The 218444-nt window shown below is 59.7% G+C and carries 207 protein-coding genes, 2 tRNA genes, 1 other RNA gene and 4 pseudogenes (1 of these 214 running past the window's edge); 100 read left to right on the top strand and 114 right to left on the bottom strand.

Features of this window, described 5'->3' with window-relative positions; translation table 11 throughout:
* Window positions 1–391, bottom strand: the 5' end (the start) of a protein-coding gene (locus tag B8746_RS15130) for an outer membrane protein assembly factor BamD (protein WP_084394542.1). It extends 431 nt beyond the left edge of the window; 391 of the gene's 822 nt are visible here — the first part of the coding sequence; it begins with the start codon at window positions 389–391; its stop codon lies off the left edge, out of view.
* 179 nt (window positions 392–570) lie between these two features.
* On the opposite strand from B8746_RS15130, the gene B8746_RS15135 reads away from it, so the two are divergent.
* Complete coding sequence (locus tag B8746_RS15135) at window positions 571–1023, top strand: helix-turn-helix domain-containing protein (RefSeq protein ID WP_084394543.1); 453 nt, start codon at window positions 571–573, stop codon at window positions 1021–1023.
* Between the two features lie 35 nt (window positions 1024–1058).
* Here B8746_RS15135 and lpxC read toward each other — a convergent pair whose 3' ends face one another.
* The 5 genes from lpxC to B8746_RS15160 form a co-directional block, all read right to left on the bottom strand.
* Window positions 1059–1973: a UDP-3-O-acyl-N-acetylglucosamine deacetylase gene (gene lpxC, locus B8746_RS15140; RefSeq protein ID WP_084394744.1), complete on the bottom strand. Its 915-nt coding sequence runs from the start codon at window positions 1971–1973 to the stop codon at window positions 1059–1061.
* Window positions 1974–2121: 148 nt separating this feature from the next.
* Window positions 2122–3534, bottom strand: coding sequence for a cell division protein FtsZ (gene ftsZ / locus B8746_RS15145; RefSeq protein WP_084394544.1), 1413 nt, complete (start codon window positions 3532–3534; stop codon window positions 2122–2124).
* A 95-nt stretch (window positions 3535–3629) separates the two neighbouring features.
* Window positions 3630–4925, bottom strand: a complete 1296-nt coding sequence (gene ftsA, locus B8746_RS15150; protein WP_084394545.1) for a cell division protein FtsA — start codon at window positions 4923–4925, stop codon at window positions 3630–3632.
* Between the two features lie 2 nt (window positions 4926–4927).
* Window positions 4928–5803 (bottom strand): cell division protein FtsQ/DivIB, encoded by an 876-nt coding sequence (locus tag B8746_RS15155; RefSeq protein ID WP_084394546.1) that lies wholly within the window; start codon window positions 5801–5803, stop codon window positions 4928–4930.
* Window positions 5791–6699 carry a D-alanine--D-alanine ligase gene (locus tag B8746_RS15160; RefSeq protein WP_084394547.1) on the bottom strand — a complete coding sequence of 303 codons (909 nt, stop codon included), beginning with the start codon at window positions 6697–6699 and terminating at the stop codon, window positions 5791–5793. Before B8746_RS15160 ends, B8746_RS15155 begins: the two co-directional genes overlap by 13 nt.
* Window positions 6700–6926: 227 nt before the next feature.
* Between B8746_RS15160 and B8746_RS15165 the strand changes: the two genes are divergently transcribed.
* The gene (locus B8746_RS15165) at window positions 6927–8984 is read left to right on the top strand and encodes a TonB-dependent receptor plug domain-containing protein (RefSeq protein WP_084394548.1); all 2058 of its coding nucleotides are present in this window, start codon (window positions 6927–6929) and stop codon (window positions 8982–8984) included.
* Here the strand turns inward: B8746_RS15165 and murB are convergent.
* The 12 genes from murB to B8746_RS15225 are packed head-to-tail and all read right to left on the bottom strand — an operon-like array spanning window position 8981 to window position 22611.
* Window positions 8981–9937, bottom strand: a complete 957-nt coding sequence (gene murB / locus B8746_RS15170) for a UDP-N-acetylmuramate dehydrogenase (protein ID WP_084394549.1) — start codon at window positions 9935–9937, stop codon at window positions 8981–8983. The two genes, B8746_RS15165 and murB, sit on opposite strands and share 4 nt — an antisense overlap.
* A 1-nt stretch (window position 9938) precedes the next feature.
* Window positions 9939–11348, bottom strand: coding sequence for a UDP-N-acetylmuramate--L-alanine ligase (murC, locus tag B8746_RS15175; protein WP_084394550.1), 1410 nt, complete (start codon window positions 11346–11348; stop codon window positions 9939–9941).
* Complete coding sequence (locus B8746_RS15180) at window positions 11345–12454, bottom strand: UDP-N-acetylglucosamine--N-acetylmuramyl-(pentapeptide) pyrophosphoryl-undecaprenol N-acetylglucosamine transferase (protein WP_084394551.1); 1110 nt, start codon at window positions 12452–12454, stop codon at window positions 11345–11347. The genes murC and B8746_RS15180 overlap by 4 nt, the downstream gene beginning before the upstream one ends.
* Window positions 12441–13601, bottom strand: coding sequence for a putative lipid II flippase FtsW (gene ftsW, locus B8746_RS15185; protein ID WP_084394552.1), 1161 nt, complete (start codon window positions 13599–13601; stop codon window positions 12441–12443). The genes B8746_RS15180 and ftsW overlap by 14 nt, the downstream gene beginning before the upstream one ends.
* Window positions 13598–15025, bottom strand: a complete 1428-nt coding sequence (gene murD, locus B8746_RS15190) for a UDP-N-acetylmuramoyl-L-alanine--D-glutamate ligase (RefSeq protein ID WP_084394553.1) — start codon at window positions 15023–15025, stop codon at window positions 13598–13600. Before murD ends, ftsW begins: the two co-directional genes overlap by 4 nt.
* 10 nt (window positions 15026–15035) lie before the next feature.
* Window positions 15036–16229 carry a phospho-N-acetylmuramoyl-pentapeptide-transferase gene (mraY, locus tag B8746_RS15195; RefSeq protein ID WP_084394554.1) on the bottom strand — a complete coding sequence of 398 codons (1194 nt, stop codon included), beginning with the start codon at window positions 16227–16229 and terminating at the stop codon, window positions 15036–15038.
* Window positions 16219–17709: a UDP-N-acetylmuramoyl-tripeptide--D-alanyl-D-alanine ligase gene (locus B8746_RS15200; RefSeq protein WP_084394555.1), complete on the bottom strand. Its 1491-nt coding sequence runs from the start codon at window positions 17707–17709 to the stop codon at window positions 16219–16221. Before B8746_RS15200 ends, mraY begins: the two co-directional genes overlap by 11 nt.
* Window positions 17706–19142, bottom strand: coding sequence for a UDP-N-acetylmuramoyl-L-alanyl-D-glutamate--2,6-diaminopimelate ligase (locus tag B8746_RS15205; RefSeq protein WP_084394556.1), 1437 nt, complete (start codon window positions 19140–19142; stop codon window positions 17706–17708). The genes B8746_RS15200 and B8746_RS15205 overlap by 4 nt, the downstream gene beginning before the upstream one ends.
* The gene (locus B8746_RS15210; RefSeq protein WP_084394557.1) at window positions 19139–20791 is read right to left on the bottom strand and encodes a peptidoglycan D,D-transpeptidase FtsI family protein; all 1653 of its coding nucleotides are present in this window, start codon (window positions 20789–20791) and stop codon (window positions 19139–19141) included. The genes B8746_RS15205 and B8746_RS15210 overlap by 4 nt, the downstream gene beginning before the upstream one ends.
* Complete coding sequence (locus tag B8746_RS15215; RefSeq protein WP_084394558.1) at window positions 20784–21128, bottom strand: septum formation initiator family protein; 345 nt, start codon at window positions 21126–21128, stop codon at window positions 20784–20786. Before B8746_RS15215 ends, B8746_RS15210 begins: the two co-directional genes overlap by 8 nt.
* Window positions 21125–22117: a 16S rRNA (cytosine(1402)-N(4))-methyltransferase RsmH gene (gene rsmH / locus B8746_RS15220; RefSeq protein ID WP_084394559.1), complete on the bottom strand. Its 993-nt coding sequence runs from the start codon at window positions 22115–22117 to the stop codon at window positions 21125–21127. The genes B8746_RS15215 and rsmH overlap by 4 nt, the downstream gene beginning before the upstream one ends.
* Complete coding sequence (locus B8746_RS15225) at window positions 22117–22611, bottom strand: division/cell wall cluster transcriptional repressor MraZ (RefSeq protein WP_158084660.1); 495 nt, start codon at window positions 22609–22611, stop codon at window positions 22117–22119. The genes rsmH and B8746_RS15225 overlap by 1 nt, the downstream gene beginning before the upstream one ends.
* Window positions 22612–22972: 361 nt before the next feature.
* On the opposite strand from B8746_RS15225, the gene B8746_RS15230 reads away from it, so the two are divergent.
* The 8 genes from B8746_RS15230 to B8746_RS15265 all read left to right on the top strand — a co-directional run bounded on the left by B8746_RS15230 (window position 22973) and on the right by B8746_RS15265 (window position 30973).
* Window positions 22973–24427, top strand: a complete 1455-nt coding sequence (locus tag B8746_RS15230) for a TrkH family potassium uptake protein (RefSeq protein WP_233124368.1) — start codon at window positions 22973–22975, stop codon at window positions 24425–24427.
* A 71-nt stretch (window positions 24428–24498) separates the two neighbouring features.
* Window positions 24499–25785: a glutamate-5-semialdehyde dehydrogenase gene (locus B8746_RS15235; protein WP_084394561.1), complete on the top strand. Its 1287-nt coding sequence runs from the start codon at window positions 24499–24501 to the stop codon at window positions 25783–25785.
* Window positions 25782–26420 carry a nicotinate (nicotinamide) nucleotide adenylyltransferase gene (nadD, locus tag B8746_RS15240; protein WP_233124370.1) on the top strand — a complete coding sequence of 213 codons (639 nt, stop codon included), beginning with the start codon at window positions 25782–25784 and terminating at the stop codon, window positions 26418–26420. Before B8746_RS15235 ends, nadD begins: the two co-directional genes overlap by 4 nt.
* Window positions 26421–26539: 119 nt before the next feature.
* The gene (gene rsfS / locus B8746_RS15245) at window positions 26540–26866 is read left to right on the top strand and encodes a ribosome silencing factor (RefSeq protein WP_370371162.1); all 327 of its coding nucleotides are present in this window, start codon (window positions 26540–26542) and stop codon (window positions 26864–26866) included.
* A 22-nt stretch (window positions 26867–26888) separates the two neighbouring features.
* Entirely contained in the window at window positions 26889–27353 is a 465-nt protein-coding gene (gene rlmH, locus B8746_RS15250; RefSeq protein ID WP_084394563.1) for a 23S rRNA (pseudouridine(1915)-N(3))-methyltransferase RlmH, read from the top strand.
* Window positions 27354–27434: 81 nt separating this feature from the next.
* Window positions 27435–28247, top strand: coding sequence for an SDR family NAD(P)-dependent oxidoreductase (locus tag B8746_RS15255; protein WP_084394564.1), 813 nt, complete (start codon window positions 27435–27437; stop codon window positions 28245–28247).
* 157 nt (window positions 28248–28404) lie between these two features.
* A complete protein-coding gene (locus B8746_RS15260) occupies window positions 28405–29082 on the top strand; it encodes a TorF family putative porin (RefSeq protein WP_084394565.1) in 678 nt (225 codons plus the stop codon).
* Between the two features lie 139 nt (window positions 29083–29221).
* Window positions 29222–30973: a cation:proton antiporter domain-containing protein gene (locus B8746_RS15265; RefSeq protein WP_084394566.1), complete on the top strand. Its 1752-nt coding sequence runs from the start codon at window positions 29222–29224 to the stop codon at window positions 30971–30973.
* Between the two features lie 83 nt (window positions 30974–31056).
* Here B8746_RS15265 and B8746_RS15270 read toward each other — a convergent pair whose 3' ends face one another.
* Entirely contained in the window at window positions 31057–31578 is a 522-nt protein-coding gene (locus B8746_RS15270; protein WP_084394567.1) for a GcrA family cell cycle regulator, read from the bottom strand.
* Between the two features lie 227 nt (window positions 31579–31805).
* Between B8746_RS15270 and B8746_RS15275 the strand changes: the two genes are divergently transcribed.
* From B8746_RS15275 to B8746_RS15285, 3 genes are all read left to right on the top strand, one after another.
* A complete protein-coding gene (locus B8746_RS15275) occupies window positions 31806–32645 on the top strand; it encodes an ABC transporter permease (RefSeq protein ID WP_084394568.1) in 840 nt (279 codons plus the stop codon).
* A gap of 46 nt (window positions 32646–32691) precedes the next feature.
* Complete coding sequence (locus B8746_RS15280) at window positions 32692–34512, top strand: ABC-F family ATP-binding cassette domain-containing protein (protein ID WP_084394569.1); 1821 nt, start codon at window positions 32692–32694, stop codon at window positions 34510–34512.
* 64 nt (window positions 34513–34576) lie between these two features.
* Complete coding sequence (locus tag B8746_RS15285) at window positions 34577–35647, top strand: hypothetical protein (protein WP_084394570.1); 1071 nt, start codon at window positions 34577–34579, stop codon at window positions 35645–35647.
* Here the strand turns inward: B8746_RS15285 and B8746_RS15290 are convergent.
* A complete protein-coding gene (locus B8746_RS15290; RefSeq protein ID WP_084394571.1) occupies window positions 35644–35877 on the bottom strand; it encodes a BolA/IbaG family iron-sulfur metabolism protein in 234 nt (77 codons plus the stop codon). The two genes, B8746_RS15285 and B8746_RS15290, sit on opposite strands and share 4 nt — an antisense overlap.
* Before the next feature lie 78 nt (window positions 35878–35955).
* On the opposite strand from B8746_RS15290, the gene B8746_RS15295 reads away from it, so the two are divergent.
* Together B8746_RS15295 and B8746_RS15300 are read left to right on the top strand one after the other, a co-directional pair.
* Window positions 35956–36936: a M20/M25/M40 family metallo-hydrolase gene (locus B8746_RS15295; RefSeq protein WP_084394572.1), complete on the top strand. Its 981-nt coding sequence runs from the start codon at window positions 35956–35958 to the stop codon at window positions 36934–36936.
* Window positions 36937–37027: 91 nt separating this feature from the next.
* Window positions 37028–37528, top strand: a complete 501-nt coding sequence (locus B8746_RS15300) for a thermonuclease family protein (protein ID WP_084394573.1) — start codon at window positions 37028–37030, stop codon at window positions 37526–37528.
* A 53-nt stretch (window positions 37529–37581) separates the two neighbouring features.
* On the opposite strand, the gene B8746_RS15305 is transcribed toward B8746_RS15300, so the two are convergent.
* Together B8746_RS15305 and purL are read right to left on the bottom strand one after the other, a co-directional pair.
* Entirely contained in the window at window positions 37582–39450 is a 1869-nt protein-coding gene (locus tag B8746_RS15305) for a M2 family metallopeptidase (protein WP_084394574.1), read from the bottom strand.
* 301 nt (window positions 39451–39751) lie between these two features.
* Window positions 39752–41959, bottom strand: coding sequence for a phosphoribosylformylglycinamidine synthase subunit PurL (purL, locus tag B8746_RS15310; protein ID WP_084394575.1), 2208 nt, complete (start codon window positions 41957–41959; stop codon window positions 39752–39754).
* Window positions 41960–42109: 150 nt separating this feature from the next.
* Here purL and B8746_RS15315 point away from each other — a divergent pair, with 150 nt between their 5' ends.
* The gene (locus B8746_RS15315) at window positions 42110–42703 is read left to right on the top strand and encodes a hypothetical protein (protein WP_084394576.1); all 594 of its coding nucleotides are present in this window, start codon (window positions 42110–42112) and stop codon (window positions 42701–42703) included.
* 78 nt (window positions 42704–42781) lie between these two features.
* Here B8746_RS15315 and B8746_RS15320 read toward each other — a convergent pair whose 3' ends face one another.
* Window positions 42782–44020 (bottom strand): DUF3089 domain-containing protein, encoded by a 1239-nt coding sequence (locus tag B8746_RS15320; RefSeq protein ID WP_158084661.1) that lies wholly within the window; start codon window positions 44018–44020, stop codon window positions 42782–42784.
* Window positions 44021–44173: 153 nt separating this feature from the next.
* Between B8746_RS15320 and B8746_RS15325 the strand changes: the two genes are divergently transcribed.
* On the top strand, window positions 44174–45355 hold the full coding sequence (locus B8746_RS15325; protein ID WP_084394578.1) for a GNAT family N-acetyltransferase: 1182 nt from the start codon (window positions 44174–44176) through the stop codon (window positions 45353–45355).
* 2 nt (window positions 45356–45357) lie between these two features.
* Here B8746_RS15325 and purQ read toward each other — a convergent pair whose 3' ends face one another.
* Window positions 45358–46020, bottom strand: coding sequence for a phosphoribosylformylglycinamidine synthase subunit PurQ (purQ, locus tag B8746_RS15330; RefSeq protein WP_084394579.1), 663 nt, complete (start codon window positions 46018–46020; stop codon window positions 45358–45360).
* A gap of 119 nt (window positions 46021–46139) precedes the next feature.
* On the opposite strand from purQ, the gene trhO reads away from it, so the two are divergent.
* Both trhO and B8746_RS15340 read left to right on the top strand, forming a co-directional pair.
* The gene (gene trhO, locus B8746_RS15335; protein WP_084394747.1) at window positions 46140–47081 is read left to right on the top strand and encodes an oxygen-dependent tRNA uridine(34) hydroxylase TrhO; all 942 of its coding nucleotides are present in this window, start codon (window positions 46140–46142) and stop codon (window positions 47079–47081) included.
* Entirely contained in the window at window positions 47078–47725 is a 648-nt protein-coding gene (locus B8746_RS15340) for a glutathione S-transferase (RefSeq protein ID WP_084394580.1), read from the top strand. Before trhO ends, B8746_RS15340 begins: the two co-directional genes overlap by 4 nt.
* Here B8746_RS15340 and alaS read toward each other — a convergent pair.
* Window positions 47722–50379: an alanine--tRNA ligase gene (gene alaS / locus B8746_RS15345; RefSeq protein ID WP_084394748.1), complete on the bottom strand. Its 2658-nt coding sequence runs from the start codon at window positions 50377–50379 to the stop codon at window positions 47722–47724. The genes B8746_RS15340 and alaS overlap by 4 nt on opposite strands.
* Before the next feature lie 154 nt (window positions 50380–50533).
* Window positions 50534–51631: a recombinase RecA gene (gene recA, locus B8746_RS15350; RefSeq protein ID WP_084394581.1), complete on the bottom strand. Its 1098-nt coding sequence runs from the start codon at window positions 51629–51631 to the stop codon at window positions 50534–50536.
* A gap of 184 nt (window positions 51632–51815) precedes the next feature.
* On the opposite strand from recA, the gene B8746_RS15355 reads away from it, so the two are divergent.
* From B8746_RS15355 to B8746_RS15370, 4 genes are all read left to right on the top strand, one after another.
* Complete coding sequence (locus tag B8746_RS15355) at window positions 51816–52592, top strand: hypothetical protein (protein WP_143434622.1); 777 nt, start codon at window positions 51816–51818, stop codon at window positions 52590–52592.
* 63 nt (window positions 52593–52655) lie between these two features.
* Entirely contained in the window at window positions 52656–52868 is a 213-nt protein-coding gene (locus B8746_RS15360; RefSeq protein ID WP_084394583.1) for a DUF2093 domain-containing protein, read from the top strand.
* Window position 52869: 1 nt separating this feature from the next.
* A complete protein-coding gene (locus tag B8746_RS15365; RefSeq protein ID WP_233124384.1) occupies window positions 52870–53772 on the top strand; it encodes a M23 family metallopeptidase in 903 nt (300 codons plus the stop codon).
* Window positions 53773–53843: 71 nt separating this feature from the next.
* On the top strand, window positions 53844–54338 hold the full coding sequence (locus B8746_RS15370; RefSeq protein ID WP_084394585.1) for an MgtC/SapB family protein: 495 nt from the start codon (window positions 53844–53846) through the stop codon (window positions 54336–54338).
* Here B8746_RS15370 and B8746_RS15375 read toward each other — a convergent pair.
* Window positions 54335–55306: a quinone oxidoreductase family protein gene (locus B8746_RS15375; protein WP_084394586.1), complete on the bottom strand. Its 972-nt coding sequence runs from the start codon at window positions 55304–55306 to the stop codon at window positions 54335–54337. The genes B8746_RS15370 and B8746_RS15375 overlap by 4 nt on opposite strands.
* A 38-nt stretch (window positions 55307–55344) precedes the next feature.
* On the opposite strand from B8746_RS15375, the gene rnhB reads away from it, so the two are divergent.
* The 8 genes from rnhB (at window position 55345) to B8746_RS15415 (ending at window position 64747) form a co-directional block, all read left to right on the top strand.
* Window positions 55345–55929 carry a ribonuclease HII gene (gene rnhB, locus B8746_RS15380; RefSeq protein ID WP_188657391.1) on the top strand — a complete coding sequence of 195 codons (585 nt, stop codon included), beginning with the start codon at window positions 55345–55347 and terminating at the stop codon, window positions 55927–55929.
* 105 nt (window positions 55930–56034) lie between these two features.
* Window positions 56035–56469, top strand: coding sequence for a GIY-YIG nuclease family protein (locus tag B8746_RS15385; protein WP_084394587.1), 435 nt, complete (start codon window positions 56035–56037; stop codon window positions 56467–56469).
* An 88-nt stretch (window positions 56470–56557) separates the two neighbouring features.
* Window positions 56558–58198: an acyl-CoA synthetase gene (locus tag B8746_RS15390; protein ID WP_084394588.1), complete on the top strand. Its 1641-nt coding sequence runs from the start codon at window positions 56558–56560 to the stop codon at window positions 58196–58198.
* Between the two features lie 374 nt (window positions 58199–58572).
* A complete protein-coding gene (locus B8746_RS15395) occupies window positions 58573–60906 on the top strand; it encodes a TonB-dependent receptor (protein ID WP_084394589.1) in 2334 nt (777 codons plus the stop codon).
* A gap of 147 nt (window positions 60907–61053) precedes the next feature.
* Entirely contained in the window at window positions 61054–62799 is a 1746-nt protein-coding gene (locus B8746_RS15400; protein WP_084394590.1) for an alpha/beta hydrolase, read from the top strand.
* A gap of 48 nt (window positions 62800–62847) precedes the next feature.
* Window positions 62848–63723: a tRNA 2-thiocytidine(32) synthetase TtcA gene (ttcA, locus tag B8746_RS15405; protein WP_084394591.1), complete on the top strand. Its 876-nt coding sequence runs from the start codon at window positions 62848–62850 to the stop codon at window positions 63721–63723.
* Window positions 63724–63782: 59 nt separating this feature from the next.
* Entirely contained in the window at window positions 63783–64412 is a 630-nt protein-coding gene (locus B8746_RS15410) for an SRPBCC family protein (protein ID WP_084394592.1), read from the top strand.
* On the top strand, window positions 64412–64747 hold the full coding sequence (locus tag B8746_RS15415; protein ID WP_084394593.1) for an ArsR/SmtB family transcription factor: 336 nt from the start codon (window positions 64412–64414) through the stop codon (window positions 64745–64747). Before B8746_RS15410 ends, B8746_RS15415 begins: the two co-directional genes overlap by 1 nt.
* Here the strand turns inward: B8746_RS15415 and B8746_RS15420 are convergent.
* The 4 genes from B8746_RS15420 to B8746_RS15435 all read right to left on the bottom strand — a co-directional run bounded on the left by B8746_RS15420 (window position 64744) and on the right by B8746_RS15435 (window position 67038).
* Window positions 64744–65280, bottom strand: coding sequence for a tetratricopeptide repeat protein (locus B8746_RS15420; protein WP_158084662.1), 537 nt, complete (start codon window positions 65278–65280; stop codon window positions 64744–64746). The genes B8746_RS15415 and B8746_RS15420 overlap by 4 nt on opposite strands.
* A gap of 94 nt (window positions 65281–65374) precedes the next feature.
* Window positions 65375–65590, bottom strand: a complete 216-nt coding sequence (locus tag B8746_RS15425) for a helix-turn-helix transcriptional regulator (protein ID WP_084394595.1) — start codon at window positions 65588–65590, stop codon at window positions 65375–65377.
* A 5-nt stretch (window positions 65591–65595) separates the two neighbouring features.
* A complete protein-coding gene (locus B8746_RS15430; protein WP_084394596.1) occupies window positions 65596–66018 on the bottom strand; it encodes a hypothetical protein in 423 nt (140 codons plus the stop codon).
* 87 nt (window positions 66019–66105) lie between these two features.
* On the bottom strand, window positions 66106–67038 hold the full coding sequence (locus B8746_RS15435; protein ID WP_084394597.1) for a S1 family serine peptidase: 933 nt from the start codon (window positions 67036–67038) through the stop codon (window positions 66106–66108).
* A gap of 193 nt (window positions 67039–67231) precedes the next feature.
* On the opposite strand from B8746_RS15435, the gene B8746_RS15440 reads away from it, so the two are divergent.
* Window positions 67232–69298, top strand: a complete 2067-nt coding sequence (locus B8746_RS15440) for an amidohydrolase family protein (RefSeq protein WP_084394598.1) — start codon at window positions 67232–67234, stop codon at window positions 69296–69298.
* Window positions 69295–69774, top strand: coding sequence for a YaiI/YqxD family protein (locus tag B8746_RS15445; protein WP_084394599.1), 480 nt, complete (start codon window positions 69295–69297; stop codon window positions 69772–69774). Before B8746_RS15440 ends, B8746_RS15445 begins: the two co-directional genes overlap by 4 nt.
* A 3-nt stretch (window positions 69775–69777) precedes the next feature.
* Here B8746_RS15445 and B8746_RS15450 read toward each other — a convergent pair whose 3' ends face one another.
* Together B8746_RS15450 and B8746_RS15455 are read right to left on the bottom strand one after the other, a co-directional pair.
* Window positions 69778–70416: a class I SAM-dependent methyltransferase gene (locus B8746_RS15450; RefSeq protein WP_084394600.1), complete on the bottom strand. Its 639-nt coding sequence runs from the start codon at window positions 70414–70416 to the stop codon at window positions 69778–69780.
* A gap of 69 nt (window positions 70417–70485) precedes the next feature.
* A complete protein-coding gene (locus B8746_RS15455; protein WP_084394601.1) occupies window positions 70486–71637 on the bottom strand; it encodes an alpha-hydroxy acid oxidase in 1152 nt (383 codons plus the stop codon).
* A gap of 106 nt (window positions 71638–71743) precedes the next feature.
* Between B8746_RS15455 and B8746_RS15460 the strand changes: the two genes are divergently transcribed.
* The 4 genes from B8746_RS15460 to B8746_RS15470 all read left to right on the top strand — a co-directional run bounded on the left by B8746_RS15460 (window position 71744) and on the right by B8746_RS15470 (window position 73187).
* Window positions 71744–72181: a VOC family protein gene (locus B8746_RS15460; RefSeq protein WP_084394602.1), complete on the top strand. Its 438-nt coding sequence runs from the start codon at window positions 71744–71746 to the stop codon at window positions 72179–72181.
* Window positions 72182–72263: 82 nt separating this feature from the next.
* The gene (locus B8746_RS17275; RefSeq protein ID WP_188657392.1) at window positions 72264–72431 is read left to right on the top strand and encodes a hypothetical protein; all 168 of its coding nucleotides are present in this window, start codon (window positions 72264–72266) and stop codon (window positions 72429–72431) included.
* A gap of 80 nt (window positions 72432–72511) precedes the next feature.
* Window positions 72512–72898 carry a hypothetical protein gene (locus tag B8746_RS15465; protein ID WP_084394603.1) on the top strand — a complete coding sequence of 129 codons (387 nt, stop codon included), beginning with the start codon at window positions 72512–72514 and terminating at the stop codon, window positions 72896–72898.
* A gap of 25 nt (window positions 72899–72923) precedes the next feature.
* Window positions 72924–73187, top strand: coding sequence for a hypothetical protein (locus B8746_RS15470; RefSeq protein WP_084394604.1), 264 nt, complete (start codon window positions 72924–72926; stop codon window positions 73185–73187).
* Here the strand turns inward: B8746_RS15470 and mutL are convergent.
* The 13 genes from mutL to B8746_RS15535 form a co-directional block, all read right to left on the bottom strand.
* Window positions 73184–75091, bottom strand: a complete 1908-nt coding sequence (mutL, locus tag B8746_RS15475) for a DNA mismatch repair endonuclease MutL (RefSeq protein ID WP_084394605.1) — start codon at window positions 75089–75091, stop codon at window positions 73184–73186. The genes B8746_RS15470 and mutL overlap by 4 nt on opposite strands.
* A gap of 267 nt (window positions 75092–75358) precedes the next feature.
* Window positions 75359–76876 carry a M16 family metallopeptidase gene (locus tag B8746_RS15480; RefSeq protein ID WP_084394606.1) on the bottom strand — a complete coding sequence of 506 codons (1518 nt, stop codon included), beginning with the start codon at window positions 76874–76876 and terminating at the stop codon, window positions 75359–75361.
* On the bottom strand, window positions 76866–78236 hold the full coding sequence (locus B8746_RS15485; RefSeq protein WP_084394607.1) for a M16 family metallopeptidase: 1371 nt from the start codon (window positions 78234–78236) through the stop codon (window positions 76866–76868). Before B8746_RS15485 ends, B8746_RS15480 begins: the two co-directional genes overlap by 11 nt.
* Before the next feature lie 51 nt (window positions 78237–78287).
* A complete protein-coding gene (locus B8746_RS15490) occupies window positions 78288–78767 on the bottom strand; it encodes a DUF3035 domain-containing protein (protein WP_084394608.1) in 480 nt (159 codons plus the stop codon).
* Between the two features lie 27 nt (window positions 78768–78794).
* Complete coding sequence (gene lspA, locus B8746_RS15495; RefSeq protein ID WP_084394609.1) at window positions 78795–79352, bottom strand: signal peptidase II; 558 nt, start codon at window positions 79350–79352, stop codon at window positions 78795–78797.
* A complete protein-coding gene (gene ileS / locus B8746_RS15500; protein ID WP_084394610.1) occupies window positions 79352–82399 on the bottom strand; it encodes an isoleucine--tRNA ligase in 3048 nt (1015 codons plus the stop codon). The genes lspA and ileS overlap by 1 nt, the downstream gene beginning before the upstream one ends.
* Window positions 82400–82602: 203 nt before the next feature.
* Window positions 82603–83067, bottom strand: coding sequence for a YbjN domain-containing protein (locus B8746_RS15505; protein WP_158084663.1), 465 nt, complete (start codon window positions 83065–83067; stop codon window positions 82603–82605).
* 69 nt (window positions 83068–83136) lie between these two features.
* Entirely contained in the window at window positions 83137–84057 is a 921-nt protein-coding gene (ribF, locus tag B8746_RS15510; RefSeq protein ID WP_084394612.1) for a riboflavin biosynthesis protein RibF, read from the bottom strand.
* Window positions 84057–84488 carry a MaoC family dehydratase gene (locus B8746_RS15515; protein ID WP_084394613.1) on the bottom strand — a complete coding sequence of 144 codons (432 nt, stop codon included), beginning with the start codon at window positions 84486–84488 and terminating at the stop codon, window positions 84057–84059. Before B8746_RS15515 ends, ribF begins: the two co-directional genes overlap by 1 nt.
* A 55-nt stretch (window positions 84489–84543) precedes the next feature.
* Window positions 84544–85398, bottom strand: a complete 855-nt coding sequence (locus B8746_RS15520) for a TIGR01459 family HAD-type hydrolase (protein WP_084394614.1) — start codon at window positions 85396–85398, stop codon at window positions 84544–84546.
* A gap of 53 nt (window positions 85399–85451) precedes the next feature.
* Window positions 85452–86678 (bottom strand): EAL domain-containing protein, encoded by a 1227-nt coding sequence (locus B8746_RS15525; protein ID WP_084394615.1) that lies wholly within the window; start codon window positions 86676–86678, stop codon window positions 85452–85454.
* Window positions 86679–86988: 310 nt separating this feature from the next.
* Window positions 86989–87723 (bottom strand): hypothetical protein, encoded by a 735-nt coding sequence (locus B8746_RS15530; RefSeq protein ID WP_158084664.1) that lies wholly within the window; start codon window positions 87721–87723, stop codon window positions 86989–86991.
* A 17-nt stretch (window positions 87724–87740) separates the two neighbouring features.
* Complete coding sequence (locus B8746_RS15535; protein WP_233124386.1) at window positions 87741–88499, bottom strand: fumarylacetoacetate hydrolase family protein; 759 nt, start codon at window positions 88497–88499, stop codon at window positions 87741–87743.
* 226 nt (window positions 88500–88725) lie between these two features.
* Between B8746_RS15535 and B8746_RS15540 the strand changes: the two genes are divergently transcribed.
* Window positions 88726–90384, top strand: a complete 1659-nt coding sequence (locus B8746_RS15540; RefSeq protein ID WP_084394618.1) for a DUF262 domain-containing protein — start codon at window positions 88726–88728, stop codon at window positions 90382–90384.
* 37 nt (window positions 90385–90421) lie between these two features.
* Here the strand turns inward: B8746_RS15540 and B8746_RS15545 are convergent, their stop codons facing one another.
* A complete protein-coding gene (locus B8746_RS15545; RefSeq protein WP_143434624.1) occupies window positions 90422–91039 on the bottom strand; it encodes a hypothetical protein in 618 nt (205 codons plus the stop codon).
* Between the two features lie 126 nt (window positions 91040–91165).
* Between B8746_RS15545 and pip the strand changes: the two genes are divergently transcribed.
* Window positions 91166–92122 carry a prolyl aminopeptidase gene (gene pip / locus B8746_RS15550; RefSeq protein ID WP_084394620.1) on the top strand — a complete coding sequence of 319 codons (957 nt, stop codon included), beginning with the start codon at window positions 91166–91168 and terminating at the stop codon, window positions 92120–92122.
* 69 nt (window positions 92123–92191) lie between these two features.
* Here the strand turns inward: pip and B8746_RS15555 are convergent, their stop codons facing one another.
* From B8746_RS15555 to B8746_RS15600, 10 genes are all read right to left on the bottom strand, one after another.
* Window positions 92192–93607 carry a sodium-dependent transporter gene (locus B8746_RS15555; RefSeq protein WP_084394621.1) on the bottom strand — a complete coding sequence of 472 codons (1416 nt, stop codon included), beginning with the start codon at window positions 93605–93607 and terminating at the stop codon, window positions 92192–92194.
* An 81-nt stretch (window positions 93608–93688) separates the two neighbouring features.
* Window positions 93689–94861: a rod shape-determining protein RodA gene (rodA, locus tag B8746_RS15560; protein WP_084394622.1), complete on the bottom strand. Its 1173-nt coding sequence runs from the start codon at window positions 94859–94861 to the stop codon at window positions 93689–93691.
* Window positions 94861–96780, bottom strand: a complete 1920-nt coding sequence (mrdA, locus tag B8746_RS15565) for a penicillin-binding protein 2 (RefSeq protein ID WP_084394623.1) — start codon at window positions 96778–96780, stop codon at window positions 94861–94863. Before mrdA ends, rodA begins: the two co-directional genes overlap by 1 nt.
* Entirely contained in the window at window positions 96777–97337 is a 561-nt protein-coding gene (locus tag B8746_RS15570; protein WP_143434625.1) for a hypothetical protein, read from the bottom strand. Before B8746_RS15570 ends, mrdA begins: the two co-directional genes overlap by 4 nt.
* 3 nt (window positions 97338–97340) lie before the next feature.
* Window positions 97341–98240 carry a rod shape-determining protein MreC gene (locus B8746_RS15575; RefSeq protein WP_084394625.1) on the bottom strand — a complete coding sequence of 300 codons (900 nt, stop codon included), beginning with the start codon at window positions 98238–98240 and terminating at the stop codon, window positions 97341–97343.
* Between the two features lie 85 nt (window positions 98241–98325).
* Window positions 98326–99366 carry a rod shape-determining protein gene (locus B8746_RS15580; RefSeq protein WP_084394626.1) on the bottom strand — a complete coding sequence of 347 codons (1041 nt, stop codon included), beginning with the start codon at window positions 99364–99366 and terminating at the stop codon, window positions 98326–98328.
* A gap of 292 nt (window positions 99367–99658) precedes the next feature.
* Window positions 99659–101194, bottom strand: coding sequence for a 2-isopropylmalate synthase (locus B8746_RS15585; protein ID WP_084394627.1), 1536 nt, complete (start codon window positions 101192–101194; stop codon window positions 99659–99661).
* Between the two features lie 167 nt (window positions 101195–101361).
* Window positions 101362–102105, bottom strand: a complete 744-nt coding sequence (locus tag B8746_RS15590) for a TVP38/TMEM64 family protein (protein WP_084394628.1) — start codon at window positions 102103–102105, stop codon at window positions 101362–101364.
* 68 nt (window positions 102106–102173) lie between these two features.
* On the bottom strand, window positions 102174–102992 hold the full coding sequence (locus B8746_RS15595) for a class I SAM-dependent methyltransferase (protein WP_158084665.1): 819 nt from the start codon (window positions 102990–102992) through the stop codon (window positions 102174–102176).
* A gap of 115 nt (window positions 102993–103107) precedes the next feature.
* The gene (locus B8746_RS15600) at window positions 103108–104079 is read right to left on the bottom strand and encodes an oxidoreductase (protein ID WP_084394630.1); all 972 of its coding nucleotides are present in this window, start codon (window positions 104077–104079) and stop codon (window positions 103108–103110) included.
* 140 nt (window positions 104080–104219) lie between these two features.
* Here B8746_RS15600 and B8746_RS15605 point away from each other — a divergent pair, with 140 nt between their 5' ends.
* The 4 genes from B8746_RS15605 (at window position 104220) to B8746_RS15620 (ending at window position 107761) form a co-directional block, all read left to right on the top strand.
* Window positions 104220–104819, top strand: a complete 600-nt coding sequence (locus B8746_RS15605) for a tetratricopeptide repeat protein (protein ID WP_084394631.1) — start codon at window positions 104220–104222, stop codon at window positions 104817–104819.
* 108 nt (window positions 104820–104927) lie between these two features.
* Window positions 104928–105704, top strand: coding sequence for a GGDEF domain-containing protein (locus B8746_RS15610; protein WP_084394632.1), 777 nt, complete (start codon window positions 104928–104930; stop codon window positions 105702–105704).
* A 63-nt stretch (window positions 105705–105767) separates the two neighbouring features.
* Window positions 105768–106778 carry an LLM class flavin-dependent oxidoreductase gene (locus B8746_RS15615; protein ID WP_084394633.1) on the top strand — a complete coding sequence of 337 codons (1011 nt, stop codon included), beginning with the start codon at window positions 105768–105770 and terminating at the stop codon, window positions 106776–106778.
* A gap of 62 nt (window positions 106779–106840) precedes the next feature.
* A complete protein-coding gene (locus B8746_RS15620; protein ID WP_084394634.1) occupies window positions 106841–107761 on the top strand; it encodes a DMT family transporter in 921 nt (306 codons plus the stop codon).
* Between the two features lies 1 nt (window position 107762).
* On the opposite strand, the gene eda is transcribed toward B8746_RS15620, so the two are convergent.
* The 5 genes from eda to B8746_RS15645 form a co-directional block, all read right to left on the bottom strand.
* Window positions 107763–108404, bottom strand: a complete 642-nt coding sequence (gene eda / locus B8746_RS15625; protein ID WP_084394635.1) for a bifunctional 4-hydroxy-2-oxoglutarate aldolase/2-dehydro-3-deoxy-phosphogluconate aldolase — start codon at window positions 108402–108404, stop codon at window positions 107763–107765.
* Entirely contained in the window at window positions 108401–109381 is a 981-nt protein-coding gene (locus B8746_RS15630; RefSeq protein ID WP_084394636.1) for a glucokinase, read from the bottom strand. The genes eda and B8746_RS15630 overlap by 4 nt, the downstream gene beginning before the upstream one ends.
* Complete coding sequence (gene edd, locus B8746_RS15635; protein WP_084394637.1) at window positions 109378–111216, bottom strand: phosphogluconate dehydratase; 1839 nt, start codon at window positions 111214–111216, stop codon at window positions 109378–109380. The genes B8746_RS15630 and edd overlap by 4 nt, the downstream gene beginning before the upstream one ends.
* The gene (gene zwf, locus B8746_RS15640; protein ID WP_084394638.1) at window positions 111213–112682 is read right to left on the bottom strand and encodes a glucose-6-phosphate dehydrogenase; all 1470 of its coding nucleotides are present in this window, start codon (window positions 112680–112682) and stop codon (window positions 111213–111215) included. The genes edd and zwf overlap by 4 nt, the downstream gene beginning before the upstream one ends.
* 179 nt (window positions 112683–112861) lie before the next feature.
* Window positions 112862–113275, bottom strand: a complete 414-nt coding sequence (locus tag B8746_RS15645) for a DUF3617 domain-containing protein (RefSeq protein ID WP_158084666.1) — start codon at window positions 113273–113275, stop codon at window positions 112862–112864.
* A gap of 205 nt (window positions 113276–113480) precedes the next feature.
* Here B8746_RS15645 and B8746_RS15650 point away from each other — a divergent pair, with 205 nt between their 5' ends.
* Window positions 113481–114863 (top strand): MBL fold metallo-hydrolase, encoded by a 1383-nt coding sequence (locus B8746_RS15650; RefSeq protein WP_084394640.1) that lies wholly within the window; start codon window positions 113481–113483, stop codon window positions 114861–114863.
* Here B8746_RS15650 and ilvC read toward each other — a convergent pair.
* The 5 genes from ilvC to miaA form a co-directional block, all read right to left on the bottom strand.
* A complete protein-coding gene (ilvC, locus tag B8746_RS15655; RefSeq protein WP_084394641.1) occupies window positions 114860–115876 on the bottom strand; it encodes a ketol-acid reductoisomerase in 1017 nt (338 codons plus the stop codon). The genes B8746_RS15650 and ilvC overlap by 4 nt on opposite strands.
* A 56-nt stretch (window positions 115877–115932) precedes the next feature.
* Window positions 115933–116484: an acetolactate synthase small subunit gene (gene ilvN, locus B8746_RS15660; RefSeq protein WP_084394642.1), complete on the bottom strand. Its 552-nt coding sequence runs from the start codon at window positions 116482–116484 to the stop codon at window positions 115933–115935.
* Window positions 116481–117182 (bottom strand): hypothetical protein, encoded by a 702-nt coding sequence (locus B8746_RS15665; RefSeq protein WP_084394643.1) that lies wholly within the window; start codon window positions 117180–117182, stop codon window positions 116481–116483. Before B8746_RS15665 ends, ilvN begins: the two co-directional genes overlap by 4 nt.
* Window positions 117183–117210: 28 nt before the next feature.
* Complete coding sequence (locus B8746_RS15670; protein ID WP_084394750.1) at window positions 117211–118989, bottom strand: acetolactate synthase 3 large subunit; 1779 nt, start codon at window positions 118987–118989, stop codon at window positions 117211–117213.
* Between the two features lie 195 nt (window positions 118990–119184).
* Window positions 119185–120114, bottom strand: coding sequence for a tRNA (adenosine(37)-N6)-dimethylallyltransferase MiaA (miaA, locus tag B8746_RS15675; protein WP_084394644.1), 930 nt, complete (start codon window positions 120112–120114; stop codon window positions 119185–119187).
* A gap of 53 nt (window positions 120115–120167) precedes the next feature.
* Here miaA and serB point away from each other — a divergent pair, with 53 nt between their 5' ends.
* Window positions 120168–121097, top strand: coding sequence for a phosphoserine phosphatase SerB (serB, locus tag B8746_RS15680; RefSeq protein ID WP_084394645.1), 930 nt, complete (start codon window positions 120168–120170; stop codon window positions 121095–121097).
* On the opposite strand, the gene B8746_RS15685 is transcribed toward serB, so the two are convergent.
* Entirely contained in the window at window positions 121094–121951 is an 858-nt protein-coding gene (locus B8746_RS15685) for a prephenate dehydratase (protein WP_084394646.1), read from the bottom strand. The two genes, serB and B8746_RS15685, sit on opposite strands and share 4 nt — an antisense overlap.
* Window positions 121952–122178: 227 nt before the next feature.
* Here B8746_RS15685 and B8746_RS15690 point away from each other — a divergent pair, with 227 nt between their 5' ends.
* Entirely contained in the window at window positions 122179–123009 is an 831-nt protein-coding gene (locus B8746_RS15690; protein WP_095380897.1) for a c-type cytochrome, read from the top strand.
* Window positions 123010–123012: 3 nt separating this feature from the next.
* Here the strand turns inward: B8746_RS15690 and B8746_RS15695 are convergent, their stop codons facing one another.
* From B8746_RS15695 to hflK, 6 genes are all read right to left on the bottom strand, one after another.
* Window positions 123013–123864: a C40 family peptidase gene (locus B8746_RS15695; RefSeq protein WP_233124389.1), complete on the bottom strand. Its 852-nt coding sequence runs from the start codon at window positions 123862–123864 to the stop codon at window positions 123013–123015.
* A gap of 17 nt (window positions 123865–123881) precedes the next feature.
* Window positions 123882–124262 carry a MarR family transcriptional regulator gene (locus B8746_RS15700; RefSeq protein ID WP_084394649.1) on the bottom strand — a complete coding sequence of 127 codons (381 nt, stop codon included), beginning with the start codon at window positions 124260–124262 and terminating at the stop codon, window positions 123882–123884.
* 96 nt (window positions 124263–124358) lie between these two features.
* Window positions 124359–125822, bottom strand: a complete 1464-nt coding sequence (locus B8746_RS15705) for a Do family serine endopeptidase (RefSeq protein ID WP_233124391.1) — start codon at window positions 125820–125822, stop codon at window positions 124359–124361.
* A 73-nt stretch (window positions 125823–125895) separates the two neighbouring features.
* Window positions 125896–126093, bottom strand: a complete 198-nt coding sequence (locus B8746_RS15710) for a DUF2065 domain-containing protein (protein ID WP_084394650.1) — start codon at window positions 126091–126093, stop codon at window positions 125896–125898.
* Window positions 126094–126120: 27 nt separating this feature from the next.
* Window positions 126121–127017 (bottom strand): protease modulator HflC, encoded by an 897-nt coding sequence (gene hflC, locus B8746_RS15715; RefSeq protein WP_084394651.1) that lies wholly within the window; start codon window positions 127015–127017, stop codon window positions 126121–126123.
* A gap of 2 nt (window positions 127018–127019) precedes the next feature.
* Window positions 127020–128153, bottom strand: coding sequence for an FtsH protease activity modulator HflK (hflK, locus tag B8746_RS15720; RefSeq protein ID WP_084394652.1), 1134 nt, complete (start codon window positions 128151–128153; stop codon window positions 127020–127022).
* A gap of 90 nt (window positions 128154–128243) precedes the next feature.
* On the opposite strand from hflK, the gene B8746_RS15725 reads away from it, so the two are divergent.
* On the top strand, window positions 128244–129413 hold the full coding sequence (locus tag B8746_RS15725) for an Mrp/NBP35 family ATP-binding protein (protein ID WP_084394653.1): 1170 nt from the start codon (window positions 128244–128246) through the stop codon (window positions 129411–129413).
* A gap of 5 nt (window positions 129414–129418) precedes the next feature.
* Window positions 129419–129763, top strand: coding sequence for a DUF3088 domain-containing protein (locus B8746_RS15730; protein ID WP_084394654.1), 345 nt, complete (start codon window positions 129419–129421; stop codon window positions 129761–129763).
* A gap of 3 nt (window positions 129764–129766) precedes the next feature.
* On the opposite strand, the gene B8746_RS15735 is transcribed toward B8746_RS15730, so the two are convergent.
* Both B8746_RS15735 and B8746_RS15740 read right to left on the bottom strand, forming a co-directional pair.
* A complete protein-coding gene (locus B8746_RS15735) occupies window positions 129767–130675 on the bottom strand; it encodes an SMP-30/gluconolactonase/LRE family protein (RefSeq protein WP_084394655.1) in 909 nt (302 codons plus the stop codon).
* A 77-nt stretch (window positions 130676–130752) separates the two neighbouring features.
* Complete coding sequence (locus tag B8746_RS15740) at window positions 130753–131277, bottom strand: dihydrofolate reductase (RefSeq protein WP_084394656.1); 525 nt, start codon at window positions 131275–131277, stop codon at window positions 130753–130755.
* Window positions 131278–131407: 130 nt separating this feature from the next.
* Between B8746_RS15740 and B8746_RS15745 the strand changes: the two genes are divergently transcribed.
* Together B8746_RS15745 and B8746_RS15750 are read left to right on the top strand one after the other, a co-directional pair.
* Window positions 131408–132112 (top strand): VUT family protein, encoded by a 705-nt coding sequence (locus tag B8746_RS15745; protein WP_084394657.1) that lies wholly within the window; start codon window positions 131408–131410, stop codon window positions 132110–132112.
* A 68-nt stretch (window positions 132113–132180) separates the two neighbouring features.
* Window positions 132181–132966 (top strand): SDR family oxidoreductase, encoded by a 786-nt coding sequence (locus tag B8746_RS15750; RefSeq protein ID WP_084394658.1) that lies wholly within the window; start codon window positions 132181–132183, stop codon window positions 132964–132966.
* Between the two features lie 157 nt (window positions 132967–133123).
* Here the strand turns inward: B8746_RS15750 and B8746_RS15755 are convergent, their stop codons facing one another.
* Window positions 133124–133918, bottom strand: a complete 795-nt coding sequence (locus B8746_RS15755) for a thymidylate synthase (protein ID WP_084394752.1) — start codon at window positions 133916–133918, stop codon at window positions 133124–133126.
* Window positions 133919–134124: 206 nt separating this feature from the next.
* Between B8746_RS15755 and B8746_RS15760 the strand changes: the two genes are divergently transcribed.
* From B8746_RS15760 to B8746_RS15795, 8 genes are all read left to right on the top strand, one after another.
* Window positions 134125–135402 carry a pilus assembly protein TadG-related protein gene (locus B8746_RS15760; RefSeq protein WP_084394659.1) on the top strand — a complete coding sequence of 426 codons (1278 nt, stop codon included), beginning with the start codon at window positions 134125–134127 and terminating at the stop codon, window positions 135400–135402.
* Between the two features lie 181 nt (window positions 135403–135583).
* Entirely contained in the window at window positions 135584–137032 is a 1449-nt protein-coding gene (locus tag B8746_RS15765; RefSeq protein WP_158084667.1) for a pilus assembly protein TadG-related protein, read from the top strand.
* A gap of 144 nt (window positions 137033–137176) precedes the next feature.
* Complete coding sequence (locus B8746_RS15770; RefSeq protein WP_158084668.1) at window positions 137177–138505, top strand: TadE/TadG family type IV pilus assembly protein; 1329 nt, start codon at window positions 137177–137179, stop codon at window positions 138503–138505.
* A 1-nt stretch (window position 138506) separates the two neighbouring features.
* Window positions 138507–138864: a transfer-messenger RNA gene (ssrA, locus tag B8746_RS15775) on the top strand.
* Between the two features lie 81 nt (window positions 138865–138945).
* Window positions 138946–139149 (top strand): hypothetical protein, encoded by a 204-nt coding sequence (locus B8746_RS15780; protein WP_084394662.1) that lies wholly within the window; start codon window positions 138946–138948, stop codon window positions 139147–139149.
* 186 nt (window positions 139150–139335) lie between these two features.
* Window positions 139336–139830 carry an SspB family protein gene (locus tag B8746_RS15785; RefSeq protein WP_084394663.1) on the top strand — a complete coding sequence of 165 codons (495 nt, stop codon included), beginning with the start codon at window positions 139336–139338 and terminating at the stop codon, window positions 139828–139830.
* A gap of 4 nt (window positions 139831–139834) precedes the next feature.
* On the top strand, window positions 139835–140293 hold the full coding sequence (locus B8746_RS15790; protein ID WP_233124393.1) for a PaaI family thioesterase: 459 nt from the start codon (window positions 139835–139837) through the stop codon (window positions 140291–140293).
* 159 nt (window positions 140294–140452) lie between these two features.
* Window positions 140453–140923 carry an SET domain-containing protein gene (locus B8746_RS15795; RefSeq protein ID WP_158084669.1) on the top strand — a complete coding sequence of 157 codons (471 nt, stop codon included), beginning with the start codon at window positions 140453–140455 and terminating at the stop codon, window positions 140921–140923.
* A 33-nt stretch (window positions 140924–140956) separates the two neighbouring features.
* Here B8746_RS15795 and B8746_RS15800 read toward each other — a convergent pair whose 3' ends face one another.
* The 3 genes from B8746_RS15800 to hemH all read right to left on the bottom strand — a co-directional run bounded on the left by B8746_RS15800 (window position 140957) and on the right by hemH (window position 142851).
* Window positions 140957–141355 carry an MAPEG family protein gene (locus tag B8746_RS15800; RefSeq protein WP_084394665.1) on the bottom strand — a complete coding sequence of 133 codons (399 nt, stop codon included), beginning with the start codon at window positions 141353–141355 and terminating at the stop codon, window positions 140957–140959.
* An 85-nt stretch (window positions 141356–141440) separates the two neighbouring features.
* The gene (locus tag B8746_RS15805; RefSeq protein ID WP_084394754.1) at window positions 141441–141797 is read right to left on the bottom strand and encodes a RusA family crossover junction endodeoxyribonuclease; all 357 of its coding nucleotides are present in this window, start codon (window positions 141795–141797) and stop codon (window positions 141441–141443) included.
* Between the two features lie 4 nt (window positions 141798–141801).
* On the bottom strand, window positions 141802–142851 hold the full coding sequence (hemH, locus tag B8746_RS15810) for a ferrochelatase (RefSeq protein WP_084394666.1): 1050 nt from the start codon (window positions 142849–142851) through the stop codon (window positions 141802–141804).
* A gap of 136 nt (window positions 142852–142987) precedes the next feature.
* Between hemH and B8746_RS15815 the strand changes: the two genes are divergently transcribed.
* The 5 genes from B8746_RS15815 to B8746_RS15835 all read left to right on the top strand — a co-directional run bounded on the left by B8746_RS15815 (window position 142988) and on the right by B8746_RS15835 (window position 146567).
* On the top strand, window positions 142988–143416 hold the full coding sequence (locus tag B8746_RS15815) for a hypothetical protein (RefSeq protein WP_084394667.1): 429 nt from the start codon (window positions 142988–142990) through the stop codon (window positions 143414–143416).
* Window positions 143417–143500: 84 nt separating this feature from the next.
* Entirely contained in the window at window positions 143501–144889 is a 1389-nt protein-coding gene (fumC, locus tag B8746_RS15820; protein WP_084394668.1) for a class II fumarate hydratase, read from the top strand.
* Window positions 144890–144931: 42 nt separating this feature from the next.
* Window positions 144932–145378: a type II toxin-antitoxin system CcdA family antitoxin gene (locus tag B8746_RS17280; protein ID WP_084394669.1), complete on the top strand. Its 447-nt coding sequence runs from the start codon at window positions 144932–144934 to the stop codon at window positions 145376–145378.
* Between the two features lie 3 nt (window positions 145379–145381).
* A complete protein-coding gene (locus B8746_RS15830; RefSeq protein ID WP_084394670.1) occupies window positions 145382–145678 on the top strand; it encodes a CcdB family protein in 297 nt (98 codons plus the stop codon).
* Between the two features lie 79 nt (window positions 145679–145757).
* Window positions 145758–146567 carry an SDR family oxidoreductase gene (locus tag B8746_RS15835; RefSeq protein WP_084394671.1) on the top strand — a complete coding sequence of 270 codons (810 nt, stop codon included), beginning with the start codon at window positions 145758–145760 and terminating at the stop codon, window positions 146565–146567.
* A 37-nt stretch (window positions 146568–146604) separates the two neighbouring features.
* Here B8746_RS15835 and B8746_RS15840 read toward each other — a convergent pair whose 3' ends face one another.
* Window positions 146605–147735 (bottom strand): acyltransferase family protein, encoded by a 1131-nt coding sequence (locus B8746_RS15840; protein ID WP_084394672.1) that lies wholly within the window; start codon window positions 147733–147735, stop codon window positions 146605–146607.
* Between the two features lie 251 nt (window positions 147736–147986).
* On the opposite strand from B8746_RS15840, the gene B8746_RS15845 reads away from it, so the two are divergent.
* Together B8746_RS15845 and B8746_RS15850 are read left to right on the top strand one after the other, a co-directional pair.
* Entirely contained in the window at window positions 147987–149588 is a 1602-nt protein-coding gene (locus B8746_RS15845; protein ID WP_084394755.1) for a SulP family inorganic anion transporter, read from the top strand.
* 82 nt (window positions 149589–149670) lie between these two features.
* Window positions 149671–149967, top strand: a complete 297-nt coding sequence (locus tag B8746_RS15850) for an aspartate decarboxylase (protein ID WP_084394673.1) — start codon at window positions 149671–149673, stop codon at window positions 149965–149967.
* Between the two features lie 17 nt (window positions 149968–149984).
* Here the strand turns inward: B8746_RS15850 and B8746_RS15855 are convergent, their stop codons facing one another.
* Together B8746_RS15855 and B8746_RS15860 are read right to left on the bottom strand one after the other, a co-directional pair.
* A complete protein-coding gene (locus B8746_RS15855; protein WP_084394674.1) occupies window positions 149985–150296 on the bottom strand; it encodes a winged helix-turn-helix domain-containing protein in 312 nt (103 codons plus the stop codon).
* A 3-nt stretch (window positions 150297–150299) separates the two neighbouring features.
* Complete coding sequence (locus B8746_RS15860) at window positions 150300–150920, bottom strand: hypothetical protein (RefSeq protein WP_143434627.1); 621 nt, start codon at window positions 150918–150920, stop codon at window positions 150300–150302.
* A gap of 122 nt (window positions 150921–151042) precedes the next feature.
* Between B8746_RS15860 and B8746_RS15865 the strand changes: the two genes are divergently transcribed.
* Window positions 151043–151219, top strand: a complete 177-nt coding sequence (locus tag B8746_RS15865) for a DUF4169 family protein (RefSeq protein ID WP_084394676.1) — start codon at window positions 151043–151045, stop codon at window positions 151217–151219.
* A gap of 177 nt (window positions 151220–151396) precedes the next feature.
* Here the strand turns inward: B8746_RS15865 and B8746_RS15870 are convergent, their stop codons facing one another.
* The gene (locus B8746_RS15870) at window positions 151397–152452 is read right to left on the bottom strand and encodes a hypothetical protein (RefSeq protein WP_084394677.1); all 1056 of its coding nucleotides are present in this window, start codon (window positions 152450–152452) and stop codon (window positions 151397–151399) included.
* 145 nt (window positions 152453–152597) lie between these two features.
* Here B8746_RS15870 and B8746_RS15875 point away from each other — a divergent pair, with 145 nt between their 5' ends.
* From B8746_RS15875 to B8746_RS15885, 3 genes are all read left to right on the top strand, one after another.
* Window positions 152598–153710: an NADH:flavin oxidoreductase gene (locus B8746_RS15875; RefSeq protein ID WP_084394756.1), complete on the top strand. Its 1113-nt coding sequence runs from the start codon at window positions 152598–152600 to the stop codon at window positions 153708–153710.
* 125 nt (window positions 153711–153835) lie between these two features.
* Complete coding sequence (locus B8746_RS15880) at window positions 153836–154375, top strand: nuclear transport factor 2 family protein (RefSeq protein ID WP_084394678.1); 540 nt, start codon at window positions 153836–153838, stop codon at window positions 154373–154375.
* A gap of 85 nt (window positions 154376–154460) precedes the next feature.
* On the top strand, window positions 154461–155258 hold the full coding sequence (locus tag B8746_RS15885) for an enoyl-CoA hydratase/isomerase family protein (RefSeq protein WP_084394679.1): 798 nt from the start codon (window positions 154461–154463) through the stop codon (window positions 155256–155258).
* Here the strand turns inward: B8746_RS15885 and B8746_RS15890 are convergent.
* Genes B8746_RS15890 through B8746_RS15900 form a run of 3 tightly spaced genes read right to left on the bottom strand, consistent with a single transcriptional unit; the run spans window position 155255 to window position 156718 of the window.
* Window positions 155255–155806, bottom strand: a complete 552-nt coding sequence (locus B8746_RS15890; protein WP_233124398.1) for a DUF4287 domain-containing protein — start codon at window positions 155804–155806, stop codon at window positions 155255–155257. The genes B8746_RS15885 and B8746_RS15890 overlap by 4 nt on opposite strands.
* Before the next feature lie 14 nt (window positions 155807–155820).
* Window positions 155821–156372 (bottom strand): SRPBCC domain-containing protein, encoded by a 552-nt coding sequence (locus tag B8746_RS15895; RefSeq protein ID WP_084394680.1) that lies wholly within the window; start codon window positions 156370–156372, stop codon window positions 155821–155823.
* Window position 156373: 1 nt separating this feature from the next.
* Complete coding sequence (locus B8746_RS15900; RefSeq protein WP_084394681.1) at window positions 156374–156718, bottom strand: ArsR/SmtB family transcription factor; 345 nt, start codon at window positions 156716–156718, stop codon at window positions 156374–156376.
* Window positions 156719–156812: 94 nt separating this feature from the next.
* Here B8746_RS15900 and B8746_RS15905 point away from each other — a divergent pair, with 94 nt between their 5' ends.
* Window positions 156813–159158 carry an ATP-dependent helicase gene (locus B8746_RS15905; protein WP_084394682.1) on the top strand — a complete coding sequence of 782 codons (2346 nt, stop codon included), beginning with the start codon at window positions 156813–156815 and terminating at the stop codon, window positions 159156–159158.
* 90 nt (window positions 159159–159248) lie between these two features.
* The gene (locus B8746_RS15910) at window positions 159249–159542 is read left to right on the top strand and encodes a DUF7668 domain-containing protein (RefSeq protein WP_084394683.1); all 294 of its coding nucleotides are present in this window, start codon (window positions 159249–159251) and stop codon (window positions 159540–159542) included.
* A gap of 12 nt (window positions 159543–159554) precedes the next feature.
* Here the strand turns inward: B8746_RS15910 and B8746_RS15915 are convergent, their stop codons facing one another.
* The gene (locus tag B8746_RS15915) at window positions 159555–160019 is read right to left on the bottom strand and encodes a GyrI-like domain-containing protein (RefSeq protein ID WP_084394684.1); all 465 of its coding nucleotides are present in this window, start codon (window positions 160017–160019) and stop codon (window positions 159555–159557) included.
* A gap of 348 nt (window positions 160020–160367) precedes the next feature.
* Between B8746_RS15915 and B8746_RS15920 the strand changes: the two genes are divergently transcribed.
* The gene (locus B8746_RS15920; RefSeq protein ID WP_084394685.1) at window positions 160368–161045 is read left to right on the top strand and encodes a hypothetical protein; all 678 of its coding nucleotides are present in this window, start codon (window positions 160368–160370) and stop codon (window positions 161043–161045) included.
* On the opposite strand, the gene B8746_RS15925 is transcribed toward B8746_RS15920, so the two are convergent.
* The 3 genes from B8746_RS15925 to B8746_RS15935 all read right to left on the bottom strand — a co-directional run bounded on the left by B8746_RS15925 (window position 161042) and on the right by B8746_RS15935 (window position 165150).
* Entirely contained in the window at window positions 161042–162265 is a 1224-nt protein-coding gene (locus B8746_RS15925; protein ID WP_084394686.1) for an MFS transporter, read from the bottom strand. The genes B8746_RS15920 and B8746_RS15925 overlap by 4 nt on opposite strands.
* A gap of 190 nt (window positions 162266–162455) precedes the next feature.
* Window positions 162456–164009 (bottom strand): caspase family protein, encoded by a 1554-nt coding sequence (locus tag B8746_RS15930; protein ID WP_158084670.1) that lies wholly within the window; start codon window positions 164007–164009, stop codon window positions 162456–162458.
* Window positions 164010–164100: 91 nt separating this feature from the next.
* Entirely contained in the window at window positions 164101–165150 is a 1050-nt protein-coding gene (locus tag B8746_RS15935; protein ID WP_084394688.1) for an acyltransferase family protein, read from the bottom strand.
* 252 nt (window positions 165151–165402) lie between these two features.
* Between B8746_RS15935 and B8746_RS15940 the strand changes: the two genes are divergently transcribed.
* A complete protein-coding gene (locus B8746_RS15940; protein WP_084394689.1) occupies window positions 165403–166098 on the top strand; it encodes a response regulator transcription factor in 696 nt (231 codons plus the stop codon).
* Between the two features lie 20 nt (window positions 166099–166118).
* Here B8746_RS15940 and B8746_RS15945 read toward each other — a convergent pair whose 3' ends face one another.
* On the bottom strand, window positions 166119–166643 hold the full coding sequence (locus B8746_RS15945) for a DUF1993 domain-containing protein (RefSeq protein ID WP_084394690.1): 525 nt from the start codon (window positions 166641–166643) through the stop codon (window positions 166119–166121).
* Window positions 166644–166778: 135 nt separating this feature from the next.
* Between B8746_RS15945 and B8746_RS15950 the strand changes: the two genes are divergently transcribed.
* The 4 genes from B8746_RS15950 (at window position 166779) to B8746_RS15965 (ending at window position 169666) form a co-directional block, all read left to right on the top strand.
* On the top strand, window positions 166779–167243 hold the full coding sequence (locus B8746_RS15950; RefSeq protein ID WP_084394691.1) for a peptidylprolyl isomerase: 465 nt from the start codon (window positions 166779–166781) through the stop codon (window positions 167241–167243).
* A gap of 35 nt (window positions 167244–167278) precedes the next feature.
* Window positions 167279–168889 carry a stimulus-sensing domain-containing protein gene (locus B8746_RS15955; protein ID WP_084394692.1) on the top strand — a complete coding sequence of 537 codons (1611 nt, stop codon included), beginning with the start codon at window positions 167279–167281 and terminating at the stop codon, window positions 168887–168889.
* A 79-nt stretch (window positions 168890–168968) separates the two neighbouring features.
* On the top strand, window positions 168969–169373 hold the full coding sequence (locus B8746_RS15960) for a PTS sugar transporter subunit IIA (RefSeq protein ID WP_084394693.1): 405 nt from the start codon (window positions 168969–168971) through the stop codon (window positions 169371–169373).
* Window positions 169373–169666, top strand: a complete 294-nt coding sequence (locus tag B8746_RS15965; RefSeq protein WP_084394694.1) for an HPr family phosphocarrier protein — start codon at window positions 169373–169375, stop codon at window positions 169664–169666. The genes B8746_RS15960 and B8746_RS15965 overlap by 1 nt, the downstream gene beginning before the upstream one ends.
* Before the next feature lie 4 nt (window positions 169667–169670).
* On the opposite strand, the gene B8746_RS15970 is transcribed toward B8746_RS15965, so the two are convergent.
* The 7 genes from B8746_RS15970 to rplU form a co-directional block, all read right to left on the bottom strand.
* Complete coding sequence (locus B8746_RS15970) at window positions 169671–171137, bottom strand: SLC13 family permease (protein ID WP_198943750.1); 1467 nt, start codon at window positions 171135–171137, stop codon at window positions 169671–169673.
* Window positions 171138–171395: 258 nt separating this feature from the next.
* A complete protein-coding gene (locus B8746_RS15975) occupies window positions 171396–172016 on the bottom strand; it encodes a hypothetical protein (RefSeq protein ID WP_084394696.1) in 621 nt (206 codons plus the stop codon).
* Window positions 172017–172313: 297 nt separating this feature from the next.
* Window positions 172314–173429: a glutamate 5-kinase gene (proB, locus tag B8746_RS15980; protein WP_084394697.1), complete on the bottom strand. Its 1116-nt coding sequence runs from the start codon at window positions 173427–173429 to the stop codon at window positions 172314–172316.
* A complete protein-coding gene (gene obgE, locus B8746_RS15985) occupies window positions 173429–174469 on the bottom strand; it encodes a GTPase ObgE (protein ID WP_084394698.1) in 1041 nt (346 codons plus the stop codon). The genes proB and obgE overlap by 1 nt, the downstream gene beginning before the upstream one ends.
* Window positions 174466–175035, bottom strand: coding sequence for a GNAT family N-acetyltransferase (locus tag B8746_RS15990; RefSeq protein ID WP_158084671.1), 570 nt, complete (start codon window positions 175033–175035; stop codon window positions 174466–174468). Before B8746_RS15990 ends, obgE begins: the two co-directional genes overlap by 4 nt.
* A 107-nt stretch (window positions 175036–175142) precedes the next feature.
* Window positions 175143–175412 (bottom strand): 50S ribosomal protein L27, encoded by a 270-nt coding sequence (rpmA, locus tag B8746_RS15995; RefSeq protein ID WP_084394700.1) that lies wholly within the window; start codon window positions 175410–175412, stop codon window positions 175143–175145.
* 42 nt (window positions 175413–175454) lie between these two features.
* Complete coding sequence (gene rplU, locus B8746_RS16000; protein WP_084394701.1) at window positions 175455–176201, bottom strand: 50S ribosomal protein L21; 747 nt, start codon at window positions 176199–176201, stop codon at window positions 175455–175457.
* Window positions 176202–176364: 163 nt separating this feature from the next.
* Here rplU and B8746_RS16005 point away from each other — a divergent pair.
* Both B8746_RS16005 and B8746_RS17640 read left to right on the top strand, forming a co-directional pair.
* Window positions 176365–176454: transfer RNA gene (locus B8746_RS16005), tRNA-Ser, on the top strand.
* A 220-nt stretch (window positions 176455–176674) separates the two neighbouring features.
* Window positions 176675–177276: pseudogene (locus B8746_RS17640) on the top strand (IS6 family transposase).
* Between the two features lie 200 nt (window positions 177277–177476).
* Here B8746_RS17640 and B8746_RS16015 read toward each other — a convergent pair.
* Window positions 177477–178511, bottom strand: coding sequence for an MBL fold metallo-hydrolase (locus B8746_RS16015; RefSeq protein WP_084394702.1), 1035 nt, complete (start codon window positions 178509–178511; stop codon window positions 177477–177479).
* Window positions 178512–178513: 2 nt separating this feature from the next.
* Window positions 178514–179173, bottom strand: a complete 660-nt coding sequence (locus B8746_RS16020; RefSeq protein WP_084394703.1) for a peroxiredoxin — start codon at window positions 179171–179173, stop codon at window positions 178514–178516.
* Between the two features lie 71 nt (window positions 179174–179244).
* On the opposite strand from B8746_RS16020, the pseudogene B8746_RS16025 reads away from it, so the two are divergent.
* Window positions 179245–179892: pseudogene (locus tag B8746_RS16025) on the top strand (IS6 family transposase).
* A 203-nt stretch (window positions 179893–180095) separates the two neighbouring features.
* Here the strand turns inward: B8746_RS16025 and B8746_RS16030 are convergent.
* The 3 genes from B8746_RS16030 to B8746_RS16040 form a co-directional block, all read right to left on the bottom strand.
* Window positions 180096–180584, bottom strand: coding sequence for an RrF2 family transcriptional regulator (locus tag B8746_RS16030; RefSeq protein WP_084394704.1), 489 nt, complete (start codon window positions 180582–180584; stop codon window positions 180096–180098).
* Window positions 180585–180781: 197 nt separating this feature from the next.
* Window positions 180782–182002 (bottom strand): serine hydrolase domain-containing protein, encoded by a 1221-nt coding sequence (locus tag B8746_RS16035; protein WP_084394705.1) that lies wholly within the window; start codon window positions 182000–182002, stop codon window positions 180782–180784.
* Between the two features lie 46 nt (window positions 182003–182048).
* On the bottom strand, window positions 182049–184286 hold the full coding sequence (locus B8746_RS16040) for a TonB-dependent receptor (RefSeq protein ID WP_143434629.1): 2238 nt from the start codon (window positions 184284–184286) through the stop codon (window positions 182049–182051).
* Window positions 184287–184629: 343 nt separating this feature from the next.
* On the opposite strand from B8746_RS16040, the gene B8746_RS16045 reads away from it, so the two are divergent.
* Window positions 184630–185751, top strand: a complete 1122-nt coding sequence (locus B8746_RS16045; protein WP_084394707.1) for an NADH:flavin oxidoreductase — start codon at window positions 184630–184632, stop codon at window positions 185749–185751.
* A 34-nt stretch (window positions 185752–185785) separates the two neighbouring features.
* Here the strand turns inward: B8746_RS16045 and B8746_RS16050 are convergent, their stop codons facing one another.
* The 4 genes from B8746_RS16050 to B8746_RS16065 form a co-directional block, all read right to left on the bottom strand.
* Window positions 185786–186739, bottom strand: coding sequence for an NAD(P)H-dependent flavin oxidoreductase (locus B8746_RS16050; RefSeq protein ID WP_084394708.1), 954 nt, complete (start codon window positions 186737–186739; stop codon window positions 185786–185788).
* A gap of 11 nt (window positions 186740–186750) precedes the next feature.
* Window positions 186751–187947: an acyl-CoA dehydrogenase family protein gene (locus B8746_RS16055; protein WP_084394709.1), complete on the bottom strand. Its 1197-nt coding sequence runs from the start codon at window positions 187945–187947 to the stop codon at window positions 186751–186753.
* A gap of 137 nt (window positions 187948–188084) precedes the next feature.
* Window positions 188085–189053 (bottom strand): AraC family transcriptional regulator, encoded by a 969-nt coding sequence (locus B8746_RS16060; protein ID WP_143434630.1) that lies wholly within the window; start codon window positions 189051–189053, stop codon window positions 188085–188087.
* An 82-nt stretch (window positions 189054–189135) separates the two neighbouring features.
* Window positions 189136–190245 carry an AraC family transcriptional regulator ligand-binding domain-containing protein gene (locus B8746_RS16065; protein ID WP_084394711.1) on the bottom strand — a complete coding sequence of 370 codons (1110 nt, stop codon included), beginning with the start codon at window positions 190243–190245 and terminating at the stop codon, window positions 189136–189138.
* Between the two features lie 166 nt (window positions 190246–190411).
* On the opposite strand from B8746_RS16065, the pseudogene B8746_RS17645 reads away from it, so the two are divergent.
* Window positions 190412–190829: pseudogene (locus B8746_RS17645) on the top strand (hypothetical protein).
* A gap of 218 nt (window positions 190830–191047) precedes the next feature.
* Here B8746_RS17645 and B8746_RS16075 read toward each other — a convergent pair.
* A complete protein-coding gene (locus tag B8746_RS16075; RefSeq protein WP_084394712.1) occupies window positions 191048–192583 on the bottom strand; it encodes an alkaline phosphatase D family protein in 1536 nt (511 codons plus the stop codon).
* Window positions 192584–192713: 130 nt separating this feature from the next.
* A complete protein-coding gene (locus B8746_RS16080; protein WP_084394758.1) occupies window positions 192714–195392 on the bottom strand; it encodes a TonB-dependent receptor in 2679 nt (892 codons plus the stop codon).
* A 218-nt stretch (window positions 195393–195610) separates the two neighbouring features.
* Between B8746_RS16080 and B8746_RS16085 the strand changes: the two genes are divergently transcribed.
* Window positions 195611–196390, top strand: coding sequence for an HAD-IIA family hydrolase (locus tag B8746_RS16085; RefSeq protein WP_084394713.1), 780 nt, complete (start codon window positions 195611–195613; stop codon window positions 196388–196390).
* Here the strand turns inward: B8746_RS16085 and B8746_RS16090 are convergent.
* A complete protein-coding gene (locus B8746_RS16090; RefSeq protein ID WP_084394759.1) occupies window positions 196377–197258 on the bottom strand; it encodes a MurR/RpiR family transcriptional regulator in 882 nt (293 codons plus the stop codon). The genes B8746_RS16085 and B8746_RS16090 overlap by 14 nt on opposite strands.
* A 169-nt stretch (window positions 197259–197427) precedes the next feature.
* Between B8746_RS16090 and B8746_RS16095 the strand changes: the two genes are divergently transcribed.
* Genes B8746_RS16095 through phnE form a run of 3 tightly spaced genes read left to right on the top strand, consistent with a single transcriptional unit; the run spans window position 197428 to window position 200240 of the window.
* Window positions 197428–198357 (top strand): phosphate/phosphite/phosphonate ABC transporter substrate-binding protein, encoded by a 930-nt coding sequence (locus B8746_RS16095; RefSeq protein ID WP_084394714.1) that lies wholly within the window; start codon window positions 197428–197430, stop codon window positions 198355–198357.
* Between the two features lie 34 nt (window positions 198358–198391).
* Window positions 198392–199210 (top strand): phosphonate ABC transporter ATP-binding protein, encoded by an 819-nt coding sequence (locus B8746_RS16100; protein WP_084394715.1) that lies wholly within the window; start codon window positions 198392–198394, stop codon window positions 199208–199210.
* 1 nt (window position 199211) lies between these two features.
* Window positions 199212–200240, top strand: coding sequence for a phosphonate ABC transporter, permease protein PhnE (phnE, locus tag B8746_RS16105; protein ID WP_084394716.1), 1029 nt, complete (start codon window positions 199212–199214; stop codon window positions 200238–200240).
* A gap of 182 nt (window positions 200241–200422) precedes the next feature.
* Here phnE and B8746_RS17465 read toward each other — a convergent pair.
* Window positions 200423–201054 (bottom strand): annotated as a pseudogene (locus tag B8746_RS17465) (transposase); the annotation flags it as partial.
* 36 nt (window positions 201055–201090) lie between these two features.
* Here B8746_RS17465 and B8746_RS16120 point away from each other — a divergent pair.
* The 3 genes from B8746_RS16120 (at window position 201091) to B8746_RS16130 (ending at window position 203629) form a co-directional block, all read left to right on the top strand.
* Window positions 201091–201810, top strand: coding sequence for a hypothetical protein (locus B8746_RS16120; protein ID WP_084394719.1), 720 nt, complete (start codon window positions 201091–201093; stop codon window positions 201808–201810).
* Window positions 201811–202168: 358 nt separating this feature from the next.
* Window positions 202169–202253: transfer RNA gene (locus B8746_RS16125), tRNA-Leu, on the top strand.
* Window positions 202254–202438: 185 nt separating this feature from the next.
* Window positions 202439–203629 (top strand): tyrosine-type recombinase/integrase, encoded by a 1191-nt coding sequence (locus B8746_RS16130; RefSeq protein WP_084394720.1) that lies wholly within the window; start codon window positions 202439–202441, stop codon window positions 203627–203629.
* 2 nt (window positions 203630–203631) lie between these two features.
* On the opposite strand, the gene B8746_RS16135 is transcribed toward B8746_RS16130, so the two are convergent.
* On the bottom strand, window positions 203632–204132 hold the full coding sequence (locus tag B8746_RS16135) for a DUF6998 domain-containing protein (RefSeq protein ID WP_084394721.1): 501 nt from the start codon (window positions 204130–204132) through the stop codon (window positions 203632–203634).
* A gap of 20 nt (window positions 204133–204152) precedes the next feature.
* On the opposite strand from B8746_RS16135, the gene B8746_RS16140 reads away from it, so the two are divergent.
* From B8746_RS16140 to B8746_RS16190, 11 genes are all read left to right on the top strand, one after another.
* On the top strand, window positions 204153–205139 hold the full coding sequence (locus B8746_RS16140) for a helix-turn-helix transcriptional regulator (protein WP_143434631.1): 987 nt from the start codon (window positions 204153–204155) through the stop codon (window positions 205137–205139).
* A gap of 109 nt (window positions 205140–205248) precedes the next feature.
* Window positions 205249–205455, top strand: coding sequence for a helix-turn-helix transcriptional regulator (locus B8746_RS16145; protein ID WP_084394723.1), 207 nt, complete (start codon window positions 205249–205251; stop codon window positions 205453–205455).
* A complete protein-coding gene (locus B8746_RS17650) occupies window positions 205455–205871 on the top strand; it encodes a DUF5679 domain-containing protein (protein ID WP_373289874.1) in 417 nt (138 codons plus the stop codon). The genes B8746_RS16145 and B8746_RS17650 overlap by 1 nt, the downstream gene beginning before the upstream one ends.
* A 59-nt stretch (window positions 205872–205930) precedes the next feature.
* The gene (locus B8746_RS16155) at window positions 205931–207031 is read left to right on the top strand and encodes a tyrosine-type recombinase/integrase (protein WP_084394725.1); all 1101 of its coding nucleotides are present in this window, start codon (window positions 205931–205933) and stop codon (window positions 207029–207031) included.
* Between the two features lie 105 nt (window positions 207032–207136).
* Window positions 207137–210028: an ATP-dependent helicase gene (locus tag B8746_RS16160; RefSeq protein WP_084394726.1), complete on the top strand. Its 2892-nt coding sequence runs from the start codon at window positions 207137–207139 to the stop codon at window positions 210026–210028.
* 38 nt (window positions 210029–210066) lie between these two features.
* Window positions 210067–211998, top strand: coding sequence for a site-specific DNA-methyltransferase (locus tag B8746_RS16165; RefSeq protein ID WP_084394727.1), 1932 nt, complete (start codon window positions 210067–210069; stop codon window positions 211996–211998).
* The gene (locus tag B8746_RS16170; RefSeq protein WP_084394728.1) at window positions 211991–214660 is read left to right on the top strand and encodes a DEAD/DEAH box helicase family protein; all 2670 of its coding nucleotides are present in this window, start codon (window positions 211991–211993) and stop codon (window positions 214658–214660) included. Before B8746_RS16165 ends, B8746_RS16170 begins: the two co-directional genes overlap by 8 nt.
* A gap of 105 nt (window positions 214661–214765) precedes the next feature.
* Entirely contained in the window at window positions 214766–215338 is a 573-nt protein-coding gene (locus B8746_RS16175) for a hypothetical protein (protein ID WP_084394729.1), read from the top strand.
* Between the two features lie 19 nt (window positions 215339–215357).
* Window positions 215358–215870 (top strand): hypothetical protein, encoded by a 513-nt coding sequence (locus B8746_RS16180; protein WP_084394730.1) that lies wholly within the window; start codon window positions 215358–215360, stop codon window positions 215868–215870.
* A 290-nt stretch (window positions 215871–216160) separates the two neighbouring features.
* Window positions 216161–216526: a hypothetical protein gene (locus tag B8746_RS16185; protein ID WP_084394731.1), complete on the top strand. Its 366-nt coding sequence runs from the start codon at window positions 216161–216163 to the stop codon at window positions 216524–216526.
* A gap of 234 nt (window positions 216527–216760) precedes the next feature.
* Window positions 216761–217231 carry a hypothetical protein gene (locus B8746_RS16190; RefSeq protein ID WP_084394732.1) on the top strand — a complete coding sequence of 157 codons (471 nt, stop codon included), beginning with the start codon at window positions 216761–216763 and terminating at the stop codon, window positions 217229–217231.
* Between the two features lie 217 nt (window positions 217232–217448).
* Here the strand turns inward: B8746_RS16190 and B8746_RS16195 are convergent.
* Window positions 217449–218444: SDR family NAD(P)-dependent oxidoreductase (locus B8746_RS16195; RefSeq protein WP_084393400.1), on the bottom strand; the 996-nt coding region annotated here is incomplete at its 5' end.

Consider the following 218444-nt stretch of genomic DNA (forward strand, 5'->3'; position numbering starts at 1 on the left):
CGCGGCCAACATCGACGATCTGCTGGAAATAGCTGAGCGCGATAATGTAGTAGGCGTATGGCGCGCCCTGCCCCGCCGGGTTAAGCGAGAGATAGCGCTGCGCGGTCGAGACGGCATCATCATACCGCCGCGAGCGATAGGACGCGTAAGCCGACATTAGCGTGGAACGGCGGGCCCACTCCGAATAAGGGTGCTGGCGTTCCACTTCGTTGAAGAGCTCGATCGCGCTCACATAATCCTTCTTGTCGAGCTCATCGGCACCAGCATTGTAAAGCGCTTCAACCGGGCGCTCGACATAAGCGAGGTCACGCGCCTGCCGGCTTGAGCTGCATGCGGTGAGCATCAGGGTCGCTGTTGTGGCAACAAGGAGGGGTGACGACTTCAACTTCATGATGGGTCCGATGTCCGCTAGTAAGGCCCGCACTTTGCCGCTGGAGCGTCTGATGTAAAGTGGGTGCGTGCAGGAACATTTGTTCACATTTCTTGTTATTCCCGATGAACACGGTAGTTTAACAGCACGACCACGCCTTTTCCGGGAATGACAGGCGCCCGGTGAGCAGGGCATTTACAATGACACAGAAGGATAATGGCGGGTTCACCGCATCGGAAGTCGACACGATTGTTGGCGAGCGCATTCGGCGTCGTCGGATACTCTCCGGACTGACCCAGGATCAGCTCGGCGAAGCGCTGGGCGTTTCCTATCAACAGATTCAGAAATACGAGACCGGTGCCAACCGTGTCAGCGCCGGTCGGCTCTACCTGATCGCGCAGGAACTCGACATCTCGCCCGGCTGGTTCTTTGAAGGCCTTCAGGACAATCAGGTGGACAGCGATCAGGCGTTCACCTCCTCATCCCGCTTTGCGATTGATTGCGTGCGAAGCCTGACAAGGCTCAAGGATGATCGGGTACGCTCTGCCATCCAGACAATGATCCGGACCCTCGCTGAGGCTGACGAAGAAGACCATGCCGACGCGGCCAGTAACTTGTCAGGCAAACAGTCAGATGGCATGCGCGCCGAATAGCGCTTCGGCGGTTCCGGCTCTATTGAAATGAAACCCTAGACGCGTGCGGCAGATACGGCGGGTGCAATCTCTGCCTCGTCGGTTTCCCAGCACCAGGCGGACGGGTTATCCAGAAGCGCGCAGACAAGCTTGTTATTCAGCGCATGCCCCGGCTGGCGGGCTTCATACACACCGGCAATTGGCGCACCAGCAAGCATCAGATCGCCGATTGCATCGAGGATCTTGTGACGAATGAACTCGTCACTCGTGCGAAGGCCTTCGGGGTTCATGATATCGTCGCCGTCCAGCACTACCGCATTGTCGAGCGATCCACCCCGCGCCAGCCCCATTGCCTGCAATTTCTCAACATCCTTTGCGAAGCCGAATGTGCGGGCAAAGGCAATGTCGCGCGCAAACATGCCGGGCGACAGGCGAAGCGACATCTGCTGCGTGCCGATGGCTCGGCTATCAAACTCGATCTTCGCGTGAATGGAGAGGAAATTGTCATCGGACGGGCTGAGGCGAGCGACCTTCACGCCATCGGTGACCTCAACATCCTCGAGGATGCGGATGCGGTTGCGCAGGGCCGTCTGCCGGCGCAGCCCGGCCGACAGCAGGAGTTCGCAATAGACCGCTGACGAGCCGTCCATGATCGGGACTTCGGGTCCGTCGATCTCGATGAGGAGATTGTCGACGCCGACGCCGGCGCAGGCGGCCAAAAGGTGCTCGACGGTTGCAACGCTCACGCCTGCCTCGTTGCGCAGCGTGGTTCCAAGCTGGACTTCGGACACATGATCGCCGCGGGCCATCACTTCATTGTCGCGGTCTTTAATGTCCGTGCGCCGGAAACGGATCCCCGTGCCAGACTTTGCGGGCTTCATGACAATGCGCGCGCGCTCACCACTGTGAACACCGACGCCTGCACATACGACAGGACAATTGATCGTTTGCTGGAATTGCACGCTACTCATGAACGGACGCCCCTTTGTCATGGTCCTTATGAAGGGACTCACCGGCGAGCTTCAAAACAAGGAGTATTGCGCTTTATTACAGAAAGGGCTCCAGCGTGACCCAGAGCCCTGATTCAAGTTGATATTTTCTGTTACAAAGCGGCTGCTTCTAGTGGTTGGCGGACCGTCTCAGGAAGGCTGGAATTTCGAGATCAGCGTCATCGAAAGGCGCGGCGGTCGGATGGTCGTCCGGTGAGGACACAATCTTTTCCGGGATCTCGACATCATCCTGGTCATTGTCACCCGGCGTGGTCCCCTTGCGCCAGCCAAACAGGTTCGCGAATCCAGCGCCAGCTTCGTCATCGTCGCGCTTGCTCGTGCCCTTCTGAGGGGCTCGCGAAAGGGCCTGGTCAGCCGAAACCTGGTCACTGCCCTCGGCACGCTCGACATGAGCGGCTGGCAGCGGACGGCTCGTAAAGTCCGGGCGTGGGTCGCTTTCGAACATATCGTCCTGCTTCGTGGCGCTGCCGCCGCTGACGACGACTTTCGGCTTCTCGTCCACGTCTTCCGCGCTCTCAACCGCGACAGCCTTTGGCGCTGGAACTGGATCGCTGTAGGCTGGCGTTGCAGTGATGGCGCCGGCAACGTCGATACCAGCAGCCACAACCGACACCCGAAGACGACCTTCAAGTTCAGGATCGAAAGTGGAGCCGAGAATGATGTTTGCATCCGGGTCGACTTCGCGGCGGATTTCATTGGCAGCTTCGTCCAGCTCGAACAGTGTCATGTCATAGCCGCCTGTGATGTTGATGAGGACGCCCTTGGCGCCTTTCATCGACACGTCGTCGAGCAGGGGATTATCGATCGCGGCGCGGGCAGCTTCCAGCGCACGGCCTTCGCCTTCGCTCTCGCCCATCCCCATCATGGCAGAACCCATACCCTTCATGATCGTGCGCACATCGGCGAAGTCGAGATTGATGAGGCCCGGCATGACCATCAGGTCGGTAATGCCGCGAACACCAGAGTAAAGAACGTCATCGGCCATGCGGAAGGCTTCCGCAAAAGTGGTACGCTCATTGGCGATCCGGAACAGGTTCTGGTTCGGCACGACAATCATCGTATCGACGGCTTCGCGCATGCGCTCCAGGCCGGTTTCAGCGATCTTCATGCGGCGCGCGCCTTCAAATCCGAAGGGCTTGGTCACCACGCCAACTGTCAGGATGCCCTTGTCATGTGCAGCCTTGGCGATGACGGGGGCGGCGCCCGTACCGGTTCCGCCACCGAGACCGGCAGCGATAAAGACCATGTGAGCGCCTTCGAGATACTCATTGATGTCGTCGATGGATTCTTCGGCAGAGGCGGCGCCGACTTCCGGACGAGCACCGGCACCAAGACCGGAGGTGGTTTCAAGACCGAGCTGGATGGAGTTTTCAGCTTTCGAACGCTCAAGGGCCTGGGCGTCCGTATTGGCCACGACGAACTCAACGCCTTGCAGCTTCGCCTCGATCATATTGTCGACAGCGTTTCCGCCAGCACCGCCGACACCAAATACTACGATCCGGGGCTTGAGTTCGTGAGTCATGAAAATTGTCCGCCTTTACAAATCTACCATGCAGGTTGTCAGGCTGTAGATTGACGGTCTCAGACTAAGAGACAGTTAAGTGAAGTCTTCCGGCGTCAAAAATTTTCACTTAGCCAGCGAAAGACTCTCTTCAGCAATCCACCCTTGCCTGGTGCACCTCCGCTTTCGGACGCGCTTCCAGCCCTGGCAACGTCCGTGAATCCCCTGAATTCATAGGATAGCAGACCTGCGGCTGTGGAAAAGACCGGATTGGCATGAGATTCACCCAAAATATCGGCTTCCACCGGTTTTCCGAGGCGAACTGGTTGCTGCAGAACGCGGGTTGCGACGTCACGCACGCCCGGAAGCAGACTTCCACCTCCAGTGAGTACGGTCCGTCTCGGCATTATCTTCTTCAATTCGCTCCTGGAAAGCAGGTTTCCGGCGTACTCGAAAATTTCTTCGATGCGCGGGGCTATGATCGCAGCGATCTGTCCCCTTTCCATGCGGTATCCATTGAGGCGGCCATCATCGCCCAGCCGCGCGACTTCCACGCGTTCAGCCATGCCCGGTCCGTCGGCAATGGCATTGCCATGGATCGTTTTCATGCGCTCGGCCGCTGCGAAGGTGGTACCTATGCCCTGGGCCAGATCACCTGTCACATTCGCGCCGCCGGCAGGAACCAGACCGAGCCAGGCGGGCGACCCGTTGATGAAGGCACATGCCGCCGTGACGCCAGAGCCCATGTCGATACAAAGCGCACCATTCTCGATCTCATCATCGATCAGCGTTCCTGCCCCGCTGGCGATCGCCGACGGGATGATGCGATCAACGTGGAGGTGCGCCCGGCCGACACATTCAACCAGGTTGCGGACAAGGGATTTCGGCGCAGAGATCACAGAGAGAAGAACGCTCAGCTTTTCGCCGATCATGCCTGCCGGGTCCTTGATGCCCTCCTGATCGTCCAGCTGATAGACGACGGGATGAGCGCTCAGGATTTCGCGCTGTTTCGGATTGACCTTGGAGAGCGCAGCGGCGTGGAGCTTCTTCAAATCTTTCGCCGTCACTTCCCGGCCGCCAATATCAATCAGCGAGGCGACGAACTCACAACCGACACGAGGCCCTGTAATCCCGAGCACAACGTGCTCAATGCGTTCACCTGCCTGGCGTTCGGCATCTTCGACAGCGAGGCGGACAGAGCGCTCCAGCGCGTCCATGTCCTTGATCGAGCCACCATTGAAGCCGCGGCTCTGCTGGCGGCCGCCGCCGAGAAAGGTGAAGCCCGCCTTTGAAGACGGGTCGTACCGGCCGATCAGGCAGGTGATCTTGGAGCTGCCGATATCGAGCGAGGCAATCGCCTGCCCCACACGGGCGGCCTTTGCGGGTTTCAGTCGTGCCTCGGCAGTGGCCATGATCAGCTTTCCGCTGGCGCGCTTCCTGCGCCAACTTTACGTGTGGGTTTAAGGAATATCTTTCCAGGAACCCGCAGGTCTATGCGGTCCAGGTTGCGGGATGTCAGCGATGTACCCGCATCAAGCTCCGCCAGTGTGGCAGCGGCACCGCCTATGGAATGGTCTGCTGGCAGGCGGATCGTTGCGCCCGTCTTCAGCTTGATGTCCCAACGGCGTTCTGAGACGCGCTGCGCATAGGAAATCCGGTCGCCCAAGGCCTGATTGAAACTGACCGCCCGCACCAGGGCCGGAACGCCATCGGGGGCGCGCGTGCCGGCCACCCGGATAAGGCCCGGATACTGCTCTGGCGGAACACCATTGATCAGTTGTCCGAGACTGTCGACCACCGTCCATTTCTCGCCATCGTGCCATAGGGCGACGGGTTCGGCCGGCGATGCGTGGATCAGGATCTGGTTGGGCCACAGGCGGTAGACACGCGCATCGGTGACCTGCCCCGTTGCGAGAATCCGGCGGCGGATCTTGTGAGGGTCGGACGTGAACATGTTGTCACCTGCCTCGACCTCCGACTGGCGCACCACCATGGATGCGAGCGCAGCATCATCGTCCAGGCCGACAACTTTGACATCGGCAACTGACAGACCGAACGCACTGGCGACGCCGTCAAAAGCACCGGTCGCGCGATCACCGATCTTGGAGAGCGAGCCGCCCATGAGGGCAGCCCCCGCCACGATCACGGCGAACACCATGACCAGCCCGAAGATCACCGAAGAGGCGTCAACGCTTTCATATTCCGGCTCGGGAGGCGGCGGCGCTGCCTTGCGGCGGCGGCCTCTTGCCGGCTCAACGGCCTGCTGTCTGCGTCCCTTTACCGGCGGCATGAAGCATCCTCGATCATCCACGAGACGAGTTCCTCGAACGTCATGCCGGTAAAGGCTGCCTGTTCGGGCACAAGGGAGGTCGGGGTCATGCCTGGCTGGGTATTGGTTTCCAGTATCACGAGCCGGTCCCTTTCCTCGTCAAAACGAAAATCAGACCGCGTCACGCCTCTGCAACCGAGAGCCTGGTGCGCCTTCAGGGAAGCTTCCAAAGCCTGTTTTGTGACATGCTCGGGAATATCTGCAGGCACAACGTGGCGCGATCCACCTGCTGCATATTTTGCGTCAAAGTCGTAAAACTCCCTTAACGTTGTAATCTCAGTGACAGCCAGCGGCCTGTCACCCAGCACAGCAACCGTAAGCTCCCGGCCGGGGATGTACTCCTCGGCCATGAGATTGTCGCCATACTTCCAGTCGTCACACAGCAGGAATTGCGACGGACCATTATTGTTCTCGCGCACAAAGACTACGCCGAAGCTGGAGCCTTCATTGACGGGCTTGATGACATAAGGCGGCTTGATTGGATGCGCGCGCGCCGCTTCTTCGCGCGTTACCGGGACATCTTTCGCGACATCAAGCCCGGCTTGCTCATAGATAGCTTTCGACTTTCGCTTGTCCATCGCGATGGCAGATGCGGTTACACCGGAGTGGCTGTACGGAATATCGAGAATTTCGAAGAGACCTTGTACACATCCATCTTCGCCCCAGGGGCCGTGAAGCCCGTTGAGTACAACGTCAGGCGAGACGTTCGCGATCTGCCGGGCAAGATCGCGCGTCGCATCGATCCCGACAGCGTCATACCCTGCCGCCTTGGCGGCGCGCAGCATCTGGGTGCCCGAACTGACAGACACCTCCCGCTCCGACGACCATCCCCCATAGACGACTGCGACTCGTTTCATGACTTTCTCCAGATCGGGCGACCGGACATCCGGCCTTCATGTCATAGAAACAAACACTTTGGCGGTCAGAAATTAAGGCAGTGCTACGATGCGTGGAGCCGGACTGCAGGGGGCAACCACATTACGAATTAGTAAGTTGCGACCGCAATCAGATTCGTATCGCTACAAATGTAGCGCAGTGTCAGGGCGTCAGACCTAAAGACTCTTCCGGGGAGGAAGTAGCGAACATGAATTTCAAAACCGCCATCCTGGCCGGTACCGTCCTGATTGTGCCTGTTACCGCGACCGCCATGGAGCTGTCCGACGCATCGGGTGAACCTGTCGGAACCGTTTTCACAATGGAGGACTTTTCCCAGTTCTCCCCTAGTACAGCACTGGATATGGTCTCGAGAATTCCCGGCTTCGCCATTCGCGAGGAAAACTCCGAAGAACGCGGCCTAGGCCAAGCCGAGGGCAATGTGCTGATCAATGGACGACGCGTCGCAGGCAAATCCCTTACCTTGCGTGATGCCCTCAACCGCATTCCTGCTACAAATGTAGAGAAAATCGAGCTTGTAGACGGCGCGACGCTGGATATTCCGGGCCTGTCAGGCCAGGTGGCAAACGTCATAGCGACCGTGAACGGCGTCTCCGGCACGTGGGAATGGCGCTCGCGATTCCGCGAAAACCTTCCGCCCTACCTTCATGGCGGCAATGTTTCGGTGACCGGCCGGCAGAACACGCTTGCCTGGACGCTCGGCCTCAAGAGCAATCCTATCCGCGGCGGCGCAACCGGGCCGGAATATGTCTATGACGCAAATCGCAACCTGATCGAAACACGGGATGAAGACGTCAACAATATCGGCGACGAAGCTGGAATATCGGGCGCGCTCGAATGGACACCGCTTAACGGCTCGGTCGCCAACCTCAATGCCGAATACAATATCTTCCAGATCGACACACGAGAGATCTCCGAGCGCTTCCCTGAGGATGGTTCGCCCGCCCGGTTCCGCCGGTTCAACAACGCCGAGGATGAATGGAACAGCGAGATTGGCGGCGACTTCGAATTCGCACTGGGGCCGGGCCGCCTGAAGACCATCGCGCTCTGGCGCTTTGAGCACAGCCCGGTGATTTCAGGCGTGCGCACGATCGATGAGAACGGAAATCTCACCGAGCGCTCAATCTTCGAACAGACGGTCGATGAGGGCGAATCCATCCTTCGAAGTGAGTATGGCTGGCAGCCCGCCCCCGGCCGCGACTGGCAGATTGCCCTCGAAGGGGCGTTCAATTTCCTGGAAGCCGAAGCCGGCCTGCAATCGCTGGACGGGTCCGGCGTTCTCGTGCCCGTCCCGCTCGACAAGGCGAATTCGCGCGTTGAAGAGAAGCGCGCCGAAATCAATGTGACGCATGGCCGGCGGCTTTCCGGCAAGCTGTCTGTGCAGGCTTCACTTGGCGCGGAGTATTCGGAATTGTCGCAATCAGGTGGTGCCTCCCAGACCCGCGAGTTCACGCGGCCGAAGGGCTTCCTGTCAGCAGCCTATGAGGTGAACGACAAACTGACGGTGAATGCAAAGCTGGCCCGCGAAGTCGGACAGCTCAATTTCTTCGATTTCATCTCTTCGGTGAACGTCAACTCCGGCAATGGAAACCAGGGCAATCCAGACATCGTCCCGCAGCAGAGCTGGGAATCCGAGGTTGAACTGGAGAAGGATTTCGGTCCGGCCGGTGCCCACACGATCAAGTTCTACTATGAGAACATAGAGGACATTGTGGACCGCGTCCCCTTTGGCCCGGACGCCGAAGGCCCGGGCAATCTGGATGAGGCAAAGCGCTACGGCATCGCGACGAACGGCACCTTCAAGTTCGCGCCCTTGGGGCTTGAAGGCCTACAGCTCGAATACGAGCTGGAAGCGCGAAAATCCGAGATTGAAGACCCACTGACCGGCGAAACGCGGCGCATCAATGACGACCTCATTCTGGGCGGCTTTTTCGACTTGCGCTACGACGTACCGAACACGGACTGGGCTGTGGGTTTTGGCGGAGAGCGGTTCGACAATGCGCCCTTCGTACGGCTTGATGAGCGCCATTATTTCGAACTGCGCCCCGTCTACACCTTCCTTTATCTCGAACATAAGGACATCTTCGGAATGACCGGGCAGATCGAATACTTCAATGTGTTCGATGCCGATGAGCAGTTTACGCGGCAGGTCTACACCCCGCGCCGGGATGGAGCCCTGCTCTTTCGCGAAGATCGAAGCTGGCGGGCTGGCCCGATCCTGTCCATTAGCCTGAAGGGGAGCTTCTAGCGCCGGGCCTGCAGCCGCCCGATCCGGCGGATTTCCCAACGCAAATCCACGCCCGTCACGTCCAGGACGCGAGCGCGAACGAGTTCACCAAGCGCTTCAATATCGGCGGCGGTCGCCTCGCCGGTATTGATCAGGAAGTTACAGTGCTTTTCGCTGACCTGCGCGCCGCCGACCCGCAACCCCCGGCATCCGGCCGCCTCGACCAGCTTCCAGCTGGAGCGCTGGCTCGGCGTGCCGGGCGGGTCGGGGTTCGCAAAGGTGGACCCGCCTGTCTTTTCCTTGATCGGCTGCGTCTCGGCGCGGCGCTTCTGATGTTCGGCGATTTCCCGGGATAGCGTATCAGGGTCTCCCTCTCCCGATCCTGTCAGCAGGATACCGGTGACGATAATGTCATCGGGAAAATTGGTGTGGCGGTAGGAGAATTCGATCTTGGGGTCGCCATACTGCGCGATCTCGGCCTCAAACCGGACGCGCTCGCCGGACCGGGTGATGCCCTCAATCTGGTTGACAACATCCTTCAGTTCGCGGCCATAGCAGCCGGCATTGGTGCGCACAGCGCCGCCGACACATCCCGGTATGCCCGAAAAGAAGGAGAGCCCCGCAATCCCTTCCTTGGCTGCAGCCTTCGCAACCGAGAGGTCGAGCGCGCCAGCCCGGGCGAAGAGAGAGTTCGAGCCGGCCGCTTCGACGGCACCCCAGTAGCCGCCCATCAGACGGATTGTGACGCCTTCGATACCGCCATCGCGGACAATCGTATTTGAGCCCATTCCGAGGAATGTGACCGGAACCTTCTCCGGCAGGGCTTTCAGGAAATCTGCAAGGTCATCCTCATCGGCGGGCAGGAAAAGCGCATCTGCCGGTCCGCCAACGCGAAACCATGTATAGGGCGCAAGCGGCTGATCGAGCAGCAGCTTGCCGCGCACGGCAGGAAGGTGGTCACGCCAGTCCGCCAAGTCAGGACCCAAGCTTGCTGGCGAGCGAATTGGCGTGGGCGGTGATGTCCCCTGCACCAAGGCAGACAATCATGTCGCCAGGCTGAGCGGTATCCCGGATCACCTCCGGCAGCTCACCCAGGTCACCGAGCGCGCGCACATCCTTGTGACCATGCGAGCGGATACTGAGTACCAGTTCGGCATGGCTTGCGCCTTCAATCGGGTCTTCGCCAGCGGCATAGACCGGGGCAATCAGCGCAATATCGGCTTCGCGGAAGCACTGGGAGAAATCTTCGAAGAGATCATGCAGGCGCGAATAACGGTGCGGCTGCGCCACAGCGATGACGCGGTTCGCTCCCTGCATGGCACGGGCGGCCTTGAGAACGGCCTGAATCTCTACCGGGTGGTGGCCATAATCATCAATGATCCGGATGCCATTCCATTCACCGGCGGGCGTAAACCGGCGCTTAACGCCCCCAAAGTTTGCAAAGCTCTGCTTGATCTGCTCGGGCGTCGCATTCAGCTCGAGTGCGACAGTGATCGACGCGAGCGCGTTGGAAACATTGTGATCGCCCGCCATAGGCAGGCGCACCCCCTCGATGATCAGGTCCTCTCGCCCGAGACGGCCACGCACCATGACGTCGAAGGTCACGCCGTTCGGGTCCGATTCGAGATTGACGGCGCGCACATCCGCCTGGCGGTTGAAGCCATAGGTGATGATCCGGCGGTCCGATACACGGCTGACCATGGCCGAGACTTCGGGGTGGTCGGTGCAAAGGACGCCGAAACCGTAAAACGGAATGTTGCCGACATAGGTGTCAAAGGCTTTGCGGAGCGCTTCCATCGAGCCGTAATGCTCCATGTGTTCAGGGTCCATATTGGTCACGATGGCGATGGTGGGCCTGAGCTTGGTGAAGGTGCCATCGCTCTCATCAGCCTCCAGGACGATCCAGTCCCCCCGGCCAGCCTTCGCGTTCGAGCCATAGGCGTTGATGATGCCGCCATTGATCACGGTCGGGTCCACACCGGCACCATCGAGAAGCGCAGCCACCATGGTCGTTGTTGTTGTCTTGCCGTGCGTGCCGGCGACAGCGACCGTCCATTTCATGCGGATGATCTCGGCCAGCATATCGGCGCGGCGCACAACCGGGATACCCTTGGCGCGGGCAGCCTGAACCTCGACATTGTCGCCCTTGATCGCAGACGAGATGATCACCGCCCCTGCACCATCCACATTTTCTGGCTTGTGGCCGATATGGACGGTCGCGCCCTTCTCACGAAGGCGCTCGACATTGGCGCTCTCCTTTACGTCAGAGCCCTGAACCTTGTAGCCGAGATTGATCATGATCTCGGCAATGCCGGACATGCCGATGCCGCCAATGCCGACAAGGTGGGCCGGGCCGAGTTCGAATGGGGATGGTTTGAGGGTCATGCTGGTTGCTTTGCCACTTGTTCGGCGAGGTCTGCAAGATCGCTTGCTGCGGTGATTGTCCCGGTCACCCGCGCGAGCGCCGCACGGTTTTTCAAATCGGTCGCATCCTCAATACGCACCTTGATGAGTTCGCCCAACAGGTTCGGGTAGAGATTGTCCTCAAGCAGGACATCCGCCGCCCCTGCATCGACCAGCGCTTCGGCATTGGCCGTCTGATGATCGTCCATCGCGATCTTGAGAGGGATGAGAATGGATGGACGGCCCACGGCGGCGATTTCGCTCACCGTGCCTGCGCCTGAGCGGGCTATGATGAGATGCGCCGCAGCGAGCCGTTCCGGCATGTCAGAGAAGAACGGCTTCAATTCGTGCTGTAGCTGCACCTTGTCGTACACCGCCCGGACCTGCTCAAGCTGTTCCTCGCGAACCTGCTGCACCACTTTCAACCGCGCACGCAGCGTCGCCGGAAGGTGGTTTGCAATGGCAAGCGGGATGATGTCGCCGAGAATTTTTGCGCCCTGACTGCCGCCAGTGATGAAGATAGTGAGGCCGCCATCCATCGGCGGAAAAGGCTTGTCCCGCATCGCGGCGATGGGCGCGCGAACCGGATTGCCGACGGCGTGATGCACGGCGCCGGTGGGCAGGCGGTCGAGCCGGTCAAAGCCTGATGCGACAATGGCGGCCTTGCCTGCAAAGCGCCGGTTCACCCGCCCGAGTACGGCATTCTGCTCATGGATGAGGATCGGCACCTTGCGCCGGGCCGCTGCACTCAGTGCCGGAAAGGCCGGATAGCCGCCAAAGCCTGCGACCAGCGACGGCTTCAGCCGCTTCATGGTGGATGCGGCGGAATTGATACCGCCCCAGATTTTCAGCGCAGCACCCGGCAAGGTCCAGGGCTTGCGTGTATTGGGGCTCGCGGCCTTCACTTCTTCCTTCCAGTCCGCTGGGAAGTGTTCGGCATAACGCAGCCCGCGCTCATCGCTCATCAGGCCGACCTGCCAGCCGCGCGATCGCATTTCTTCGGCAAAGGCAGCGGCCGGGAACATATGCCCGCCCGTGCCGCCTGCACCGATGATCACGAGGGGCTTTGCTGCGTCAGGCTCTGCCATCCGGCCTCCAGGTCGTCGAAGTCTGGCGCCGAATAAGCGCCAGAGCGAGACCCAGAGTCAACGCGATACCGAGCATTGATGAGCCTCCATAGGAAATGAAAGGCAGCGTCATGCCCTTCGGGGGAAGAAGGTTCACATTCACACCGATATTGATGGCAGCCTGAAGGCCGAAAAGCGCAAAGAGTCCGGCAGCCGCAGCGCGGGGGTACGGGTCGCGGACGCGAGACGCGCCGCGGAAGCCGCGCCAGCAGATAAAGACGAACAGACCGATCAGCGCGAGGGCGGCGACATAGCCGAATTCTTCACTGAGCACAGCATAGATGAAATCGGTGTGGGCGTCCGGAAGCTCGGTCTTCACCGCGCCTTCACCCGGCCCCGCGCCAAAGATGCCGCCACGACCGATCGCCTGTGACGCCTTGTCGATCTGGTAGGTGTCATATTCAGAAGGGTTGATGAAGCTGTTCACGCGAAAGCGGACATGCGGCAGGAGCGCATAAAGCGTGGCACTCAGACCTACGCCCCCACCGAAAAACATTGCAGCCCATCGCCATGGCAGGCCGGACACGAAGAAGGTCACGATAAAGGCCGCCGTCAGCAATGCAGACTGTCCGACATCAGGCTGGAGCAATAGAAGACCGAGCGTGACGACGTAGAAAACGAGCGCGACGACGGCCCACGGACCGCCCGGATAGAGCTGCCTCTGCGCGAGCAGCCAGCCCGAAAGGATGATGAGCGCCGGCTTCACGAATTCCGATGGCTGCAGCGTGAAGCCGCCCAGTTCGATCCAGCGTTGCGCGCCCTTGGCTTCATGGCCGACGATCAGGATTGCGGCCAGCAGAACGAAGGAGCCGCAGAAGACAAGCGCCGACAATCGTCGCACCCAGGTCCGGTCCAGCAGGCTGGCACCAAACAGTATGATTACGGCCGCCGCCGCAAAAAAAGCATGGCGTTTGACGAAATGAAACTCATCGGCCTGGCCCATACGCTCTGCCGCGGGTGGGCCAGCAGCAAGGGAGAGAACCAGCCCCAGGCCGAGCAGAACACAGCCTGCCAGCAGAATGGACCAGTCGACACTGCGCCGCCACTCAGTGATATGAGAGCGGTCCGACCGCGGCAGGATCAGGGCTTCACCGACCTGCACGCTCATGCCGATTCTTTCATGACCTTCACGAGCGCATTTCCGCCGAGGTCTTCGACGATGTGGCGGAAGGCATCACCGCGCGCTTCGAAGTCCTTGAACTGGTCGAAACTCGCGCAAGCAGGTGACAGCAGGACGATCGGGTTCTCCTCGCCTGATGCGCGCGCATCACGAAAGGCGGAGGAAACGGCTTTTTCGAGTGTACCTGACTTCTCGAAGGGCACGACGTTTTCGATGGTCCGCGCGAACGCATCAGCTGCATCGCCGATGAGGTAGGCCTTGGCGACGCGGTTAAAGAGGCTGTTGAGCGGTCCGATGCCTTCAGCTTTCGGGACGCCGCCAGCGATCCAGTAGACCCTTGGATAGGCGCGCAGCGCCTGCTCTGCCGCCTGCGCGTTTGTTGCCTTTGAATCGTTGACGAAGCGAACCCCGTCGATCTCGCCGACCTGCTCCATGCGGTGAGCGAGGCCGGGGAAAGTCTGGATTGCAGCGTTGATGCGCGCAGGCTCAATGCCGAGAGCGCGGCAGGCCGCATAAGCCGCCGCTGCATTCTGGTGATTATGACGGCCGGGAAGCGCAGGGGCTTCATTCAGATCCCCGACACGGATGGCATTGCCGGAGAGGCTGTCGAAGAGATTGCCATTCACAGCACTGACACCGCGGCCCAGTGCGAATTCGGAAGACACCTGTGTCACCCGCACGCCGCCGCGCGCCGCCAGGTCCATGGCGAGCGTCTGCGTGATCGTATCATCGACCGCGATCACCGCCGTATCGCCCGGTTGCTGGTTCAGGAATATCCGGCGCTTGGCGTCGACATAGCCTTTCATGCCGCCATGGCGATCGAGATGATCTGGCGAGACGTTCAGCATCACGGCGACATCGCAGTGCAGGCTTTTGACGAGGTCGAGCTGATAGGAGGACAGCTCCAGCACGTAATAGGCGTTGGCATGAAGCGGCGCCATGTCGAGCACGCCTGTGCCGATATTCCCGCCAATGCGCGCATCCATGCCGCACTCTTTCAGGATATGCCCGATGAGTGCCGTGGTGGTCGATTTCCCGTTCGTGCCGGTAATCCCGATGACTTTCGGGCGGCCGCGCTCCGGCAGCTGCTGCACGGCGCGGGCGAAGAGCTCCATATCGCCGACAACCGGAACATTGGTCATCTGCGCAAGGCGCACCAGACGGTGCGGTTGTGGGAAGCGGTACGGAATTCCCGGCGACAGGACGAGCGCCGCGAAGCTCTGCCAGTCGCGCTTGTTCAGGTCAGAGAGCGGAATGCCGGCAGCTTCTGCTTTTGCGCGGGTGTCCTCGCTGTCATCCCAGGCATGGACCCTTGCCTTACCGGCCTTCAAGGCGCGCGCAGCCGCAAGGCCTGTCCGGCCGAGGCCGTACACCGCAACGTCTTTTCCAGCATATTCGGTAATCGGGATCATGGGGTGCGGGCTACCTCAGCTTGAGCGTGGCAAGGCCCGCAAGGGCGAACAGGACGGACAGGATCCAGAAGCGGACGACGACGCGGGTCTCCGGCCAGTTCTTCTTCTGGAAATGGTGGTGCAGCGGCGCCATCAGGAAGATGCGCTTGCCTTCGCCGGTCAGCTTCCGGGTAATCTTGAACCAGGTCACCTGCATCATCACAGACAGGGCCTCGAGTACGAAGAGGCCGCCTATGACGGCGAGCGCGAACTCATGCTTCACGGCGACGGCAACAACGCCGATCAGGCCACCAAGGCCGAGCGACCCAGTGTCGCCCATGAAGACGCGGGCCGGATAGGCATTGAACCAGAGGAAACCCATGCCGGCACCGATCATGGCCCCGAGCAGAACGCCCATTTCGCCGGCACCCGGCGTGAACTGGATGCCGAGATATTCTGCAAAGATGAAGTTACCAGTCAGATAGGCGATGAGTGCGTAGGAAGCGCCAGCAAACATCATCGGCACAATGGCAAGACCATCGAGCCCGTCGGTGAAGTTCACCGCATTTGCGGCGCCGACGACAACCAGCATCGCGAACAGGATGAAGAACCCGCCAAGCGGCACGAAGTAATCATTCACGAAGGGCACGGCGACACCGCCGGAGAAGGACTGGTCGTTCGGCTCAACCGTCGTTTCGGGCGCCAGATTCGCAATCATCTGCGCGAGATCGTTCAGCGCCCCCCATTCGGCATGGCCGAGCGGCGTATGCGCGCCGTGGAGCCCCATGATGAAGGCGCCAGCAAGGGCGGCGACACCGAATTCAACCAGCAGGCGGACTTTTGCGGATACGCCGGCATCATCCTGCTTGGTGACTTTCGCATAGTCATCAAGGAAACCGAGCGTCGCATAGGAGATCGTCACAAAGAGGACGGTCCAGATATACGGGTTGGAAAGGTCAGCCCACAGCACGGTTGCGAGCAGCAGCCCGATCCAGATGAGGAAGCCGCCCATGGTCGGCGTTCCCCGCTTGGAAAGCTGCGCTTCGAGGGAGAGATCGCGAATCGGCTGGCCCTTGCCCTGGCGTCGTTGAAGCTGGCCAATAATCCAGTCGCCGGTCAGGACCGAGAAGAGAAACGCTGTGACGATCGCGCCGCCGGTGCGGAACGTCGTGTAGTTGAAGAGGCGGAACAGCCCGTCATCGGCTGCAAGCAGTTCATACAGCATCGTTACCCCCTGCCACTCGTTCTGAGTCGCGGTCCATCACTTGCTCGTCTGCGGTCATGCTCCACTGGCGCAACCTGTCTGCGAGCCTGCCCATCCCGGATGCATTCGAGCCTTTTATCAAGAGGAGATCACCGTTCGTGACCGAGAATTTAACAACCGAATCCAGCTCTTTCGCATTGACTTGCCAATGGGTCTCGATTCGCCCCTCAAGCGAATCCGCGAGCGGCTTCATCCCCTCACCGGCGAGAAATACGATCTCGGCCCCGGCTTCGAGAATCGGCCCTGCCAGCGCGCGATGCTCTGCTTCCGACGTCGCCCCCACTTCCAGCATTTCCCCCAGTGCCACGAGGTGGCGCCCGCCTCTGCGCGCAGCGAAGCTGGCGAGGGCGGCCCGCATCGAGGCGGGGTTGGCATTGTATGCATCGTCAACGAGAAGCACCTCGCCACCCGCAGGCAGTTTGAGGATCTCGGCCGTGCCCCGTCCTGGCGGTGGCGTATAGCCGGAGAGGTCCAGCGCTGCCTTGTACAGATCGATGGAGGAGTTCAGTCCTGCCGCCAGAAGCGCGCAGGCGACATTGTCGGCCCAGTGTTCGCCGACGGCATGGATTTCTACGTCGAGCAGGCAGGTCAGGGCATTTACGGCAATGTGACTCATACTGCCGGCGCAAGCGTAGCGCTCCACCCAGGCAAATCCGTCACGATTGCTGACCCAGTCAGTCGCTGTCTTGTCCGCGTCACGTCCAAACAGGCCGATGGGAGCCTCCGGCTTCAGTGCGCGAACGTGTTCGACCAGCGCTGGCAACATTGGATCAGCAGCCGGCAGCACGACCTGCCCGTCAGGCTCGACCAGCCCGGCAGCAATATCCGCCTTCTCCCGGGCTACGCCCTCGATGGAGCCAAGGCCTTCAAGGTGGGCTGGCGCAATGCGCGTGATCACGGCCACATGCGGCTGCACCATCCTCGAGCGCGGCGCGATCTCACCCGGAGTCGACATGCCGATCTCGAACACCGCGTATTCGGTATCTGCAGGCATGCGCGCGAGTGTCAGCGGCACGCCCCAGTGATTGTTGAAGCTTTTCACCGACCAGTGCGCCTTGCCCGCGCCTCGATGGATGCGCGCAATCATTTCCTTGACGCTTGTCTTGCCGACCGAACCGGTAATCGCAATCCGCACCGCATCTACAGCGCGTTCACGAGCGGCGATGCCGAGCTTCTCTAGGGCCTCCAGGACATCATCGACGATGATAAGCGGGCCCGATGCGCCCTCAACCTCTCGGCTGACGAGCGCAGCGCCTGCGCCAGCCTCAAAGGCGTTGGCAACGAAGTCATGCCCGTCGCGGACGTCTTTCAAGGCCACGAACAGATCGCCCGTCGCAAGGCTGCGCGTGTCGATGGAAACACCATCGACCTCGAATGGCGCGGTGACCCGTCCACCGGTAGCGGCAGCAATCTCGTCAGACGTCCAGAGTGGGCGCGTCATGCCTTCACCCCCTCAAGGGCAGCTTTCGCGGTGTCCTGATCGGAGAATGGAATGACGGTCGAGCCGATAATCTGCCCTGTCTCATGGCCTTTGCCAGCGATGAGCAGCGTATCACCTGCCTTGAGGTCGGCCACAGCTTTGCGAATCGCGTCACCGCGATCACCGATCTCGACGCCATTGGGCACCGCTTCAAGAATCGCCTTGCGAATGGAGGCCGGGTCTTCCGAGCGCGGATTGTCGTCCGTAACGATCACAATGTCTGCCTGCCTGGCAGCGATCTCGCCCATCAGCGGACGCTTCTTGCGATCCCGGTCGCCGCCGCAGCCGAAGATGACAACGAGCTTGCCGGCCGTATGTGGGCGGGCCGCGCGGATGAGAACGTCCAGGCCGTCCGGCGTGTGCGCATAGTCAACAAAGACCCCGGCGCCGTCGGCGGTCTCGCCCACGAATTCGAGACGGCCCTTTACTGGCTTCAGGCTCGACATGCCTGCACAGACGCCCTGCAGCGGCGCACCGAGCGCGAGCGCCAGGCCGGCAGCCGTGAGGGCGTTCAGCGCCTGGAATTCACCGATCAGCGGAAGCGCGACCTCAAAGGCCTCGCCGCGCCATTTCAGGAAGAGTTTCTGTCCCGTGGCGCGCGGCATGAGTTCCTCGATCTTGAGGTCTTCACCGCGCCAGCCAACCGAAACCGGCTTGAGACCAGCTGCTTTCGCGCCCGCCTCAAAGGCTGCGCGTTCCGGGCTGTCCGCATTGACCACAGCTGGAGCGCCTGGAGGCATCAGCTCGGTAAACAGGCGCATTTTCGCGGCCCGGTATTCATCCATGTCGGCGTGGTAGTCGAGATGATCCTGGGTCAGGTTGGTGAAGGCGCAGGCGGCAAGTCTTACCGCATCCAGACGGTACTGAACGAGGCCGTGAGACGAAGCCTCCATTGCGCAATGGGTCACGCCCTGGTCTGCGAGCGTCGCCAGCGTCTCATGAATGGCGACCGGGTCCGGTGTCGTGTGACCGAGGTCAATGTGTCCCTGAGGCCCAATGGCACCGAGCGTGCCCATGGAGGCTGCCGACAGGCCTGACGTCTCCCAGATCTGCCGGAGAAAATCGACAGTCGAGCTCTTGCCATTCGTTCCTGTGACAGCAACGACGGTTTGCGGCTGGCGGGCATAGAAGGCTGCCGAAGCGGTCGCCAGCGCGAGACGCGGCTCGTCGACCTCGATCGCAATCGCGGGCGACACGTCCGGCAACTCGTGTCCGATGATTGCCACCGCGCCCTTTTCGATCGCCTGCGGAATGAACTCGCGGCCGTCCGCGACGACGCCCTTGAGAGCGGCAAAGACGAAGCCCGGCGACACCTTGCGGCTATCGGCGGTCAGGCCAGTGACTTCGGTGGCGGCATCTCCGCCCAGTCCGGGAAACAGCGAATTCAACTTCATAGACTACTCCTTCTCTGAGAGACGGAGCGGACCATCGGGCTGTCGCCGCGACCCAGATCCTCGAATTTTGGTTCGACGCCCAGCATGGGCGCAACCCGTTCGATCACCCGGCCTGCCGTCGGCGCAGCATTAAATCCAGCTGTTCGTCCGCGGCCTGCTCCTGCTTTGGGCGCATCGAGCACGATCAATACGACATAATCAGGGCTGTCGGCCGGAAAGATTGCCGCAAAGGATGAGATATTTTCGTCGTGGGCATAGCCCCCGGCAATCGGCTTTTCGGCGGTGCCGGTCTTGCCCGCAACGCGGTAGCCTGCAACTTCGGCGAACCTCCCGGTTCCATCGACCACGGCCTCGCGCAGCATTCGCGTCACGACTGCCGCCGTGGGCGCCGAAATCACACGCCGCGTGCGCCGGCGCTTGCCGTCCATGATTATGGTTGGCTCAACCACTTCGCCGCCATTGGCGAAGACTGAAAAGGCGGTCGCAAAAGCCATTGGAGATACGGCAATACCGTGACCATAGCTCACTGTAGCGGCATGAATTTCGTCAAACTGTTCCGGCAGGAGCGGCGCGGCGCTGCCAGCGACTTCGACGGGAGACCGGTCGAACAAGCCCACCGCTGCGAGCATTTCCTGCTGGCGGCGCGCGCCGAGCATGATGGCGATCTTGACCGTGCCGATATTCGAACTGTCCGCAACAATGCGGGTCGGTGAGGCATGGCCTGAAATCGGATGATCGTCATGGATCGCGCGCCCGGAGATGACGAGCGGTTCGCGCACATCGAAGCGGTCACTCGGCCGGATTGCGCCAGTGTCGAGGGCAGCGGCAACAGTGAGCGGCTTGTAGACTGATCCCAGTTCAAACAGGGCACCGACGGCCCGGTTCAGGCGCGCAGGATCATCGCGGTCAAGTTCCAGCACGCGATTGGGATCAATTGGCGGCCAGCTGGCAAGGCCCATGACCTCGCCATTGCGCGCGTTCAGAATGACCCCGGCGCCGCCTTCCACCCCGTATTCGCCGGCTGCGGCGGCCAATTCAGCCTCAAGCGCGAACTGCACATTGGAATCAATGGTGAGCTTTAGCGGTTCCCGGCTGGAGAGCAGCTCTGAATCCATCGCATATTCGACGCCAGCAAGCCCCTGTCCGTCCGTACCGGCATAGCCGAGAATATGCCCTGCCAGCGTTCCGCGCGGATAGGCGCGGCGGCTCTCTTCGCGAAAATCGAGTCCTTCGAGTCCGAGGTCAAATACGGCCTGCCGCTGACGCGGGGTGAGGCCACGGCGCACCCAGACGAAGGCGCGCTCCTTGTCGGAGAGATCGGCCGTCAGCTTGTCGACATCGATGTCCGGAAAGACACGCCCGATTCCACTGGCGACTTCTGCCGGGTCCCAGATGGCGCGGGGGTCCGCAAACAAGGAGTACACCGCAACAGACGTTGCCAGCAATTCGCCATTGCGGTCGACAATGTCGGCGCGGCGGATCGGATCCTCAAAAGCCCGCGAGTCGCCTTGATCGGCGGGCTGGGATGTCATGGCCACCATACCGGCCTTGCCAGCGATCACGGCAAAGCCCAGGCAGGTGCAGAGCGAGACGAGCTTGGTGCGCATGGACGCACCCTCCGCAGGACCATCAAAACGGACATTATCCATTGGTGCCCCCTTCGCGGTCGCGGCGGAGTTCACCGATTTCATCAACACCGTCAGGCGGCCCTATCAGCTGGTCGAGATCTTCCGGCCGGGCAAACTGTTCTGCGCGCGCCGGCACCATGCCGAGTTCGGTACGTGCATATTCCTCGACCCATTCCTGCCGCGACAGGTGGCTGAGCTCACCAAGCAGCACGCGGCGTTCACGGATCGCCTCTTCAATTTCGGCTTCGACAGCGGCAATCTCTTCAGCGCTCTCGATCGCGCCGTACTTCGCCCGGTAGAGGCTGAAGATGAGAAGGCCAATAATGGCGATACCGACCATGAGCGCGCGGCGGTTCATGATGAGGCCTCCACTTGCGACAGGTCAGGAAGGTCGACACCAGTTGCCACGGGGAGGGCCATAGGAGGCGCTGCGGTACGCACAGCCACCCGCAAGCGAGAAGAGCGGGCGCGCGGATTGGCTTCAATTTCGGCATCCGTCGGCTCGATGGCCTTCTTCGACGGCATCTCGAAACTCGGCCGCGCCTCGTCTGCCTTCTCCGGCATATGGCGGGAACCGCCGCCCTGAAGGCCTGAGCGTTCCCGCATGAAAAGTTTCACCATCCTGTCCTCCAGTGAGTGGAAGGTCACGATGACGAGCCGCCCGCCCTCTTTCAGGACTTCTTCGGAAGCTTCCAGTGCGCGGGCCAGTTCTCCAAGCTCATCATTCACGAACATCCTGATCGCCTGGAACGAACGGGTTGCCGGGTGCGTGCGTGAGCCGCGCCGGCCACCGAGCGTCTCCTCGATCAGATTCGCAAGATCAAGGGTCGAAGTGAAAGGAGACTTAAGGCGGCGCTCTTTAATGGCGCGCGCGATCCGGCGGGACTGCTTTTCCTCGCCCAGCCGGAAGAAGATGGTCGCAAGATCACGCTCATCCATCTGGTTTACAACATCGGCCGCTGAAGGCCCGGCCTGCCCCATCCGCATGTCGAGCGGGCCGTCACGCATGAAGGAGAAGCCGCGCTCGGCCTCATCCAGCTGGAAGGAAGACACACCGAGATCGAGCGTGATGGCATCGACCGCCGGAACGCTCACGCTCGCGAGCAGCTGCTTGATGTCGCCGAACTGCCCCTGCAGCGGGATCAGCCGCGGCTGTGACCTTGCGACCTCCAGTGCGCGCTTGATAGCATCGCCGTCGCGATCAATGCCGATAAGCCTGCACTCAGCCGCTGCGAGTAGCGCTTTCGCATAGCCTCCCCCACCAAAAGTGCCATCAACGAGCACGTCACCGGCCCGCGGCGCCATCGCCTCAACGACCTCTTTCAGAAGAACGGGAACGTGCGCCATCAGTCGCCTCCCCCGCCACCGAAGCCTGGAAGACCGCCCGCCGCCATGGCCTGCTGGAATGGCTCGGCCATCGCATCCTGATTCTTGAGCGCGGTTTCCGCCATCTGGGCGTCGAAGGCTGCAAACCGCGATGGCTCCCAGATATGGAACCGGTCAAAGGCGCCCGCAAAGACCAACTTCTTCTCGATTCCGGCGGCCTCCAGCAGGGAAGCCGGGATGGAGATACGGCCCGTATCATCCATTTTCAGGTCAGCGGAACGGGTGAAGATGGTGTGCATGAAGGCGCGGCGATTGGGATCATTCGGCGCCATTCGCGCCAGGGTCTGGCGGTAGAGCGCCATCAGCTCGTCGCCGCCGCCCTCAAGGCAGCCGGAGCCGTCAATAGCCGGCCACAGGAATATGCGGTTTCCGCCAGCAAGGGCCGCGCGGAAGGGTGCGGGCACAGAGACCCGTCCTTTCGCATCGAGCGATGTTTCATAGGTGGAAACAAACACCAACCGCTTCCCTTGTGCCCCACCACCCCAGTTCTTGGGATAGCATCATCATGGTTTGGGATAGCATGGGGAAACTTGGGAACCAATGGGGCGACTGCCCGATTCGGTTACTCCACAAGAGATCATATGCGGAACAAATATAGAATGAACCGGAACTACCTCAGCAAACACAGGCCCTTTCGCGCGTTAACAGTTTGAAAAGACTTTATTTACAGGGCATTAACCTGCCCCAAAAATCGCACAGCTTTTTTATGAAATTTTCAGCGCGAGAGCGGCCACCGCTTTGAGTCTGCACAGGCCAGGTGCATTCCTTGAAGAAATTGACGGCTTCGCAGGGTTTTCAGTGGTAAGGGCAGACCCGATGCAATTACGCGCCGTCATATTTGCCATCGGCCTCATGGTTGCCCTTCTCGGGGCCGCCATGATTCCGTCAGCCCTGCTCGACATCGCAGATGGCACGGAACAATGGCACGTCTTCCTGATCTCCGCTGCAATCAGCATCCTGATCGGTGCCGGCCTCGCCGTGCTGGTTGGCGGCGCGCCACCATCCACAGGTGCGCGGGAGGCCTTCCTCCTTACGGTGATGATCTGGATCGTGCTTCCGGTGATCGCGACCATCCCCTTCCTGAATTACGGCATGTCCTTCACGGATGCGATGTTTGAATCCGTTTCCGGCCTGACCACCACGGGTGCCACTGTGATGACCGGCCTCGACTCGACCTCGCGCGGCATCCTGCTCTGGCGCGCCATCCTGCAGTGGATTGGCGGCATCGGCATCATCGTGACCGCCATCGCGATCCTGCCAATGCTGCGTGTTGGCGGCATGCAGCTCTTCCAGATTGAAAGCTCGGACATGTCGGGCAAGTTCCTGCCTCGTATCACCGAGATCACGGCGCAGACCGGCATCGTCTACCTCATCATCTCTGCCGTATGCGCTATCACCTATGCGGCCTGCGGCATGAGTGCATTCGATGCAATCGCCCACTCCATGACCACCATGTCGGCGGGCGGGTATTCGACGCACGACACCTCCTTTGCCTATTTCAACGACACCCCTGCCGCCTATGCCGCGACCTTCTTCATGTTCATTGCCGGGCTTCCCTTCAGCCTGCTGGCCCTGCTCATCCTGCATGGTCGCTGGCGCCCGATGATCACCGATCCGCAGCCGCGGCTCTATGCCTGCCTTGCCCTCGGCTTTGCGCTGGTGATCGTGGTCTGGCATGAAGCCGTCGTCGATCCGCCAATCTTCGATCACGTTTTTCACGGCTTCCGGCAGGCCCTGTTCAATATCATCTCGATCATGACGGGAACGGGCTATGCGTCGGCGCCCTATGATACCTGGGGCGAACCGGCCGTCATCATCTTCCTGATCGCGACCTTCCTCGGCGGCTGCGCCGGCTCTGCAGCCTGCGGCATCAAGATGTTCCGCCTCGAAATCAGCTTCAAGGCGGTCCTTGCCTATGCCTCGCAGATCGTGCGGCCGAACCGGGTGGTCCGTGTGCGGTATGCAGGACGCGTGGTCTCATCGGACACACTGCAATCGGTGATGGTGTTCGTGTTTCTCTACCTTGCGACTTTCGTCATCGCTACCATTCTGCTTTCCATGACCGGGCTGGACCTTCTGACGTCGATCTCGGCTGCAGCCACAAGCGTTTCGAATGTGGGGCCCGGCCTCGGCCCGGTCGTCGGTCCATCGGGCACATTCCAGGACATTCCGGTTGTCGCCAAGTGGATCTGCTTCATCACAATGCTCATGGGACGGCTCGAATTCGTCGCCGTTTTCACGCTGATGACGGCCCGCTTCTGGAAAGGCTGAGGCGCCGGGTGCAGCAATTCTGCAAATGGCTTTGAGTTGCGGGACTGCAGACTTTGCGGCAGATACACGCGATGAGCATGATTTCGAGCACACACCATCCGTCCCTCCACGATCAAATGCTGGAGATTGGTCGCCGCGCACGGGCAGCATCCAGTCGGCTAGCATCCTTGAGTGCTGCTGACCGCACGCGAGGGCTTAACGCCATGGCGGACGCGCTCGAGACATCCCAAACCTATATTCTTGACGCGAACAAGCGTGACATGTCCGGCGCCCGGTCGAAAGGCTTGACAGATGCCATGCTGGACCGCCTGATGCTTGACGCAAAGCGTCTGCGCGGGGTGGCCGATGCAGTGCGCGCGGTTGCCGCACTCGACGATCCTGTCGGCAGCGAAATTGCGCGCTGGACGGTGCCCTCCGGGCTCGACATTGCCCGCGTGAGAACACCGCTCGGCGTGATCGGCATCATTTATGAGTCGCGCCCGAACGTAACCGCCGATGCTGCAGCGCTCTGCCTGCGCTCGGGCAATGCTGCGATCCTTCGCGCAGGCAGCGAGAGCCTGCAATCTGCCCTCGCGATCGCGACGGCGCTCCGGTCCGGCCTTGAAGGTGCGGGCCTGCCCGCCGACGCCATCCAACTCGTGGATACGCCTGACCGCGAAGCCGTCGGGCACATGCTGTCGGGCCTTGATGGCAAGGTTGACGTCATCGTTCCGCGCGGCGGCAAGGGACTCGTCGCCCGCGTGCAACAGGATGCGCGCATCCCTGTGATCGGACACCTGGAAGGTCTGTGTCATGCCTATGTCGATGCAGACGCAGACCCCGAAAAGGCGGTCAATATCGTGCTGAATGCAAAGATGCGTCGCACGGGCATTTGCGGCGCGCTGGAAACCCTTCTCGTGAACGAGTCCGTCGCGTCCAATCTGCTGCCCGCGATTGCCGCGCCATTACGCGATGCGGGATGCGAGCTGCGCGGTGATGAGGCTGCCCGCGCAATCCTGCCTGACATGGTTCCGGCGACTGAAGAAGACTGGCGGACCGAATACCTTGCCCCCATCCTCTCGATTCGCATCGTCGACGACCTTGATGACGCGCTGCATCATATCGCAACCTTCGGAACCGGTCACACTGAGCTTGTCATCACCGAGAACAACAGCACGGCAGAACGATTTCTGATGGATGTCGATGCGGGCATCGTCCTGCACAACGCGTCCACGCAGTTTGCCGATGGTGGAGAGTTCGGCATGGGCGCAGAGATCGGAATCGCGACGGGCCGGATCCATGCGCGCGGGCCTGTTGGTGCCGAACAGCTGACCATCTTCAAATATGTCGTTCGCGGCACCGGCCAGACACGTCCGTGACCCGTAGCAAACGGCATTCGCCAGCTATACTTCCACCTGTCCGAACCCTGCCACCATCGCTGACACACCAGCGAATTGGCCTGTTTGGCGGCTCATTCAATCCGCCGCATTCGGGGCATCTGCATGTCGCCGAAACCGCGCTCAAACGCCTGCGGCTTGACTGGATCTACTGGCTGCCCGCGCGCGGCAACCCTTTGAAAAGCAAGCCGGCCGCCTTCTATGAACGCGTGCACCAGGTGCGCGAACTCATTGGCCATAATCCGCAGATGTTCGTCAGCGATTTTGAGCACTGGGCCAATGTCCGCTACACGATCGATGTTCTCAAACAGTTCACCCGCCACAGCCCGAACGCGAAATTCGTGTGGCTGATGGGTGCTGACAGCCTCCAGAACTTTCATGACTGGCGCGCCTGGGAAGAGATTGCACAGACGATACCGATCTGTGTCGTGTCTCGCCCCGAAGCCGGGCCGCGGGCCTTGCGTTCACCCTTCGCCCGCAAGTATGCGGGTCAGCGCGTGCGCGAGAGGCAGGCGGCGCGCTTGCCGGGCCTCGATGCGCCTGCCTGGGTCTACCTCAAGGCGCCATATGACCGCACGTCATCGACCCAACTGCGACGTGACGCTCAAAAACGCTAGAGCCAGTTCAGCGGTCGTGATATGCTCTTTCGAGTCGAGAAAAAGGAATTGAGACCCTGCCTTCCACGAGTACGCAGCCCCTAAAGGCCGCCAAAGCTAGCATTGATGACATTCGCGCGCTGGCCGACACCGTCATCAACAGTCTTGAAGACGACAAAGCTGAAGACATCACCGTGATCGATCTTCAGGGAAAATCCTCACTCGCAGACGTCATGATCATCGCGTCCGGCCGATCTGCCCGGCACGTCGCTTCCATTGCCGACCACCTCGCCCAGACCGTCAAGGATGCAACGGGCCGCCCGGTCAAGCTGGAAGGCCTGCCGAATGCTGACTGGGTGCTGCTCGACGTTGGTGACATCATCGTGCACCTGTTCCGTCCCGAAGTGCGCGCTTTCTATAATCTTGAGAAGATCTGGTCTGACGACAGCGCCCACGGCCACGCCTGAGCGGCAGGCCTGACCCGCCGCCATGCGCATCACGATCCTCTCGGTCGGAAAGCTGAAGTCCGGCCCCGAACTCGACCTGTGCGAAGATTATCTCGACCGCTTCCGCAAGGCTGGCCGAGCCCTTGGCTACCGTAGCGCCGACATCATCGAAGTTGACAGCGGAGGCGGCCTTGATGCCGAAGCTGAGCGGCTGCTCTCCAGACTCCCGGCGGGCGCGCACGCCATACGGCTAGACGAGTATGGCAAATCCTGGCGCTCCACCGATTTCTCCGCCTATCTCGCCCAATTGCGGGACCGGGGCCAGCCGGACCTCTGCTTCCTGATTGGCGGGGCCGAGGGCTATGGCGATGCCGTCAAGTCCGCAGTGACGCAAAAAATGGCGTTCGGCGCCCAGACCTGGCCACACCGTCTGGTCCGCGCCATGCTCGCTGAGCAACTATACCGCGCCGCCAGTATTGAAGCCGGCCTCCCCTACCATAAAGACTAGCTGTTCAGAACCTGGCACTTTGATCTTTGGCATCTTCGCGTCCAAAGAAGACGCGACATAAAAACTTGAAGGGAATGAAAAATGGCAACTGGTGAACTGGAAGGCCGCAAGGCATTGGTAACGGGCTCGGCAACCGGCCTCGGCCGCTCGATCGCAATCCGCCTCGCTGAACGCGGTGCCGACGTCATCATCAATTGCACGCGCAGTGTTGAGGATGCTGAAGAGACCGTTGCCGCCTGCAATGCCGCCGGCGCTCAGGCCCAGCTCGTCACCGGCGATGTTTCGAGCGAGGAAGGATGCAGGAAACTTGCAGATGCGGCCGCCCAGTGGGGCAAACTGGACATTCTGGTGAACAATGCCGGCATCACCCGGCACGCGCGCGACCATTCCGACCTCGACGCGCTATCGCGGCAGGACTTCATGGACACTTATGCCGTCAATGTGGCCGGTCCGTTCCTGATGATGCAGGCCTGCCGTGACCTGATGGTCACAGCCCACAAAGAAAGTGGCCGAGCGTCTGCTGTGCTCAATGTTTCATCAATCGCAGGCGTCACGGGTATCGGCTCTTCTGTCGCTTATGCCGCCACGAAAGGCGCTTTGAACACAATGACATTGTCTTTGGCCCGTGCACTGGCTCCGGCCATCAGGGTAAATGCTGTGTGCCCAGGATTCATCGGTACACGGTGGTTCAAGGACCGTATGGATGAAGAACAGTATGAGCGCATGGAACAGGGGGTCCGCAAATCCGTGCCGCTTCATGTGGCCAGCGGCCCCGACGACATTGCAGATTCAGCGATTTTCTTCCTGACCGATTCGTCGCGTCATGTGACCGGCGAAACCTTGCTCGTGGACGCTGGAATGCACCTCGGATACGCCCCTCTCAGCGCACGCTGAACGATGAATCAGCTCTTTTGACAGGCTGATTTTGCGTCCATTGCCCGATTTTCGTGCTGCTGCGCAAAAATTGACGCAATAACCCTTGTCGAAGTGGATCAGAACCTGCTGCCGCCTCCACTGTTTTCTGGTGATGAGGATGCAAAGGAGGTTCATTATGAGCAAATCATTCACACGTGCAGCCGTTCTGGCAGTTGCAGCTAGTGTCGTCGCAACTCCGGCCCTTGCTGAGGGCGAGTGGAGCGGAAACGTAACCCTGTCGAGCGACTACGTCTTCCGTGGCTTTACGCAAACTGACGGCGCGCCGATGATTTCAGGCGGCTTCGATTTCGCGTCAGATGACTTCTACATCGGCACCTGGGCGTCCGGCGTAGACTTCGGAGATGGCACATCGACCGAAATCGACGTCTATGCTGGCTGGACACCGACGGTCGGCGTCTTCGATCTCGATCTCGGCGCGATCTATTACTGGTATCCGGATGCTCCGGACGATCCATCCCAGAACTTTGTTGAGGTGTATGCCGGCGGCAGCACGACCCTTGGTGAGTTCGTGGAAGTCGGCGCTTCGGTTGCCTACTCCCCTGACTTTTACCTGGAAAGCGGAGACGCCTTCTACTGGGCGGCCAGCGCAGGCATCCCACTGGGCGAGAGCTTTGGCCTCGACGCCACCATTGGTTACTCCGACTTCCAGGACCTGTCGGGTGCTGACTACACCGACTGGTCCATTGGTCTGACGACAGCGCTCGAAGGCTTCGACTTCGACTTCCGCTATATCGGCACCGATGTTGACGGCAATGACGACTCTTTCGTGGTCGCTGTCAGCCGCGCACTCTAGACCAAGAGTCAGAGCAGACCTGGCAGGCGTTTTCCTCCTGTAAACGTCAGTCAGGACATCAGGCCGCCGCTCATTCCGATGAGCGGCGGTCTTTCTTTTGCCCTAGAACGCATCAATATGTGAGAAGAGGAGGCTGGACATGGCGGATCCCGCAAGCACACCCGTAGATGCGCTGATTCCGGCGATGACCCTGCTCGCTGCAGGCGGGGCGGCTGCGCTTGTGTGCAAGGCGCTGCGTCTCTCTCCCATTGTCGGCTATCTCGCTGTTGGAATTCTCATCGGCCCGGATGCTTTCCATCTCATCCAGGAAAGTTCGACCACGCACCTTCTCGCCGAACTTGGCGTGGTGTTTCTGCTGTTCGATATCGGGCTGCATGTTTCGCTCCGTGAGCTGAGGGAGAGCGGTCGTGACCTGATGGGGCTGGCGCCATCGCATCTCGTCCTGACCAGTTTTCCCTTCACGATTGCCCTGATGCTGTTCGGCCTGGATTGGCCCGTCGCGCTGGCTCTCGGCCTGTCCTTTGGACTGTCATCAACGGCCGTGGTCTCGCGCGTCATGTCTGAACGCGGGCTCGGTTCCTGCCCGCTGGGACGCTCATCGACCCATGTCCTGATCTTCCAGGACATTGTGGCGATCTTCCTGCTCATTTTTGCAACCTCGATCAGCTCTGGCGGCGACGCCAGCGCGCTGGCGCTGACGCTGGCACGCGCGGCCGGGCTCGCCGTACTCGCTTTCATTGTTGCCTTCGCCGCCGGTCATTTCCTGATGGGCCCGGTGTTCAGGAGCCTTGCCCAGACACGCAACCAGGAAGCCTTTACCGCTGTCACACTGCTGCTGGTGCTTGGCGCGGCGTCCGCCACCGCACAGCTCGGCCTGTCGCTGACGCTTGGCGCGTTCCTGGCCGGCCTTGCGGTGTCCGGCACTTCATTCCGCCACCAGATCCAGATGGAGACCGGGCCGTTCCGCGGCCTGCTCCTGTCCTTCTTCTTCATGTCGGTCGGCCTGTCGGTAGACCTTGATGTCCTCGCCAGCCAGTGGCCATTGGTGATCGCGATTGCGCTCTCCATCCTGCTGATCAAGACCGTCTTCGGCTTTGCTGCCGCACGTCTCAACAAGTGGAGCAATCCCGGCAGCGTCCAGCTGACCTTCCTGCTGGCGCAGGGGTCTGAATTCACGCTGGTCGTCCTGTCGATCCTGACCTCCGTGACCGGAATGGTTCCGCCTTTTGTTGCAACCATCTCCGTGGCCGCGGTGGCGCTGTCTCTCGCCGTCGCGCCTTTCTGGGCTGCCGGCGGAATGAAACTGTCGCGCAAGGTCGCCAGCCTTTTTGCCGGGCAGACGCGGCCGGACAATGAGATCACGCCGATTTCGCCGGACCGGCCTGTCATCATATTTGGCATGACGCCATCAGGCCGCCTTACCGCCGATGCCCTGTCAGACCATGATATTCCTCATGTCTGCCTCGATGCTGAACCTGACCGCTTCGTGTCAGCCATCGCGGACGGCTACACGGTTTCGTTTGGAAATGCGGCCAATCTCAGACTGGTCGAGGCGATCGCTGGCCCAAATCCCCGTGCTGTCGTGATCGGGGCCCCACGCTATGACGTCTCGCGCGACCTCACACCCGCAGCGCAGCGCGAATTTCCCAACACGCCGCGCTTTGTCGCCGTCGACAATGAAGCGGACCGCCAGCGCTTTTCAGACCTTGGCATGCGCGCCTGGCTGTCCATGGGCAAGCCGGTCGGGATCGAGATGGCGGCTGACGTTTTAAGGCAGTTGGGGATCGAGGAGAAGCAGGTGGCCGAGTGGGTCTCGCGCGAAGCGGACCGGTTCGACGTGAAAGAGCCGATGCCCGAAACCAGCGAAACGCTTGAAACCGAAGCGGCCTGAATTCGTAAAGCCCGAAGACGAAAAAAGACCGGACGCCAGAAGCGCCCGGTCCAACTCGGTTATTGCCAACCTAACAAATTGGGCTAGCCGGCAATTCTCCGGGGTTCGCTGTCACTGGCATTCTTTCGGTCGCGCTTGCGCTGTGGCTGGAAGGCGACCTTGGCGTGTTCGGCGCAATATGGCCCGCAATCGGACTTGCGGCCGCAAAACGCAAACTTCGGATCGGCCGGGTCGCCGATGGGCCATTTACACATGGAGTCGCGAAGCGTGAGAATTGTCGCTGCCTCACCGTCGGCTACGGGAGCCGGCTGGAGTGCCGAAGCAATGGCATGCTGCTCGGAGCGGCGGATGCGCGTCTCTTCCGGCGACTTGATGGGGGCTGGCACCGATCCATCCGGGCTGAGCCTTGGCTTTGGCCGGGCCAGGCGCGGTGGACGCTTCACTGGGCGAGACGGCGTGGCGCGGCCCGACAGACCGAGCCGGTGAACCTTGCCGATCACGGCATTGCGGGTCACTCCGCCCAGTTGTTTCGCAATCTGGCTGGCTGAATGACCTTCAGCCCAGAGTTTCTTCAGAACTTCGACGCGTTCTTCCGTCCAAGACATGGATAGCCTCCTGGCGCTTTGCACCCCTAGATGTTGTAGCAGCTAAAATCAGCCGCCCCCGTTAACACCTAGATATCGTATCAAGAGCGAAACGAAACACAATATGCTGAGATCGGTTCTCCACAACCTTTCAACATATAGTGTCAGCTGTGGACAGATTGGAAAAATACGAGCAGATTCGCGGTTTGCCTATCGTCATCCGCACTGTTCATACCTAAATAGCCGCGATGACCGATCAGACCTCTGCCGTTTCCCGCCCTCTTCCGAAACCGCCGCGCGCATATGGTGCCGTCAACTGGATAGGCCTCTGGACACTCTATAAGCGGGAAGTCGGCCGGTTCCTGAAAGTCTGGATGCAGACCCTGTTCGCGCCGGTCATTACCACCCTCCTTTTCATGACTGTGTTCAAGCTCGCCTTCGGTAATCGCGGCACGCTGACCGGAGACTTTGAAGGCCTCGACTATAACAGCTTCCTCGCGCCGGGCCTGGTCGTGATGTCGATGTTGCAGAACGCCTTCCAGAACACCTCCTCATCGCTCACCATCTCGAAGGTCCAGGGTAGCCAGGTCGACTTCCTGATGCCGCCGCTTTCGCCCGTGGAGCTGACGCTCGGCTTCATATTCGGTGCTGTGACGCGCGGCCTCATGGTGGGCGTCATCGGCGCGCTTGCCATTCACTTCAGCGGCCTTGCAGACCTCAGCATCGTCAATATCTGGCCAGTTGTCTGGTTCAGCCTTATGGCCACGATCTTCCTGGCCGCACTCGGCGCAGTCGGCGGGATCTGGGCTGACAAGTTCGACCATCTCGCCGCCGTGACCAATTTCGTGATCGTCCCGCTCACCTTCCTGTCCGGCACATTCTATGACATCAAGGTGCTGGTTGAGCCTTTCCAGACGGCGGCCCATTTCGACCCGATCTTCTATCTCATCGACGGGTTCCGTGCTGGTTTTATCGGTGTGTCAAACTCAGACCTGATGACCGGAATGGTAGCGTCCGGGGTCTTCACTTTCCTGGCATGCGTCTGGGTCTGGTGGCTGTTCAGGATCGGCTACAAGCTGAAAGCCTGATTTCTCCGGCTTGACGAGACCCTCCCCTCGGCACACCAGAAGCGCCATGGCTGACCTTCCAATCCTTCGCCTTGCCGATGTCGAGCTGACCTTTGGCGGCACACCGATCTTTACGGGCGTCACATTTACCCTCGCCAAGGGCGAGCGCGCTGCACTTGTCGGGCGCAACGGTGCCGGAAAATCAACCCTGATGAAGCTTGTCACCGGTCGCCATGAGCCGGATGCGGGTGAGCTCTGGCTTCAGCCTAGAACTGACGTTGCCGTCGTCGAACAGGAACCTGACGTCAGCGCCTTTGAAACCGTGCTTGATTACGCGAGCGATGGCAGTGACGAGACCTGGATGGCTGAAGCCGAACTCGGCCTTTTCGGCATCGATCCGACGGCCAGCCCGGCCACGTTGTCGGGAGGTCAGATACGCCGCGCGGCCCTGGCGAGGGCATTCGCGAAAGATCCCGATATCCTGCTCCTGGACGAGCCAACCAACCATCTCGACGTCCCGATGATCGAGACGCTGGAAGATCGCCTGAAATCCTTCCCCGGTGCCGTGCTGCTCGTCAGCCACGATAGGCGTTTCCTCGAAAATGTGACCACCACAACGCTCTGGCTGCGTCAGGGCAAGGTCTGGAAGTCGCCGCGAGGTTATGCGGAATTTGACGACTGGGCAGCTGGGATCGAGGCGGAGGAAGAAAAACAGCTGCAGCGCATGAAGACCCACCTGAAGGAGGAGCAACACTGGCTCGCCCGCGGCGTCACCGCCCGCCGCAAACGCAATATGGGACGTCTCGCGCGACTGCACGACCTGCGGGCGCAACACGCCAAACAGAAGTCCCTCATCAATGAAGCCAAGTCGACTGCTGGCCTGTCTGCCGAAAGCGGCGACAGTCAGAGCCGCAAGGTGCTCGAAGCTTTCAGCATCTCGAAAGCCTTCGGGGACCTCGTCATCGCCGATGATCTGTCACTGCGTATCCTGCGCGGCGATCGTATCGGCATCGTCGGCCCGAACGGTGTCGGCAAGACCACCCTGCTCAAGATCCTGCTGGGCGAACTCGAGCCTGACAAAGGCTCGGTCAAACTCTCGCAGGCACTTACCGTCACCTATCTCGACCAGACCCGGGAAACCCTCAAGCCGACGGATACGCTCTGGGAAGCGCTCGCGCCGGCTGGCGGCGACGCGATCATGGTGCAAGGCAAGTCCAAGCATGTCGCAGCCTATGCCAAGGACTTCCTGTTCTCGCCTGAACAGCTACGTCAGCCCGTGTCGGCCCTGTCCGGCGGCGAACGCAATCGGCTCACGCTCGCCATTGCGCTCGCCAAACCGGCCGATGTGCTCGTGCTGGACGAGCCGACCAATGATCTCGACATGCAGACTCTCGACCTGCTTGAGGAAATGCTCAGCGAATTTGACGGCACGCTGATCCTTGTCAGCCATGACCGTGCCTTCCTTGATGCGATTGTGACGTCGTGTCTTGTTCCGCTCGGCCGCGGCAAATGGGTTGAGACGGCAGGCGGATGGAGCGACGCGGCAGAGCAGGTCCCGTCGCTGACAAGCCAGCGCGCCGGGAAGACCGTCACCTCCACCAAGACCAAGCCAGCGAGCACGCCCGACCGCGCAGCCCGCAGGGACGCCAAACTCTCCTTCAAGGACCAGCACCGGCTGAAGGAAGTCGAGCAGGCAATGCCCCGGCTTGAAAAGGAAATCGCAAAGCTCGAGGCTGATCTCGCCGATCCCGATCTTTATGGATCGGATCCGGACCGGTTTCAGACGATTTCCGGCCGCCTTGAAAACGCCAGGAAAGAGCTGGAGCAAGCCGAAGAAGCCTGGCTCGAAATCGAGGCCCTGAAGGAAAGCCTCGCCAGCAACAACTAAGCCTAAGATTGTCTTAAAGGCTTTGCGCAATACAGGGGCGCAGTGTTTCTTGAAGGATGCCGGCATGATGCTGCGTTCAATCGCTTTTGCCACGCTTCTGATCGCGCCCCCATGGGCTGCCTTTGCGCAGCAGAACTCCTCGATTGCAGCCGGCTCCGACGGCCATGAGCAGCTGACGACCTATGCCTCACAACGCGGCTCAACTGCGGCCGTGTGCGAAGCGACTTGCATGCGAGATGCAAAGTGCACTGGCTGGGCGCTGACGCTGCCAACCTTCCGCGTCGGTCCACGCTGCGAGCTGAAGCAGGCCGAGGTTTACCGGGCCGCCTCACAGCCGCCCCGGCAAGAACGCATCCTGTCGGACATCCCTGCTCGCCCGAAGGTACAGCAACCGGCACCGCCGCCCGCCAGCATCCGGCAGGTGCAACCTGCTGCGGTCGGGCCGGAAACGCAGAACCCTCAGCCCGCTAGCGCAGAGACCGCGACGCAGATCATCGAAGCGAACCGGCAGTCCGACCGGCCGCGTCAAACAGATCCGGGACGAAGCCAGCAAATCGTCGAGTCGACCTTGCGCGGCACGACGCCTACATCATCCTCCGCTGCGCCGGTTCGTGTCCCTGTACCAACACCACAGCCTGTGCAGCGCACGCGAACAGTCGTCACCACGCCGCCGCGAACTGTTACCACGGCGCGGGCCCTGGCGCCGAAGACTGCCTCGCCCGCCACCCCCCCGAACGCAGCGCCCGCACCGCCGCCGCTGATCGCACGGCCAAGTGCGGCTGCAACAAGATCTGCGACCACGTCGCCCGCAGAGCCGCCCTTCCCTGTCAGCCCTGTCCCGCCGGCCAGCGACGTAAGGCCGCCTCGTGCAGGGCCCGAAGCTGCGCCAGCTGCACTCGATGAAAAGCAACCGCTTCCAGCGCGGACGAGTGCTGCGTCACGCCAGCCGCTTCCGTCACTGGGCGCAGATGACCGCCCGCCCCTGCCACGCCGCAGACTGAACGATGGCCAGGCCTATTCGGTGCAGAAAATGGAAATCCTGCCCGGCGACCTCGAAGCGACCGCGGGGTATCTTGAAACGCTGCCGGATCAAGACGAAGCCGAGGTTTCCGGCGAAACAGGATCTGAAAACTAGGACGGCGCGCGTGTCTTGAGGGCAAGGGCATGCAATTCGCCGCCCATTTTTCCTTTAAGCGCGGCGTAGACCATCTGGTGCTGCCTGACGCGCGAAACACCCGCAAATTGCGGCGATACGATTTCTGCCTGCCAGTGATCATTGTCGCCTGCGAGGTCCGTCAGAATGATGTCCGCTTCCGGGAAAGCGTCCTTCAGGTGGTTTTCAAGCGTCTCGCGGTCCATGGCCATGGCGACAGTCTCCTTTTGCTGGCACATGGCGCGCAACGCGCCTAGGGTCAAGGTGAAGCCCCGATCTGGAGACATTGAATGAAATACATTTTGTCGGCGGTGGCGCTCAGTCTGGCCGCATGTTCCAGTGCGTCGGTGCAGCCCCCCGCCTCTTCAAGGGTCAGCCCCCAGATCGCTTACAAGGCACAATTCCATGATCAGGAACGGGCCTTGGCCGCCCTGAAGATGTTATCATCCGACGACTTTGCAGGCCGCAAGACCGGCACCGAAGGCAATCGCAAGGCGATGGAATGGATCGAAAGCCAACTGCGCGATCGCGCTGTCATGCCGGCGACGAAGGAAGGGTACCGGGCCCCTTTTACGGCCCCGAATTTCCGGTCACCGGACGAGATCATCGAAGGCATCAATCTCGTTGCTGCGATTTCAGGCACGAAAAATCCCAAGACAGCCATCATAATGTCCGCCCATTATGACCATCTCGGCGCAGATGACGGCATCTATAATGGTGCCGATGACAATGCATCGGGCGTCTCTGCCTTGCTTGAAGCCATCTCCTGGTTTCAGGCCAATCCGCCAAAGAATACGATCCTCTTCGCCTTCTTCGATGCTGAAGAACAGGGAATCGTCGGGTCGGCCTCCATGGTCGACCAGTTCAGCACGACCGAAAAAGAGAATATCGCGATCAACCTCAACCTCGACATGGTGTCACGCGCTGACAAGAGTGAGCTCTATGCAATCGGCGGTTATCATTTCCCGGAGCTAATCCCCCTGATCAAGGACATCGCATCGCGAGCACCACTGAAACTGTTGCGCGGACACGAAACGCCGGATCTCGGTCCAGACGACTGGTCATTTGCATCCGACCACGCCCCATTCCTCAGGTCTGGCATACGAATTCTGTATCTCGGCGTCGAGGATCACGCGGACTATCACAAGCCCAGTGACGAGTTCGACAAAGTTGAGCCCGACGCTTTCGCTCGCTCAGTCGATACAATCATGCTGACGGCAGAGGCCCTCGACGACTGGGTCGCCGGGCTGGAAACCTCTCCGACGGACTAGGCCTTCAGCACCGCATCCAGAAACCTTCTGGAAAGGAAATCGTAACTATTCGGAAACCATATTCAGGCCGCGAAAAGCGAAAGGCCTGCAAATGGTTCGTGCTCTCAGATCTTTCTTCTTCGGGCGCTGGCTGCGCGTTCAGGGCGGGGACGTATCGCTGCTCCCATTGATCCTGCTCGTCATCGCCGCGCTCGCCATCTCCTACTGGAACAAGGCCCGCGAGCCGTCCGATTTTCTCGGCCCGGTCTTTTTCTCGACCTGCAACGGTGACGTTCGCCTCAACTGCGTCGTCGATGGCGATACGATCTGGGCCCATGGCGACAAGGTGCGTCTTGCAGATATTGATGCCCCGGAAGTTTTCTCTCCGGACTGTCCGTCCGAAAGGGAACTTGGACACAAGGCAACGCTTCGCCTCGCAGCGCTGCTCAATCAGGGGCAGGTCGAACTGCGCACATCCGGCTCGCGCGACCGTGACAAGTATGGTCGCCTGTTACGCGTTGCGGTCGTCGATGGACGCTCCGTTGGCCAGACACTGATCGCCGAGGGCCTCGCCCATCGATGGGGCAATCATCAGCAGGGCTGGTGCTCTTGAGAAGAAGCCCCGGACCGACAATCCGGGGCCTCCTGTTCGGATGAGTTGGCTTGCTATTCCCAACCGCAAGACCGGCCTTCATTTTCTTCTTCAAGATAGGTGATCAGCGGATCGAAATATTCGATGATCGCCGAGCCGTCCATTTCACGCGTGCCGGTGAAAGTTTCCAGCACATCCGGCCATGGCTCTGACGCGCCCATCTCCATCATCGCATTGAAGCGCGCGCCGACATCCTTGTTGCCATAGATCGAGCAACGGTGCAGCGGGCCTTCCCAACCGGCCTGTTCACAGGCCGCCTTATGGAACTGGAACTGCATGATGTAGCTGAGGAAGTAGCGCAAGTACGGCGTATTGCCCGGGATGTGATACTTCGCACCAGGGTCAAATGCATCAGCTGGGCGTGGTCCCGGCGGGACGATTCCCTGATACTTGGTCCGCTTTTCCCACCAGGCGGTGTTGTAGTCTTCCGGCGCCGTCGTGCCGTCGAGCACGTCCCAGCGCCAGCTGTCGACCGTGATCGCGAAAGGCAGGAAGGCAATCTTGTCGAGCGCGGTGTTCATCAGCAGCGAGATGTCGGCGTCAGCGCCTGGCACCTGCGACTCGTCGATGAGACCGATATCGACCAGATAGGATGGCGTAATCGAAAGGGCGATAAAGTCGCCAATGGCTTCATGGAAACCGTCATGCGCACCATCCTTGTAAAGATGGTCGACGTCCTTGTAGGCGCGCTGATAGTAATTGTGACCAAGCTCGTGGTGCACCGTGTAAAAGTCCTCGGCATTCACCTCGGTACACATCTTGATGCGAACGTCTTCCTCATCGTCGAGATCCCAGGCCGACGCGTGGCAGACCACCTCCCGCGGGGCCGGTGGCCGCACAATCATCGAGCGCTCCCAGAATGTGTCCGGCAGAGGGTCGAGGCCGAGCGAAACGAAGAAGGCTTCGGCCGTCTCGACCATCTTGATCGCGTCATAATCGGCTTCGATCAGCTCCTCGGTCAGGTCATAGCCCTGCCCCGGCAGGCCTTCCGGCTCGACCAGCGGATAGATATTCGACCATTGCTGGGACCACATATTACCGAGAAGGTCGGCGCGGATCGGGCCGGTGGCGGGCTGGACCTCGTCGCCATACTGCTCGTTCAGTTCCGCGCGGACATAGCAGTGAAGCTCCTCATAGAGCGGCTCGACCTGCGTCCACAGGCGGTCCACTTCCTCGGCCATCTCTTCTGGTGGCATGTCGTAATTCGACAGCCACATCGTCTTCAGATTGTCATAGCCAAGTTCGCGCGCACCTGCATTGGCGATTTCGACCATGCGTGCATAATCGTCCTTCATCGGCGGTGAAATCGTGCGCCAGCCTTCCCAGACCGCTTTTAGTTCTTCCGGGTCGCGGCTCGTCTCGATGATCGTCGACAACTGATCGAGATTGAGCGTCTCGCCCTTGTAGACGAAGGTGCCAGTGCCGTAAGTGGCGTCCAGGCCCGTTGTGATTTCAGCAAGCTCTTCGGCTGCGCCGGGCGTTGACGGTGCCGGGATCGTGATGCCGGACTGAAGGCGCTTCATCTTGCGATCAAGGTCTGCTGGCAGGTCGACATCATTGAACTTCTTGGTCTCATTGGCGAGCGAGACGGAGAGCTTCGTCGCCTTTGCGCCCGCTGCAGCGGCCGCAGCATTCGTCTCATCGGTGATATTTGTCGCCTGCTCCCAGAAGATCGGGCTGATCTCCTTTGACATTGCGGCAAGTTCGGCGTCGGCGCGCTCCAGAAAGGCCCGCGCATCTTCGACGGTCGGGCCCGCATCAGCTGCTGGGGGTGGGACGGGAACTTCAGCCGGCGGGACATTGTCAGCAGAATTGCCGGCGCACGCGGCCAGCATGGCAAAGCCGAGCGCTGCGGCGCTGACGGAAGAAAGGGATCGTTTCATTTCAGGGAACCTCCATGGATGCGCCAAACGAAGCGCTAACCTGGGAGAAGGTCAATGGCCGAGGCCGGGATTTGACAGACCCGAACAAGGCCGGGGACCCGCCTGATCGCGATGGCCCTGCAAGCATTGAGGGATGGGGGACAGCCTGCAGGGGCCAACGCGAATTGAGAGATAGCAAGGCGCAGGATGGGGGACGAAGGCGCCCTGATCATCTGCCTCTCATGAAAACTTACGTTTCAGGAGACGATTCAGATGAAAAAAAGTACAAAAAAATTTTGTGACAATGGCGGGCTTAACCGCCTCAGCCCTTCATATAGCGCGGTAACCAGCCTTCATGTGCCGCTCGGAGGGTGCCGAGCGGGACACCAAGAATGCTGTCGCCCCCGAATTCCCCAACGCGCACAGACTGCTCTGTTTCGACGTGATATTGGCGAATGATTTCAGGAGAAACTGCAATCAGGAATGATGCGCCGCGCTCACCGAACATCGCAGAAGGTGTGGAACTGACCGTATCGTCCAGTTGCACTCCAGTGCCATTTGACAATGCCATTTCAGCTGCGGCGCAAGCAACGCCGCCTTCGCTCACATCATGGACGGCCGTTACAAGTCCTCTTTCGATGAGCCCCCTCACCAACTCGGAATGGTGCACTTCCGTCGCAAGATCGACTGGCGGCGGCGGACCAAGCTCTTCGCCTTTCAGGCCCAGCCACTCGCGCGCATAAAGCGAAGCGCCCAGATGGCCCGTGGACTCGCCGATCAGGATTAGCACGTCGCCCGGCTGCGCGCCTTTCAAGGTCGCGATCTTCGAGATGTCCTCGATCAGGCCGACACCGCCAACGACCGGCGTTGGCGGGATCGCGACACCATCGGTCTCGTTATAAAGGCTGACATTGCCTGAGACGACCGGGAAATTGAGCTGCTTGCACGCCTCGGCCATGCCTTCGATCGCCTTGACGATATAGCCCATCGTCGCGGGCTTTTCCGGGTTGCCGAAATTGAGATTGTCGGTGATCGCGATGGGCGTCGCGCCAACTGCTGAGAGATTGCGATACGCTTCGGCCACAACCGCCTTGCCGCCTTCATACGGGTCGGCCGCGACATAGTGCGGATTGCAATCGGAACAGATGGCCAGCGCCTTGTTCGTGCCGTGGATGCGGACAATCGCGGCATCGCCCATGGATTGGGAACTGTCGACCGTGTCGCCCATGACGTGGCGGTCATACTGCTCCCAGATCCAGCGCTTCGACGCCATGTCCGGGCAGGACATCAGCTTCAGCAGCACCTCGCCATAATCTTCAGGCTCTGGATATTTCGAGATATCGAGCGGCGCGCGTTTCTTGGGCTCCACCCATGGCCGGTCATAATTCGGCGCGTCCTCGGCAAGCGGCGGCACCGGGATGTCGCAGACGACCTCACCGAACTGCTTCAGCACCATGTGGCCGGTATCGGTCGTCATGCCGATGACTTCGGCGTCGAGGTCGTACTTGTCGAAGATGGCCTTGGCGACCCTTTCCTTGCCGGGTTTCAGCACCATGAGCATCCGCTCCTGGCTCTCGGACAGCATGATCTCATAGGCGGTCATGCCGGTCTCGCGCTGGGGCACCTTGTCGAGGTCCATCTCGATGCCGATGCCGCCCTTGTCTGCCATCTCGACGGAGGAAGACGTCAGCCCGGCTGCGCCCATATCCTGAATCGCCTGGATCGCATCGGTCGCCATCAGCTCAAGACACGCCTCGATCAGCAGCTTCTCTGTGAATGGGTCACCGACCTGCACGGTGGGGCGCTTTTCCTCGTCACCTTCGGAGAATTCCGCAGACGCCATGGTCGCGCCGTGGATGCCGTCCCGGCCGGTCTTTGAGCCGACATAGAAGATCGGATTGCCGGGCGTTGCACCGCGCGCATAGAAAATCTTGTCCTGATCGGCGAGGCCGACGGCCATCGCATTGACGAGGATATTGCCATTATAGCCTTCGTCGAACTGCGTCTCGCCGGCCACCGTCGGCACGCCAACGCAATTGCCGTAGCCGCCGATGCCCGCGACCACACCGGCCACGAGCGAGCGCGTCTTCGGATGATCCGGCGAACCAAAGCGCAGTGCGTTGACCAGTGCAATCGGACGCGCGCCCATGGTGAACACGTCGCGCAGGATGCCGCCGACGCCTGTCGCTGCGCCCTGATAGGGCTCGATGTAGGAAGGGTGGTTATGCGACTCCATCTTGAAGATCGCCGCCTGCCCGTCACCGATATCAATGACGCCTGCATTCTCACCAGGCCCCTGAATAACGCGGTCATTCTTGGTCGGGAACTTTGAGAGGTGCCGGCGCGAGGATTTGTAGGAGCAATGCTCGGACCACATCACCGAGTAGATGCCAAGCTCGACAAGGTTCGGATTGCGTCCAAGGCGTGTGATCAGCCGGTCCCATTCCTCAGCGTTGATCCCGTGACCGGCCGCATCGGCTTCGGTCTGCTCAGCTTTCAGGTGCTCAAGAATGGCAGATGTGTCCGTCATGCCCGCTCCTTAGCGTCAAGCGCGGCGAGTCGCCAGTCGCATTCGCCTCAATTACTGCAGGCGGTGAAACCACTCTGTACTTAAAGGCCTTGAGCGTGTTGATAGGTTTGGCTTAAGTCAGAGACGGAAAACACATCAAGGAGTGCCCCCATGAGACTTGCTTTGCTGGCCCTGCTGCCGGTCATGCTGGCCGCCTGCGGCAATGAACGCATCGATCCGGAAGCCCGGATGCCGACACCATATCCGGAAGACAGCGAGCCGGGCGAAACCGTTACGCCGGTCAGCAACGAGTTTGCCGTCACCTCGACTGAGGCTTCAGAAATTGAAGGCGAATGGACCGCAACCCGCATTGGCGGCAATGAAACGCTCGTCTTCACAAGCGCTACTGGCGAACAGATTGCCGGTGTCGGCTGTCAGGATCGCGGTTCTGACGCCGCAAACGGTGTCATGTTCCATCGTTTCATGGCGTTCGAAGATGTTGGCGACTCGATTTCGGTCTACACCTCGGCCGGCTCCAAATCCTACGGTCCAGCTGGCGACAATCCAGTTACGATCACGGTTGGCGAAGACGACCCGTTCGCAGTCATGCTGGCGAGCGCCCGGGGCGATATCCGTATCGTCACCGATAGCGGCGACGTCACGGTCATTCCGACCTCCGATGAAGTGCGCGCGCTGGTTTCAGATTGCCGCGGCGCCTTCGTCTACACGTCGCCCGCCGATGAAGAAGAGACCGAGGAAGAATAAGCCTTTCCCGATTCCTCAGAAAATGAAGCGCCGCCCCGATTGATCGAGGCGGCGCTTTTCTTGTTGTCAGCCCTGGAATTACTCGTCAGCCGGGTGAGCCGCCATCCAGGCATCGGACTGGGCGCCTACAATCTTCACGAGATTGCCCATGGCCGCATGCATGTCGATGAGGTGCAGGCCCCATCCGGCGTTCACGCCGTCTGGCCCCGTCACATCGCCCACAATGTCATCCACGCGGGGGTCTGATGGATCGCCATTCACCGTGATTTCCAGATAGGAATACTCGCCATTATCGACGCATTCAGCGGTGAGCAGCCCCGGAACAGCGGCGAATGGCGTGTCCACGCCTTCGCCGTTCACAAACTCTGACGGCTCTCCGCCATACCAGCCTCGCGCCGACAGGCGCGCATCTAGCACACCATTGTCACCGGACAGCTCGGCCGGATTGACGCACAGGGCCGACTTGCCGGTCCGACTCTTGCCGCCAAACAGCGCGCCCTCAGTCGGCGTCAGTGTCGATCGATAGGAGGAATATGCGATGATGCAGCCGGTCTGATCCATCGCTTTGCAGGGCGGGTACGGCCCGAACGCGCCGGTATCGCCATCAAGGTGCGTGGTCATGCCGGTCGGCATCAGAGACACGATCCTGTCTTCCATCTCGGACCCGACAATCTCGCGCTTCACCAGCTCCTGGATCAGGCTGGACCCTTGCGAATGGCCGAGAAGAACCACCCCGCGGCCATCATTAAACTTGTCGACATATTCATTCCAGGCTCCGGTCACATCCGACCAGCGCATGGGGATGGAGGCCGTGAAGCCTTGCCCGCCGAAACCGCGGCGCAGTTCTGGAACCGTAATCTGGCGATACAGCGGAGCGAAGATCCGGCATTCCTGCGCGAAGGCCGCAAGCTGGCCCTCCACCACGCGCCGCTCCTCATCATTCGCCGTCATGTCGCTGTTCGGTGTCTCATCCATGGAGACGGTCGGGTAAATGTAAAAGCAATCAATGGGCGGGTTCTCGGCAATTTCGACCGCTTCTACAGATGTCGTGCCATCGGCATTTACCACGGTATAGGTGAGGTCCACGTCGCAAGCATCATTGGCTTTCTCCGGATGGCAGAGCCAGCTTGCCTGATCCGAATAGTCGACGACTTCGAAGGCACCGCTTGCGGAAGGCGCATCGGTTTCTGCTTCCGCCGCTTCGGTTTCGGCAGGCGACGCTGTTGCCGCATCGGCCTCGACCGGGTCGCCACCAGCAGAGCCGCAAGCAGCCACCAGTGCCACTGACGCAAGCGCCGCACCATATCGTCTTCTCATAGCCATTCCTCCCTGACCTTCACGATAGGCTACTCTATTAACCACAATCATACAGACACGCAAAAAGCTTTTCGGGATCGGTAAAATTTACCGCATCACCTTCAGAGGATCTGAGACCTGTTCTGCTAGCCTTCTATTCGAAAGGGAACGCAGATGACGACGTACAGGGAACTGGTCCCAAGTGACGTTGAGGGGGTTGTTGACCTTGCGAACGCGTGCGGGTTTCCGCCGCGCAGCCGCGAAGGGTGGCACTGGGCCCTGTTTGAGAACCCTGAGCAGGAAGACCTGCCCTGCGGCTACGTCGCCGAACGTGATGGAACGATCATTGCGATGATCGGAACGCAGGCACGCTCATTTCACTATGGCAATCAGCGGATACTTGCAGCATCCGGGCACACATTCATATCAAGCAAGGCGGGCCGCGGGTCGGGTTTCACGCTCGCCAGAAAGACGCTCGCCAATGACCGTTTCGCGGCCATCTACTCACTGAACAACAATGAGGTGGCTGGCCGCTTTTACAAGCGTATGGGGTTAACGTCATGGCTTGGTCCCAACGGTCGCAAGCGCCTGGAGTGGCCTGTGCGTCCCGTAACCATGGCGATTGGCATGGCCCTGTCACGGCTCGCGCGCCGCCAGTCTGTCTATGTCCGTTTATCGGGCAATGAAAAACATGCCGGTAGCGCGCGATCCCTGTCGCGGCCGAAAAACCTTTCCAGCGGCATTGTCTGGTTAAACCCGTCTGGCGCTCGCGATGCCGACATGATCCGGGCTTTCGACAAGGGGCTGGCGCGTGCTCATCCCATCGCGCCAGTTCGTTCGCCTGAAGTCTACGCCTATCAGCAGCGCGATCCCGACGCCCCTGGCCGCTCAGCGCTGCTGGCGCTCGTCGCCGAGGATGCGATTGAAGGCCTGATGCAGGTCATCATCACCAAGCCGAATGCCTTCGAACCGGCTGAACTTCACATCATCGACCTTGAAATCCTGCCGGGCTGCGATGGCGCACGGGTCATCCCACCGCTCATCCGGACCGCCCGTTCACTTGCCAGGCAGCACCGTCTGTCGCGTGTGAAGCTGCCCTATTCGGACCGCTTCGAAGAGGTCTGCTTTGATGGGACAGGCGTCAGAATCCGTCGTCAGCTCAGCTATGACTGCGCGCACGGTCGGTTTGCAAAGGGTGTGGAAGAGCTCGAAAAGCGCTGGGTGCCAACCGGCCACGAGGGTGATTTCTTCTTCGCCCTCAGGGTCACGCCTGACCGCAGAAAAGCGCGGAAGGTCAACACCGCGAAACGTTCCCATACTGCGAATGGGTTTGTTGAGCGCCGCTCCAAGGCCTGACGTCAGATCGCGCCCATCAGGCTTTCGAACATGCCGCGCCCATCGCTGCCGCCTTCATGGCCGCCGATGGCCCGCTCAGGGTGCGGCATGAGCCCCATGACACGGCCATTATCCGACAGGATGCCGGCGATATCGCGCGCCGATCCGTTCGGGTTTCCGGCATAGCGCAGGACCACACGGCCCTCGCCTTCCAGCCGGTCGAGCGTGTCGTCATCAGCCACATAATTCCCATCGTGATGAGCGATCGGGATCGAGATCGCCTTCCTCTCACCATAGGCGCTGGTATAGGCCGTATTGGCGTTCTCGATGGTCAAATCCTGCGGCCGGCAGACAAATTCCAGCCCGGCATTGCGGATGAGTGCCCCCGGCAGAAGCTGCGTCTCGGTGAGGATCTGGAAGCCATTGCAAACGCCGAGCACGTATCCACCCCGGTTCGCATGCCTCTTCAGCGCTGCGATCACCGGCGAATTGGCCGCCATCGCGCCGCAACGAAGATAGTCACCATAAGAAAAGCCACCCGGTACCATGACGAGATCGACATCGTCCGGCAGGTCGCCATCCTTGTGCCAGACCATTTCAGGGGCGCTGCCGGTAATGTCCGCCAGCGCGGTCTGGGCGTCGCGGTCGCAATTCGACCCTGGGAAAACAATCACTGCGCTCTTCATGCCGCCCCATTAGCAGGGAGTCGGGTGCTTTGGGAATATGCGAATGCGGTCGACCCCCGAATGATGCACCTGTGCGCAAATCTGGCATCGCTCGCAGAGCTCTGGCATAAGCCCTCATGATGACCGTCCGTGTTTCCGCCTTCTACAAGTTCACACCGCTCGCAGATGTCGCAGCGGTCCGCGAAACCGTGCTTGCCGCCCTCGAAAAGGCAGGCGCCATGGGAACCGTCCTTGTGGCCTCAGAGGGCATTAACGGCACGATCGCCGCCGAAGGCCCTGCCCTTGATGAGGCCATGGCGGCTCTGCGCTCGCTCCCCGGCTGCGCGGACCTTGAACACAAGGAAAGCCATGCTGAGGAGATGCCGTTTCTGCGACTCAAGGTGCGCCTGAAACGCGAGATCGTGACCATGGGCGTTCCCGGCACAGACCCGAACGCACTTGTCGGCAGCTATGTCGACCCGCACGAGTGGAACGAGCTGATTTCGGATCCGGACACTGTGCTGATCGACACGCGCAATGACTATGAATTTGCCATTGGGACATTCGAAGGCGCAATCGACCCGAAAACCCGCGCCTTTCGAGAGTTCCCCGACTGGTTCCGCGCGTTTCGCGCCAAACTGGAAGAACAAGGGCGCAAGCCAAAGATCGCCATGTTCTGTACCGGCGGGATACGCTGTGAAAAGGCCACGAGCTTTGTCAAATCGGAAGGCATCGACGAGGTCTTCCACCTGAAGGGCGGCATTCTGAAGTACCTCGAAACCGTGCCGGAGACGGACAGCAAGTGGCAGGGCGAATGCTTCGTTTTCGACGACCGCGTTTCAGTCGGCCATGGTCTTGAGCTTGGCACTTTCTATCTCTGCTATGCCTGCAAGACGCCAGTGAGCGCCGAACAGCGCAAGGATGAGCGATTTGTCGAAGGGCTTTCCTGCCCGGCCTGCCATGACCGTCTCACCGATGAGCAAAGGGCCCGCTTTCAGGAACGCCAGCGCCAGATTGCACTCGCAAAGCAGCGGGGCGAATTGCATCTTGGGCGAACAAGGGTGAAAACGGCAGGCGAATGAGCCTGCCCATCCTCTATTCCTTCCGGCGCTGCCCTTATGCCATGCGCGCCCGCCTCGCCATTCAGTCTGCGCGGTTCAAATGTCGGCTGCGCGAAGTCGTGCTGCGGGACAAACCCGCGGAAATGCTCGAGATTTCACCCAAAGCGACGGTTCCGGTCCTTCAGCTCAGCTCGGGCGAGGTCATTGATGAAAGCCTTGATGTGATGCGTCACGCCCTGGGCGAAGCCGATCCGGAAAGCCTGCTGGAACCGGAAACGGGAACGCTCGACGACATGCTGGCGCTGATCGCGGCTTGCGACGGACCGTTCAAGCATCATCTTGATCGCTACAAATATCCAGACAGGTATGAAGGCGCTGTCGCCGCGGATCATCGAACCGCCGCGACCGGTTTCCTGGTGACGCTCAATGAACGCCTGACCGGTAGCGCGCAGCTCTTCGGCGATCGCGTATCGCTGGCCGACCTAGCCATCATGCCGTTCCTACGCCAGTTCGCGAATACTGACCGCGCCTGGTTCGACACGCAGCCCTACCCGGCCTTGCAGCGCTGGTTGGGTGAACACCTCGAAAGCCAACGCTTTAAGGCGATCATGCCCAAATTTGCGCAATGGAAGACCGGAGACAGCGAACCGGTTTTCCCAGCCTAGGATTCGCCAGCGAGCGCCTTGCGGACCGCATCGAGCGCAGCATCTGCCTTGTCACCGTCCGGGCCACCGGCCTGCGCCATGTCCGGCCGGCCGCCACCGCCCTTGCCGCCAACTTCAGCAGCCGCGACACGCACGAGATCGACGGCCGAGACCTTGCCGGTCAGATCGTCTGTGACGCCAACCGCCACAGCAGCCTTGCCTTCATTGACGCCGACAAAGACAGCAATGCCGGAGCCGAGTTTCGACTTTGCTTCATCGACGAGGCCACGAAGGTCCCTGCCGCCAACACCGTCCGCCACGCGGGCGATGAGCTTGAAGCCGCCAATCTCCTCCGGCCCGGCGGGCGCGGATGATCCACCGCCGCCCATGGCAAGCTTGCGCTTGGCGTCCGCCAGTTCGCGTTCGAGATTGCGGCGCTCCTCGCTGAGAGACGCAACCTTGCGCCCGACATCCTTCAGAGGGACCTTGAGCTGGTCAGCAAGATCGAGCGCGACCTGTGCACGGCCCTTGAGGAAGGACAGCGCTTCGGCGCCTGTCGCAGCCTCGATCCGGCGCACACCCGCTGACACCCCGCCTTCGGACGTGATCACGAAGGCCGCGATATCGCCGGTGCGAGACACATGTGTGCCGCCGCACAATTCGACCGAGTATGGGCGCTCATCCGCTTCGAGGGACTGGCCCATCGAAAGAACGCGAACTTCGTCACCATATTTTTCGCCAAAGAGCGCCAGGGCTCCGGCCTCTATGGCCTTGTCTGGCGCCATGACGCGGATCTTTGCTTCATCATTCTGGCGAATGACGGCGTTCACCTGCTCTTCGATCGCTTCGATCTCAGCCGGCGTGAGCGGGCCGCCATGCGAGAAGTCAAAGCGCAGCCGGTCTTCCTCGACCAGGGAGCCTTTCTGCGTCACATGCGCGCCCAGCACGCTGCGCAGGGCGGCGTGCAAAAGGTGCGTCGCAGAATGATTGGCGCGGATGCGCTGGCGGCGCTCAAAGCTCGCCACGAGCCTTGCCGCATCGCCGGTCTTCACGGCCCCATCGGTCAATTCACCAATATGGACATGAACATCGCCGGCGCGTTTCTGGACGTCGCGCACAATAAAGCGAGCGCCATTGTCAAAGTGAACCTCGCCATGATCGCCGGCCTGACCACCGCTTTCGGCGTAAAACGGCGTCTGGTCGAAGACGAGTTCGCAATCGCCGCCCTCGAAAGCGTCCGCCATTGCGCCATCGGCCACGATGGCTTTCAGTGTGCCGACTGCATCGACCCCCTGATATCCAAGAAATTCGGTCGGCCCGACCTTGTCGCGCACACGGAACCAGATGGCGTCTGACCCGGCGTCGCCCGAGCCCGCCCAGGCACTGCGCGCAGCCTGCTTCTGGAGCGCCATGGCGTCGTCAAAGCCTTTTGTATCGACGCTCATGCCCCGGCCGCGAAGAATGTCCTGCGTCAAGTCCAGCGGAAAGCCGAACGTATCGTAGAGACGAAACGCCGTTTCGCCCGGCAGTTCGTCCTTTTCGGCAAGGCCTTCGGTCGCCTCGTCAAGCAGGGCCAGGCCGCGGCCCAGCGTGCGCTGGAAGCGAGCCTCTTCCTGCTCAAGCGCCGCTTCAATGGCTGGCTGTGCCCGAACGAGTTCCGGATAGGCTTCGCCCATCTCACTGGCGAGCGCGCCCACCAGCCTGAACATGGCCGGTTCGCGCGCGCCGAGGAGGTGACCGTGACGCATGGCGCGCCGCATGATCCGGCGCAGCACATAGCCGCGCCCTTCATTCGACGGCGTCACGCCGTCGGCAATCAGGAAGGCAGACGTGCGAAGATGATCCGCAATAACGCGGAATGAGGCGAGCTGGTCGCCGGCCGCTTTCGCCTTGTAGACGTCTTCTTCCGCAGCAATCAGTTTCTGGAAAAGGTCGATCTCGTAATTGTTGTGAACGCCCTGCAGGACGGCGGCCATGCGCTCCAGCCCCATGCCCGTATCAATGGAGGGCTTGGGAAGATTTATGCGTTCACCATTGGCCTGTTGCTCATACTGCATGAAGACGAGATTCCAGATTTCGATGAACCGGTCGCCATCCTCATCCGGAGACCCCGGAGGACCACCAGGTATCTTGTCACCATGATCGAAGAAGATTTCAGAGCATGGCCCGCATGGCCCTGTATCGCCCATTGACCAGAAATTGTCGCTCGTCGCGATGCGAATGATACGGTCATCGGGCAGGCCCGCCACCTTCTTCCAGATGTCGGCCGCTTCTTCGTCCTCGGCATAGACGGTGACAAGAAGCCGATCCTTTGACAGGCCGAACTCCCTGGTGACCAGTTCCCAGGCAAATGCAATCGCGTCGTCCTTGAAATAATCTCCGAACGAGAAGTTGCCGAGCATTTCAAAGAAGGTGTGATGGCGCGCCGTATACCCGACATTGTCGAGGTCATTGTGCTTGCCGCCAGCGCGAACGCATTTCTGCGACGTGGCTGCGCGCGGCGCGAATGGTGTTTCTGCCCCGGTAAAGATGTTCTTGAACGGGACCATGCCGGCATTTACGAAAAGCAGGGTCGGGTCATTGTCCGGCACCAGAGGCGCCGACGCCTTGCGGGTGTGGCCCTGTCTCTCGAAATAGGAGAGGAAAGTCTCGCGAAGGTGATTGACGCTTGTCATTGTGTTTAATCCTGGCCCCGTCGGTCTATCAGCCGAGCGCGCAGTCTGCTGCGAACAATCGACATTGAAACTGGGGATATAAAGAGTCCCCTGCGGCGCGCCAAGCGTCAGGCGCGCCGCAGGGCCCATTCAATTGCAGTGCGGCTTACATGCCTCAGCCTGCTTCAGCCTCGTCGATATCGTCGGAACTCCCCGAATCGTCTCCATCCTCGGACAGCATGACATCGGACAGCAGACCGGAGCGCTTGCGAATCTCGGTCTCGATCTCGTCAGCGATCTCGGGATTGTCCTTCAGGAACTGGCGGGTCTTCTCGCGGCCCTGACCGATCCGGTCTTCCTTGTAGGAGTACCAGGAGCCGGACTTCTCGATCACTTCGCATTTGACGCCAAGGTCGATCAGCTCCCCGGTCTTCGAGATGCCTTCGCCATAGATGATGTCGAATTCGACCTGGCGGAAGGGCGGGGCCACCTTGTTCTTGACGACTTTCACCCGCGTCTGGTTCCCGATGACCTCATCACGGTCCTTGATCGCGCCAATGCGGCGAATGTCGAGACGGACCGAGGAATAGAATTTCAGCGCATTGCCGCCCGTCGTCGTCTCGGGGCTGCCAAACATCACGCCGATCTTCATCCGGATCTGGTTGATGAAGATCACCATACATTTCGATTTCGAAATCGAACCCGTCAGCTTGCGCAGCGCCTGGCTCATCAGGCGGGCCTGAAGACCCGGCAGGCTGTCACCCATCTCGCCTTCGATTTCCGCGCGCGGTGTCAGCGCCGCAACAGAGTCGATGACCAGAAGATCGACAGCGCCAGACCGCACCAGCGTATCTGCAATCTCAAGCGCCTGTTCGCCCGTATCAGGCTGCGAGACGAGCAGGTCATCGAGGTCAACGCCGAGTTTCGACGCATAGACCGGATCCAGCGCGTGCTCTGCGTCAACAAAGGCGCAGACACCGCCATTCTTCTGAGCTTCGGCCACAGCGTGCAGGGACAAGGTCGTCTTACCGGAGCTTTCCGGACCATAAATCTCGATGATCCGGCCTTTTGGCAGGCCGCCAATGCCGAGGGCGATGTCGAGGCCAAGCGAACCGGTCGAGACAGCCTCGATATCCATTGTCTGCTTGTCGCCGAGCCGCATTACCGAGCCCTTGCCGAAGGACCGCTCAATATTTGCGAGGGCGGTTTCGAGTGCTTTCTGCTTGTCCACGCCGGATTCCTTGTCCACGAGTTGCAATGCGGGTTTGGCCATGAGTCGTCTCCTTAGGTCCATATCTGGCCCTGCATTGCAAGGCCGGCGTTTCATCAAGTCCACCGCATGTACCACATATGTTCTCAAGAACAAAACAAAAACTTCTGGCGTGTCGCAAATGCTTGCCAGCAAGGGGCGGAGCTGCCTAGACTCGCGCACCGAAGGGACTGCTGCAAGGATCGACATGTCGGACATTCGAACTCTTCTGGCTGGCGTGTGTGCGGCCTTGTTCCTGTCATCGCCAACGCTTGCGCAGGAAACGACCGACGTACAAACGCCGCCTGCCGACGATCCACCACCAACCACTCTTCCCTTCGCCCCTACCGTTCAGTCCGCCCCGCCGACCCGGCCGACCTACCCAACGGCCACAAGGGTGGTCGAAGCACCGCCCGCCGATCCTGTCTGCCTCGAGATCGGGCCGATCATTCGCGCGGGCGTGTTGGCAACGCGGTTCGCGACGCTGTCGCCCTCCACGCTGGGCGGCGCCCCGCTCGGCAAATACCCGGCAGGCGACGCCTTCAGGGCGCTCGGCGCTGACTATTGCACCGTCGTGGTACCGGCGGCCTCGGAGCTGACGGCTGACAGCGCGTACAATCAGGTGACCTGCCAGCTCGACATGACCAATGGCGAGGCAGAATATCTCGACGACATGCGAGACCGCCGCGACGCGCTGGTCGAACAGATCGCCGCCTGCCCTGCCATGTCGAGATGGACCGCAACGCCGCCTGACGAAGCCGACCTGTCATCGGGTGACCTCCTGGAAGAATATGTTTTCTCGCACGCAGATGTAGCCGTGGAGATCGTGCTGCGGGCGCGTCAGCATGTCCGCAAGGGAGACTGGCCGCATACCTATATGCGCAGTCTTGATCTCATCTTCCGCACGCCGAATCCGGACCGGCCCGAGCCTTCTGAGCCAGCACCGACGGGCGTTGCAACCACTCCGCCTCCATCACAACCCTGACCGAATGCAGCTTTGCGCCAAACAGGCCTTCCGTCAGCGCCTCAAACGTACCATTATGGCCTCATGCTTACGCGAACCGGAAAACTTGGTGGAGAAGCGCGCCTGCGCTATCTTGATGCCGATCTCGAAGTGATCGAGCCGGGCGATTATGTCGTCTGCGCGGTAACCGGTCGGAAGATCCCGTTGCAGGCCCTTCGCTATTGGAGCGTCGACCATCAGGAAGCCTATGTCGACGCCGAGGCTGCCGCATCGCGAATGGTCAGCAAGCAGGACTGACATGTTTCTCCTTCGCGATCTGATTTTTCCGGGTCTCGTATTTCTCCTGCCAGCCTCTCCTGCGGTCGCGGAGCTGACATGCGCTGGCGCGGCAAAGCAGAGCGGGTTGCTGGTCTGCTCGGGCCCTGCCGAAACATCGATCGATGTCATCGCGCCCGGCGGAACCACCGTCCGCTCGGTCAGGACGGACGCCGACGGCAGGGTGGTCATCGGTCTTGCACAGGATGAAGCGCCTGAGCTGACCCTGACGCCGCGAGCACCAAACATTGCGCCGCTGACCGTTCAGATTGCGCCGCGAAAAGACGACTACCGCGTCATCCGCGGGCTCGACTGCGACAAGGTCGATGCCCGCACCGAAGCGCAGAAGCAACATGCCGCCGAAAGCTGGGTGAAGAAGCAGGACGCTTTTGCAACGTTCAACCAGGGTCCCGCCGCGTCCCAGGGCTTCATCAAACCCGCAACAGGCCCTACCTCTTCGCCTTTCGGACCAACGCGCAAATATATCGGCATGGGGGTCGACGGGAAGGAGTGCGAGAGCACCTCAGTCCACCGCGGCTATGACATGGCTGTCCCGACCGGCACGCCTGTTGTTGCGCCTGCCAGCGGTGTCGTCATTCTCAGTGATCCTGATCTCTATTATGAGGGGGGAAGCGTCTTCCTTGATCATGGCGGCGGGCTGGTGTCCGTCTTCATGCACATGTCCAAGGTCGAAGTGAAGGCTGGCGAATTTGTCGGCACGGGAGACCAGCTTGGCCTCTCAGGCAATACAGGCCGCACGACAGGGCCGCACCTCCACTGGGCGGTGAAGTGGCGCAATACGGCAAGCGAAGACCGGGATGGAGATTTCTATATCGACCCGGCCCTGCTTCTGGAGATCCCTCCCGAGCCAGTGCCAACACCCTGATTTCGCTTATGCACGAAACCATTCGGGGCGTCGTTCGTAAGTTGGTATCGCTTTAGCTATGATTGGGATTGATGACGGCAGTCACATTCGACACGGACACACCATTGCTTGCGATCCTTGTACGGCTCGGGCTGGCCTGCCTTTGCGGATTTCTGATCGGATTCGAACGGGAGGTTCGCGAGCGTCCGGCTGGACTTCGCACCCATATGCTGACCTCGCTGGCAGCCGCCCTCTTTGCCCTCATCACGATTGAGATGATGGCGGTATTCGCAGCCAATGACGAACGCACCCAGCTCGACCCATTGCGGGTTGTGGAGGCCGTCACAGCGGGGGTGGCCTTTCTGGCGGCCGGGACCATCATTCAGGCACGTGGCAACGTCAAAGGCCTGACGACTGGTGCCGGCATGTGGCTTGCCGGCGCCATCGGGCTGGCCTGCGGCGCAGGGTTCCTGGCAATCGCTCTCATCGCGACCGTATTCGCACTCATCATCCTGGTGCCGCTGCGAGTGATGGAATCCCATCTCTTCAACAAGCGCCCCCTGGGGAAGGACGCAGGCGAGGACTAGGGCGTCAGCAGGGTAGACCCCGTGGTCTGCCGGCCTTCCAGGGCGCGGTGCGCATCCGCCGCCTTGTCCAGTGGGAAAGTCTGCCCGACCTGGGCCTTGATGGTCCCGGTCTTCAGCGCACCGAGCAAAGCAGCCGAACCGCGGCGCCAGTCCTCATCCTGCGCAATGAAATGGTAAAGCCCTGGCCGCGTCATGACGAGTGAACCACGCCGGTTGAGCTCTCCCGGAGACAGCGGTTCGACGGCGCCGGATGCATTGCCATATGTCATCCACCATCCACGCGGCTTCAGACTGTCAAGCGACGCTTTCGCCGACGACTTGCCGACACTGTCATAGGAGACATCGACGCCCTTGCCTCCCGTCAGGGCGCGCACGCGTCCAGCGACGTCTTCGTGCGAAAAGATGACCTGATCAGCCCCAGCCTTGCGCGCAAGTTCGGCTTTCTCTTCAGTGGACGTCACAGCCAGGACGCGAACCCCCATCGATGTTGCCCACGGTACGAGCAACGAACCGACACCGCCTGATGGCGCCCAGACCAGGGCGGTTTCTCCGGGGCTGGCCCTGCGGATTTCAAAGAGCAGCATCCAGGCAGTCAGCCCCTTTAGAAGGGTCGCAGCTGCGTCTTCCTCGGAAATGCCGTCGGGCAACTTGATCATGCGAGCGGCGGGACCGGTAAAATGCGTCGCATAGGTGCCTGAACCCAGATAGGCGACGCGATCACCCACATTCAGATTTTTGACACCTTCGCCAATCGCGCTGACCGTGCCAGCCGCCTCCTGGCCTGGTGTGAAAGGCAGCTTGGCCGGATAAAGCCCGGTGCGGAAATAGGTGTCGATGAAATTGAGGCCGATGGCGCTCTGCCGGATCAGGGCTTCGCCCGGGCCAGGCTCTCTTGGCTCCACCGGGACTTTGGTTAAAATGTCCGGTCCACCTGTCTCGTTAATCTGAATGCAATAAGCGTCGCTCATGGTTAAGGCTCCCGGAATCATGATGGATTGGTGCTGTTATGACCAAGATAGGAATGATCTGCGGCGTTGACGAGGCCGGACGCGGCCCTTGGGCGGGGCCGGTAACGGCCGGCGCGGTCATACTCGACCCGGCGCAACCCATTGATGGACTGACAGATTCCAAGAAACTCACAGAAGCCCGCCGCGAGGCGCTTTACCCGGAAATCAAGGCAAAAGCCCTGACCTTCGGCATAGGCTGGGCGAGTCCCGATGAGATTGACCGTCTCAATATCCGCGAAGCAACATTCCTCGCCATGACGCGCGCAATAGCCATAATGGGCATCATCCCGGACAAGGTTCTTGTGGATGGAAATTCGCTGCCAAGGGCCCTTCCCTGCCCGGCGAGCGCAATTGTCAAGGGCGACCTGACCGAGCCTGCAATCTCAGCTGCCTCGATCCTCGCCAAGGTCGCCCGGGACCGCGAGATGCAAGGCCTTGCCAACCAGTATCCCGGCTACGGCTTCCGTCAGCACAAGGGGTATGGCACGGCCGCGCATTCGTCAGCCTTGCGGGAACTCGGCCCCTGCAAGTGTCACCGAATGACCTTCGCGCCTGTCCGTAGGGCACTCGAAGCGGCCGCCTGAGACCACAGAAAATCCTTCAAAGCACCTTTCCGGCACCCCGAGATGTTAACCCGCAATTAACCATGTCGGCGGGACTCTTCGCCAAAGTATGGAGGAGGCACGCAGATGATCGTGTTTGGTGCTCATCCCTGGTTTGGAGAAACCGGGCGCAAATACAAGTTCAACGTCACCCTGACGGACAAGGGAATCCCTGATGGCGCAGGGATCTATGTCTTCGTGCGCCGGCGGTTCGTCTTCTTTCTCGACCCGCTCTACATCGGCAAGGCGACCAACCTCAAAAGCCGCCTGATCGGCCATGAGCGCTGGCCGGAGGCCTGGTGGAATCGCGGCGCAACGGAGCGCCACATCCTGAAAGTGCCGAATGCCCGCGCCCGTGCCCGCATCGAGGAAGACCTCATCCGGCGCTATCAGCCTGTCATGAACGACATGCTTATCCCGCGCGGCGTTCTCGACGCGCCCAATAACCGCAAACTCGAAAAGGCCTGGCGGCGCAAGCGCTTCTGGAACCGTTTCTGGTGGGGCAAGGCCCACATCGGCTAGCCGACGCGACGTCAGCCCTCCCCGGCTCTCTGATTTCTGCTTATTCTCGCGGAAAACAGAAACAGTCATTCAGGGAGGCATGCTTGTAATGGGCAACAGCATCTTCAATCTCGGCGACATGCTCGATGCCGTTGGCCGCGAGCTTGGCGCCAATGATCCAGCACTGATCCACGGAGACCGCATTGTTTCATGGCCCGAGATGACGGCGCGTTCGAACAATGTCGCCCGAAACCTTCGTGCACGCGGTATCGAGACAGGTGACAAGGCCGGTTTCTATCTGCGCAACCAGCCGGAATACATGGAAGCGCTCGCCGCCTGCTTCAAAGGCCGCTTCACCCACGTCAACGTGAACTATCGCTACCTCGACGACGAACTGACCTACATTTTCGACAATTCGGACTCCGCCGTCGTCTTCTTTGACCGGGAGTTTCGCGGCAATGTTGAGCGGGTGCGGACAAAACTTCCGAAGGTGAAAGCCTGGGTCGAGATTGGCGGCGATGGGTCGGACACGCCCGACTTTGCCCTGACCTATGAACACCTCGCCAGCGAAGGCGACGGAGCGCCGCTGGACATCGAGCGGTCCGATGATGACCAGCTCTTCCTCTATACCGGAGGCACCACGGGCATGCCGAAAGGCGTCATGTGGAGCCACCGCATCTGGCGCGAAAGCTCCCGCGAAGCGATGGTGAAAATCTACGGCTTCGCGCCTGAGAACATGGACCAGCACATTGCGTGGACAAATGAGGCAGGAAAACTGTCGCGTCAGCTTCCGGCCTGCCCGCTGATGCATGGCACCGGCCTGTTCACAGCCATGGGCTCGATGATTGCGGGCGGCTGCATCGTTACATTGCAGAACACGAAAACGTTTGACCCGGTAGAACTCTGGGAAACGGTGGACCGCCATGGCGTTACGGCCATGGCCATTGTTGGCGACGCCTTCGCCAAGCCCATGCTGAAAGTGCTCGAAGCCAATCCTGGCAAGTATGACCTGTCATCCGTACAGACGATCACCAGCTCCGGCGTGATGTGGTCCATGGAGGTCAAGCGCGGGCTCATCAAACACATCCCGCAGGTCGCACTGATGGACAGTTTCGGGGCTTCCGAAGCGGTCGGTTTCGGCATGTCGGTGACAACCGCAGAGGGCGTTCAGCAGACCGCGAAATTCCAGATTGGGGATACGTGCAAGGTGTTCACCGAAGACCGCCGCGAGGTGAAACCCGGCTCCGGAGAGGCCGGCCTCATCGCCCGCGGCGGCGCCGTGCCCCTCGGCTATTACAAGGACCCTGAAAAGTCCGCCAAGACCTTCTGGGAAGTCGATGGTGTCCGGTATGCGGTTCCGGGAGACTGGTGCACAGTCGATGAAGACGGCACGATCACCCTGCTTGGCCGAGGGTCGAACTGCATAAATTCGGCCGGCGAAAAAATCTATCCGGAAGAAGTGGAAGAGGCGCTGAAGAATCATGAGGCTGTGCGCGATGCCCTGGTGGTCGGCCTGCCAGACGACAAATGGGGCTCAGCGGTCACCGCCGTCGTGGAACTGAATGACGGGGCAAAGGCAGACGAAGACACGCTGCGCAGTTTCGTGCAGACCCAACTTGCGCGCTACAAGGCCCCCAAACGCATCTTCTTCAAGGCGGATCTCGGGCGCGCTCCCAACGGCAAGGCAGATTACAAGTCGATCAAGGCGTATGCGCTGGAACAGGCGGAGACAGCGGCGAATATGAGGTAGAGCTCGCCTGGCAGCGTCCCGAACGCTGCAGGAATTTTTGCGTGGCGCCGTCCCCACCCATCCGTTGCGCGATTAAGGAATGCGCTCCAGAAACCATGCAGATTTGCAGCCTCTTTAACCTAAAGAATAACCCTGCCTATGGGCAGCATCCCCTCTCTGAAGACTGAAGCAACCAATACAGCTTGGGAATAGCACTTATCGCAAACTTGCAACAAGCAAGCCGCATGCTTGTGCTGCACCGCAACAATATTGCGCAAAAGTAATGCATATAGACATAGCTCGTTAAGACATTCGACAATTTGGTTGTCGGGTGAACAGTCCCGTCTTTGTCTCGGTCGCAAGGTGTAACAGAGACAACAAGTAAGGATCCTCCCATGAGACTATGCTTTCGTTCCCAGTTCGGCGCTGCCACTGCGCTCGCACTGATTGCCAGCCTCCCGTCGATGCCTGCCCTTGCGCAGGACGAAGACTCTGCAGAAGCACGACAGAGTACGGTCTTCGTGACCGGTCGGCGCGTCTCGACCACCGACGAAGCGATCGGCCTCGACGAGGCGACGAATACCGTCGCCGTCACACGCGAAGAACTTCTTTCGGCTCCAGGCGGCATTTCCGGCCTGAAAATGCTGGAGTCTCTGCCAGGCTTCAACGTGCAGACAGATGGCGCGCTCGGCCTCTATGAGTTCGGCAACTCGGTGACGGTCCGTGCCTTCAACCTGCAACAGATCGGGTTCGTCCTCGACGGCGTGCCGATGGGCCGCTCGGATGCATTCGGGGGAAGCCCGATCTTCCGTTACGTGGACAATGAGAATCTCGGCTCGGTTGTGGCCTCGCCCGGCGCGGGCGACGTCTCCCTGCCCAGCTATGCCTCTCTCGGCCCGATCGTCTCCTATAATACAGTCGACACGTCCGACGAGGCGGGCGGCATGATTGCCTATACGCTCGGTGACGACAATCTGGAGCGCAGCTTCATCAAGCTCGAAACCGGCAATATTGGCGGTCTCTCGGCCTATGTCAGCCGCTCGAAAACCGACAGCGACCTGTGGCGCGGCCCCGGCACGATCGACCGCGAACATATCGAAGGAAAGATCAAGTATGAGTTCGACGCCGACACATTCCTGACTTTCGGCTATGTTCACAATGACTTCTTCGACTACGATTCCCCGTCCGGCCCGGAATCGGTGTTCGAGGCGGACTATTATTACGGCTACTCCCCGATCCTGCCCGAAACAGGCTGTGTGGCGCCACTTTCTGTCGACTTCAACAATGACGGCGTGATCGATGACAATGACTACACACCGATCTTCACCGGCAGCGCCTGTACCAGGTATTATGAAGACCGCATCAATATCCGTGACGATACGCTGTATTCGTTGAACTTCGAGACTGACATCACCGACGGGCTGACGCTGAAGGCAACCGCCTACCGGGAAGACAAGGACGGCTATGGCGTCTCGCCCGACAGTTATCCGAACTCGCTTGCCATCTATAACCGCCAGCTTGCAGCCGGCCTCGACGTCACCCATCCGCGCGGCGTGCAATGGGGCCTGTCGGAAGTCGGCGGCGAACGGACAGGCCTGGTCGCCGGGCTGGAATGGCACGTCGCAAACCATACGCTTGAAGCCGGCGTCTGGTATGAGGACGAGGACTATAACCGCACGCAGCAGCGCCTGAACAAGACCAATGGCTCATCCGACGGCAACGTGATCGCGGACGAAACAGCCTATTTCCGGCGTGACTACACATCGGTGCGCGAGACCACCCAGCTCTACATCAAGGACACGGTCAGCCTGCTCGACGACAAGCTCAACGTCGAAGTCGGCATCAAGAGCCTCAGCGTTGACTACTCGCTCGATGGCTACCGCGACTATAACGACTACGAAATGTTCGGCCCTCAAAGCATCGAAGCCGAATATGAGGACAATTTCTCCCCAATGGTGGGCGCAGTCTATCAGCTGACAGACTTCGACCAGGTCTTTGCGTCCTACTCGCAGAACTATGCCTTGCCGCGCGGGGCAGATGACATCTTCTCGATTGCATCGACCAATCACGCCACCGATCCGTTGCCCGCCCCGGAGGGCGAGGAATCCAACAACTATGAAATCGGCATCCGGACAAACAGGCCCGAATTCTACGGGTCTGCAGCATTGTTCTATACCAGCTTTGATAATCGCCTTGTCGCAGGAAGCGTCATCAACCCCGCGACCAGTCAACCGGAAGCGTTTTATCTCAATGCGGGTGAGACCGAGGCTTACGGTTTCGAGCTCTCGGGCGTGTACCAGCCTTCGGTGTTCAATGATGTACTCTATTTCGACGGGAACTTGACCTACAATAAAGCAGAGTCGAAGGACGCCTTCGCCGGAAACCCGGCCGGTTCACGTCTCGCCGACAGCCCGGAATGGCTGTTTACCGGCGGCGTCACCTACGAACCCACAGAGTGGCTGGTTGCCAACATTTCCGGCAAATACACAGGCGAACGCTATGCAGACTTCGCCGAGAGCTATGAGATGGAATCCTACACCGTCCTCAGCGCCTATCTGGACCTTGGCGGACCAAACGGGTTCGGCGTTCCGGAAAATGTGAATCTGCGCTTCAATGTCGACAATCTGCTCGATGAAGAAGTGCCAACCGCTTTCGTCTTTGCCGGCGTAGCATTCTTCCGTCCGCTCAATCCGCGGACCTTCCAGGCCACGCTCACCGTGCGCTTCTAGCGCAGCGATCCTCTCTGGAAGCTGGGGCAGGCAGCTGGCCTAGGCCGGTTTGCCCGCCTCGCAATTTCAAAGCGCCGGCCCAAGGCCCCAACACCGCCTTGAAATCGTGCTATGCGTGTGATCATAACGCGTCTTCGGTGGTGAGGGATGAACATGCGGCGTGTCCTGTTCTGGTTGATGATTTTCTCCTTGTTTGGCGGTGCGTTCGCGACGACGCTCGTGGCCTTGCAGCCAAAGACAACGCTTCATCATCCTGAGTTTGGCACCGATTGCCGCGAGCTCCTGACAGGCAGCACGCAGGATGCGGTCGACTGCGTGCGCGTCTTCTATGGCACCAACCGGAAAGTCAGATTTGACGGTGCCGCCCCGGCTGCTGATGGCGAAATCGACACGACTGGCACCGAAGCCGAAAATGCTGGTGAGCTACACCTTGGCCGCGCCGATGTCTGGTTGCCGAAACTGATTGAGGAAGGCGGGACGAGGGAGCGCGGCGAGACACCATTCCTTCAGGGCGAGGTGCCCGAAGAGGACAATGAGCTCGTCAAATATGTCTTCCTGACGCGCATCACCAAGACGGGTCAGGAACGCTTCCTGATGGAACTCGACGACCAGCTGATCGAGAACAATTCCTACTCCGCCCTCCTCTTTGTGCACGGCTTTAACACGCCATTCGAGGACGCGCTGATCCGCTCGGCTCAGCTTTCGGTCGATCTGTCCCGCCGCGACCTGTTCGACGTTGGCGTGCCGATCCTGTTCAGCTGGCCGTCCGCCGGCAAGGTGTCGCTCGGCGATTATCGTGGCGATCAGGACCGGTCCATCGAGGCCGCCCCATATCTCGAAGAATTCCTCGATATCATCATCGAGAATTCCGACATCGACCGGATCAACATCGTCGCCCACTCCATGGGCAACCGTATACTCACCAAGGCGCTCGAAGACTATGCTGCCGACTATCTCGAAAGGCATGGCGAGGGCGACATCGAGTTCCGCATCATCCTCGTCGCCGCGGATGTCGACCGCGAAATCTTCGATCAGATCACCGGTGTGCTCGACAATCTGAAAGCCAATGTGACGATCTATACCTCGGACGCCGACCGCGCCCTGCATGTCAGCGAGATCGTCAACCAGAAGCTCCGACTCGGTGATACCGATGGCAACAAGCCCTATATCCGCCGCAACGAGTTCTACGAGACGGTCGACGCGACCGGAGTCGCAACAGAGCTGTTCGGCCTTGGCCACAATTATTATTCGGACAATCCTTTCATCCTCGGCGACATGCTATGCGCCATGGCAGAGGCCAATCCGGAAGACCGCGCGCTGGAACGACTGCGCTTCGGCGCGCTCGACGACGGCGATGAGTATTTCCGCGTCAACGCGGAAATCGCGCCTGGCTATGAAGAGTGCTCCCTGTTCCGCGATGCCTTTCCGCTGACCGATGTGAGCCAGGCCCCCGCAGACGCCCGCTTTGGCCCAGCCCGCGAAATGGCCCCGCCTCCACCGCCTCCTCCGCCCGTCATGGAAGAGGCACCGGCGCCGCGTAGCGCACCCCCGACCGCGCTGCCGCCATTTTATGTCGTCATTTATGTGAACGACCGCGACGATTTCGATCCGGAGTCGCTCGCGCCTCAATTCATGCCAGCCCTGGCGCGCGGCGATGTTTCCTCTGTCACGATCCGCGCTCATACCGACACAGTTGGCTCTGATGAAGACAACCAGGCGCGGACAAGAGGCTGGGCAGACGCTCTCAAGGCGTACATCGTGAACGCAGCAGGGGTTGAACCCGACATCATTGTCACTGAAGCCCTCGGCGAAGCGCAGCCCGTCGAAGCGACAGATGACGAGGTGGACGAGCCACTCAACCGCCGCATCGAGCTGATGATCGAGTATGAGTAGGCTGTTCGGAGCCTTTGCGCTCTGGCAGGCTGCATGCGATAGAGCGCCATGGCTGACGACATGATGACCGGGCTCGTGCCGCCCCTGTTTGCGGACGTGCCGAAGAGCGTAACGTTCAAGAAGCTTCGCAAGCGGATTGTTCGCAATGCCCTTCAGGCAATTGACGATTTCGGCATGGTCGACCGCGCGCGGCCCGACAAGCCGAAATGGCTGGTCTGCCTGTCAGGCGGCAAGGATAGCTATGGGCTGCTTGCGGCTCTGCTTGACCTGCAATGGCAAGGGGCGCTGCCGGTGGACCTCATCGCCTGCAACCTCGACCAGGGACAGCCCGGATTTCCCAAACACGTCCTGCCGGAATGGCTGGACAAGGTCGGCGTAAAGTACCGGATCGAGACCGAGGACACCTATTCCATCGTCACCGAAAAAGTGCCGGAAGGGCGGACCTTCTGCTCCATGTGCTCGCGCTTGCGCCGCGGCATCCTCTACCGCATCGCGCGCGAGGAAGGCTGCGAGGCCATCGTGCTCGGTCACCACCGCGACGATGCGCTCGAGACCTTCATGATGAACCTCGTGCATGGCGGGCGGATGGCAGCAATGCCACCAAAACTGCTCAATGATGCTGGCGACATGTTCGTGCTGCGCCCGCTGATCACCTGCGCCGAAGATGATCTTGCCAAGTTTGCCGAGGCGATGAACTTCCCGATCATCCCGTGCAATCTCTGCGGCTCACAGGACGGGCTGCAGCGGGTAGCGATGAAACAGATGCTGGATGACTGGGAACGCAAGAAGCCGGGCGTGCGGCAGGTCATGGCGCATGCGCTCGCAACCGTGCGACCGAGCCACCTGCATGACCCGCGCGTGTTTGACTTTGCCGGACTTGCGTTCGGACAGGCGGGCGAGGACGATCCGAACGTGCCGTTCTAGCGAATTTGCAATCCTATAAGTTTTCACTTATATAAGACACGACTTATAGGAAAAGCCCCATGGATTTCTCAAAAGTGTTTGGCGCCGTGGACCGTTCGGTCGAGGAAGGCGAACGCGACGGCAAGCCCGTTCGCGCAGTACGCCTCTCGCGCGTCTACGATACCGATATCGACGACCTCTGGGATGCGATTACCAATCCCGAACGCCTTCCCCGTTCTTTCCTGCCGGTCGAGGGCGACCTCAGGCCCGGTGGCCGGTACCAGCTCGTTGGGAATGCCGGGGGCACAATTCTGAAATGTGACAAGCCAGAGCATCTTTCCCTCACCTGGGAGTTCGGCGCCGAAATCAGCTGGCTGGAGATACATCTCTCGCCAGATGGAGACGAGGCCCGCCTGACGCTCATCCACACCGCGCCCGTCAGTCCTCACTGGGAGACCTATGGGCCAGGCGCGGTCGGCGTCGGCTGGGATCTTGGCCTGATGGGAATGCAGTTTCACCTCGCTGATCCGGATGCAAAATTCGACGAGACCGCATTCGGCCAGTCTGACGAGGGAAAATGGCTGATCCGTCAGTGCGGCAAAGCCTGGGGCAAGGCAGATGCCGCAAGTGGAGCAGAACCTGAGATCGCGGCGAAGCGCGCCGCCGCCACAACCGCCTTCTATCTCGGCGAAACGCCGCCGGGGGCCTGATGAACGCCTTTGATGTCCTAGGTGATCCGGTTCGGCGGAGAATACTCGAGCTGCTCGCCGAGACAGAACAACCTGCTGGTGCCGTTTCAGACGTCATAAGCACCGAGTTTGGCATATCGCAGGCGGCAGTCTCACAGCATCTGAAAATTCTGCGCGAGACCGGCTTCGCCACGTCGACCATCGACGGGACGCGACGAATCTATGCGATCCGCGCGGACGGATTGAAAGCGGCGGATGCGTGGCTGGACAAGTTCCGCACCTTCTGGGAGCCAAAGTTCATGGCGCTTGAAACCGAGATTGAGCGCGGCAAGAAGCAGCGCCGGGACCGTGATTAACCGGCGCCGTTCAGGCGGCGGGTGCATTCTTCCACACCAGAGCTGATCCGGGCCTTCTCATAAAGCCCCCGGGCTTCGCGCCAGCAATCAATTGCCTCAACATGGTCATCCAGCATGTCATGCAGGCGAGCGAGTGGACGAATCGCGTTGGCGAGTGTTCCGGCCGGCAGATCCTCAATCTCCCGATAGAGATCCAGCGCTTCCTGATAGTGCGTCTTGGCAAGGCCAAACCGGCCCAGTTCGGCGGTCACATCTCCCAGATGGCGGATCACATGCGCCACAACGAGCTGCGGCACGTCTTCGCGGCGGCAGAGGTTGGCCGCTTCGACGTAAAGCCTCTCTGCGTCATCGAAGCGGCCTTCGTCGCGATAGCATTGTCCCTTGGCCATCAGGGCCCGGACAATCGTTTCGGGATCACGAGTACTGCGCGCATATTCGAGCGCGTCTGTCGCAAGAAGATGAGCTTCGTCGGGATTGTCGTCCCGGCGCGCGATGTAGACCCTCTTGATGAGTTCATCGACATCCGTTCTCATAATATGTCCTGCATAGCAGATTTCAGTAACGAGGGCCATTGAAAGCGACCTGGCCACTTCGTCATATCGTGCCGCTTCGGCAATGTGATTCTGCCTACTCTTCTTCCCAGCCAAACACATCCTCGATGCCAGCGTGGAACACGCGGGATATGCGGAAAGCGCTCTCCAGGGACGGCGAGTACCGCCCCTGTTCGATGGCAATGACGGTCTGGCGTGTCACGCCAATCGCCTGGCCAAGCGCTGCCTGGGACAGGCCGTCCCGCTCGCGCAATTCCCGCACACGATTGGTAATGGGAGGACGCTTCGCCATCACGCTCAGACCCCGCCGCGATAATAGACAATCCGCGCGCCGTATTCGGCGATCTGCGAGACCATCAGTGCGAGGAAGGCGGCATGGAAAAGCAGATTGCCATCATAGGTAAAGAGATACGCGCCCAGGGCGGCGAGAACGCCGACGCCAAGCAGGACGCCGCTGACATTGCCCGCCCGAGCCGCAATCAGCTTGTCACGCTCATCCATCATATCGTCGGCTTCTGAGGGCTTAGCCACTGCGATCAGGACGTGCCCGACAATCGAAAGGATCACGATCACCACGATGTAGGCGATGACGACCGGCAGCACCGGCGGCGCCAGCTGCTCCATTCCTGCCGACATGCCGGCAATGGTTCGCACGTACCAGCCAAGGCCTGCGAGCAGAATGACGGCCATCGCCCATGCGGATTTTTCGTGGAAAGACATGGCGTTGACGCCTCCTTGTAAAAGATATTTGACACACAGATAGTCAAAAATTTTTGACTGTCAAATATTTTTTACAAGAATTCGCGCCTAGCCAGAGGGCTCGTCCAGTTGTGTTATGTCGGATATCCAGTCCGAATAGCTGGCAGCGCGCGTATACACGCCGGGACTGCCTGCGCGCGCACAGCCGAGGCCCCAGCTTACAATGCCGACCTGAATCGGCTCACCATACTCATCGTGGACAACCAGCGGCCCGCCACTATCGCCATAGCAGGAGTCCTGCTCGCCGCCGCCCGCGCAGACTGTGTGCTCACCGAGGCTATAGTCGCCATAGACCTGCTCGAGCCCGTGAAGCTCAATTGCGGCGTCGAGCCCGGCCTTGCATGCGTCCAGGCTGAGGAGGGGCAGGCTCGCCTGCTGCAGCCTCAGGCTGGGGGCATAGACAGCGCGGCCACGGGCATTGAGGTCACCCTCCGCCACGCTGGTTTCTTCCGTGTTACCATAGCCAGCAACAGATACATACGTATCCGAAGCAAGACTGATCGCGTCGAAACCAAGGCCATCGATCCGCATATATGGCCCTTTATAGCCCGCCTCGATTTGCAGGAGCGCGATATCGCTGCCTCGCTCGAATTCTCCTGGCACATAATCGGGATGGATATGGAGCGCCGTGACCGCATAAGTCTTCACGTCTTCATCGTCTGCAAGGTGGGTCCTGCCCACAGCGACCCGCATCGGACCGAGGCGTTGCATCATCCCATCTTCGCGGCGGTAATACTGGGCCGCGGTCCCGTTACGCTCGATCCTGGCTTCATCGACGCAATGGGCAGCCGTGAGCAGCCAGCGTTCTGAGATCATCGTCGCCCCGCATTCATGCATCATGGACCGGCCCTGCGCATATTGCAGCGAGGCAATGCCCGGCCAGTCATCGGCGAGGGCATCTTCGCCCGCAACCACGCAGGACGCTGTGGTGGCCAGCGCAGCGATGCCGACCATGACCGTCCGGATCTCTTCATGTTTCATGACGCGTCCCCTTCGACTTGCCGTGCGCCATTCTGGCCAAGTTCATCAGCCTTGCAAATAGGAGCCGCGACACAAGAGAACTGAAAAGTTCAGGCAAAGCCTCTCGCCTTCCATCCAGCGGGGTGCTTTGTTGCCCTTCGATGAAAGCGCCGTGCGCCGGGCGAGAAGCGCGCCTACAGGAGAGGATACGTCCATGAAACAGAGTCTCATTACAAGCATCAGCATGTTGGCACTGGCAGCGTGCAGCGGCGCGGCAACGGGCGCGCAGACAGACACGTCTTCGGCCCAGCCAGCGGCCCAGGCGACCGACACGGTCTACACAGTCATGACGTCCGGCACGAAGATCGGCGACATGCTCGTGACGGAAGCTGGCGACACCGTCACCGTGGATTTTGAATACCGCAACAATGGACGCGGCCCGACCATGCTCGAAACGATAACAGTCGGTGAGAATGGCGTCCCGGTCGCCTGGAACGTTGCAGGCAATTCAACCTTCGGCAACGCCATCAATGAGAGCTTCACGCTCGATGGAAGCGCCGCACGCTGGACCGACTCGACGGGGGACGGCGAAGCCGTCGTGGCTGAACCCTCCGTCTATATCGCACAATCGGGCACGCCCTATTCCCTTGCGATCTATTCTGCAGCGCTTCTGGCCGATGCGGACCAGTCCATGCCTGCCCTGCCCGGCGGTTCCCTTTCGCTGCAGGAGCTGGAGACGTTTTCCGTCAGCGGCGCTGACGAAGAAACAGTGACCGCCTATGCGCTCATTGGCCCGGAACTCGACCCGACCTATTTCCTGCTCGACGATGAGGATGCGCTGTTTGCGCAGATCTCACCTGAATTCCTGATCGTCCGCGAAGGCTTTGAAGACGAAGACGTCCGTCTCCGAGACAAGGCCGTTCACTATTCCACGACACGCTTCGAACAGCTGCAGGCCGAAACCGCTCACACATTCGACGCGCCGGTCCGCATCACCAATGTCCGCATCTTCGACCCTCACACAATGGGGCTTACACCGCCCGCCTCCGTCCTTGTCGAGGGTGAGCGGATTGTCTCGATTGACGCTGCCAACGCGGGAGCAGCTGGCGAATATGTCATTGATGGCGCGGGAGGCACGCTGATTCCCGGGCTTTCCGACATGCATGGCCATATGGGACAGGATGCAGCCATGCAGAACCTGGCTGCCGGCGTTACCTTCGTCCGTGACATGGGCAATGACAATGAAGTGCTGGCTGAACTGATCGAAAAGATCGATGCCGGTACCCTTGCCGGACCACGCATTGTCCAGTCCAGCTTTATCGAAGGAAAGAGCCCCTACAACTCCAACAATGGCATGATCGTCACCAGCCAGGAGGAAGCGAACGAGGCCGTCCGCAAATCCTGCGAGATGGGTGTGTTCCACCAGATCAAGATCTACAATTCCATGAAGGGCGAGTGGGTCCCCGAAATGGTGGACCTGGCCCACGAATGCGGCCTGCGCGTTGCCGGTCACGTCCCGGCCTTCTCGCGCGCCGATGCGATGATCGAGGCGGGCTATGATGAGCTCACCCACATCAACCAGGTCATGCTTGGCTGGGTGCTGGACGCTGATGAGGACACACGCACCCTGCTGCGCCTGACCGCGCTTCAGCGCCTGCCGAAACTTGACCTTGCTTCAGACGCGGTCAAACACACGCTGGACCTGATGGTGGCGAACGACGTCGCCATTGACCCGACATTCGCCATCCATGAATCGCTCCTCCTGTCACGCAATGGAGAGCTCAACCCGGGCATGGTCGATTATATCGAACATATGCCCGTCGGTGTGCAGCGCCGGGCGCGCCAGGCCTGGTCGAACATCGAGACACCGGAAGACGATGCTGCCTATGCCGGCGCTTTCGACCAGATCACCGAGACGCTGCAGATGATGCATGATCGCGGGATCTTCATCCTGTTCGGGACGGACCTTGGCGGCGCGCTCACCCTTCACCGCGAGCTTGAACTCTACCAGACCATCGGTTTCACGCCGGGCGAGATCCTTCGTCGCTCAACGCAGGATGCCGCCGATTATCTCGGAATGGGCGAGGACATCGGATCTATCGAGGAGGGCAAGCTTGCCGACTTCTTTTTGGTGCCGGGAGACCCAGTCAGTGATCTCAAAGCCGTCAAGACGATCCGGATGGTGATGAAAGGCGGCGTCGCCTACTTCCCGAGCGAAATCTACCCGGCCTTCGGGATCGAGCCGTTCACGGACGCGCCAGAAATCGTCGCGCCCGAATGACGACGCAGGCACCTGCCCCCGCAGGAATCGTCATCCACGTCGATGGCGACGCCTGCCCGGTGAAGGATGAGGTCTACAAGGTTGCCTTGCGCCACCGGCTACCGGTGAACGTTGTCGCCAACAGCTTTATCCGCGTCCCTTCCAATTCGCTGTTCCAGCTGGTGATGGTGCATGAAGGGCCCGATGTCGCGGATGACTGGATCGCCGAGCGCGCCGATGCAAGGTCGGTCGTTATCACAGCGGACATATTGCTCGCTGAGCGCTGCCTGCAGAAAGGTGCGCGCGCTCTTTCCCCAAAAGGCAAGGCGTTCACGCAGAACTCGATCGGCCAGCAGGTCGCCACACGTGCTATCATGGAGGACCTGCGCTCGACCGGTGAACAGACCAGCGGCCCTGCCCCTTTCAGACCGGCTGACCGGTCGAATTTCCTGTCGGCTCTCGAAGTGGAAATCCAGAGGCTGAAACGGGCAGGGTGACCCTCAAGGGGCCGGCGTTGCCACGATGAATTCCGCGCTCAGCTTCCGCTCCGGACGGAAGGTCTCCACCACATGAAAGCCAGCCTCATCAATCTGATCGAACAATTGATCGCGCTTCAGGAATTTGACATGTGGCGCCTTGCCGATGAGCTGCATCACCGGAATGACAAAGGGCGCGATTGGCATCGCATCTTTCAGGCAGACCGTGCTCTGGATGAAATGCCCACCCGGTTTCAGCAGGCTTCTTGCCTTATTCATCACAGCAAGCGGATCGCGGCAGAGATGGATGATGTTGAGCGCCAGCACGACATCGAACTGGCGGCCCCTGGCGTCGAACTCCTCGATCCCGGTGCATTCGAACGTGACATTCTCTATGCCAGCCTCACGCGCCTTGTCCCGTCCAATGGCCAGCATGTTGTCGGCAAGATCGGTCGCGAGGATATGCCTGACGTAAGGGGCGTGCAGGATTGCGGTTGAGCCTGTACCACAGCCAAACTCGAACACATCACTGTCTGGCGTCAGGTATTTCCGCGTGATCTCGAGCTTCTTCTCATAGCTCTCCTGATCGGCAATCGGCTGGCTCGCATATTTCGCGGCGAGCTTGTCCCAGAAACGCTGGTCCTTCGCAGTGGCAGTCTTCATCAATTCATCCTAAATCGCGCGCCAAAGAGACCCTTATTGATATTCGATATATTGTAAAGAGAATTCGGCCTAACGTGTAGGCGCCCGCATCAGCTCCGGGTCGAGCTCAGAGACCTTCGTCGCACCGAGAAGCGACATGGTCCGCACCAGCTCCTCCTCGAGGATGGTCAGCGCACGCCGCACGCCATCTTCCCCGCCAGCACCCAGTCCATAGAGCGAGGCCCGCCCAAGTGCCACGCCGGTCGCGCCAAGCATCAGGAGCTTTGCCACGTGGCTGCCGCGCCGGACGCCGCCATCTGCGATGATTTCTGCGCGTCCGCCCACAGCATCGACGAGTTCGGGCAGCAGGTCGATGGTCGGCACAGAAGTGTCGAGCTGACGGCCACCATGATTGGAGACCCAGACCGCATCAGCGCCAATATCGATGGCGCGCTTTGCATCTTCTGCGCGCGAAATACCCTTCACCGCAAAGCCGTGTCCCCAGAACTCTCGAATCCACTCGACATCCTTCCACGTCACTGCACGAGAAAATTGCTGGTTCACAAAGCCGACGACGCCGCCCTGGTCGCCATGCTCGCGCATATGGTCAAAATTGGCAGGCGTTATCTTCGGGCTTGTAAGGAGATCCCACATCCAGCGCGGCTTCGTGATGACCTGCCGGGCAAGCGACAGGTTCGGCGTCGGCGGCACAGAGAACCGGTTGCGCGGATCACGCTCGCGATTGCCGCCGACCGGGAGATCAACGGTCAGGATACAACCGGTAAAGCCAGCATCCTTGGCGCGCGCAAGGAAGTTGCGAACGATACCCATATCCTTCCAGACATAGACCTGCACCCATTTCGGCCCGGACGAGGCTTTTGCGATATCCTCCACAGTCTGCGAGGCAAGCGTCGAGCAGGCATAGATCACACCCGCCTTTTCAGCAGCCCTTGCCATGGCAAGCTCGCCTTCTGACGGGTGGAACAGCCTAGTGGAAGCCGTCGGCGATATGAAAAAAGGCAGGCGCGTCTCCTGCCCCATGATACGCGTGGCGGTGTCGATCTCCGTCACATCGCAGAGCGCCCGCCATGTCAGCTGATAATCGTCATAGCGCCGCACCGAATGGCGCAGCGTCACCTCGTCATCCGCGCCGCCATCGATATAATCGAACACCATGCGCGGCAGCCTGCGTTTCGCCATGGTCCGAAGATCATTGATATTCAGCGCGTCTTTGAGTTTCATCGCAGCAGCCCTTCGCGGACGCTCACCCGCCTCTCAGGCTTACGAGCTTGACGGTCCCCGCGTCAATTTTCGTCTGGTGCCATGACAGTCAGAGAGGAGGTGGATTATGGACATTAGCGGAATGGCGCATGTCATTGTAACGGCTGGAGATTTCGAAAAGACGTCCGCCTTCTATCGCAAGCTTCTGCCGGCCATGGGGCTCAGCATCGTCTCCGACACGGAAGAAATCTTCTATTGCGTCGGCGCCCGCACCGCGTTCGGCGTGCGCAAGCCACACGATGAATTCAGGGGCGAGCGGGCCAATCAGTGGCGCGTCGGCCTGCATCATTACTGTTTCCGGGCCAAGGACCGTGCGACGGTCGATGAAGTGCACGAACTGGTCAGATCCATTGGCGGCACCATCGTCCACGCCCCCGAGGAAGGGCCCTGGGCGCCGGGCTATTATTCGGTCCTCTTCGAGGATCCGGACGGAATGCGCGGCGAGGTAAATTATGTGCCGGGAAAAGGCGTCCTGGCGGAAGGTGCAGAATTCCGGACTCACTGAAACACCTGTGCGGGAACTGGACGAAACCGTCTCGCGTTTGAGCCACAGCAGCAATCCGCAATCAACCGATCGGAGACCAGAAGTGGCAGACAAGAGCGACATCGAAAAGGAGGCCAGCGAAGGCCTCGCCAGGCAGCATATCAGGCCCGCCGGCCCTGAAAACATGAAGGATCCACCTGAAGACTGGGACGTCGCAGACGAGCAGTCCGACGAATCCTTCCCGGCAAGCGACCCTCCTGCCAATTATTGAGGCTGGGAGCGGCGGCCAGCCGGCTGGCGCTTGTCGCCATTCCATGCTCCACTGCCCCCTCAACAAGATTGGGGTCGCACATGAAATATGCCTGCCTTTCCGCCTTCGCTCTTCTTCTCACAGCCTGCGGAGGCGGCGATTCAGACCTGCCTCCAGAGGACATGGCCGCGCCTGCCCCTCCTTCGGAGTCGGCCACTGTCGATGACAGCGAGCCTGATATACCCATTGTGGGCGGGCCATGCAGCTATGAGGAGACCGTCATCGACGCCCACGTCATCGCTGTTGACGACGACCTTGTCGAACTTGCCGGGAATGGCACTCAGAGCTTCTACATGCAGGTCGGGGATTTTCCGTCTGTGCCGGAGGCTGGCGCCGATTACACAATCAAGGCCGAACTGATCACCGAGGGCACCTGCACGCCCAAGATCTATACGGTGATCGACGGGGATGTCGGCGGTGTGGAGTAAGCCGCTTCTCGCAGCGATGCTTGGAATGGCGATTTCGTCAGGTTGTCAGGGCCCCGCCGTCGGCGGGCCGTGCACCTATGACGAGATGGATTTCACCGCCACGCCCACAGGCTACACCGAGACCGGCGTCCTGTTCCTAAATCCGCACGGGGTAGAGATCGACATTCAGAAGAACAGGTTCGAAACCGTTCCGGAAGCAGGCGAAGAAGTCACCTTGCAGGTAATGAAGATCACCAGCGGCAGCTGCACGCCGGAGATTTACACCGTGGTTGACGACAGCGCCGGTTAGCGCCGCCCGAACAGGCGTTCAATATCGGCGAGCTTGAGTTCGACATAGGTCGGGCGGCCGTGATTGCACTGGCCTGAATAGGGTGTGGCTTCCATCTGGCGGAGCAGCGCGTTCATCTCGTCTGAATTGAGCCTTCGGCCGGCACGAACGGCCCCGCCAGCACAGGCCATATTGCCCATGACATCCTCGAAGCGCTCCTTCAGGGCGAGGCCTTCTTCGTATTCGGCGAAATCATCGGCGAGGTCCTTGATCAGGCTGGCCGCATCCATATTGCCGAAGAGGGCCGGCGTCGCGCGCACGCAAACCGCCCCTGCCCCGAAAGCTTCGATTTCGAGGCCCATCTCGGCCAGTTCCTCAGCCCGGTCCAGCACACGGGTCGCTTCGTCTTCAGCAAGCTCGACGACTTCCGGGATGAGCAGGGCCTGGCGTTTGACGCCGTCGGAGGCCATCTGGGCTTTCATCTGCTCATAGACGAGCCGTTCATGCGCGGCGTGCTGGTCGACAATGACGATGCCGTCGCGCGTCTGGGCGACGATATAGGTCTCGTGTAGCTGCGCCCGGGCAACGCCGAGCGGGAAGTCATGGGTGGCGCCGTCCTGCGGAAGATCGGCCTCCATGCGGACGGACGGGGCGTCGTAGCGCGTCTCGCCCTCAGCCATGCCGGGCGTTGGCGGCGCTGGCTCATAGGCTTGCGGCGAGACCTGCGGACGCGGCGGCGGACTGCCATAAGAGTCGCGAAACAGGCTGGACCGGTCCCATACCGAAGGCTGCGGCAGTGGCGCGTCGCGCTGGCTCTCCCCTTCCGACTGCATCCGGCCAAGCGCATAGCCTGCGACCGTCGTACTTGCCCTGTGGCCGGCTGCGGCCAGCGAGTGGCGAAGCGAACCGATAATCAGCCCGCGCACATTACCGGCATCGCGAAAGCGCACTTCGGTCTTGGCCGGGTGGACGTTCACATCGACCAGCTCCGGGTCGCAATCAACGAAGAGCGCCGCCATGGGGTGGCGGTCACGGGCGAGGAAATCCTGATAGGCCGCGCGGATGACGCCCGTCAGCATCCGGTCCTTCACAGGCCGGCCATTCACGAAGAGGTACTGGTAGGAGCCATTGCCGCGATTAAGTGTCGGCAGGCCGGCAAATCCCGAAAGCTGCACACCGTCCCGTTCCGATTCGATAGCGATCGCATTCTCGCGAAAATCACGGCCCATGATCGCGCCGAGTCGCTCGAGATGACCCTCTGGGGTCGGCTGGTGCGCGGCATAGCGGAACGTGCTGCGGCCATTGCTTTCCAGCGAGAAGCTGACATCGGCATTGGCCATGGCGAGCCGTTTGACGGCGTCAGTGACGGCCATGGTCTCGGCGCGGTCGGACTTCATGAATTTGAGGCGCGCGGGCGTCGCATGAAAGAGGTCGCGCACCTCGATTCGCGTACCGGTCTCACCCTTGCCGGTCCATGCGGCGGGCTTCGGCCCTTCGACGCGTCCGGCCTCAATAAAGACTTCGGCAGCATCCTCCCCGGCGGCACGCGAGGTGATTGTCATGCGCGACACGCTGGCGATGGAGGGCAGCGCCTCCCCGCGAAACCCCATCGTATGGATATTGAGCAGGTCGATCATGCCGTCCGCGCCAGGCGCAAGCTTTGATGTTGCATGACGCTCCAGCGCCATCAGCATGTCGGCACCGCTCATCCCGCAGCCATTGTCCTCTACGCAGATGCGCTTCAGCCCACCATCCTCGATACTGACGGAAATGGCGGTCGCGCCCGCATCAAGCGCATTTTCCACCAGCTCCTTCACAGCGGCTGCGGGCCGTTCGACGACCTCGCCAGCCGCGATACGATTGACCGCGTCAGGCGGCAGCTGACGGATGACCGGACGGTCTGGAAGGCGCGCAGAATCAGGCATGAAGGGCAATTGTATCAGGGTTTAGTGGCTGGGTGCACTATTGAGGCAGGTCCCTCCACAGCTGTTGGGTGCGTCACCCTCGACCGCGTCACGCGGTCTGAGGGTCCATCTCCTACCGCAGACGCGGTCGCGTGTGGACGATGCCGGAGATGGGCTCTCAGATGAGCCTGACGGCTCATCGAGAGTGACGCGAAGTGGAACCGCCTCACAAAACCGAAAAAAGGCGGCCATTTCTGACCGCCTTTATCAATTCCATGTTCAGAGGTCTCAGCCGTGATCTGGGTCCGGCATTGCGTCCGTTTCTTCAGAGTCATGCTCTTCCATGTCGCCGGCATCGTCGAGCGAGACGCTGATGTCGCCATCCTGCGCAAGCGTCGCGGTTTCGGTGAGGCCTTGAGGCTCTCCGACCACGATGAAGGTGAAGTTTTCCGGCTTCAGATACTTGGCCGCGATGGCATTCACATCGTCCAGCGTGACGGCCTCGACCAGTGCGTTGCGACGGTCGAAATAATCGACACCCAGCTCTTCAAGACGGACGCTCATCAAGTTCGAGGCGATCTTGGAGTTGCTGTCGAATGAGAGCGGATAGGAGCCGGTCAGATACGCCTTTGCATCAGCCAGTTCCGGTTCAGTGATCCCGTTTTCAACGATGTCAGTCATCTGGGTCTTGATCCCGGAGATGAACTCGCCAACGCTCTCATTCTTGGTCTGGCCGCCACCGCCCCATGTGTTGAGATGGTCACCGGTCGAGACGCCAGTATAGATGCCGTAGGTCAGGCCCTTTGCGACGCGCAGATCCTTCATCAGGCGGCTTTCGAAACCGCCGCCGCCAAATGTGTAATTCAGCACATAGGCGGGGAAGAAGTCCGGATTGTCGCGTGCCGGTCCGGGCGCGGTAAAGGATACAAGGCTTTGAGGCTGTGGCAGGTCGACAACAATCGGCGCGCTTACAGGCTCATTCAGCACCACGTCCTCAATCTCAGCCACGTCCGAGCTGTCCGGAAGGCCTGCCAGCGCGGCGTCGAGCAGCGGCGCGAGTTCCTCCGGTGACATGGCTCCAACCGCGGTGACGAGCAGGCCATCGCGTACCATCACCTCGTCCTTTCGGGCCGCAATCTGCTCCTGGGAAATAGCAGTGATGCTCTCTTCGCTGGTTTCTCGCGAAAACGGATGATCAGGCATCAGCACCTGATTGCGCGCCCGACCGGCGAGATAGCCAGCATTGGTTTCCCGTGTGCGAATGCCGATCAGCTGCTCACGCTTGAAACGCTCAATCGGGTCGGCATCGAAACGCGGCTCGGTCATGGCAAGCGCGACGAGTCCCATGGCATCGGCGACATTGTCGGTCAGCATGCTGGCTGAACAGAAAGTCGCTTCATCACCAGACCCGCATCCGAAGCTCATGTTCAGCTCTTCCATGCGCGTCGCAAAGGCCAGGGAATCAAGCTCGCCAGCGCCTTCATTCATCATGTAGGTCATTGCATCGGTCAGCCCCTCAAGGCCTTCCGGGTCGGTTGCGGCGCCTGTCTCCCAGGCCATGCGGAGCGCCAGGATGGGGATGGATGGCTCTTCCACCAGCCAGACGGAAATACCGCCGGGCGTTTCGAATTGCTGGATGCGGGCGAAGTCGCCCTCATGCACCATCACCGTTAGTTCGTCGCTTGGCGTTGTCGCAGCCTCGATGCTGGTCGATGGGGCCGCGGTTTCTGCCGGTACCTGACAGGCTGCCAGCAGGAGCGCCGCACCAAATACGGCCCCGAAGGCAGGTTTCGTTCTATTCGTCATCCTGGCTCTCCTCTTCCGGAAGCAGGTGGGCTTCAATGTAGTTCTTGTCCGCTGCAAGCACGCGGCGAAGGGCTGCGATGGCGTCTTCGGCCGTCACGCTGCGAATGTCGTCGGGATAATTGAGGACATCAGAAACAGTGCCGCCAATTGCCAGTGTCCGACCATATGTGTTCGCCAGGCTGACCTGGCTGTCACGCTGGTAAATGGCGCTGGCTGCGAGCGAATTTCTGGAGCGCTCAACCTCTGCATCGGTAAAGCCATTGGCCAGCACATCGGCGACGACTGCCATGTACGCGGCTTCAAGCTCATCGAGGCTCACGCCGTCTGATGGAGAGGCGGACAAGACGGCAGGCGCTGTGTCATGCAGGGAAAGCCACGCCCCCGCTGACGCGCTGACCGCGATTTTCTGCTCTTCGACCAGTGCCTGATACAGGCGGCTGGTTCGGCCGCCACCCAGGACATCAAGGGCAACGTCCAGCGCATAGGCAAAATCCTGGTCCTGGCTGTATGAAGTGGACAGGTACCAGCGCTCCCATTCGGGCTGACGAACCTTGGGATCGGAATATTCGATCAGCTGGGTCGCCGGCAGCGGCTCGACCTCACGCCATCCGCGCGTCGGGACCTCGCCATCCGACTTGGTGATCTGACCATAAGTCCGCTCGGCAAGCGTACGCACTTCGTCCGGGGTCACGTCACCGGCGACAACGAGGATGGACTCTGAAGGCGTGTACCACTTCTGATAAAAATCGAGGCCATCCTGCGGGGTCAGCGCACCGACCTCCTCCATCTTTCCGATAACGGTGATGTTGTAGGGATGGTCCTGATAGAGAGCGCTCATCACCTGCTCCTGCAGGATGACACCCGGATTATTGTCGATGCGCTGGCGGCGCTCTTCCTTGACGACATCACGCTCTGAAATGAACGGGCCCTCCGGATCATCATTGATGACAAGGTCCGTCATGCGCTCGGCTTCAAGCTCCATCATCTTTTCAAGATGCTGCTTGGCGACGCGCTCATAATAGGCGGTGTAATCCCAGCTCGTGAAGGCGTTCAGCTGACCGCCATTACGCTGCACGATGGTCGTGAACTCTTCGGGGCCGATATCGTCGGTTTCCTTGAACATCACATGTTCGAAGAGGTGCGCGATACCGGACTTGCCCGGGTCCTCATCGACAGCGCCGACCTTGTACCAGACCATGTGCGTGACGACCGGCGCACGATGGTCCGGAATGACAACGACCTCCATGCCGTTCGAAAGCTCAAATGTGGACGGCGTCGCATCGCCATCTGCCGTGTCAGCATGGGCAGGAAAGGCTGCAACAATGGCCGCTGCCAGACCTCCCGCGAGAAATGTTCTCATAGTCCTACTCCGGTTCATGTCTGGGCAATCAAATTGGAAATGGAACGGTACTTACGTCCCCGGAAGCTTGATGCGCTCGCCGCTGCCGCGGGCAATCGAGACCTGGGCATCGCCCGTCGCAGCGTCCTCGACCGACGCGTCTCCTCGGCTGGAGAGGATGGCGTCTGCATCCTCACGCGATTTGCGGACGATACCGGCCTCTTCATAGTCGATGACGGACCGGATCATCGGATTGACCGCATTGGCACCAGCGGCGGCGACAAGCGCGCGTTCCACAGCGCTCGCATCCTGCCCGATCGTCGTGCCGAAGGCTGTTGCCACAGGCGCGCGGCTGGGATCTGCTTCTGCCGGGACAGTCGTTCCGGCGGTTGGCGGACGCAGGCTGTATTCCGGTGGCACCGACAGCGGGGCTTTGGTCACAACCCGGAACTCGTCCGGTCCTGGCGAGCCTCCACCACCTCCGAAGACCGAGCACCCTCCGCTTGCAAGGAGCGCCCCCATCGCCGCACTGGTCAGAATTGCCTTTTTCATTGGCGTCCTCACTTCAAAAAACACGTTCTAAACACCGGTCGCTTCGCCGGTCTCGTTCCGCGACATTAGAAACTGATCGAGAAACAGCAAGACCGCGCCGACAGTAATCCCAGCGTCTGCAATATTGAAGACCCAGGGAAAGCCAATCGGCCAGTTTGCGATATGAGCCCCGAACCAGGGGCCGGAAAAATCCAGGAAATCGACAACTGCGCCGAACCGGATGCGATCAATCAGATTGCCAATCGCCCCGCCAATCACCAGCGCCAGCGACAGCGCGGTAAGCCAGCGTTCCGCCCGGAACAGCCAGTAGGTAAAGCCTGCTGCAATGCCGGTCGTTGCGAGCACCAGCACCCAGCGCATGATGCCATCCGATTGCAGGGTCCCGAAGCTGATGCCCCGGTTCCACAGCATTGTAAGATCGAAGACGGAGGACAGCTCAATCTTCCCGCAGGCAACCATGACATCCAGGCACGGCACCGCATTGAAGGCAGGATTGCTGAGGATCAGCCATTTTGTGAGCTGGTCCGAGACGATCACGGCGAGAATGACACCGAGCCAGAGCATACGGTTCTGTGCAGTCGCCATCAGGCAGCGCTCCTTATGGCTTTCACCGCCGCCGCATCGCGTGGGGTGATATCCGGATAGGCAGGGTCGGCTGTCGCCGGGTCGAAATATTTCCAGCTACGAGCGCATTTGATGCCGCTCGCCTTCACCGGAACGACAGAGACCCCCGTCGTATCTTCCAGGCGATACGCATCAGCAGGTCCCGTCCCGTGGATCAGCGTCGCACCGGACGTAATGAACAAGTCCGCAGCGCTTTCGCCTTCAAATGCTGCAATGAGGCCCGCATCCTCGATATAGACCTCCGGGGCCGCCTCCAGCGACGCGCCGATCCGCTTTTCGCGGCGCTCGATCTCCAGCGCGCCCGTCACGACACGGCGGACCTTGAAGATTTTCTCCCAGCGCGATGCAAGCTCCGCATCGAGCCAGCTTGCCGACGTTTCCGGGAAGGTCAGCAAGTGAACGCTGTCAGCCCGATCTGCGAAATGGCTCATCAGGAAGGCTTCTTCGGTAGTGAACGGCATGATTGGCGCAAGCCAGGTCAATAGCCGCTCCAGCACCAGGCTCATCACCGTCCGCGTCGCCCGGCGGCGGACATCCGTGGGCGCATCGCAGTAGAGGCTGTCCTTGCGGATATCGAAATAGATGGCCGACAGGTCCACGCCGCAGAAATTCAGCATGGCGGACATGATGCGTTTATAGTCAAACGTCGCATAGGATTTTCGAACCAGCGCGTCGCTTTCTGCAAGCCGGTGCAGGACCCATTTTTCGAGCCCCGGCATCTCTTCGCGTGTGACCGCTTCGCTCTCACTATAGCCTTCCAGCGCACCGAGCAGGTAGCGCAGCGTGTTTCGCAGGCGGCGATAGCTTTCGGCATTCGTTTTCAGGATATCGTCTGAAATGCGAAGATCTTCAGTGAAGTCCGAGCTCGCTGTCCAGAGGCGCAGGATCTCAATGCCGAACTGGTCGGCGACCTGCTGCGGCTCGACCGTATTGCCGAGCGATTTGGACATCTTCTTGCCGTCCGCATCAACAATGAAACCGTGCGTCACAACCGTCTTGTACGGGGCCATGCCGCGCGTCGCGCAATTCTCCAGAAGGGATGACTGGAACCAGCCGCGATGCTGGTCAGAACCCTCAAGGTAGACATCCGCCTGCCCGGTCTGCTCGTCGATGATACCGCGATCGCGAAGCGTGAAAGCGTGCGTCGTGCCGGAGTCGAACCAGACGTCGAGCACGTCATTTACCTTCTCCCAGCCCGCCGGATCTTCGATTCCATCAAGGAATGTCGCCGCGTCGGCAGAGAACCAGGCTTCAACGCCTTCGGCCGCGATGGCATCAAGGATGCGTGTGTTGACCTCATTCGCCTTGTCTGCCGGAAGCGCCACCGTGTGCGGTTCACCATCTGGGCTGACCAGCAGCGTGATCGGCACGCCCCAGTTGCGCTGACGTGAGATCAGCCAGTCCGGTCGGTCAGCGACCATTGACGTGATGCGGTTGCGAAGCTGCGGCGGCACGAAGGCGGTATCTTCCAGCGCCTTGAGCGCGAGATCGCGCAGCGGTGCCGTACCGTCGGAGCCGGCCTGATCCATGGCGATAAACCATTGCGGCGTCGCCCGGCGGATCACAGGGGCCTTGGAGCGCCAGCTATGCGCGTCGCGGATCATGGTCACGCCGCGCGAAAGAAGGTTTCCAGCCTCGGTCAGCAGGCGCATGACCTCGGGGTTGGCCTTGCCCTGCTCGCCGCGCTTCTTGCCAGAGGTACGGATGATATCGAGGCCCTTCAGGGGTTCGGGCAGCTCGTCATGCTCATAGACGCCGTCCTGATTGACGATGTCGCGGATGTCGGACGCCTTGTAGCCATTCGCGATCCAGACGAGGAAGTCATCTTCGCCGTGCGCGGGCGCCGTATGCACGAAGCCCGTACCGGCATCGTCGGTGACATGGTCGCCGGCGAGCATCGGGATGTCGTGCTTGTAGAAGTCGGAGAGCTCGTTCAGCGGGTGGGAAAGACTTGCTATCGTTGAGGGATCAATGTCGGCCAGTCGTGCAAAGTCGGAGACCTTCGCGGCCTCGAATACATTCGAAGCAAGAGCGTCGGCGATAACAAACTTGTCACCTGGCTTCGCAAACGGTGTGAACCCCAGCTCTTCCTCACTCATCACGTCCTTCACGACGTAGAGGCCGTAAGTGATGCCAGGATTGAATGAGACGGCCTGATTGGCTGGGATGGTCCAGGGCGTGGTTGTCCAGATCAGAACAGATGCGTCCATCAGCGCGTCGTAAACGTGTTCGGTATCGACAAGCATCCTGAGTGCTTCAGGATCATTGTCCACATCAAGGCTTGGCATTCCGTCGGGAAGATCGAAGTTCACGTCTTTGACAGGGAACTTCACCCAGATCACCGGCACCTTTCGGTCGTGATATTCGACTTCGGCTTCGGCGAGCGCTGTCCGTTCCACCGGTGACCACATGATCGGCTTGGAGCCGCGCACCAGGCGGCCGGACATGGCGACAGAGAGGAATTCGCGAACCGTGGCCGCTTCGGAATCAAAGTTCATGGTGAGGTATGGGTTGTCCCAGTCGCCCTCGACGCCGCAGCGGCGGAAGCCCTGCTTCTGCACCTCGATCCATTTCGCGGCATATTCCCGGCAGGCGGCGCGGAACTCGTCGCCCGGCACATCATCCTTGCCGCGCCCCTTGGCCCGGAACTCCTCTTCCACCTTCCATTCGATGGGCAGGCCATGGCAGTCCCAGCCGGGGATGTAAGAGGCATCATAGCCCAGCATCTGATGGCCGCGCACGACAAGGTCCTTGAGGATCTTGTTCATCGCGGTGCCGAGGTGAATGGGCCCGTTCGCATAGGGCGGGCCGTCATGCAGGATGAAGGGCTTGGCACCGCGCGCCTTCGCATCCTCCCGCATGCGGTCGTAGAGGCGCATCTCGTCCCAACGCTCGATCCATTTCGGCTCGGCCTTTGGAAGGCCGCCGCGCATCGGGAAGTCGGTTTTTGGCAGGAAGAGCGTGTCGCGGTAATCGTTGCCCGCGTCCGTCGTCGTCTCGTTACTCATTGTCTGATCAGTCTCGAATTAGCAGTTGTCCTGGTTTGCAAAGGGATAGCCCCGGCTTCGCCCGACGCCTCTAATCGAAGCAGGTCATCGCAAAGCCGGGCGGCTAATTCGAATCGCGGAATTCATGGCCGGTTTCGTCATCACGCTTCGGCGTCTAGCAGAGCCTTCCCGCAATGTCATCCGTCCGGCAGCAAGTCGCCAGCCTACTCTTCGTAGAACATGTCGATGACGGTCGGGACGATCGCGATGAAATTGTCGAAATTGATCTGGATGTTCTCTTCGGTCATGCCGCCATCAAGGATCACATAGCGCGAAATGCCGAGCGTATTGTCCAGCTTCCAGACACTGACAGCCGCGCGCCGGATATTCGCATCATTGATCTTCTCAAAGGTCACAAGATCATTGGCGTCGAAGCGCGCATTCATGTTGATGCCGGTGCAGACTGAGTCCGTGCAGGCCGTACCGGTCAGATAGTAGACGATCCCGTCATCGCTCTCTGCGCGAACGGACACATCTCCCGCTTCGCCATAACCCAGGACCTCGTGCCCCTGAGCCTCGACAAATGCCGTCAGCGAGTCCTCGGTAACAGACGTGATAATATCCGACCCTTGCGAAAAGGCTGGAAGTGAAATCGCGGCCGCAGCCAGCGCGAGTGTCGAAAGTTTCATGAACATCCCCTCTTAAATGTCTTTTCACTTTGGAAGAGGTCGGGCCGAAAGTCACCCCCGAGGAAATATTCAACCTGAGAGTTTCGCCCTGGCGTCCGCGCAGTCGCGATGCATCTGCTCGACCATGTCGTCGAGGGAGGAAAAGTGCAGCTCCGGCCTCAGATAGTGATGCAGCGCCACTTCAAGGAAGTGGCCGTAAATGTCGCCCTCAAAGTCAAAGATATACGCTTCAAGCAGTGGGTCGCGCACGCCAGTGGTGGGCGTACGTCCGAAGTTCGCAACGCCCGGCAACCACCCCCCATCCCGGTCAATCCGTACTTTCACCGCATACACCCCGTGACGCGGATGAATAAGGCTGCCGAGGTGGATATTGGCTGTAGGGAAGCCAATGGTGCGGCCCCGCTTTTCGCCATGCTCAACCGCGCCATCTGCGATCCAGGCATGGCCCAGCATGGCGGCGGCTTTCTCGGGCTCCCCAGAAATGAGCGCCTCCCGGATCGCTGTCGACGACGCCTTGGCGACGTCGACCCCTTCCACGCGGTCAACAATGGTCACATCGAATCCAAGCGACCGGCCAAGCGATGACAGACGCGCGGCGTCGCCCATACGGCCGCGGCCGAACCTGAAGTCAAAACCCACCGCCACATGGCGCACGCCAAGCCCCTCATGCAGCACGATGCGGCAGAATTCCTCATCCGTCATCGACGCCATTTCGGCATTGAACGGCAACTCGTAAACCGCTTCCGCGCCAAGCTCGATCAGGCGCGCATTGCGCCGGGCCGGCCGATAGATGCGGAAAGGCGGATCGTTCGGCCGGAAGAAGGCGCGAGGTGGCGGCTCGAATGTCGCCACGCCAAGCTGGAGCGCATCGATGCGTGCAGCCTCAATCACCGCCTGGTGGCCGGCATGCACTCCATCGAAATTTCCCAGCGCGATGGAATAACCCCGGGCAGCTTCCGGCAGACCGCGAAAGTCGGCAAACACCGCCATCAGGCGTCCTTGCTCGGCACCATGACCTTGGCTTCGCCCGCAACAACCGCCTTGTCATTGACGAGACAGGTGATCTTGAGCGTGACCCGGTTTCCGCGCTCGAACATTTCGGTGATTTCGGCGCGCGCCGTCACAGTGTCACCGATGAACACCGGCCGGCGAAACCGCATTTCCAGATGCGTGAAGATCGCACCCGGGCCGGGAAGGTCATTGCCGAGGATGCCGGAGATGTAGCTTGCAGTGAGCGCCCCATGGGCGATGCGCTGCCCAAAGGGCGTGTTTTTGGCGTACTCGTCGTCCATGTGGATCGGGTTGTAATCGCCCGAAACCTTGGCAAACAAATCAATGTCTTCTTCGGAGATCGTGTGATGCGTCTCGTGCGACATCCCCACGCTCAATTCCTCGAATTTGTAACCGTCCTTGACGCTCATCAGCGGTACTCCGATCTTCAAAACCTGTTTCTGTTACATTGCGGCGCTCGCCACGTCACCATCTGAGGGCGGGCATCGCCCAGTGGGCTGTCGTGCCATAGTCGTCGAGCAGGCCAATCAGCTCCTGCTCGAAATCCTCGCTATGCTGGGCAAGTCCGGTGCCAACATAGAGGCCATCATAGCCGTGCATGAGGGCACCGCGCATATCGGTGGCCGGGCTGTCGCCGATGCACAGCACGGCATCCGGCGCGGCGCCCCGAATGGCCTCGGCCCGTTCAGCTGCAAGCCGGTAGATCGCTTTGTGGGGCTTGCCGGGATAAATGACCTGCCCGCCTTCATCCTCATAGATTTCCGCCAGCGCGCCAGCGCACCAGACCAGCTGATCCCCCACGCGTACCTTGATGTCCGGATTGGCACAGATCATCGGCAGGCCGCGATCCACGCCCTGCCGCAGGATCTGGCGATAGTCCTCCGGGTCGTCGTTGACCTGGTCCTGCAGGCCGATGCAAAGCAGTGTTTCGGCTTCATCCGGCTCCACAAAATCGAGGTCGAGGCCCTTATAGAGAAAGGCGTCGCGCTCCCAGCCGGAATCGACACCGAGGCGCCATATCTTCTCGTTGCGCCGTCGGCTCAGCTCTTCGCGCGTCGCGTCGCCGGATGAAACGCAATCGTCGAACGCGTCAACCGGCACGCCCATCGGCTCGAAATAGGAAATGACCTGCGCCTTCGGGACAGGCGCATTCGTGATGAGGATGACCGTGCCGCCCTGCTGCCTGAACTGGCGCAACGCATCGCAGGCCGGAAAGAACGCCTTGCGACCATTATGGATGACCCCCCACACATCGCAAAAAATGGTGTCGTAGCGGGACGCGATCTCGGACAGGCCGGCGGGGAAGTCTGGTTTTTTCATGCGAGAAGCTCAGTAGAGAGGGCGGCGCGAGCGGTCAAACCCTCGCCGTCATCTCACCCAAACGCCGACAGCTTTGCCATGAAATCAGCAGGCGGTGCTGTCTCTTCCATCAGCGAGGACTTGATGGGCTTGGGCGCACCGAACACATGCCCCTGGCCATAAGGAATCTGGTACTCGAGAATCTCGACAACGCTGACTTCCTCTTCGATCTTCTCAGCGACCAGCGTTACGCCGAAACGCGAACAGACAGCCGATACTTCTTCGCCCTGAATGCGGCGCTGGACATTCGAGACTGGCCTTGGACCGGACGGATTGCGCAGCTGGTCGATGAGGTCGTCGCCCTTCATCTTCACGAAGCGCACGCCAGCATCCTGTAGACGCGGCAAGTCAATGGCGAGATCGCTCGCATGATCAATCGAGAAGCGGAAACCAAGCGCGGTCAGCTTTTCCATGCTGGCACGCAGTTCGCGGGAACGGTTTTCGAAACGGTCTGCCGGAATTTCAAAGATCAGCGCACCGGAGAGATCGCGATTGTCGCGCATGAAGTCCAGGAATTGCGGGAAGAAGTGCTGATCCGTCAGCGAATGGGTGGAAATGTTGCAGAACACACCGACGCGGCGATCCCGTTCCGACAGGCGGCGCACAATCTGCACGCAGCGGAAGAGCAGCATATTGTCGATAACGCCCATCAGGCTCGCGCGGCGGGCCGCATCGAGGAACTCTGCCGGCAGGATGAGCGAGCCATCGGGGCGACGAAGGCGCGTAAAGCCTTCATAAAACGCAACGCGGCGTTGAGGCAGGGACACGATCGGCTGAAGATGCAGATCCACGCGGCCATCCTGCAGCGCGTCCTTCACACTGCGCAACACCGCGTCTTCCTGCGGTCTCACATCAGCCGAGCTGGATTCCGAGAGCCGGTTCTCGAAATTGCGCGACAGCCTGTCGATCAGGCCTTCAAGCTGGCGCATCTCCGTCACCAGCGCGTCGCGGCGCTCTGTCAGCTCATGCTTCAGCGTTGATTCCACGCTTTCGGTGCGTGCTTCAATCATCTCGAGACGCTCTCGGGCAGCAGACTGGGTCTTTTCCAGTTGCTGGATGCGGTCATCTGCATCCCCAATCTTTGTGACATGCGCGACCAGCAGGTGAAACTGCCCCAGAATCGCAGTGGTTACAGCCCCCAGAGCGGTCGACACGGGAATGCTGAAACCGGCATAGGAATGCAGGCCGAAGCCGAGCGCAGCTCCAATCGCGACATAGAAAAAGAACAATATTCCAATCATGAATCCGGCAGCCCCAAACTCGTTTAACCTTAACAGCTAGGTGTCAAATGTTAACGAATTGGTAGCAATAGGCCTGATTTGGGACGCTTGCCAATGTTCAGTGCAGAGTTGCCCACAGCGTGTCACAGAGGACACACTTTCAGATCGCATGCGGATCAAAATGACAAGACGTTTGACTCAGACGCGAACGACGGTAGTCATAAAAGGCGACCCGCGCCTTGATGTCCGCGGCCAGTTTGGCCGGACGGGGGCGTCTCGGGGGAGACCGGGGTCCTGTCAAGGCAGGACCCCGCAGCTTTTTAAGGCCTGACTATCCGGATATTTTTGTCACCGTCCTGAGCGGCCAGGACAGGTCTGCGGTCTCGTCGTCACACGCAATGACTGTTTCGGTTCGCGGCGCGGCCTCATACTCCGCCGCAAGCGGTTCGGGACCGGCGCAAGGCTTCAGCACAAGGTCATGCCAGTCGCCGCCCAGATCGCGGTAGCCGACGCGATACGTCGTGCGTGAGCCGGCCCCGGCCACCCCGACCACCTTGAGATCGCCCGTATCGAACGCCAGCGCATTTGAAATCACCTCAACCCCCGGCTGAAGCAATGCGGCGTTGAAGCCGCCGCGTGGGGCCCCCTCTTCGACAAAGCTGAGCGCATCGGGCTGTTCGAAAGCGACGTTGAGAGCCTCAAGCATATCGCCCAGCCCCTCGGGCCCGGCAACCGTCAATGCCGCGGCGCGTCCGGCCCGCCATCCATGGTTCCGCACTTCATCGAGCCCCTCCACATCGCTGGGCATCAGCGAGAACAGGAAGGCACGATCGAGCCCTGCCAGCCGATCCGGCGACACTTCATTTGAAACGCCGGCAGGCGCACCAAACAAAAGGGACTTGCCGCCAGCGAGCACAAGCACGCAGGGACTGCCGCCTGAGCCACCGCATGGCAGGAGGGCAAATTCACTAGCCCCGATGACTACCTCCTCGACCGGCTGCGCCGATGTGGCGACGGCATCAGTCGAGCCATCGTCGCACGCCGACACTAGCAGCGCGGGCACCATGAGCCAGCCCAACCACCTCACAGGGGCTGCCCGCCGATTTCTGCTGTATTCGGTTCATTGATCACTGGGTTCTCCAATACGCCTACATTCTCGATCTCGACCCGGAAGCGGTCTCCCGCTTTCAGCCATCTGGGCGGCGTATGTCCCGCGCCAACGCCGGCGGGCGTACCGGTAAAGATGACGTCGCCGGGTTCCAGAGTGAAGGCAGCGCTCAGATGCGCAATCTGTTCCTTCACATTGTGGATCATGTCACCGAGCTTTGCGCTCTGGCGCAACTCGCCATTCACATAGCCCTTGATCTCAAGCGCATCGAGATCGCCGACTTCATCGGGTGTCACCAGGGCAGGTCCGAAGGGCGCGTGCGTATCGAACCCCTTGCCCATGATCATGGTCGGGCTCGCCTTCTGCCAGTCTCGTACAGATGCATCGCACCCGCAGGAAAATCCTGCAACGATTTCCATTGCACGCTCGGCTGGCACATGACGACCGCTCTTGCCAATGATGACAACGAGTTCAGCCTCATAGTCGAGCATTTTCGAGACCCGCGGAACATGGATCGGATCTCCCGGGCCGGATGCGGCGGTCGCCTGCTTGTTGAACCAGACTTGCACCTGGGGCCTGGGCTTCTCAGCGAAGCTCGCGCTCTCGGCCACGTGCGCTGCATAATTGAGGCCGATTGCCAGTATCTTTCCGGGCCGCAGAACAGGCTGACGCAGGCGCACCTGGTCCAGCGGAATAGCCGTCCCTGATGTTGCTGCGTTTTTTTTCGAGGACAAATCCCCAAGAAAATGGCTCAGACAACGAGGTGCGAATTGATAAACCTGTTGATTCTTCAACGGCCCACACCACAATTTTCCGTCAACCTCGAAGTTCACCCATTTCATTGCTTCGTTGCCTTGCTGCTACACCTCCCCGAAAACGTCCGGACCAAGAGTGTATTCAATGAGTCCACAGCGCTAATCGGGGCCAAACTAACGTCTACTAAGTCTATCGGGGATATCAATGGATTCAGGGATCAAGTCGCAGACATGCAGCCTTGCAGAACTACTGGCCCGTGATGTCGAGCTCAAAATGCCCCCATACCAGCGCAGTTATGTGTGGGACGTGGACGAAGTTGGCGAACTTCTCGGAGATCTCAGGACGGCCGCCGCCGGACGCCGGCACCACTTCATCGGTGCGATCGTGCTCGTCGATGTCGACGAATACACGTCGCTGGTCGTGGACGGGCAGCAGAGGCTGACAACGCTCACCATGATCCTCGCCGTGCTGCGCGACCTGGAAACCGACGAGAAACTGAAGACCAATCTGCATGCACTGATCGGCGATCGTGACAGGGCTCGCAGGGGCGATGACCGCGCCTGGCGGATGACACTGAACCATGTCGACAACCCCTTCTTTCGTGAGGCGGTACAGGAAGAAGGCGCCACGCAGCGCCGCGACATCGAGACCGAGGAATCCTCCAATCACAATCGCTTCCAGACAAATCTCGAATGGCTGGAAAAGCAGATAAAGCCCATGTCTTCTGCCGAACGGCTCTCCCTGTTCGAGACCATTCGCGACCGCGTCGTCGTCGTGCGCGTGACCGTGCCGAACCGCAATGAAGGCAATGAAGTCTTCCGCGTGCTGAACACGCGGGGCAAGGCACCTAATAGCCATGACATCATCAAGACGGAAATCCTGCAAAAAGCGGACGTCCCGCTTGAGGATGCCAACAAATATGCCCGCGAATGGCTGGATTATGAGGCCCAGCTGGGCGGAAGCGGCCTGAATGAGCTGCTGAACATCATTCGCCAGCTCTACAGCAAGGCCCAGAAGGGCAAGACCTCGGACTTCGCCAAAGTCGTTCTGTCCAAGGTCGACGCGAAGACATTTCTCGACAAGGAACTGCCCCGCTATGTCGACGCTTATAGGACCGTTCTCAAGGGCGACCCTGACCTCGGCGACAAGAGCGCTGCGGTCAAGACGGCGCTGGATCACCTCAGGCTCATTGACCATTCCCTGTGGAAAGTCCCCGCGGTCGCCTATCTCTACCACAACTCGCACAAGGAAGATGAAGCGCTAAAATTCTTTCAGCTGCTGGAGCGGTTCGCATTCGTCATGATGCTGCACATCACCGACCGCACACCCCGCCAGAAGCGCTACACCAAGCTCACCCAGACAATCCTTGCCGGCAAACCCCTGCTCGACGGCAAAAGCGTCCTCCACTTCTCGAAGGATGACCAGAAAAAGGTTCGTGACCGGCTGAGCGGACGGTTCGGCAATTTCTCACAGCGCCGGGCCATTGCGCTCCGCCTCAACGCCGCTCTTGAAAATGGCGAAGCCGTCAGTCCCGAAGACGACGCAACGGTCGAACATGTGCTCCCGCGCGCCGTGCCGGAAGATTCCTTCTGGAACACGGTCTGGCCAAACGGCCCAGTACAGCGCGAGCTCTGTGAGACAGTCGGCAATTTCGTGATTGTCCCCCAGCACATCAACCGCGCGGCTGATCGCAAGGACTTCCGTGAGAAGAAGAAGATCTTCTTCGAACAGGGGGGCCGCATCTTTTCTCTGACGGAAGATCTCAGAAACCGGCAGAGCTGGACCGCTGAAGATGTGCGCTCGCGCACCGAACAGCTCGTGGACATCCTGATGATGGTCTGGTTCTCGGACCTGGATGAATAGCGGTGGCGAAGCGGGTCAGCCGATCCGCCGCCGCTGTCTAGCTGCTGGCAGTCACGCCCTGAGAACCTGACGCATAGGCGCTCGCAAGCTGGTCCGCGGAAAGCCTCGCAGCGTCAATGGATGACGCGAAATGGACCAGGGCGAGTTCGGCACCAGTCAGGCCCGTATTGCCACGCGCCCCGGCAATCCCGGCGGCTTCGGAGAAGCTGCGATAGCTTTTCTGCGCGACGACGAGCGCGCTTTCGAAGCTGATCACATCCGCGCGAGAGACTTTCCCCGTCAATAGCAGCTCTTCGGCCAGGAGATCGAGCTGCTGCAGGGATGTCGCGGCTTGGCGCGCATCTGTTTCGATGGTCCGGAAGACCTCTTCCACGGCAAGGTCACCCGCGCCAATCTTGTCGCCATAGCTTGCAGGCGCCCGGTCGGTCTGTTCCGATGCCCCGCCAAACAGGATGTTGGCGAAGTCTGCGAGGCCCTTGGATTCGGACACCCAACCCTCAGCTTCGGCGTTTACCTTGAAAGTGGTGGCCGACTCTCGCAATGCAGATTGTTCACTGGCCAAGCTGGTTTCGACAATCGCTTCCTTCGAGACCATCGATACGGTCGCGCACCCTGACAGAAGCAGGATTGACAGAGAAGAAAGCACTTTCATCATCGACAACTGACCGCCCGTAAATTACGCAACCCCGCACTGAGGATTACAGATTGGCCATTACGCGTCCAGACCTTAATCCCATATAGAATTGCAAATGTATGAAGAGGGGGTGAACAAGGGTTATCGATGTTAAAACTTTATCCACCAATAGAAGCCCGGAAGACGGGACGACTGAAAGTTACGGACCTCCATGAGATCTACTGGGAGGAATCGGGCAATCCCGACGGCCTGCCAATCATTGCGCTTCACGGCGGTCCCGGCGGTGGATCGAACCCTGAAATGCGTCGCTTCTTCGATCCGGAAATCTATCGCATCATTCTGTTCGATCAGCGCGGCTGCGGTCGCTCCACCCCGCACTCGGAGCTGCGCGAGAATGATACCTGGGCGCTCGTCAGCGACATGGAGGCAATCCGCGAACACCTCGGCATTGACAAATGGGTTGTCTTCGGTGGGTCCTGGGGCTCCACCCTCTCTCTGTCATATGCGGTCACCCATACCGAGCGCGTCCTTGGCCTGATCCTGCGCGGCATCTTCCTGATCACGGACGCCGAGATCCAGTGGTTCTACCAGGACGGGGCGAGCCGCCTCTTCCCCGACGCCTATGACCGCTATGTCGCTCCCATACCGGAGGCGGAACGCGGTGACCTGCTGCACGCTTTTCACAAACGCCTGATCAGCGACAACCGGCAGGAACGCCTTGCCGCCGCCAAGGCATGGGCGTGTTGGGAAGGTGAGACGATCTCCATTCAGGGCCCCTCTTCTCGCCCTGCCAAATTCGAGGAAGACGCTTTCGCTGACGCCTTTGCCCGCATTGAGTGCCACTACTTCGTCAACAAGGGCTTCTTCGAGGACGATGGCTGGCTGCTCAAGCAGGCGGCAGAGAAGCTGAAAGGTGTTCCGGGCATCATCGTACACGGACGGTACGACGTGGTGACGCCGCTCTCGACGGCCTGGGCGCTCACCAAGGTCTGGCCGGATGCAGAGCTCCACATCGTCTCGGACGCGGGCCATTCCAGCCTCGACAGCGGCATCATCGACCAGCTGATCCGCGCCACCCGGAGTTTCGCGAAGAAATTTGGATAGGCATCGCGAACTGAAGACCCATGAAAAGGGCGCCGCACAGGCGCCCTTTTGCTTTTTCGGAGGCCTCGCCTATTCGGCCGGAAGCGGATTGTTCGGCCCGAGAATGCTCGTCATGAAGTCTGGAAGCTGCACATTGTATTGCTGCTGGATCTTGTCGAAGAAGCCGAAGAACAGGACAAAGGCCAGGAACACCGGCACCGGCCACCGCATCAGGAAGCGCCACACATTCATGATCGTGCCTTCGCCAAGTTCACTCTCGAGCATGTCGCGCGACAGGATCCATCCAGCGAAAATCACTGCCAGCAATCCGCCGAGCGGCAGTAGGAGATTCCCCGTCAGGAAGTCCACGAAGTCGAGATAATCAAGCGAGAACACATAGGCCGACCCCACAACGAACAGGATCACACCCATGCCAAGCGAGGCCCCGAACCGGGTGACGCCCTGACGCTCCTCAAGCCATGATACGGATACTTCCATCAGGGAGATCGAGGAGGTGAACGCGGCAAAGAGCGCGAGGCCGAAAAAGATGACAGCCATGATTTCACCGCCGGGAATGCTGCCAAATGCAACCGGCATCGACACGAAAAACAGGCTCGGTCCACCGGCCGGGTCGAGACCCGCAGCGAAGACGATCGGGAAGATGGCAAAGCCGGCAATCAGCGCAACCATCGTATCAGAACCTGCAACGATGCCTGACGCCCGCGGAATGTGCGTATCCCGCGCCAGATAGGCGCCGTAAGTAATCATCAGGCCCACACCGACACCAATCGAGAAGAAGGCTTGTCCAATGGCTTCGAGGAAGGTGTTGAAGCCCACATCCTCCCATTTCGGGGTCAGGAGAAACTCAGCGGCGGCCCCGGCATCGCCATTGGCCAGCGAAAAGCCGACGACAACAACCAGCATGATGAAAAAGGCCGGCATGAGTACTGTCGCCGCCCTTTCGATGCCGCCTTTCACCCCTCGTCCGACAATCCACACATTGGTGGCAAGGAACAGGGCAAGCAGGAAGAGAATGTACCATTTCGATGCCATGGGATGGGCGCCAATGCCGATCACATCCTCGAAATTCGTGCCAGACGCCTCCGCATTCATGCCGACAAACTTGCCCTGGAGCGCTTGTAGCGTGAACGCGATCAGCCAGGACGAAATGACGACGTAGAAGCTTAGAATGAATGACGCCGTCAGCGTGCCGACCCAGCCGACAATGCCCCAATTGAGGCTCTTGCCTTCGGCGCGGGCCAGCGACTCGACGCCTTCGACAGCCGACATGCCGGACTTTCGTCCCATCGCATATTCAGCCATCAGCAATGGCAGGCCCACGAAGGCGACAGAGATCAGATAGATGACGATAAATGCGCCGCCGCCATTCTCACCCGCCGTGTAGGGAAAACGCCAGAAATTGCCGAGACCGACGGATGAGCCCACAGCGGCCATGATGAAGCCGAACTTTGAGCCCCATGTCTCTGTCTTGCGACCAATTTCCATATTTCGCTCCCTCCAGGAAATGATTTTGGCGGGACACTATCCACGGCGGGATAAAGGTCAACGCTTCGCGGTGTGCAGGGGTCAAATTCCCCCCTGAGCGGATAGTCGCTCATTGCGTCCAAGGTGAACCGAAATGATGATGCCGAAACAGGCCATCGTCGTAAACATCACCGTCCCGCCATAAGAGACCAGCGGCAAGGGAACCCCCACGACCGGCACGAGACCGAGGACCATTGCCACATTGAACAGGATGAAGAAGGCGACGGTCGCGACCGACCCCACTGCGGCGAACCTGCCGAACAGGCTTGTCGAGCGTCCTGCAATGATGAGTCCCCAGGTCAGGATCACACCCCAGATGAGAAGCAGGCCCGTCGCCCCCAGGAAACCGAACTCCTCGGCGATCACGGTAAGGATGAAGTCGGTATGCTGCTCGGGAATATAGTCGAGCTGGGCCTGCGTGCCTTCCATGAAGCCACGCCCCTCCCAGCCGCCTGACCCGATCGCGATCTTTGCCTGCTCGATCTGGTAGCCATCATCAAGCGTATTGACGGATTTTCCGGTCAGCTGGGCAACGAAGGTGTCGACGCGTTCCTGCTGATAGGGTTCGAGCACAAACTGGTAGACTGGCCATATGCTGAGCAGAGCCGCAATCACTGCGGAAACTATGACACGGTACCACAGTCCTCCGAGATAGATCAGCACCCCGCCCGATGCGAAGAGCGCGAGTGTTGTCCCGAAGTCTGGCTGTTTGAAGATCAGTGCGGCCGGCACAAGGATCATGAACAGCGGGGGAAAATGAATCAGCAACCGCCCTGACTGGTGGGTGAGATTGTTTTGGTAGTAGCGGGCAAGCGCAAGCGTCAGGGCAAGCTTCATGAATTCGGAAGGCTGCACATTGACGGGGCCGAGCGGCAGCCAGCGCTGCGCGCCACCCCCGGTCACGCCAAACATCTCCACACCGACCAGCATGGCCAGGGTCACGAAATAGGCGGGCCAGGCGGCCTGCAGCCAGACACGAATGGGCACCAGGGCCACGACAAACATCAGGGCAAGGGCAATGCCGAAGCGCACGGCATGGCGTGCCGGCAGGGCCGCTTCTTCAGGGTTGGTATAGGTTGCGCTGAACAGGGCTGCCGTGCCGATACAGGCGACACAGACCAGCAGCAGCACGAGCCCCCACGGTATGGCCGCAAGCGTCTTTCCGAAATCGCGGTCATCCATACGGACCGAAGAAGCGCTAGACGTCCAGGCCATCAGGGCGCGCCGCGGTCATTGCCGCCGGAAGGGCGCCCTGCCGTCTGCTGCCATTTGGCAGCCTTGCGGGAATCGCGGCGGATCGCTTCGGCGAGGATATCCCGCGCGACCGGCGCAGCCGTACTCGACCCGCCTTCGCCATGCTCCACGACAACCGAGATCGCGTATTTCGGATCGTCTGCAGGCGCATAGGCCACGAACAGTGCATGATCGCGAAGTTTGCGATCAATCTGGTCACCCTTGAGAACGCCCGAGCGGCGCTCTTCCTCGGTGATGCGCCGCACCTGAGCCGTGCCGGTCTTGCCGGCAAGTCGTGGGCCGCCAAGGCCGAGATCCCCGGACCGCCAGGCTGTACCGCCCGCCTCTGATGTCACGCCATACATGCCGGCCATCATCCGCTCCATCATCTCCGGGTCTAGCGGGGCATCTTCCTTGATCGGCTCATCCGGGCGCGGGCCGTCACCAATGATATAGGGCTCGATGATTCGGCCCTTGGCAGCAATACGGGCAGACATGAGCGCCAGCTGGAGCGGCGTCGTGGCGAGATAGCCCTGCCCGATGCCATAATTCAGTGTCTCGCCTTCATACCAGGGCTCACCGAGCGCTTTGCGTTTCCATTCATCATTCGGCACCGTTCCGGCACGCCCGCCCGTCAGGCCGAGCTCCCAGCGCTGGCCGAAGCCGAATTTTTTCGACACTTCCGCGATCTTCTCGACGCCAACCCGGCGGGCAATTTCGTAGAAGTAGACGTCGCAGCTTCCCTTGATCGCCCAGTGCATGTTGACCGAGCCGTGACCGCCCGCCTTCCAGCAGTGCCAGGTGCGATTGCCAAAACGGTAATAGCGGTTGCAGTGCACCCGCATTTCAGGATTGATGCCCGCCTCAAGCGCCGCAGTCGCCACCACCATCTTGAAGGTCGAGCCCGGCGGATACGTGCCGTCATAGGCCTTGTGATAGAGAGGTGAGCGGTCATTCTCACGCAGCTCGTTGTAGTCGGCATATGAAATGCCGTTGACGAAATCATTGGGGTCGAAGGCTGGCGTGGAGACAAAGGCAAGTATTGCGCCTGTCTCAATGTCGAGCACGACCGCCGCACCGCTTTCCTCGCCAAAGCGCTCAATGGCCGCCCGTTGAAGCTCCGCGTCCACTGTGAGCCCGATATCCTTGCCCGGCGTTGGTGCGAGATCGTCGCTCTCCAGTTCGCGGATGACGCGTCCGGCCGCATTCGTTTCGAGCCGGCGGAATCCGGGTTCGCCGCGCAGCCAGGCTTCGGCATGTCGCTCGACACCGGAGCGGCCTGTCCGCATGTCCGGGTGCTTGAACAGGCGCGTCAGCAGGCGGGTTTCCTCATCCCCGAGATTCTTTGTCAGCCGAGCAAGATCATCCTGGCTTGCCTTGGCGACATAGCCGAGCACATGCGCAAAATCGCGGCCGCGCGGATAGGAACGCGTCGCAGCCATATCGACCTCGACACCCGGAATACTCGCCGCGATCAGAGACATGCGCGCAAAGTCCTCATAGGACAGCTCGCTGCGGACAATCGTCGACTGGAAGGAGGCCTGCTGGCGCGCCTGACGCGCAATACGCGCCTGCTGTTCCGGGGGCAGGTCGATATGTCTGGCAATCTCTGACAGGGAGGCTTCGAGATTTGGGGTCTGCTCGCGAATGATGGAGACGCGTCCAGCCTGTCTGTGAGAGGCAAGCGGCACGCCGAACCGGTCATAGATCGTGCCCCGGCGCGGCGGCGCGAGGTCGAGCTTTACCCCATTCTCCTTTGCGATTTCCATGTAGCGCTGGCCTTCGAACAGCTGCAGCTGCGCGAGTCGTGCAACGAGACCTGAGAACATTAGCCCGCCTGCGATACCGGTCGCCACAGTGCGCCGGTTCAGGCGATCTTCAAAATCCTTGGGCGAACTCATACCATGCTCCCCGTCAACGGAACGATACGCCGTCCGAGGTCAAAGACAGGCGCCATCAGCATGTGCATGACATAGGTCACGACCATTGCACTGATCAGCGGCGACACTTGAACCACATGCCCCGACGCAAAGCTCGCCAGCAACCAGACGAGGCTGAACGCTATGGCATACAGCACCACCGGCGCAGCCATGGAGATGATCGGCGCACGTTCGCGATCGAAAGCCCGACTGAAAGCCGCGCTGAGACCAAACACGCTGAGATTGATGAAGCCGAAACAGCCAAGCGGCGCATAGGCGCTGACATCCTGGGCGACGCCGAGAATGACAAGCAGCACCATCGGGCGAAAGGCGACGCCGCTTCGACCCCAGCCGACCGCCGCCACGAGCGCTGCATAAGGCCAGACGAGTTCCTGGTCGAAAAGGGATTTCGGCGTCAGCCCGACAATCCCCACCAGGGCGACCATCAGGAACCCGATAATCAGCCGGCTAGTCGGCCCCGCTTCCCGCCAGAGACGCGAAATTCCAGACACGGCCCCCTGATCACGACGACGAGCCATGGGTCAGGGCGCTCCCGGATTCTGCGCGCCTTGCGGTTCTGCGCCTTCGGACGCCGCGGTTTCCGTTTCTTCGCTGGGCGCTTCTTGCACCGGGAAAGCTTCGGGCGTCGGAATCTTCATGCTCGGCATGAGGCGCACAAAACCGCCCTGCGAGTCGCGCATGCCGAACTCGACGCGCAAGGTTCCGCCACGCTGCACGATCTCGCCGACGACAATCCCGCGCGGGAATATGCCGCCCTCGCCAGACGTCAGGACGCGCTCGCCCAGGATGAAATCGCCGCGCTCTGGAAGGTCTGTCAGCGTGCCAAGATCATCGCGGTCGCCAAACAGGATGGCGCGAAGGCCACTCGCCTCTCCCATGACGGGGACGCGCGAGTTGAAATCGGTCACCAGCAGCACGCGCGCCGAGCGCTCGCCAAGCTGAACGACCCGCCCCACCAGTCCGCCTTCATTCTCGGCATACGCCCCCTCCTCGACGCCTTGCAGCCGGCCGGCATTGACGAGAATGGCCTCGCGGAAGGGGCCGTTTGTTTCTGTTGTGATGCGCGCTGTCACACCGCGCACAGGTGGCTCACCCATGACATTGAGCATCTCTTCATACGCTTCCAGGCGCGCCGCCATGGAAATGGCCACAGACCGATACCGCGTCAGTTCTCGGACCTGGGCTTCAAGCTCGCGTATACGCGCCTCACGGGCGGCCTTGCCGGTAATCTGATCCCAGAGGCCCGGACGGGCTGAACTTGCAAGCTGGTCGGCCGCCATCGCGCGTGTCGGGTCGACCATGGCGCGGAGGCGTGGAGAGGTCTGCAGCAACAGAACACCAAACAGGCCGGCAAGGGCAATAAAAAGGGCGTATCGCCGCAACGGGCGACCCTTCAGACGCTTTCCTCGCACACGGGCCATGGACGTCCCTTCTGGCCTCCGACCACTCGATTAATCCTGAATTGATCCGGCCGGTTTCGCAACCGGGAATTCAGCCTGGCTGTTGCTAGACTTCCGGTGACAGGACGTTTTTCATCCGCACCAGATTTTCCAGAACATAGCCGCAGCCATTGGCAACGCATTTTAGCGGGTCGTCGGCAATCATGACAGGCAATTGCGCTTGCTCACGGATAACCACGTCGAGATTGCGCAGCAGCGCGCCGCCGCCTGTCAGCACAATACCGCGGTCGACAATATCGGCAGCGAGTTCGGGCGCCATCGCCTCCAGCGCGAGCTTGATCGCCTCGACAATCTCGCCGACCGGATCGGCCAGCGCTTCTGCCATCATGGCTTCGTTGACTTCAACCTCATTCGGTACGCCGTCTGCCGAGCCGCGGCCGCGAACCGTTACAGTCAGGCCTTCGCCGCTCTCGGGTGCCTTGGCAGACCCGATTTCCTTCTTGATCCGCTCGGCCGACATCTCCCCGATCATGATCTGCTTGGCCTTGCGCAGATAGTTCATGATGGCGTGGTCCATCTTGTCGCCGCCGACGCGAACGGAGCGGGAGTAGACGATGCCGCCAAGCGACAGAACGGCCACCTCGGTCGTGCCACCACCGATATCGACCACCATGGAGCCTGCTGGTTCTTCAATCGGCAGGCCCGCACCAATTGCGGCCGCCATGGGCTCCTCGATCAGCTGGACGTCGCGCGCGCCGGCAGCCAGCGCCGACTGGTGAATGGCGCGGCGTTCGACATTGGTCGCAGAGCTTGGCACACAGATGATGATCAGCGGAGAAACGAAGGCGCGGCGATTGTGCACTTTGCGAATGAAGTGCTTGATCATTTCCTCGGCGACTTCGAAGTCCGCAATCACGCCATCGCGCATCGGGCGAATGGCTTCCATGTTCAGCGGGGTCTTGCCGAGCATCTGTTTGGCCTGGTTCCCAACCGCGTAAACAACCTTGCGACCACCCTGGTTCATGTATGCGACGACGGACGGCTCATCGAGCTTGATGCCCTGACCTTTCACGTAGACCAGCGTGTTCGCCGTCCCGAGGTCAATGGCCATATCCGTGGAGAGCATGCCGAGAAGGCTACCGATCATTTGCAACGTCGCTTTTCTAGTGGTGCGAACGACAATTCGCCCGCACACAGGTGTGGATATTGATCAGCCCTATACCACAAATGCCGTTTCCACTCCGTTAACGCAAGTGAAACACTGTTGACAGATGGAACGCCTCGTTCCATCAGCAAATAGTTCAGTAATGGCGGGGCTTTATGCGAACCCCGCCATCGCCTCGGATTTCATTCCACAAACGAAACGTTCACTCCCGATCGGGAGCGATTCATTCTCTGTAAATCATCATTATTGACGCGCGCATCGCGCTTGCAAACAATCAGGCGGCGAGGCGCTTCATCCGGCGGGCTTCAAGCTTGTTAAGCGCGTGAATGTAAGCCTTCGCGCTGGCCACCAGCGTATCAGGGTCTGAAGCGCGACCGACAGCCATGATGCCCTCGCCCTTCAGTCGAACGCTGACCTCAGCTTGCGCATCCGTCCCGCCCGTCACCGCGTGCACCTGATAAAGATCAAGCTTGGCATCGTGCTTGACGATGGAACGGATCGCGATGAAGACCGCGTCCACCGGCCCATTGCCTTCGCAACTGGCCGAACGTTCTTCACCATCGACCACAAGCGTCAGATCCGCCGTTTGCGGCCCCTCAGACCCGGCCACCACACGCAGGCGTTTGAAAGCGACCCGTTCACCCATGGCAGACAGCTGGTCATCCACAAGGGCCAGGATGTCATCATCGAAGACGTGCTTCTTCTTGTCGGCAAGTGCCTTGAACCGTTTGAACGCTTCGTTGAGCGAATCCTGATCCAGTTCGTAGCCGAGCGAGTGTAGCTTGTCACGGAAAGCGTTGCGACCAGACAGCTTGCCCATGACCAGAGAAGACTTGGAGACGCCGACATCTTCCGGCTTCATAATCTCATAGGTCTCGGTGTTCTTGAGCATGCCGTCCTGGTGGATGCCGCTCTCATGGGCGAACGCATTCTTGCCGACAATGGCCTTGTTATACTGGACGGGAAAGCCGGTAATCCGGCTTACCATCTGGCTCGCACGGGCCAGGCGTGTCGTATCGATGCCAGTCTCGAAAGGCAGGCTGTCACCGCGCACCTTGAAGGCCATGACGACCTCTTCCAGCGATGCATTGCCGGCCCGCTCACCAAGTCCATTGATCGTGCATTCAATCTGCCTTGCGCCATTCGCCGCGCCAGCGATCGAGTTCGCCACCGCAAGGCCGAGGTCGTTATGGCAATGGGTTGACCAGATCACCTTGTCCGAGTTCGGGATATTCTCCCGAAGGCTACGGATCAGCGCGCCATATTCATCGGGATGCGAATAGCCAACCGTATCGGGCACATTGATTGTGGTGGCGCCGGACGTGATGGCCGCGTCAATGCATTTGCACAGGAAGTCGAACTCTGTCCGCGTTGCGTCTTCCGCGCTCCATTCGACATCGTCGACGAGATTGCGCGCCTGCGCCACAGAACGGCCAACTGCTTCCAGTACCGCGTTCGGCCCCATTTTCAGCTTGTGCTTCATGTGCACCGGGCTGGTCGAGATGAAGGTGTGGATCCGCGGGCGAGCCGCCGCACGCACAGCCTCTCCGCAGCGCTCGATATCGCCGGGAGTCGACCGTGCCAGGCCCGTGATCACAGAGGATTTGGAACGCCGTGCTATTTCCTGCACAGCCTTGAAATCACCTTGCGAGGAAGCGGGAAAGCCAGCCTCGATAATATCGACACCCATCGTTTCAAGCAGGTCGGCAAGATCCAGCTTTTCCTTGTGGGTCATGGACGCGCCCGGCGATTGCTCGCCATCGCGCATTGTCGTGTCAAAAATCAGAATTCGGTCTTTATCGGTCGTCATGGTCTGGCCTGTCTGGAAAACTTGGGACTGGTACTGGGTGTGTACGAGGCTTGAAGTGTTCCCCTGACCAGGCGCCAGACGACTAGTGTCCGGCGGCAACCGGCCAGGGGCCGGTAAGCAGCAGGGTGGTAAGCATCAGCAGGGGCAATTTCTTGCGCATGGCGAGACTAATCCGTGTTCTCGCCCCGAGTGTCAACCGGTTCAACTACGTCAACCGCAATAATCTTGCCCGCACGGCGCCGTTGACGCGCATAAAGCCATACCGCCGCAAAGACGAGGGTCGCCGCAGCCGCGAGTCCCGCTGCCAGCAATGGCGAACCGCTGAGCGCCGCCATCAGGCTCTGGCCCGCAAACGTGACCAGCAGGATCTTCGGAATGACGCCCAGCGCCATGCCCGAGAGAAAGGCAAGAAAGTTGGCACGCACGGCACCGAACGCCATGTTCACGATGAGGAATGGCCCCGTCGGCACATTTCTCACAATGGCACTGGCGGCGAAGGCATTGCGCGTGACGAATTCGGTGAATTTCTGCGTCCGACGGCCCGACAGGCGCGCCACGGCGGCCTCTCCACTGAACCGTCCAAGCCAGAAAGTGATGGCCCCGGAAACAAGCGTCGCCACCCAGGAGTAGAATGCCCCATACACTGGCCCGAACGCGACGACGGCGGCACCGATGAGCCCGAATTGCGGAATTCCGACAAAGGCTGCACCGCAGAAAAGCGCGATCACGGCCGGCAGGGCCCAGGGTGTGTCGGCGAGTGCCTGCATCTGGGCAATGAACTGCTCAAGCGAGCCGAGCACGCCCGTCTTGCCGAGAATGAACAGCCCAATCACGCCCGCGCCGAGCGCGAGGCCGAACCACAGCGCCTTGCGGGAACGGCGCGCGGGAAGAGATGGACTCTCGGGCTGCATCGCCGCTCCTTTGATTTAGACCGCCCGGATCGTCAAGCACGACCGGCAGGTCACGCGCGCAAGCGGGCCTACGCTGCCGGCTTCTCGAACTTGATCATGAACTGGTCGGTTGTGCCGCGAACCTTTTCGTCGAAGACATTGACCGTGAGGTCGTCCTCGGGATTGTCGAACAGGTCGCTTTCGGCCACCACGACAAAGCCTGCCTCGGTCGCAAGGTCCTTCACGATCTGCGGGTCTATCCGGTGCGTGTCGCCGCCGGTTGTTGCAGGCGATCCTGCCGGGGCAGTGTGATCGATCACCACAAACGTCCCGCCCGGTTTCAGCACGCGAAAGATTTCAGGTAGCGAGTTGTCGGGATTGGTCACCAACTTGGTACCGCTTTCGGGCGTATACCAGAGCTCGTGCGGCCCCTGGAACCAGGTCACAACGTCGACCGATGCATCATCCAGCGGCATCTCGTCAAAATTGACCTTCAGGTATTCGACATTATCCAGCCCTTCGAGGCGGGTTTCCAGACTGTTGCCGAGAAAGGCGTCGAACGCCGCCGGATTCTGCATGTAGAGCTTCGCGTCATCGGTGAGGTAGCGCGAAAAAATCTCGGTAAAATATCCACCCCCGGCTTCCAGCTCGAGCAGAGTGTCGTCCGGCTCCAGACCGATGAATTCGACCACTGCCGCCGGATGGCGCATGGCATCGCGTTCGATATCGGTGTCCGGTCGCGCATCATTGACGATGGCGGCGTTGAGGCGCGCAGCGTCCGCACTCACCGTTTCGGCAACGGGCGGCATTGGCACATCGACCGGCGCGAGCCCGGCCTCCGTCTTGGTCGCCGCACAGGCCGAGGCCAGCAGCAGCATGGCCGCACCCGTCATCAATCTTAACGTCATGTCTTCCTCCAACTTGCCCCATCCGGAGCACTCATCCTGGGTCTGCACGCCCCGCCCCATACTGGACCGACCCAGCGCATTTCACCAGAGGAAATAAGGGCCGTGCACCGCAGCTTCAGGCCTTTGCCAGCATGGCCTCGCTCATCTCCCACAGCCGGTCCGCACCTACCTCATCCGTGATCCATTCACGGGCATGTTCCCAGCGTTGGCTGCTTTCGTTGGCAAGCTGGGCAATGTCGCAATTCTCGCAATACTCGCCGCCCCGCCCCTCCAGACTTGGCGATGTCGCAGCCCACACAGTGGTAGATGCCCCCTGCTCGGGTGTCTTGAACATCGCCTGCACCGCTTCAGGGATCGTCCCGTCGGCATTTTTCCAGCCCAGCGCGACCATCTCTTCTTCCGGCAGGTAGCGCTGCAGCGGCGTGAAAATGCCGCCCGGATGAACCGAAAAGGCCGTCACACCCTTGTGCTTCCACCTGCGGTCAATCCCGTTGGCAAACAGGGCATCCGCGGACTTCGCCTGGCCATAGGCTTCCCATTTGTCATAGTTGCGGGTCTCATAATTCGGATCATCCCAGATCACATCGCTGCGCGCATGCCCTATGGATGACAGGCTGACGATCCGCGTGCGTTCGGCACGGTCGATCGCAGGTTCAAGCGCGAGCGCCAATGCCATATGCCCTAGATGATTGACCCCAAACTGCGCCTCCCAGCCCGGCCCCACCCGGCTGAGCGGGCACGCCATGATCCCCGCATTGTTGATCAGGATGTGAAGCGGGCGCTCAGACGCAACGTAATCGGCAGCAAAACGCCTCACGCTTGCAATATCTGCGAGATCCATCTCGGCTACGGCGATCATTTGCGGAATGTCCGCCAGCGTCGCTTTTGCCACGTCGAGACGCCTCGCTGGCACCGTCACATGCGCGCCTGCCCCGGCCAGCGCACGCACCGTCTCCAGGCCGATGCCGCTATATCCTCCCGTCACGATGGCGTTCACGCCGGTGAGGTCGATGCCTTCGACAACGTCTTTCGCCGTGCTCTTGGCATGAAAACCCGATCCGATCGGGGCCTGATCCTTCGCGGTCATCTGACGATCTCCCAATACTATTGCTATCGTTATCGACCGAACCCTGCGCCTTCGGGCTTGGACTGGCAAGCCCGACTGCATAAGACGTCTGAATTCAGTCAAATTTCACCGGTCTACTGGCTGGCATGAAACGGAAACAGATGATGACACGCCGCCCTCTAGCCATTGCTGCCGCCCTGCTCGTCGGGCTTTCCTTCTCGGTGCCCGCTTCGGCCCAGTTCGGGCGCGAAGAGATCGCCCGCCCCGACGCCGATGAGCTCTACGCCGACCGCGCCGTCGAGAAAGGCTGGTATGACGATGCGATCGAGCGTTATCAGACCGCCTGCAAGGACACGTCCCGGCAGACCGCCGTCTGGGCCCGCAACTGCCGCAAGCTCGCTGACATCTACCGCAAGGGCCAGGGTGTAAGACAGGACTATCCAAGGGCGCAGTCCCTGTACCACAGGGCCTGTTTCGAGGGAGATGACGCGGTCGCCTGCAGCCAGCAGGCCCATGTGTCCTTCAAGGGCAATGATGGCGACGTCGACCTGCCCTATGCCCGCAAGCTCTATAAGGCAGCGTGCGACCTTGGTGACCAGACCGCATGCGCGGGCTATGGCTCGATGCTGTATCGCGGACAAGGGGGTCCCATGCAGCGCACAACAGGCAAGCAGTACATCCAGAATGCCTGCGCCGCGGGCGATGAATGGGCCTGCGAACGCGCACGCGGCTTCGGCCTGCCAGAACGTCAGGGGCTGTAGAAAAGCAGCGCAACCGATCCAGAGAACCCAATCATAACTTGAAAGATTACATGAAATTTCCGCTTTGACGTTACGCCGGTCTTCGCACTCATCTGATACTGATTTGTCATGCCGACGAATCTTCAACTCCTGAGAGCGAGTACCGGCGCTGTCATGCGGGCGCTGATGTTCTTCGGCTTTATCATGGTCACAGCCCTGTCTCTGGTCACCATTTTTGCAGTGAGTCTGACAGCTTTTGGCGGCATTCCTGCAGACCGGACCGAGTTTCTGTTTACCGTGCTCGCCATTTCCACATGCGTTGCGGCGCCGATGGGCGCCATGGCCGCACAAAACCAGTACCATCTCGACCGGTACCACTCCACGTTGCACGCCATGGCCTCAACCGATCCGCTTACCGGGCTGTTCAATCGCCGTTCCTTCGAGAATTTCGCCAATGAAGAGATCGAGCGCATGCAGCGCACCGGTCATCAGTCCAGCATCGCAATCTTTGATCTCGACCACTTCAAGGCCTTTAACGACACCCACGGCCACAGCTTTGGTGATCAGGTTCTCGTGCAGGTCGCCGCAATCAGTCACGCCCAGCTCCGCGGCCCATTTGACCGGCTCGGACGCTGGGGCGGCGAGGAATTTGTCGTCCTGCTTACCAATCTGTCTCCCCGTCAGGCGGATGCTGTGTGCGAGCGGCTGCGCAAACGGATTGAGGCGGCCAGTATGGTCTTCAAGAACAAGTCATCCAATGTCACTGCAAGCTTCGGGGTGGCGAGCCTTGATGCCAGTATGGGCCTTGCGGCCAGCCTCGAGCAGGCCGACGAAATGCTCTACCGCGCGAAAAGAGATGGCCGAAACAAGGTTGTATCGGCAGTCATGCTCCGCCGAGCGGCCTGAGAGTCGCGCCCGACACACCAGCTTGTGATTGCGGAGGAAGCATGGGCTCCTACATTGGAGTGGATGATTCCGTTTTCCGTCCTTGATCTCGCCCCCATTGTTGAAGGCAGCACTGCTCAGGATGCCCTTGCACGGGCCCGCCGGCTTGCGACGCATGCCGACCGGCTGGGTTACAATCGCTACTGGCTCGCCGAGCACCATAACATGCCAGGCATCGCCAGCGCCGCCACGGCCGTCATGATTGCTCATGCAGGCCAGGACACTCAGAAGATTCGTCTCGGTGCCGGCGGCATCATGTTGCCGAACCACGCGCCCATCATGGTGGCCGAACAGTTCGGAACCCTCGAAGCGATCTATCCCGGGCGGATCGACCTCGGCCTTGGCCGCGCACCGGGCGGTGACCAGGCGGTCGCCCATGCGCTGCGCCGCACCCTTGTCGGCGGCGAGGACCGGTTCCCGAAAGAGGTCGTTGAATTGCAGGCCTGGTTGGGAGAGGTCCAGCCGGGACAGCGTGTCCAGGCCGTGCCCGGCGGCGGAACCAATATCCCGCTCTGGATCCTCGGCTCATCCACTTTCGGCGCGCAGCTCGCCGCCCATCTCGGCCTGCCTTACGCATTCGCGTCGCACTTCGCGCCGCAGCAGATGGAGCGCGCCATCCAGATCTACCGTGAAACCTTCCAGCCCTCAGAACAGCTGAAGACGCCCCATGTCATGCTCGGTTTCAACATGATTGCCGCTGACACCGATGAGGAGGCGCACCTGCTCGCTTCGTCGCTGCGCCGGACTTTCGTCAATCTTCGACGCGGCACACCGACCCGTCTTGCACCACCGGACCTGTCCTTCGACGAGGAGATCCTGCCGCATGAACGCATCATGCTTGAGACGATCCTGTCCTGTTCGGCGGTCGGATCCGCGCAAACGGTAAAGGCGAAGCTTGAGGACTTCATCGGGCGGACGGGCGCCGACGAACTCATCCTGTCCGCACACATATTCGATGAGACCGCCCGGCACCGCTCTTATGAGATCGCCGCCGAGGTGCGAGAAAGTCTGACGCCGGCCAAGGCCGCCGAATAAAAGGCACCACTCAAAAAACGTGACTGGTCTTCTCGACCAGCACCGATTAAACGGGCCGACCGATGTTGACCCGCTTTTTCGCCGCTCCCGTGTTCATAGCCGTCATTGCGATTGCGATGGGAACAGGCATTGATGCTCTGGTGAAAGGTGTCGCCCCCAATGCCGGCCTTCATCACCTGCTAGCCTGGCGATTCCTGTTTGGCGGGATCATTGCTTTTGCGGTGTTCAAGGCCAAGCGCAGGCCAGCCCCAAAGGCCGAAGCTATCCGTTTCCACACAATCCGCGGCCTGCTGCAGCTGTTTTGTGCATTCACCTTCTTCTACGCCCTGACCCAGCTGCGCCTCGCCGAAGCCACTGCCCTCGGCTTTACCGCCGCCCTCATGGTGGCGCCGGTCGCCCGCATTGTCATTGGTGAGAAGATCAGTCCGGTAGCTGTGGCCGCTGCGCTCATCGGGTTTCTCGGCGTACTGCTCGCCGTGACCGGGTCGGGCGCAGGCAACGATCTCGCGGACGGCAAGAACCGGACACTCGGCCTCATCGCCCTGTTCTCATCCACGATCGGCTATGCCTTTGTGCTCGTCTTCCTGCGGATGCGCGCCACGAAGGAAGACGCGACAACTATTGCCATGTTTACCAATGTCGTGCCCGCCATCGCACTGCTTCCAATAACCTTCGGCTTTTTCGGCTTTCCGGTGCTGGCATCGCTACCGGTCTTTCTCGCGCTTGGCGCAGCGGGCTATTCGGTCTGGTTCCTGATGACGCTGGCTTACGCCAAGGCACCGGCTCAGCAGCTCGCGCCCATTGAGTACACCGCCCTCATCTGGAGTGCGGTCCTCGGCCTCATTTTCTTCGATGAGTGGCCGGGCTGGCAGCTCTGGGCGGGCGCCGTTATCATCATCACAAGCTGTATGATTGTCGCCTTCGAAGGACGGTTCCGCACGCGTCGGCAGGCTGGGCTGCCGGCGAGCGATATTCCAGAGTGAGCTAGAGGCTGCGCCCGATCTTGACCGCTTCACGGGCCTTTTCAGTAATTGCCGCCCAGTCGCCCCGTGCCATCTCGTCCTTCGTGGCAATCCACGAACCGCCCACGGCGATGACATTCGGCAGGGAGAGGTACTCGCCAGCATTCTGCGGGGTGATGCCACCGGTTGGCATGAAATCGATATGCGGCAGGGGACCGGCCAGCGACTTCAGGAATTTCGCTCCGCCTGCCGCTTCTGCCGGGAAGAATTTCAGGACACCATAGCCCTCGTCGAACCGCGCCATCGCTTCGCTCGCCGAAGCGACGCCCGGCAGGATGATGCCGTCATGGCTGGCCAGCGCATCAAGCAGCAGCGGCGAGGTACCCGGTGTCACAAGAAAGTCAGAACCGGCCTTCAGGGCCGCATCAACATCGCCCTCGGAGATGATGGTGCCCGCGCCAATGAGAAGGTCCTTTTCGGCCTCACCCATACGGCGAATGACGTCCAGGGCAGCGGGCGTGCGCAGCGTGATCTCCACACTCGTCATACCGCCCTTGATCAGCGCTTCTGCCAGCGGTTCGGCATGATCCGCGTCATAGACGGTGAGCACCGGAACGATCGGCGCGGCTTCGATTGCCGCCCGGAAGGCTGTCATGGTTTTCATTCGTCACGTCCTTCGTCGAAATAGAGGGCCGCTGCACCGACTAGCGCAGCCTCGCCAGCAAGCAAGAGGCGAACCGAAATAGGTGGCATGTAATCGCTCATGGGTCCGCGTTGCATGAAGCGTTCCAGCGCTTCCGGCGCGAGTAGCCATTCCTCAAGGCGCTCTGCCACACCGCCCGTGATCACAACGCCGCCGCGGGTGCCGTTCATCAGCGCCGCATCGCCCAGCGCGTACAGCGTCCCTCGCGCACGGATTTCGCAGATATCGCGGCAGATCCGGTCACCCTGCCGTGCCAGGTCCAGCATGTCGCCGGGTTGGATTTCGGTCCATTCCACCCCGTCAATCGCGCACAGGGCCTGGTGCACCGCATTCAGACCTGAGCCCGATAGCACAAGCTCGCGCGAGACGTAGCCGTGGGTTTCGAGCAGCTTTTCGTACAGTGCCCATTCGCGTTCATTGTAAGGCGCAAAGGCGGCATGCCCGCCCTCACCAGTCAGCACGCGCCAACCGGTGCGACCGACAGGAATGAGCGTTGCCATTCCGACACCCGTCCCGGGGCCGGAAACGAGGATCGGTTCGCGGCCATCATCCTCGGCGTCACCGGGATGGATCACGCGGAACGCGCTGTCCGGCAATTCGGGAATGGCGCGGGCCATGGCGGCATAGTCGTTGACCAGCTGGACGCGTTTCAGGTCGCACACATCGGCAAGCCGCCGCGCATCCACCGTCCAGTCGCGATTGGTGAGCTTGACCACACCGTCTTCAACCGGCCCTGCAATCGCAATCAGCGCCTGTTCGGGCTTCTTGTGACCGACTTCCTTGCAATAGGTTGCAAGCGCGAGGTCGAAGCTTTCAAAGTCGTCGCCGGGCATGACGGACACATCCGACACCACCGGATGACCGGCAAAGCCGCGGCGCGCCAGGGCAAATCGAACATTGGTGCCCCCAATATCGCCAACGAGAACCGGCTCGCTCATGCCCTCAAGCTTCCCGGCAGGAAGAAGTCGAACAGGCTACCGCCGGATTCCGGCCTGTCGGCATTGTCCCGGAAAGCGGAGAAGAGTTCGCGGCCAAGCCCCTGCCCTGAAATGTTCGGGCGGAATTGAGCAGGTTCTCGGGCTTCGAAGACGGTCGGGTCAATATCGACGTCGAGACGTCCCGTCTCTGCATCGAGCGTAATGACATCGCCGTCCTGAACGCGCGCCAGAGGGCCACCACGGGCCGCCTCCGGCCCGACGTGTATCGCTGCCGGGATCTTGCCGCTCGCGCCGGACATGCGCCCATCGGTGACAAGCGCGACGCGAAAGCCCTTGTCCTGCAGCGCGCCCAGCGCTGGCGAGAGCGCGTGCAGCTCAGGCATGCCATTTGCCGCTGGCCCCTGGAAACGCACGACCGCGACAACGTCCCTGTCGAGTTCGCCAGCCTTGAACGCCTCCTTCAGCGCCTCCTGGCTGTCGAAGACGCGGGCGGGCGCTGTGATCACCCGTCGATCCTGCTTGACGGACGACACCTTGATCACGCCGCGGCCCAGTGGCCCCTGCAGCATGCGCAGGCCGCCTTCGGCCTGGAACGGATCGGAGACCGGCCGCACAATATCCAAGTCGCCGCTCGTCATGGGGGCGTCGCGGAAAGCGAGCTTGCCGCCATCGAGCCAGGGCTCTTTCGCGTGCTCGGCAATCGGGCCCATCACGCCTTTCGCCTCCGCATTCATCAGGCCTGCATCCAGCAACTCACGCATCACAAAGCTCATGCCGCCAGCTGCCTGGAAATGGTTCACGTCCGCCGGGCCGTTTGGATAAATCCGGCAGAGAAGTGGAGTGACTGAGCTTACGTCCTCAAAGTCTTCAAGCGTGATCTGATAGCCCGAGGACGCCGCCATGGCCGGGATGTGTAGCGCGTGATTGGTCGAACCACCCGTCGCCATCAGGCCAACGAGGGCATTCACCCAGCTCTTCGCGTCAATCATTTCGCCCATAGGCGTGTAGTCGCGCTTGATCGTCAGCGCGACAGCCCGCTCCACCGACGCCCGCGTCAGCGCTTCTCTCAATGGCGTGCCCGGATTTTCGAACGCGGCGCCGGGAAGATGAAGCCCCATCACTTCCATCAGCATCTGGTTGGAGTTGGCCGTGCCATAGAAGGTACAGGTGCCGGGGCTGTGATAGCTCTCGGATTCTGCTTTGAGGAGTGCGTCCCGCCCAACCTTGCCGAGCGCATACTCCTGCCGGATGCGCTGCTTTTCCGGATTCGGCAATCCGGATGGCATCGGCCCGCCCGGAACGAAGACATGCGGCAGCCAGCCAAAGCGCAGCGCCGCAATCATCAGGCCCGGAACGATCTTGTCGCAGATGCCGAGATGCAGCGCGCCATCGAACATGTCATGACTGAGCGAGACGGCCGAGGCGAGCGCAATAACATCGCGGGAAAAGAGCGACAGCTCCATCCCCTCCTGGCCCTGGGTGACGCCGTCGCACATGGCCGGCACGCCACCTGCCACCTGCGCCGTCGCATTCACCTTGCGGGCTGCGTCGCGGATGATCTCGGGATAGTGCTCATAGGGCGCATGCGCCGAGAGCATGTCATTATAGGCGGTGATGATGCCGATATTCGGCCAGCTCGCGCCGAGGAGCTGCGTCTTGTCGATGACGGCGCAGCCCGCAGAAGCATGGGCAAGGTTACCGTCAGCCAGCTTCTCGCGCGCGAACCCGCTCGGTTTGCGGGACCGGATCAGGTCCAGATAGGCCGCTCGCGTCTCGGCCGAACGCGCTTCGATCCGCTCGGTGACGTCTTTCAGCTTGGGGTGCAGGTTCGTCATTTTCCATTGCTCCACCAGTCGCGCCCATCCTCGCGCAGCAGCATGCGCGCTTCAACCGGCCCGTCCTCGAGGCCGGCCGAGTAGGAATAGATGGGCGTCTTGGAATCAGCCCAGGCGTCGAGCAGACCATCCACCCACTCCCAGGCTTCCTCGACTTCCTCGCGCCGCATGAATAGTGCAAGGTTGCCCCGCACCACATCCATGAGCAGGCGCTCATAGGCATCTGGATACCGGACCTGGAAGCTCTCTGCATAGGACAGGTTCAGAGGAAGCGATTGCACGCGAAGGCCGCCCGGTCCCGGCTCCTTGATCTGGACGTAAAGCTGAACGCCTTCGTCTGGCTGAAGACGAATAATCAACCGGTTGGATTGGGCCTGCTCCTCGCCGAACATGGCGTGCGGGGCCTCGCGGAACTGCACCACGATCTCGGAATGACGAGAGCGCATCCGCTTTCCTGTGCGCAGGTAGAAGGGCACCCGCGCCCAACGCCAATTATCGACCCAGGCCTTGATCGCGACGAAGGTCTCAGTGTCGCTTTCGCCGTCTTCGAGCTCTTCGAGATAGCCTTTGACCTGCTTGCCATCGACGGTACCGGCCCCGTACTGGGCACGAACCGTCTCGCCATCGACGCATTTGGCGGTGAGAGGCCTTAGCGCGTTCAGGACCTTGATCTTCTCGGTGCGGATCTCGTCCGCCGACACCGAATTCGGCGGCTCCATGGCGATCAGGCAGAGCAGCTGCAGGATATGGTTCTGCACCATGTCACGCACCGCGCCAGCCGAGTCATAATAACCAGCCCTGTCACCAACCCCGACACTTTCAGAAACGGTGATCTGGATGTGATCGATTGCCGTGCGGTTCCACAGCGGCTCGAACAGCGTATTGCCAAAGCGCAGGACAAGAAGGTTCTGGACCGTCTCCTTGCCGAGATAATGATCAATCCGGTAGATGCGGTCTTCCGGGAAAACGGCGCCGACGCCCGCATTGATTTCGCGGGCCGATTCCAGATCGGTGCCGATAGGCTTTTCAAGGACAACACGCGCATCGCCCTTTGCAAGGCCGGCCTTGCCGATGGCCTCACAGATCGGGACATAGATTTTCGGAGTCACCGCGAGGTAAAAAATCGTCGGACGGTCTTCTGTGCTCAGCGCATTGGCCAGGGCTGCCCAATCGGCGCCTGGGTCGGTCGCATCCATGCCGACATAGGAGAGCATCTTCTCAAAGCCCTTCCAGTCATCCAGCTTGAAGTCCTTTCCGGCCGATGCCTTGCAGGCCTTCAGCGCAAACTCGCGAAAGGCCTTATCGGTCATCTCTGACCGGGACACACCGACAAGGCGGGAATCGTCCGGGATCTGTCCATCAAGATACCGGTGATACAACGCCGGCAGGAGTTTTCTTTGTGAAAGGTCGCCCGTACCGCCGAAAATAACGATATCGAACGCGTCTACGGGAATGAACTTCGCCATGTGCCCCAGCGTGATTGCGGTTGCGCAGCCGGGCCAAGCCACAGCGGCAACAACCAGTTTCGATTGCTTGCACGCTCAGCTTCTAATGCGAGAACTTGTCGAGGTCTACCGAAAACCTTGCCCATTTTTGCATTGAGATTGCATGATTTTGCAATCCTGATCACGCAATACTTGCTGATCTAGCTGCATGTGGGCCGCAATTTTTTTGCAGACGCCGACACAATTACCGGAACCTGGCTTTCGATCGTGCCGGTCCAGCCCGTCGCGCGCAGTGTCGCCTGCCCCCCCTGAACGCTCACCGTGCCATCCAGCTGGCCTTGTGGCCCACCCGTGCAGCTTAGCGTGAAAGCGTAGGTGCTGGCGTCATAAGTGCCATCGGTGACGGTGCAGTTGGGATTGATGTCGTTCAACAGCTCTTCGAAGCTCGCCGAGGCCTGCTGACCTTTGATGCAGTAATTGCCCTTGTCGACAATCGGCATGATGCCGAGCGTCGCGGTCGCCTGATAGGACCAGAGGCCTTCGGTCACTTCCGGTTCGGCCAGGGCGGCAGAAGCGGTGATCAGACAAGCGGCGGCGGTCAGTGTGTATTTCAAGGCAGGCTCCCTACAAGGTTGAGCAGCAATAAAGGTGCAATGCCCCACCCATGCGATCTAGCCAGCAATTCACGGCGAAATCGTGACCTGGGGACAAGCCCCGCTGCTCCGGTCGCATTACAGGAGAGCCGCATCGCGGACCTTTCGGCCGACTTGCGCGTAACTCTCATGCACACCGCAACATACGCCAGAAGGGACAACGAGCATGTTTGTTCACAAGATCAAATCAGATGGTCTGTCGCACCTGTCCTACATGATCGGATCGAATGGACAGGCTGCGCTGATCGATCCTCGCCGCGATGTTGACGCCTATATGGATCTGGCGCGTGAGGAAGACTGCCGCATCACGCATGTCTTCGAGACCCATCGCAACGAGGATCTCGTTTCCGGTGCTCCGGTCATCAGCCAGCTTACCGGTGCCACTGTCTATCACGGCCCGCAACCTGCTCAACCGATCGCCTACGCAACGACCGTTCGCGAAGGTGACAAGTTCCGCATCGGCAAGATCGAACTGACGGTTCTGGAAACGCCAGGTCACACCGATGACAGCGTATCCTATGTCCTGCATGACACAGACAATCCCGAACGCGCGGTCGGCGTCTTCACCGGTGACGCCCTTTTCATTGGCGATGTGGGACGAACCGATTTCTATCCGGACCGCGAGCGAGAGGTCGCAGGGCTCCTGTTTGACAGCCTGCAGAAGCTCAGGCGGATCGGACCACAAGCCATCATTTACCCCGCCCACGGCGCCGGATCTGTGTGTGGCGCCGGCATGGCGGACCGGGAATTCTCAACCATCGGCCATGAGCTTGCCAACAATCAGCGCTTCGCGATGCAGGACCGCGAGGCCTTCATTGAGGCAAAAATCAGCGAGAACCATTACCTGCCGCCCTACTTCAAGGAAATGGAGCGTCTGAATGCCGAAGGCGGGTCAGCCACTTCCCGCTTCCCGACGCCGCCGCCGGTGCCGTCGGACAGCCGACTCTTCACCAGTCACGAAGCGCAGATTGTCGACATTCGTTCAGAAACCGATTTCGCCGCCGCGCATGTCCCCGGGAGCTATTGCATCCCGCAAGGCATGCTGGCGGCTTTCGCAGGCTGGTTCCTGAACTACCAGACGGACATCCTGCTGATCAGCGATAGCGCGGAACAGGCACGGCAGGCGGCGGTGACGCTTTCCCGCATCGGTTTTGACAGGGTGATCGGCCACCACGCAGGCACAGTCAGCCTCGCAACAGCGGGCCAGTCGCTGGAGTCCCTGCCGCTGGTCGAGACCCGCACCGTAGAAAGCCGGCTGGCTGATATCGGGAAGGGCTGGACCCTGCTTGATGTGCGCAGCATCGATGAATTCAATGCCGGACACATTGAAGGGGCAACACATGCCTATGCAGGACACCTGCCGGATGCCCTTGCCGAGATGAGCCTTGGGTCCCGGGTCACGGTCATGTGCGGAAGCGGCATGCGGGCGAGCATCGCTGCCTCCGTGCTCAAGCGGGCAGGCTATCCGAATGTAGACGTCTATTACGGCTCGTGGGCGGCCTGGAACAAACGTGAGTCCAGGCCGGCCGGGGCCAGTCGTGCCGCCTAGTTGCGCGACTTGTCGACGAGGCGGTCATTCTGCGCCCAGTGCATCATGCCGCGCAGTTTCTCGCCGACTTCCTCGATCAGGTGATCGTTCATCCGGGCGCGCTTGGCGTGGAAGCCTGGTGCGCCTGCCTGGTTTTCGAGCACCCAGTTGCGGGCGAACGTGCCGTCCTGGATATCTTCCAGAACCTTCTTCATCGCCGCCTTGCTTTCACTCGTCACAACGCGCGGGCCGGAGACGTATTCGCCGTATTCCGCCGTGTTGGAGATCGAGTAGTTCATGTTGGCGATGCCGCCCTCATAGATGAGGTCGACGATCAGCTTGGTTTCATGAAGGCACTCGAAATACGCCATTTCCGGCGCGTAACCGGCTTCGACCAGCGTCTCGAAGCCTGCCTTGATCAGCTCGACAATGCCGCCGCACAGGACAGCCTGCTCGCCGAACAGGTCGGTCTCGGTCTCTTCGCGGAACGAGGTCTCGATGACGCCGGCGCGGGTGTTACCGATCGCCTTGGAATAAGACAGCGCCACATCTTTCGCTGAGCCTGTCGCATCCTGGTGGATGGCGACGAGGCCCGGCAGGCCGAAGCCGCGCTGGAACTGGTCGCGCAGCGTGTGGCCGGGGCCCTTCGGCGCGGACAGCGAAATATCAACGCCTTCGCGCGGGCGGATGAGATTGTAGTGAATGTTGAAGCCGTGACCGAACATGATGTGCTGGCCATCGCGGACATGCGGCTCGATCTCATTGGCCCAGAGCACGGCCTGCTTCTCGTCGGGGATGAGGATCATCACGACATCGGCCCACTGGGTCGCCTCTGACGGGGTCATGACTTCGAGACCGGCTTCCTTGGCTTTCTTGCGGCTGGACGAGCCTTCCTGCAGGCCGACACGGACTTCGACGCCGGAATCCTTGAGGTTGAGCGCGTGTGCATGGCCCTGGCTGCCATAGCCGATGACCGCAACTTTTTTCTTTTGGATGAGACCGAGATCAGCATCCTGTTCGTAATAGACTTTCACTTTTGGTAACTCCTTGAAATTTCGGGGATTATCTGAATTTTTCTGTTGCTGCGGCTCTAGCCCGCATCCTTACCTCGGCGGATGGAGAGGACGCCGGTGCGGCTCACTTCGACGAGGCCGAGCGGTTCCATCAGTTCGCAGAACTGGTCGATCTTGTCGGACGCACCGGTGATTTCGAAGATGAAGCTCTCATTCGTCGTATCGATCACGCGGGCACGGAAAATCTCCGCGATGCGCAGCGCCTCGACGCGCTTTTCGCCCTTGCCGGCGACTTTCACCAACGCCAGCTCACGTTCGATGCCACGCCTTGACTTGGTGATGTCGATGACCGCGGCGACCGGGACGAGCCGCAGCAGCTGCGCCTCAATCTGTTCCAGCATGTGCCCCGTGCCCGTCGTGACGATGGTGATGCGCGAGCGGTGCTTGCCGCGATCAACCTCTGCAACGGTCAGGCTCTCAATATTGTAGCCACGGGCCGAAAACAGGCCGACCACGCGGCCGAGCACGCCCGGCTCATTGTCGACAAGGACAGCCAGCGTGCGGCGTTCATCAACCTCTTCGGCGTGGTCCATGTCATAGGCACTGGCAGGGATGGGCTCTTTCGTCATTCAGCGGCTCTCTCATATTCTTCTTCAGGCTCGCCCGGCCGCTCGAAATCGAGCTGCGGACGGCGCGCCTTGAGGCGGTTCTTGATCGACGAGGCGCTGCGGATGGCATCCTCGCGGTGCGCCTTGCGCTGTCTGTCATAACGCCCAAGGATCATGTCGCGCCTGCGCGGATCTGTATGTGCTTGCAGCTCGGACACGACCAGCCGGCGGCAATCGTCAACAAAGTTGGCAGAGTTCTCACCGGTTGGCCCACCATCGCGCGTGAGGGCTTCAAGCTCGTAATAGGCAAAGACGAGCGCATCGAGAATCGGCGGCCGGTGTCCTCTATACGCCCCTTCCTTCTCTGCGCCTTTCCCGTCCGGATCGACATTTGGAAAGAACATGCGGCCTCTCTCGATCATGGAGGAGAGGTTCATCAGCAGGTTCACCTTGTTATTGTTAAAGGCCTGGTCATTGGCCTGCGCCCGGCGCGTGCGCGCGAACATTGAAATCCGGCCCAGGATATCGATGACCTGAGCGCCCCATTCGAGGCTTGCACTATCGACGTGCATGCGAAGGGTCTCGACGCGGATCTTCTCCTGCCGCCGGGTTTCAAGATGCGAGGCAATCGCGCCGATCACCGCAAAGATTGCCGAACCCACGGTGACAATAAGCGTCCAGTTGTTCGAGGCAGAATCCATAATGCTGCTGAGGTCCATCACACTATTCCCGGATGTAAGCTGATAATCAGACTAGCTTACGACCTTCCGCATCAATTTCATCCCCGGAAATGCTGCCGACGATCATCTCATTGTGCGCTGCACCTGACGGGATCATTGGCAAGCAGTTCTCGGCCTTTGTCACCAGACAGTCGAAGACGACCGGCCCCGGATGCCCAATCATTTCCATGATCTTCTGATCAAGTTCAGCCGGGTCGGAGCACTGGATGCCATGCGCCCCGTACGCTTCGGCCAGTTTCACGAAGTCGGGAAGGCTTTCCGAATAGGAATGGGAATAGCGCTCGCCGTGCAGCAATTCCTGCCATTGGCGCACCATGCCCATCCACTCATTGTTGAGGATGAAGATCTTGATCGGTAGCTTGTGCTGCACGGCGGTGGAGACCTCCTGCATCACCATCTGGACCGAGGCTTCACCGGCAATATCGATGACGAGGCTCTCTGGATGCGCAGCCTGGATGCCGACAGCAGCCGGCAGGCCGTACCCCATCGTGCCGAGCCCGCCTGATGTCATCCAGCGGTTCGGCTCCTCGAAATGGTAATGCTGGGCCGCCCACATCTGGTGCTGGCCAACTTCAGTCGAGATATAGGTGTCGCGATCCTTGGTTAGCTCATAGAGCCGTTCCACCGCATATTGCGGACGGATCGAGCCATCATTGGCGGGATACGAAAAACAGTCGCGCTCACGCCACTTGTCGATCTGGCCGCGCCAGTCTTCAAGGTCAGGTTTTGCGCCCTTGATTTTCTTCCAGCCCGCGAGCAGCGCCTTCAGGGCCTCCTTGCAGTCGGCAACAATCGGCACGTCAACGCGGATGATCTTGTTGATCGAGGACGGGTCGATATCGATATGGATCTTCTTCGAGCCGGGCGAGAAGGCCGATACCTTCCCCGTCACCCGGTCGTCGAAACGCGCCCCGACGCAGATCATCAGGTCACAATCATGCATGGCATTATTGGCCTCATAGGAGCCGTGCATGCCGACCATGCCGAGCCAGTCCTTGTGGCTGGCCGGGAAGGCGCCGAGCCCCATCAGCGTCGAAGTCACTGGAAAACCTGTGGCCGCCTGAAGCTCGCGCAGCAGCGCCGATGCCTCCGGGCCTGAATTGATGACGCCGCCGCCAGTATAGAATACGGGTCGGCGCGCGGCTTTCATCAGCGCCAGCGCATCCTTGATGGCATGCGCGCTTGGCTCCGTCTTCGGCTGATAGGTCGGCTTGTGAACGCCTTCCTTGCCGATATAGCTGCCCGTCGCGAACTGAATGTCCTTCGGAATGTCGATGACAACAGGTCCCGGCCGCCCGGACGTCGCAATCAGGAAAGCCTCATGGATGGTGCGCGCCAGATCATCAACATCCGTGACAAGGTAATTGTGCTTGGCGCAGCAGCGCGTGATGCCGACCGTGTCGCACTCCTGGAACGCATCGGTCCCGATGAGATGGGTCGGCACCTGGCCCGTGATCACGACCATCGGGATGGAATCCATCATCGCGTCCGTAATCGGCGTGACCATGTTCGTTGCGCCCGGCCCGGAGGTCACCAGCGCAACCCCCGGCTTGCCGGTTGAGCGGGCATAGCCCTCAGCGGCATGACCTGCACCCTGCTCATGGCGAACGAGGATGTGCCGGATCGAGTTTTCCGAGTAAAGCGCGTCATAGATGGGCAGGACAGCGCCGCCCGGATAGCCGAACATCGTATCGACACCCTGCTCCTTGAGCGCCTCGATGACGATCTGTGCGCCGGTCATTGTGCGGGCTTTCGTCTCTGTCTGCTTCAAAGTCTGGGTAGTCATGATCTGGCTCTTCAAGGGTTCAGGTTTCAGTTCGCGCGAGCTGATAAAGAAAAAGGGCCTCGTTTGAGACCCTTCCATACGCACCCGCGCCGACATCTTTTGACGTCAGTCACGGGTGGCTAATAAGTACGACGACCTTCTGCTTGCGCAAGGCTGTTTCCTCCAAAACGAGTTGGGGGCATAACCTGCCTCCGCCTAGCGGTCAACCTCCTTGTAAAGGGCAGAAACAACCCTCATCCGCGTTTTGAGGTCAGCGCCCGGAATTCTCGGCCAAAATGGAAACTGGCGCCCGATCCAGGTAAACTGTCTTTTCGCATAGCGGCGCGTGTCGCGCTTGGCGTTTTCAGCGGCCATGGTCGAATTGATCTCGCCGCGAATGAAGGCGGACAGCCACGGCATGCCATGCGCTTTCATCGCCGGCAGGTCGGGATCGACATTCAGGCGCACCAGCTCCCTGGCCTCTTCCATCGCACCTTCCATCAGCATGCCTTCGAACCGCTTGTCGATCCGCGCATAGAGCTTCGCCCGCGGCGGCGTCAGCGCGACGCCGAGCCATTCATCAGGGTTCAGCACCGGATTTGACCGATTGCTCTGGAAACTGGTCAGGGATTTTCCCGTTGCCAGCCACACTTCATAAGCCCGCATAAGGCGCTGACGGTCATTGTCCTCAATGCGACGCGCGGCATCCGGATCGACAACCTGCAGGCGCACCTTCAGTCCGCGCACACCATCAGCCTTCAGGATGTCCATGACCTCATGGCGAACATCCTCAGGCACCGGCGGAATCTCCGACAGGCCTTCTGTCAGCGCCAGGAGATAAAGCCCGGTTCCACCGACGACGACAGCCGTCTTGCCCCGCTTCTGGATATCCTCGATCACCGGGCGGACCTGTTCGAGCCACTGGCCCGTCGAAAAGCGCTCGCTCGCCGGCACATGACCGAACAGGTGGTGCGGCACATCGGCCATCTCTTCTTCATCGGGACGGGCTGAAATCACCTTCAGTTCCCTGTAGACCTGCATTGAGTCGGCATTGACGATTTCGCCATTGAGCTTACGCGCAATCTCGATGGAGAGTTCTGTCTTGCCGCTTGCAGTCGGGCCGTGGATCAGGATTGCAGGTCTCATCACGGAAAGCGTAGAGAGTTTAGCAAGCGACGTTAAGTCAGGAGATGGCGTAAATGGATGAAAAAACTTCAGATTATAGCCACGTCGCGACGATTGTGGCGGCGAGCGATGCAAGCCGCCAGACCCTTGCAGACCGCCTCGATACGGTCCTGCGCGCCAGCGGCACCGTCCATGTTGCCCCCGTCCGCCTGCTGAGCGGCGACAACAAGTTCATCGCGCTAGAGCAGGCTGTGAATTCCGGCGACGCGGCAACATTGCGCCGGTCCCTCGAAGATGAGTTCGAAGGCATTGCTGACGTGTGCGTCACGCCGACCCGCAACCGGCGCAAATCCCTCCTGATTTCGGACATGGACTCCACCATCATCCAGCAGGAATGCCTCGACGAACTCGCTGATTTCGCAGGCCTCAAGGCGGAAATCTCCGCCATCACGGAGCGCGCCATGGCCGGTGAGCTCAATTTCGAGGAGGCTCTTCGCGAACGTGTCGCCATGCTGAAAGGCCTCGACATTACCGCCCTCGAAAAATGCCATGCCGAACGCATTACCTTGATGCCGGGGGCCCGCACGCTGGTCGAGACCATGAAGGCCGATGGTGCCCATTGCGTGCTGGTATCAGGCGGCTTCACCTTCTTCACCTCCCGCATCGCCAGGGCTGCCGGCTTCCACTCCGATCAGGGAAATACCCTCCTCGATGATGGACAAACCCTGACCGGGAAAGTGGGCGAGCCCATTCTCGGGCGCGAGGCAAAGCTGGCGGCGCTCCAGACCGAAGCGGCAAGACTGAACCTCAAACCATCGGACACGCTGGCCATGGGTGACGGGGCCAATGACCTTGCCATGATCGAAGCGGCCGGTCTCGGCATCGCCTACCGTGCCAAGCCTGTCGTGGCGGCCGCCGCCGATTGCGGCATCTCTGTCACGGATCTGACGGCCGCGCTCTATTTTCAGGGCTATTCCGACAGCGAAATCGTCTGGGAAAACTAGCGGGCCAGCTTGTAGCGGTCCGCATGCCCCGGAAATACGCCGATAATCTTCAGCGAAGTAGAGAAGAAGCCAAGCTCCTCCAGCGCGAGCTGGACGGGCCGCTCATCCGGATGGCCTTCAATCTCGGCATAAAATTGCGTTGCCGTGAATGAACCGTCGATCTGGTAGCTCTCCAGTTTGGTCATGTTGACGCCATTGGTCGCAAAGCCGCCCATCGCCTTGTAGAGCGAAGCAGGAATATTGCGGACCTGGAACAGGAAGGCCGTCACGGTCGGCCCGTCGCCAGCATCATGCTCGACGGGATCCGGCGCCATGATGACGAAACGCGTTGTGTTGTGATCGGCATCTTCAATGTTACGCGCCAGGATTTCGAGGTCATACACTTCGGCGGCCAGTTCCGGCGCAATCGCGGCGACGCTCGGATCGCCCGTCTCGGCAACGATGCGCGCAGCGCCGGCCGTATCGGCAGCAATGACAGCATCAATGCCGTGCTCGCGCAGGAAGCGCCGGCACTGGCCGAGCGCCATGATGTGTGAATGCGCGGTCTTGAGGTCACCAATGGTCGTACCCTTCAGGGCCATCAGTTGGAACCGGATCGGCATGAAATGTTCGGCGATGATGTGCAAATTCGTGCCCGGCAGAAGGTGATGGATGTCGCCCACCCGGCCCGCAATCGTGTTCTCGACCGGGATCATGGCGAGGTCGGCATCGCCTCTTTCCACGGACGAAATGACATCTTCGAACGTCTTGCAGGCGACAGGCTCCATGCCCGGATAGGTTTCGCGGCAGGCAATGTGGGAATTGGCCCCGGGCTCTCCCTGATAGGCAATGCGCCCCTTGATCTGGTCTGACATGGCTGGCGACCCCAAAAAGCACCCGCACTATTCCATCGCGAAGCAGAATGAAAGTGGCGAGGGTTCGCAGGGCTGGAAAGGTGATGGTCACGCATACGATTCAGCTGCGCCGTTTCGCCGCTGTTATGGCGGGCGCAAAGTCCAAGACATCCCGTTATATTGCCACCGACTCGATAGCGTGCCAGAAGGCCCGCGAACCAACATAACGACGTTAAAGGATGATCCCTATGGGCGATCTCTTCTGGAACAAGGTCTTCGGTGCCCTGCTCGCAGTGGCACTCGGCGTAATGGGCCTGCGCGTTCTTTCAGATACCGTATTCTCCTCCGGCCATGGTGGAGGCGACCATCACGGCGAAGAAGAAATGACGCTGAATGACTGGGCCCACAGCCGCTTCGCTTACTATACCGAAATCGCCGAAACGGGCGGTGGCGGTAGCGAGCCAGAGGAAGTCTATGACCTTGGCGCGCTGCTGGCTTCTGCCGATGCCGCATCCGGTGAGCGGGCCTTCAAGGCAAAATGCTCGACCTGTCACACCATCGATCAGGGCGGCGCGAGCGGAACCGGCCCCAACCTGTACGGCGTCGTTGGCGCGACCCACGCCCATTCGGCGTCTTTTGGATATTCCTCCGCCATGCAGGCCACCGCTGGTGAGCCGTGGACATATGAAAATCTCGACCACTGGCTGGAAAATCCGAGCGCCTATATCCGCGGCACCTCGATGGCTTTTGCTGGCCTGCGCCGCGACGACGAACGCGCCGACGTTCTTGCCTATCTCGCAGCAAACTCACCGAGCGCGCCTGCCTTCCCGGAACCGCTGCCTGAAGATGCTGGCGATGAAGCCGCAGAAGGTGAAACCGAAGAGGCATCTGCAGAAGCCGGTGAATCTGGCGCGGTAGACGCGGCCGTCACGACTACCGAAGAAGAGATTACGACCGAACCGGCAGAGGCCACGGGCGTGATCGAAACAGTCGACATGATTGACGATACCGATCAGCCCGAGGGCAATGAAGGCGAAGTCGAACTTGCCCCTGCCCCTGCGGACGTCGAAGAAGAGTAAGGCTCAGGCGGCGCTCAGCCAGCCGGGCACTTGCAATCTGTCCGAATAGACACTGATGCGGCGGGCCCCTATGGGCTCGCCGTATTGCTTTGCAATCCTCTGGATCGCCCCCGATAGCGGCTCTGCCTCCACGGTCATGTGATAGGCATTTGAGTGCAACACGGTGGAGTCATCCAGCATGATGCCGACATGGCCTTTCCAGAAGATCAGGTCATTGCGCTGCAGGGCGCCAGCCGCCTTCCAGTCGGCGATCGGAATGCCGCTCCAGGCAAATTGCATGTCGCTATCGCGTGGCAGGCTGACACCGCAAGCGTCGAACGCGGCGCGCGTCAGGCCCGTACAATCGATCCCCTTGCTGTCACAGCCTCCCCACAGATAAGGCGTGCCGACAAATCGCGCGGCGACCTCGGCCGGGTCTGTTTCGAGATGCTCCAAAGGCACGATATGCTGATGCGGCACCCAGAGGCCGCCATCGATCTCGGCAAAGCCGTCCACGAACTGGATCACGCGAACACGCGCCCCCATGGGCAACTGTATCCGCATTGATGATTTCAGATCGGCCTTCGCATAGGCATGGCTCTGCAACGCTGAGATGCGGTGTGTCGGCTTGCTGTCCGTGCGTGCGAGATCGGCGAGCAGGATCCAGCCGACATACCGGTCGCGGTGCAGCTGGGCGAGGCCGAACTCGCCCACGCGCTCATAGATGCCGAGCGTTTCGCCATACAGCGCCTGCGTCACCATTTCGGAGTCAAAGCGGGGTTTCGAGCGGACTGGGGCAAGTCCCGCGCTAACAGTCACCGTTGAAAGCAAGGCGCCCTGAGTAATCGTCAGGCGCTCATCATTATAGTCCGGCACACCAGGTCCCTCGTCCGTCAGGCCGCTGCAGTTTTCCGGTCCACCATGGGTCGACCGACATCCTCGCCGGCCTCCGCTGCAACAATCAGGCCAGCATAGTCGCGCAACCAGTCCATTCCCTCAACTGTACGCTCCAGGATCACACTACGCAGGTCATTTTGGTCTTTTTGACGGCGAACAAAGCCAATCTTTTCTAGTGCGTCGATTGCACGTGTCACAGCAGGCTTTGCCAGGTTGAGATCAGCGGCCAGTCCGCGAACCGTGTGCGGACCAGGCTGGAGGGCGATGGTCATGAAGATCGCCTTCTGGCGGGCTGTCATGTCACCGTCACTGGTACGAACATAGGAGCACATGGCACGCCGCCAGAGATCGAGGGCTTTGCGTTCCGTGAGGGCCATGGCATTCGCTCCGATTCGTTTCATCACCGAATCGGATGAGAATCTGATTTGGAAGACTCGTAAAGAGTCAACAGCCAGACAAAATGAATCGCGACTCTAGCGGTCCGGTTCGACCGTGAAGAACATGGTCTGACCTGCACGATACACCCTTACGAGAAGGCCGCGCCCTGCCGGAGCCTTGTCGGGCTCCAGCGCCGCATAGGCGTCATCGAGGCTGGAAATCTTCGCAAAGCCCATCTCGGTGATCACGTCACCCTTCTGCAGCTTTCCGAAGCTCGGACCTTTGGCCGATACTGAATTCACCAGCACGCCTGCAATGTCGCGCGCAATGCCATAGCGCCGGCGCGCATCGTCATCGATTGCTTTCAACTCCGCCCCTAGCGGGTTCTGCGCCAGCGCATTCTCCGGCAGCGGCTCACGTTCCGGAGCGTCGACACCGCTCTCCAGTTCACCAATCGTGAAGCTTACCGTGCGGCGCTTTCGGTCACGAATGATGTCGACATCAACCTCTTTATTGATCTCGGTTTCGGCGACGACGCGAGACAGGCCCCGCACATTCTCCACCGTCTTGCCGTCGAACTGCAGGACGAGGTCGCCAACTTCAAAGTCCGCGCTGGCGGCGGGCCCATCCTCATCAATCGATGTGATGATCACGCCTTTCGGTTCATCGATGCCGTATGCATCCGCAATGCCCTGGTCGATGCCCTGCACATTCACACCGAACCAGCCGCGGCGTGGTTTTCCGTATTTCTGGATCTGCCCGGAGACCTGCTTGACGAGATTGGACGGAATGGAAAAGCCGAGGCCCACAGACCCGCCGGTCGGGGAAATGATCGCCGTGTTCACGCCAATGACCTCGCCATTGAGATTGAAAAGCGGGCCGCCCGAATTGCCGCGATTGATGGCCGCGTCCGTCTGGATGAAGTCGTCATAGCGGCCAGACTGGATGTCCCGGTTACGGGCCGAGATGATGCCCGCAGAGACCGATCCACCGAAGCCGAACGGGTTGCCGATGGCCATCACCCAGTCACCGACTTCCGCCTTGTCACTGTCTGCGAAGTCGACATGAGGCAGCGGATCATCGCTCGTGACCTTGAGAACGGCGACATCGGTTTCGGGGTCCGTCCCGACAAGCTCAGCCTTCAGGGTACGCCCCGAATTGAAGACGACATTGATCTCGTCTGCATTCTCGATGACGTGGTTGTTCGTGATCACGATACCGTCCGGTGAGACGAGGAACCCCGAACCAAGCGAACCTTCGCGGCGAAACCCGTCCGGGTCACGGCCAAAGAACTCATTAAACCGCTCGAGCGGAGACCCATCGGGAAATTCCGGCAGGCCTTCGGGCGCAATCGTCTGGCTTGTCGTGATGTTCACGACGGCCGGCATCAGGCGCTTGGCCAGACGGGAAAAGGATTCCGGTGCCTGTTTCTGATCAATGACGGAAACACTGTCGGACAGGGACGCATCGGACTGCGCCAGGCGCTCGGTCTGCGCGGTTGCGGTCAGCAGCATGGAGCCTGCAACGCCAGCCAGAAGCGATATGGCACTACGTTTCATGAGGGGGCCTCCATTACGATCCGATGACATAGTCATCAACAACTATGGCGCTTCGCGGGCAAAGCGCAACGGATCAGAAGAAACGGATGGCAGCGTAGAACAACACCAGACCGAGAATGGCAGACCAGATGCCGCCACTGCGGATATTTTCGACAGGAAGCTGTGAGAGCCACTCGCCCATCCGCTTCATGACATCGGGTGCTGCGGCATAGAGAATGCCTTCAATCGCAAACCACAGGCCGAGCGCGGCAAGGAGAATCTGCCAGGTCATGGCGCGCTTCTCCCTGCCACGATCACATTAGCGTCGCTGGCCGCTGTTGCGGGCCTGGTCGATGAAGTCATTGCACAGACCAAGCTGATTCGGCGCGACCACAACCCGCGTGCCCTCGGTGAAGGCCTGTTCACAGGCGATCAGGGCGCGCTGAAACCGGAAGAATTCCGGATCCCGCTCATAGGCTTCGGCATAGATCTCATTGCGTCGGGCGTCGCCCTCGCCGCGGATCTCTTCTGACTGCTGACGCGCTTCGGCGAGCAGGACGGTCCGCTGGCGCTCAGCCGTCGCGCGGACCAGACGGGCGCGTTCGTCACCTTCGGCGCGTATCTGCTCGGCTTCCTGGTTACGGGTGGCTTCCATCCGGCTGAAGACCCGCTCGGAGACATCGTCCGGCAGGTCGGCCCGGCGGATACGCACATCGATGATCTGGATACCCCGGCCGGCAATCGCTGCAGCAAGGTTGTCGCGGATCTCATCCATCAGCTCCGAACGCTGACCGGAAATGATTTCCTCCGGAAGCCGGGACGCAAGTGCGTTACGGATAGCCGCGTCGGTAAAGTTCAGCAGCTGGTTTTCAGCTTCACGCTGCGTATTGAGACGCTGATAGAAGGCCAGCGGATCAGAGATCTGCCAGCGCACGAAGGCATCAACGATCAGCTGCTCCTGGTTGGACGCATAGGCTTCGATGTTCGGCACATCGAGGCCGAGATTTCGCTTCTCGTAGATGACAACATTCTGCAGCAGCGGGATCTTGAACTTCAGGCCCGCTTCTTCCGTGCCAGGCTCATTATAGGCTTCAACGGCGCGGCCAACCTGCAGGAGCAGGGCCTGCTTGCGCTGGTCGACGATGAAGAACGAATTGAACGCGACGATCAGCACGAGAACGATCGCGACAATGCCAATTATTCCAAACGGTTTCATGTCTAGCGGCCCTGATTGTTGCGGTTGACGCTATCAAGCGGGAGATACGGCACAGCGCCGGCATCATTGTCGAGAATGAGCTTGTCGCTGCGCTCCAGGATGCGTTCCATGGTTTCGAGATACATACGCTCACGGGTCACCTGAGGCGCCTGCTGATACTCTGCCAGGATCTGCTTGAAGCGATTGGCCTGACCGGTCGCATCCGCGATCACCTGGTCGCGGTAGGCTTCGGCATCCTGAAGGATCTGCTGGGCCGCACCACGGGCACGCGGGATGATGTCATTGGCGTACTTGTTGGCTTCCTGAACGGCGCGTTCGGCGTCCTGGCCAGCATTGACCACGTCGATAAACGCATCGCGAACCTGGGCTGGCGCCTGGGCCTGCTGAATCTCGACGTTCTGGATCTGCACACCGGCCCGATAGTCGTCGAGCAGGGCCTGCAGCTGTTCACGTACCTGGACCTGAAGGTCGTTCCGACCCGTGGTGATCACGTCATTGAGGTTGGACTTGCCGACCACTTCACGCATCACGCTTTCTGCGGCCGCTTTTACCAGCGGTGCACCGGCATCGATGTTTAGGATGAAATCTTCAGGGTCTTCGTCGTCATAATACCAGAACACGCGGAACTGCACGTCGACGATATTCTCGTCGCCCGTCAGCATTAGCCGCTCATCATTGTTCTGGCCGATCTGGGTCACCTGCTGCTTCTCGGACGGCATGATCTCATGCGTCTCGATCGGGGCTGGCATGTGAACATGAAGGCCCGGCGGGAAGTTCTTCTGCCACTGGCCAAAGCGGAACACAGCAGCGCGCTCCCCTTCGTCAACAACCACGACACCGGTACCGAGCCATGCGATCACGGCGACCAGTCCGAGCAGGGCGAAGCTGAACGGCCCGAGGCTCTGCCCGCCGCCACCGCGGCGGCCCCCGCCATTTCCGCCACGTCCTCGGCGGAACCGTTCCTGCATCCGGCGCATCTGTTCTTCGAGGTCGGGGCGATTGCCGCCTCCCCCGCCGCCGGATCCACTTCCTCCCGGGCGAGACCAGGGCGAGTCAGACTTTTTTTCGCCAGACCCCCACGGGCTGCCATTCCCCTTGGACGGGCTGTCGCCGTCCTTGTTCTCATTCCAGGGCATTGCCCCTCCTTCACGACTGTCAGTCTCTGGCCATATAGGTTTTGCAGAGATATGTGCACCCTAGAAGCGCTGCATCAAGGAGCAAGCCGCATGTTTCGTGGCAAATCGCGACAAACCGACAAGCTGGACACCCGAATCCGGGAGGCCCTTGGCAATCCCGAATGGCTACAGGGCATCGCGGTGAAGCCCGATGGCGCCGTCACGCTCGTCATCGACGCCGACCCGAACGCACTGGACGCCTCCGAAGCGCGGCGCGTCGAGGCAGAGGCACGCGCAATGAACGTGAAGGGCGTGACATCGGCCCGCGCCATGCTGACTGCAGAACGCACGCCCAGCTCAGCTCACACCCATTCCGAGCCACAACAGCGCCCCGGCACGCAGCGGGTTCGCAAGGGCGCCCGCCTGTCAGACGAAGCCATTTCCCAGGGCCAGCCAGGCACGCCCGCAACAGACAGGATTCCCGGAATTTCCCGCATTCTCGTTGTCGCCAGCGCCAAGGGCGGCGTCGGAAAATCGACCGTCGCGGTCAATCTTGCCGCGGCCTTCGCAAAACAGGGCCTGCGCACCGGTTTGCTGGACGCCGATATTTACGGACCGAGCGCGCCAACCATGCTCGGCACCTCCGGCGAAGCACCCCAGACAAACGCCGATGGTAACCTTGTTCCGGTCAAGGCGCATGGCATTGATTCGCTCTCCATCGGCTATCTGTCAGACCCGGACGCCCCAATGATCTGGCGCGGGCCCATTGTCATGTCCGCCATAACGCAGATGCTCAATGACGCAGCCTGGGGCACGCCGGACGACCCCCTCGACCTGCTCATCATCGACACCCCGCCTGGCACGGGCGATGCTCAGCTGACCATTGCGCAGCGCGTCCCGGTGACGGCCGCCGTCCTCGTGACCACACCGCAGGAAGTCGCCCTGGCGGACGTTCGGCGCGGCGCAGCCATGTTCTCGAAAACCGCTGTTCCCGTGCTCGGTGTCATCGAGACCATGAGTTGGTTCGAAGACCCGACAGGCGCCCGTCATTACCTCATGGGTGAAGGCGGCGGGCAGAAAATCGCTGATGCGCTCGGCCTGCCGCTTCTCGGCCAGTTGCCAATGCTAAGCGAAATCCGTGAAGGCGGAGACTCAGGCAAGCCGGCCGCAGCCGGTAATGGTTCTGCCGCCAACCTCTTTCACGAAATCGCACGCAGCGTCGCTCTGAATCTCGACAGCCTGCAAACCAAGGCCCCTCCCCGCATCATTTTTGAGGACTGACCGACATGCCGAAGGATATTCTATACCTGCTGACCCCGGGGGAAGACCCGGCCTATCCAGGCGAGACTTTCTACTGCCCGCCCTGCGCGATGGTCGAAGGCGTGCTTGCATCATTCCCGGAGCTTGCAGCAAAGCTGGATGTGCGCCGTGTAGATTGGCCACGTCCGCGCAAGGAAGTCGTGGCGGTTGTAGGCGAGGAAAACCAGTCACTTCCAATGCTGCTCCTGGAGGATGGCACGTCTTCGCAACACCAGACCGGCACCCACCGGGGCCGCGCATTCATCAATGAGCGCGATGACATCCTTGCTGCACTGTCCGAACGGCACGGATTTCCCAAGCCGCACCCTTAGGCCTCAGGCGTTGAAGTTCAGCCTGAGACCGGCTTCCGGCCAGCGGCACTTGATGAGCTTTCCGGTGCCAGACAGCGTGACATAAGCATCCATCATATCCTCGCCGCCGAAAGCGATATTGGTGACGAACGGGTCAGGCAGCGCGATGTGGGAATGCTCTCCATTCGGCTGCACGGTTGTGATCCCGCCTTTGATAATGGACGCCACGCAAACATTGCCCGCCGCTGAGATGGCGAGGCTGTCGAAATAGCGAAGGTCCGGCATGCCGGCGACCACCCGGCCCTTGGAAAACGGTGTCGCCTGTCTGGCAACGCCGGGGCTCTCAAGGTCATAGGCCCAGACCCGGCCGGTCATCGTGTCGGCAAAATATAGTGTGTCCTCATCTGGAGACAGGCCAATTCCGTTCGGCGAAATATGATTGTAGTCAAGCTCCTCAATACGGTCCGACCCGGCAGCCATGAAATAGATCCCGCCCGTATCGCGATGGGTTGAATAGGTCTTCCCAAGATCGGTGAAATAGAGGTTTCCCGCCTTGTCGAAGACAAGATCATTCGGCCCTTTCAGGGGCCGCTCGCCGCAATGGGTCGCGACCACCTCCACTTTTCCGGTCGAAAGGTCGATCCGCTCGATCCGGCCGCCAGAATAGTCTTTCGGGCAATGTCCCGGTATCAGAAGACCGTCGCGTTCGTGATAGAGAAACCCGCCATTATTGGTGCACCACAGCGCGCCATCGGGCCCTATCGCAAGGCCGTTGGGGCCCCCGCCCGGCTCTGCCACCGTCTCCGTCCTGCCGCCAGCCCAGCACCGCGTGATCTTCTTGCTCTCAATCTCGACGACGATCACCGAGCCGTCGGACATGACAACTGGGCCTTCGGGAAAGCGCAATCCATCTGCGAAGATTTCAAAGTCCACGGCGGTGCTCCCTTTATGTTTTCAGGGACACTCGCGCGGGCCTGGCAGGCTGGCAAGACGCTCCGCCGCGTCAGGGGTCAGAGTTCCGGACGCTCCAGGATGCGAAACACGAAATTATATTCGTTTTTCTCATCCTGCTCCTGCGAAGAACGTCCTGCTTCGGCGAACTCTTCTTCGTCGAACTCTGGGAACCTCACATCGCCGTCAATCTCGGTATCAACATCGGTGACGTAGAGCCGGTCTGCCATCGGAAGCGCCTTCTCATAGAGCGATGCGCCACCAATGACGAACACTTCGCTTTCGCCCTCCCTGGCGGCGATTGCCTTGGCAGCGTTTACGGCGGCATTGAAGCTCGAATAGACGCGCGCTCCTTCCGCTTCATAGGCCCAGTCGCGGGTCAGAACGATATTGGCACGGCCCGGCAGCGGCTTTTTCGGCAGGCTTTCCCAGGTCTTCCGGCCCATGATGACCGGCTTTCCAGACGTGGCTTTCTTGAATATGGCAAGGTCCGCCGAAAGCCGCCATGGCAAATCACCATCCTTGCCGATCACGCCATTCTTTGCGCGCGCTACGATGATGGATAGCCTGACATTGGTTGGCATACAGCGCTGCCTCCATTGGTGTTCCGCTTACTGATGCAGCAGCTGAATAATTGTCCACCCGACTCTGTTCTTCCGGTATCCTATCGACTAGTTCAATAGCACGCGCACTCAGGCAGAAGAGATTCAACTCATGATGGACATCTTGAACGGACTGGTCTCTGCGCTCACAAATGACCAGCCCGGACATTTGCCGCGGGTGCTGATCGGGCTCAGCATAACTGTCGGCCTCATCTACTATTTCAAGGGCCGCTTCTGGGCCTTGCTTTACTTCGCCACAATCCCGTTTCTGAACTGGTCGTTCGGCATCATTGATCCCTGGGCGATCGCCCAACCCAACGACTTGTTTGAAAAAGGGATAGAGCTTCACCCGCTGACAATGGTGACGGGTCTCGTCTTCGTGTTCCGGGATTTTGTCCAGCGCGGCATGGGGCACAAGGTGCTGATCGTCATGGCACTCGCCATCGCCTGGTCATTCTACTATGCGTGGCCGGTCATCGCGCTTGCATCAGGCATTGCATTTGCAATTTCAGAAATCACCGACTGGTTGATTTTTACCTTCACCAAGTATCGGCTGTCCACGCGAATCATCCTGTCCAGCGCTGTTGCGGCGCCGGTCGATACAACGATCTTCCTCTATGGCGCTGACCTTGCCCGCCAGATGCGGCTCGGAGACGAGCCCGGCAACATGCTCCACTGGGCGAACTGGGTTGTGTTCATTATCGGCAAGATGGTCGGCGCAGTGATTGTCTCCTGGATGATCCGCCAACGCGAGGAAGCCGGTGAGATCGACCCCTATGATGATGACGGCTTCAAGCCGGAAACTGCCAAGGCCTGACCTCACGGCACGGTTTCCAACGCGGGTTTGACAGCTATTCTCCCTCAAAACCTTAAGGGAGGACATCCATGAAACTCGGTGCAAATACCCCCGCTATCGTCACTGGCGGCGCGTCCGGCCTCGGCCGTGCAAGCGCTGAAGCGCTCGCCGCGAAAGGCGTGAAAGTTGCCATCTTCGACATTCAGGAAGACAAGGGTGAGGAGGTGGCCAAAGCCATTGGCGGCATCTTCTGCAACGTCAACATCCTCGATGAGGCCTCCTGTGAAGCAGGGTTTGCCAAGGCTCGCGAGGCCCACGGACAGGAGCGGATCACTGTCCACTGCGCCATGACATCCGGACGCGGCAAGACCCTCGCCTTCGACAAGGAAACGATGAAATACAAGCGCACCTCGACCGAGATGTATGATCGCGGCGCGCAGGGCATCCTGGTTTCGTCCTACCGCATCGCGTCCATGTCTGCCGAAGGCATGGCAAATTCCGAACCGCTGAACGAGGATGGCGAACGCGGCTCGATCACGCTGACAGCTTCCGTAGCCGCGCAGGACGCCCAGATCGGCCAGGTGATCTATGGCTCCTGCAAGGCCGGCGTGAACGGTCTCGTCCTGCCCATGGCGCGCGACATGATGGATGTCGGCATCCGCGTAAACTCGATCATGCCGGGCATCTTCGCAACACCGCTCATGCTGGGTGCCCCCGAAAAGGTGCTGAACAGCCTCGCAGCCTCCGTCCCCTTCCCCAAACGCCTCGGCAATCCGGAAGAGTTTGGTTCACTCGCGGTCGAGATCGCGAGCAACACCTATCTCAATGGCCACAATTTCCGCCTCGACGGCGCGATCCGGATGGCGCCGCGGTAGCGGCGCTTAACGCTGGCAATCATGCGCTTTCCCACGGCTTGTCCGTGGGATCCATCTCCAGGCCTAAAACAAGGATGCAACGATGGGAGATGGGCACCACGGGCAGGCCGTGGTGATGCGCTACTGAGATTTCAGCGAGAAATACCGAAAGTTCGCCCTAGACGGCTACAGGCGCCTTGATGTGCTTGTGCGCTTCGTAGCCAACAAGTTCGAAATCATCATATTCCCATGAAAAGAGATCGGTCTTCTGCGGGTTGAGGATCATCTGCGGCGGCGACAGCGGCTCACGCGTGAGCTGCAGCTTCGCCTGTTCGACATGGTTTGAATAAAGGTGCGCATCGCCAAGCGTGTGGACGAACTCGCCAGGCGTCAGCCCCGTCGCCCGAGCCATCATCAGCGTCAGCAGCGCATAGGAGGCGATGTTGAACGGCACGCCGAGGAAGATATCGGCTGAGCGCTGGTAAAGCTGACAGTTGAGCTTGCCATCCATGACGTTGAACTGGAACAGGCAGTGACACGGCGGCAGCGCCATCTCGTTCACATCCGCCGGATTCCAGGCCGACACGACGAGTCGGCGGGAATTCGGATTGGTCCTGATCTCGTTGAGCACCCATTCAATCTGGTCGATCACGCGCCCGTCAGGAGCCGCCCAGGAGCGCCACTGCTTGCCATAGACCGGCCCGAGGTCGCCATTCTCATCGGCCCACTCATCCCAGATCGAGACTCCATTATCCTTCAGGTATTTGATGTTGGTATCGCCCTTGAGGAACCAGAGCAGCTCGATGATGATCGAGCGCAGATGCAGCTTCTTGGTCGTCAGCAGCGGAAAGCTGTCTGCCAGGTCAAAGCGAAGCTGCCGACCGAAAACACCATATGTCCCCGTCCCGGTCCGGTCCCCGCGGACCGTTCCATTGTCGAGCACATCCTGAAGCAGATCGAGATACTGACGCATGGCTCCATCAATGCCGACTCGACGGCGCAAGTCCAGATGCCGGCTCAGCGTTTCCCCAGTTTTTTGCGGACCAACTGCCCTGCCGGACGGCATGGTTAACCACGTCTCAACCCAGGTCGGAAAACTTGCCCTGTCCTCTCAGCGTCCGGGAAATCGTTCAGCCGCTATGATGGTGGGCTGAATTCCAAAGTGGTACGGGTGAGAGCATGAGGACTGCGCCAGCAGGCAGCGCAACAAGGCGAGCGTGGACGGTCCCAAGACAGTTTTCCCGCAACATATACGGAAACATCGCCCCAATCGCGGCGCTGACCGCGCTTCCGATCTTTGGGGTTATTGCCCTGACGCTCGACGCGCGCAACGTCATCAACACCAAGTCTGCCATGCAGATTGCTGCGGATGCGGCAACGATCATGGCAGCAATCGAGTTGCTGGAGGAAGGCACGAATGAAGAAGTGAAGAACGTCGCCGAAGTTGCCATGCAGCAAAAAGTGCGGATCGAGGGCGAGGGCTTGGTCTGCTCGCTCGACACCTTCACCATCGCGGATACGCGAGACGAGGTTACGATTGGCTGGCAGTGCGACGAGCCGTCGGCTGTCTCTGGCGCAATTGGCAAGGATTCCATGCGCTTCCTCGTTTCCGCGACCGCGAAATTCCTGCATGGAATGGATGGCTGCGTGCTGGCGCTCGGCGAGCATAACTGGACCGGGGTTTCGGTTACCGGGTCGGCGGACGTCCAGCTCGACAGCTGCGCCGTCATATCCAATTCCCGCAAACCGCAAAGCATCGATATGGGCGGCTCAGGGGCATTAACCGCGTCATGCGCCTATGCGGCGGGCGGCATTCAGAACCCCGGCACCATCGACACGACACAGTGCCTCTCGCCTGTGCCTTATGGCCGCCCGACACCGGACCCGTATGCAGACCTGGAAATGCCGGATGACTGGGAATCCTGGCCCTGCCTCACACCGGTAAAGACTGGAAAGGACTCGCTCTACATGCCGAGCGGCAGGTATTGCAATCACGTTTCGGCCAAGGGCGAGCTCGAGCTGGAAGCGGGCGGGAACTTCGTCTTCGATGGCGCTGACCTTCGCACAAAGTCAGCCTGGGCAGAGCTTCGCGGCGACCAGGTGACACTGTTCTTCACCGATAATGCCGAGTTCGAGAATGCAAATGGCGGCAAGGTCCACCTAACTTCCAAGTCCGATGGACCATATGCCGGTGTCCTGATGTATGGAGACCGGGATGCCATGTCCCCGGCCATCGACATCAAGATTAATGGCAATATCAGCTCCCGTTTCGAAGGCGCGATCTACTTTCCGAACAATGACCTGACCTTTGTCGGAGGCGCATCCCTGGACTCCGAATGTACGCAGCTGATCGCCGATACCGTCACCTTTTCCGGCAATTCGGGCATCAAGGCCAATTGCGAAACGCTCGGGGCGCGCCAGTTCGGAAATATCAGCGATGTGCTCCTGACCGAGTAACCTGTCTGGCGCGCGTCAACCCTTAACAAAGCCTTGTAGCAAAGGTAGAAAACCGCTGGTGCGGTTAAGCGTGAAATTCATCCCAAGCAGCTAGTTTCATGTCAAATAAGCTGGAGCCATGACCATGTCTGGGTTGGGATTAACCAAAAAATACCGCACTGATAAGCGCGCCAACGTCTCAATGATTTTTGCCCTGACGATGATCCCCATCATCGCCGTTGCCGGCTTCGCCGTCGACCTGCAGCTTGCCTTTTCCAAGAAGGGCAAGATCCAGCATTCGATCGATTCTGCTGTTCTGGCGGGCGCGCGCATGCTGCAGGGGACCGACAGCAAGAGCGATGTCCGCAAGCATACACGCGCCTATTTCGAGGCCATGACCGACGGCGAAGGCGGCGGCCTGACCTGCGATGCACTCGCCATCGAATTTGTCGATGACGAGAATATTGAAGCCTCAACGACCTGTTACCAGCCGACCACGCTTTCCCGCGTGATCGGGCAGGAACGCGTAAAGTTCACTGTCGAAGCGGCCGCCACCTATGGCATCAGCAAGCTCGACGTCGCGTTCGTCTTCGACATCTCCGGCTCGATGGGCTGGGGCACCAAGCTCTGGGACCTCAAGGTCGCGGCAAAGGACGCTGCAGACATCCTGTTGCCTGAAGAAGGGTCGGCGGGGGAAGGCGAGGTGCGCATTGCCATGGTGGCCTATAATTCCCAGGTGGATGCAGGTGACTATTTCGAGGAAGTCACAGGCCTCAAACCCAAGCGGGACTATACGGCCATCAACAACACCCGCAAGCGTGAGACCTATACTGAACGGGAAGAGGTGTGCGGCGTCGTCTGCACGAAGTACAGAGGGAACAGCAATAACTGCAGAGAATGGGATTATAGCTGCAGGGTTGAGGACGTCGAAAAAACGAGGTGGGTTGATACGCAGGAAACGGTCACCAAGACGCTCAATTCAACCTGCGTCTGGGAACGCGAAGGCGAACACGCTTTCAGCGATGTCCAGCCCGACCAGGACAATGACCGACTGAATGAAGTTCCCGAATCATCCTGGAATGCCAGCCAGACGAGCAACAATTCCGAAGGCTTCCTGACCGCTGGTTACGCCTATTGGGATGATGACAGGGACAGATGGTACACAACCGGCACCTCCTGCCTCAATGTGGAACCATTCCCGCTCGACGACGACCTTGATGATGTGGAAGATTACATTGATGATCTCTACGTGAATGGCGGCACAGCAGGCCACCAGGGTATCGAATGGGGCTGGTACCTCATTTCGGAACGCTGGAGCGATGTCTTCGATGGAAAATCAACGCCTCTGGCATACGATGAGCCGGATTCCATCAAGGCCATGATCATCATGACAGATGGCGAGTTCAACCAGCAGTTTCACAACGGCCAGGGCGACTCGGTGGAACAGGCCAAGAAGCTGTGCGACGCCATCAAACAGGAAGACATCGTGATTTATACCGTCGCCTTCGAAGCGCCGCCCGCTGGTGAAGAAGTGCTGGAGTACTGCGCATCGGGGGTCGAATTCTCGTTCAAGGCTTCAAACGGTCTTGAACTGAAGAAGAGCTATCAGTCGATTGCCCAGTCCATCGCGGACCTGCGTATCAAGAGCTAGACGCAAGGCAAAATCAGGACGGGCCGGACAGGGTTAATCACAAGCTGTCCGGCCCTTCTCAATTGGCCGTTTCCCTTAAAAGCCTCCTCAAGACAAGCAGACCATAGTCGTCCGGTTGCCGGAGGGCTTTTGGGGAGGTTGGCTGTGTCCATACCTGTTGCTTGCAGCAAGGACGCCGCGCGCCCATTCAGGCTGGGCGCCTTTGGCCTGCGCGAATGTATTCGGCTGAAGTCTTTCCGGCGGCGCGTCAGCGGCCAGGTCGCCATCCTGTTCGCGCTGACAGTTCTTCCAATCGCCTTCATTGCCGGGTTCGCAATCGACTTCCAGCTTCTGACCAAGAAGAAAGCCAAGGCGCAGTACAGTCTCGATTCTGCGGTGATTGCCGGGACTCGGGCCTATCAGGATGGGGCGGGCCTGGCCGAAGTCACCAACGTCGTGCGCAACTATTTCAACGCCGTCATCGAAAACACGGAAAGCCACCTCGTCTGCACGCCGCCCGAAGTGACCATTGATGACACAGATGTTGAAGCGACAACCAACTGCGTCATGACGACGACCCTTTCCTCGATTGCCGGTATTGAGGAGATGAATTTCACCATCGAGACAGGCACCACATTTGGCATCGGCAAGGTCGATGTCGCTTTTGTATTCGATGTCTCCGGGTCCATGTCCGGATCGCGTATCGCGGACCTGAAGCTTGCGGCCTATGACGCCGTCGATATTCTGATCCCGGCCGAAGCACAGCCCGGACACGAGGATGATGTGCGCCTTGCCATGGTTTCCTACAATGGCGCTTTCAATGCTGGCACCTATTTCGAGACGGTGACCGGTCAGTCGCCGAACCAGACCTATACCTATTACAGCGACGGGCGCTGGAGGAACTACAATTACACCACGACCTGCGTGTTCGAACGCGGCGGCAGCGAGGCCTATACCGAGGCGCTTCCCGGCCCCGGCCAGTATCTTGAGGCCGCAGACGTCTTCGAACGGAATGATTGCGCCAATGCCAGCCCGCCACTGGAACTGACATCGAATGCGCAGGCCCTCAACGATTATGTCGAGGCGCTCGAGGCGGGTGGAAACACAGCTGGTCACCTTGGCGTCGCCTGGGGCTGGTACATGATCTCGCCGCAATGGACGACCATCCTGCCCATCGACAGCGCACCGCTGCCTTATGATGAGCCGGACACGGCGAAAGCGATCGTGCTGATGACGGACGGCGCATTCAACACGACCGGCGACTCAGGCAATGGCACGTCGAGCGTGCAGGCCAGGAATGTGTGCGACAATATCAAGACTGCCGGCATCGTCATCTATTCGGTGGCCTTCCAGGCACCGGAGGCTGGCGAGGAAGTCCTTCATTACTGCGCCAGTGACGCCGAATCCTTCTTCACACCGCAGAATGGCCAGCAGCTGCAGGATGCCTATCAGGCGATTGCAAGTTCGATCTCGGATCTGAGAATATCACACTGACACCCTTTCAAGCCGGGGCCACGGTCGCTATATTGCAAGTGTCCCTTATGGGACTATGGCGATAAACGCGCGTGTAATAAGCGGCTCGGACCCGGGGGCGGTACCCGGCGCCTCCACCAATATCCCATCCTTCAGCGGGACGGCTTTGGGGGCGAAATAGGATCGACGGACGTGTAAAGACGATGCCTTCGCCCGGATGAGCTCCGTTAGAAGCTCACTCAACAATAGTTGCAAATGACAACTTTGCTGAAGGCGAACTGATGGCCGCGTAAGCGGTCGGTAAGTGAACCGAACTTAACTCCTGGGGCTTCAGCGCCTCAGGCGGGGCCCGGAGGCGCCTGGCAACAGAAGCCTCCACCTTCTCCTCCTCCTGAAAATTGCCGCTTGGCGGAACAGTCGGCAAGGCATCGACGTTGCTCTGAAAACGAATGGAGCAACCTATGTCATCATTTGCACTCTACCTGATCGGATTTATCGTCTTCATCGGTGGCCTTATCTGGGCCGCTGTCGCCCTCGGCCTTCCCGGCCAGTGGGTCGCCATCGGCGCGGTCATTCTGCTTGGTCTCGGCGTTATTACTGCCGTCACCCATACGCGTGCCAAGGATGAGACCGTTGCCTCGGAAGGCGAGCCCAGCGGCAGCTGATTCGCAGCATGTATCGAATCTCGGCTCGTGTTGTGATCATTGCAGCACGAGCCATTTCATATTGTGAAACAAGAATTTTGAACGCCGACGCGCGAACGTGTTAAAATACCCTCGCTTTCTGAACGAAGCGAGTTGAATGCGCCAATTTCTGCCTTAAAAGATACATACAAGACAGGGGTGAACCGGATGACGGACTATATCGGCTACGAAGCGCTTACTCAGGCAGCCATGCGAGGCGTGGTCCGGGAAGCCCTTCGCGAGACCGCCCGCAACGGGGCCGCGCCCGGCGATCACCACTTTTATGTGACCTTCCGCACCAAGGCACCCGGCGTCAAAATGGCCGAGCACCTTGTCGAGCGGTTTCCCGAAGAGATGACGATTGTCATCCAGCACCAGTTCTGGGACCTTGAGGTCTTCGACGGCCATTTTGAAGTCATCCTGAAATTCAATGGCGTGCCACAACACCTCTCCATCCCGTTTGCAGCGCTCAGCCGCTTTGTAGACCCCGCCGTCAATTTCGGTCTGTCCTTCGAAAAGAGTGCAACCGCCACGTCGACCGGGCAGGATGTTGTCGCGCCCGCCGCCGACCTGGCCAAGTCCGGCACGGACGAAGCGCGGCTCGCCTCCGGCGACGATGGCAATGGCACCGTGGTGAATTTCGAAGCTTTCCGCCGGAAATAGTCGATTGCCCGGTCCGACCAGCGAAAAGCCCCGCATCAGCGATGCTGACATGCTGGCGCGCTTCCAGAACTCCAGGAAGCGTCCCGCCTGCTCTGACACACTTGGCATGCACCTCTCAGAGGTTCACCAGGACGAGATGCGGGTCGTGGTCGACTTCATGGCCGATGAAAGTTTCGCCAACCCCACAGGTGCCATCCAGGGTGGGTTTATTGGCGCGATGCTGGACGAGGCAATCTCGACCAATATCATCATCGCCTCAAACGTCACCATGACGGCACCGACGCTCGAGATGAAAGTCTCATACCTTGCCCCGCTCTTCGTCGGGCCTGCCAGGGTGGAAGCCCGCATCCTCAAATTCGGCAAGACGGTATGCTTTTCCGAAGCAAAATGCATGGACCCGGACGGCAAGGTGGTTGCTACAGCAACCGCCACAGCCGCTCCAAAACCGTTCAAGCGCTTCTGAAAACACAGGAATTCGCCTCAGAAGCGAGTTCGCTCACACTATTTAACTTGAATAATTTCCAATCGAGGGCATTTAGCGAAATTGCGCGACGCCAGCGCGGGCAGTGTCCCTACAATCCGTCCCGGGCGGCGACCCGGCTCTCTCAGGAGCATGCCGGCCATGATGCTGGTTCCCTGTTATCTCGCCGCTTCGCAAATCGAAGGTCTCGGCGTCTACTCTAGCGAACCCATCCGGAAGGGCCAGCTGATCTGGAAATTCGACCCACGCGTCGACCGAGTCATTCCTCTCGAGAGCTTCGCGGAAGCCGATGAGCGGCTGAACGATTTTCTGAAGCGCTACACCTATATCCCGCACTTCGACACAAGCGTCTGCATCCTGGACGGCGACGAAGGCCGCTACATGAACCACAGCGAAGATCCGAACACCGATTTCTCGTCCACGACGGAAACCGGCTACGCACTTATGGATATACCGGCGGGCGTCGAACTCACCTGCGACTATCGCGAATTCGACACCACGGCACATGTGATGATGGATTCCATCACCCCGCTTGGCCGTCAGTACCAGAATGTGCCGGTTCACCTTCAGGCAAACGGACACGCGTCCAGCAATGGTCGCCTCAGCAAATAGACCGCCTCATCAGGCAGGCCATGTCTGGCCTGCCTATAATGGCGCCGTCGCGCAGACATAGAGCACCATGACGGTGCCGATGAGACCGACCGACCAGACGATCGTGCGGATCACCGGAACGCCGAGCAGGTAGATCGGGCCATAGGCAAACCGCGCCCAGAAATAGAGGGCCGCTCCGATTTTCGTCAGGGCGTTTCCAAGCCCCGCAGTTTCCACGATCAGGATCGCAAACCCGAAGATGACCAGCCCCTCGATATGGTTGGCGATCGCCCGCTTGATGCGACCGGAAAACAGGTTGGTCCTGGCTGGCTCGTCCCGCGGCCCGAGGCCATAGCTCAACCCGTTCTGGATGACAGTGTTTGCAGCTTGCGCCACGAGCAGCGCAATCAGGATCACGACCGATCCGAAAAGATACAGCAATTCCTGAGACATGGTTCTACCTCCCGCCCCTTATCGGCCCAGTGACCCTATTCCTCGTCGCCAAAGTTTTCCATTGCCGTAACGCGGCGGCGAAAATTCAATCTAACGCCTCGACTTTCATGTAAATGCCTTCCCGGTCGCCCACGCGCCGCTCCACCAGCAACCGTGCGACCTGGTGGTCATCGACGAAAGCATTGCCCGTGACGCTGTCCAGCAAGGCCTTGGCGAGGTTGTCGAGGTCCATCCAGGGCGCGTCGCCGGTATATTCCATGACGATGTGGACCGCATAATCGCCATGGCCGGGCCGCAGGCGGGTGAAGTCCTTGCGGAAAAATTCCCTCAGCAACGGCTTGTAATACTTTGCCTGCGTCGTCAGGCCGAAGCAGCGCACCTCAAGCGCGCCCTCCTCTGTAATCCGCGCACGAACCTTGCCGTTCTTGATCCAGTCATCCACTGCGTCAGACCCAGCCGGCCAGCTCACGCCTCGCCAGCGCTTCCAGCACATCAATCGCCCGGTCGCTGTCATTCAGGCACGGCGCCACAGAGAAGTGCGTGCCACCCGCCTCCATGAATGTGTCGCGCCCCTCCATGGCGATTTCCTCAAGCGTTTCGAGACAGTCGGAAATGAAGGCTGGCGAGACCACGACCAGTTTCTTCACGCCCTCCCCCGGCAAGGCTTCCAGCGTCTTGTCGGTATAGGGCTGCAGCCATTCGGTCGGCCCGAACCGGCTCTGGAAGGTCGTCATCGCGAACCCGGAATCCCAGCCGAGCGCTTCAGCCACCAGTCGTGTCGTCTTGTGGCACTGGCAATGATACGGGTCGCCCTTGTCGAGATAGGCCTTCGGCACGCCGTGATAGCTCATCAGCACGCGCTCAGGCACGAAATCCAGTCCCGCGATATGGTCGCTGATCGAGCCCGCCAGCGCGTTGATATAGTCAGGCATGTCAACAAATTGCGCCGCTGTCCGCACGGCCGGCTGCCAGCGCATCTTGCCGAGCGCCCTGAATGTCCGGTCGTACACGCTCGCCGTCGTCGTGGCCGAATATTGCGGGTAAAGCGCAATCACCGCGATCTTCTCACAGCCCTTGTCCTTCAGCGCCTCGATCTTGGACGCAATGGAGGGATTGCCGTAATTCATCGCAAAATCCACGATGAGGTTTTCGCTGCCGATGCGTTCGGCAAGCCTCTCGGCCTGCCGCCTCGTATAGACCAGGAGCGGCGAGCCTTCCTCCATCCAGACCTTCTTGTAGGCCTCGCCGGACTTCGACGGACGGAAGGTCAGGATCGGGCCCTGCAGGATCGGCTGCCAGAGCAACGGGTGCAGCTCGATCACACGCCGGTCCGACAGGAATTCCGACAGGTAACGGCGCATCGACCAGTAGTCGGTGCCGTCCGGCGTACCGAGATTGACGAGCAGCACCCCCACCCTGCCCCGCGCAATGGCCGGATGATCCACCGGCGCATGGGGCGGTCGACTTGCATTTTCGCTGCTGGCGGCATCCGGCATGGCAATCTTCCTCGTATCCGATGCGCAATAGATAGCGCGCTCTGCGAGAGGACAAGTGGCTTGACCATGCGACACAACTTGCCAGCATGGGGGATTAGCTGCCACAACGCCTGCTTGCGACTCAGGAGAACCCTGTATGGTGCTCAGACTCAGAAACAGCCTCATCGCCAGCGCCGCGCTTGTTCTCGGCGCGTGTGGAGCCGGTGAGGACGATTCCATCCGCTTTGAATATTCCGGCACGACGATGGATATCTGCGCTGAAACAAGCATCGGCTTTCACCCTGACAGCATCGACCTGACCGGCGCGGCCGAGCACCAGCTGTTCGAGACGGTCGATCACCTCGGCATTGACTGTGTCGGCGCGAGCATCGACATCACCGCCTATCGCAATGACGAGACCGCCGAGATCGCCAATTCCCGCGCGCATCGCATCGAAGCAACGATCGTCGACAACTACGATATTTCCGACAGCCGCATCTCAAAAACCCTCGCCGATCCACCCACGCCGGATGAGGCGGGCCGCGTGCACGTCGCGCTGATGGTGGAAGTTCCGCTGGAAGAGTAGCCACACTACCGCATTTGCGTGTTTCAGCCTGCGTGATAAAGCGCGCGGGACATTTCAATTTGCCTGATCCGAAGGAGCCACGCCATGGCCGCAACCCGTACCGAAACCGACACGATGGGACCAATCGAGGTCGAGACTGACAAGTATTGGGGCGCGCAGGCCGAGCGCTCGCTCGGCAACTTCAAGATCGGCTGGGAAAAGCAGCCTGAGCCGATCATTCGCGCCCTCGGCATCGTCAAGAAAGCCGCTGCCCAGGCCAATATGGACCTCGGCAAGATGGACCCGGAGCTTGGCAACGTCATCGTCGACGCGGCCGAAGAAGTCATCGCTGGCAAACTGAACGACCACTTCCCGCTCGTCGTCTGGCAGACCGGCTCTGGCACCCAGTCGAACATGAATGCCAATGAAGTCATCTCGAACCGCGCCATCGAGATGCTGGGCGGAGAGATGGGCACCAAGAAGCCCGTCCATCCGAATGACCATTGCAACATGTCGCAATCGTCAAACGATACTTTTCCGACGGCAATGCACATCGCCTGCGCCGAAGAGGTGACCCACCGCCTCATCCCGGCGCTGAAGCACCTGCACGCCGCGCTCGACAAGAAGGCCAAGGCCTGGGCGGACATCATCAAGATCGGCCGCACGCATACGCAGGACGCCACACCGGTCACGCTTGGCCAGGAATTCTCCGGCTACGCCCAGCAGATCGAGAATGGCATTGCGCGCATCGAAGCGACCCTGCCCATGCTGATGCAGCTCGCCCAGGGCGGCACGGCCGTCGGCACCGGCCTCGCATCGCCCGTCGGTTTTGCCGAAAAGGTCGCCGAAAAGATTGCCGAGATCACCGGTCTCGCCTTCACCACGGCCCCCAACAAATTCGAGGCGCTCGCCGCCCATGACGCGATGGTCTTCACGCATGGCGCGATCAACACGGTCGCCATGTCCTGCTTCAAGATTGCGAACGACATCCGCTTCCTCGGCTCTGGCCCCCGCTCGGGCCTTGGCGAGCTGGCCCTGCCAGAGAATGAGCCGGGCAGCTCGATCATGCCGGGCAAGGTCAACCCGACCCAGTGCGAAGCGCTCACCCAGGTCTGCGCCCACATTCACGGCAACAATGCCGCTATCGGCTTCGCCGGAAGCCAAGGCCATTTCGAGCTCAACGTCTTCAACCCGATGATGGCGTACAACTTCCTCCAGTCGACACGCCTTCTCGCAGACGCCGCCGTCTCCTTCACCGACAATTGCGTCGTCGGCATCGAGCCGCGCCTCGACAATATCGAGACGGGCCTGAAGAACTCGCTGATGCTGGTCACGCCGCTCAAGGAAAAGTACGGCTATGACCGCGCCGCGAAGATTGCCAAGACCGCCCACAAGAATGGCACGACGCTCCGCGAAGAAGCCATCAAGGACGGCATCCCCGCCGAAGACTTCGACACCATCGTCGACCCAAGCAAGATGATCTCGCCGGGGTGATTTGCACTTGCCCGCTACAGAACTTTCGTACATACTGTACGAATGAACTTGCGCGAATGGCGAAAGAAAGCTGAGCTTAGCTCCAGAGAGCTGGGCGAACGCTGCGGCTTGTCTGAAGCGGCTATCCGGCACTATGAAACGGGAGCCCGCCGCCCTCGCCCAGCCATCGCAAAGCGCTTGGAAGCTGCGACAAATGGCGAAGTAACGGCAGCTGAGTTGCTAGGCGTTGCAGCCGCTGCGCCCTCAGGAAAATCGGGTGTCTCTGAAGAGACCACCCGGTTTGTCCACACCCAACTCGACCCCGCCCTGCTTAAGGAAGCCGCCTCCTACGGCCTCGACGCCGACGAGATTGCCCGTTCCGCCGTTGAGCGCGCCGTGAAAGCAGAGCGAATGAAACGCTTCTCGGAAGAAAACCGTGAAGCGATCGAGAGCTGGAACGACCTTGTAGAACGCGAAGGCCTTTGGTCCGACGGGTACCGGGCGTTCTGATCGATGAGGCATCTCGCCGTTTTTCGGGCAGCAGATAATCGACCGCCCATCGTAATCCTGCAATATCCCGGCATTAATACCGGCAACTACGTCCTCGCCGCGCCGCTCTATCCCTCCGGCGCCGCCAAACCCATCGATGTCGTGACGCCGAATGTAATGCTGAACGGCGAGGCATACCTGCTCGGCACGCATCTGCTTGCCAGTGTCCACGTCTCGGCTCTGGGTGATGAAGTCGGCTCACTCCTCGCTCACGAATACGAAATCCAGCGCGCCCTGGCCCGGCTTTTCTTCGGAAATTAGCGCTAGCCAACTGCGCCCACTTGCCTCAGCGCGCGTCCTCCGCCAAAAGCTTCACTAGTGAAGCATAGGAGGACACACCATGAGCAATGATTTCAGCAATCTCTATTCCGTCAAAGGCAAGACGGTCGTCATTACCGGCGGCTCGCGCGGCATTGGTGAGATGCTCGCGGCAGGCTATCTCGCGAATGGCGCAAAGGTCATCATTTCCTCGCGCAAGGCTGACGCCTGCGAAGCGACGGTCGAGCGCCTGAAAGGTGAGTATGGCGGCGAGATCTATGCCATCCCGTCCGATGTCGGCCAGATGGTCGGCATCCAGCACCTCGCCGACAAGATCGCCGAGAAGGAAGACAAGGTCGACGTCCTGATCAACAATGCGGGCGTGGCCTGGGGCGCGACGCTGGAAGAGTTTCCGGAAAGCGGCTGGGACAAGGTCATGGACGTCAACGTCAAGGGCATCTTCTTCCTGTTCCAGAAGCTCATCCCGCTGCTGCGCAAGTCGGCCAGCGCCGAAGATCCGGCCCGCGTCATCAACATCGCCTCGATTGACGGCCTGCACACCTCGCCCTTCAGCGGCTATGCCTATGGCACGTCGAAAGCCGCAGTGATCCACCTCACCCGCTTCATGGCGTCCCAGCATGTCGGCGAACACATTCTCGTCAACGGCATCGCGCCCGGCCCATTCCCGACCTGGATGCTATCCACCGGCGTCGGCTTTGGCGGCAAGACCGAAGGCGTTGACTGGGACTCTGTGGCAGAACGCAATCCATCGGGCCGCGTCGGCACACCGCAGGACATTGCCGGCCTTGCCATGTTCCTTTCATCGCGTGCGGGCGCCTACATCTCCGGCCACACAATTCCGCTGGATGGCGGGATTGTCTCATCAAGCTGAGTAAAGGTTCAGGTGCCGCCTCACGCGGCACCTGCCATCACTCTGCCGCGCGCCACCCGCCGCGCGCAGCTGTCTCCGCCTCACGCTTCTGCCGGGCTCCGTGCGACTCCCGGAATTTCTTGTACATTGGCGCTTCGAAATAGTGCTGCAGCAGGGTCGCACCCGCGATCGAGACGAGGAATGCGAACAGGCTCATCGCGCCGAGCACCAGCATGTTTCCGTCATCGACCGCAATGCCCGCCCGCCTCGCCATGAGATAGGTGCCATCAAGGATGGGCCAGTGGATGAGATAGAGTGAGAAGGAAATCTTCCCGAAATAAAGCAGCGCGGCCGGGGCGCGCGACAGCCAGGTGTCTGCTGCCGCATAGTAGAACACCGTCAGTGGCAGCGCGATAATGGCCAGGAAGTCCCAACGCGTCTCCACAACAGGGTTGAGCATCAGCGCCAGGATGAAGACGGTAATGATGATCCCGCCCCAGACACCAAGCAGCGGTCGCAGCCGGTCACCATGCAGCGCATAGACGCGGTGCACGATCAGCCCGAGACAGAATGCACCAAGGCAGCGGACAAAACCTGCATTGAGCCCAGGGCCGTAATCATGCTGCACAGCATCGAGATGGCCGGGATAGATGAACAGTGTGGCGTAGCACGCCGCGGCGATGAGGCCGCAGACAGTACCCCGCCACAGGAGAGAGTGGCGCATTACCGGCAAAACGGCGAAGAGCGCCACCATCACCATGTTTACCCAGAATTCGACGGCAACCGTCCAGGACGCCCAATTGTACATCGGCCGATCCGGTCCAAATCCGAGGTTGTTGGTGAGCGTCATCTTCATCAGGAATTTCTGAGGGTCGAACTCACCCTTCAGCACGATGTACCCTATGCCGAGCAGCACAATGATCAGTGCATGGGTCGGCCACATCCGGGCAATCCGGTTGCGAACGAACTTCCCGATCTCGACGGGTTTGCTGAAATAGGCGTGACTGAGCACGAAGCCGGACAGCATCAGGAAGAAGTCGACCACGATATAGCCGGCGAACACGCCATCTATACCGGCCGCAACCCCGTAATGAAAAAGCACGACTATGAGGGCGGAAAGACCGCGAAGGCCATCCAGGGAATCAAACTTACGAGCGCGCGATTCTGCGCCTCTATGCACTTCTGACATGTAGCATCCCAGATCATGGGTTGCCTCCCTGCCCGCCCGGCAGCAAGGACCATGCCAGATCGCCCGTTATTTTTCGTCATGCACTTCGACGGCCCGGGCGGTCGCCTCCGACAAAAATCAGCTCTTTCAGCCGTCTTCGTGTTGCGCCGCACCATGAAGACCGCCATAGCGGTGCCATCGAGATCAACCATCCAGCTGACTGAGCCATCCCCGTGACAAGCAAATCCACTTTCGCTGTTTTCGCAGATCGCCTGGGCGCGCAGAATTTTTCGCAGGCAAACCTCGCCAAGTTCACGCCCGGCCGCATCAAGACCGAGCTTCTCTCCGGCCTGACCGTTGCCCTGGCGTTGGTGCCTGAAGCTGTCGCATTCGCCTTCGTTGCAGGTGTTCACCCGCTGGTGGGCCTCTATGCCGCCTTCATCGTGGGGCTGATCACGGCGTGTATTGGCGGGCGTCCCGGCATGATTTCCGGCGCAACCGGCGCGCTTGCCGTCGTCATGGTCGCGCTCGTTGCAGAGCACGGCGTTGAATACCTGTTCGCGACCGTTGTCCTGATGGGCATCCTCCAGCTCGCCGCCGGCATCTTCAAGCTCGGCAAGTTCATCCGGCTTGTGCCCCACCCCGTCATGCTCGGCTTCGTCAACGGCCTTGCCATCGTGATCTTCCTCGCCCAGCTCACCCAGTTCCAGGTGCCAGGCACGGCGGAAGTCTCCGGCCACGGCATGTCTGGCGGCGAATGGCTGAGCGGCTGGCCGCTGGTCTTGATGCTCGGCCTCGTCGCGCTGACCATGCTCATCATATGGGGTATGCCGAAATTTTCGAAGATCGTCCCTGCGCCGCTGGCCGGCATCGGCATCGTGGCCGCCATCGTGATTGGCTTCGGCCTTGAAGTGCCGCGCGTTGGCGATCTTGCCTCCATTCAGGGCGGCCTTCCGGCCTTCCACATCCCGATGGTCCCGCTCACGCCAGAGACGTTCCAGATCATCCTGCCCTACGCCGTGATCCTCGCCGCCATCGGCCTCATCGAGAGCCTGCTGACGCTCAACCTCGTCGGCGAAATGACGAACAAGCGCGGCGGCGCAAGCCAGGAATGCATCGCGCAGGGCGCGGCAAACCTCGTCACCGGCTTCTTCGGTGGCATGGGTGGCTGCGCCATGATCGGCCAGTCGATGATCAATGTGAAATCCGGCGGGCGCACCCGTCTCTCAGGCATCTCGGCCGCCCTCTTCCTCCTCGCCTTCATCCTCGTCGGCTCGAGCCTGATCGAGCAGATCCCGCTCGCGGCGCTCGTCGGGGTGATGTTCATGGTGGTCATCGGCACCTTCGCCTGGAACAGCCTGCGCATCATGACCCGTATCCCGCTCACCGATGCGCTGGTCATCGTGCTCGTGACCGGCGTGACGGTCGCCTATGACCTCGCCACCGCCGTCGTCGTCGGCGTGATCGTCTCCGCGCTCGCCTATGCCTGGAACAATGCCAAACGAATCCGCATCATCGAACGCGACTCCGTGCGCACGCCGGGCGCCCATGTCTACGAAATCGAAGGCCCGCTCTTTTTCGGCTCGACCGATGGTTTTGCCGAACTCTTCCACCCCGAAACGGATCCCGATGTCGTCATCGTCGACTTCATGCGCTCGCGCGTCGTTGACCAGTCCGCCCTGCAAGCCATTGAGGATCTCGCCGCAAAATACGAAGCCCATGGCAAGACGCTGCGCCTTCGCCACCTCTCGCCTGACTGCCACAAGCTGCTGACCAAGGCGGGCCAGCTTATGGTCGATAGCGATGACGATCCGGACTACGCGCTCGCCGTCGACTATGATGTGCGTACCGGCGTGTTTGGCGGTGGGCACTAGGTGGTTGCCCGCAGGTGACGTGAAGACTGCATTTACCTAGGCTCGCCGAACACCGGGAAACTGATTCGAAAGGCGCGCATCCATGTCCAAGGCCCCCATCGGCTCGAAAGCCAATCCGTCCGAGTTCGACGTACTCGACAAGCTTGCGGAAGACGAACCGTACTTCGTCATCCGCGCGCATGACCCGCTCTCGTCCGCTCTGGTCGAGCTGCACGCCTATATCGGCGCAGGACAGGCCGGCGCGGCGCACAACAAGCTGGCAGAGATCATGGCGCTGACATCGGCCCGCGCACCGCGCCCGGCCTCCAGCCCGAAATACCGCGAAACCTTCGCCATTTCGCTCGCCATGGAGCAATGGCGCGACACGCACGGCGACTAGGAACAGGAGAAGGCGGCCTATTGCGCCGCCTTCATCAGATTGTTCATCGTGTCGATCCAGCCGAGCCAGGCCCTGCGCCCCTCATCTGTCAGGAAGACGCGCGTCTGGGGCCGCTTGCCGACGAACCTTTTCTCCTGACGCACATAGCCGGCCTCTTCCAGCTTTTTCAGGTGTGTCGAGAGATTGCCATCCGTCGCGCCCACCTTGTCTCGCAGCTCGCCGAAAATGGCGGGGCTCGCCGCAGTGAGGTAGGCCATGATGCCGAGGCGCAGCCGCCCGTGGATGACATCGTCGATGGCAGAATGGTCGAAGGGGTTTTCCGTGCTCATGGCTCAGACCACTTCAGATGGTTCCTGACGCATCAGCATGACACCCGGCAGGAAGACGGTGAGCGCCGCCACGATGGCACCGACGAGCCAGACCGTATTGGACCCCGTAAAGACAGCAGCCACGCCGCTTGAGGCAATCGCGCCCCAGCCGGCGAGCATCAGCGCGCGGCTCTTTGCGAGCAGGCCTGATGTCAGCTGGCAGATGCCGTAAATCCCGAGCACGAGCGGCACCGACCAGAGAAAGCCGAGGCTCGCCCGTCCTTCCAGAACGGAGCGGATGATGACCCCTGAGAAGAAGGAAAACAGCACCATGCCGCCTGCCATCCAGACCACGGCGCTGATCTGGTTGCCGAGCGATGATGCGCCGGGTTTCGACTTTGGAAAGGTCATCTGCATGACCTTGAACCCGCCAAATCCGATCACCGAAAAGCCGATCCACAACCAGGCATAGGCCTCATTCGGCAGCCCTGTGGCACCCGTGGCGATCAGATAGTGCGAGATATAGGCGATAGTCACCAGGCCGCCCCACCAGGCCAGGAACCGGCCGCCGAGCAGGGGCGCATTCTGCCCGCTTTCGGCAAGATCCTTCAGATAGGCCAGATCATCAGTCATTGATCGCGACATGGGTGCCTCCTTCATAAACTTTGAAAAACAAAGTACTCTGTCTGCGTGATTTGTCAATCGTGCTTCGTCGTGACCTCCGCCTGTGTTAGCTACGGGCAATGGTCTCAGTCGGGGCAAGTTGAATGGCGACACCGATCAATCTCAACAAGGCGCGCAAGGCGAAGGCCCGCGCCGCGAAAGCGCAGCAGGCAGTCGAAAACCGCGCCAAATTCGGACGCTCCAAGACTCAGAAGGCGAATGAAAAGGCCGCCGCTGACAAGATCAGCAAGACGATAGAAGGCGCAAAACGGGAACGATAATCAGATATCGTGCGTTGACCTTGCACTGAGACCGGCTCGCTTTCGAGGGTACGAGTCCGGCAGAGCAAGCAAGGACAGCCATGACCCGCATTCTCTACAGGACCTCGCTCATCACAGCATGCTTCGCCATTGCCGTCGGCATCGGCTTCCTGATGGGCATGGCCTGATCGTTACGCTCTAGCTTCCCGCTTCGCCCTCGGTAGGCGGAACAGCGATCCACTCGCTCTCATCGCGCACCAGCCTGTCGAGCAACTGCAGGCCCGTCCTGTAGGACGACATGCGGGCAAGGGACTGGCTGTAATCCTTCTGGGGCTGGCCCGTGCCGCTCATCGCCGCTGACTGCTCTGCCGCTTCGGCATAGAGCGAGTGCGCCCCCAGAAAATCACCAGACGATTCATAGCACGCACCGAGATTGTGCGTGACGGCTGGCGCGTTCGGATACTGGTCTTTCAGCGTCCGCCAGGTTGCGCACGACTGGTAAGGCGCGTCGCGCCCGGCCTTCACCGCCTGTTCAAACCGCGGATCGGCGGCGAGCATGGGGTCGAGCGCCTCATCCACAAAGGTCGCCCGCGCGGTCGTATTGCGCGGCGCTATGTCGTTACGAATAGTGTGAAGCGTGTCCGACAGCGCATTCACCACCATGTCCCGCGGCGGCTGCACTCCGCCGATCAGGCCATAGGAATAGCCGCCCTTGTGGTGCTTGCCGCGCCGGCCATGCCAGTACACCTCGTCGCAGCTCTCATGGCTGTCTGAGCCGTAATAGGTCTGCGAGAAAAGAATGCGGCCTGTGCCGTATTCGATGAGGCGCGGCGTAACCGACACATCAACCTCCTCGCGCAGGCAGACCTCCTCGACATCCTCGCGGTGCTCGCAGTCGAACAGGCCATCCCATTCCACGCATTTGGAAACGGTCCGGGTATACTCCTCGGCCTCATAGGACTCGATATTGGTGATCCCCTCATAGATGCCGGCGCGCTGGCCCTCCGGAACATAGCCGTCGGAATAGCGGGCAATCTTGAACCAGGGCTGGCCATTGAAGGTCGCATTGACCAGCATCGCTTCGAACTGGCCGGCGAACCAGTTGCCTCCCGGTCCGTCAAACCGCCCGACATCCACGCTCCGCGTCTCCACGGCTGCGGTGTGCGGCGGCACGATCGCCGCTGAATAATCGATCCCGGGCGTCGAGCAGGCTGCCAGCGCGCCCAGTCCGGCCAACATGATTGAATGTTTCATCCCTCATCCCTTTTCCGGAGTTGATGACAGCAGTTTTAGAAATGCTCAAGTGAATGCGTACTGAATGCGTTGTCCGCCTTTTGGTCATTGATTGACGCTGCTGGCCGGCCCAGATACTTGCCCAGTGAAATAAATGGAGACCTTCATGTCATCAGCTGCCCCGCTATTCGAACCGTTCAAGCTCAAATCGCTTGAGCTTCCGAACCGTATCGTCATGGCCCCAATGACCCGCGGCTTCAGCCCCAACGGCGTGCCAACCAAGGATGTCGTCGATTATTATGCGCGCCGTGCAGCGGCTGATGTCGGCCTGATCATCTCCGAAGGCACACTGGTCCCGCGCAAGGGCGCGTCCGATAATGCCAATTACCCGCTCTTCCACACCGAACCTGCCCTTGCTGGCTGGAAGAAAGTCATCGATGCAGTCCACGGCGAAGGCGGCAAGATGGCCCCGCAGATCTGGCATCAGGGCCTGCTGCGCAAGAGCGGTACCGGTCATTATCCGGACGCTCCCTCCGACAGCCCATCCGGCGTTACGCATAAGGGCAAGCAAATTTTCGAAGAACCGAGCGAATCTGAAGTCGCCGACATGGTTGCCGCCTATGCACAGGCCGCAGCCAGCGCCAGGGAACTTGGCTTCGACACGGTCGAGATTCACGGCGCGCATGGTTATCTCATCGACGAGTTCTTCTGGGACGTGATGAACAAGCGCGAAGACAAGTATGGCGGCACCCTGGTTGAGCGTGCGACCTTTGCCGGAGAAGTCATCTCCGAGGTCAAGAAGGCCGTCGGCCCGGACATTCCGGTCATCCTGCGCTTCTCGCAGTGGAAACAACAGGACTACGACGCCAAGCTGGCCAGGACCCCACAGGAGTTCGAAGCCTTCCTCAAAGTCTTCGTCGATGCTGGCGTGGACATTCTCCATGCGAGCCAGCGCCGCTTCTGGGAAGCTGAATTCCCCGAAGATGACGGCGAGAACGGTCTCAATACGGCCGGCTGGGCGAAGAAGCTCACTGGCCTGCCGACCATCACGGTTGGGTCCGTCGGCCTGTCGGGAGAATTCATCGGCGGCATGCGCGGTGAAGGCTCGAAGACCCGCCCGCTCACGGATGTCATCGAACGCCTCGAAAAAGGAGAGTTCGACCTCGTTGCCGTCGGCCGTGCCCTGCTGCAGGATCCGTTCTGGGCCCAGAAGGTCAAGGAAGGCCGCACCGACGAGCTCGAAGGCTACGACGCCAAGGCAATGGCAACGCTGTACTAGAAGCCACAGGTCACAGAAGCTCGCAGCATCTCCCCGTCCGTCTGGAATGGGGAGATCGCTCGGCCTGCGCTTGACGACACTTGTCATACGTGAACGAACTCTCTCCTCATGAGGGGGGAGTTCATATGAAATATACGATCACCGTCGCCGCATTCGGCCTGATTGCTGCGTGTTCGGAGCCGTCCAGCAATGGTTCCGGCGATGCGCAGGCGCCTGCCGAAACCGCACAGACCGCCACCCCCGAGGACGTGGCGGACGACATCAGCACTGTCGACACGGTCAAGACGGTCTATGACGGTTTCGCCACCGGCGACATCGCACTGGCCACATCGAATTTTGCAGAGTCCATCGTCTGGACAGAGGCCGAAAACAGCCCCTACGCCGACCAGAACCCATATGAAGGCACCGATGAAATCGTGACGGGCCTTTTTGCGCGCCTCGGTGGCGAATGGGAATATTTCAACGCCGTCCCATCCGAGTTCATCGCAGAAGGAAACCGCGTCGTCTCGCTTGGCCGCTACACGGCGAAGCACGGCGAAACCGGCAAGGAAATGGATATTCCTTTCGTCCATGTCTGGACCGTCGAAGACGGCGAGATTACGAGCTTTCAGCAATACACCGACACGCTCGCCCACACCGCGGTGATGACGACAGACCCCGAATAGGCTCGCATCGAGCTCAAAGAATTCGCGTGACTGCCGCTGCGGTAGTGGCTCCACCCTGAGCAAAACAAATCTCAGGGAGGCGACAATGAGTTACGAGCAGATCAAGGTCGAACAGCGAGGCAATGTGTGCCTCATCACGCTCAACCGACCGGAAAAGCTGAACGCCTGGACGCCCGATATGAGCCGCGAACTTGGCACAGCGATCGCGGCGGCAAACGAGACTGACGATGTCGGCGCCATTGTCATGACGGGCGAAGGGCGCGGCTTCTGCGCCGGCGCCGACATGTCCTACTTCCAGAACAATATCGACGCCTCTGAGACTAGGGCCCACAAACGCGATGGCGGGATCGACTGGGTCTCGCTGATCCGCTCATCCAAACCCTGCATTGCGGCGGTGAACGGCCCCGCCTTCGGGATCGGCGTTACCCAGATCCTGCCCTTCGACATGATTGTTGCTTCGACGGCGGCGAAATTCGGCCTGGTCTTCGTGAAAGTCGGGATCGTGCCGGAACTCGCAAGCTCACACTTCCTGATCCAGCGTGTCGGCTGGGGCAAGGCGCATGACCTCCTGCTTACCGCGCGGCCCGTCTCCGGCGAGGAAGCGGTCAGCCTCGGCCTTGCAGACCGTTTGTCATCGCCGCAAACGCTCCTCACCGACGCCCTTGAGCTGGCCGAGCAGATGGCGGCAAACCCTTCGCCCATGCTGCGCATGACGAAAGAACTGCTCAGCGCCAATGCCTGTGACACGGATACAGGTCGCATCCAGGCGCGTGAGCATGAGAAACTAGAGACCTGCTACACCCTGCCTGAACACAAGGAAGCCGTCGCTGCTTTCGCCGAAAAGCGCAAGCCGCACTTCAAGGCGGTACGCGCGAAGGCCTAGGCCCGCTCATAGGCGGCCTTGAGCCAGGCTTTCACCTCGTCATCAACCTCTTCGGCCGCCTGAAGCTTGATCTTGTGCGTGCACATGGAGCCGGTCTTTTCCTCGGCGAGACGCATGGTCCCGTTCTCGCCCTTGAGGTTCAAGCCAAGATCGACCCGCGACTTTGTAGCCGGCGTGACAACCGCAAAATTCTTTGACCGGCGAAACGCCACGCTCGTCTTTTTCGGCGCGATCTCGACATCACCGCCCAGCGTCTTCGCGAACGCTTCCAGCGCGTCATAGATCGGGCGCAGGCCCTCCTTGCCCTTATACTGGCCTTCCAGCATGTCGTCTTCATCGGCCTCGAACCGGCCTTTTGCGGCCTGACAGACGAGATTGGCGTGGCCATGCCCGAAACCATGAGCCTCCTTGAGCATCTTCACCTGCTCGCCATGCTTTTCCAGCCCGCTGGACTGGACCACCTTCACCCAGTGCGCGAGCGGCTTTCCGGTCTTGGCTTCCATACCGGCAATGTGGCTTGCCAGCAGCTCTTCCTGTGTCTTCGCCATGTCCCCTTGTCTCCCTATTTGCCGTCCAGCGGCCAGTGTTCAATCCTGCATGCCGCGGGCGTCATCAGCCCCATGACAGGCCCCAGCATCATCACCATCCGCCCACTGAAGAGCGGCTTTCCCTTTTCGACAACCGATTTGAGATTCTGCGTGATGAAGGATCCGCCCTGCGCCATGGACTTCGCGGTCTTCGTACCGGCGGGCACGCCCGTCGTGATGAGCGAGAACTCGGTGCCGTCAGGCGTTTCCTTCAGCTCATAGGTCACGGTGCAGTATGCATCGTCCCACTGGGTAAACTTGAAAGTGTGGGCATAGCGGTGCGGCGGCGAGAATTCGAGAACCTCGCCAACGACGCTCGCATATTTCCTGTCCGGCGTGACCATCCGCATGCGGTGCCCCGGCTTGAGCGTGCCGCCTTCCGCCTCGCACACCGCACCAAAGAAGAAAGGCAGCACCTCATCGGTCTTCACCAGCGTGTTCCAGACCACGTCAATCGGCGCGTCTATTACCACCTTGTAGACCTGTCTGTCCTCAGCGGCAGCCATTCCGGTTTCAGCCTCAGCCATATCAATCGTCCCTTTGTCTGGCGGCCTGTTCGGCCATGGCCTTGATGGAAGTGAGCTTGCCGGCGAATGTCTCGCTATAGGTGTCGAGCCAGCGTTCCTGAATCTGCCGGATCGGCACGGCATTGAGATAGAGGCGCCGCGTGCGCCCCACCTTCTCGCTGACCACCAGACCCGCTTTCTCCAGCACGGAGAGATGGTTCATCACCGCAATCCGGCTGACATCGAAATGCCGCGCAAGCTCCCCGACCGGCAGACCGGGCTTTGCCTTGAGTATGTCCAGCATGGCCCGGCGGCTCTCATGAGCGAGCGCCTGAAACACGGCCGACATGTCACCACTAGTAATCATGTAATTACACAATTACATGAATTCGCCCAAGTCAAGCCGGATCCACGAGGGCTCGGCGCAGCTAGCCCCTGCCATTGGGCCAGAGTCCTGCTATATGTTCTCCATGAGTTCCAACCCGAATCGCCGCCCCTCCATTTCAGAGATGGCCACCGCCCGCGCGCCCGTTGCAGATCGCAATGCGGACTATCTCGAAGGCCTGAACCCCGAACAGCGTGAAGCTGTCGAGACGACGGATGGCCCACTCCTCGTCCTGGCCGGGGCCGGCACGGGCAAGACGCGCGTGTTGACGACCCGCCTCGCCCACATCATCGGCACCGGCCTCGCCTGGCCATCGCAGACGCTGACCGTCACCTTCACCAACAAGGCGGCCCGCGAAATGCGCGAACGCGCGCTGAACCTGATCGGCGACGCAGGCGAAGGCCTTAGATGGCTCGGCACCTTCCACTCGATCAGCGCGCAGATCCTGCGCAAGCATGCTGAACTCGCTGGCCTCAAATCCAGCTTCACCATCCTCGACACCGATGACCAGATCCGCCTCTGCAAGCAGGTGATCGAAGCTGAAAATATCGACACCAAGCGTTGGACGCCGCGCCACCTCGCCAGCCTGATCGATGGCTGGAAAAACCGGGCCCTGACTCCCGGCAAGGTCCCGCAGGATGAGGCGTGGAACTTCGCGGACGGCAAGGGCGTAAAGCTCTACGAGACCTATCAGGCGCGTCTGAAAGTCCTAAATGCCTGCGACTTTGGCGACCTTCTGATCCACAACATCACCATCTTCCAGGAAAACCCGGACCTGCTCGCCGATTATCACAAGCGATTCAGATACATCCTCGTCGACGAGTATCAGGATACGAACGTCGCCCAGTATCTCTGGCTGCGTCTGCTCGCGCGCGGCACGGGTAACATTTGCTGCGTCGGCGATGACGACCAGTCGATCTATGGCTGGCGCGGCGCTGAAGTCGACAATATCCTCCGCTTCGAGAAGGATTTTCCAGGCGCGAAAGTCATCCGGCTCGAACGCAATTACCGCTCAACGGCGCACATTCTCGCCGCTGCCTCTTCGGTCATCAATTTCAACAAGGGCCGGCTCGGCAAGACGCTCTATGTCGGCGAGGAGACGAGCGCGGACCCGGACGCCGACAAGGTGAAGGTGCGCGGCCTCTGGGATGGCGAAGCCGAAGCCCGCCTCATCTGCGACGACATCGAATCCTATGTGAACAAGGGCGGCCAGTATGAAGACTGCGCTATCCTGGTCCGCGCCTCCTGGCAGATGCGCCTCTTCGAAGAGCGCCTCATCATGCTGGGCATCCCCTACCGCGTCATTGGCGGTCCGCGCTTCTTCGAGCGCGCCGAAATCCGCGATGCCCTCGCCTATCTCCGCCTGATCCGCTCGCCCGACGATGACCTCGCCTTTGAGCGCGTCGTCAACCAGCCCAAGCGCGGCGTCGGCGCGACCACAATCCAGAAGCTGCAGACCTTTGCCCGCGAGGACGGCCGCTCGCTCTTCACGCTCGTGCCGATGATCCTGCAGACCGACGAGGTCAAAGGCCCGGCCAAGCGCGGCCTCACCCAGTTCATCGACCAGATCAATATGTGGCGCGACCGGCTGAATAACGGCATGCCGCACTACGAACTCGCGCAGGTCATTCTCGACGAGTCCGGCTATACCGACATGCTCCAGAAGGATCGCGGGCCCCAATCCCAGACGCGCCTCGACAACCTCAAGGAGCTGATCCACGCCCTCGGCCAGTTCGACAGCCTCCCCGGCTTCCTCGAACATGTCGAGCTTGTCATGGATGTTGGCGGGCAATCCTCCGGCAATGAAGTCCAGATCCTGACGCTACACGCCGCCAAGGGCCTTGAATGGCCGATGGTCTTCCTGCCGGGCTGGGAGGAAGAGGTCTTCCCGTCCCGCCGCTCGCTCGATGAAAGCGGCATGAAGGGCCTGGAGGAAGAACGCCGGCTTGCCTATGTCGGCATCACGCGCGCCCGCGAGAAATGCTCGATCAGCTTCGTTGCCAACCGCATGATCTTCGGTCGCTGGCAGTCTGTCCTGCCGTCGCGCTTCGTCGACGAGTTGCCGCATGAGCATGTCGAGGCCGTATCAGAGACCGGCTACTCCACCATGCCCGGCGGCGATACCGGCTTCACCGGCACGATCGAGGACCTTGGCGAGCGCAGCAACTACACCTCCCCCGGCTGGCGCCGCCTGAAAGAGAACGCGAAATCAGCGAGCTCCAAGCCCGGCCCCATCATCGACGGCAAGGCCGAACTCCTCGCCACCAGCTCCGGCAAATCCGCCTTCCGCATCGGCCAACGCGTCCACCACGAAAAATTCGGCTACGGCCAGGTGCTGGCAGCCGACGGCACGAAGCTTCAAGTGAATTTCGAGAAGGTGGGGTTGAAGAAGGTCATCTCGACCTTTGTGACGGGGGTCTAAACTCTGAGCATTCCAGTCGTTCAAGATGAAGATTGCGAACTGCCCATCCCAAGCGCATGGCGCCCAGCTTTCAAGGCGCTTGCAGATGCCATGGTTGAAGGGCGCGAACCGGAAGAGCCTCCGGTGGGCACGCAAATCGCCGAGATCGACGCTGAAACATCGAAGATCAGCCTTGCAAATATCCAGGCCTACGGCGAGCCGGTCGGACCGCTTCGCGACAGCTCATGGCAAACTTCGATCTACCGTTGGATGGGGGACCACTGGGATGTCCTGATCGATCTGACTACGCCTCAAGGCGAAGTTACGGATTTGGTCTTGCGTGCAAAGGTGCGACCAACTTCGTCGGGATTTCTGATTGAACCCGGACTGGTTTACGTCCCCTAGCGAGGGCCATCCTCACCCCACCCGCCGATAAATCTCCGTCCTGAGCTTTGCCTCTTCTACCTCGCCCGGATCATCCACATAGACTTCCCAGACCGGCATCGCCTTCTGGTAGCCCTGCTCGTCGCAATGGGCCCAGACCGCCTGGTGGCTCTGATTCATGTTGGCGTAGGGACCGATATGCGTCGTCGTCACAGCCTCGCCCGCCGGAATGACGCCCGCTTTCACGTTGCCTGACGCTTTAGCCGCATCATCAGCTGCCACAAACACGCCCGCGCGGAATCTGATCGTCGAGCCTGCCGGCATGTCTGTATAGAGCGTCATCGGCATGCTCTGCGGCGTGATCCCGGCCTGCCCGACGAAGCCGAATACTTCGCCAAAGCCAGATCCCATCGCCGCGCCAATTTCTGGCCCCATTGGCGCTTCGCGCTCGACATACAGATAATGGTGCTCCGGCAGCGTCTTCTTCTCGATGGTCATGGCGTCCTCCTCACCTTAGCGGGAGTTTTAGACCATGCCCCAAAAGGCGTCACCTCCGGTGGGAGAAGGGAGCCCGCGCTCGATCCACGCACCTATCTCCTCCCCTCTCCCTCGGGAGAGGGGCCGGGGGTGAGGGGGCGAATCTTTCCACTCGCGACAAGTTCAGCAATGATACGCGCCAAGCCGGACCAACGGACCACGTCATCGCCCCGCCAGTCGCCCCGCCAGTGACCCGCCAGCTTGCCGCCCCCACCCCGCCAATGCCGCTGCCCTGGCCGTCTTCGACGTTGCCAAATCCAGCGAAGCACGCCCTTTTTGTCGCCCTATCCTGTGGGAGGGACGTGACATATGGCAAAACGGCGCCCGAAGGCTGGTGAGGCTTTCTTCCAGTATTTCAGCCTGTTCCTGCTCGTCATCGCCCTTGTCGGTCTCGGGGCACGGGCCGCACTTGATTATACCAATGAGTCCCAACCGCCCCTGATCGTCGCGGCGCATGCCGTGCTCATGCTGGTCTGGTATGTGCTCGTGCCGTTCCAGGCGTCGCTCATCCGCGGCCGCGACATCAACCGTCACAAGCGGTTTGGTGTTCTCAGCCTCGCTGTGGCCGGGGGGCTTGTCTATACGGGCGTCTACGCCGCAGGGCGTCACTTCCTGATCCATGAAGACCCCTATGCGGTGCTCGCCAGCGCGCAGACCGTCTTCTCCTACGCGATCCTGTACCTGCTCGGCTTTATCGGACGGCGCCTGCCGAGCGCGCATAAGCGCTTCATGATCTATGCGAGCATTTCCATCCTGCCCCCGGCCCTGATCGGCCTGTTTGCGGCTTTCGGCCTGCCTGCCCTCTTCATCCTGCCGCTCTGGCTTGTCCTGATGCTGGTTCCCATTGGCTATGACTGGCACAAGCACAAGACCGTCTACGCCTCGACCTCGATCAGCGCGGCCTTCGTCATCGTCGGCATGCTTGTGGCGCTGGCGGTTGGCCTGCATCCAGCCTGGGCGACCTATCTCGAGGGCGTGAGAGCCTAGCCGGTTTCGGCTGTTCCGCGGCCCTTCCAGACCCACGCGACCGCGCAGAGCGCCGTCAGCAAGGCTGTCATGACAATCGCCAGAACGGCGTTGCCGCTCCAGCCGAAGGCATCGTAGACTGCCGTGCCTGCAGAAGATGATATTCCGCCCCCGATAAACATCATCACAATATACACCGTCATCAGGCGGGTGCGGATTTTCGGGTCGAGCTTCAGGAATGTCATGCGGTTGGTGATGTCGACCGCCGGTCCCACCAATGTCATCAGCATGATCGGAATGATGAGCAGCCAGACATTATAGCCCATCGGCCAGAGCAGGCAGACTCCGGCGAAATTGATCGACGCAAAGATCAGGCGCGCCCTGTAGGGCCCGATATTGTCGGCGACCTTGCCCAGCCAGGGGGTCGTGAAGAGGTTCAGGATGGAGAAGGCGGCGAGATAACCCACAATGTCGACGCCATAGCCCATCTCCGGCAGGTGAAGGCCAATGCCCATCCAGACAGCCAGGAACACGCCGAAGCCCAGCCCCTGGATCGCTCCCGAAATGAGGATTTCAGGGTTCTGGCGGATCAGGCCGAACATGGAGAAGAGCAGGCGGAAATAGCTCTGCTTCGGCTCGGTGTCAGACCCGGCCTCGCGTTCGTCCATGATCAGGGGCAGCAGGATGGACACGATCAGCATGAAGGTCGCCGCAACATAGTAGACGGTGCGCCAGCCCAGGGTTTCGGCGATGATGCCGGCCCCTGCCCGCGACACGAGGATGCCGCCGATCACCCCTGTCGTCAGCATGGCCGTCACCGCTCCAAGGCGTGCCGGATCAACGCGCTTCGACGCATAGGTCGGCAAGAGGTATGGCGCGATCGTGAAGAAACCGAGGATGGTCGAGGCCAGCGTGAAAAGCGTGAAGTCGGTCGCAAACGCCATGCCCGTGATCGACAGGAACTGTCCGGCCACGGTGAACGTCACCAGCTTGCGGTTGGAAATCCTGTCTCCGAGCGGGAGGAGCAGGAAGACGCCCAAAGCGAGCGCAATCTGGTTAGCGCCCGGCACAATGCCGATGAGCCCCTGATCGACCTCAAAGCTGTGCGCCACTTCCGAAATGATCGGATGAATGTAGTAGGCGTTCGCCGTGACCACGCCGCAGGCCAGGGTGAGCAGCAGGACTTCCGTTCCCGAAAGGCGCCTTTTCGAGGAAGAGTTTGGCGGCGCTATGCTATCCACGACGTTTGCCCCCGGCTTCTCAGTGCAGGCTCCTCACATAAATTGCTTCACGCATGAAGCAATGTTGTCTTTGCGCGAGGGTCTGTTGCGGCGCATACCAGCGGAGCGGGCGTCGACCTGAAATCAGCCTGTGATCGGCCCATAACCGGCCTGCGAAAACCCCACCTTCAGGACCGGTTTATCCAGAGGATTATTCGAGCAGCTGCACCATCGCGTAGCGGTTCATGGCCTGCTCGTCGATGCCGAAACCGGGGTCTTTCAGCGGGCGGTGCTTGCCGTAATTCTGATAGGCTTCGAAGGCTTCCTTCGGCACACCCTGCGCCACCAGCAGCGCTTCGACCGACCGCGCGCGCTCACGGCAGATACTCGCCTTCATTTCGTCGCCGGAGCAGCCTGAAACGACCCGCAACCTGCCCTTCTCGGCATGTCCAGACGCCGTGAAATCTGCAAACAATTCAATGTTTTCAGTGGCCTCTTGAGAGACTTCAGCGCTCTCGAAACCAAAGAAGACAAACAGGGCATCATCAAGCCGCGCATATTCCGGTGCGTCCTCAATGGTCCGCGTCATGAAGGCTGCCTTGGCAGCGGTCTGCATCACATCCTTGCGCCACGGCGCAACCATGTCGCCGATCAGCGTGTCCACGCCCAGCACCGCCTTTATCTGGCCTTCTGTCAGCGGCGCTGCCGCGTCCTCCTCCTCGTTGCCCAGCGGCGCAATCAGGTCGCCGTCACTGTTGTAACCACGGCCCACATCATTGTCTGAAGGCGGGTCCGACAGGCCCGGCGCCTCCAGCAACCCGCCCTGCGGCCGGTCACTGAGGGCCTCAAGTTCCGTGGGCTCTGGCGCTTCAAGCTGGCGTAGTCTCGTTTCCACCAGCGCCCGACTTTTCGTGTCGGGGAAAGCTGCCAGAAAACTCTTTAGCACACCCGGGCTCTCCGACGTCAGCGACGCCATCAACGCAGCCGCCTCAGCCTTCTCATCATCGTCCACCTCGCAGCCTGCAAAGCAGTAATCTTCCGTGCCGCGCAAGCCACTTTCGATCCAGGGCTGCTGGCGATAGCCCGTGCGCTGCTCGACCCGCGTCGCGACACGCCGGAACAGGGTCTCCGCCGACACGCCGGGCTGGGCGATGAGTTCTGACAGGGCCAGGGTAAATTCGCTGTTTCCTCCCACACCATCTTCTGCCACGGCGCCGGGGGCGGTCGAATAAGCGATCAATGTTCCCCGCACGCGCCCGGTTGGTGCGAGCCCGCCTGCCGTGGTGCGAACTGCAGCTGGTAACGGGTTATTGCGGCAGGCATCGAGCACAATGAAGTTGGCCGCATTGCCGGCATTTTCCAGATAGCGGAACAACAGTTCCAGACGCGGCGCGTTCGCCCAGATGTCGGCTTCATTATAGGCAACCAGATCCGTCGGGATGAGATAGTTGAGACCCTCCGACTGAACGCCGTGCCCCGCAAAGAAGAAGAAGCCTGTGGCATCCGGACCTGCCTCTTTCAGCGCAGCACCGAACGCGGCGAAGGCGTCCTCCATCTCGTCTTCATCGGCGTTGAAGACCGTCATTACCTCATAGTCGAGGCCTTCCAGAGCGGCCTTCATGAGACGCGCATCTCGTACGGGATTTTCGAGCGCCCAGCCTGGCGTCTCGTACTGGGAATTTCCGATCACCAGCGCAATACGCGGTTCTGCCAGCGCTGGAATGGAAATCATCGCAGCAAATGTCGCAGCAAGTAAGGTCCGCATAAAAATCTCCCACCCGATGCCAGCCAGCATCGAATGGGAGGATAGGACAGCCTTTCAGGGACGGGCAAGTCACTTGCCCGCCCTGCAATGCCTAGGTCAGTTTCGGCTCTGCGAGGCTTCCCGCTGCAGGCTTGGATGGCTTGCCCTTGCCGAGCCGGAAGGCCGCAGGCCGGGTATAGAGAACATTGAGTGGTGTACCCTTGATGACCCAATGGAAGACCAGAGGTGCGGCCACCGCAATGATCAGGACCATGAGGCTTGCCGTGCCGATATCAGGAATGATGCCCGTTGCGGCAAAGCCCTTTTGCGCAGCCTTCATGGGGATAAAGAAGGTGAGATAGATCACGATGGAATGCTTGCCGGCATAGCGGATCACGCCGCCGACATCGAAGCGGGCCATCAGCGCTGCAACGGCAACAATCGCAAACGCGCCGGCAAAACCCAGCACCAGGCTAATGCCCGGCAGTTCGCTATAGCCGGTGCTGACAACCACACCGTTCCAGACTGCCCAGGCCAACAGTGCGGCAATGGCAGCTTCGAAATGTTTGGCCACTTCCCCAGCGAACTTGAAGACGAGTGGCGCGAAAGCGTAGCCCGCGAAGAAATAGACATACCAGTTCGCAAACCGGTTCGTGACCGACCAGCCCGTCTCGATGCCACCGGTGTAGAAGGCTGTGTGCAACAGGACAGCGCCGAAGAAGACGGCAAGCACAGGCACCTGACGCAACAGGCGCGTTACAACGTAGAAGACGAGAAGCTGGTGGATGAACCACAGGCTGCTGGCTGGAAAGATCAGCTGCTTGAGAAAAATCATGCCGACCGCAGCAGGGTCACTCAGGAGGAGATCTGCTTCAAAGGCGATTGTCTGCAAGCCGAGCCAGAGCAGGTAGAAATACGCAAAGTGAATGACCTTCCGGTCAATGTAGTCCCGGATTGGGCCATTAATGGACCGTGAGAGGAACAGGCCTGCGATCAGGAAGAAGTCGGGCATACGGAATGGCTTGGCGAAGGCGACCACGTCATGCATCCACCCGGTGCCATGTACCATTTCGCCATAATTAAGCGTGGAATGCATCATCACGACCAGAATGATGCAGATGCCCTTGCCGTAATCGACCCAGTTTACGCGATTGTCGGTCATTTACCCGTCCTCAAAACTAACCTGACAGGCGAAATGCAAATTTCGTGCACAATTGTCGGGGGGTGCTGATTAATAATTGTGGCAATCTGGAACACTGAATGCCTTCAAATCGTCTTTGTCCCCGCCAAGCTCTGCCACACCTGTAGGCTTCACTAATCCTTGACCGGGGGTTCCGGCATGGAGAAAAGCATGGTTCAAGACTCGACGTACTGGCAACCTGGCTCGGCCGGGTTGGGTTTGAAGGAGAAGACTATGGCGACGATCGCCCTGGTGGATGACGACGAAAACATCGTGGCATCGCTGAAGATGTTTTTCGAAGCCGAAGGCTACACCGTCAAAACCTATCATGACGGTCTTGCCGCGCTGTCAGGCCTGACAGAGACACCGCCCGATCTCGCCATCCTCGATGTGAAGATGCCGAAGATGGATGGCATGGAGCTGCTGCGCCGCCTGCGCCAGACATCCGAACTGCCCGTCATCTTCCTCACCTCCAAGGATGAAGAGATTGACGAGGTCATCGGGTTCAACATTGGCGCCGACGACTTTGTCCGCAAGCCCTGCTCCAACCGTCTTCTGTCTGAACGGGTAAAAGCCGTCCTGCGCCGCTCGCGCGCTGGCGAACCCGGCAACGAGGAAGGTGACCAGAAGCCCATCGTTCGCGGACGCCTCACGCTCGACCCGAACCGTCATGCCTGTTCCTGGGACGGCGATCCGGTTCGCCTGACCGTGACGGAATTCCTGATCCTGCAGTCGCTGGCACAGCGTCCGGGCTATGTGAAGTCCCGCGACCAGCTGATGGACGCGGCCTATGACGATCAGATCTATGTCGACGATCGCACCATCGACAGCCACATCAAACGCCTTCGCAAGAAGTTCCGCGAAGTCGACGATGAGTTCGACGCGATCGAGACGCTTTACGGTGTCGGATACCGCTACAACGAGAGCTGAGCGCGCCTGAGACCGTGCGTCTAGCCCGTCTTGAGCTGGATCTGCCCGAGATAATCACGCTTGCCGAGCGGCACGCCCTTCATGCGAAGAATGTCGTAGGCCGTCGTCGCGTGGAAATACAGGTTCGGCTTCGAGAATGAAAACAGGAAACCTTCCGCCGTGAACGGCATGGCCTGTTCACGAAAGCGGAAGATGACGTCCTTGCCGCCGAGCGCGTTTACGTCGTCAGGTGAAAGAGCCTTCAGTCGCTCATCAGTCTCCGCAAGCGCAGCCTGATACCCCGCATAGTCGTGCGTTTTCAGCCCCGAAGCTGCGTTGAACTCGCCTGCCCTGACCCCGTCGATTGCACCGATTGAATGATGAATGACAGAATCCAGCTGAAAGGTCAGTGGCAGCATGGTTTCGTGGATGCAGTCAGACAGGAGCGCATCAGCACTCTTGCCTTCCGCTTCACAATGCTTCGCCCCCTTGGCCAGCACGCCCTGCACGCTGCCCACAATCTGGCGCATTGGCGGGATAACTGCATCGTAGAGTGAAATCGTCATTGGCTGCTTTCCTTCTGTATAGGTCCCGCAAGCTGTACTGTCGGCTCATTACAGAAACAAGCAAATGCGATGAGGGGTTTGCTCTGCGGCTCGCGCGCCTTATGCCGGGGGAGACATTCAAATGGAGACTTCCAAATGGCAGACGCTGAAAATACAATTCTCATGGAAACCACCCAGGGCCCGGTGAAGATCGAGCTGCGCCCGGATCTTGCGCCAAAGCATGTCGACCGCATCAAGGAGCTGGCACGCGAGGGATTTTATGACGGGATTGTGTTTCACCGCGTCATCGACGGCTTCATGGCGCAGGCTGGCTGCCCGAATGGCACGGGCACGGGCGGCTCCGACAAGCCGGACCTGCCGCAGGAATTCAACAATGAGCCACACGTTCGCGGCACCTGCTCAATGGCACGGACGAATAATCCCAATTCGGCCAACTCCCAGTTCTTCATCTGCTTCGACGATGCGAGCTTCCTGAACCGCCAGTATACAGTGTGGGGCAAGGTCGTGGATGGAATGGAGAATATCGATCAGCTGAAGCGCGGCGAGCCGGTCCGTAATCCGGACTCGATCGTCTCCATGAAGGTTGCTGCCGACGCCTGATCCAGGCCGGACCGGAACAGACGGGCTGAACAAGCATGGCAAAGCGGGGTGAGGACAAGAAGGGGGCAAGGGAGCGCGGCAAGCAGCTCTTCGGCTCGCGCATTGCTCGCCTCATCTTTGCCTCCAACCTCGCTGGTCTCGCCATTCTCATCATCGGCGCCATGGTGCTGAACGAGATGCGGGCAAGCTTCGTTGTCGCGAAGAAACAGGACCTGATCGGACAGGCACAGGTCTTCTCCAACCTGCTGGCCGAAGGCGCGACCTTTGGCCAGCCGCAGCCTGTCATGGATGAGGAACTGGCCCGGGCGACACTGGCCGACCTGTCTCTCCCGGTCTCTGTCCGCGGCAAGGTGTATGGACCTGATGTCGACCTGATCGGGGACAGCTACTTCCTGTCTGACCGGGTCATCGTCTCTGCCCTGCCCCCGATCCAGGAGCCAAGCCAGCTCTCGCGCTGGGGCCGCTCGCTGTCAGAATGGGCGGTATCAACCTTTGGAGCCCTCGTCCCCAATCGCGGCGGGGATGCCGTCCGGACCCAGACCTTCGAGGAAGAGTTCGCCGTCGCGCTCGATGGCGGTGAAGCGGCGAGCCAGCGCTTCAATGATCGTGGACAGCGCATCATCTCCGTCTCGGTGCCGGTGCAGCACGTCTCAGCTGTCGTTGGCGTTCTGACGCTGGAATCCAATGACATCGACGACATCATACGCGCCGAACGGGCGGCGCTCATCCCCTTCATCGGCGTGGCGGTCCTCGTCGCGCTCATTACCTCGGCCCTGTTGACGTTAGGCATTGCGCGCCCGCTGCGCCGGCTGTCCAGGGCTGCCGATGACGTGCGGTCCGGCTCGACCCAGCAGCTGGACCTGCCCAACATTACCCGGCGAAGAGACGAGATTGGCGCGCTCGCCACCTCCATGGAGGCGATGACCGAAGCGCTGTTCGAACGCATCACCTCAAACGAACGCTTCGCCGCCGACGTCGCGCACGAACTGAAGAACCCGCTGACATCCATCCGCTCCGCTGTGGAAACGGCCGAACGCGTGAAGGACAATCCTGAAGCGATGCAGAAGCTGCACAAGGTGATCGCGCAGGATGTCGGAAGGCTTGACCGCCTGATCACCGACATCTCAAACGCATCGCGCCTGGAAGCAGAGATCACGCGTGTGCCGACCGAAGCGCTGAACATTTCGCGCTTCGTGTCTGACATCGTCTCGACCTATGAACATATCGGGCTGGACGAGGATATGCCGTCGGTCGTCTTCGAAGATCAGACCATGGGCGCGGGGCTGCGTGTTCGCGGCCGCGAAGGGCCGCTCGGTCAGGTCATCCGCAACCTCATCGACAATGCGATCTCGTTCTCACCAAAGCACGGGACGGTCTCGGTGCGTATTGAACAGGGACGGCTCGGACCGCAGACCACGGCCCGCGTCATTGTCGAGGATGACGGCCCCGGCATTCCCGAAGACAGGCTGGAGAAGATTTTCGACCGGTTCTACACCGACCGTCCAAAGGGATCCGCATTCGGCAAGAATTCAGGACTCGGCCTCTCCATCGTCCGCCAGATCGTCACGACCCATATGGGTAATGTCACGGCCGAGAACCGGAACCAGGGCGGAGCCAGGTTCACCGTGGAGCTTCCCGCAACGTAAACGGACAGCCATTTTAATCTTGACGTGCCGCCCATGTCTGTCAGCATCCTGACATTAGGGGTTGTACGGTAGAGAAGAGATGATCGGCATTGTGGTCGTCAGTCACGGCAAACTGGCACGGGAGCTCGTCCGGGCGACCGAGCATGTCGTTGGCGAGCAGGACTATTTCCGGTCGATCTCGATTGAAGCGGAAGACGACATTGACGCCCGGCGCGAGCAGATCCGCGAAACAGTCGCCGCCTGCAATACTGGCAAGGGCGTTCTCATCGCCACGGACATGTTCGGCGGCACGCCGTCCAATCTGGCCATTTCGGTCATGCCGGACGCGAAGATCGAAGTCATCGCCGGGGTGAACCTGCCCATGCTGATCAAGCTGATCGAGGTGCGCGACCAGGTGAAGCTGGACGAAGCGGCAAGAGTGGGGCGGGATGCGGGGCAGAAATATATCCGCATCGCATCGGAAGTGATGGGTCAGACAGCTTGATGGAACATACGACCAGCGTCGAAAAGCGGGTCCGCATCGTGAACCGAAAGGGGTTGCATGCGCGTGCATCGGCCAAGCTCGCCCGGCTTGCCGCCACCTTGCCGGCCGAGGTCTTCCTGCTTCGAAATGGCGATGTCGCCAATGCGATCTCGATCATGGACCTTCTGATGCTGGCCGCCCACCAGGGTAGCGAAGTCGATATCAAGGCCCATGGCAAGGATGCCGAAGCCGCCGTCGATGCTGTCGCCGCGCTGATTGCCGACGGCTTTGGCGAGAATGACGAGGACGACTGAGCGCCTAGAGCACCAGCGGTGCGACCCAGTAGCCAATCGCTGAAATCACCACGATCCCGATCAGGTTGACGCGAATACCGCTCTTCATCATGCGGGCAACACTGACCTCGCCCGTCGCATAGATGATGGCATTCGGCGCTGTCGCGACGGGCAACATGAAGGCACAGGAGGCGGCCACGGCAGCCGGCGCGAGCAGGCTCTCCGGTGCAGCGCCCACAGCCAGGGCAAGCGCGCCGAGAATTGGCGCAAGCGTGGTCATGGTCGCGACATTGGAGGTGAGCTCGGTCAGGAAGATGACCAGCGTCACGACGGCCACGATGAAGACCAGCGGCGGCAGAACGGACAGTACGGTCAGCTGCGAACCGATCCATTCCGAGAGCCCGGTCCGCGTGATCGCCTTACCAAGCGCAATTCCGCCGCCAAACAGGATCAGTACACCCCAGGGAAGCTTTTCGGCCTCCTGCCAGTTGAGGAGCGCGCGCTTCTCATCTTGCCCGGCAGGAATGAGGAACATGAGGATGGCGCCGAAGATGGCGATGATCATGTCGACCTGCGCGCCGCCATAGGTGGCGATCAGGGTGAAGCCGGCGGCATCGAGCATATCGACAATGATCAGGCGAAACACCCAGAGGAAAGCGATGAGCGCGAACACGCCGGCGGCTCGGGCTTCAGGCGTGGTTATCCGGCCGAGGGCGCGCAACTGGTCGCCAATTTCCGCGCCGACAGACCGTCCGCTCCGGTCGCCCGGCAGGCCCCGTGTCACCGCCCACCAGGCTGCTGGAACCAGCAAGGCCGCAGTCGGAATGCCGAAAGCCATCCATTGCGGAAAGCCGATATTCGCGCCCGCATTGGCCTGGAGCCAGTTCATGGCGATGAGATTTGTCGGCGTGCCAATCGGTGTTCCGACCCCGCCAATCGAGGCGGCGTAGCATATGCCCAGAAGCAGGGCGATGGTGAACGGCCTGGTGTCGCCCGGAAGCGAGGCGGCGGCCGACAGGGCAATCGGCACCATCATGATCGTTGTCGCGGTGTTCGAGATCCACATGGACAGGAGCGCGGTCGCAGCCATGAAGCCGAAGATCAGCGCCCGCGGCTTGGAGCCGACGCGCGAGACGATGTTCAGCGCGATCCGCTTGTGCAAATTCCACCGCTCAATGCCCATCGCAATGATGAAGCCGCCAAGCAGCAGAACTACGATATGGTTGAAATAATCCCCGCCGACAACGGTCGGGTTGCCGGCATCAATAAGCGGCAGCGCAACCAGTGGCAGCAAGGAGGTCGCCGGGATGGGGATCGGCTCGGTCATCCACCAGATCGCCATCCAGACCAGCACGCAGAGCGTGTACCAGGCTGGATAGTTGAGTTGCCCCTCCTGCCCGGCCAGGGCCAGACTGTCTGGAGGGCCAAGCAATACGAGGCTCAGCGCCAGCAATGGCCCAAGCACGAGCCCCACGGTCTTTACTGTAAACAAGCTGTTTCCCATCCCGCCCGCTATGGGCCAGTCCAGCGCCCGTCCGTCAAGGAAAATTCCAGAGGAGTCAACCTCGACGCTTCTTGAGGGAGAGGGAAAGCATTTTCACAGGTCATCTGCTGTGTCGCCCGCCAATCGTGCGACCCTCATCCTGAGCTTGCCGAAGGACGCTCTCCATGCCCGCCGGATGCCAATATCAGGCAGGCCGAAGCATCCGCATACGAGCGGTCATGAAGATGTGCTGAGGATACGCGCGCCCTAGCCCGGCGCGGGCATGAGCACGCGGCGGGCGAAGAAGTCGGCGTCGCGTATCTTTCCGGCGAGCTCCGGGTCGTCCGGGCGGCGGGTTATGCCGGGCGGGCGGCCAAGGCAGAAGGGCGTGTAGCGACCCGTCCGCGCCGAAAAGCGCTTCAGCCAGACGGCCATGCGGCGGGCATGATGCGCGGGGCGACGCAGGATGTCCTCGAGGACACTGAGGCGGCGGGTGGCGCAGGCCGGGTCTGCTTCAGCGTTCGGATCGGCGGGCGCCGGCAGGCGTGGCGGCGCTGGCGCAATGGGCTCAACGGGATATCGCGGAAAAGACGGGAGCGCCTCGAAAAGGGAGAGCGCGGGGTTGCGCGCAGTGTCGCGGCGACCGGGCTGAGGCGGCTTGCTTGATGCTGCACGCTGAGGCGAAGGGGGGTCAGGGGCAACCTCCTGCGCGCGCAGCACGAGCAGACGGCGGGTAAACCCTTCCGCGAGGCGCAGCAGATGATTGGCGCGATGCTTCATGCCGCGTGTGAAACAGGTCGACTGCACCAGCCGCCGGACAAGAGCGACCAGCATGGCCAGCACGCTCCAGTTCTTCTCAAGACAGGCAGAGGCATGAAGATCGAGCATGTCAGGGAGTGTATGGGCGGGTTGAGGGGGTGGGGATATTTTTTGTTGCTCCCCACCCCGACCCTCCCTCCTTCGACAGGCTCAGGATAAACGAGGAGGGGGAAGTCGGTGCGCCAAGATGATAGCGTTTCGCTTGACGGCCTAATGGTTCGACTTCGCTCACCATGTCGGCCTTTGAGAAGTCAGAAATAGCCCGACATGGTGAGCGTCCTTCGACAGGCTCAGGATGAGGGTCGAACCACGAAGGCGATCATCGCTTCTCGCGCAGCAGAGCGTACACCAGCCCCCGGTGGCCCCTTATCTCTCCAGCACGAGATCGTCGCGGTGGATGACGGCGGGGCGGCCGCGATAGCCGAGCCGTGTTTCCAGCGCTTCGCTGCGCAGGCCGGCAATCTTCAGGATGTCGGCCGCGTCATAGGCGGTCACACCCTTGGCGACAGTGTCTCCGTTCGGGCCGCGCACAGCGACGGCAGCGCCTTTTTCGAACCTGCCATCGACGCCGGTAATGCCGACAGCGAGCAGGCTGGAGCCACCCTTGAGCGCCTTCACTGCGCCCTGATCGACGAGCACGGCGCCTTCCGGGGTGAGGTGGCCCTGCAGCCAGGTCTGCCGGGCGGTTGCTGGCGAAACGGGCGGGACAATCCATGTCGCGCGCTCGCCAGACTGCAGCGCACTCAGGGGCGAGGGCCGGTCACCAAGCGTGATGGCCGTCGCACAGCCTGCGCCATAGGCGATCCGCGCCGCTGCAAGCTTGGTGGCCATGCCGCCAGAACCGACACCGGAGGCTTCATTGGCGGTGCCGGCCATGGCGTCGTGCTGGTCCGTCAGCTCTGTGAGGTGCGGGATATGCGTCGCGGCCGGGTCGCGGCGCGGGTCCGCCGTGTAGAGCCCGTCAATGTCAGACAGGAGGACGAGCACGTCAGCGCTCAGCATCTGGGCGACGCGGGCGGCGAGGCGGTCATTGTCGCCATAGCGGATTTCTTCAGTCGCGACCGTGTCATTCTCGTTGATGACGGGCACCGCGCCAGCGGCCAGCAGCGTATCGAGCGTGGCGCGGGCATTCAGCCAACGGCGCCGGCGTTCGGTGTCTTCCAGCGTGAGGAGCGCCTGCGCGACTCGGATACCGTGCGGCTGGAACGCATCGCCAATCGCGGCGATCAGCCGGGGCTGTCCAAAAGCTGCCGCCGCCTGCTTTTCTTCCAGCTTTTTCGGTTTGCCGATGCCGAGCGCCGAACGACCAAGGGCAACGGCGCCGGACGAGACCAGAACGACCTCCTTGCCCGCCTGTTTCAGGCCTGCAATGTCCTTCGCGAGACCGGCCAGCCATTCGCGGCGCGGCTCTCCCTGGGACGCGATAAGCGATGATCCGGTCTTGATGACAATCCGGTTCGCCTTGGCGAGAATGTCCCGCATCAGGGTTGCCAGCCTTCATCTTCGGCAGCGTCATCCTCTTCCATCGCGTCGAGATGGCCGAGTTCCCTCGCGATCAGACCGAGCGCCTTGCGCACGCCAGTGCCGGCAACGGACGAAATTCTCAGCGGCTCCTGTCCGCAGGCGGCTTTCAACTCTTTCGCCTGCTCGTCAATCAGTTCTTCTGTCAGCGCATCGATCTTTGTGAGGGCGACAATTTCCGGCTTGGTCGCCATGCCGGCATCATAGTCCTCAAGCTCCTTGCGGATGGTGCGCCAGGCATCACCGATGTTGTCCTGCGTACAGTCGACGAGATGCAAGAGGACACGGCAGCGCTCGACATGGCCGAGGAAGCGGTGGCCAAGACCAGCCCCTTCCGCCGCGCCCTCGATGAGGCCGGGAATATCGGCCAGCACAAAGCGCGTGCCGGGACCAAGGTCGACCACGCCGAGACCAGGATGCAGCGTGGTGAACGGATAGTCCGCAACCTTTGGCTTGGCCGCCGTTGCCGCGCGCATGAAGGTCGACTTGCCGGCATTGGGCAGGCCCAGCAGGCCGGCATCCGCGATCAGCTTGAGACGCAGCCAGATCGTCCGCTCCTCGCCCTCCTCGCCGGGATTGGCGCGGCGCGGCGCGCGGTTCGTCGCTGTCTTGAAGTGGAGGTTTCCCCAGCCGCCATTGCCGCCGCGCGCCAGCATCACGCGCTGGCCGACTTCGGTGAGGTCGGCGATCATGGTTTCCTGGTCTTCCTCGAAAATCTGGGTGCCGACCGGCAGTTTGATGACCTTGTCCTCGCCGCCCCTGCCATGGCGCTGCTTGCCCATGCCGTGGCCGCCGCGCTCGGCCTTGTGATGCTGCTGGTAGCGATAATCGATCAGCGTGTTGAGGCCTTCCACGGCCTCGGCCCAGACATGGCCGCCGCGTCCGCCATCGCCGCCATCCGGCCCGCCGAATTCGACATAGGCTTCACGCCGGAAGGATGAGCTTCCGCGTCCGCCGTCGCCGGCCTTGATGTAGATCTTGCACTGGTCGAGGAACTTCATGTTCCGGGTCTCTTATAGTGGGACGCCGCGCCAAGGGCGATCTCGGCGGGGGCGTTCATAACATAACGATCGGCCGTGACTTCGCAATCGCGCGCACGGACGTAATGGGTGGCCTTTCCAACCGGTTCAAACCCAAGCTTCTGCAGCACGCGGCCCGATGCAGGATTGTCCTCGATATGGCCGGAAATGAACCGGGAGCAGCCCTTTTCCCGGCGCGCCCAGTCCAGAACGCTGCGCGCTGCTTCTGTGACATAGCCCTTGCCCCAATGGCGCTTGCCGAGCCAGTAGCCCATTTCCCAGACATCCTGCGTGACATGGGTGATGCCACACGATCCGATGATCTCTTCGCCCGCGCGCAGGCGAATGATGAAGGGAAATTCGGTTCCTGCCGCCCATTGTGTTGCGCTCAGCGCCAGCCATTCTTCCGCATCTTTTCGCGTATACGGCCAGGGCGCACGTCCGAGGTTCCAGGGCACGTCCCTGTCCTGCATCAGCTGCGTGATTCTGGCGGCATCGCCCGCCGCAGGAGGGCGCAGGACCAGCCGTTCGCTGATTATCTCTGCCATCGCTTTATCCCCGGATTGCGGCCAATAAAAAAGGAGGCCAGCGCGGGCCTCCTCATTCATTTGATCGGCAGGAGGCCCTGATGCGGCCCCCGCTGTGTCAGCGGCCGCTATTCTGCTGCGTCTGCCATCGGGACAACCGACACATACTGGCGGTCGCCGGTCGTGCGCTTGAATTCGACACGGCCTTCTTCGAGTGCGAACAGCGTGTGATCCTTGCCCATGCCGACACCCTTGCCCGGATAGGTCCTGGTGCCGCGCTGACGGATGATGATGTTGCCAGGCACAACGTGCTGGCCACCAAACTTCTTCACGCCGAGATATTTCGGGTTCGAATCGCGTCCGTTACGTGATGAACCGCCTGATTTCTTGTGTGCCATGAGGGCGTTCCTTCAATCTTTCCTTGAAGCCTATACCAGACTTCAGGCGTCCTTTGCCAGTTTCTTGGCCTGCTTGACCCATTCGTCACGCTCGATGCGTCCGCCGAGACCGGCTTCATCATCAAGCTCAGCGGCCTGCGATTTGTTGAGGTCTGCGACCTGCCAGAAGTGGAAGATGCCTGCTGCGTTCAGCTTCTTCTCCATGGCCGGGCCAACACCGGAGATCAGTTTCAGATCATCCTTCTTGCCTTCGGCCTTGGCCAGACGGCCGCGCTCATCCGTCTTCGGCTTGGCGTCTGCCTTCGGAGCGGCTTCCTTCTTTGGAGCAGCGTCCTTCTTTGCAGCCGGTGCTGCCTCTTTCTTCGGAGCCGCTTCCTTTTTCGCAGCCGGCGCTTCCTTGGCAGGTGCAGCCTTTGCTTCGGTCTTCGGAGCGTCTTCCTTCTTCGGCGCAGCGGCTTTCTTCGCCGGAGCTTTCTTGCCGTCGGTCAGGATCGAGGTGATCGTGACCACGCTCTCAAGCTGGCGATGGCCTTTCTTGCGGCGATAGGTGTTGCGCTGACGCTTCTTCATGATCAGCTTCTTGTCGCCCTTGCGCTGGGCGGCAATCTCGCCGACGACGCTTGCACCGGACACGAGCGGTGCACCGACGGTGACCGACTTGCCGTCGCCCAGCATCAGGACATCAAAGGTGACATCTGCGCCAGTGTCAGCGCTAAGTTTCTCGACGACAATCTCATCGCCTTCGGCGACTTTATACTGTTTGCCACCAGTCTTAATGACCGCGAACATGCCTCATCCTTCCGGAAGGTGAAATTAGTTGAGTGTCCGCACGCGCACGGCGCCGGACATGAAGGCGCGGATAAACACTATCAGCTGCCGCATGTCAAACCCTGACATGCATGAAATACGGGGCTTGCGTGCATTCCCTGGCCGCGTTATCCCCCCGCCCCACGGAGAGGTGCTAGAGTGGTTGAATAGGACGGTCTCGAAAACCGTTGAGCGCGCAAGCGTTCCGAGGGTTCGAATCCCTCTCTCTCCGCCACCGAGAACGGGATTTGAGGACCAGATCTCGGATTTCCCGAAATCGCCCGCCACTGACGGGCTTTTTCATGCGCTGAAGTCTCTGCCCGCCCGATTTTCCCTACTCGTCCCGCAATTTTCGCCAGTCGTCTCTAACGGCCACTTTCGCCAGATCTCTTAGACCGGAATTGTCAGAAGAACTTCGCTTGGGCGCGGGTACCTGCCACTCCACTTTTCTGGCCATGTCCAAGTCTTCCTTCCGTTATTTCAAAACGTCGCCCGAGATCATCCGGCTTGCGGTGATGATGTATGTCCGGTTTCCGCTATCGCTTCGGAACGTCGAAGACCTTCTCCATGAACGGGCGATCGAGGCCTGCTACGAGACGGTGTGATGCTGCTGGAACCGGTTCGGACCGCTGTTTGCCGGCGAAATCAGGTAGCGCCGGTCTCAACAGCTTCACCAGGTCACGTAAGGGCGATGGCCCCTCGATGAGGTGTATGTGAAGATCAATGGCAAGCCCCATTACCTATGGCGCGCTGTCGACCACGAAGGTGAGCTACTCGAGAGCGACGTCACGAAAACCCGAGACAAATCAGCAGCCTTGCGCTTTCTCAAGAAAGCGATGAAGCGCTACGGTGCTCCGAAAACAGCCATCTGCCGCTCTGGCGACGAGAGCGGGCGATGTCACGGTTCTGGCGGGCGTCGAACCTGCAGAAATTCGCTTCAACACGCGCCCCCTTCTACAACCATTTCAATCTCGACCATCATCTGAACCGTCGTCCAATGTTCAAATCAAACCGAGACGCCGCGCTCCTCGAGTGGCGCCAGCTTCTCGCGGCCTGAGAACGTTCGCCCGCAGTTAGCAGAGACGAGTTTGTATTAGCCTGACGACACCCACCTGTGGTCCGCATGCCGGACCGGCAGTCTGGCGTGCATCATCGCGGCGAAATCGTCCGCAGCGTCTATGATGATGCGTAAATGGTCCGCCAGTTCGCTGCATCAGCGCGTCTCACCCGGTATCAGGCATGTGCGCCGTCGAAGATTCACCTGCTAGGTTCGAGTGGGAAGCCGGCTTCGCGCCAGGCGGCAATACCGCCATCCAACGCTGTCGCCCGCATAAAGCCGAGGTCGCGCAAGGTTGCCGCAGCGAGCACCGATATCTTCCCGTATTCGCAGCAGGTCACGATCCGCATCGTCGGGTCCGGCAGTTCGCTGTTTACGCGGAGTTCGAGTTGGCCCCTGGGCAGATGCAGCGCACCCTCGATATGTCCCATATCATAATCGTCCTTCTCGCGAAGATCGATCACGATGAGGTCGCGGCTATTGCCACCGAGACGGCTGCCGAGTTCGCTCATAGACAGGAACGGTACGCCGCAAGCCGCCTCCGAAAGGAGTTGCCCGACCGTCTTGCCGCCGCTCATATTGGTGCGCAGGGCTTCGGTCAGATGCGTGGGCGCGGCGAGGTTCAGGGCATGCATCATCTCTACGAAGGCGGCCCGGTCGGTCTTCTGCAAACGAGGATTCGTTCTGATCTCGTCCGCAATGGTGGAGTGACCGCGGTCCTTGTAGTCATGCGCGGGAAAGACCAGCGTCTCCCCAGGAAGCTTCAGGAGCTTGCCAAAAAGGCTGTCGAACAACTGATGCGGATCGCCGGTGGGCAGATCGGTGCGGCCGGTTCCCCCAATTAACAGCGTATCGCCGGTAAAGACGCGGTCATTCATGACGAGGCACATGGAATCGTGTGTATGCCCCGGCGTATGCATGGCGGTAAGTTTCAGTGTTCCCGCGATCAGCATTTCGCCATCATCGAGACGCACGTCTGCGAAAGGTGCCGCACTCAGCCGGTGCATCGCGACAGGCGCGCCAAATGCCTTCCTGAGCGCCAGGCTGGCGGAGAAGTGATCGGCATGAGTGTGGGTGTCCACGATATAGCGCAATGTCAGGCCGTGCTGGTTCAGCCGCCCCCGGTAGCGATCGGTGAGGCTTAATTCTGGATCGATCAGGACTGCCGCGCAGGAGGTTTCACAACCGAGGAGATAGGACCGGCAGCCTCCGGCGGCGAATGTCTCGAACAGCATGGCTATTGCGGCTGGGAGACGATGCGCAGATAGGGCTTTACCGTTTCCCACCCGTCCGGAAAGAGGCCTGCGGCTTCCTCATTAGACACGGCGGGAACGATGATCACCTTATCGCCATTCTGCCAGTTCACAGGCGTCGCGACACGGTGCTTCACAGTAAGCTGCATCGAGTCCAGAACCCGCAAGATCTCGTCGAAATTGCGCCCCGTCGTCATCGGATAGCTGAGCATCAGCTTGATGCGTTTGTCCGGTCCGATGATGAAGACTGTGCGTACTGTCGCATTGTCCATCGCGGTACGCCCTTCGGAGCTGCCATCTATCTCTTCGGGCAGCATGTTGTAGAGCTTTGCCACGGCCAGGTCGGTGTCACCAATCATCGGATAATTGAGCGGCGTGCCCTGGGTCTCGGCGATGTCCTCCGCCCATCGGGCATGATTGTCGACGGGATCGACACTGAGACCTATAATCTTCGTGTTGCGTTTGTCGAATTCCGGCTTCAGCCTGGCCATATAGCCAAGCTCGGTCGTGCAGACCGGCGTGAAATCCTTGGGGTGCGAAAACAGGATCGCCCAGCCATCGCCGATCCAGTCATGGAAATTGATGGTGCCTTCGGTCGTCTCGGCCGTGAAGTCCGGCGCCACGGAATTGATGCGAAGCGACAATGCCCCCTCCTTTTTTGTGAATTCCTGGTAGAGAAAGTATAACTCGGATTAACCATCATGGCTAGTTCGCGATCGTGAAGTATGTCCGGTTTCCGCTATCGCTTCGGAACGTCGAAGACCTTCTCCATGGACGGGCGATCAAGGCCTGCCACGAGACGGTGTGATGCTGCTGGAACCGGTTCGGACCGCTGTTTGCCGGCGAAATCAGGTAGCGCCGGTCTCAACAGCTTCACCAGGTCACGTAAGGGCGATGGCCCCTCGATGAGGTGTATGTGAAGATCAATGGCAAGCCCCATTACCTATGGCGCGCTGTCGACCACGAAGGTGAGCTACTCGAGAGCGACGTCACGAAAACCCGAGACAAATCAGCAGCCTTGCGATTTTTGAAGAAGGCAATGAAACGGTACGGCGCTCCGCGCGTGGTAGTGACGGACAGGCTTCGATCCTACGGTGCTGCGATGAAAGATATTGGAAATGTCGACCGCCAACAGGTCGGCCGTCATCTCAACAATCGAGACGAAAACAGTCACCTGCCCTTCCGGCGACGGGAGCGAGCGATGTTGCGGTTCAGGCGAACGTCGAACTTGCAGAAATTCGCTTCAACGCACGCCTCGTTTTATAACCATTCTAATCTCGACCGTCACCTCAACCCACGATCCAAATTCAAGCAAAAACGTGATGCCGCCCCTGAAGAATGGCGTCAGCTTCTTGCCACCTGAGAGTGTTTACCTGTAGTGAGCAGAGACGAGTTTGCATTTGTCTGACGACACCCGAATGACAGCAGATCCCTGCAATATGACCCTTCTCGAGTCGTGCCAGTATCTGCTTGCGTGAGCGTTGCTATTTCAAGGGCAGCGGAGTCAATTTTGCATGTGCCTGATGATACTCAAAGTCGGCCAACCACCCCCTTACAAAGCACGAGTTACGATGCGAACGCCTTTTCGAAGGCGAGATTGGCGGCGACGCCAGCCTGACAACGCGCCTTGTGTACACCGAGCAGATCGCTGAGGCTTTGCGCCAGGCTGATCCCGGCGAGACTGTCGAGAACAGCGTCTTCCATTCTGTCTGATATAGTCTCGAAATACTCTTCAAAATTCGTACTGACGACGCAGATTTGCGGAAGGTTGGGACGTGGCGTCCAGAGTTTCTTGTCCTCGATCGAGGCTTCATAAATTTCCTTGAGAAATATCTCGTCCGCTGGTCTTGAGAGGCATACTCCGCCATTGCGGCCAAGTTGCGAGGTGATCAGGCCATGCTCCCCGAGCGTCTTCAACAGTTTCCGTACGAGCGTCGGATTGGCATTGAGCCATTCGGCCAACTGGCTCGAACTGATCAATGTACCGCCATTATTCGCGGCGAGACCGAGGCTGTGCATCATCTGGAGCGCGGTGGGAAAACGACGATCAATCATACCTTAAGGTATCAAATGTTGCAGGCGATGCGCAATCGCCTTGCAGTTTGCAACAGTCATTTTCGCGATAGAAGGTCCAGCCTGCAGGCTCGTGGCGGCGCAGGACGCCCCACCATGTTCACGGCATGTGCACAGCCTGACCTCCCGCTGGGCGGGCGCTTACACGCTCCGATTACGACAGATGGCAACACTCTCAGTCATCGCACCCAGAAGCCGGGTTCACTCGATGTATAGCCGACGGCCCGATACACAGCGTCCACCAGGCTCTGACCGCGATCATTGAGGCCGACGCCGGGACCGTGGAAATTCATGATGTAGGAAAATGCGATGCGGGCGTCTCCATCGGCAAAGCCAATACTGCCGCCCATGCCGGGCGTTCCAAAGGCGTGCTCGCCCAGGATGACGTGTTCGCCCTGGCCGAGGCTACGCGCACCCCAGGTCTTTGAGAAGCCGAGCGTGAATGTCGTCGGCACGCGCAGGATGGTATCACATGAGGACGCAGACCGCGTTGTCCGCATGAGTGGCAGCATCCGCTCACGGACCATCCGCTGGCCATCGAGACTGCCATCCAGAGACAGCGGGGCGTACGCCCGCGCCAGTCCACGTGCCGTGACGATCCCGCCGGCAGCCGGAATCTCGGCAGCGTGCCGGGCGCGGGAGTTGATGATCTCAAGTGCCATGTCATTGCCGCTGTTGGTCATCATCTTCGCACCGATCCAGCCGGGCTCTTCCATGAATTTTCGGAACAACGGCGAATTCGGATTTGGCTCATCCATATAGGCGGTCGCCACCCGATGTTCCTCGTTTTCCGGCAGTCCGATCCAGACATCGGCACCGAAGGGCTCGGCGATTTCCTTGCGCAGGAACTGGCCGATCTTCATCCCCGTGGCGCGCCGGACGATCTCGCCTTCAAGAGTGCCAAGCGTGACCGCATGATAACCGTGCTGCTCGCCTGGTTCCCAGACTGGAGCTTCAGCGGCCAGTCGGGCGGCGGAGAAGTCCCAGTCTAGCAAGGCCCCTTCGGGAAGCGACTCCTGCCAGACTGGCAGGCCGGCCTGGTGGCTCATGACCATGCCGACCGTAATGGCGTCCTTCTCATTCGCTGCAAACTCAGGCCAGTACTTGCAGACCGGCGCGTCTACTTCGATGATGCCGCGATCAATGAGGATGTGGAGGCACATTGCGGCTAGCCCTTTGGTGGAAGAGAAAACGACCGCCATCGTATCCTCCTGCCAGGTTTTGCCGGTCTCCCGGTCAGCCTGCCCGCCCCAAAGATCGACCACCTTCCTGCCATCCAGATAGACGCAGACTGCTGCACCAATTTCGCCCCGTTCCGTGAAGTTTCTCTTGAATTCTGACTTCACCGCTTCGAAACGCGGATCGCACTCACCGGAGACCCGTTCGCCTGTATCCATCATTTGCTTCGCCTTTTTCCTGAAGAGTGAGAAGACCGCGGTCGGCCGTTTAGAAAGAGAGGGTAGCGCCAATACCGAAATGACGGGGAGGGGCGTAGGAGACGGCACGCGCTGCGCCAATCAGGCCGGAATAGATCGTGGAGCCGGTCCGGACCGTCTCGTCGGTCGCGTTCTTGACGTAGACAAAGGTCTCCCAGTTTCCGGAGTCGGGGCCGAATGAGGCTGACAGGTCCAGCACGCCGACAGCCGGCTGGGAATTGTAGTTGTCATTGTACTCATTGAAGTAGATGCGGCTGTGATAGGCGTAGTTCGCCGACAGGGACGCATCATAGCCGCTCACAGGCTGGAAGGTGTATTCGCCACCGAAGATTCCGCTCCATTCGGCGACATAAGGCAAACGGTTGCCTGCCAGGTCTTCGACCGAGCCACCAACCAGTCCTGGGAGGATACGGCTATTCGAGAAATCGTTGAGTTGCGCATCGAGATAGCCGATCGACGCATTCAGGCGCAGCCCATCAACCGGCATGGCGAGGATCTCGATCTCAGCACCATTGATCTCGGATTCCGGTACGTTCGCGAGTGTAATCACTGTGCCGGTAAGCTGTGAAATCTGCAGGTTTTCATAGCTATTGAAGAAGACGGCGCCATTGACCTGGACAGATCCATCGAGCCAAGCCGACTTGAACCCGGCCTCGTAGTTCTCAACGGTTTCCGGCTCCACCGGTGCGAGCTGCAGGGCGCCGAGATTGATCGCACCATCCTTGAAGGCCGTCGAATAGTTCGCATAGATGAGAAGGTCGCTGTTGAGCTGTCCTTCAATGCCGATCTTGAACGGGGTCCTGGAGTTCTTGAGGGAATTCGGAAAGGACGGCACGTCGGTCGCAAAGGCGTCGATGCGCAGCAACTCGTCAGCGACCTTCTCGGTTTCCTGATAGCGGATCTGCCCTGTAAGCGCCCAGATGTCGGTGAACTGGAGATGCAAGTCTGCGTAGACCGCGTAGGACTCCACCTCGACATTGCCGCCAGAGAACACCCGCATATCGAACGGAATGGTCGATGGTGCTGTCGGGTCCAGATAAGATAGCGGGAACGGAAAGATGACGTCGTTGAGCTGGTCAATCTCGAACTGCAATGCCGTCGCGCCGACCAGCCAGCGCAGACGTGAATCTCCGGGGCCGGCGAGGTGGGCATCGAGATAGTAATCCTCGCTGCTGTTCTCCCGGACATAGCGGCAATTGTCGACTTCGGTGCCGTCGCAATCATTCTGGAAGAATTGCTCGCTTTCGCGATAGTTTCCGGTGACGGTCAGATCGGTGTCGCCAATCGGCTGGCGCCACTCGGCATTGACCGTCGTGACGTTCACTTCGTTCTTCCCAACATTCGCCTCGACCGAGAATGGATCATCAGTGGGCACGGCACCAAAAAGCGTCTCAACCGCATATTCAACTCCGGGAGTGGAGGTGACGCCCAAGGCATCCCCATTGTCGTCCTGGTCATACTTGCTGACGAGGAAGCGGAATGTCCCATCGCCTGGCAGATGCGTGAGCGTCTGGAACCGGAGGGCCCAGGAATTCCAGTCATTGAGGTCATCCGGTGCGCCTGCCTGTCCCGACAGGCGGTTGTCGATAAAGCCATCGCGCTGCTTGATCTGATAGGACAGGCGCGCTTCGGTCGCTGCGAAACCGAGAGGTCCGGACAGGTAGCCGTCCAGTTCCCTGCGCCCATAGTCTCCCAGGACGCCCGTGACCTTGCCCTCGAACTCGGATGTCGGCAGTGCAGACATGATCGAGATCGCCCCACCCGTCGAATTTCGCCCGTACAGCGCGCCCTGTGGACCGCGCAGGACTTCGATCCGGTCGACGTCGAAGAAATTCACATTGCTGGTTGTCTGGTCCGAAATGTACGCGTTGTCCTGATACAGCGCGACGCCGGGGTCTCCGCCGGCATTCAGGAAGGTATTGCCGACCCCGCGGATATAGAGCTGCGACGTATTCGACGTGCTGGCGAAATTGAGATTGGGGACCAGGGACCGAAGATCGTCCAGACCATTATTGCCCTTGTCGGGCTGCACTGCATCGCTGAGCACCGTAATGGCTTCGGCAGTGTTCTGAAGCGTTGTCTCACGCTTCAGTGCGGTAACGGTTACCGTGTCCAGGCGACGGGAATCAGAATTCTCCCCCGCAGCAGCACTGTCTTCCGGGCCCTGCGCGTAAGATGCAGTGCAAAGTGCGCTCGAGGCCATCATTCCTATGACAATCCTGGATGCGATGTAGTTGAAGCGTAACAATTTTTCCTCCCATATGCCGCTAAATTGCGATCATTATTATGGCACATTCATCGGAACCTCGGGGGTGTGGGTCAAGGACAGGTTTTCCCGCAAAGAGGACGGCTTTTCGTTCTGGCGCTAAAGACGGATCGAAGCAGGCAGGATCAGTCGATTGATGACGATCCATGCGCCGCCACTTGCCAAACACGCAGTGATCCCACTGCCACAAAGGTGCCGCGTCACAGGCGGTTTGATTGGTCCTCAGGAAATGTTCTTCGCGATCTGAAAACAGGCCACCAATGGGCTTGACGCACGCTGAGCTCAATATGATACAATAATTATTGCATTTTATTGGAGAGTTATCATGCCCACTGGCTCAGTCGACGTGCTGTTTTCGCCGTTTTCAGTTAAGTCCCTTGATCTGCCCAACCGGATCGTGATGGCGCCAATGACCAGATCATTCTCGCCGGGTGGCATCCCCGGACAGGATGTTGCCGCCTATTATCAGCGCCGCGCAGAAGCGGGAGTGGGGCTGATCCTCTCGGAAGGGACTGCGATCAACAGACCCGCCGCAAAGAATGATCCGGACGTGCCAGACTTTCACGGTGATGAAGCACTCAATGGCTGGCAAGAGGTCATCGACAATGTGCATGATGCCGGAGGGAGGATGGGGCCGCAGCTCTGGCATGTGGGATCGGCGCGCAATCCCCGGACGGAATGGCGTGCGCCCGGACCAATTGACAGCCCATCCGGGCTCTCTTCACCGGAGAAGAAGTTCGACGAACCGATGAGCGATGCAGCCATCGCCGATACGATATCTGCTTTCGGGCAGGCGGCTGCCGACGCCAAGCGCCTCGGCTTTGACACGGTCGAACTGCATGGTGCACACGGATATCTGATCGACCAGTTCTTCTGGTCTGGCACCAATGTCAGAACCGACCGATATGGTGGCCCGTCCATCCGCGAACGGGCCAGTTTTGGCGTCGAAGCCATCAAGGCGGTGCGCGATGCCACAGGCCCGGATTTCCCGGTCATTATCCGGCTCAGTCAGTGGAAGCAGCAGGACTTCGACGCCAGGATTGCGGAAACGCCTGACGAAATGGCAGAATGGCTCGTGCCAATGGTGGAAGCTGGCGCCGATGTCCTGCATTGTTCCCAACGCCGGTTCTGGGAGCCGGAGTTTCCGGACATTGATGGGGAAAACGGTCTCAATTTCGCGGGCTGGGCCAAGAAGCTCACCGGCGCGACGACGATCAGCGTGGGGTCAGTTGGCCTTTCCGGTGAGTTCGTTGCCGCGTTTGCAGGCGAAAGCTCAAGACCTGCCAGCCTCGACAATCTCATCCGCCGCATGGAGCGAGAAGAGTTCGACCTGATCGCAGTCGGCCGGGCATTGCTGAGTGATCCGCTATGGGTGCACAAGATCCGCGTCGGTGCGCAGGCCGAGTTGAAGGATTTCACACGCGAGGCGCTTGCAACGCTTTATTGAGACCGGATCGCCATCGGCTTTCGGCGAAGCGTTGCTAGACGATGAAACGTGACGGCGCTCGTGCGCTGGCAAGGTATTCCTCATGCAAGCGGGCGATCAAGTCGCCCGCTGATTCCACAGCCTTTGTGCCACCAACTCCATGCCCGGCGGACCAGACGTTTTTCCACCGTTTCGGTTTGGAATCGCGCTCCGTAAAATCGACCACCATGTCGGCGGAAGACTGGTTCGGGTCCATCCCCTCCGCGATCAATGTGGAACGGAGCCAGTTGGCCGGCACACCCGTAACAGCACTGGTTAGAGTAAGGTCTTCAAATTCGGCGTCGACCAGCATCTGCTTGTAGGGGGGTGTGGCCAGGCTCTCATGGGTTGCTATGAAGGCTGTCCCCATGACGGCGAGATCCGCGCCTGCGACCTCAACCGCGCGGATTCCCGCTCCCGTGGAAAGCCCACCTCCCAAGGCTACGGGCCCAGCGAAAAACGCGCGGACGGCCTCGAGGAACGCAAGTCCGTTCATGGCACCTGTGTGCCCCCCCGCACCCGACGATACCAGGATCAGCCCGTCGACGCCTGCGTCCACCGCCTTTCTGGCATAAGGCACCGAATTCACATCGGCGAATACTTTTCCACCCCATCGATGGGCGCGTTCGACAAGCCGCGCAGGGCCTCCAAGGGCGCTAATCACGATGGGCGCCCTGTATGCTTCTACCAACGCAAGGTCAGCCTCAAAGCGCGCATTGGTGGGATGTGTCACGAGGTTGGCGGCCCAGAGCGCTGCCGGCTGACTGTCACCAGCGTGACTGCAGATGCCTGTGATCGCGAGCAGCCACTCGTTCAGGATGTCAGGTGTCCGCGCATTTGCGGTAGGAAAGGCACCGATGACACCATTCCGGCATGCGGCCGACACCAGTTCCGGACCAGATACCAGAAACATGGGTGCGCAGATCAGTGGAAGTTTCAGTCCGCGAACGAGCGTTTCGTCGAGAGCCATACGCGCCCCTCTCAGAGTTGTTCGATATCGGTTGGAAGTCCGAGAAACAGACGCCCGGTCAGCTCATAGGTCGCCTTGCTGACCATCATGTGCTGGGTTGCGACGTGGATATCCCTGAACCGGCGCTGAATGGGGGAATTGCGGTATACCGAAGTTCCTCCGGCCAGCTCATAGATCAAGTCGACTGCTGTTTTGGCAGACTGGACCGCTGCCGTTGTGGCCAGACGGACATCGCGGCGGTTCTCGATACTGACCTCTCCGTCAATCGCGGATTCCCAAGCCTCACCGAGAGCTTCGTAGAAAAAGGCGCGGCCCTGGCGCAAGGTTGCCTCGGCCATGGAGATATCTCTCTGGGTGCCTGCCTTCTCAGCAAGCGTGCGCCGATTTCCCTGAGGGACCTTTATTCCGGCGAAGGCCTGAAAATCTTCTATCGCCTCGCGGGCCGCACCAAGGGCCACGGCACCAATCCCGATAGCGAGCATTCCAAATTGCGGAAACTTGAAAATCGGATAGTCGAGACTGCGGGAGCCAAACCGAAGGAAGGCCCGGTCCTTCGGGACAAAGACATCCTTGACCTCATAGTCGGTTGAGCCGGTGCCCTGCAGCCCGGTTACGGTCCAGGTGTCGATGAAGTTCACGTCGCTCGCCGCGAAGAAGGCGGACAGATGCTGGGGCCGTCCATCATCCTTCATCACCAACTTGTCATTGTCATCAAGGATGAAACACCCCCCGCTGATCCAATGGGCGTTCTGTGATCCGGAGCCCCATGCCCAGCGGCCGCTGATGCGATAGCCCTCAACCCCATCCACGGTTTCCTTACGGGCACGTCCATTCGGCGCAAATACGCCCGACAGGATGGTTCCTGGCGTGTTCAATATGGACTTGATGGCCGGGGTGTCGCCATTGGCGGCGGAGAAAGCGGAGGTGATCGCGATGAACGCACACCAGGCCGCTGATGCGTCGCCACGTGCGAGTTCCTCGACAAGTCCTGCATACACCAGAGGCGAGGCACCGGCCCCCCCATACTCTACCGGATTGCATATCGTGTAGAAGCCATCGTTCGCGAATCGGTCTGCGATATCCTGTGGCAGCTTGCGAAGCTGTTCGATCTCGTCTGCGCGCTTACCGAGCTCGTCCCGATATTTGCGGGCCTGCGCGATCACCGGGTCCTGCGCCACAAGATTCGCGGCGGTCGTAAAACGGCTCATCTTTATCCTCCCTGAGCGTTGTCTTCGTGCCCTCCAGAATGCAGGCGACAGGTAAGGCAGCCCAGAGGCTTTTTCGGACTATAAGGAGGCATTTTCGGCCAACTTCTTCACACGGGCCGATGCATTCCGAGCGCGATCTAGACGGAGGAAATGTATTCCGAAGGCGTCATGCCAGCCCATTCCTTGAAGGCGCGCCGGAAAGTGGAGGCATCATAGTAGCCGAGAAGACGGGCGACATCGCCGATGGAAAACTCCCGCAGATAGAGTACGGCCAGTTCGTGATTGGACTGTCGCAGAATCTGCCCGAAGGACGTTCCGGCAGCTTCCAGCCGTCGCCGCAGCGTGCGCTGGGAAACACCCAGCATGTCGGCAATGACCCGCGCGTTTCGACCGGGAAGCTGCGGGTTTTGCAGGGCCTGGAGTACGCGGTTTACAAAACTGTCCTGCCGAGCCGCTTCCGACAGTGAGTTCTCAGACAGGCGCAAATGCGCTGCTGACTGTGGAATGAAGGCCGAGCCGAGTGGCTTCATCGCCAAGACCTTGGGGATCACGAGCCGGTTCCGGCCAGCCCCAAACCGGACTGGCACGCCAATTTCTGCTTCATAGGCATCCCGGTTAGAGACGTCCCTGTCCAGTTCGAGACAGACCCCGGCCAGATTTGGCCCTGTCAGGTAACGAAGCGTCTGGACGTTACTGGCCAGGAAGAGATCCGTCATGAAAACTTCCGATTCCGGCAGGATCGCCGGAGCAAGATAGTCCAGGAAGACGTGCGATTTGCCCGAGGACAATCTGGCGGCATTACGCCGGTCAGGTTGAAAAAGCGAGATATGCCGGATCGAGAGATGCAGGGCCGAACGAATGGTCGGTGCACTGATAATGGCGTGAGCGAGCGCGCCGAAGGCGGCCAGAGGCGTACGCCGGGCCACGCAAACGCCCATCAGGTCTTCGTCGCAGTGCATGGCCAGATGAGCGACCAGCACCCGCAGCCGCTCGTGGCGATCAAGGCCTTCCATGTCGCGGCGGACCTCCGGCGCAATTTCTTCTGCGCCAAGGTCCCCGATCAAGGTGAGAATGCCAGTTTCAAAGGCAAGTCGTCGTATCGTCACCGTACCACCCAATGCAGCTAAGGTTTGCTGGCCGTTTCCCTGGCTGCCGCCAAGGGTATCGTGTGCCGCAAAGGAGCGTTTATCAAACCTGTTGCTGAACTTCTTCGATCAGCCGGCTGATCACACGATGATTAGTCTGGTGATGTGCCGGGACATTCAGCGATCGCAACTCCCTCAGACTGATCCCGGTCGCCGATTTCAAGGCGCGCCGGACGCTACGGCCATCCGAATATCCCAATTCCATCGCCAACTCTTCTGCCGAGATTCCATCGTCCAGAAGCGGGCGAGCCCTTCTTATGAGGGCAGCCCTGCGCAATGACCGGAAATTCTGCCCTTCCTGCCACAGGCCCGCGCGAACGTCGGCAGGGTCCAACCTCAACTGCCTGCAGCAAGCTTCGAATGTTCCGTCATGTGAAAGCAGGAGCCGGAATATTTCGCCGCTCAGTGAATCCTCGAGAGCGCCGGAGAAATCGCCGGCGGCCATCTCCGCATGACGTTCGATCCAGCCCAACTGGCAGTCAACAAGCGGAAAGTCCCCAACCTTAATGCGCTTGGAAAAGCCCAGATATGCCTTCGGGAATTGCAGCGCGGTGATTTCGCCCAGCTTCACTTTGCCGACCAGATACGGATGATTGCTACCCAAGTGGGGATGATCTGGTGAAGTCGTCACAAACTGCGTGGCTGGCAGCAAAAAACCCAGAAAATGTGAAAGCTGCATATGGATGAAGGAAAGAAACATTTCTTCCACGACAGCGCTCACTTCGGGATCAGATGTCTCCGACCCGATCCGCAGAACGGCGGCATCACCCTGGGTGTCAAGGCGAAGCTGGCAATAGGTATTTCCGACGATTGAGAAAAACCGGATGATCGTCTCAATGGCCGATTGAAGGCAGTTCGCCCCAACCGTCGACTTCACGACGAGATTGGCCGTACCGCGGGCCATTCGCGACTTCGCGGTGCCATGCATTTCATCGTCGACCGCATTGATAATCATGGCACACATTAGAATGAAGACGGCAGGCGTTATGACCGAGTTTCTTGATATCCCACTCACCGGGTCACCCACACCAAGTTCAACCAGCGCGGGGCGCACGTCGATCCCGGACTCAATCGCAATTTCGACCGTCTGACCGATCCAGCCATATGGCATCGACGCCGCACAATCGGAAAAATCGGTGTGCATGTTGGCCATGATCGAGACTTTCAAAATGAGACTGCGAGATCGAGAAGCACAGTCTCACTATAGTACAGGAGTCGTGCAAGCATATACCGCTCATCGTCAGGGAACCAGGCTGGAGGGTATTGTCAGTGGAATCGGCGGATTGAGCCGTCGGGACAACCCGACTAGCATCATTGTGATGTCCCGAAATCCATTCCGCTTCTTCATGAGATCACCCGAGATCATTCAGCTTGCGGTGATGCTGCAGGTCCGTTTTCCCCTGTAGCTTCGGAATGTCGAAAGTCCTCTCCATGAGCGCGGAATTGATGTCTGCCACGAAAGCATCCGGCTCAGGGTTGTTCGATTCCGGCCTATATTTGCTGGCAAGATTCGCGTGAAGCGAGCCTCGTTCATGCGGCAGATCACGCAATGGCGTCCGGCGTCGAGAGCGTGCAATGAGCAGATTTCGAAGGATGTCGAACCTTCAGAATTTCTCCTCAACACACGCGTCCTTCAATAATCACTTCAATTTCGACCGTCACCTCAACCGTCGCCCAATCCTCAAACTAAACCAAGACGCCGCCCTCCTAGAGTGGCACCAGTTTCTCGCCGCCTGAGGGCGGCTCACCCGCAGCTAGCGGAGACGAGTTTGCATTCGTCTGAAGACAATCGGCAGCGGACTCCAGCAGAGCCAGCGGTCACGGGCCGCGCAAACAAACCGGACACATGACTGCAGCCCTCAGATCATCACCTGCTCAAACTTTGTGTCTGTAGAACCGGGGCCGTCCCCACAGGACAACACCCCCGGCAGTATTCCTCGTTTGATTGTGGGCGGTTACATGTCCCGAAGCGTCATCTCGGCATGCGCAGAAACGGGGGAGTCGGGATCGGCGGCGTCGGCCACCGTGCGGAAACTGGCGGTCCAGTCGCGAGCTCCGGCTATACAGCGCAAGTATCCGCGGTCTGTTCCGTTTGCGTATTTCACATGCGGGTTGGCCTGGCGGGCTTCGTCGATGCGGCCATGCCAGGAGCAGATCGATGAGATAGACGTCGCTGCAAAATTCTGCGCTACCGGCCGCGTGGACGGATCGTCGGGATCCTTGTGCACTGTCATGGCCGCCGCGCAGTGCCAGTCACCGCTCAAGATCACCGGATTGGACACATCGCTTGCCAGGGCGTCAATGATCCGCTGGCGCTGGACGGGATATCCATCCCACTGATCCATGTTGCGTTTGCGGTTTTCAGGATCGTCGACATAGTCGAACGGCGCAAACCAGGTCTGCTGGGCGAGCACGTTGTAACGGGCATCACTGTTTCGCAGTTGCGCCAGCAACCACGCTTCCTGGACCTCTCCCGTCATTGTACGAGACGGATCGTCTAGCGCCGTGCAGGGCGGGTCTCCCGGAAAGCCATCCCCGCAAACCTGGTCGGAGCGGTACTGGCGCGTATCAAGCAGGTTCACCTGCGCCGGCCCGAAGCGGTAGGCCCCATACATCTGCATCTCGCCGCCAAGGCGCATCATGTTAGGCGGCAGCTCAATCGGCATGTGTTCGTAGAATGCCTGAAAGGCGGCCTGACGGCGAACGGCGAATTCGAAGTCGCTCTGCTTGTCAGGATCCTGGGGAATGAGCCCTGCCCAGTTATTATCGACCTCGTGATCGTCCATGGCGACGATCCAGGGCGCTGCAGCATGAGCGGCCTGCAGATGCCGATCGCTGCGGTATAGCGCATACCGGTTGCGGTAATCGTCAAGGGTCGTGATTTCAGGGCTATTGTGTTGGCGGACAACGGAATAGTCGAGCGTGACGCCGCCATATTCGCGGCGAACAGGCCCCAGTGGGGCAACACCGCCCTCATAGATATAGTCGCCAACGTGAATGACGGCGTCGGGTGCCCACTCCGCCATATCGCGATAGGCGGCGTAATAGCCGGTCTCCCATGCCTGGCAGTTGGCAAGCGCCAAGCGGGCCTCGCCGGCGCGGGGATCGGTGGTTTTTGTGCGACCGATGGGACTTTCATCGTCGCCATAATAAAACTGATAGAAGTACTCCCGGCCAGGCTCGAGGCCGTCGATACGGGCGTGAACAGCGTGCGCCTTCAGGTGGGATGTCGAGACAAGTCCGGCTCGCACTTCCTGGCGCATGGCTTCGTCGCGGCAGACCCGGTAGCGGACATCGACGAGGCCGGGCGCCATGCCGCCGCCATTGAACGGGTCGGGGGCAAGTCGTGTCCACAATATCACGCTGGTCTCCCGCGGCGTACCGGACGCCACACCAAGCGTGAAATGATACTTGTCGGACTGCGCGCGGGCGAGCGCCGGAACCCAGAGCGCGGCGCTGGATGATGCAAGGAACAGGCGGCGGGTAAACATGGTTTCAATACTCCATCTGACGTTTGACGGGGTACCGCCGGCAGGGAGGGGTTGTCCTGCCGACGGTCGATCCGGCCAATCATGGCGTTTCAAGACGACGCCGATATGACGCCGGAAAGCCGGATTGGCTCTAGAATGTGTATTCGTACTGAATCCACACTGAGCGTGGTTTGCCGTTCCAGCCGTACTGGCGATAATAGGCGCTGTCGTTCGGTCCGATCTCGCCGCGCACGACGGCCCGGTCACGCGTGTAGGTCGAACCACCCGAAGCGCGCTCAAAGTAGTCCTCGTCCAGCAGGTTCACGCCACGGATAAGGAAGCGATGCTGCTTGTCATCGCCAAGGAAGTACTGGACCGAACCGTTAAGGACGAAATAGTCGCCGAAATTCAGGTCATCCACGATGCGGTTGCCGTTCTCATCGACCAGCCGGGCGAGGCTGGTGCCGGCATAGGCCCATTCCGGCCCCTGCCAGCGCGGATTCAGCGAGAGCACCCAGCGGTCGTTCGGCTTGTAGGTAACAAGGCCGGACAGCGTCCATTCCGGCCGCTCCGAAGACTGACGCAACGCCGCTGACCCAGCCCGCCCAGGAACGACAAAATCGAGATCGGTCGTGGTGCCATCCAGGCGAGCCATCGCGCCCTGGACCGGATTGGGCTCCAGCGATTCCATGTCCGTAAAGGAAAAGTCCGCCTGCCACTTCTCAAAGTCAAAGGCGACATCGATCGTGAAGCCCTCAATGTCCTGCGTCGCCAAGGCATTCACGGCCACGGTTTCGCCGGGCTCAAGCCCCTGATTGGCTGCCGTTCCGCAAAAAGCGTTTGGCGCAACGATATTGCGGCGATTGTTCTCGATCGCGCTGGTATCGTTGGTCAGGTTCGGGAAGAGCGGGCTCGCAATGTCATTGGCGTATTCAAGACACACCGCACCGATTGCCCGCGAGGTGAAGAGGTTCTCGATCTCGGTCTCGAAATAGCCCAGCTCGATGTTGTAGGTGCCGCCGAAAATATCGCCGTCGATACCGGCCCCGACATTGAAGGCGTTGACCGTCTGAGGCTCAAGCCCCGGATTGATGTTCGCCCCCTCACCGAATGCGCCGATCTCATCAATCTTTGGCAAACTGTAGGATGTGCCACCCGAGCCGCGGGCATAGAGGCCGTATCCGAAGTCCTGACGAAGCCCGACCTTCCAGATCGACTGGTCGTCGAAATTGTCATTGAAGTCCTGACGCGCTGCGAAGGATCCACTGAAACCATCCAGGACAGGAAGGGTCAGGCGAAGATCGCCATAGACCCCCGTACTGGTCAGTGTCACGTCCCGCACGCCGAAATCGTCATCGGAATTGTCGGTGTAGCTGGTATTCTGGACGCCCGCGACAACCTCGATCCTGTCATTGAAAGTGTAGGTTGCGCGCGCATTGAACCCGTAATCGACATAGCCCGACTCGCGCTGATCAGTCGTGCCAAACCCTTTCGTCGGTCCGCCGTCGCCGAAGCTCGCCGTCGACTGTATCACATAGCCAATTGGATTGCCGATCGGGAACGGGTTTTCAGAGGTACCGTAAGGCTGACCGTAAAAAGGGCTTTCGGTATCGCCGTTGACCCAGAAAGACCGGGCAATGCCTTCCGGCGTATTGGGGACATCATCATAGGCGCCCCCAGCCGAACCGTTGGGATTGGTTACACAACCGGTAGGAAGGCCGGGGATGCCGGCTGCAAAGGCTTCAAACTGGCTGGCAGTCGAAAAGCCCGTAATGCCTTGATCAGCCGCAATGCTCTGGATGTCCTCCGGCAAATCCTGAAGCCGCGGGATCTGACAAATACGCGCATCGATCTCATTATTCTTGAGCTGTGGATCCTGATAGTGCGCTTCCAAATCAATCTTCAGCTTGTCGCTAAAGCGATGTTTGAATGCGGCATTGTAGATCGGAAACTCAGTGAAGTTGGGCTGGAAAACCGTCGATTGTGGGAAGGAGTCGCGAAAGTCAATTGTGGTGTAGGAGGCGCCGAGGCGCAGCTCCGTATCCGGGCCGATATCCCACAGATACTTCGCGCCGAGGCTATTGAAGCTGTATGGAAATTCGTGCCGGCCGCCGAGCGCCAGCACGTTGTCGCCATAGGCTTCTTTGGAGAATAGCTCATGGGCATCTGTCTCGTAAGAACGGCCATATACCAGAAAGGAATGCTTGCCCTGAGCGTCAAGCGGCACGGAAATGTTGCCGTATATCTCGCGCGTCTTGTAGGAGCCGGCATACACGCCGAACTGTCCTTTCAACGTGCCGTCAGGCTCCTTGGTTTTCACGCTGACAACACCGAGGCCGCCATTGGAGCCAAAATAGAGGCTGTTGCCACCCCGATAGACTTCCACGCTCTCGATCATGCGCGGATCGATTGCGGTTGCAGGCCACAGGTCCTCCAGCGGTGAAGACCGGTCGAAGTAGGGCACACCGTCAACCAGGAGCAGCGTGTCGCGGTCGGTACCGCCATCGATCCGGATGGTGAACTCGCCTTCGTCCGGCGAATAGCCGATATTGGCGCCACGGATGAGGCCGGACGCCAGTTCGCCGAAATTGGTGAAGCCCCCGGTTTCGATTTCCTCGGAGTTGATGATCTGGACCTGTGTGCCGAACTCAGCGAAATCGACGGCGAGGTCGCTCACCGACGTATCGACCTGTTGTCCCTCGACGCGGATCGTTTCCAGGCGACGCGAGTTTGTATCGGTCTCCGGTTCCGCAAAAGCAGCGGGTATCGCTGTTGTTGACAGCAGGAGGCCGAGCCCCAGGCTGAGTGATCTTTTTACGCGGACTGTCATGACTTCTGCCTCCATCAATCCCCTCGACCGCCAGGGCTGGCGGCCGTCAGTTGTCTAGTACGCGGGAGCTAGACTGCTCCGGCAGGTTCGTTCTCTAGAGGTCAAAAGCGACGGCATGGTGAAGTTTACGCAAAACTTATGTGAATGATATTTACTTTGGTGAAGAATTATTTTGAAGAAAATTCATTCTGTGTTGTTCCCGGGGTAAAGGCCAGTTCATGCTTCACAAGACGAGACCGCATTCCATCCACCAGGCATGGAGTGCATTGAAGACGGCGAAAGGCTTTTTGCTCGACTGGGACGGGTGCTGTGCGATAGGCAATCGCATCGTTCCAGAGGCAGCGGACTTCCTGCGCCAGCACCAGAACCGCACAGCGATCGTCTCCAACAATTCCACCCATACGGTTGGGGATTTTCTGAGCCTTCTCGCGGATGAAGGGATAGATATGCGCGAAGATCAGGTGGTGCTCGCTGGCGTCGAGGCCTTGAACCAGGCGGCGTTGTCGGGCAGCGAACCCGCGCTCGTCCTCGGCGATCCACGGATGCGCGCCCTGGCGCGATCACTGGGCATCGAGATGGTGCAGCAGGATGCCGGCCTGGTCGTTCTGCTTCGCGACACGCGCTTTTCCTACCGCCGTCTGGAGCGCGCCGTGAATGCCATTCGCAATGGTGCCCGCCTGATCGTGGCCAATCCGGACACGACGCATCCGACCGGACAGGGCCGCCTGATGCCCGAGACAGGCGCGCTCCTTGCCGCCATAAGAGCCTGTGTGGATGTTCCTTCTGGCGCGATGGACGTGATCGGAAAGCCCTCCCCACACCTCTTCCGCAAAGGATGCAAAGCGCTCGGCACAGAGCATGCCGATACTGTGATGATCGGCGACAACCCCCTGACCGATGTTAGGGGTGCCAGCGCGCTCGGAATGCGGGCATGCTTGGTGGACTCACCGCCGGGCGATTTTTTCCGCCGGCTGGACCAAATACTCAAAACCGCTTGATGGACAGGACGTCAAAGGTCTTCTGGAGAGCGCCTATGGCGCTTTCATAGTCGCGCAGAGCCAGGGCAGCAATCAGCGCATCGAGTACGCAGAGCTGGGCAATACGGCTGGTCATCGCTTCGGTGCGGAACTTCGTCTCGCGCGCCATGGTAAACAGCTTGACGTCAGCATAGGCTTGCAGGGGTGAACTGGCAAAGTTCGTCACGACAATCGTCTTTGCGCCAGCCTCTCTCGCCAGCCGCGTCGCGGCCAGTGTCTCATGGGTCGCGCCCGAATGAGAGATGGTGAGAACCGCCACGTTCGACCCGGTCCTAGACGCGCTGATCGCCTGGATATGACTATCCACAACCACTCTGGCATCGAGTCCGATCCGCAACATGCGGTATTGCGCATCCTCGGCAATGGGGGCTGATGAGCCAATTCCATAAATCTCGACGCGATCGGCCGCATGGATGAGACTGGCTGCTTCGGCGATGGCATCCGGATCCAGGACCGAAAGCGTGTCACGAAGGGCCTGGACGCCCGCATGGAACATCTTGCGGCACACGGTTGCCGTATCATCACCCTGCTGAAGATCCTCGTGAATGAACTGGACAGGCTGAACCACTTCCTGGGCGAGGCTGAGCTTCAGTTGCTGAAAGCCTGACAGGCCGAGCTGGCGGCAGAGATTTATGACGCTTCCGTCGCTAGCGCCTGTCGCTTCGGCAAGCTCCGTCACCGACATTCCGACGACCTGCCTCGGATTGTCGAGGACAAAATCGGCGATGGACCGTGTGCTCGGACCCAGCGTAGCCTGGCGCACCTTGATGCGGGTCAGCACATTGTCGACAATGGGCTGGTCGGACTTACTGCCTTTACGAGGAGTCATCTCTACCTTGTGCGTCTGCTCAATGAACACACCCATTGATTGAACAATTCTCAAAAATTATCAAGAATTTTTTGAGGCCGTAATATCGCTGTCACAGGCGGGCGCTAGACAATGCTGCACTGCGACAGGCGAGCGTTCCGACGTCCGATAACAAATGAGGGTGACCATCATGCGACACGCAATCCTAGCTGTGCTGGCCTCTATTGCCCTGTCATTTACAGCCCCGGCAACGGCGCAGCGTGACGGTTCGCCGAAAAAGCCGCTCCGGGTCCTGCTGATTCCGGCTGATGGCGGAACCGAGGATGGCACGAAGGCCGACTTCCAGCCTCTCTTCGACGCCATGTCGCAGTCCACGGGTCTGCATTTCGAAGTCCATACTGGCCAAAGCTATGCCGCCGTCATTGAATCGATGTGCACGGGCCTCGCCGAAATCGCCTGGTTTGGTCCTATGTCCTATATCGAGGCGCGCGAGAGGGGATGCGCAGAGCTTCTGGCAATGGAAGAACGCGACGGATCCGCAACCTATTTCGCCGGCCTGTTCGTGGCTGCCGACTCCGGCATCGAAACGGTCAGCGACCTTGCCGGACGCGACCTGGCGCTGGGATCGCCCCACTCCGCAAGCAGCTTCGCCTATCCCCTCGCCATGATCGCGGACGCCGGACTCGACCCGATTGCCGAGGTCGGGGCCATCCGCCTGACCGGCAGCCACGCCAGCAGCCTGATGGCCCTGCGCGCTGGCAAGGTGGACGCAGCCGGTGCATCGTTCATTTCCTATGAGCGTGCCGTCAATCAGGGCAGTCTCGACCCATCCAGGTTCCGCGTACTGGGAAAGTCCCGGCCCATTCCCAACCCGCCGCTCGCCATGCATGCCGATCTGCCGGAGGACCTGAAGGCCGCGCTGCGGACAGCGGTCTCCAGTGTCCATGAAACCCCGGGAATCAATCCGGAATCGATCCGCGGATATGGCGGAAAGCGCGTCGACCGATACGTCTGCGACATCGACGAAGGCGTGCTGGATAGCGCTGCCCGCGCCGTCGCCTTCATCGACGAGGATTTCAAGGCCGCGCTACTCCAGAAAGCCAGCCTCCAGACCGACTGAAACCCCGCCCTGCTGCCGGAGCGCGCCCCACCCTATGCGGACAATAACCCCTCTACAGATCCAGAACGAGACGGCAGGCTCGGCCCCTGAAACGCTTCGCATTTGCGAGGCGACGAAGACTTTCGGCACGGGCCCAGTCGCGCTGGACAAGGTCAGCTTCAGCCTCGAGACTGGTGAATTCACCGTCCTGCTTGGACCATCAGGCTCGGGCAAGTCGACCCTGCTGAGGGCCGCTGTCGGGCTTGTCCGCCTGACTTCCGGCACCATCGAGGTCTCGCCAAAGGAGGCCACCCCTTCCGGCAAGCGCAGGCCGACCGCCATCGGCATGGTGCATCAGGATGGCAGCCTGTCCGACCGCCTGACCGCAGCGCAGAATGTCCTTTCGGCCATGGTGCCGCAAATGGGCTGGTGGCGCGTCCTGTTCCAGGCCTATCCAAAGCCCCTTCAGGACAAGGCGTGCCGGCTTCTGGAGCGTGTCGGCCTCACGGAAGAGCAGGCCAACCGTCCCGTCCGGGAGCTGTCCGGCGGACAGCGCCAGCGCGTCGGGATCGCCCGCGCATTGATGAATGACCCTACCTTGATCCTCGCCGATGAGCCCGTGGCCAGCCTCGATCCGGCAACCGCGCGGAAAGTCATGCTCCTGCTTCGCGAGACAGCCCGGGAATTGGGCGCTACCGTTCTCTGCAGCCTTCACCAGACCGAACTGGCTTGCGAGTTTGCCGACCGCATCGTCGTCCTGAAGCAGGGCCAGCTCATTTTCGACGGCGCTGGCGCCGGCGTGTCCCCCCGGAGCCTGGCAGGCCTGTTCGATCATGACAGCGCAGGCCGTCCCTTGGATCTTGTCGGAGGGTAGCATGCAGAGTGGTTCCGTCAGCCCGGAGATCGCCCACAGCAGCCCGCAAAACTGGGCCCTCAGACCAATCTTCAATGCACGAACGGTCGGACTCGTAATCCTCGCCCTGTTGTTCCTGTCCTATTCAGCCCACCGTATGCAGCTCGACGACCTGTTCGGCCGCCTTGCGGGAATGGCCGTGAACGCCGCCTCGTCCGGGAGCAGCGACGCCGCTGAAGCCTCAGCAGACAGCGTGTTCGAGCGCATGTTCCCGCTCGCCATTGCCGAGCGCACCCCTATTGACCGGATCGCAGATTTCGACCCTGATGCCCTGCCCCTATTCGCGCACCTCGAAACCGTTCCCGACGAGGTCAGCACGCTCGATCCCGATACGCTGCAGATGACGACGCAGACGGCCGAAAAGACCGTCCTGGTTGAGCCGGTCGGCTATCTGTTCCTCGTCATCCGCAAGATCGTCGAGACGCTCGAGATCGCGCTCTGGGCCAGCCTCATTGCCGTGATCATGAGCCTGCCGCTCGCCTGGCTGTCAGCGCGCAATTACTCCCCTCACTGGGTCTTCTATGCAGCGGCGCGCTCGGGCGTATCTTTCCTGCGAGCGGTTCCTGAGCTCATCAGCGCGCTGTTCCTGGTCCTGGCGTTTGGCTTCGGTCCCATTGCCGGAATCCTCGCACTCGCCCTTCACAGTGCTGGCTTCCTCGGGAAGTTCTATGCTGAGGACATCGAAGCCGCCGACAAGCGCCCGCAGGAGGCGATGCGGGCCATGGGCGCGGGCAGCTTCGCCACGCTCCGCCTCGCCGTCTTGCCGCAGGTTTTGCCGAGCTATGCCGCCCTGACGCTCTATGTACTGGACAGGAATGTGCGGATGGCAACCGTGATAGGCCTAGTCGGCGCCGGCGGCATCGGCCAGGAGCTGAAGGGCCGGTTCGACATGTTTCAATATGACCGAGTCGGCACGATCCTGCTGGTCATCTTCATCACCGTGCTGCTGCTCGACCAGCTCGCCGCTCGAATTCGAAAGAAGCTGCTGTAGGGGCGCTGTCGGCATTGTCAGACGAACATTGCTTGAGAGCCGATAACTGAGCGCCCTACGCTGGCGGGCATAACCGAGTGACTGTTCCGCTACTTCAGAACCTCACCCAGTTTCAAATCCAACAGAAACGCCGCACGCCAAGTATGGCGCCAGTCACTGACCACCTGAGGACGGCACACCGGGAAGTCCTGGCTCCCTCGTTCATTCGCCTGCTCCGGCAAGAGCATAGGCGAACGCGTGCCTGTCGCCCGCTTTCGCCCACGTCGTCGTTGCACGGCCAAGCCTTCCTCGGCATAGATCCGATAGACCTTCTTGTGATTGGCGCTGAGGCCCTCGGGGTCCAGCAGGATACCGAGCCTTCGATAGCCGAACCGGCGGCGTTCACCGGCCAGCTCTCACAGCCGCTGGCGTAGCGTCTCGTCTCCGCCATCGCGTTTCTCATACTGGAAGGTGGACCGATCGAGATCGGCCAGCCGACAGGCCCGACGCTCCGACAGGCCATGTGCTTCCATCACGTGGTGCACGGCCTTCCGCTTGGCGTCGGGCGTCAGAAGTTTTTTGGCGCCAGGTCCTTCAGGGCAGCAATGTCCAGCATCGCATCCGCCAGAAGACGCTTCAGCTTCGAGTTTTCGTCCTCCAGCGTCTTCAACCGCCGGGCGTCCGACACCGTCATGCCGCCGAACTTTGCCTTGTATTTGTAGAAGGTCGCATCCGAAATGCCGTACTTGCGGCAGATATCGGCTGTCTTCACACCAGCCTCGTATTCCCGGATCATCCCAACGATCTGTTCTTCGGAAAATCGTGATTTGCGAATCTGCCATCCTCTTCGTGTCGAGGACTCTGCAAATTCATGGCCGGAAATTACGGGGCTGGATCAACGAGGACCACGCCTGAGCCAGCGTACTTCACACGGAAGACCGAACCCGTCGGCCGGAAGCGCGAGGTGATCGTTTGTCATAAGCCCTGTGAGCCGTGGCGAAACACGGATCAAAATACTCGCAAACTCCCCTGGGCCGGCCTGCATCCAAAGGCGAAAGATTTTCTGGCAACGGAAGCGACGCTTCAAAAACTAAGCTCGGACTACGCGCCTTATGCTCAAACTCTCATTGAAGGCGGCGACCTGTCGGAATGGCATGACGCGCCGCTCTGGAAAGAGAAACAGCAAAAGTCGCGATCGAAGTCGGGGCCGGTAACTGTTTACAATCCTCTCGAACGTGCCGCTTTCCGAATGGCTCACCAAGCTTTTCAGACGGCCTCGGGCGCCAATGGTCAGATAGTTGAGCGCACCGTTAAGGAGAAAAATGTCGGGTTCCGAAACCCCGAGGAGCTACGCCTTTACCTAGAAGCATTGCTGCGCGCCCAGGATCAGATCTGTGCCTTGTCGGGATTGGACCTCAATCTCGACGAACAGGGAGGCGATAAGCAACTGCTAGCATCCCTCGATCGAATTGATAGCAACGGCCAATATGAAGAAGGTAATCTCCAGATTGTTTGTCGGTTCATCAACCGCTGGAAAAGTGCTGATGACAATGCAGAGTTTCAGCGTCTTTTGGGCGTGCTTAATTCTTAGCGGGGTCGGAGGAACTGGTCTTACACGACAGTGGTAATTCCAATTTCTCGTTGCTCGCTCCAGCACTGTAGCTGCAGCAGGCTTCTTGGTCCGAAAGTCGGGTAACAAAACTGGACCGCGATCCCCAGTTCGCAACTCTGAAAGCATCGCTCGCGGAACGCTACGGCAGCGTCCGAGTGCTCAGATGGCGCGCTCAGGAGGGATTGCCGCGACCGTCTCGACTTTGGCGGCATTGTGCGGATTGTGCGCAGTGCCGGATTCGTCCGGACCACAGATGGCTGTTGAGTATTTGGTTGCTGGATTTCACCGTTGACGTTCCGGCCCAGCGGCCCTATCACCCCGCCTTCGCAGCCGGATTGCCCAGGTGGCGGAATTGGTAGACGCGCACGGTTCAGGTCCGTGTGTCTCACGACGTGGAGGTTCGAGTCCTCTCCTGGGCACCATCGGAATATCCGAAACAATCCAAATGCGTATGAAAAATCACAACAAAACAGTGATTTGCGGGAAAATGCGTGCCTTTGGTCGTCCCGTTCTGTCCGATTGAGTGCGTTGGTATCCGGCCAAATCGTTGGTATATGTGTTGGTAGCGGCCTTTCCGAGGGGCAATCTAGCGCTGCGGTACCAACAAATGGCATTAAATGACATAACGCTCCGAAGCCTAAAGCCCGACGCGAAACCGTATCGGAAGTCCGATGGCGGCGGCTTGTTCATTGAGGTGAGGCCAACCGGCTCCAAATTATGGCGGCTGGCCTATCGTTTCGACGGAAAGCAGAAGCTGCTGGCGTTCGGCCAGTATCCGGATGTGTCCCTCGCGAGAGCGCGCGAGAAGAGGCAGGAGGCGAAGGCGCTCCTTGCAGATGGCATCGATCCGACTGCGAAGGCCAAAGCTGACAAGCAAGAGCGGCTAGCCGTCTCAGAGCATACGTTCCGCAAGATTGCGGCCGAGCTGATCGACAAATTGCGGAAAGAGGGCAAGGCCGAAACGACCCTCTCAAAAAAGGAATGGCTGTTCGATATGGCGAACCGGGATTTCGGCGATCGGCCGATCCGGGAAATCGACGCGCCAATGATCTTGGCAACCCTCCGGAAAGTGGAAGCGGCCGGCAACTATGAAAGCGCCAAGCGCCTCCGATCGACGATCGGCCAGGTCTTCCGCTATGCAGTCGCGACCGCGCGCGCGAGCAATGACCCCACCTATGCCTTGCGAGGGGCGCTTATCGCCCCAACGGTCAAGCACATGGCGGCGGCGACAAGCCGCGACGATTTCAAGGCGGTCGTTCAAGCGATCTGGGCATATGATAGCGGCGCGCCTGCGACGCGCGCAGCGCTGAAGCTTCTCGCACTACTCTATCCCCGTCCCGGCGAATTACGACTCGCGCTATGGCCCGAGTTCGACCTTGAAAGCAAGGTTTGGACAATACCGACCGCCCGAGCGAAGATGCGCCGCGAACACGTGAAGCCTCTTTCGCCGTTGGCGGTCGAAATTCTCAAGCTCCTAAAAGCAGAAACCGGCAGCGAAAGCCGAGTGTTTCCCTCATCGATCGCACGTGACAAGCCGATCAGCGAGAACACTCTTAATCAGGCGCTACGGCGCATGGGCTTCGAAAAAGATCAACACACCTCGCACGGCTTTCGCGCCAGTGCGTCCAGCCTCCTAAATGAGAGCGGCCTTTGGCATGAAGACGCCATTGAGGCTGAGTTAGGCCATATCGGAAGTAATGAAGTTCGCCGAGCTTATCATCGCGCGCGGTATTGGGATGAACGGGTAAGAATGGCGGATTGGTGGGCATCGCAAATCACCCAATTCGCTCAAGCCTAACCTCATACCTCTGAAACAAGAGGCAGCCTTTTCTCTGCGGGAACGAGTTCGTCCGCCTGCCTTATCTGTCTGGCGGTCAGGGACCTTTGTCCCGAGAAAATGTCAGGCAATTTCGAAATGGCGAAATGCTCCGGCCCGTTGAAAACCACGGTACCGGTCAAATTCTCGAAATCGAGATCAAAGAATAGCAGGTGATCGGCTCGCGTTTCGGTTTGACGGAATGCAGGCCCTCGTCCGGTTCCGGTTACCTTGACTTGTACCGTGGTCTTTCCGTCGGGAGCATAGCCATCGATGCCCGCTACAGACTTGGCGGTAACGAGCTTCACCCCAAACAACTCTACGGCGATCGCTTCACCGATATCTCCAACAAGATTGCCATCCAGTGTGAAGTTCAATGCTGCTCCCGACTCGGCCTTGTTCAGCATGACCTGGTAGTGATCGCGCAATCCATTTCGCGCCAACACGAGGTGACGGATCGGCTCTGGCAGCGCGAAAGCGGTCATTGATTTTGTCCCTCTGGATCATGAAGGAGCGGCTCTATTGGCCAACCTCTTTTAAGGCGAAAAAATCCTGCCTGTGGAAAAATGGTCGCCTGACTCCCTTAATCGGACAACCTCTGATATCTTGCTACACCATCGGCTGTGGTAAACAGGGTCCGGAGACACAAGATATGTCCGATTCGAGCAGTGCGCCGGAGCAAAATAGCCCGTTCTTGAATGCTCATTTGTCGAGGTGGGCGCGAAGGCCTTATTGGACGCCAGCCGAAATCGCGGCCCTCTCTATGGACAAGGACCCGCGCACGCTCAACCGCGACACGATTGCGGCTTACGCTCATCTGCCAGACGTTTGGGATTATCTCGATCGCTTGGACATCGTCTATCGGTGTGCAGAGATGAAGCTCATTCCCTGGCAGTGCCGTCCTTGCGACGCTATCCCGTTGCTCGACAGATACGGCATCCCCCATTCCGATGAATTGCGCGACGCCGTCGATGCGGTTGAAAAAATTCCGGATTGGAAGGGCGCTTTCTTCAGTCTCCTGAAGAAATCGCAGAATGAAAAAGCAGAGCTAGAGCGCACAATTCAGCAATACCATGAAATTTTGGCCGAGGCGCGCAAGAGCTCAATCTCATATGAGGAATGGAGCGAGAAGGTCCGCGAATTCGTTGACCAGATCTTGGCCGAAAATAGGTCCATGTCAGATGAGCTGGAAGCGCTGAGATCAGCGCTGGAAGACCGAGATTCACAGAACGAGCGTCCCAAAGCCGCGAATGACAATGAAGACGGTCCCACCAATCCAAAGGCTCGAAACTCCAACGACTTAATTTTGACCGCCATGGTCATCTACGGATACGCCTTCGATCCATCTGCAAAGGTGTCCAGGGTGCCGGCGGAAATCGCTTCTGACATCGCCAAGCTTGGTTGGGAGCTTACGCCCGAAACCGTGGGGAAGCACGTTCGAAATGCCTGCAAGCGATTGGGCGTGAACCGCCGGCCGGAAGACGACGGCTAGCGATTTCGAGGTTGGAAAATCGATTTCGAGACCTTGAGAACAGAAATCGACGTGTCTCTGGATCACACCCGATAGAACGTCATCACCTTCAACCAACTGAGGTGGTGTCATGTCTGACCAAATCGAATTCCCCCGCACCGGCCTTGTCCGGCTAAAATCTATTCTGGCGCCGGCTGGTCCGATTCCAGTTAGTCCCTCGACCTGGTGGGAAGGCGTCAAGGATGGCCGCTTTCCCAAGCCGATCAAGCTTGGCAAGGGAACAACCGTCTGGAAAGCATCTGATATCTGGGCGCTCATGGAGCATGGCGTTGAATAATGGGACGCCGGTTATCAGCCAGAGGCATCCGAAAGCACAGGATTTACCGGATCGATGAAGCGGCTCGCACCATCGGCTGCTGCAAGGAAACAGTGCGACGCTGGACCAGACAGGGATTGCCGGCAATCGCCGACCAGAAGCCCGTTCTGCTTCGCGGATCGGATATCCAGGCCTTTCTGAGCAGCCGCAAAGCACACCAGAAGAAGTGTGCGCTCGATCAGTGCTATTGCGTTCGCTGTCGATCGCCCCGGCGGCCGGTGATGCAAGCCGCTTTCATCTCGATAAATCGGGCTGGCCGTCCGGAACTGCGAGGTCCATGCGAGGCATGCGGGACGTCAATGCTGAAACCCGTCAAGCGAGCCGATGCCAAGCCTTTGGCAGCAATTCTGGCAGCTTCTGCGAAGCAAGCAGTCTGACACTTAATTGCAAGCGGGAAGGCCCCCTTGAATGTCGTCCACGACCATGGAGCGCAACGATGACAAAAATGAACCCGAAAAATGAGCGGATCAAACACGAGTATTTCTCATATTTGGAGGAAGCGAAGCGCATGTCGCCTGACAGCGTTGACGATGCGGCAGCGGCCATCGCTCAATTTGAGGAGACCACCCGTCACAAGGATTTTGCCGCTTTCCACATTGAGCAAGCCAAACGGTTCAAACGCCATCTTTCTGAGACCCGCAGTAAGCAAACCGGGCGGCCGCTCGCAAAATCCACCATTCATTCGCGCCTGAATGCAGTGAAGGCGTTCTTCTTCTGGTTGGCGGGTCAGCCCGGCTACAAGTCGAAGATTAGCTATTCAGACTGCGACTATTTCAATCCGTCGGCCAATGATGCCCGGATTGCCACAGCCCGGCGCGAAGCGCGTACGCCGACGATCGAGCAGATTCGGCACGTCCTGGAAACTATGCCGACTGGCAGCCTGATTGAACAAAGAGATAGGGCCGTCATCGCGTTCACGCTTTTGACGGGTGCTCGAGATAATGCGGTCGCATCTTTCAATATTGGCCATGTCGATCTTGAGCGCCGAACTGTTTTCCAGGATGGCAGCACGGTCAGAACCAAGAACCGTAAGACCTTCACGACAGCCTTTTTTCCAGTCGGCGATGATGTTGAGCAGATCGTTCGCGCCTGGATCGAAGCGCTTCAAAGAGATTGCCTGTTCGGGCCTGATGATCCGCTATTTCCGGCTACTCAAATCGGACTCAATCAGCGCGGAGAGTTTCAGCCGGACGGCTTCAGACGCGAGCATTGGGCGAGCGCTGATGCTATCCGCAAGATCTTCAAACTAGCTCTTGAAGCGGCCGGCTTGCCGTATTTCAATCCGCATAGCTTCCGAAAAACACTGGCACTACTCGGCCAGCAGATTTGCCGAACGCCGGAAGAGCTGAAAGCCTGGAGCCAGAATCTTGGGCATGAAAACATGCTCACCACGCTTACGAGCTACGGCACGATCGACCCGCACAGGCAGCGGGAATTGATCTCGTCACTGCAAAAAGCCGAACCTACTGGCTCCGACCGAGAAATCACGCCGGAACTGATCAATAAGGTTCTCGATCATCTCAGAAGCCACGCCTGATGCCTTGCATGCCGCCTTCACTGCTTTCGGCCTCAAATCGACACTGGCGTGTGAAGGAGAAAACAGTACCCTTAGTTGAGGGCTGCAGGAAATATCGAAATCTGTATGAAAGCCGAGCGAGCAAATCCGCAGCAATTAGCGGCAATCGAGACGCTGGACGGCCCAGTTCTCATTGTGGCCGGCCCTGGATCGGGTAAGACGTTTTCGTTAATTGAGAGAACGCTCAATCTGCTACTGAATCGGAAAGTCGCGCCAGAACGTATTCTGGTTTCAACCTTTACCGAGAAGGCAGCGAACGAACTTAAGACGCGCCTGACCGGCCGGATGCAGCAAGCGGGCTCCAAGCTTAACCCTTTGGATCTAACCGTTGGCACCCTGCATTCGATCTTCCTGGATATTCTAGACGAGTTTCGGGCGTTCTCCAGCATTCGCCGCAATTACACGATCCTCGACCAGTTCGATCAGCAATATTTCGTATATCAGCGTCTTGCTGAGTTCGACGATATCGATGGATTGGATGTGCTTATCCGACCGTCGAACAGACTGCCGACTTGGCGTGTCGCCGAAAATCTTTGCGGTTATTTGAACAAGATCGCGGAAGAGGCCGTCGATGCACGAGCATTGGAAGGCGCTTCACAGACTGAACTTGTGGCGATGGGAGCAGCGTATAAGCGCTACCAAGGGCTGCTGGAAAAGTTCAACTATGTCGACTTCTCGACGATTCAGGTCGAAGTTCTGCGGCTACTCGAAATTCCAGAAGTCGCAGACAAGCTTTGCGCGCGTTTCGACTATCTGATGATAGACGAGTATCAGGACACCAATACGATCCAGGAGCGGATCGTTTTGAAGCTCGCGTCGAGACATTCGAATATCTGTGTGGTTGGTGATGACGATCAGGCCCTTTATCGCTTCCGAGGCGCATCGATCCGCAACATTCTTGAGTTTCCTGACCGTTTTGCTCCAGGGCAATGCAAACAGATCAATCTCACTAAGAACTACCGTTCCCATCCCAAGATTGTTGATTTCTACAATGACTGGATGGAACTCACCGACTGGGAAGGCGAAGAGCGCAGCTATCGCTATCCAAAGACGATCGAAGCAGAGAGCGCTGATCGAGCCGAACGCCCCGTCGTTTTCAAGGTCCCTGGTGAAGACGGGAAAGACAATTGGGCAGAGGAAACGCTAGCTTTCCTTCAGAAGCTTCGAACCGACAAGATCATCAAAGACTGGAATCAGGTCGCCTTTCTGTTCCGCTCTGTTCGGAATGCAAAAGTGGTTCAATTCGCGAATGACCTCGAAGCGTCCGGCATTCCCGTCTATGCCCCTCGCTCAAACATGTTCTTTGAGCGTGAGGAGATACGCCTCCTGATTGGCGCATACATGTTTCTCTTTCCGCAGTACGGAACGATCCGCACAACACGGGAGGGAATGAACCTCGAAGTCTGGGCCTACTATGACAGCTGCCTGGCTGACTTTATCGCCCATCTTCGAACCGGCGACGATGAGCAAATTGCGGCTTGGGCAAAGGCGACTGCTAAACGTCATCTAACGCTGGCAGAGAATACCAATTACTCCTTCGCTAGCCTGTTCTACGACCTGATCCAGTTTCCGACCTTCAGCCGCTTTCTTGAAGCCGACGTGGCGCATGGCGGCGTGCGTGATAGTCGGCCGGCGCGCAACCTCGCCAAGTTCTCTCGTCTGCTGAACAAGTACGAGTACCTCTACAACGTCATTATTCTTCAGCCCGAACGGCTGGAGCGCGATCTCATCACACTGTTCAATCTGTTCATGAGATTTCTCTGGGATGGAGGCATCGAAGAGTATGAAGACGAGTCAGACTACGCACCGTCAGGCTGTGTCTCTTTCATGACCATTCACCAGTCCAAAGGGCTCGAATTTCCAATCGTCATTTGTGGGTCGCTGGATGCGGTCCCACGTCGTCAGACCTCGATGCTTGACGATCTCCTGGAAGATGAATTTGGCGACGGCGAACCGTTCGAGCCAGCCGATCGGATCAAGACATTCGACTTTTGGCGCCTTTTCTACACCGCCTTCTCTCGCGCGCAGAATATGCTTGTTTTGACGTGCCAGGAGAACACGCCGAAAGGCAAAGGCCAGCGGAACGTGCCTTCAGCTTACTTTCAACCGGTATACTCGCCACTCAAGAGTTGGCGAGACCTGACATTTGATCCAACGGTTTTCGAGTTGGCCGAGGTGGATCCTAGCAATCTGAAGAACAGCTACTCCTTCACGTCTGACGTGCTGGTGTTCGAAGGCTGCCCGCAGCAATACCGCTTCTTCAAGGATCTCGAATTCGCGCCCGTCCGTACAAACGCAATTCTGTTCGGTACGCTGGTTCACCAGACGATTGAGGACATCCATAAAGCGGTCTTGCGAGGCGAAGAGAGCATCGTGACGACCGACCAGGTCGACCGATGGTTCAAGACGAATTACGCGAATATCTCTCAGAAAGAGCGCGTCTATCTGGCCGATTACGTCCTTCGCGTCGCGCGCGAGCATGTTGCTCGATATGTCGACCGGGAACGATCTAACTGGTATCGCCTGCGGGAAGCAGAAGTCGAACTTAGCCTACTGAAAGAGGACTATGTTTTGACCGGCAATGTCGATCTCATTCAGGCTGAGGATGGCGCATGGGAGATCATCGATTTCAAGACTGAGAAGAAACCGGACCTGATCAGCGATGCGGACAAGCTCGCCCGTTATCGCCGACAGCTTCAGATTTATGCGCATTTGTTTGAAGAAAAACGAGGCGTGAAGGTCGACAGAATGGCGCTCTATTACACAAGCGAGGAATCCGGAAATCCGAGAATCGTGTTTGCTAGAGAAACGTCGGATATCAAAGGCACAATCGATAAAGTCGACGATGTAATTGGCCGGATCGTCAGCAAAGATTATGGCATCGAGGAACGACCGGAAAAGCTATGTAAGAATTGCGACTTTCGCGCGTTCTGCGACATGACGTTCTGTCGAGCCTAGCCCTGCAGATGCCAAACTCACCGAAAGAGTAGAACACTATGACTAAAAACGAGCAGGACGCTTTCGAAACGTTTGAGTTCGATCTGCCTCCTATTCGGGGATTTCCGGAGTTGCGCTGGGCGGGCAAACGTCCATTTCGTTCAACTCAGTACTTTCCTGCGCAGAAGAAAGAAGCCTATGGCGATCCGACGGATGGCTGGTGGAACCGGATTTACTGGGGCGACAACCTGCAGGTCATGTCCCATTTGCTTCGGGAGTTTCGAGGACAAGTGGACCTGATCTATATCGACCCACCATTCGCGTCCGACGCCGACTATAAGAAAAAAATCAAGATTCGTACCGAAAACATCGAAAGCGATTCCGCCGCATTCGAAGAAAAGCAGTACGCAGACATATGGACTCAAGACCAGTATAATCAATTTGTCTACGATAGGCTGGTGCTCTGTAGGGAGCTGTTGTCTGAGAGCGGCTCAATTTTCCTGCACTGCGACTACAGAAAGGCACATCACATTCGGTGTATTCTCGACGAGGTGTTCGGTCCTGATCGCATGCTGAATGAGATAATTTGGAAACGAACGTCCGCTCGTAGTGATTCAAAGACATTCAACCACATCCACGACGTCCTCTTTTTCTATGGAAAGTCGCACGACTATTCGTTCAATCAAATTTTTGTTCCGCATGATCCTGCATACATTAAGAAGTACTATAGCTACGAAGATGAGGACGGACGTCGCTTTGCTACCATAGATGCGACCCAGGCCGGCTTGCGAAACGGGTCATCAGGAAAAGATTGGCGTGGCTTCTCTCCCTCAAGCAAGGGCAATCATTGGAAATTTTCGATCGAAGAGCTTGATCGGCTCGATGCTGAAGGAAGAATCTACTGGCCCAAAAAGGAGGGCGGTTGGCCGCGATTGAAGAGCTATGAAGACGAGCTGAAAGGGGCTGCCATTCAGTCCATTTGGACTGATATTAAGGCGGTAAATAGCCAAGCAGCAGAGCGGGTCGATTATCCGACTCAGAAACCCACAGCGCTACTGGACCGCATTATTAGATCTTCCTCACCCAAGGGAGGTCTGGTTTTCGACTGCTTCATGGGTTCGGGCACCACTCAGGAAGTCGCGATGCGCTTGGGACGTCGATTCATAGGCGCCGACATCAATTTGGGTGCTATTGAAACGTCAACGAAGCGCTTGATTGCTGCCCGGGCAAACATCGAGCATGGCAACGATGATTTGTTCACCGACAATGAGCAAGCTCCATCGAAACTTTATACTGGATTCGAAGTTTACAACGTCAACAATTACGATCTCTTTCGAAATCCAGTTGAAGCTAAAGAACTGATAAAAGAGGCCATGGAGCTGCAGCCTCTGGCTCCTGGTAGCGTATTCGATGGCCAGCACGAAGAACACCTTGTGAGAATCATGCCTGTGAACCGCATTTCGACAAGGGCGGATCTTAACGAAGTTATTAACGGGCTCGACTTCAAAGCGTTTGAAGCGCGTGCCGCCAAAGCGCCAAACAAGCCCGTAGAGCGCATTCACCTTGTCTGTATGGGGCACGAGCCGGACTTGGGACCTGAGCTCGAAAAAGCTGCAAAGCCTTTCGATATTGAGGTCAAAGTTACTGACCTCATTCGCGACAAAGCGCATTTGCACTTCAAACGCGCGTCTGACGCTCGTCTCAAGATCGAAGACGACCACCTGGTCATTGCGGGCTTCTATCCGCTTAATCTCCTTCAAAAACTGTCCATGGACGCCGAGGCTGTCGATGACTGGCGACAACTCGTCGAAAGCGTGAAGGTGGATTGGAATTATGACGGAGCTGTTCTAACACCGGCCATCATCGACGCGCCGGAGAAAGATGAACTGGTCACTGGCCGTTATCCAGTTCCTGCGGACGCTTCCACAATACGCGTGAAGATTACCGATCTCCTGTCGGAATCCTGGGAAGGCGACATCGAGAATGCCTAAAGCGAAATCGATCCGACAGGACTTCGCCTTCTTCCAGGCGCTCCAAAACTTCTACGCCGACAACAAAGGCACGATCCGACGCCGTTATAAGCTGCTCACAAGGCAGATCCTAGACTTTAACGATCCGGAATTGCGTGCTGATGCTTTTCTACGCCAGCCGCAGTTTGAGGCGCTTGAGGCCTACGTTTTCCTTAAGGAATTTGGTAACAACAGCCACGTCCATGAACTCTTCCGGGATTGGGCAAAAAATGAAGGCCTATTTCATGGCTTTCAGACGACAGGAAGCGATAAGAAGGGCCAAGGTAGCTTTCTTGGATTTCTCGAACTCGAAGGCGATGAGCAATACGAAGAGATCTTTGCCCGCATAAGCGAGCGGGCCAGGTCTTATCCCAACTTCATCTTCGCGCTGACCATGGGGCTCGGCAAAACGATCCTGATGGCGACGTGTATCTTTTACGAGTTTCTGCTCGCCAACAAGTTCGGCAAAGATGACCGGTTCTGCAAGAACGCGCTTGTGTTCGCGCCGGACAAGACCGTTCTCCAGTCTCTCAAGGAAATTCAAACCTTTGATCTCGGACTGGTTGTCCCGCCGGAATACGCAAACTTTCTGCGCTCAAACCTCAAATTCCACTTCCTGGACGACACGGCCTCAACCATCGGCGCTCAGGATGGCTCGAGCTTCAACGTCATCATCTCAAACACGCAGAAGATCATTCTGAAACGTCGAAAAGCCGAACAATCCTCTACAGACAAGCTTTTTGCCGAGCGCCGGGATTCGCTTTCTGAGGTGTACGGAGAGCTCTACGAGATGCTCGGTGAAGATGCGCCAGAAACCGACGCTGATCTGGCCGTGAATGCCCGGTTCCAGCGTATCGCTCGCTTGCCGCAACTCGGGATTTATGTCGACGAAGCGCACCACTCGATGGGGGCGTCGCTCGAAAAGGATCTGGGCCAGGCAAATCAGACGTCCGCTTTGCGCACCACAATCGACGAGCTGGCTAAAGCTCTGGAGGTCAGGAAAACCTCAGTTGTTGGCTGTTACAACTTCACCGGCACACCCTATGTCAAAGATCGGATCATGCCTGAAGTGGTCTACGCTTACGGGCTCAAGGCGGCAATCGATAACAAGTATCTGAAACAGCCGGAATTTGTCGACTATTCGGGCAATGTCAAAAGCAAAGACTTCCTTCGAGAGCTCGTCACGGATTTTTGGACCAATGAAGGTGAAAAACGAAGAGAAGGCATGTTGCCCAAGCTCGCAATTTTCGCCTCCACTATCGAAGAGCTCACCGGCGAGCTTCGGCCAGCGCTAGAGCAGGTCATGGGAACACTTGGAATCCCGACCTCGCGAATCCTAGTGAATGTTGGAGATCCTAAGCACACCACTGCAGAAGAAATTCGCGAGTTCAATCGTCTCGACACGCCGGAATCGGAAAAGCAATTCATCCTTCTCGTCGGCAAGGGCCGCGAAGGGTGGAATTGTCGGTCGCTATTTGGTGTGGCGCTCTATCGGAAGCCGAAATCGAAGATATTCGTGCTTCAGTCGACAATGCGATGCCTTCGCTCGATAGGCGATATCCAGGAGACTGGGCGAATCTACCTTTCGGAAGAAAATATGGAGATCCTCGAGAACGAACTTCAACAGAACTTCCGAGTGACGTCTGACGAGATCGGACCAAAGGCGGGTGAAGAGTCCGAAGTGTACGAAGTTAGGGCTGTACCTCCGCCAATCGTCCTAACGATGAAGCGCCGGCGCGAACTGTTCAAAACGAAGCGCAAAGATCCACCTGACACTATTACGTTCGACCTTTCAGAAGAGGTGATGGAGCGATATCGGGCGGGGATCCGGCGACGTTCAAACATCACGTCTCAGGCAGCCACGACTGAAGACATTACGGAGCGCCTAGAGAACCGAACTTTCACGCAATTTACGCTTGTCGGCGAGATTGCCCGCTATTTCGCTGGAGATAAGATTTCGCCGTTTGAGGTCGAGGACTTACTCGAACGAGCCTCTCCTGCGACTGACGGGCTCGTGGAAGCCGTTAATACGGCTAACGACGTTCTCTACGACGTGATCATTCCAACGCTGTTTCGAGCGCTTTTTGATATCGAGTCATTCGGGAACGAGTCCGAGGAAGAAGTCGAGCTGGTCAAAGGCTATAACTCTTCGACCAATCGGGCACCGACATTTCAATTCAAGGCAAAATCTCACCTGGTCGCTGGTCGCGATTACCCGGAATATTCCAAAGTCAAAGACCGCACATTTCACCTCGACCACTATTGCTTCGACAGCAAGCCGGAGGTCGATTTTTTCAAGCGTGTTCTGAAACTCGAGGCAGACGATCGGATTTATTTCACGGGCATGCTGACCCATGGACAATCAGGCTTCCGGGTGAACTACATCCATCCGGACTCTCATACGGTTTGCAACTATTACCCCGACTTCCTAGTGATGCGCCGAAACGGCGAGATCTATCTCATAGAGGTGAAAGCGAAGTGGCAGGAAGATGATGCCGTTGTCGTCGCGAAGAAGGAATCAGCCGAACAGCTAGCGAGCGACAATCGCTTTCATTATGCGATGCTGACCGAAAGCGATTTTTCGGGGTTCTTGCGAGCTGATGACGGATGGAAGGATTACGCTAGGTCGGAAAATCTCACTTGAGCGAGACTTGTCGATAAGCCGACCGTCGATCGAGACTGCAATTTATACACAATAAGACGCCCGTAGTGATCTCGTGAACGAGACAAGGGAAAGGGGTCTGCCGGAATGAAGCAATTGGTTCAATCAGCCTTCGACACGCTTGGCGCAATTACCTTCACGGCACTCCTCAGCGTATTTAGCGCCATCGTTGGCGGCGTATTTGTGCATTTTTTATTTCCTCGTTTGCTCATGAACAAACGCCATGAATTCGATATCAAGATGGAAAACCATCGTGCGAAGCTGAAGCGTCTTGAACTATTACTGGATCGAGAAATAGAAGCAGCTGACGCGTATTTGAAATTGGCTGAAGAACTTGAACCGAACTATCTGTGGCCCGGAATGGATTGGCATGAGGCCTGCGTTCGATTCTCGTCAGATCTGGGGATCGCGGAGCAGAAGCTGAAAGCATACCTCGCGCGCTATTCGTTTGTGATTCCGGACGAAATGCGCAAGCAACTCCTTCGAGCCGAAAACACAGCAGCTGAGAGCAAGTTTGAGCCTCCGTCAGACGATTTCGAACCTAGCGAAGACGTAGTGGCTGGAGCTGACAAGGTTTTGCGGACAGTAATTGATACTAGAGAAGAGTTGGTAGCTTCCATTCGAGATGGGCGATCGATTTTCAAGTTCGACAATGCATGAAGCCTAAGAGGAGCGAAACGTGCCTTCGCTACTTCCGATCCGTGACGTCGCACTGGACGACATAATATCGGCGAATATCCTTGGCGATGACTCTGACGTCGTAGCGGCTGTGCTGAAGATACATCTGGCTTTAGAGGCCATCCTCATCGAAACAATAGCTATGGTGCAGGCCGAAGATGAAAAGCTACCTTACGGCTTTTGGAGAAAGGTCGAGTTCCTGGCTGATCGACAGGTAATATCTGACACCGACGCGAAGGCTTACGGCCTTTTCAACAAAACCCGTAACGAGATTGCTCACGTTTTTGGTCAGACGGTCACCTTGAACGGCCTGCTAGAGCTTGCTCGCAAACTGGAGGGCTTGCGTGTCGACTTTTCTGATTCGGTCGGTGGATACTCTGAGGAAATGGCTGAAGAGTTCTACGGAGGTACGGCTGGCGTGCTAACTGAAATCGGTTGGTCCCTTCTGTTTCATGCGGGATACAAGCTAGCGGAGGTGGGTGGCAGGGACATATTCGCCACTCAAGAAAAATAAGTGTTGGTACGGCTGTTGGTACGGATTTAGACCGCAAAAAACAATCCATTTGAATTCAAGGTGAGGCATAGCTTGTTTGGTGCCTCTCCTGGCACCAACGGATCCGTTTTCCAGCATAGAATCAATGTCTTGGATGCCCCGCCGCCGGAGTGCGCTGTTGGAATTCGTCACGCAGATTCGAACGCTCAATTGCATAATTGCTAACTATGAGAAGCTCCCTACCCTGGCTTGAGCGAGCCAGCGCTGGACAACTTCATAGCGCTCGCCCAAACATCGGAGCGAGGCCAAAAATGGACGCCAAAACTGTCACGCGCGAAGCGCTATTCCGAGCGGTCTGGGAACGGCCGTTAAACCAGGTCGCCCTCGACTATGGGATTACCGGGACCGGCCTAGCGAAGCTCTGTGATCGACACGCTATTCCTCGTCCCCCGCAGGGCCACTGGATCAAAGCCGAGCATGGGAAGGCCGCTCGACGCCCGGCGCTCCCTGAAGTCAAGGATGGCGCGCCCACGCTGATCACAATCGTGCCGCCAGGCCCAAATGTCCGATCAGCGGGGAATGCCCACGATGGCCTCGCCGAAGCGGGGCTGGAGGCTCCTAAGGTATCTACGATGGTCGTTCCCAAGCGCCTCGCCAACCCGCACCCGATCGTGTAGCGCTGGCTGGACGACTATCAGCGCAGGTTCCTCCGAGCGTCCCAGGACCTTTCCGGTTGGGCGATCAAACCATCGCCATGGACCGAACTCGAACGCCGGAGCCACCGGATAATTAGCACCATTCTGAAGTCGTTGAGCTCGATCGGCATCACGGCCGAGCAAGACGCCAACAAATTGTACGTTTGAGGCGGCCCTGATCGGGTTGAAATTGCGCTGCGCGAAAAGCGCAAACAGATGAAGCGACCGGTCAATAAAGAGGAGCGCCGGTGGCTGTACGACGATCGAACGCATGTGACCGCACTCGAGCCGACCGGCACGCTTCTCTTCGAGATCAAAGAATGGCTCTCCGGGATTAAAAAGACCTGGCAAGAGAAGAATGAATCCCCGCTCGAGGACAGCGTCTCTGAGATCGTCCACACGCTATTCTTCGCGCTGCATCTGCAGAAGCAGCGGCGACTGGAACGTGAGGCGCAGCACCTGGAGTATGAACGCAAGCGACAACTTGAATTGGAAGCGCAGCGACAAAGAGAGCGCGAGCAGAAACGCTGGACCGATCTTGTCGCTCATGCCAGGGCCTGGAAGGAGCGAGAGTTGGTGCGCGAGTTCTTGGATAAGGCTGGCAACGTGGAGGCGATTCAGGATCGTCTGGCCGGTGGTATGTCTTCTGCGGACTGGAAGGCCTGGCTGCGATCGCGGCTATCCTGATCACATCTGTCGATTTCCATTTTTCTGATCGAGCTGAGCGTGATGGCATAAGGCGGTTTCTGGGAAGGAGGTCGACAGGCCGATGTCGGTTAACGCCCTCGCGATCTGTCACGCGAGGTTGGTGGCTGAATTCGATTTCTGACAGATCGCAGAAAATGCGGCCTTGCGGGACGAACTCGCAAGGCCAGTTTGCTCGGAGGAATCGATTTGCTCGATCCTAGCGGATTTCCTGAACCCCGAAATCCGACGCCCCAAGAGCGAACAGCTTCATGATCAGGTCCATCGCCCCGGGCGCAGCCGCATGCGCGTCAAGGGCGGCTTTGCTGTCCCAGACCTCGAATATGACCAGTTGTTCGGGATCAGATGCGCTGATCGCTATGTCGTAAAACTGGCAGCCATAATGGCCTTGGGTGATGCCTGCGAATTCACGGAACAGTGCCAGGGCTTCATCGCGTTTGTCGAGGGGCACACGAAGGCCGCCCTTTGATACAACAACCCTTGACTGGCCGTGCTCGTCGAATGCGTCGCTTTCCGGCGCGAGATCAGCTTTTGCCATGGCAAGCAGTTTTTCCGATGTATCGGGTACCGCGGAGATCAGAAATCGGTCAGCTTTCAGCCCCTCGATCAGCACCTCTGCAGCCTGCCGGGCGGTCTGAATCTGGTCCGCTGACACGCCTGCGGCGAGAATTTCCTTCGGTATGCCCGTCAGGCGGCCAGCAGACATGAAGTTGGTCGCCGTTGCATCGGGACAGAAGACCGATACGCCGATGCCGCGATTACGAGTATAAGTCGCAAGGGCCCGACTATAGGCAATTATGCCAGCCTTGGTGGCAAGGTAGGGACCACCGAAGGGCATGTCATGAAACAGGCCAAGGCCGGAGGAAGTGTTGACGATCCAGCCACCGCCCTGCTCCGTCATGCGAGGAACGAATGCCGAGATGGACCGGCCAAGGCCTGTCAGATTGACGTTCAGCATCCAGTTCCAGTCCTCAGACGGTATCTGCTCGAGAAGCCCACCGACCGACACGCCAGCATGATTGAACAAGAGGTCTACCCGCCCGAGCTTATCGAAGGCGAAGTCGGCGAAAGCATTCACCGAGGCGTCTTCGCCGATATCGCAACTGGTCGCATGCATCTCAGCGACAGCCTGCGCCGCTACACCTTTTGCTGCGGCCCCATCAACATCACCAATAACGACGCGCGCACCAGCCTC

The sequence above is a fragment of the Henriciella pelagia genome, assembly GCF_002088945.1.
GTDB lineage: Bacteria > Pseudomonadota > Alphaproteobacteria > Caulobacterales > Hyphomonadaceae > Henriciella > Henriciella pelagia.

Coding starts and splice junctions, on each gene's coding strand:
- B8746_RS15135 (WP_084394543.1), top strand. CDS start 571: ATGACACAGAAGGATAATGGCGGGTTCACCGCATCGGAAGTCGACACG.
- lpxC (WP_084394744.1), bottom strand. CDS start 1,973: ATGAGTAGCGTGCAATTCCAGCAAACGATCAATTGTCCTGTCGTATGT.
- ftsZ (WP_084394544.1), bottom strand. CDS start 3,534: ATGACTCACGAACTCAAGCCCCGGATCGTAGTATTTGGTGTCGGCGGT.
- ftsA (WP_084394545.1), bottom strand. CDS start 4,925: ATGGCCACTGCCGAGGCACGACTGAAACCCGCAAAGGCCGCCCGTGTG.
- B8746_RS15155 (WP_084394546.1), bottom strand. CDS start 5,803: ATGCCGCCGGTAAAGGGACGCAGACAGCAGGCCGTTGAGCCGGCAAGA.
- B8746_RS15160 (WP_084394547.1), bottom strand. CDS start 6,699: ATGAAACGAGTCGCAGTCGTCTATGGGGGATGGTCGTCGGAGCGGGAG.
- B8746_RS15165 (WP_084394548.1), top strand. CDS start 6,927: ATGAATTTCAAAACCGCCATCCTGGCCGGTACCGTCCTGATTGTGCCT.
- murC (WP_084394550.1), bottom strand. CDS start 11,348: ATGACCCTCAAACCATCCCCATTCGAACTCGGCCCGGCCCACCTTGTC.
- B8746_RS15180 (WP_084394551.1), bottom strand. CDS start 12,454: ATGGCAGAGCCTGACGCAGCAAAGCCCCTCGTGATCATCGGTGCAGGC.
- ftsW (WP_084394552.1), bottom strand. CDS start 13,601: ATGAGCGTGCAGGTCGGTGAAGCCCTGATCCTGCCGCGGTCGGACCGC.
- murD (WP_084394553.1), bottom strand. CDS start 15,025: ATGATCCCGATTACCGAATATGCTGGAAAAGACGTTGCGGTGTACGGC.
- mraY (WP_084394554.1), bottom strand. CDS start 16,229: ATGCTGTATGAACTGCTTGCAGCCGATGACGGGCTGTTCCGCCTCTTC.
- B8746_RS15200 (WP_084394555.1), bottom strand. CDS start 17,709: ATGACGCGCCCACTCTGGACGTCTGACGAGATTGCTGCCGCTACCGGT.
- B8746_RS15205 (WP_084394556.1), bottom strand. CDS start 19,142: ATGAAGTTGAATTCGCTGTTTCCCGGACTGGGCGGAGATGCCGCCACC.
- B8746_RS15210 (WP_084394557.1), bottom strand. CDS start 20,791: ATGGATAATGTCCGTTTTGATGGTCCTGCGGAGGGTGCGTCCATGCGC.
- B8746_RS15215 (WP_084394558.1), bottom strand. CDS start 21,128: ATGAACCGCCGCGCGCTCATGGTCGGTATCGCCATTATTGGCCTTCTC.
- rsmH (WP_084394559.1), bottom strand. CDS start 22,117: ATGGCGCACGTTCCCGTTCTTCTGAAAGAGGTCGTTGAGGCGATGGCG.
- B8746_RS15230 (WP_233124368.1), top strand. CDS start 22,973: ATGCAATTACGCGCCGTCATATTTGCCATCGGCCTCATGGTTGCCCTT.
- B8746_RS15235 (WP_084394561.1), top strand. CDS start 24,499: ATGAGCATGATTTCGAGCACACACCATCCGTCCCTCCACGATCAAATG.
- rlmH (WP_084394563.1), top strand. CDS start 26,889: ATGCGCATCACGATCCTCTCGGTCGGAAAGCTGAAGTCCGGCCCCGAA.
- B8746_RS15255 (WP_084394564.1), top strand. CDS start 27,435: ATGGCAACTGGTGAACTGGAAGGCCGCAAGGCATTGGTAACGGGCTCG.
- B8746_RS15260 (WP_084394565.1), top strand. CDS start 28,405: ATGAGCAAATCATTCACACGTGCAGCCGTTCTGGCAGTTGCAGCTAGT.
- B8746_RS15265 (WP_084394566.1), top strand. CDS start 29,222: ATGGCGGATCCCGCAAGCACACCCGTAGATGCGCTGATTCCGGCGATG.
- B8746_RS15270 (WP_084394567.1), bottom strand. CDS start 31,578: ATGTCTTGGACGGAAGAACGCGTCGAAGTTCTGAAGAAACTCTGGGCT.
- B8746_RS15275 (WP_084394568.1), top strand. CDS start 31,806: ATGACCGATCAGACCTCTGCCGTTTCCCGCCCTCTTCCGAAACCGCCG.
- B8746_RS15280 (WP_084394569.1), top strand. CDS start 32,692: ATGGCTGACCTTCCAATCCTTCGCCTTGCCGATGTCGAGCTGACCTTT.
- B8746_RS15285 (WP_084394570.1), top strand. CDS start 34,577: ATGATGCTGCGTTCAATCGCTTTTGCCACGCTTCTGATCGCGCCCCCA.
- B8746_RS15290 (WP_084394571.1), bottom strand. CDS start 35,877: ATGGCCATGGACCGCGAGACGCTTGAAAACCACCTGAAGGACGCTTTC.
- B8746_RS15295 (WP_084394572.1), top strand. CDS start 35,956: ATGAAATACATTTTGTCGGCGGTGGCGCTCAGTCTGGCCGCATGTTCC.
- B8746_RS15300 (WP_084394573.1), top strand. CDS start 37,028: ATGGTTCGTGCTCTCAGATCTTTCTTCTTCGGGCGCTGGCTGCGCGTT.
- B8746_RS15305 (WP_084394574.1), bottom strand. CDS start 39,450: ATGAAACGATCCCTTTCTTCCGTCAGCGCCGCAGCGCTCGGCTTTGCC.
- purL (WP_084394575.1), bottom strand. CDS start 41,959: ATGACGGACACATCTGCCATTCTTGAGCACCTGAAAGCTGAGCAGACC.
- B8746_RS15315 (WP_084394576.1), top strand. CDS start 42,110: ATGAGACTTGCTTTGCTGGCCCTGCTGCCGGTCATGCTGGCCGCCTGC.
- B8746_RS15320 (WP_158084661.1), bottom strand. CDS start 44,020: ATGAGAAGACGATATGGTGCGGCGCTTGCGTCAGTGGCACTGGTGGCT.
- B8746_RS15325 (WP_084394578.1), top strand. CDS start 44,174: ATGACGACGTACAGGGAACTGGTCCCAAGTGACGTTGAGGGGGTTGTT.
- purQ (WP_084394579.1), bottom strand. CDS start 46,020: ATGAAGAGCGCAGTGATTGTTTTCCCAGGGTCGAATTGCGACCGCGAC.
- trhO (WP_084394747.1), top strand. CDS start 46,140: ATGACCGTCCGTGTTTCCGCCTTCTACAAGTTCACACCGCTCGCAGAT.
- B8746_RS15340 (WP_084394580.1), top strand. CDS start 47,078: ATGAGCCTGCCCATCCTCTATTCCTTCCGGCGCTGCCCTTATGCCATG.
- alaS (WP_084394748.1), bottom strand. CDS start 50,379: ATGACAAGCGTCAATCACCTTCGCGAGACTTTCCTCTCCTATTTCGAG.
- recA (WP_084394581.1), bottom strand. CDS start 51,631: ATGGCCAAACCCGCATTGCAACTCGTGGACAAGGAATCCGGCGTGGAC.
- B8746_RS15355 (WP_143434622.1), top strand. CDS start 51,816: ATGTCGGACATTCGAACTCTTCTGGCTGGCGTGTGTGCGGCCTTGTTC.
- B8746_RS15360 (WP_084394583.1), top strand. CDS start 52,656: ATGCTTACGCGAACCGGAAAACTTGGTGGAGAAGCGCGCCTGCGCTAT.
- B8746_RS15365 (WP_233124384.1), top strand. CDS start 52,870: ATGTTTCTCCTTCGCGATCTGATTTTTCCGGGTCTCGTATTTCTCCTG.
- B8746_RS15370 (WP_084394585.1), top strand. CDS start 53,844: ATGACGGCAGTCACATTCGACACGGACACACCATTGCTTGCGATCCTT.
- B8746_RS15375 (WP_084394586.1), bottom strand. CDS start 55,306: ATGAGCGACGCTTATTGCATTCAGATTAACGAGACAGGTGGACCGGAC.
- rnhB (WP_188657391.1), top strand. CDS start 55,345: ATGACCAAGATAGGAATGATCTGCGGCGTTGACGAGGCCGGACGCGGC.
- B8746_RS15385 (WP_084394587.1), top strand. CDS start 56,035: ATGATCGTGTTTGGTGCTCATCCCTGGTTTGGAGAAACCGGGCGCAAA.
- B8746_RS15390 (WP_084394588.1), top strand. CDS start 56,558: ATGGGCAACAGCATCTTCAATCTCGGCGACATGCTCGATGCCGTTGGC.
- B8746_RS15395 (WP_084394589.1), top strand. CDS start 58,573: ATGAGACTATGCTTTCGTTCCCAGTTCGGCGCTGCCACTGCGCTCGCA.
- B8746_RS15400 (WP_084394590.1), top strand. CDS start 61,054: ATGAACATGCGGCGTGTCCTGTTCTGGTTGATGATTTTCTCCTTGTTT.
- ttcA (WP_084394591.1), top strand. CDS start 62,848: ATGGCTGACGACATGATGACCGGGCTCGTGCCGCCCCTGTTTGCGGAC.
- B8746_RS15410 (WP_084394592.1), top strand. CDS start 63,783: ATGGATTTCTCAAAAGTGTTTGGCGCCGTGGACCGTTCGGTCGAGGAA.
- B8746_RS15415 (WP_084394593.1), top strand. CDS start 64,412: ATGAACGCCTTTGATGTCCTAGGTGATCCGGTTCGGCGGAGAATACTC.
- B8746_RS15420 (WP_158084662.1), bottom strand. CDS start 65,280: ATGAGAACGGATGTCGATGAACTCATCAAGAGGGTCTACATCGCGCGC.
- B8746_RS15425 (WP_084394595.1), bottom strand. CDS start 65,590: ATGGCGAAGCGTCCTCCCATTACCAATCGTGTGCGGGAATTGCGCGAG.
- B8746_RS15430 (WP_084394596.1), bottom strand. CDS start 66,018: ATGTCTTTCCACGAAAAATCCGCATGGGCGATGGCCGTCATTCTGCTC.
- B8746_RS15435 (WP_084394597.1), bottom strand. CDS start 67,038: ATGAAACATGAAGAGATCCGGACGGTCATGGTCGGCATCGCTGCGCTG.
- B8746_RS15440 (WP_084394598.1), top strand. CDS start 67,232: ATGAAACAGAGTCTCATTACAAGCATCAGCATGTTGGCACTGGCAGCG.
- B8746_RS15445 (WP_084394599.1), top strand. CDS start 69,295: ATGACGACGCAGGCACCTGCCCCCGCAGGAATCGTCATCCACGTCGAT.
- B8746_RS15450 (WP_084394600.1), bottom strand. CDS start 70,416: ATGAAGACTGCCACTGCGAAGGACCAGCGTTTCTGGGACAAGCTCGCC.
- B8746_RS15455 (WP_084394601.1), bottom strand. CDS start 71,637: ATGAAACTCAAAGACGCGCTGAATATCAATGATCTTCGGACCATGGCG.
- B8746_RS15460 (WP_084394602.1), top strand. CDS start 71,744: ATGGACATTAGCGGAATGGCGCATGTCATTGTAACGGCTGGAGATTTC.
- B8746_RS15465 (WP_084394603.1), top strand. CDS start 72,512: ATGAAATATGCCTGCCTTTCCGCCTTCGCTCTTCTTCTCACAGCCTGC.
- B8746_RS15470 (WP_084394604.1), top strand. CDS start 72,924: ATGGCGATTTCGTCAGGTTGTCAGGGCCCCGCCGTCGGCGGGCCGTGC.
- mutL (WP_084394605.1), bottom strand. CDS start 75,091: ATGCCTGATTCTGCGCGCCTTCCAGACCGTCCGGTCATCCGTCAGCTG.
- B8746_RS15480 (WP_084394606.1), bottom strand. CDS start 76,876: ATGACGAATAGAACGAAACCTGCCTTCGGGGCCGTATTTGGTGCGGCG.
- B8746_RS15485 (WP_084394607.1), bottom strand. CDS start 78,236: ATGAGAACATTTCTCGCGGGAGGTCTGGCAGCGGCCATTGTTGCAGCC.
- B8746_RS15490 (WP_084394608.1), bottom strand. CDS start 78,767: ATGAAAAAGGCAATTCTGACCAGTGCGGCGATGGGGGCGCTCCTTGCA.
- lspA (WP_084394609.1), bottom strand. CDS start 79,352: ATGGCGACTGCACAGAACCGTATGCTCTGGCTCGGTGTCATTCTCGCC.
- ileS (WP_084394610.1), bottom strand. CDS start 82,399: ATGAGTAACGAGACGACGACGGACGCGGGCAACGATTACCGCGACACG.
- B8746_RS15505 (WP_158084663.1), bottom strand. CDS start 83,067: ATGAAACTTTCGACACTCGCGCTGGCTGCGGCCGCGATTTCACTTCCA.
- ribF (WP_084394612.1), bottom strand. CDS start 84,057: ATGGCGGTGTTTGCCGACTTTCGCGGTCTGCCGGAAGCTGCCCGGGGT.
- B8746_RS15515 (WP_084394613.1), bottom strand. CDS start 84,488: ATGAGCGTCAAGGACGGTTACAAATTCGAGGAATTGAGCGTGGGGATG.
- B8746_RS15520 (WP_084394614.1), bottom strand. CDS start 85,398: ATGAAAAAACCAGACTTCCCCGCCGGCCTGTCCGAGATCGCGTCCCGC.
- B8746_RS15525 (WP_084394615.1), bottom strand. CDS start 86,678: ATGATTGGAATATTGTTCTTTTTCTATGTCGCGATTGGAGCTGCGCTC.
- B8746_RS15530 (WP_158084664.1), bottom strand. CDS start 87,723: ATGGTGCCCGCGCTGCTAGTGTCGGCGTGCGACGATGGCTCGACTGAT.
- B8746_RS15540 (WP_084394618.1), top strand. CDS start 88,726: ATGGATTCAGGGATCAAGTCGCAGACATGCAGCCTTGCAGAACTACTG.
- B8746_RS15545 (WP_143434624.1), bottom strand. CDS start 91,039: ATGATGAAAGTGCTTTCTTCTCTGTCAATCCTGCTTCTGTCAGGGTGC.
- pip (WP_084394620.1), top strand. CDS start 91,166: ATGTTAAAACTTTATCCACCAATAGAAGCCCGGAAGACGGGACGACTG.
- B8746_RS15555 (WP_084394621.1), bottom strand. CDS start 93,607: ATGGAAATTGGTCGCAAGACAGAGACATGGGGCTCAAAGTTCGGCTTC.
- rodA (WP_084394622.1), bottom strand. CDS start 94,861: ATGGCCTGGACGTCTAGCGCTTCTTCGGTCCGTATGGATGACCGCGAT.
- mrdA (WP_084394623.1), bottom strand. CDS start 96,780: ATGAGTTCGCCCAAGGATTTTGAAGATCGCCTGAACCGGCGCACTGTG.
- B8746_RS15570 (WP_143434625.1), bottom strand. CDS start 97,337: ATGGCTCGTCGTCGTGATCAGGGGGCCGTGTCTGGAATTTCGCGTCTC.
- B8746_RS15575 (WP_084394625.1), bottom strand. CDS start 98,240: ATGGCCCGTGTGCGAGGAAAGCGTCTGAAGGGTCGCCCGTTGCGGCGA.
- B8746_RS15580 (WP_084394626.1), bottom strand. CDS start 99,366: ATGATCGGTAGCCTTCTCGGCATGCTCTCCACGGATATGGCCATTGAC.
- B8746_RS15585 (WP_084394627.1), bottom strand. CDS start 101,194: ATGACGACCGATAAAGACCGAATTCTGATTTTTGACACGACAATGCGC.
- B8746_RS15590 (WP_084394628.1), bottom strand. CDS start 102,105: ATGCAGCCCGAGAGTCCATCTCTTCCCGCGCGCCGTTCCCGCAAGGCG.
- B8746_RS15595 (WP_158084665.1), bottom strand. CDS start 102,992: ATGACGTTAAGATTGATGACGGGTGCGGCCATGCTGCTGCTGGCCTCG.
- B8746_RS15600 (WP_084394630.1), bottom strand. CDS start 104,079: ATGACCGCGAAGGATCAGGCCCCGATCGGATCGGGTTTTCATGCCAAG.
- B8746_RS15605 (WP_084394631.1), top strand. CDS start 104,220: ATGATGACACGCCGCCCTCTAGCCATTGCTGCCGCCCTGCTCGTCGGG.
- B8746_RS15610 (WP_084394632.1), top strand. CDS start 104,928: ATGCCGACGAATCTTCAACTCCTGAGAGCGAGTACCGGCGCTGTCATG.
- B8746_RS15615 (WP_084394633.1), top strand. CDS start 105,768: ATGATTCCGTTTTCCGTCCTTGATCTCGCCCCCATTGTTGAAGGCAGC.
- B8746_RS15620 (WP_084394634.1), top strand. CDS start 106,841: ATGTTGACCCGCTTTTTCGCCGCTCCCGTGTTCATAGCCGTCATTGCG.
- eda (WP_084394635.1), bottom strand. CDS start 108,404: ATGAAAACCATGACAGCCTTCCGGGCGGCAATCGAAGCCGCGCCGATC.
- B8746_RS15630 (WP_084394636.1), bottom strand. CDS start 109,381: ATGAGCGAGCCGGTTCTCGTTGGCGATATTGGGGGCACCAATGTTCGA.
- edd (WP_084394637.1), bottom strand. CDS start 111,216: ATGACGAACCTGCACCCCAAGCTGAAAGACGTCACCGAGCGGATCGAA.
- zwf (WP_084394638.1), bottom strand. CDS start 112,682: ATGGCGAAGTTCATTCCCGTAGACGCGTTCGATATCGTTATTTTCGGC.
- B8746_RS15650 (WP_084394640.1), top strand. CDS start 113,481: ATGTTTGTTCACAAGATCAAATCAGATGGTCTGTCGCACCTGTCCTAC.
- ilvN (WP_084394642.1), bottom strand. CDS start 116,484: ATGACGAAAGAGCCCATCCCTGCCAGTGCCTATGACATGGACCACGCC.
- B8746_RS15665 (WP_084394643.1), bottom strand. CDS start 117,182: ATGGACCTCAGCAGCATTATGGATTCTGCCTCGAACAACTGGACGCTT.
- B8746_RS15670 (WP_084394750.1), bottom strand. CDS start 118,989: ATGACTACCCAGACTTTGAAGCAGACAGAGACGAAAGCCCGCACAATG.
- miaA (WP_084394644.1), bottom strand. CDS start 120,114: ATGAGACCTGCAATCCTGATCCACGGCCCGACTGCAAGCGGCAAGACA.
- serB (WP_084394645.1), top strand. CDS start 120,168: ATGGATGAAAAAACTTCAGATTATAGCCACGTCGCGACGATTGTGGCG.
- B8746_RS15685 (WP_084394646.1), bottom strand. CDS start 121,951: ATGTCAGACCAGATCAAGGGGCGCATTGCCTATCAGGGAGAGCCCGGG.
- B8746_RS15690 (WP_095380897.1), top strand. CDS start 122,179: ATGGGCGATCTCTTCTGGAACAAGGTCTTCGGTGCCCTGCTCGCAGTG.
- B8746_RS15700 (WP_084394649.1), bottom strand. CDS start 124,262: ATGGCCCTCACGGAACGCAAAGCCCTCGATCTCTGGCGGCGTGCCATG.
- B8746_RS15705 (WP_233124391.1), bottom strand. CDS start 125,822: ATGAAACGTAGTGCCATATCGCTTCTGGCTGGCGTTGCAGGCTCCATG.
- B8746_RS15710 (WP_084394650.1), bottom strand. CDS start 126,093: ATGACCTGGCAGATTCTCCTTGCCGCGCTCGGCCTGTGGTTTGCGATT.
- hflC (WP_084394651.1), bottom strand. CDS start 127,017: ATGAAACCGTTTGGAATAATTGGCATTGTCGCGATCGTTCTCGTGCTG.
- hflK (WP_084394652.1), bottom strand. CDS start 128,153: ATGCCCTGGAATGAGAACAAGGACGGCGACAGCCCGTCCAAGGGGAAT.
- B8746_RS15725 (WP_084394653.1), top strand. CDS start 128,244: ATGTTTCGTGGCAAATCGCGACAAACCGACAAGCTGGACACCCGAATC.
- B8746_RS15730 (WP_084394654.1), top strand. CDS start 129,419: ATGCCGAAGGATATTCTATACCTGCTGACCCCGGGGGAAGACCCGGCC.
- B8746_RS15740 (WP_084394656.1), bottom strand. CDS start 131,277: ATGCCAACCAATGTCAGGCTATCCATCATCGTAGCGCGCGCAAAGAAT.
- B8746_RS15745 (WP_084394657.1), top strand. CDS start 131,408: ATGATGGACATCTTGAACGGACTGGTCTCTGCGCTCACAAATGACCAG.
- B8746_RS15750 (WP_084394658.1), top strand. CDS start 132,181: ATGAAACTCGGTGCAAATACCCCCGCTATCGTCACTGGCGGCGCGTCC.
- B8746_RS15755 (WP_084394752.1), bottom strand. CDS start 133,918: ATGCGTCAGTATCTCGATCTGCTTCAGGATGTGCTCGACAATGGAACG.
- B8746_RS15760 (WP_084394659.1), top strand. CDS start 134,125: ATGAGGACTGCGCCAGCAGGCAGCGCAACAAGGCGAGCGTGGACGGTC.
- B8746_RS15765 (WP_158084667.1), top strand. CDS start 135,584: ATGATTTTTGCCCTGACGATGATCCCCATCATCGCCGTTGCCGGCTTC.
- B8746_RS15780 (WP_084394662.1), top strand. CDS start 138,946: ATGTCATCATTTGCACTCTACCTGATCGGATTTATCGTCTTCATCGGT.
- B8746_RS15785 (WP_084394663.1), top strand. CDS start 139,336: ATGACGGACTATATCGGCTACGAAGCGCTTACTCAGGCAGCCATGCGA.
- B8746_RS15795 (WP_158084669.1), top strand. CDS start 140,453: ATGATGCTGGTTCCCTGTTATCTCGCCGCTTCGCAAATCGAAGGTCTC.
- B8746_RS15800 (WP_084394665.1), bottom strand. CDS start 141,355: ATGTCTCAGGAATTGCTGTATCTTTTCGGATCGGTCGTGATCCTGATT.
- hemH (WP_084394666.1), bottom strand. CDS start 142,851: ATGCCGGATGCCGCCAGCAGCGAAAATGCAAGTCGACCGCCCCATGCG.
- B8746_RS15815 (WP_084394667.1), top strand. CDS start 142,988: ATGGTGCTCAGACTCAGAAACAGCCTCATCGCCAGCGCCGCGCTTGTT.
- fumC (WP_084394668.1), top strand. CDS start 143,501: ATGGCCGCAACCCGTACCGAAACCGACACGATGGGACCAATCGAGGTC.
- B8746_RS17280 (WP_084394669.1), top strand. CDS start 144,932: ATGAACTTGCGCGAATGGCGAAAGAAAGCTGAGCTTAGCTCCAGAGAG.
- B8746_RS15830 (WP_084394670.1), top strand. CDS start 145,382: ATGAGGCATCTCGCCGTTTTTCGGGCAGCAGATAATCGACCGCCCATC.
- B8746_RS15835 (WP_084394671.1), top strand. CDS start 145,758: ATGAGCAATGATTTCAGCAATCTCTATTCCGTCAAAGGCAAGACGGTC.
- B8746_RS15840 (WP_084394672.1), bottom strand. CDS start 147,735: ATGTCAGAAGTGCATAGAGGCGCAGAATCGCGCGCTCGTAAGTTTGAT.
- B8746_RS15850 (WP_084394673.1), top strand. CDS start 149,671: ATGTCCAAGGCCCCCATCGGCTCGAAAGCCAATCCGTCCGAGTTCGAC.
- B8746_RS15855 (WP_084394674.1), bottom strand. CDS start 150,296: ATGAGCACGGAAAACCCCTTCGACCATTCTGCCATCGACGATGTCATC.
- B8746_RS15860 (WP_143434627.1), bottom strand. CDS start 150,920: ATGTCGCGATCAATGACTGATGATCTGGCCTATCTGAAGGATCTTGCC.
- B8746_RS15865 (WP_084394676.1), top strand. CDS start 151,043: ATGGCGACACCGATCAATCTCAACAAGGCGCGCAAGGCGAAGGCCCGC.
- B8746_RS15870 (WP_084394677.1), bottom strand. CDS start 152,452: ATGAAACATTCAATCATGTTGGCCGGACTGGGCGCGCTGGCAGCCTGC.
- B8746_RS15875 (WP_084394756.1), top strand. CDS start 152,598: ATGTCATCAGCTGCCCCGCTATTCGAACCGTTCAAGCTCAAATCGCTT.
- B8746_RS15880 (WP_084394678.1), top strand. CDS start 153,836: ATGAAATATACGATCACCGTCGCCGCATTCGGCCTGATTGCTGCGTGT.
- B8746_RS15885 (WP_084394679.1), top strand. CDS start 154,461: ATGAGTTACGAGCAGATCAAGGTCGAACAGCGAGGCAATGTGTGCCTC.
- B8746_RS15890 (WP_233124398.1), bottom strand. CDS start 155,806: ATGGCGAAGACACAGGAAGAGCTGCTGGCAAGCCACATTGCCGGTATG.
- B8746_RS15895 (WP_084394680.1), bottom strand. CDS start 156,372: ATGGCTGAGGCTGAAACCGGAATGGCTGCCGCTGAGGACAGACAGGTC.
- B8746_RS15900 (WP_084394681.1), bottom strand. CDS start 156,718: ATGATTACTAGTGGTGACATGTCGGCCGTGTTTCAGGCGCTCGCTCAT.
- B8746_RS15905 (WP_084394682.1), top strand. CDS start 156,813: ATGTTCTCCATGAGTTCCAACCCGAATCGCCGCCCCTCCATTTCAGAG.
- B8746_RS15910 (WP_084394683.1), top strand. CDS start 159,249: ATGGTTGAAGGGCGCGAACCGGAAGAGCCTCCGGTGGGCACGCAAATC.
- B8746_RS15915 (WP_084394684.1), bottom strand. CDS start 160,019: ATGACCATCGAGAAGAAGACGCTGCCGGAGCACCATTATCTGTATGTC.
- B8746_RS15920 (WP_084394685.1), top strand. CDS start 160,368: ATGGCAAAACGGCGCCCGAAGGCTGGTGAGGCTTTCTTCCAGTATTTC.
- B8746_RS15930 (WP_158084670.1), bottom strand. CDS start 164,009: ATGCGGACCTTACTTGCTGCGACATTTGCTGCGATGATTTCCATTCCA.
- B8746_RS15935 (WP_084394688.1), bottom strand. CDS start 165,150: ATGACCGACAATCGCGTAAACTGGGTCGATTACGGCAAGGGCATCTGC.
- B8746_RS15940 (WP_084394689.1), top strand. CDS start 165,403: ATGGCGACGATCGCCCTGGTGGATGACGACGAAAACATCGTGGCATCG.
- B8746_RS15945 (WP_084394690.1), bottom strand. CDS start 166,643: ATGACGATTTCACTCTACGATGCAGTTATCCCGCCAATGCGCCAGATT.
- B8746_RS15950 (WP_084394691.1), top strand. CDS start 166,779: ATGGCAGACGCTGAAAATACAATTCTCATGGAAACCACCCAGGGCCCG.
- B8746_RS15955 (WP_084394692.1), top strand. CDS start 167,279: ATGGCAAAGCGGGGTGAGGACAAGAAGGGGGCAAGGGAGCGCGGCAAG.
- B8746_RS15960 (WP_084394693.1), top strand. CDS start 168,969: ATGATCGGCATTGTGGTCGTCAGTCACGGCAAACTGGCACGGGAGCTC.
- B8746_RS15965 (WP_084394694.1), top strand. CDS start 169,373: ATGGAACATACGACCAGCGTCGAAAAGCGGGTCCGCATCGTGAACCGA.
- B8746_RS15975 (WP_084394696.1), bottom strand. CDS start 172,016: ATGCTCGATCTTCATGCCTCTGCCTGTCTTGAGAAGAACTGGAGCGTG.
- proB (WP_084394697.1), bottom strand. CDS start 173,429: ATGCGGGACATTCTCGCCAAGGCGAACCGGATTGTCATCAAGACCGGA.
- obgE (WP_084394698.1), bottom strand. CDS start 174,469: ATGAAGTTCCTCGACCAGTGCAAGATCTACATCAAGGCCGGCGACGGC.
- B8746_RS15990 (WP_158084671.1), bottom strand. CDS start 175,035: ATGGCAGAGATAATCAGCGAACGGCTGGTCCTGCGCCCTCCTGCGGCG.
- rpmA (WP_084394700.1), bottom strand. CDS start 175,412: ATGGCACACAAGAAATCAGGCGGTTCATCACGTAACGGACGCGATTCG.
- rplU (WP_084394701.1), bottom strand. CDS start 176,201: ATGTTCGCGGTCATTAAGACTGGTGGCAAACAGTATAAAGTCGCCGAA.
- B8746_RS16015 (WP_084394702.1), bottom strand. CDS start 178,511: ATGCTGTTCGAGACATTCGCCGCCGGAGGCTGCCGGTCCTATCTCCTC.
- B8746_RS16030 (WP_084394704.1), bottom strand. CDS start 180,584: ATGATTGATCGTCGTTTTCCCACCGCGCTCCAGATGATGCACAGCCTC.
- B8746_RS16035 (WP_084394705.1), bottom strand. CDS start 182,002: ATGATGGATACAGGCGAACGGGTCTCCGGTGAGTGCGATCCGCGTTTC.
- B8746_RS16045 (WP_084394707.1), top strand. CDS start 184,630: ATGCCCACTGGCTCAGTCGACGTGCTGTTTTCGCCGTTTTCAGTTAAG.
- B8746_RS16050 (WP_084394708.1), bottom strand. CDS start 186,739: ATGGCTCTCGACGAAACGCTCGTTCGCGGACTGAAACTTCCACTGATC.
- B8746_RS16055 (WP_084394709.1), bottom strand. CDS start 187,947: ATGAGCCGTTTTACGACCGCCGCGAATCTTGTGGCGCAGGACCCGGTG.
- B8746_RS16065 (WP_084394711.1), bottom strand. CDS start 190,245: ATGGCCAACATGCACACCGATTTTTCCGATTGTGCGGCGTCGATGCCA.
- B8746_RS16075 (WP_084394712.1), bottom strand. CDS start 192,583: ATGTTTACCCGCCGCCTGTTCCTTGCATCATCCAGCGCCGCGCTCTGG.
- B8746_RS16080 (WP_084394758.1), bottom strand. CDS start 195,392: ATGACAGTCCGCGTAAAAAGATCACTCAGCCTGGGGCTCGGCCTCCTG.
- B8746_RS16085 (WP_084394713.1), top strand. CDS start 195,611: ATGCTTCACAAGACGAGACCGCATTCCATCCACCAGGCATGGAGTGCA.
- B8746_RS16090 (WP_084394759.1), bottom strand. CDS start 197,258: ATGACTCCTCGTAAAGGCAGTAAGTCCGACCAGCCCATTGTCGACAAT.
- B8746_RS16095 (WP_084394714.1), top strand. CDS start 197,428: ATGCGACACGCAATCCTAGCTGTGCTGGCCTCTATTGCCCTGTCATTT.
- B8746_RS16100 (WP_084394715.1), top strand. CDS start 198,392: ATGCGGACAATAACCCCTCTACAGATCCAGAACGAGACGGCAGGCTCG.
- phnE (WP_084394716.1), top strand. CDS start 199,212: ATGCAGAGTGGTTCCGTCAGCCCGGAGATCGCCCACAGCAGCCCGCAA.
- B8746_RS16120 (WP_084394719.1), top strand. CDS start 201,091: ATGGCCGGAAATTACGGGGCTGGATCAACGAGGACCACGCCTGAGCCA.
- B8746_RS16130 (WP_084394720.1), top strand. CDS start 202,439: ATGGCATTAAATGACATAACGCTCCGAAGCCTAAAGCCCGACGCGAAA.
- B8746_RS16135 (WP_084394721.1), bottom strand. CDS start 204,132: ATGACCGCTTTCGCGCTGCCAGAGCCGATCCGTCACCTCGTGTTGGCG.
- B8746_RS16140 (WP_143434631.1), top strand. CDS start 204,153: ATGAAGGAGCGGCTCTATTGGCCAACCTCTTTTAAGGCGAAAAAATCC.
- B8746_RS16145 (WP_084394723.1), top strand. CDS start 205,249: ATGTCTGACCAAATCGAATTCCCCCGCACCGGCCTTGTCCGGCTAAAA.
- B8746_RS17650 (WP_373289874.1), top strand. CDS start 205,455: ATGGGACGCCGGTTATCAGCCAGAGGCATCCGAAAGCACAGGATTTAC.
- B8746_RS16155 (WP_084394725.1), top strand. CDS start 205,931: ATGACAAAAATGAACCCGAAAAATGAGCGGATCAAACACGAGTATTTC.
- B8746_RS16160 (WP_084394726.1), top strand. CDS start 207,137: ATGAAAGCCGAGCGAGCAAATCCGCAGCAATTAGCGGCAATCGAGACG.
- B8746_RS16165 (WP_084394727.1), top strand. CDS start 210,067: ATGACTAAAAACGAGCAGGACGCTTTCGAAACGTTTGAGTTCGATCTG.
- B8746_RS16170 (WP_084394728.1), top strand. CDS start 211,991: ATGCCTAAAGCGAAATCGATCCGACAGGACTTCGCCTTCTTCCAGGCG.
- B8746_RS16175 (WP_084394729.1), top strand. CDS start 214,766: ATGAAGCAATTGGTTCAATCAGCCTTCGACACGCTTGGCGCAATTACC.
- B8746_RS16185 (WP_084394731.1), top strand. CDS start 216,161: ATGGACGCCAAAACTGTCACGCGCGAAGCGCTATTCCGAGCGGTCTGG.
- B8746_RS16190 (WP_084394732.1), top strand. CDS start 216,761: ATGAAGCGACCGGTCAATAAAGAGGAGCGCCGGTGGCTGTACGACGAT.